The sequence below is a fragment of the Streptomyces sp. HUAS YS2 genome (assembly GCF_033343995.1).
Lineage (GTDB): Bacteria > Actinomycetota > Actinomycetes > Streptomycetales > Streptomycetaceae > Streptomyces > Streptomyces solicathayae.
Genome location: NZ_CP137573.1, coordinates 1,364,860 through 1,586,614, shown reverse-complemented (window position 1 = coordinate 1,586,614; position 221,755 = coordinate 1,364,860). Strand labels below are relative to the sequence as shown.

At 72.3% G+C, this 221,755-nt stretch carries 216 protein-coding genes, 1 tRNA gene and 3 pseudogenes (2 of these 220 running past the window's edge); 127 read left to right on the top strand and 93 right to left on the bottom strand.

Features of this window, described 5'->3' with window-relative positions; translation table 11 throughout:
* From R2D22_RS07405 to R2D22_RS07395, 3 genes are all read right to left on the bottom strand, one after another.
* A protein-coding gene (locus tag R2D22_RS07405) for a GDSL-type esterase/lipase family protein (protein WP_318102065.1) crosses the window boundary here: on the bottom strand, window positions 1-1,083 show its 5' portion. 84 nt of this gene lie to the left of the window's left edge; 1,083 of the gene's 1,167 nt are visible here — the first part of the coding sequence; the start codon lies at window positions 1,081-1,083; its stop codon lies off the left edge, out of view.
* 241 nt (window positions 1,084-1,324) lie between these two features.
* Window positions 1,325-2,947 carry a malate synthase A gene (gene aceB, locus R2D22_RS07400; protein WP_318102063.1) on the bottom strand — a complete coding sequence of 541 codons (1,623 nt, stop codon included), beginning with the start codon at window positions 2,945-2,947 and terminating at the stop codon, window positions 1,325-1,327.
* 224 nt (window positions 2,948-3,171) lie between these two features.
* A complete protein-coding gene (locus R2D22_RS07395; protein WP_318102061.1) occupies window positions 3,172-3,750 on the bottom strand; it encodes a nucleotidyltransferase family protein in 579 nt (192 codons plus the stop codon).
* 258 nt (window positions 3,751-4,008) lie between these two features.
* Between R2D22_RS07395 and R2D22_RS07390 the strand changes: the two genes are divergently transcribed.
* Window positions 4,009-4,338 (top strand): DUF5955 family protein, encoded by a 330-nt coding sequence (locus R2D22_RS07390; protein WP_318102060.1) that lies wholly within the window; start codon window positions 4,009-4,011, stop codon window positions 4,336-4,338.
* Between the two features lie 274 nt (window positions 4,339-4,612).
* Here the strand turns inward: R2D22_RS07390 and R2D22_RS07385 are convergent, their stop codons facing one another.
* Together R2D22_RS07385 and R2D22_RS07380 are read right to left on the bottom strand one after the other, a co-directional pair.
* On the bottom strand, window positions 4,613-5,239 hold the full coding sequence (locus R2D22_RS07385) for a response regulator transcription factor (RefSeq protein ID WP_318102059.1): 627 nt from the start codon (window positions 5,237-5,239) through the stop codon (window positions 4,613-4,615).
* On the bottom strand, window positions 5,236-6,417 hold the full coding sequence (locus R2D22_RS07380) for a sensor histidine kinase (protein WP_318102058.1): 1,182 nt from the start codon (window positions 6,415-6,417) through the stop codon (window positions 5,236-5,238). Before R2D22_RS07380 ends, R2D22_RS07385 begins: the two co-directional genes overlap by 4 nt.
* A gap of 112 nt (window positions 6,418-6,529) precedes the next feature.
* On the opposite strand from R2D22_RS07380, the gene R2D22_RS07375 reads away from it, so the two are divergent.
* Both R2D22_RS07375 and R2D22_RS07370 read left to right on the top strand, forming a co-directional pair.
* The gene (locus R2D22_RS07375; RefSeq protein ID WP_318102057.1) at window positions 6,530-7,615 is read left to right on the top strand and encodes an ABC transporter permease; all 1,086 of its coding nucleotides are present in this window, start codon (window positions 6,530-6,532) and stop codon (window positions 7,613-7,615) included.
* Complete coding sequence (locus tag R2D22_RS07370) at window positions 7,612-8,292, top strand: ABC transporter ATP-binding protein (protein WP_318102056.1); 681 nt, start codon at window positions 7,612-7,614, stop codon at window positions 8,290-8,292. Before R2D22_RS07375 ends, R2D22_RS07370 begins: the two co-directional genes overlap by 4 nt.
* A 160-nt stretch (window positions 8,293-8,452) precedes the next feature.
* Here R2D22_RS07370 and R2D22_RS07365 read toward each other — a convergent pair whose 3' ends face one another.
* Window positions 8,453-9,124 carry a GntR family transcriptional regulator gene (locus R2D22_RS07365; RefSeq protein ID WP_318102055.1) on the bottom strand — a complete coding sequence of 224 codons (672 nt, stop codon included), beginning with the start codon at window positions 9,122-9,124 and terminating at the stop codon, window positions 8,453-8,455.
* Window positions 9,125-9,345: 221 nt separating this feature from the next.
* Between R2D22_RS07365 and R2D22_RS07360 the strand changes: the two genes are divergently transcribed.
* The 3 genes from R2D22_RS07360 to R2D22_RS07350 are packed head-to-tail and all read left to right on the top strand — an operon-like array spanning window position 9,346 to window position 12,664.
* The gene (locus R2D22_RS07360; protein ID WP_318102054.1) at window positions 9,346-10,587 is read left to right on the top strand and encodes an MFS transporter; all 1,242 of its coding nucleotides are present in this window, start codon (window positions 9,346-9,348) and stop codon (window positions 10,585-10,587) included.
* Window positions 10,584-11,762 carry a maleate cis-trans isomerase family protein gene (locus tag R2D22_RS07355; RefSeq protein WP_318102053.1) on the top strand — a complete coding sequence of 393 codons (1,179 nt, stop codon included), beginning with the start codon at window positions 10,584-10,586 and terminating at the stop codon, window positions 11,760-11,762. The genes R2D22_RS07360 and R2D22_RS07355 overlap by 4 nt, the downstream gene beginning before the upstream one ends.
* Complete coding sequence (locus tag R2D22_RS07350) at window positions 11,759-12,664, top strand: polysaccharide deacetylase family protein (RefSeq protein WP_318102052.1); 906 nt, start codon at window positions 11,759-11,761, stop codon at window positions 12,662-12,664. Before R2D22_RS07355 ends, R2D22_RS07350 begins: the two co-directional genes overlap by 4 nt.
* A 78-nt stretch (window positions 12,665-12,742) precedes the next feature.
* Here R2D22_RS07350 and R2D22_RS07345 read toward each other — a convergent pair whose 3' ends face one another.
* Window positions 12,743-13,549, bottom strand: coding sequence for an IclR family transcriptional regulator (locus R2D22_RS07345; RefSeq protein ID WP_318102051.1), 807 nt, complete (start codon window positions 13,547-13,549; stop codon window positions 12,743-12,745).
* A gap of 345 nt (window positions 13,550-13,894) precedes the next feature.
* On the opposite strand from R2D22_RS07345, the gene allB reads away from it, so the two are divergent.
* Both allB and alc read left to right on the top strand, forming a co-directional pair.
* Window positions 13,895-15,232 carry an allantoinase AllB gene (gene allB, locus R2D22_RS07340; RefSeq protein WP_318102050.1) on the top strand — a complete coding sequence of 446 codons (1,338 nt, stop codon included), beginning with the start codon at window positions 13,895-13,897 and terminating at the stop codon, window positions 15,230-15,232.
* Window positions 15,229-16,350: an allantoicase gene (gene alc / locus R2D22_RS07335; protein WP_318109630.1), complete on the top strand. Its 1,122-nt coding sequence runs from the start codon at window positions 15,229-15,231 to the stop codon at window positions 16,348-16,350. Before allB ends, alc begins: the two co-directional genes overlap by 4 nt.
* Window positions 16,351-16,456: 106 nt before the next feature.
* Here the strand turns inward: alc and R2D22_RS07330 are convergent, their stop codons facing one another.
* The gene (locus R2D22_RS07330; RefSeq protein ID WP_318102049.1) at window positions 16,457-17,188 is read right to left on the bottom strand and encodes an SDR family NAD(P)-dependent oxidoreductase; all 732 of its coding nucleotides are present in this window, start codon (window positions 17,186-17,188) and stop codon (window positions 16,457-16,459) included.
* A gap of 169 nt (window positions 17,189-17,357) precedes the next feature.
* On the opposite strand from R2D22_RS07330, the gene R2D22_RS07325 reads away from it, so the two are divergent.
* On the top strand, window positions 17,358-17,969 hold the full coding sequence (locus R2D22_RS07325; RefSeq protein WP_318102047.1) for a dihydrofolate reductase family protein: 612 nt from the start codon (window positions 17,358-17,360) through the stop codon (window positions 17,967-17,969).
* Between the two features lie 106 nt (window positions 17,970-18,075).
* Window positions 18,076-18,996: a DMT family transporter gene (locus R2D22_RS07320; RefSeq protein ID WP_318102045.1), complete on the top strand. Its 921-nt coding sequence runs from the start codon at window positions 18,076-18,078 to the stop codon at window positions 18,994-18,996.
* Here R2D22_RS07320 and R2D22_RS07315 read toward each other — a convergent pair whose 3' ends face one another.
* The gene (locus R2D22_RS07315; protein ID WP_318102043.1) at window positions 18,997-19,218 is read right to left on the bottom strand and encodes a hypothetical protein; all 222 of its coding nucleotides are present in this window, start codon (window positions 19,216-19,218) and stop codon (window positions 18,997-18,999) included.
* 146 nt (window positions 19,219-19,364) lie between these two features.
* On the opposite strand from R2D22_RS07315, the gene R2D22_RS07310 reads away from it, so the two are divergent.
* Genes R2D22_RS07310 through R2D22_RS07295 form a run of 4 tightly spaced genes read left to right on the top strand, consistent with a single transcriptional unit; the run spans window position 19,365 to window position 22,896 of the window.
* Window positions 19,365-20,576: a sensor histidine kinase gene (locus R2D22_RS07310; RefSeq protein WP_318102042.1), complete on the top strand. Its 1,212-nt coding sequence runs from the start codon at window positions 19,365-19,367 to the stop codon at window positions 20,574-20,576.
* Window positions 20,564-21,277: a response regulator transcription factor gene (locus R2D22_RS07305; RefSeq protein ID WP_411976990.1), complete on the top strand. Its 714-nt coding sequence runs from the start codon at window positions 20,564-20,566 to the stop codon at window positions 21,275-21,277. The genes R2D22_RS07310 and R2D22_RS07305 overlap by 13 nt, the downstream gene beginning before the upstream one ends.
* 9 nt (window positions 21,278-21,286) lie before the next feature.
* Complete coding sequence (locus tag R2D22_RS07300; protein ID WP_318102040.1) at window positions 21,287-22,465, top strand: cytochrome P450 family protein; 1,179 nt, start codon at window positions 21,287-21,289, stop codon at window positions 22,463-22,465.
* 5 nt (window positions 22,466-22,470) lie between these two features.
* Window positions 22,471-22,896, top strand: a complete 426-nt coding sequence (locus R2D22_RS07295; RefSeq protein WP_318102039.1) for a PaaI family thioesterase — start codon at window positions 22,471-22,473, stop codon at window positions 22,894-22,896.
* Between the two features lie 100 nt (window positions 22,897-22,996).
* On the opposite strand, the gene R2D22_RS07290 is transcribed toward R2D22_RS07295, so the two are convergent.
* A complete protein-coding gene (locus tag R2D22_RS07290; RefSeq protein WP_318102038.1) occupies window positions 22,997-24,004 on the bottom strand; it encodes a Gfo/Idh/MocA family protein in 1,008 nt (335 codons plus the stop codon).
* A 145-nt stretch (window positions 24,005-24,149) separates the two neighbouring features.
* Here R2D22_RS07290 and R2D22_RS07285 point away from each other — a divergent pair, with 145 nt between their 5' ends.
* The 6 genes from R2D22_RS07285 (at window position 24,150) to R2D22_RS07260 (ending at window position 29,677) form a co-directional block, all read left to right on the top strand.
* Window positions 24,150-24,869, top strand: a complete 720-nt coding sequence (locus R2D22_RS07285) for a GntR family transcriptional regulator (protein ID WP_318109627.1) — start codon at window positions 24,150-24,152, stop codon at window positions 24,867-24,869.
* 134 nt (window positions 24,870-25,003) lie between these two features.
* Entirely contained in the window at window positions 25,004-26,032 is a 1,029-nt protein-coding gene (locus R2D22_RS07280) for a substrate-binding domain-containing protein (RefSeq protein WP_475638834.1), read from the top strand.
* A complete protein-coding gene (locus tag R2D22_RS07275; RefSeq protein ID WP_318102037.1) occupies window positions 26,029-27,081 on the top strand; it encodes an ABC transporter permease in 1,053 nt (350 codons plus the stop codon). The genes R2D22_RS07280 and R2D22_RS07275 overlap by 4 nt, the downstream gene beginning before the upstream one ends.
* On the top strand, window positions 27,078-27,887 hold the full coding sequence (locus R2D22_RS07270) for an ATP-binding cassette domain-containing protein (protein WP_411976989.1): 810 nt from the start codon (window positions 27,078-27,080) through the stop codon (window positions 27,885-27,887). The genes R2D22_RS07275 and R2D22_RS07270 overlap by 4 nt, the downstream gene beginning before the upstream one ends.
* A gap of 33 nt (window positions 27,888-27,920) precedes the next feature.
* Window positions 27,921-29,096 (top strand): ROK family glucokinase, encoded by a 1,176-nt coding sequence (locus R2D22_RS07265; protein ID WP_318102036.1) that lies wholly within the window; start codon window positions 27,921-27,923, stop codon window positions 29,094-29,096.
* Entirely contained in the window at window positions 29,093-29,677 is a 585-nt protein-coding gene (locus R2D22_RS07260; protein ID WP_318102035.1) for a hypothetical protein, read from the top strand. The genes R2D22_RS07265 and R2D22_RS07260 overlap by 4 nt, the downstream gene beginning before the upstream one ends.
* Window positions 29,678-29,683: 6 nt before the next feature.
* Here R2D22_RS07260 and R2D22_RS07255 read toward each other — a convergent pair whose 3' ends face one another.
* Complete coding sequence (locus R2D22_RS07255) at window positions 29,684-30,703, bottom strand: agmatine deiminase family protein (RefSeq protein WP_318102034.1); 1,020 nt, start codon at window positions 30,701-30,703, stop codon at window positions 29,684-29,686.
* A 151-nt stretch (window positions 30,704-30,854) separates the two neighbouring features.
* Window positions 30,855-31,439 carry a TetR/AcrR family transcriptional regulator gene (locus R2D22_RS07250; protein WP_318102033.1) on the bottom strand — a complete coding sequence of 195 codons (585 nt, stop codon included), beginning with the start codon at window positions 31,437-31,439 and terminating at the stop codon, window positions 30,855-30,857.
* A 113-nt stretch (window positions 31,440-31,552) separates the two neighbouring features.
* On the opposite strand from R2D22_RS07250, the gene R2D22_RS07245 reads away from it, so the two are divergent.
* From R2D22_RS07245 to R2D22_RS07220, 6 genes are all read left to right on the top strand, one after another.
* A complete protein-coding gene (locus R2D22_RS07245) occupies window positions 31,553-32,713 on the top strand; it encodes an agmatine deiminase family protein (protein ID WP_318102032.1) in 1,161 nt (386 codons plus the stop codon).
* Window positions 32,714-32,747: 34 nt separating this feature from the next.
* On the top strand, window positions 32,748-33,326 hold the full coding sequence (locus R2D22_RS07240) for a TetR/AcrR family transcriptional regulator (protein ID WP_318102031.1): 579 nt from the start codon (window positions 32,748-32,750) through the stop codon (window positions 33,324-33,326).
* A 193-nt stretch (window positions 33,327-33,519) separates the two neighbouring features.
* A complete protein-coding gene (gene pcaDC, locus R2D22_RS07235; RefSeq protein WP_318102030.1) occupies window positions 33,520-34,803 on the top strand; it encodes a bifunctional 3-oxoadipate enol-lactonase/4-carboxymuconolactone decarboxylase PcaDC in 1,284 nt (427 codons plus the stop codon).
* Window positions 34,804-34,855: 52 nt separating this feature from the next.
* Complete coding sequence (locus tag R2D22_RS07230) at window positions 34,856-35,488, top strand: MBL fold metallo-hydrolase (protein ID WP_318102029.1); 633 nt, start codon at window positions 34,856-34,858, stop codon at window positions 35,486-35,488.
* Window positions 35,489-35,527: 39 nt separating this feature from the next.
* Complete coding sequence (locus R2D22_RS07225; RefSeq protein WP_318102027.1) at window positions 35,528-36,307, top strand: exodeoxyribonuclease III; 780 nt, start codon at window positions 35,528-35,530, stop codon at window positions 36,305-36,307.
* A 90-nt stretch (window positions 36,308-36,397) separates the two neighbouring features.
* Window positions 36,398-36,838 carry a DUF6278 family protein gene (locus tag R2D22_RS07220; RefSeq protein WP_318102025.1) on the top strand — a complete coding sequence of 147 codons (441 nt, stop codon included), beginning with the start codon at window positions 36,398-36,400 and terminating at the stop codon, window positions 36,836-36,838.
* A 244-nt stretch (window positions 36,839-37,082) separates the two neighbouring features.
* Here the strand turns inward: R2D22_RS07220 and R2D22_RS07210 are convergent, their stop codons facing one another.
* Window positions 37,083-38,654: a CocE/NonD family hydrolase gene (locus R2D22_RS07210; RefSeq protein ID WP_318102024.1), complete on the bottom strand. Its 1,572-nt coding sequence runs from the start codon at window positions 38,652-38,654 to the stop codon at window positions 37,083-37,085.
* A 131-nt stretch (window positions 38,655-38,785) separates the two neighbouring features.
* Window positions 38,786-39,958, bottom strand: coding sequence for a hypothetical protein (locus tag R2D22_RS07205; RefSeq protein WP_318102023.1), 1,173 nt, complete (start codon window positions 39,956-39,958; stop codon window positions 38,786-38,788).
* 159 nt (window positions 39,959-40,117) lie between these two features.
* Here R2D22_RS07205 and R2D22_RS07200 point away from each other — a divergent pair, with 159 nt between their 5' ends.
* Window positions 40,118-41,374, top strand: a complete 1,257-nt coding sequence (locus R2D22_RS07200) for a cytochrome P450 (protein WP_318102021.1) — start codon at window positions 40,118-40,120, stop codon at window positions 41,372-41,374.
* Here the strand turns inward: R2D22_RS07200 and R2D22_RS07195 are convergent.
* A complete protein-coding gene (locus R2D22_RS07195) occupies window positions 41,328-42,059 on the bottom strand; it encodes a hypothetical protein (RefSeq protein WP_318102020.1) in 732 nt (243 codons plus the stop codon). The genes R2D22_RS07200 and R2D22_RS07195 overlap by 47 nt on opposite strands.
* Window positions 42,060-42,199: 140 nt before the next feature.
* On the opposite strand from R2D22_RS07195, the gene ggt reads away from it, so the two are divergent.
* On the top strand, window positions 42,200-44,002 hold the full coding sequence (ggt, locus tag R2D22_RS07190; RefSeq protein WP_318102019.1) for a gamma-glutamyltransferase: 1,803 nt from the start codon (window positions 42,200-42,202) through the stop codon (window positions 44,000-44,002).
* 20 nt (window positions 44,003-44,022) lie between these two features.
* Here ggt and map read toward each other — a convergent pair whose 3' ends face one another.
* Window positions 44,023-44,790 (bottom strand): type I methionyl aminopeptidase, encoded by a 768-nt coding sequence (gene map / locus R2D22_RS07185; RefSeq protein WP_318102018.1) that lies wholly within the window; start codon window positions 44,788-44,790, stop codon window positions 44,023-44,025.
* Window positions 44,791-44,823: 33 nt separating this feature from the next.
* Here map and R2D22_RS07180 point away from each other — a divergent pair, with 33 nt between their 5' ends.
* Window positions 44,824-45,075, top strand: a complete 252-nt coding sequence (locus tag R2D22_RS07180; protein WP_318102016.1) for a helix-turn-helix domain-containing protein — start codon at window positions 44,824-44,826, stop codon at window positions 45,073-45,075.
* Window positions 45,076-45,085: 10 nt separating this feature from the next.
* Here the strand turns inward: R2D22_RS07180 and R2D22_RS07175 are convergent, their stop codons facing one another.
* Complete coding sequence (locus R2D22_RS07175; RefSeq protein ID WP_318102015.1) at window positions 45,086-45,742, bottom strand: NAD(P)-dependent oxidoreductase; 657 nt, start codon at window positions 45,740-45,742, stop codon at window positions 45,086-45,088.
* Window positions 45,743-45,802: 60 nt separating this feature from the next.
* On the opposite strand from R2D22_RS07175, the gene R2D22_RS07170 reads away from it, so the two are divergent.
* The 18 genes from R2D22_RS07170 to R2D22_RS07085 all read left to right on the top strand — a co-directional run bounded on the left by R2D22_RS07170 (window position 45,803) and on the right by R2D22_RS07085 (window position 67,964).
* On the top strand, window positions 45,803-46,171 hold the full coding sequence (locus R2D22_RS07170) for a winged helix-turn-helix transcriptional regulator (RefSeq protein ID WP_318102013.1): 369 nt from the start codon (window positions 45,803-45,805) through the stop codon (window positions 46,169-46,171).
* Window positions 46,168-46,548 (top strand): PPOX class F420-dependent oxidoreductase, encoded by a 381-nt coding sequence (locus R2D22_RS07165; RefSeq protein ID WP_318102012.1) that lies wholly within the window; start codon window positions 46,168-46,170, stop codon window positions 46,546-46,548. Before R2D22_RS07170 ends, R2D22_RS07165 begins: the two co-directional genes overlap by 4 nt.
* 98 nt (window positions 46,549-46,646) lie before the next feature.
* Window positions 46,647-48,047, top strand: a complete 1,401-nt coding sequence (locus R2D22_RS07160) for a UL36 very large tegument protein (protein WP_318102011.1) — start codon at window positions 46,647-46,649, stop codon at window positions 48,045-48,047.
* Window positions 48,048-48,285: 238 nt separating this feature from the next.
* Entirely contained in the window at window positions 48,286-49,128 is an 843-nt protein-coding gene (locus R2D22_RS07155; protein WP_318102010.1) for a nitrilase-related carbon-nitrogen hydrolase, read from the top strand.
* Window positions 49,125-50,420: an aspartate aminotransferase family protein gene (locus R2D22_RS07150; RefSeq protein WP_318102009.1), complete on the top strand. Its 1,296-nt coding sequence runs from the start codon at window positions 49,125-49,127 to the stop codon at window positions 50,418-50,420. The genes R2D22_RS07155 and R2D22_RS07150 overlap by 4 nt, the downstream gene beginning before the upstream one ends.
* A 3-nt stretch (window positions 50,421-50,423) precedes the next feature.
* Window positions 50,424-51,827: a dihydropyrimidinase gene (gene hydA, locus R2D22_RS07145; protein ID WP_318102008.1), complete on the top strand. Its 1,404-nt coding sequence runs from the start codon at window positions 50,424-50,426 to the stop codon at window positions 51,825-51,827.
* A gap of 21 nt (window positions 51,828-51,848) precedes the next feature.
* Window positions 51,849-52,850, top strand: a complete 1,002-nt coding sequence (locus R2D22_RS07140) for a TIGR03842 family LLM class F420-dependent oxidoreductase (protein WP_318102007.1) — start codon at window positions 51,849-51,851, stop codon at window positions 52,848-52,850.
* A gap of 105 nt (window positions 52,851-52,955) precedes the next feature.
* The gene (locus tag R2D22_RS07135; protein ID WP_318102006.1) at window positions 52,956-54,485 is read left to right on the top strand and encodes an NCS1 family nucleobase:cation symporter-1; all 1,530 of its coding nucleotides are present in this window, start codon (window positions 52,956-52,958) and stop codon (window positions 54,483-54,485) included.
* 33 nt (window positions 54,486-54,518) lie between these two features.
* Entirely contained in the window at window positions 54,519-55,940 is a 1,422-nt protein-coding gene (locus R2D22_RS07130; protein WP_318102005.1) for an amidase, read from the top strand.
* A 184-nt stretch (window positions 55,941-56,124) separates the two neighbouring features.
* Window positions 56,125-57,087 carry a hypothetical protein gene (locus tag R2D22_RS07125; RefSeq protein ID WP_318102004.1) on the top strand — a complete coding sequence of 321 codons (963 nt, stop codon included), beginning with the start codon at window positions 56,125-56,127 and terminating at the stop codon, window positions 57,085-57,087.
* Window positions 57,088-57,155: 68 nt separating this feature from the next.
* A complete protein-coding gene (locus tag R2D22_RS07120) occupies window positions 57,156-59,201 on the top strand; it encodes a vWA-MoxR associated conflict system protein (protein WP_318102002.1) in 2,046 nt (681 codons plus the stop codon).
* On the top strand, window positions 59,198-60,172 hold the full coding sequence (locus R2D22_RS07115) for an AAA family ATPase (RefSeq protein WP_318102001.1): 975 nt from the start codon (window positions 59,198-59,200) through the stop codon (window positions 60,170-60,172). Before R2D22_RS07120 ends, R2D22_RS07115 begins: the two co-directional genes overlap by 4 nt.
* Window positions 60,165-63,002 carry a TIR-like protein FxsC gene (locus R2D22_RS07110; RefSeq protein WP_318102000.1) on the top strand — a complete coding sequence of 946 codons (2,838 nt, stop codon included), beginning with the start codon at window positions 60,165-60,167 and terminating at the stop codon, window positions 63,000-63,002. Before R2D22_RS07115 ends, R2D22_RS07110 begins: the two co-directional genes overlap by 8 nt.
* 8 nt (window positions 63,003-63,010) lie before the next feature.
* Entirely contained in the window at window positions 63,011-63,847 is an 837-nt protein-coding gene (locus R2D22_RS07105) for an inositol monophosphatase family protein (protein ID WP_318101999.1), read from the top strand.
* Window positions 63,848-63,926: 79 nt separating this feature from the next.
* Window positions 63,927-65,351 carry a phytoene desaturase family protein gene (locus R2D22_RS07100; RefSeq protein WP_318101998.1) on the top strand — a complete coding sequence of 475 codons (1,425 nt, stop codon included), beginning with the start codon at window positions 63,927-63,929 and terminating at the stop codon, window positions 65,349-65,351.
* Between the two features lie 37 nt (window positions 65,352-65,388).
* Window positions 65,389-65,919 carry an O-acetyl-ADP-ribose deacetylase gene (locus R2D22_RS07095; RefSeq protein ID WP_318101996.1) on the top strand — a complete coding sequence of 177 codons (531 nt, stop codon included), beginning with the start codon at window positions 65,389-65,391 and terminating at the stop codon, window positions 65,917-65,919.
* Window positions 65,920-65,969: 50 nt separating this feature from the next.
* Window positions 65,970-67,445, top strand: coding sequence for an AlkA N-terminal domain-containing protein (locus R2D22_RS07090; RefSeq protein ID WP_318101995.1), 1,476 nt, complete (start codon window positions 65,970-65,972; stop codon window positions 67,443-67,445).
* 15 nt (window positions 67,446-67,460) lie between these two features.
* Window positions 67,461-67,964, top strand: a complete 504-nt coding sequence (locus tag R2D22_RS07085) for a methylated-DNA--[protein]-cysteine S-methyltransferase (RefSeq protein ID WP_318101993.1) — start codon at window positions 67,461-67,463, stop codon at window positions 67,962-67,964.
* Here R2D22_RS07085 and R2D22_RS07080 read toward each other — a convergent pair.
* The 3 genes from R2D22_RS07080 to R2D22_RS07070 all read right to left on the bottom strand — a co-directional run bounded on the left by R2D22_RS07080 (window position 67,961) and on the right by R2D22_RS07070 (window position 70,309).
* Window positions 67,961-68,677 carry an SIR2 family NAD-dependent protein deacylase gene (locus tag R2D22_RS07080; RefSeq protein ID WP_318101992.1) on the bottom strand — a complete coding sequence of 239 codons (717 nt, stop codon included), beginning with the start codon at window positions 68,675-68,677 and terminating at the stop codon, window positions 67,961-67,963. The two genes, R2D22_RS07085 and R2D22_RS07080, sit on opposite strands and share 4 nt — an antisense overlap.
* Before the next feature lie 61 nt (window positions 68,678-68,738).
* Entirely contained in the window at window positions 68,739-69,239 is a 501-nt protein-coding gene (locus R2D22_RS07075; RefSeq protein ID WP_318101991.1) for an NUDIX domain-containing protein, read from the bottom strand.
* Complete coding sequence (locus tag R2D22_RS07070; RefSeq protein WP_318101990.1) at window positions 69,236-70,309, bottom strand: ADP-ribosylglycohydrolase family protein; 1,074 nt, start codon at window positions 70,307-70,309, stop codon at window positions 69,236-69,238. Before R2D22_RS07070 ends, R2D22_RS07075 begins: the two co-directional genes overlap by 4 nt.
* 209 nt (window positions 70,310-70,518) lie before the next feature.
* Here R2D22_RS07070 and R2D22_RS07065 point away from each other — a divergent pair, with 209 nt between their 5' ends.
* The 10 genes and pseudogenes from R2D22_RS07065 to R2D22_RS36100 all read left to right on the top strand — a co-directional run bounded on the left by R2D22_RS07065 (window position 70,519) and on the right by R2D22_RS36100 (window position 80,253).
* Window positions 70,519-71,685 (top strand): glycerate kinase, encoded by a 1,167-nt coding sequence (locus R2D22_RS07065; protein ID WP_318101989.1) that lies wholly within the window; start codon window positions 70,519-70,521, stop codon window positions 71,683-71,685.
* A 183-nt stretch (window positions 71,686-71,868) separates the two neighbouring features.
* Window positions 71,869-72,003: a hypothetical protein gene (locus R2D22_RS07060; RefSeq protein ID WP_318101986.1), complete on the top strand. Its 135-nt coding sequence runs from the start codon at window positions 71,869-71,871 to the stop codon at window positions 72,001-72,003.
* 71 nt (window positions 72,004-72,074) lie between these two features.
* Complete coding sequence (gene fusA, locus R2D22_RS07055; RefSeq protein WP_318101985.1) at window positions 72,075-74,117, top strand: elongation factor G; 2,043 nt, start codon at window positions 72,075-72,077, stop codon at window positions 74,115-74,117.
* A 209-nt stretch (window positions 74,118-74,326) separates the two neighbouring features.
* The gene (locus R2D22_RS07050; RefSeq protein WP_318101984.1) at window positions 74,327-75,148 is read left to right on the top strand and encodes an ABC transporter ATP-binding protein; all 822 of its coding nucleotides are present in this window, start codon (window positions 74,327-74,329) and stop codon (window positions 75,146-75,148) included.
* Window positions 75,145-75,942 carry an ABC transporter ATP-binding protein gene (locus R2D22_RS07045; protein ID WP_318101983.1) on the top strand — a complete coding sequence of 266 codons (798 nt, stop codon included), beginning with the start codon at window positions 75,145-75,147 and terminating at the stop codon, window positions 75,940-75,942. Before R2D22_RS07050 ends, R2D22_RS07045 begins: the two co-directional genes overlap by 4 nt.
* Window positions 75,939-76,829: a branched-chain amino acid ABC transporter permease gene (locus R2D22_RS07040; RefSeq protein WP_318101981.1), complete on the top strand. Its 891-nt coding sequence runs from the start codon at window positions 75,939-75,941 to the stop codon at window positions 76,827-76,829. The genes R2D22_RS07045 and R2D22_RS07040 overlap by 4 nt, the downstream gene beginning before the upstream one ends.
* Before the next feature lie 16 nt (window positions 76,830-76,845).
* Window positions 76,846-77,919, top strand: a complete 1,074-nt coding sequence (locus R2D22_RS07035; RefSeq protein WP_318109622.1) for a branched-chain amino acid ABC transporter permease — start codon at window positions 76,846-76,848, stop codon at window positions 77,917-77,919.
* Window positions 77,916-79,190, top strand: coding sequence for an ABC transporter substrate-binding protein (locus tag R2D22_RS07030; protein WP_318101980.1), 1,275 nt, complete (start codon window positions 77,916-77,918; stop codon window positions 79,188-79,190). Before R2D22_RS07035 ends, R2D22_RS07030 begins: the two co-directional genes overlap by 4 nt.
* Window positions 79,191-79,242: 52 nt before the next feature.
* Window positions 79,243-79,683, top strand: a pseudogene (locus tag R2D22_RS36105) (GNAT family N-acetyltransferase); the annotation flags it as partial.
* Between the two features lie 27 nt (window positions 79,684-79,710).
* Window positions 79,711-80,253, top strand: a complete 543-nt coding sequence (locus tag R2D22_RS36100) for a GNAT family N-acetyltransferase (RefSeq protein WP_411977125.1) — start codon at window positions 79,711-79,713, stop codon at window positions 80,251-80,253.
* A gap of 69 nt (window positions 80,254-80,322) precedes the next feature.
* On the opposite strand, the gene pssA is transcribed toward R2D22_RS36100, so the two are convergent.
* From pssA to R2D22_RS06980, 9 genes are all read right to left on the bottom strand, one after another.
* The gene (pssA, locus tag R2D22_RS07020) at window positions 80,323-81,186 is read right to left on the bottom strand and encodes a CDP-diacylglycerol--serine O-phosphatidyltransferase (protein ID WP_318109620.1); all 864 of its coding nucleotides are present in this window, start codon (window positions 81,184-81,186) and stop codon (window positions 80,323-80,325) included.
* Complete coding sequence (locus R2D22_RS07015) at window positions 81,179-81,835, bottom strand: phosphatidylserine decarboxylase (RefSeq protein ID WP_318101975.1); 657 nt, start codon at window positions 81,833-81,835, stop codon at window positions 81,179-81,181. Before R2D22_RS07015 ends, pssA begins: the two co-directional genes overlap by 8 nt.
* A 170-nt stretch (window positions 81,836-82,005) precedes the next feature.
* A complete protein-coding gene (locus R2D22_RS07010) occupies window positions 82,006-83,211 on the bottom strand; it encodes an acyl-CoA dehydrogenase family protein (protein ID WP_318109618.1) in 1,206 nt (401 codons plus the stop codon).
* A 2-nt stretch (window positions 83,212-83,213) separates the two neighbouring features.
* On the bottom strand, window positions 83,214-83,726 hold the full coding sequence (locus R2D22_RS07005; protein ID WP_318101974.1) for a MaoC family dehydratase: 513 nt from the start codon (window positions 83,724-83,726) through the stop codon (window positions 83,214-83,216).
* 5 nt (window positions 83,727-83,731) lie between these two features.
* Window positions 83,732-84,697 carry an HpcH/HpaI aldolase/citrate lyase family protein gene (locus R2D22_RS07000; RefSeq protein ID WP_189505393.1) on the bottom strand — a complete coding sequence of 322 codons (966 nt, stop codon included), beginning with the start codon at window positions 84,695-84,697 and terminating at the stop codon, window positions 83,732-83,734.
* Entirely contained in the window at window positions 84,694-86,730 is a 2,037-nt protein-coding gene (locus tag R2D22_RS06995; protein ID WP_318101972.1) for a protein meaA, read from the bottom strand. Before R2D22_RS06995 ends, R2D22_RS07000 begins: the two co-directional genes overlap by 4 nt.
* Window positions 86,731-86,759: 29 nt before the next feature.
* The gene (gene ccrA / locus R2D22_RS06990; protein ID WP_318101970.1) at window positions 86,760-88,097 is read right to left on the bottom strand and encodes a crotonyl-CoA carboxylase/reductase; all 1,338 of its coding nucleotides are present in this window, start codon (window positions 88,095-88,097) and stop codon (window positions 86,760-86,762) included.
* A 416-nt stretch (window positions 88,098-88,513) separates the two neighbouring features.
* The gene (locus tag R2D22_RS06985; RefSeq protein ID WP_318109616.1) at window positions 88,514-89,377 is read right to left on the bottom strand and encodes a TetR family transcriptional regulator; all 864 of its coding nucleotides are present in this window, start codon (window positions 89,375-89,377) and stop codon (window positions 88,514-88,516) included.
* Window positions 89,378-89,468: 91 nt separating this feature from the next.
* Window positions 89,469-91,250 carry a 3-hydroxyacyl-CoA dehydrogenase family protein gene (locus tag R2D22_RS06980; RefSeq protein WP_318101969.1) on the bottom strand — a complete coding sequence of 594 codons (1,782 nt, stop codon included), beginning with the start codon at window positions 91,248-91,250 and terminating at the stop codon, window positions 89,469-89,471.
* Window positions 91,251-91,562: 312 nt separating this feature from the next.
* Between R2D22_RS06980 and R2D22_RS06975 the strand changes: the two genes are divergently transcribed.
* Complete coding sequence (locus R2D22_RS06975; protein WP_318101967.1) at window positions 91,563-92,183, top strand: HEAT repeat domain-containing protein; 621 nt, start codon at window positions 91,563-91,565, stop codon at window positions 92,181-92,183.
* Here R2D22_RS06975 and R2D22_RS06970 read toward each other — a convergent pair.
* From R2D22_RS06970 to R2D22_RS06960, 3 genes are read right to left on the bottom strand one after another with little or no spacing between them, the layout of a single operon-like run.
* Window positions 92,180-92,605 (bottom strand): RidA family protein, encoded by a 426-nt coding sequence (locus R2D22_RS06970; protein ID WP_318101965.1) that lies wholly within the window; start codon window positions 92,603-92,605, stop codon window positions 92,180-92,182. The genes R2D22_RS06975 and R2D22_RS06970 overlap by 4 nt on opposite strands.
* A 37-nt stretch (window positions 92,606-92,642) precedes the next feature.
* Window positions 92,643-94,280: an alpha/beta hydrolase gene (locus R2D22_RS06965; RefSeq protein ID WP_318101964.1), complete on the bottom strand. Its 1,638-nt coding sequence runs from the start codon at window positions 94,278-94,280 to the stop codon at window positions 92,643-92,645.
* Between the two features lie 59 nt (window positions 94,281-94,339).
* On the bottom strand, window positions 94,340-95,368 hold the full coding sequence (locus tag R2D22_RS06960; RefSeq protein WP_318109615.1) for an Rv2578c family radical SAM protein: 1,029 nt from the start codon (window positions 95,366-95,368) through the stop codon (window positions 94,340-94,342).
* Between the two features lie 147 nt (window positions 95,369-95,515).
* Here R2D22_RS06960 and R2D22_RS06955 point away from each other — a divergent pair, with 147 nt between their 5' ends.
* Together R2D22_RS06955 and R2D22_RS06950 are read left to right on the top strand one after the other, a co-directional pair.
* Window positions 95,516-95,959 (top strand): SRPBCC family protein, encoded by a 444-nt coding sequence (locus R2D22_RS06955; protein ID WP_318101963.1) that lies wholly within the window; start codon window positions 95,516-95,518, stop codon window positions 95,957-95,959.
* A 255-nt stretch (window positions 95,960-96,214) separates the two neighbouring features.
* Window positions 96,215-98,668: an MFS transporter gene (locus R2D22_RS06950; RefSeq protein ID WP_411976988.1), complete on the top strand. Its 2,454-nt coding sequence runs from the start codon at window positions 96,215-96,217 to the stop codon at window positions 98,666-98,668.
* A gap of 7 nt (window positions 98,669-98,675) precedes the next feature.
* Here the strand turns inward: R2D22_RS06950 and R2D22_RS06945 are convergent, their stop codons facing one another.
* Window positions 98,676-99,305 carry a GNAT family N-acetyltransferase gene (locus R2D22_RS06945; protein ID WP_318101961.1) on the bottom strand — a complete coding sequence of 210 codons (630 nt, stop codon included), beginning with the start codon at window positions 99,303-99,305 and terminating at the stop codon, window positions 98,676-98,678.
* Window positions 99,306-99,407: 102 nt separating this feature from the next.
* Here R2D22_RS06945 and R2D22_RS06940 point away from each other — a divergent pair, with 102 nt between their 5' ends.
* The 7 genes from R2D22_RS06940 (at window position 99,408) to R2D22_RS06910 (ending at window position 108,680) form a co-directional block, all read left to right on the top strand.
* A complete protein-coding gene (locus tag R2D22_RS06940; RefSeq protein WP_318101960.1) occupies window positions 99,408-99,758 on the top strand; it encodes a hypothetical protein in 351 nt (116 codons plus the stop codon).
* Between the two features lie 109 nt (window positions 99,759-99,867).
* Window positions 99,868-100,701, top strand: a complete 834-nt coding sequence (locus R2D22_RS06935) for a M55 family metallopeptidase (RefSeq protein ID WP_318101959.1) — start codon at window positions 99,868-99,870, stop codon at window positions 100,699-100,701.
* Entirely contained in the window at window positions 100,694-102,037 is a 1,344-nt protein-coding gene (locus tag R2D22_RS06930; protein ID WP_318101958.1) for a M20/M25/M40 family metallo-hydrolase, read from the top strand. The genes R2D22_RS06935 and R2D22_RS06930 overlap by 8 nt, the downstream gene beginning before the upstream one ends.
* A gap of 50 nt (window positions 102,038-102,087) precedes the next feature.
* The gene (locus R2D22_RS06925) at window positions 102,088-104,076 is read left to right on the top strand and encodes a S9 family peptidase (protein WP_318101957.1); all 1,989 of its coding nucleotides are present in this window, start codon (window positions 102,088-102,090) and stop codon (window positions 104,074-104,076) included.
* Window positions 104,073-105,032 (top strand): S66 peptidase family protein, encoded by a 960-nt coding sequence (locus R2D22_RS06920; RefSeq protein ID WP_318101956.1) that lies wholly within the window; start codon window positions 104,073-104,075, stop codon window positions 105,030-105,032. Before R2D22_RS06925 ends, R2D22_RS06920 begins: the two co-directional genes overlap by 4 nt.
* 141 nt (window positions 105,033-105,173) lie before the next feature.
* Window positions 105,174-107,018, top strand: coding sequence for a CocE/NonD family hydrolase (locus tag R2D22_RS06915; protein WP_411976987.1), 1,845 nt, complete (start codon window positions 105,174-105,176; stop codon window positions 107,016-107,018).
* Window positions 107,019-107,114: 96 nt separating this feature from the next.
* Window positions 107,115-108,680: a serine hydrolase gene (locus R2D22_RS06910; RefSeq protein ID WP_318101953.1), complete on the top strand. Its 1,566-nt coding sequence runs from the start codon at window positions 107,115-107,117 to the stop codon at window positions 108,678-108,680.
* Here the strand turns inward: R2D22_RS06910 and R2D22_RS06905 are convergent.
* On the bottom strand, window positions 108,659-109,750 hold the full coding sequence (locus R2D22_RS06905) for an adenosine deaminase (protein ID WP_318101951.1): 1,092 nt from the start codon (window positions 109,748-109,750) through the stop codon (window positions 108,659-108,661). The two genes, R2D22_RS06910 and R2D22_RS06905, sit on opposite strands and share 22 nt — an antisense overlap.
* Window positions 109,751-109,884: 134 nt before the next feature.
* Entirely contained in the window at window positions 109,885-110,613 is a 729-nt protein-coding gene (locus tag R2D22_RS06900) for a GntR family transcriptional regulator (protein WP_318101949.1), read from the bottom strand.
* Between the two features lie 223 nt (window positions 110,614-110,836).
* Between R2D22_RS06900 and R2D22_RS06895 the strand changes: the two genes are divergently transcribed.
* From R2D22_RS06895 to R2D22_RS06880, 4 genes are all read left to right on the top strand, one after another.
* On the top strand, window positions 110,837-112,264 hold the full coding sequence (locus tag R2D22_RS06895) for an MFS transporter (protein WP_318101948.1): 1,428 nt from the start codon (window positions 110,837-110,839) through the stop codon (window positions 112,262-112,264).
* A gap of 113 nt (window positions 112,265-112,377) precedes the next feature.
* Window positions 112,378-112,611 carry a lipopolysaccharide assembly protein LapA domain-containing protein gene (locus R2D22_RS06890; RefSeq protein ID WP_318101947.1) on the top strand — a complete coding sequence of 78 codons (234 nt, stop codon included), beginning with the start codon at window positions 112,378-112,380 and terminating at the stop codon, window positions 112,609-112,611.
* On the top strand, window positions 112,608-112,958 hold the full coding sequence (locus R2D22_RS06885) for a hypothetical protein (RefSeq protein WP_318101945.1): 351 nt from the start codon (window positions 112,608-112,610) through the stop codon (window positions 112,956-112,958). The genes R2D22_RS06890 and R2D22_RS06885 overlap by 4 nt, the downstream gene beginning before the upstream one ends.
* A 58-nt stretch (window positions 112,959-113,016) precedes the next feature.
* Complete coding sequence (locus tag R2D22_RS06880; protein ID WP_318101944.1) at window positions 113,017-113,586, top strand: GNAT family N-acetyltransferase; 570 nt, start codon at window positions 113,017-113,019, stop codon at window positions 113,584-113,586.
* Here the strand turns inward: R2D22_RS06880 and R2D22_RS06875 are convergent.
* The 4 genes from R2D22_RS06875 to R2D22_RS06860 all read right to left on the bottom strand — a co-directional run bounded on the left by R2D22_RS06875 (window position 113,574) and on the right by R2D22_RS06860 (window position 116,759).
* Complete coding sequence (locus R2D22_RS06875; protein WP_318101943.1) at window positions 113,574-113,906, bottom strand: DUF6204 family protein; 333 nt, start codon at window positions 113,904-113,906, stop codon at window positions 113,574-113,576. The genes R2D22_RS06880 and R2D22_RS06875 overlap by 13 nt on opposite strands.
* 132 nt (window positions 113,907-114,038) lie before the next feature.
* Window positions 114,039-115,292 carry a vanadium-dependent haloperoxidase gene (locus R2D22_RS06870; RefSeq protein WP_318101942.1) on the bottom strand — a complete coding sequence of 418 codons (1,254 nt, stop codon included), beginning with the start codon at window positions 115,290-115,292 and terminating at the stop codon, window positions 114,039-114,041.
* 260 nt (window positions 115,293-115,552) lie between these two features.
* Window positions 115,553-115,906 carry a VOC family protein gene (locus tag R2D22_RS06865; RefSeq protein ID WP_318101941.1) on the bottom strand — a complete coding sequence of 118 codons (354 nt, stop codon included), beginning with the start codon at window positions 115,904-115,906 and terminating at the stop codon, window positions 115,553-115,555.
* A 10-nt stretch (window positions 115,907-115,916) separates the two neighbouring features.
* Entirely contained in the window at window positions 115,917-116,759 is an 843-nt protein-coding gene (locus R2D22_RS06860) for a methyltransferase domain-containing protein (protein WP_318101940.1), read from the bottom strand.
* Between the two features lie 218 nt (window positions 116,760-116,977).
* On the opposite strand from R2D22_RS06860, the gene R2D22_RS06855 reads away from it, so the two are divergent.
* Together R2D22_RS06855 and R2D22_RS06850 are read left to right on the top strand one after the other, a co-directional pair.
* Window positions 116,978-118,195 carry an aminotransferase class I/II-fold pyridoxal phosphate-dependent enzyme gene (locus tag R2D22_RS06855; protein ID WP_318101939.1) on the top strand — a complete coding sequence of 406 codons (1,218 nt, stop codon included), beginning with the start codon at window positions 116,978-116,980 and terminating at the stop codon, window positions 118,193-118,195.
* A gap of 36 nt (window positions 118,196-118,231) precedes the next feature.
* Window positions 118,232-119,347: an MBL fold metallo-hydrolase gene (locus tag R2D22_RS06850; protein WP_318101937.1), complete on the top strand. Its 1,116-nt coding sequence runs from the start codon at window positions 118,232-118,234 to the stop codon at window positions 119,345-119,347.
* On the opposite strand, the gene R2D22_RS06845 is transcribed toward R2D22_RS06850, so the two are convergent.
* Both R2D22_RS06845 and R2D22_RS06840 read right to left on the bottom strand, forming a co-directional pair.
* Window positions 119,327-119,983 (bottom strand): DedA family protein, encoded by a 657-nt coding sequence (locus R2D22_RS06845; RefSeq protein WP_318101936.1) that lies wholly within the window; start codon window positions 119,981-119,983, stop codon window positions 119,327-119,329. The genes R2D22_RS06850 and R2D22_RS06845 overlap by 21 nt on opposite strands.
* Window positions 119,980-120,747, bottom strand: a complete 768-nt coding sequence (locus tag R2D22_RS06840; protein WP_318101934.1) for an MBL fold metallo-hydrolase — start codon at window positions 120,745-120,747, stop codon at window positions 119,980-119,982. The genes R2D22_RS06845 and R2D22_RS06840 overlap by 4 nt, the downstream gene beginning before the upstream one ends.
* A 368-nt stretch (window positions 120,748-121,115) precedes the next feature.
* Here R2D22_RS06840 and R2D22_RS06835 point away from each other — a divergent pair, with 368 nt between their 5' ends.
* A complete protein-coding gene (locus tag R2D22_RS06835; RefSeq protein WP_318101932.1) occupies window positions 121,116-121,520 on the top strand; it encodes a hypothetical protein in 405 nt (134 codons plus the stop codon).
* A gap of 185 nt (window positions 121,521-121,705) precedes the next feature.
* Entirely contained in the window at window positions 121,706-123,799 is a 2,094-nt protein-coding gene (locus R2D22_RS06830; protein ID WP_318109613.1) for a phage holin family protein, read from the top strand.
* A gap of 7 nt (window positions 123,800-123,806) precedes the next feature.
* On the opposite strand, the gene R2D22_RS06825 is transcribed toward R2D22_RS06830, so the two are convergent.
* Complete coding sequence (locus R2D22_RS06825; RefSeq protein WP_318101931.1) at window positions 123,807-124,991, bottom strand: low temperature requirement protein A; 1,185 nt, start codon at window positions 124,989-124,991, stop codon at window positions 123,807-123,809.
* Between the two features lie 233 nt (window positions 124,992-125,224).
* Here R2D22_RS06825 and R2D22_RS06820 point away from each other — a divergent pair, with 233 nt between their 5' ends.
* Window positions 125,225-125,644, top strand: coding sequence for a hypothetical protein (locus R2D22_RS06820; protein ID WP_318101929.1), 420 nt, complete (start codon window positions 125,225-125,227; stop codon window positions 125,642-125,644).
* Here the strand turns inward: R2D22_RS06820 and R2D22_RS06815 are convergent.
* On the bottom strand, window positions 125,631-126,449 hold the full coding sequence (locus R2D22_RS06815; protein ID WP_318101928.1) for a helix-turn-helix domain-containing protein: 819 nt from the start codon (window positions 126,447-126,449) through the stop codon (window positions 125,631-125,633). The genes R2D22_RS06820 and R2D22_RS06815 overlap by 14 nt on opposite strands.
* Window positions 126,450-126,589: 140 nt before the next feature.
* Between R2D22_RS06815 and R2D22_RS06810 the strand changes: the two genes are divergently transcribed.
* Both R2D22_RS06810 and R2D22_RS06805 read left to right on the top strand, forming a co-directional pair.
* Complete coding sequence (locus tag R2D22_RS06810; RefSeq protein WP_318101927.1) at window positions 126,590-126,895, top strand: 4a-hydroxytetrahydrobiopterin dehydratase; 306 nt, start codon at window positions 126,590-126,592, stop codon at window positions 126,893-126,895.
* Window positions 126,896-126,928: 33 nt separating this feature from the next.
* Window positions 126,929-127,672 carry a class I SAM-dependent methyltransferase gene (locus tag R2D22_RS06805; protein ID WP_318101926.1) on the top strand — a complete coding sequence of 248 codons (744 nt, stop codon included), beginning with the start codon at window positions 126,929-126,931 and terminating at the stop codon, window positions 127,670-127,672.
* Window positions 127,673-127,693: 21 nt separating this feature from the next.
* Here R2D22_RS06805 and R2D22_RS06800 read toward each other — a convergent pair whose 3' ends face one another.
* Complete coding sequence (locus tag R2D22_RS06800) at window positions 127,694-128,173, bottom strand: hypothetical protein (RefSeq protein ID WP_318101925.1); 480 nt, start codon at window positions 128,171-128,173, stop codon at window positions 127,694-127,696.
* A gap of 50 nt (window positions 128,174-128,223) precedes the next feature.
* Between R2D22_RS06800 and R2D22_RS06795 the strand changes: the two genes are divergently transcribed.
* Window positions 128,224-129,213 carry a helix-turn-helix transcriptional regulator gene (locus tag R2D22_RS06795; protein ID WP_318101924.1) on the top strand — a complete coding sequence of 330 codons (990 nt, stop codon included), beginning with the start codon at window positions 128,224-128,226 and terminating at the stop codon, window positions 129,211-129,213.
* On the opposite strand, the gene R2D22_RS06790 is transcribed toward R2D22_RS06795, so the two are convergent.
* The gene (locus R2D22_RS06790; RefSeq protein WP_318101923.1) at window positions 129,173-130,036 is read right to left on the bottom strand and encodes a Rossmann-fold NAD(P)-binding domain-containing protein; all 864 of its coding nucleotides are present in this window, start codon (window positions 130,034-130,036) and stop codon (window positions 129,173-129,175) included. The genes R2D22_RS06795 and R2D22_RS06790 overlap by 41 nt on opposite strands.
* Window positions 130,037-130,117: 81 nt before the next feature.
* On the opposite strand from R2D22_RS06790, the gene R2D22_RS06785 reads away from it, so the two are divergent.
* Together R2D22_RS06785 and R2D22_RS06780 are read left to right on the top strand one after the other, a co-directional pair.
* The gene (locus R2D22_RS06785; protein WP_318101922.1) at window positions 130,118-131,050 is read left to right on the top strand and encodes an AraC family transcriptional regulator; all 933 of its coding nucleotides are present in this window, start codon (window positions 130,118-130,120) and stop codon (window positions 131,048-131,050) included.
* A 106-nt stretch (window positions 131,051-131,156) separates the two neighbouring features.
* Entirely contained in the window at window positions 131,157-132,107 is a 951-nt protein-coding gene (locus R2D22_RS06780) for a class I SAM-dependent methyltransferase (RefSeq protein WP_318101921.1), read from the top strand.
* Window positions 132,108-132,146: 39 nt separating this feature from the next.
* Here the strand turns inward: R2D22_RS06780 and R2D22_RS06775 are convergent, their stop codons facing one another.
* The 7 genes from R2D22_RS06775 to R2D22_RS06745 form a co-directional block, all read right to left on the bottom strand.
* Window positions 132,147-132,986: an arylamine N-acetyltransferase family protein gene (locus R2D22_RS06775; RefSeq protein ID WP_318101919.1), complete on the bottom strand. Its 840-nt coding sequence runs from the start codon at window positions 132,984-132,986 to the stop codon at window positions 132,147-132,149.
* Window positions 132,987-133,098: 112 nt separating this feature from the next.
* On the bottom strand, window positions 133,099-133,893 hold the full coding sequence (locus R2D22_RS06770) for an aldo/keto reductase (RefSeq protein WP_318109611.1): 795 nt from the start codon (window positions 133,891-133,893) through the stop codon (window positions 133,099-133,101).
* 119 nt (window positions 133,894-134,012) lie between these two features.
* Complete coding sequence (locus R2D22_RS06765) at window positions 134,013-134,792, bottom strand: ABC transporter ATP-binding protein (protein ID WP_318101918.1); 780 nt, start codon at window positions 134,790-134,792, stop codon at window positions 134,013-134,015.
* Complete coding sequence (locus tag R2D22_RS06760; protein ID WP_318101917.1) at window positions 134,789-137,932, bottom strand: ABC transporter permease subunit; 3,144 nt, start codon at window positions 137,930-137,932, stop codon at window positions 134,789-134,791. The genes R2D22_RS06765 and R2D22_RS06760 overlap by 4 nt, the downstream gene beginning before the upstream one ends.
* Window positions 137,933-137,944: 12 nt before the next feature.
* The gene (locus R2D22_RS06755; RefSeq protein ID WP_318101916.1) at window positions 137,945-139,201 is read right to left on the bottom strand and encodes an ABC transporter substrate-binding protein; all 1,257 of its coding nucleotides are present in this window, start codon (window positions 139,199-139,201) and stop codon (window positions 137,945-137,947) included.
* 125 nt (window positions 139,202-139,326) lie between these two features.
* Window positions 139,327-141,150 carry an AMP-dependent synthetase/ligase gene (locus R2D22_RS06750; RefSeq protein WP_318101914.1) on the bottom strand — a complete coding sequence of 608 codons (1,824 nt, stop codon included), beginning with the start codon at window positions 141,148-141,150 and terminating at the stop codon, window positions 139,327-139,329.
* 276 nt (window positions 141,151-141,426) lie between these two features.
* A complete protein-coding gene (locus tag R2D22_RS06745) occupies window positions 141,427-142,293 on the bottom strand; it encodes a LysR substrate-binding domain-containing protein (protein WP_318101912.1) in 867 nt (288 codons plus the stop codon).
* Between the two features lie 135 nt (window positions 142,294-142,428).
* Here R2D22_RS06745 and R2D22_RS06740 point away from each other — a divergent pair, with 135 nt between their 5' ends.
* On the top strand, window positions 142,429-143,484 hold the full coding sequence (locus R2D22_RS06740) for a bile acid:sodium symporter family protein (RefSeq protein WP_318101911.1): 1,056 nt from the start codon (window positions 142,429-142,431) through the stop codon (window positions 143,482-143,484).
* Here the strand turns inward: R2D22_RS06740 and R2D22_RS06735 are convergent.
* From R2D22_RS06735 to R2D22_RS06705, 7 genes are all read right to left on the bottom strand, one after another.
* On the bottom strand, window positions 143,436-144,518 hold the full coding sequence (locus R2D22_RS06735) for an LLM class flavin-dependent oxidoreductase (RefSeq protein ID WP_318101910.1): 1,083 nt from the start codon (window positions 144,516-144,518) through the stop codon (window positions 143,436-143,438). The genes R2D22_RS06740 and R2D22_RS06735 overlap by 49 nt on opposite strands.
* Window positions 144,519-144,522: 4 nt before the next feature.
* Window positions 144,523-145,386, bottom strand: a complete 864-nt coding sequence (locus tag R2D22_RS06730; protein ID WP_318101908.1) for an ABC transporter substrate-binding protein — start codon at window positions 145,384-145,386, stop codon at window positions 144,523-144,525.
* Window positions 145,383-146,117, bottom strand: a complete 735-nt coding sequence (locus tag R2D22_RS06725; protein WP_318101906.1) for an ABC transporter ATP-binding protein — start codon at window positions 146,115-146,117, stop codon at window positions 145,383-145,385. Before R2D22_RS06725 ends, R2D22_RS06730 begins: the two co-directional genes overlap by 4 nt.
* On the bottom strand, window positions 146,114-146,962 hold the full coding sequence (locus tag R2D22_RS06720; protein WP_318101905.1) for an ABC transporter permease: 849 nt from the start codon (window positions 146,960-146,962) through the stop codon (window positions 146,114-146,116). Before R2D22_RS06720 ends, R2D22_RS06725 begins: the two co-directional genes overlap by 4 nt.
* Window positions 146,959-147,981, bottom strand: coding sequence for an ABC transporter substrate-binding protein (locus tag R2D22_RS06715; protein ID WP_318101903.1), 1,023 nt, complete (start codon window positions 147,979-147,981; stop codon window positions 146,959-146,961). Before R2D22_RS06715 ends, R2D22_RS06720 begins: the two co-directional genes overlap by 4 nt.
* A gap of 60 nt (window positions 147,982-148,041) precedes the next feature.
* On the bottom strand, window positions 148,042-149,067 hold the full coding sequence (locus R2D22_RS06710) for an ABC transporter substrate-binding protein (protein WP_318101902.1): 1,026 nt from the start codon (window positions 149,065-149,067) through the stop codon (window positions 148,042-148,044).
* 213 nt (window positions 149,068-149,280) lie between these two features.
* Window positions 149,281-149,397, bottom strand: coding sequence for a putative leader peptide (locus R2D22_RS06705; RefSeq protein ID WP_318101900.1), 117 nt, complete (start codon window positions 149,395-149,397; stop codon window positions 149,281-149,283).
* A gap of 201 nt (window positions 149,398-149,598) precedes the next feature.
* Between R2D22_RS06705 and R2D22_RS06700 the strand changes: the two genes are divergently transcribed.
* The 3 genes from R2D22_RS06700 to R2D22_RS06690 all read left to right on the top strand — a co-directional run bounded on the left by R2D22_RS06700 (window position 149,599) and on the right by R2D22_RS06690 (window position 151,401).
* Entirely contained in the window at window positions 149,599-150,396 is a 798-nt protein-coding gene (locus R2D22_RS06700; protein ID WP_318101898.1) for an IclR family transcriptional regulator, read from the top strand.
* 100 nt (window positions 150,397-150,496) lie between these two features.
* Entirely contained in the window at window positions 150,497-151,018 is a 522-nt protein-coding gene (locus tag R2D22_RS06695; RefSeq protein WP_318101897.1) for an isochorismatase family protein, read from the top strand.
* On the top strand, window positions 151,015-151,401 hold the full coding sequence (locus R2D22_RS06690; protein ID WP_318101896.1) for a (2Fe-2S) ferredoxin domain-containing protein: 387 nt from the start codon (window positions 151,015-151,017) through the stop codon (window positions 151,399-151,401). Before R2D22_RS06695 ends, R2D22_RS06690 begins: the two co-directional genes overlap by 4 nt.
* Before the next feature lie 28 nt (window positions 151,402-151,429).
* Here the strand turns inward: R2D22_RS06690 and fdhD are convergent, their stop codons facing one another.
* Window positions 151,430-152,287, bottom strand: a complete 858-nt coding sequence (gene fdhD / locus R2D22_RS06685; RefSeq protein ID WP_318101895.1) for a formate dehydrogenase accessory sulfurtransferase FdhD — start codon at window positions 152,285-152,287, stop codon at window positions 151,430-151,432.
* Window positions 152,288-152,507: 220 nt separating this feature from the next.
* Between fdhD and R2D22_RS06680 the strand changes: the two genes are divergently transcribed.
* Window positions 152,508-153,458: a beta-ketoacyl-ACP synthase III gene (locus R2D22_RS06680; RefSeq protein WP_318101894.1), complete on the top strand. Its 951-nt coding sequence runs from the start codon at window positions 152,508-152,510 to the stop codon at window positions 153,456-153,458.
* A 49-nt stretch (window positions 153,459-153,507) separates the two neighbouring features.
* On the opposite strand, the gene R2D22_RS06675 is transcribed toward R2D22_RS06680, so the two are convergent.
* Both R2D22_RS06675 and R2D22_RS06670 read right to left on the bottom strand, forming a co-directional pair.
* The gene (locus R2D22_RS06675; RefSeq protein WP_318101893.1) at window positions 153,508-154,758 is read right to left on the bottom strand and encodes a tetratricopeptide repeat protein; all 1,251 of its coding nucleotides are present in this window, start codon (window positions 154,756-154,758) and stop codon (window positions 153,508-153,510) included.
* Window positions 154,759-154,851: 93 nt separating this feature from the next.
* Window positions 154,852-156,153 carry a DUF2254 domain-containing protein gene (locus R2D22_RS06670; RefSeq protein ID WP_411976986.1) on the bottom strand — a complete coding sequence of 434 codons (1,302 nt, stop codon included), beginning with the start codon at window positions 156,151-156,153 and terminating at the stop codon, window positions 154,852-154,854.
* 214 nt (window positions 156,154-156,367) lie between these two features.
* Here R2D22_RS06670 and R2D22_RS06665 point away from each other — a divergent pair.
* The 3 genes from R2D22_RS06665 to R2D22_RS06655 all read left to right on the top strand — a co-directional run bounded on the left by R2D22_RS06665 (window position 156,368) and on the right by R2D22_RS06655 (window position 158,353).
* Window positions 156,368-156,455 (top strand) — tRNA-Leu (locus R2D22_RS06665).
* Between the two features lie 138 nt (window positions 156,456-156,593).
* The gene (locus R2D22_RS06660) at window positions 156,594-157,934 is read left to right on the top strand and encodes a cytochrome P450 (RefSeq protein WP_318101892.1); all 1,341 of its coding nucleotides are present in this window, start codon (window positions 156,594-156,596) and stop codon (window positions 157,932-157,934) included.
* 2 nt (window positions 157,935-157,936) lie between these two features.
* Complete coding sequence (locus R2D22_RS06655; protein ID WP_318101890.1) at window positions 157,937-158,353, top strand: hypothetical protein; 417 nt, start codon at window positions 157,937-157,939, stop codon at window positions 158,351-158,353.
* Window positions 158,354-158,433: 80 nt separating this feature from the next.
* Here the strand turns inward: R2D22_RS06655 and R2D22_RS06650 are convergent, their stop codons facing one another.
* The 4 genes from R2D22_RS06650 to R2D22_RS06635 are packed head-to-tail and all read right to left on the bottom strand — an operon-like array spanning window position 158,434 to window position 161,025.
* Window positions 158,434-159,144: a class I SAM-dependent DNA methyltransferase gene (locus R2D22_RS06650; RefSeq protein WP_318101889.1), complete on the bottom strand. Its 711-nt coding sequence runs from the start codon at window positions 159,142-159,144 to the stop codon at window positions 158,434-158,436.
* A gap of 6 nt (window positions 159,145-159,150) precedes the next feature.
* Window positions 159,151-159,990 carry a metallophosphoesterase family protein gene (locus R2D22_RS06645; RefSeq protein WP_318101888.1) on the bottom strand — a complete coding sequence of 280 codons (840 nt, stop codon included), beginning with the start codon at window positions 159,988-159,990 and terminating at the stop codon, window positions 159,151-159,153.
* Between the two features lie 40 nt (window positions 159,991-160,030).
* Window positions 160,031-160,540, bottom strand: coding sequence for a hypothetical protein (locus tag R2D22_RS06640; protein WP_318101886.1), 510 nt, complete (start codon window positions 160,538-160,540; stop codon window positions 160,031-160,033).
* Complete coding sequence (locus tag R2D22_RS06635; RefSeq protein WP_318101885.1) at window positions 160,534-161,025, bottom strand: ATP-binding protein; 492 nt, start codon at window positions 161,023-161,025, stop codon at window positions 160,534-160,536. The genes R2D22_RS06640 and R2D22_RS06635 overlap by 7 nt, the downstream gene beginning before the upstream one ends.
* Before the next feature lie 207 nt (window positions 161,026-161,232).
* Here R2D22_RS06635 and R2D22_RS06630 point away from each other — a divergent pair, with 207 nt between their 5' ends.
* The 3 genes from R2D22_RS06630 to R2D22_RS06620 all read left to right on the top strand — a co-directional run bounded on the left by R2D22_RS06630 (window position 161,233) and on the right by R2D22_RS06620 (window position 163,246).
* Window positions 161,233-162,096: a helix-turn-helix domain-containing protein gene (locus tag R2D22_RS06630; RefSeq protein WP_318101883.1), complete on the top strand. Its 864-nt coding sequence runs from the start codon at window positions 161,233-161,235 to the stop codon at window positions 162,094-162,096.
* Window positions 162,097-162,333, top strand: coding sequence for a DUF397 domain-containing protein (locus R2D22_RS06625; protein WP_318101882.1), 237 nt, complete (start codon window positions 162,097-162,099; stop codon window positions 162,331-162,333).
* Window positions 162,334-162,436: 103 nt separating this feature from the next.
* Entirely contained in the window at window positions 162,437-163,246 is an 810-nt protein-coding gene (locus tag R2D22_RS06620; RefSeq protein WP_318101880.1) for an SAM-dependent methyltransferase, read from the top strand.
* 30 nt (window positions 163,247-163,276) lie between these two features.
* On the opposite strand, the gene R2D22_RS06615 is transcribed toward R2D22_RS06620, so the two are convergent.
* Complete coding sequence (locus R2D22_RS06615; protein WP_318101879.1) at window positions 163,277-165,196, bottom strand: M64 family metallopeptidase; 1,920 nt, start codon at window positions 165,194-165,196, stop codon at window positions 163,277-163,279.
* A 104-nt stretch (window positions 165,197-165,300) separates the two neighbouring features.
* On the opposite strand from R2D22_RS06615, the gene R2D22_RS06610 reads away from it, so the two are divergent.
* Window positions 165,301-165,684 (top strand): VOC family protein, encoded by a 384-nt coding sequence (locus R2D22_RS06610; RefSeq protein ID WP_318101878.1) that lies wholly within the window; start codon window positions 165,301-165,303, stop codon window positions 165,682-165,684.
* 36 nt (window positions 165,685-165,720) lie between these two features.
* On the opposite strand, the gene R2D22_RS06605 is transcribed toward R2D22_RS06610, so the two are convergent.
* Both R2D22_RS06605 and R2D22_RS06600 read right to left on the bottom strand, forming a co-directional pair.
* Window positions 165,721-168,405, bottom strand: a complete 2,685-nt coding sequence (locus tag R2D22_RS06605) for a hypothetical protein (RefSeq protein WP_318101877.1) — start codon at window positions 168,403-168,405, stop codon at window positions 165,721-165,723.
* A 109-nt stretch (window positions 168,406-168,514) separates the two neighbouring features.
* Window positions 168,515-170,305: a hydroxysqualene dehydroxylase gene (locus R2D22_RS06600; RefSeq protein ID WP_318101876.1), complete on the bottom strand. Its 1,791-nt coding sequence runs from the start codon at window positions 170,303-170,305 to the stop codon at window positions 168,515-168,517.
* A 162-nt stretch (window positions 170,306-170,467) separates the two neighbouring features.
* Between R2D22_RS06600 and R2D22_RS06595 the strand changes: the two genes are divergently transcribed.
* The gene (locus tag R2D22_RS06595; protein ID WP_318101875.1) at window positions 170,468-170,920 is read left to right on the top strand and encodes a YchJ family protein; all 453 of its coding nucleotides are present in this window, start codon (window positions 170,468-170,470) and stop codon (window positions 170,918-170,920) included.
* 18 nt (window positions 170,921-170,938) lie between these two features.
* On the opposite strand, the gene R2D22_RS06590 is transcribed toward R2D22_RS06595, so the two are convergent.
* Window positions 170,939-173,026, bottom strand: coding sequence for an MDR family MFS transporter (locus tag R2D22_RS06590; RefSeq protein WP_411976985.1), 2,088 nt, complete (start codon window positions 173,024-173,026; stop codon window positions 170,939-170,941).
* 84 nt (window positions 173,027-173,110) lie between these two features.
* The gene (locus R2D22_RS06585; protein WP_318101874.1) at window positions 173,111-173,362 is read right to left on the bottom strand and encodes a hypothetical protein; all 252 of its coding nucleotides are present in this window, start codon (window positions 173,360-173,362) and stop codon (window positions 173,111-173,113) included.
* 393 nt (window positions 173,363-173,755) lie between these two features.
* On the opposite strand from R2D22_RS06585, the gene R2D22_RS06580 reads away from it, so the two are divergent.
* Both R2D22_RS06580 and R2D22_RS06575 read left to right on the top strand, forming a co-directional pair.
* The gene (locus R2D22_RS06580; protein ID WP_318101873.1) at window positions 173,756-174,589 is read left to right on the top strand and encodes a DUF5819 family protein; all 834 of its coding nucleotides are present in this window, start codon (window positions 173,756-173,758) and stop codon (window positions 174,587-174,589) included.
* The gene (locus R2D22_RS06575) at window positions 174,586-175,824 is read left to right on the top strand and encodes an HTTM domain-containing protein (protein WP_318101872.1); all 1,239 of its coding nucleotides are present in this window, start codon (window positions 174,586-174,588) and stop codon (window positions 175,822-175,824) included. Before R2D22_RS06580 ends, R2D22_RS06575 begins: the two co-directional genes overlap by 4 nt.
* A gap of 10 nt (window positions 175,825-175,834) precedes the next feature.
* On the opposite strand, the gene R2D22_RS06570 is transcribed toward R2D22_RS06575, so the two are convergent.
* Both R2D22_RS06570 and R2D22_RS06565 read right to left on the bottom strand, forming a co-directional pair.
* Window positions 175,835-177,064, bottom strand: coding sequence for an acyl-CoA dehydrogenase family protein (locus R2D22_RS06570; protein ID WP_318101870.1), 1,230 nt, complete (start codon window positions 177,062-177,064; stop codon window positions 175,835-175,837).
* Between the two features lie 15 nt (window positions 177,065-177,079).
* Window positions 177,080-177,544 carry an SCP2 sterol-binding domain-containing protein gene (locus R2D22_RS06565; protein WP_318101868.1) on the bottom strand — a complete coding sequence of 155 codons (465 nt, stop codon included), beginning with the start codon at window positions 177,542-177,544 and terminating at the stop codon, window positions 177,080-177,082.
* Between the two features lie 196 nt (window positions 177,545-177,740).
* Between R2D22_RS06565 and R2D22_RS06560 the strand changes: the two genes are divergently transcribed.
* From R2D22_RS06560 to R2D22_RS06550, 3 genes and pseudogenes are all read left to right on the top strand, one after another.
* Complete coding sequence (locus R2D22_RS06560) at window positions 177,741-179,657, top strand: AMP-dependent synthetase/ligase (protein ID WP_318101867.1); 1,917 nt, start codon at window positions 177,741-177,743, stop codon at window positions 179,655-179,657.
* Window positions 179,650-179,772: pseudogene (locus R2D22_RS06555) on the top strand (FAD-binding protein); the annotation flags it as partial. The gene R2D22_RS06560 and the pseudogene R2D22_RS06555, both read left to right, overlap by 8 nt.
* A gap of 39 nt (window positions 179,773-179,811) precedes the next feature.
* Window positions 179,812-180,165 (top strand): annotated as a pseudogene (locus R2D22_RS06550) (GMC oxidoreductase); the annotation flags it as partial.
* A 3-nt stretch (window positions 180,166-180,168) separates the two neighbouring features.
* Here R2D22_RS06550 and R2D22_RS06545 read toward each other — a convergent pair.
* Both R2D22_RS06545 and R2D22_RS06540 read right to left on the bottom strand, forming a co-directional pair.
* Window positions 180,169-181,230, bottom strand: coding sequence for an ATP-dependent DNA ligase (locus R2D22_RS06545; protein WP_318101865.1), 1,062 nt, complete (start codon window positions 181,228-181,230; stop codon window positions 180,169-180,171).
* A 19-nt stretch (window positions 181,231-181,249) separates the two neighbouring features.
* Window positions 181,250-182,587, bottom strand: a complete 1,338-nt coding sequence (locus R2D22_RS06540; protein WP_318101863.1) for a tyrosine-type recombinase/integrase — start codon at window positions 182,585-182,587, stop codon at window positions 181,250-181,252.
* Window positions 182,588-182,937: 350 nt separating this feature from the next.
* On the opposite strand from R2D22_RS06540, the gene R2D22_RS06535 reads away from it, so the two are divergent.
* The 5 genes from R2D22_RS06535 to R2D22_RS06515 all read left to right on the top strand — a co-directional run bounded on the left by R2D22_RS06535 (window position 182,938) and on the right by R2D22_RS06515 (window position 187,065).
* Window positions 182,938-183,126, top strand: coding sequence for a helix-turn-helix transcriptional regulator (locus R2D22_RS06535; RefSeq protein ID WP_318101861.1), 189 nt, complete (start codon window positions 182,938-182,940; stop codon window positions 183,124-183,126).
* Between the two features lie 55 nt (window positions 183,127-183,181).
* A complete protein-coding gene (locus R2D22_RS06530; protein WP_318101859.1) occupies window positions 183,182-183,370 on the top strand; it encodes a hypothetical protein in 189 nt (62 codons plus the stop codon).
* Window positions 183,371-183,474: 104 nt separating this feature from the next.
* Entirely contained in the window at window positions 183,475-184,989 is a 1,515-nt protein-coding gene (locus tag R2D22_RS06525) for a hypothetical protein (protein ID WP_318101857.1), read from the top strand.
* A 307-nt stretch (window positions 184,990-185,296) separates the two neighbouring features.
* Entirely contained in the window at window positions 185,297-185,608 is a 312-nt protein-coding gene (locus tag R2D22_RS06520; RefSeq protein ID WP_318101855.1) for a hypothetical protein, read from the top strand.
* Between the two features lie 284 nt (window positions 185,609-185,892).
* A complete protein-coding gene (locus tag R2D22_RS06515; protein WP_318101853.1) occupies window positions 185,893-187,065 on the top strand; it encodes a phage major capsid protein in 1,173 nt (390 codons plus the stop codon).
* A gap of 1,237 nt (window positions 187,066-188,302) precedes the next feature.
* Here R2D22_RS06515 and R2D22_RS06510 read toward each other — a convergent pair.
* Genes R2D22_RS06510 through R2D22_RS06500 form a run of 3 tightly spaced genes read right to left on the bottom strand, consistent with a single transcriptional unit; the run spans window position 188,303 to window position 189,983 of the window.
* Window positions 188,303-188,554 (bottom strand): hypothetical protein, encoded by a 252-nt coding sequence (locus tag R2D22_RS06510; protein ID WP_318101851.1) that lies wholly within the window; start codon window positions 188,552-188,554, stop codon window positions 188,303-188,305.
* A gap of 47 nt (window positions 188,555-188,601) precedes the next feature.
* Window positions 188,602-189,447 (bottom strand): helix-turn-helix domain-containing protein, encoded by an 846-nt coding sequence (locus R2D22_RS06505; protein WP_318101849.1) that lies wholly within the window; start codon window positions 189,445-189,447, stop codon window positions 188,602-188,604.
* Window positions 189,448-189,458: 11 nt separating this feature from the next.
* Window positions 189,459-189,983 (bottom strand): DUF6879 family protein, encoded by a 525-nt coding sequence (locus R2D22_RS06500; protein WP_318101848.1) that lies wholly within the window; start codon window positions 189,981-189,983, stop codon window positions 189,459-189,461.
* A 596-nt stretch (window positions 189,984-190,579) separates the two neighbouring features.
* Here R2D22_RS06500 and R2D22_RS06490 point away from each other — a divergent pair.
* The gene (locus R2D22_RS06490; protein WP_318101846.1) at window positions 190,580-190,792 is read left to right on the top strand and encodes a hypothetical protein; all 213 of its coding nucleotides are present in this window, start codon (window positions 190,580-190,582) and stop codon (window positions 190,790-190,792) included.
* Window positions 190,793-190,855: 63 nt separating this feature from the next.
* Window positions 190,856-191,638, top strand: coding sequence for a hypothetical protein (locus R2D22_RS06485; protein ID WP_318101845.1), 783 nt, complete (start codon window positions 190,856-190,858; stop codon window positions 191,636-191,638).
* Between the two features lie 34 nt (window positions 191,639-191,672).
* On the opposite strand, the gene R2D22_RS06480 is transcribed toward R2D22_RS06485, so the two are convergent.
* Entirely contained in the window at window positions 191,673-191,852 is a 180-nt protein-coding gene (locus R2D22_RS06480) for a hypothetical protein (protein WP_318101843.1), read from the bottom strand.
* Window positions 191,853-192,235: 383 nt separating this feature from the next.
* Here R2D22_RS06480 and ligD point away from each other — a divergent pair, with 383 nt between their 5' ends.
* Window positions 192,236-193,273 (top strand): non-homologous end-joining DNA ligase, encoded by a 1,038-nt coding sequence (ligD, locus tag R2D22_RS06475; protein ID WP_318101841.1) that lies wholly within the window; start codon window positions 192,236-192,238, stop codon window positions 193,271-193,273.
* Between the two features lie 4 nt (window positions 193,274-193,277).
* Here ligD and R2D22_RS06470 read toward each other — a convergent pair whose 3' ends face one another.
* Together R2D22_RS06470 and R2D22_RS06465 are read right to left on the bottom strand one after the other, a co-directional pair.
* Entirely contained in the window at window positions 193,278-193,556 is a 279-nt protein-coding gene (locus R2D22_RS06470; RefSeq protein WP_318101839.1) for a hypothetical protein, read from the bottom strand.
* Between the two features lie 116 nt (window positions 193,557-193,672).
* Window positions 193,673-194,314, bottom strand: coding sequence for a FadR/GntR family transcriptional regulator (locus R2D22_RS06465; protein WP_318101838.1), 642 nt, complete (start codon window positions 194,312-194,314; stop codon window positions 193,673-193,675).
* A 99-nt stretch (window positions 194,315-194,413) separates the two neighbouring features.
* Here R2D22_RS06465 and R2D22_RS06460 point away from each other — a divergent pair, with 99 nt between their 5' ends.
* The 7 genes from R2D22_RS06460 (at window position 194,414) to R2D22_RS06430 (ending at window position 201,206) form a co-directional block, all read left to right on the top strand.
* Window positions 194,414-195,598, top strand: a complete 1,185-nt coding sequence (locus R2D22_RS06460) for an amidohydrolase (RefSeq protein ID WP_318101837.1) — start codon at window positions 194,414-194,416, stop codon at window positions 195,596-195,598.
* Complete coding sequence (locus R2D22_RS06455; protein WP_318101836.1) at window positions 195,595-197,262, top strand: ABC transporter substrate-binding protein; 1,668 nt, start codon at window positions 195,595-195,597, stop codon at window positions 197,260-197,262. Before R2D22_RS06460 ends, R2D22_RS06455 begins: the two co-directional genes overlap by 4 nt.
* Window positions 197,259-198,230, top strand: a complete 972-nt coding sequence (locus R2D22_RS06450) for an ABC transporter permease (RefSeq protein WP_318101835.1) — start codon at window positions 197,259-197,261, stop codon at window positions 198,228-198,230. Before R2D22_RS06455 ends, R2D22_RS06450 begins: the two co-directional genes overlap by 4 nt.
* Window positions 198,227-199,018, top strand: a complete 792-nt coding sequence (locus R2D22_RS06445) for an ABC transporter permease (RefSeq protein ID WP_318101834.1) — start codon at window positions 198,227-198,229, stop codon at window positions 199,016-199,018. The genes R2D22_RS06450 and R2D22_RS06445 overlap by 4 nt, the downstream gene beginning before the upstream one ends.
* A complete protein-coding gene (locus R2D22_RS06440; protein ID WP_318101832.1) occupies window positions 199,015-199,983 on the top strand; it encodes an ABC transporter ATP-binding protein in 969 nt (322 codons plus the stop codon). Before R2D22_RS06445 ends, R2D22_RS06440 begins: the two co-directional genes overlap by 4 nt.
* Window positions 199,980-200,783 (top strand): ABC transporter ATP-binding protein, encoded by an 804-nt coding sequence (locus tag R2D22_RS06435; RefSeq protein WP_318101831.1) that lies wholly within the window; start codon window positions 199,980-199,982, stop codon window positions 200,781-200,783. Before R2D22_RS06440 ends, R2D22_RS06435 begins: the two co-directional genes overlap by 4 nt.
* A 159-nt stretch (window positions 200,784-200,942) precedes the next feature.
* Window positions 200,943-201,206, top strand: a complete 264-nt coding sequence (locus R2D22_RS06430; RefSeq protein WP_318101830.1) for a WhiB family transcriptional regulator — start codon at window positions 200,943-200,945, stop codon at window positions 201,204-201,206.
* A gap of 46 nt (window positions 201,207-201,252) precedes the next feature.
* Here R2D22_RS06430 and R2D22_RS06425 read toward each other — a convergent pair whose 3' ends face one another.
* From R2D22_RS06425 to ssgD, 5 genes are all read right to left on the bottom strand, one after another.
* Window positions 201,253-201,888, bottom strand: a complete 636-nt coding sequence (locus R2D22_RS06425) for a hypothetical protein (protein WP_318101829.1) — start codon at window positions 201,886-201,888, stop codon at window positions 201,253-201,255.
* A 12-nt stretch (window positions 201,889-201,900) separates the two neighbouring features.
* Window positions 201,901-203,094 carry a hypothetical protein gene (locus R2D22_RS06420; RefSeq protein WP_318101828.1) on the bottom strand — a complete coding sequence of 398 codons (1,194 nt, stop codon included), beginning with the start codon at window positions 203,092-203,094 and terminating at the stop codon, window positions 201,901-201,903.
* A complete protein-coding gene (locus R2D22_RS06415) occupies window positions 203,091-203,387 on the bottom strand; it encodes a hypothetical protein (RefSeq protein WP_318101827.1) in 297 nt (98 codons plus the stop codon). Before R2D22_RS06415 ends, R2D22_RS06420 begins: the two co-directional genes overlap by 4 nt.
* Window positions 203,388-203,483: 96 nt before the next feature.
* Window positions 203,484-204,458, bottom strand: a complete 975-nt coding sequence (locus tag R2D22_RS06410) for an acyl-ACP desaturase (protein WP_318101825.1) — start codon at window positions 204,456-204,458, stop codon at window positions 203,484-203,486.
* A 391-nt stretch (window positions 204,459-204,849) separates the two neighbouring features.
* Window positions 204,850-205,260 carry a spore wall synthesis regulator SsgD gene (ssgD, locus tag R2D22_RS06405; RefSeq protein WP_318101824.1) on the bottom strand — a complete coding sequence of 137 codons (411 nt, stop codon included), beginning with the start codon at window positions 205,258-205,260 and terminating at the stop codon, window positions 204,850-204,852.
* 157 nt (window positions 205,261-205,417) lie between these two features.
* Between ssgD and R2D22_RS06400 the strand changes: the two genes are divergently transcribed.
* Window positions 205,418-206,518 (top strand): WD40/YVTN/BNR-like repeat-containing protein, encoded by a 1,101-nt coding sequence (locus R2D22_RS06400; RefSeq protein ID WP_318101822.1) that lies wholly within the window; start codon window positions 205,418-205,420, stop codon window positions 206,516-206,518.
* 72 nt (window positions 206,519-206,590) lie between these two features.
* Here R2D22_RS06400 and R2D22_RS06395 read toward each other — a convergent pair whose 3' ends face one another.
* Window positions 206,591-206,890, bottom strand: a complete 300-nt coding sequence (locus R2D22_RS06395; protein ID WP_318101821.1) for a YciI family protein — start codon at window positions 206,888-206,890, stop codon at window positions 206,591-206,593.
* Window positions 206,891-206,967: 77 nt separating this feature from the next.
* On the opposite strand from R2D22_RS06395, the gene R2D22_RS06390 reads away from it, so the two are divergent.
* Genes R2D22_RS06390 through R2D22_RS06380 form a run of 3 tightly spaced genes read left to right on the top strand, consistent with a single transcriptional unit; the run spans window position 206,968 to window position 208,306 of the window.
* Complete coding sequence (locus R2D22_RS06390) at window positions 206,968-207,675, top strand: endonuclease V (protein ID WP_318101820.1); 708 nt, start codon at window positions 206,968-206,970, stop codon at window positions 207,673-207,675.
* Between the two features lie 48 nt (window positions 207,676-207,723).
* Entirely contained in the window at window positions 207,724-207,897 is a 174-nt protein-coding gene (mmpA, locus tag R2D22_RS06385; protein WP_318101819.1) for a morphogenic membrane protein MmpA, read from the top strand.
* A gap of 25 nt (window positions 207,898-207,922) precedes the next feature.
* Complete coding sequence (locus R2D22_RS06380) at window positions 207,923-208,306, top strand: VOC family protein (protein WP_318101818.1); 384 nt, start codon at window positions 207,923-207,925, stop codon at window positions 208,304-208,306.
* A 39-nt stretch (window positions 208,307-208,345) separates the two neighbouring features.
* Here R2D22_RS06380 and R2D22_RS06375 read toward each other — a convergent pair whose 3' ends face one another.
* On the bottom strand, window positions 208,346-209,551 hold the full coding sequence (locus R2D22_RS06375; protein WP_318101817.1) for a saccharopine dehydrogenase family protein: 1,206 nt from the start codon (window positions 209,549-209,551) through the stop codon (window positions 208,346-208,348).
* Between the two features lie 239 nt (window positions 209,552-209,790).
* On the opposite strand from R2D22_RS06375, the gene R2D22_RS06370 reads away from it, so the two are divergent.
* The 4 genes from R2D22_RS06370 (at window position 209,791) to R2D22_RS06355 (ending at window position 215,596) form a co-directional block, all read left to right on the top strand.
* A complete protein-coding gene (locus R2D22_RS06370) occupies window positions 209,791-210,948 on the top strand; it encodes a CaiB/BaiF CoA transferase family protein (protein WP_318101815.1) in 1,158 nt (385 codons plus the stop codon).
* Entirely contained in the window at window positions 210,945-212,087 is a 1,143-nt protein-coding gene (locus R2D22_RS06365) for an acyl-CoA dehydrogenase family protein (RefSeq protein ID WP_318101814.1), read from the top strand. Before R2D22_RS06370 ends, R2D22_RS06365 begins: the two co-directional genes overlap by 4 nt.
* Window positions 212,088-212,151: 64 nt before the next feature.
* Window positions 212,152-213,366, top strand: coding sequence for an acetyl-CoA C-acetyltransferase (locus R2D22_RS06360; protein ID WP_318101812.1), 1,215 nt, complete (start codon window positions 212,152-212,154; stop codon window positions 213,364-213,366).
* Between the two features lie 40 nt (window positions 213,367-213,406).
* Window positions 213,407-215,596, top strand: a complete 2,190-nt coding sequence (locus R2D22_RS06355; RefSeq protein ID WP_318101811.1) for a 3-hydroxyacyl-CoA dehydrogenase NAD-binding domain-containing protein — start codon at window positions 213,407-213,409, stop codon at window positions 215,594-215,596.
* 83 nt (window positions 215,597-215,679) lie between these two features.
* On the opposite strand, the gene R2D22_RS06350 is transcribed toward R2D22_RS06355, so the two are convergent.
* Window positions 215,680-216,423 (bottom strand): MerR family transcriptional regulator, encoded by a 744-nt coding sequence (locus R2D22_RS06350; RefSeq protein WP_318101809.1) that lies wholly within the window; start codon window positions 216,421-216,423, stop codon window positions 215,680-215,682.
* A gap of 107 nt (window positions 216,424-216,530) precedes the next feature.
* On the opposite strand from R2D22_RS06350, the gene R2D22_RS06345 reads away from it, so the two are divergent.
* Both R2D22_RS06345 and R2D22_RS06340 read left to right on the top strand, forming a co-directional pair.
* Window positions 216,531-217,013: a macro domain-containing protein gene (locus tag R2D22_RS06345; RefSeq protein WP_318101807.1), complete on the top strand. Its 483-nt coding sequence runs from the start codon at window positions 216,531-216,533 to the stop codon at window positions 217,011-217,013.
* An 86-nt stretch (window positions 217,014-217,099) separates the two neighbouring features.
* Window positions 217,100-217,561 carry a hypothetical protein gene (locus tag R2D22_RS06340; protein WP_318101806.1) on the top strand — a complete coding sequence of 154 codons (462 nt, stop codon included), beginning with the start codon at window positions 217,100-217,102 and terminating at the stop codon, window positions 217,559-217,561.
* Here R2D22_RS06340 and R2D22_RS06335 read toward each other — a convergent pair.
* Together R2D22_RS06335 and R2D22_RS06330 are read right to left on the bottom strand one after the other, a co-directional pair.
* Window positions 217,558-217,707, bottom strand: a complete 150-nt coding sequence (locus tag R2D22_RS06335) for a hypothetical protein (protein ID WP_318101805.1) — start codon at window positions 217,705-217,707, stop codon at window positions 217,558-217,560. The two genes, R2D22_RS06340 and R2D22_RS06335, sit on opposite strands and share 4 nt — an antisense overlap.
* Before the next feature lie 220 nt (window positions 217,708-217,927).
* Entirely contained in the window at window positions 217,928-218,086 is a 159-nt protein-coding gene (locus tag R2D22_RS06330) for a hypothetical protein (protein ID WP_318110187.1), read from the bottom strand.
* A 29-nt stretch (window positions 218,087-218,115) separates the two neighbouring features.
* Between R2D22_RS06330 and R2D22_RS06325 the strand changes: the two genes are divergently transcribed.
* On the top strand, window positions 218,116-218,454 hold the full coding sequence (locus R2D22_RS06325; protein ID WP_318109605.1) for an FtsX-like permease family protein: 339 nt from the start codon (window positions 218,116-218,118) through the stop codon (window positions 218,452-218,454).
* A gap of 77 nt (window positions 218,455-218,531) precedes the next feature.
* Here the strand turns inward: R2D22_RS06325 and sph are convergent, their stop codons facing one another.
* On the bottom strand, window positions 218,532-219,530 hold the full coding sequence (gene sph / locus R2D22_RS06320) for a sphingomyelin phosphodiesterase (protein WP_318101804.1): 999 nt from the start codon (window positions 219,528-219,530) through the stop codon (window positions 218,532-218,534).
* Window positions 219,531-219,786: 256 nt separating this feature from the next.
* Here sph and R2D22_RS06315 point away from each other — a divergent pair, with 256 nt between their 5' ends.
* Together R2D22_RS06315 and R2D22_RS06310 are read left to right on the top strand one after the other, a co-directional pair.
* Window positions 219,787-220,275, top strand: coding sequence for a F0F1 ATP synthase subunit B family protein (locus R2D22_RS06315; protein WP_318101803.1), 489 nt, complete (start codon window positions 219,787-219,789; stop codon window positions 220,273-220,275).
* A gap of 124 nt (window positions 220,276-220,399) precedes the next feature.
* Complete coding sequence (locus R2D22_RS06310) at window positions 220,400-221,296, top strand: oxygenase MpaB family protein (RefSeq protein ID WP_318101801.1); 897 nt, start codon at window positions 220,400-220,402, stop codon at window positions 221,294-221,296.
* Here the strand turns inward: R2D22_RS06310 and R2D22_RS06305 are convergent.
* Window positions 221,268-221,755, bottom strand: partial view of a GH1 family beta-glucosidase gene (locus tag R2D22_RS06305; RefSeq protein ID WP_318101799.1) — the end only. It continues 895 nt past the right edge of the window; only the last 488 of its 1,383 coding nucleotides appear in the window; its start codon lies off the right edge, out of view — the gene reads right to left on this strand; it ends in the stop codon at window positions 221,268-221,270. The two genes, R2D22_RS06310 and R2D22_RS06305, sit on opposite strands and share 29 nt — an antisense overlap.

Genomic DNA, 221,755 nt, shown 5'->3' with positions numbered 1-221,755 from the left:
GATCAGGGAGAGGCAGCGGCCGAGGGCCTGCTGGCCGTAGTAGTTGGGGTGGACGTTCTCCTGGATGGGGCCCTGGGTCTCGTTCTGGTCGATCCAGCGGGCCCACTCGCTGGTCGCGGCCGAGGCCGGGACCGTGGAGGTGACCTGCTTGCTCGCCTTCGCGCAGATCTCGCGGCCCTGGAGCATGTCACGCAGGTCCAGGAACTGGGCGCCCTTCGCCGCGGCGACGGCCTTCAGCCCGTTGGAGACCTGGGGGACCAGGCTGTCGCGGGCCCAGTCGGAGTCCTTGTTCCAGAACGGGCAGCCGCCGGTGTTCGTGCGGGTCCAGCCGCTCTCGCCGTAGCGGTTCTCCGTGCTGCGGGGGATCGGGGAGGGGTACGACTGGAGGATGACGCGGTAGCTCGAGCTCGAGTAGCCGGCCGCGGACATCACCGCGCGGATCTCGTCGATCGACTTGCCGACGTTCGTCATCACGCCGTCGATCTTCGTGTCGACCTCGGCCTGCTGGTCGTCGTGGCAGTACGAGTACCAGACGATGTAGTCGGTCGCGCAGGTGCGGATGATGTCCGCGAAGCCCAGGTCGTTGCCGCCCACCGACAGCACGATCGTCCTGACGTCGTTGGCCGCCGCGACCGCCGCGAGCTGGTCCGCCTGCGGGGCCTCGCCCTTGTAGGACACGCCGCCGTTCGACGCCCGGAAGACGTTCTTCGTCGTCGCGCCCGAGCAGGCCAGGTTGATCAGGTTCGTGGCGATCGCGCCCGCGCTGCGCACCTCGGAGGAGTCCGAGCGGTGGCAGCCGTTGGCCGCCGTCGTGCCGTACACGCGGGTCGGATCGTATGCACTGCCCGTCCACGCCCGGTCGGTGCCGTTGCGGCTGCCGGAGGTCGTCAGGCTGTTGCCCTGCCACCGGCCCGCCTCGCCGGAGATGTAGCTGTCGCCCATCGCCACGACGGCGGTCGGGCCGGAGCCGGGGCTCGCCGTGGCGGGGGACACCCCGGCGGTGACCAGGCCGGCGGCGGCGAGGGAGAAGGCCAGCAGGCCGCGTACGGCGCGGTGGCGAGCGCGATGACGACGAAGAGGCATGGCTGTGCTCCTGCGGTGCGCAGTGACGTGGGGGACAGCCGCCGGCCGGTGGCATGGCGGAATCTCGCACGCCGCTGCTTGTTACCGCTAGGTAGCGTCAGGTTTCTCTTTCGTCACGGAGGCGACCGGAAAGTCGGTTTACGAAAGCTCCTTGGCAGACGCAAAAGCCCCGCCCCCGGTGCTGTGCGTCACCGGGGGCGGGGCTGTCCGTGCGGGAGGTGCTGTTCGGCTGCTGTGCGGGTCAGCCGACCAGCTGGTCGTACGCGGGGAGGGTGAGGAAGTCCGCGTAGTCGGCGTCGAGGGAGACGTGCAGGAGCAGGTCGTGCGCCTCCTGCCACTTGCCGGCCGCGAACGCCTCCTCGCCGACCTCGGCGCGGATCGCGGCCAGCTCCTCGGCGGCGACCCTGCGGGTCAGCTCCGGGGTGGCCTTCTCGCCGTTCTCGAAGACGACACCTGCGTTGATCCACTGCCAGATCTGCGAGCGCGAGATCTCGGCCGTGGCCGCGTCCTCCATCAGGTTGAAGATGGCGACCGCGCCGAGGCCGCGGAGCCACGCCTCGATGTAGCGGGTGCCGACCTGGACCGCGTTGCGCAGGCCGTCGTACGTGGGCTTCGCGTCCAGCGAGGCGATGTCGATGAGCTCCGGGCCCTCGACGTGGACGTCCTCGCGGAGCCGGTCCTTCTGGTTCGGCCGGTCGCCGAGGACCGCGTCGAAGGAGGCCATCGCGATCGGCACCAGGTCCGGGTGGGCGACCCAGGAGCCGTCGAAGCCGTCGCCGGCCTCGCGGTCCTTGTCCGCCTTGACCTTCTCGAACGCGACCTTGTTGACCTCGGCGTCCTTGCGCGACGGGATGAACGCCGCCATGCCGCCGATCGCGTGCGCACCGCGCTTGTGGCAGGTACGGACGAGGAGTTCGGTGTACGCGCGCATGAACGGGGCCGTCATCGTGACCGCGTTGCGGTCCGGCAGGACGAACTTCTCGCCGCCGTCACGGAAGTTCTTGACGATGGAGAAGAGGTAGTCCCAACGGCCGGCGTTCAGCCCCGCCGCGTGGTCCTTGAGCTCGAAGAGGATCTCTTCCATCTCGTACGCGGCCGTGATCGTCTCGATCAGGACGGTGGCGCGGACGGTGCCCTGCGGGATGCCGACGTAGTCCTGCGCGAAGACGAAGATGTCGTTCCAGAGGCGGGCCTCCAGGTGCGACTCCGTCTTCGGGAGGTAGAAGTACGGGCCCTTGCCGAGCTCGATGAGCCGCTTGGCGTTGTGGAAGAAGTACAGGCCGAAGTCGACCAGCGCGCCGGGGACCGGGCGGCCCTCGAACGTGAGGTGACGCTCCTCCAGGTGCCAGCCGCGCGGCCGCATCACGACGGTGGCGAGCTCGTCGGCCGGCTTCAGGGCGTACGACTTGCCCGACCGCGGGTCCGTGAAGTCGATGTTCCGGGTGTACGCGTCGATCAGGTTGACCTGACCGAGGACGACGTTCTCCCAGGTCGGGGCCGAGGCGTCCTCGAAGTCGGCGAGCCACACCTTCGCGCCCGAGTTGAGCGCGTTGATGGTCATCTTGCGATCGGTCGGGCCGGTGATCTCGACCCGGCGGTCGTTCAGTGCGGCCGGGGCGGGCGCGACCTTCCAGGAGTCGTCGGCGCGGATCGCGGCGGTCTCCGGCAGGAAGCCGAGGGTGGAGGTGCGGGCGATCTCTGCGCGGCGCTCCGCCCGGCGGGCGAGGAGCTCGTCCCTGCGCGGCGTGAACCGGCGGTGCAGCTCGGCCACGAAGGCGAGGGCCGCGTCGGTCAGCACCTCCTCCTGCCGGGGCAGCGGGGCGGTTTCGACGACGACCAGGGGGGACGGCGCTGGTGCGGACATGAACTGTCACTTCCTTCAGCGGACTTCACGGGCGGTGCCTTCCGGCCGCCGGGCGCACCGCGTGGCACGGAGTGCCACGGCGCCGAGATACGGCCGCGAGCGCCGTCTGAGCTCATCGGCGCTTCTGAACAGTGGATACTAGTTTCCTCATTGCGGAAGTTCAATGGTTTGTTGACGTCGAGATTCTCCGGATCGACAGAACGTGGCGCAGGGTGCCACGTCCCTCACTCAAGGTGCGCCAGATCCGCCTCCGTGTCGATGTCGTAGGGCTCGGCCACATCCGAACAGTCCACGAGGGTGATCGCATCCCGGTGCGCCCGCAGGTAGTCCCGCGCCCCCTGGTCCCCGACCGCGCCCGCCACGATCGCCGGCCAGCGGTCCGCGCCGAACAGGACCGGGTGGCCGCGCTTCCCGTCGTACGAGGCCGCCGCAAGGCTCGTCCGCGTCCGGTAAGCCGAGCGGACCCGGGCCACCGCCTCCGCGCCGATGCCCGGCTGGTCCACCAGGCTCACCAGCGCCGCGTCCGCGCCCGTGCCGGCGAGCGAGGCCAGACCCGCGCGGAGCGACGAGCCCATGCCCTCCTCCCACGCGGGGTTGTCGACCAGGACGCACCCCGGGAGCGACGCCCGCTTCCGTACGAGCCCGGCCGACGCGCCGAGCACCACGTGGATCACCTCGCAGCCGCCCTCCCTCAGCGTGCGCACCGCGTGCTCGACGAGCGGGCGGCCGCGGTGCGGCAGCAGCGCCTTCGGCCGGCCGCCGAGCCGGCGGCCCCCGCCGGCCGCGAGCAGCAGTCCCGCCACGGACGTGGCGGCGGGTGATGAGGAAGGGGAGGCGGAAGGTGAGGGTGAGGCGGGGTGGCGTGGTGAGGCGTTCATGAGACCTGCATACCGCATGAACCCCCGGGAATCGGCCGCCGAATTCGGTCGGCGGAGTGGCGCGCACGGCGCGCGATGGCGTTAACTGGCCGCGACCCCCGGCGCCTGACCACCGTTCGCAGGGTCCGTTCGGTGTGAACTGCACAGGCACAGCAGGCACGGAGACGTGCGAGGGGGAAGACTTTGTTGCGGAGCATGGGGCAGAGGCGTGTGACCGGCGGCGACGAGGACCCGAGGGTGGTCGAGCTGCGTACGGCCGTCTCCCGACTGCGCCGGGAACTGGCCGGGCATCCCGTCGAGTTCGTCGACCGCGGGATCGCCGAGGACGAACTCGCGGCGATGGACGCGATGGCCGTCGGCGGTGTCCCCGAGGTACGGCGCCTGCGCCGGTCGCTGCTGCTCGTCGCCGGCTCGGTCGGCTCGGTGAGCGCCCTGACCGAGGGCCTGACGGCCGTCCGCCGCGCCGTCGAACTCTTCGGCGAGGCGCCGGGGGGCGTGGCGGGGCGAGGGTAACCCGCCGGGCGAGTCGGGCGGGGCGGCCCGGGGCGGGGGAGTTCCGCAGGGTAGTGCGTTGGGTGTCGCCGGCGCGGCGTAGCGCTCCGGGCGTAGTCCTGCGGTTGTCGATCCGCAGGCGTACTCCTGCGGGTGTCGCCTTCCGGGCGTAGTCCTGCCCGACGAAGGCGGAGCCATGCGCCCCGGCGCCCCCGGCCCCAGCCCGTCGGCGGCCCCGGCCCCAGCCCGTCGGCGGCCCCGGCCCCAGCCCGTCGGCGGCCCCGTCGCCCCGCCCCTACCTCCGGATCAGCCGTCGTGCCGTGGCCGTTGCCACCGCCGCCGTGCGGGAGTCCACGCCCAGCTTGGCGAAGATGTGGACCAGGTGGGACTTCACCGTCGCCTGGCTCAGGAACAGCGCCTTGCTGATCTGGAGGTTCGACAGGCCCTCGCCGACCAGCTGGAGCACCTCCAGCTCCCGCTTCGTCAGCGCCTCCGCCGGCGTGCGCATCCGGTCCATCAGGCGGTGGGCGACCGCCGGCGCCAGCGCCGACTGGCCCGCCGCGGCCGTGCGGACGGCCGCCGCCAGCTCCTCCGGCGGGGCGTCCTTCAGCAGGTAGCCCGAGGCCCCCGCCTCCACCGCCGCCAGGATGTCCGCGTCCGTGTCGTACGTGGTCAGTACCAGCACCCGCGGCCCGCCCGGCGCCGCGGTGATCGCCGCGGTCGCCTCCGAGCCGTGCATCCCGGCGCCGAACTGGAGGTCCATCAGCACCACGTCCACGCCCCCGGCGGCGGCGAGCTCCACCGCCCGCTCCGCCGTGGGCGCCTCCGCGACCACCTCGAAGTCCGGTTCGGTGTCCAGGACCGCGCGCAGCCCCGCCCGCACCACCGGGTGGTCGTCGGCCAGAAGGAGACGGATCGTCATGTCGACACTCCAGCGATCGGGGTGGGAAGGGGCAGCGACACCGCGATCGCCGTGCCCGAGCCGGGCGTCGACTCGACCGTGAACGTGCCGCCCAGCGACTCGGCCCGCGAACGCATCGCGGGCAGCCCGAAGCCGCCCTCCGAGGAGGCGCGCACAGCGGCCGGGTCGAAGCCCTTGCCGTCGTCCACCACGTCCAGCGTCACCGACGCGTCCATGAACGACAGCGTGATCTCGGCCCGCGCCGCCCCCGCGTGCCGCACCGTGTTCGCCAGCGCCGACTGGGCGATCCGCAGCAGCGCCACCTCGTACGGCGTCGGCAGCTCCGTCGGCGTCCCGCTCACCGAGAACCGGACCCGCGGCCCGGCCGGGCCGACCTGCCCCGGCTCGCACAGCCGCTCCAGCGCGCCCGCCAGCGAGCCGCGCTCCAGGTCCGGCGGCGACAGCTCCCGGACGAACCGCCGTGCCTCGGCCAGGTTGTCCTGGGCGGCCCGCCGCGCCTGCTCGATGTGGCCCGCCGCCGGCGAGTCCTCCGGCAGCGCCCGCTCCGCCGCCCGCAGCAGCAGCTGGATCGAGGAGAGCCCCTGGGCCAGCGTGTCGTGGATCTCCCGGGCCAGCCGCTCCCGCTCCGCCAGCGCGCCCGCGTGCCGTTCGGCCGCGGCCAGCTCCGCCCGGGTCGAGATCAGCTCCTCGATCAGCCGCCGGCGCCGCTCGCTCTCCCGGTACAGCGCCTGGTAGCCGAGTACGGTCGCCACCGCGACCGCCGCGCCGAGCAGCGGCCCGATGAACACCCCGGGGTTGAGCGCCGAGCCGTGCCGTACGTACGACCCGATCGCCGCGCCCGCCGTCAGTGTGACGGCCGGCAGCGACCAGCGCGCGGGCAGCAGGTGGAGCTGCAGGAAGTACAGCGGGAACGCGACCCAGAGCCCTTCCGGCGTCAGCCAGAGCAGCACCAGCCAGGACGCGCACAGTGCCCCCAGCCACAGCGCGGCCGCCCGCTGCGACTCCCGTACGGACGGCAGGACGGCCCCGGCCGCGTACACCGCGCCGGTCAGCACCGCCGCGGCGACGCCCGCGCCGCTGTCCGACCGCACCGCGGCCAGCGTCAGCAGCCCGGCCATCAGCAGATGCAGACAGACACGCAGGGCGCGCAGGGCAGGGGTGAGCGAACGGGGATCCATGATGCGACCAGCCTAGGCCGGAGCCGACAATCCGGACTCAACCGAAAGTTTGATTGCGGAGCCATCCGTGGCGCGATGCCCGCGCGTGCCCCGGCCGAGCAGGCTGGTCACCATGTTCGTGGCATGGAGAGACCTCAGATTCGCCAAGGGGCGATTCACCCTGATGGGCACGGTGATCGTGCTGATCACACTGCTCGTCGGACTGCTGTCCGGGCTGACCGCCGGGCTCGCGCGGGAGAACATCTCCGCGATCACCGAGCTGCCCGCCGACCGGCTCGCGTTCGCCGCGCCGCCTTCGGGCCAGTCGGTCTCCTTCACCAACTCGACGGTGACGGAGAAGCAGTGGAAGCAGTGGGCGGGGCAGCCCGGGGTGACGGCCGCGGACCCGCTCGGCATCCGCACCCTGAACGCGGAGGCCGGCGACCTCACCGCCGCCGTCTCCGCCTTCGGCTCCGAGCCGGACGCCGGCCTCGCGCCCGAGAGCGGGCGGCTCGCCGCAGGGCAGGTCGTCCTGTCCGAGTCGGCCGCGGAGGAACTGGGGGCCGGTGTCGGCGACGCCGTACGCCTCGGCCCGCTGGAGGCGAAGGTCGCCGCCGTCTCCGGGGACGCCTCGTACAGCCACACGCCCGTGGTGTGGACCTCGCTCGACGACTGGCAGAAGCTCGGGCAGGGCGGCACCACGACGGAGCAGCAGGCCACCGTCGTCGCGCTGCGCACCGCCGCGGACGCGGACGTCGCGGCCGGCGACAAGGCCACGGACACGGAGGCGATGACCCTCGACGAGGCGCTCACCGCCATAGGGTCCTACCAGGCCGAGAACGGCTCGCTGCAGATGATGCGCGGCTTCCTGTTCGCGATCTCCGCGCTGGTCATAGGGGCCTTCTTCACCGTGTGGACGATCCAGCGGAGCGGTGACGTCGCCGTCCTGAAGGCGCTCGGCGCCTCCACCCCGTACCTGCTCAAGGACGCCCTCGGGCAGGCGGTGCTGATGCTCACCGCGGGCACCCTCTTCGGCACGGTGCTCGCCGTCACCTTCGGCGCGCTGATCAGCGGCGGGAACGTGCCGTTCGTCCTCGAACCGCTGACCGTGCTCGGGCCGGCCGCCGTGATGATCGTCCTCGGCGTCCTCGGCGCGGCCCTGTCCATCCGGCGGATCACCGCCGTCGACCCCCTGACCGCGCTCGGGAGCGCCCGATGAGTCTTCTCCTCGACGACGTCACACTCACCTACCCCGACGGCGACGGGCGGCTCACCGCCCTCGACGCGGTCACCCTGGAGGTGCCCGCGGGCGTCCTCACCGCCGTGGTCGGCCCCTCCGGCTCCGGCAAGTCGAGCCTGCTGGCCGTCGCCGCGACGCTGGTCACCCCGGACCGGGGGCGGGTCGTGGTGGCCGGTACGGACACCGGGTCGCTGGACCAGGCGGGCCGGGCGGCGCTGCGTCGCGAGAAGATCGGGATCGTCTTCCAGCAGCCGAACCTGCTGGCCTCGCTGACCGCGGTGGAGCAGCTCCAGGTGATGGCCCACCTGTCGGGCGCGCAGCCGAAGGCGGTACGGGAGCGGGCCATGGCGCTGCTCGACGCGGTGGGCCTGGCCGGGCAGGCGGGCCGCCGGCCGCACCAGCTCTCCGGCGGTCAGCGGCAGCGGATCAACATCGCCCGAGCGCTGATGAACGAGCCCGCGGTGCTGCTGGTGGACGAGCCCACCAGCGCGCTCGACCACGAGCGGGGCGCGGCGGTCGTGGAGCTGCTCGCGACCCTGACGGAGGAGCGCGGCACGGCGACGGTTCTGGTCACGCACGACCGTACGCACCTGGCCCGGACGGACCGGACGGTCGTGGTCCAGGACGGCCGGGTGTCGGAGCAGGCCCTGGCCTGAACCAGAGCCCACGGGCGCGGCCACCCTTCAAGGGCGACCGCGCCCGTGGCGTAGGCAGGCACCTGAGCGGAACGCGCCCGCAAGGGCGCCGTCCCGTGTGCCCACCCGTCCCGCCCTGCGGGACGATTGCCCACACGGTGGGTGGCTGCCCGCCCGGCCGTCAGGCGAACAACAACCGCAGTGCCACTTCCCGGTAGTGCCGGATGTGGCGGAAGGAGATGTCCGCCGCGGCCTCGGCGTCCGCCGCGGCGATCGCGTCGTACAGGGCGCGGTGTTCGTCCCACAGCGGACCTGGGTCGTCGATCTGCTGGAACAGCCAGCGCAGCCGGCCCTCAAGGGACTCCAGTGTGGTGGCGAGGAGTTCGTTGCCGGCCAGCTCCACGATGTGGTGGTGGAAGGCGGTGTTGGCGCGCGAGATGCGCTCCGGCTTGCCGGACAGCGTGGCCCGGTGGGCCTCCTCCAGCAGGTGCCCGAGCGTACGGAGCTGCTCGGGCGTGGCGCGTTCGGCGGCCCGGCGCGCGGCGAGGACCTCGAGGGCCTCGCGCATGTCGAAGAGGTTCTCCACGTCCTGCCGGGACAGTTGCTTGACGACGATGCGGCGCGGGGAGAGCGCCTGGAGGAAGCCCTCGCCGAGCAGGATGCGGATGGCTTCGCGCACCGGCACCCGGGAGACCCCGAACTCCTCGGCCAGATCGCGCTCGACGAGCCGGTCGCCGGGTGCAAGCCGCCCGGTGATGATCCGGTCGCGCAGGCCCTCGCAGACCTGGTCGCGCAGCCACACCGGGCCGCCCGCCGAACCCACCGGCGCGGCCGCCGTGTTGGTCGCTGTCACGTGTCCTCCGTATATCGAAGTCATCACGGTATACCAAACGCTTGACGGCGCAGGGGAGTGCCCCCATCCTTTGGTATACCAAACCGCGCGGAACGGCCTCCTCCTCCCCTGTGAATCGAGGGCTGCTTGCCATGAGTAGTACGCCGGCGGTCGGCAGGACCGCTACCTCCCCACGATCGGATCAGGATTCCGGCGCACGCCCCACCAAGGTGCGCTGGAAGATGTTCGTCCTTCTTCTGGGCGTCGTCGCACTCAACTACATCGACCGGGGTTCTGTCTCGGTCGCGCTGCCGCTCATCACCGAGGATCTCGGACTGTCCAAGGAGACGACCGGCTTCGTGCTCAGCGCGTTCTTCTGGACGTACGCCCTGATGCAGATCCCCAGCGGCTGGCTCGCCGACCGCTTCGGCGCCCGCCGCATGGTCTCCGGCGCCTGCGTCGGCTGGGGAGTCGCCCAGAGCGTCACGGCCGCCGCCACCGGCGCCGGCTCGCTGCTCGGCTACCGGCTGCTGCTCGGCGCGGTCGAGGCCCCGGTCATGCCGGCCGGCGGCAAGCTCAACGCCCAGTGGCTGCCCGCGAAGGAACGCGGCCGGGGCGCGGTGCTCCTCGACGGCGGCGCGCCGCTGGGTGCGGCGCTCGGCGGCATCATCATCTCCGCCCTGATCGCCTGGACCGACAGCTGGCGCATCAGCTTCGTCGTCGCGGGCCTGCTCACCGTCGTCGCGGGCCTGTTCGCCGGCTGGTACATCCGCAACACCCCGCGCGAGCACCCCGGCGTCAACGATGCCGAGGCCACGTACATCGAGCAGGCGCACGCGGAGGAGGACGCGACCGGACCGGTCAACGAGCGCGCCGGGCTGCGCCCCTACCTGAAGTACCGCTCGTTCTGGGCGATGTGCCTGGGCTGGATGGGCTTCAACGGTGTCTTCTACGGACTGCTCACCTGGGGTCCGCTGTACCTGTCGGAGACCAAGGGATTCGACATCAAGACCATCGGCTGGTCGACCCTCGTCATCTTCGGCGCGGGCTTCGTCGGCGAGCTCCTCGGCGGCTGGCTCTCCGACCGCTGGAAGGCGGCCGGCGCGGGCGCCAACAAGGTCATGCGCACCATGATGGGCGTCGCCGGTGTGTCCGTGGTCTCCGGACTGCTCGGCGTGGTCCTCGTCCCCGACGCGGTCACCGCGGTCGTCCTCCTCTCCGTCGTGATGTTCTTCCTGCGCTGGGCCGGCCTGTTCTGGTCGCTGCCCTCCATCCTCGGCGGCCGTGCCAACGCCGGCGTCGTCGGCGGAGCGATGAACCTCTCGGGCAACATCGCCGGAATCGTCACCCCGATCGCCGTCGGCTACATCGTCGGCGGCACCGGCTCCTACACCTGGGCGCTCCTCTACTTCGTCGGCGCGGGCGTCCTGTTCACCGTGTCCTCCCTCGTACTCGACTACAGCAAGAGGCTTGCCGTCCGATGACGACCTACCGCCTGGGGATGCTCACCCCGTCCTCCAACACCTGTCTGGAGCCGGTGACCTACCGGCTCCTGCACGGCACCGACGACGTCACCGCGCACTTCGCGCGGGTCCCCGTCACCCGGATCGCCCTCGACGGCGGCTCCGACGCCCAGTTCGACCCGGCGCCCATGCTGGCCGCCGCCCGGCAGCTCGCCGACGCCCGCGTCGACGTCATCGTGTGGAACGGCACCTCCGGGTCCTGGCTCGGCGTCGACCACGACCGCGCGCTGTGCGTCGCGATCACCGAGGCCACCGGCATCCCCGCCACCACCTCCACGCTCGCCCTGCTCGACGCCTGCGCCGCGTACGGCGTGACCCGCCTCGGCCTGGCCGTCCCCTACACCCGGGACGTCGCCGAGCGGATCGTGGCGACGTACGCCGAGGAGGGGCTGCACGCCACGCTCGCCGAACCCTCCGGCGTCAGCGACAACGAGGCCTTCGCCCGCATCCCGCGCGCCGACGTCGCCCGGCAGATCGAGGAGGCCGCGCCGGACAGCCACGCGGTGGCCGTCGTGTGCACCAATGTGTTCGGGGCCGAGCCCGCCGCCGGCCTCGAACCCTCCCTCGGTATCCCGGTGTTCGACAGCGTCGCCGCCACCCTGTGGCGCGCGCTCGACCTCGCCGGAGCCGCGCCCGTCCTCACCGGCCACGGCGACCTGCTGCGCTCCGGCAGCCTGCGCGCCCGGTTCCAGGAGGCGCTGGCCGCGCTGCTCGACGCCACCGGCGCCGACCGCACCACGCTCCGCCTCGACGTGCCCGACCACGGCCTGCACGTGGACCTCACGGCCGCCGAGGCGCTCGGCGACGGCATCCGGTCGATCCGCCGCGACGCCTCGCTCGACCAGCGCAGGCTCAACACCGTGCGGTGGCTGGAGGAGCACCGCGCCCCGCTGGTCCAGCCGCACTTCCGGGACGACCCGCATCCGCCGCAGGCGCTGGTCGACGTGTACGGCGTGAACGCCCAGATGCTCTCCCCGGTCGTCCGCGGCGACGACATGACCGGCTGGATCTCCGTGCACAGCATGCGCGAACGCGACTGGACCGGCCGGGACACGGCCGCCCTGGCCGCGGCCATGGGCCGGGTCCACGACCTCCTCGACACCTACGGACGCTACGGAAAGGCGCACTCGGCATGACCAAGGACATCAGGATCTGTCTCGGCGTGGACGTCGACGCCGTCGCCGGCTGGCTCGGCAGCTACGGCGGCGAGGACTCCCCGAACGACATCCAGCGCGGCGTCTTCGCCGGCGAGGTGGGCACCCCCCGCCTGCTGAAGCTCTTCGAGCGCTACGGGCTGCGCACCAGCTGGTTCATCCCCGGCCACTCCATCGAGACCTTCCCCGAGCAGACCCGCATGGTCGTCGAGGCGGGCCACGAGGTCGGCGCGCACGGCTACTCGCACGAGAACCCCATCGCGATGTCCCCGCAGCAGGAGGAGGACGTCCTCGCCCGCTCGGTCGAGCTCATCGAGGAGTACACCGGCCGCAAGCCGCGCGGCTACGTGGCGCCCTGGTGGGAGATGTCCCCGCAGACCGCCGCACTGCTGCACAAGTACGGCTTCTCCTACGACCACAGCCAGAACTACCGGGACTTCACACCGTTCTACGCCCGGGTCGGGGACAGCTGGACGAAGATCGACTACACCGCCGAGGCGAAGGACTGGATGAAGCCGCTGGTCCACGGCCACGAGGTGGACCTCGTCGAGTTCTGCGGCAACTGGTACGTCGACGACCTGCCGCCCATGATGTTCAACAAGCACTCCCACAACAGCCACGGCTACGTGAGCCCGCGCCAGCTGGAGCAGGACTGGAAGGACCAGTTCGACTGGGTGCACCGGGAGCTGGACTACGCCGTCGTCCCCGTCACCCTGCACCCCGACGTCAGCGGCCGGCCCCAGGTGCTGCTGATGCTGGAGCGCTTCATCGAGTACGTGTCCGGGCACGCGGGCGTCAGCTTCTGCACCCTTGAGGACGCCGCCGACGACTTCCGCCGCCGCTTCCCGTTCGAGGGCACGGAGCGCCCCGCCGACATGAAGTAGGGCGACACGCATACGGACGGCGCCGACCGGGAACCCCGGTCGGCGCCGTCCGTATGCGTGCGGGTCGCTTGTACGCCCTCAGGCGCCGCCGTTCCCCGCCGTGTTCGCCAGAGCCGTGGAGAGCTCCTCGGCGACCTGCTGGAGGATCGGGACGATCTTCTCCGTCGCGGCCTCGGTGACCCGGCCGGCCGGGCCCGAGATGGAGATCGCCGCCGCGGTGGGGGAGTTCGGCACCGGCACCGCGAGGCAGCGGACCCCTATCTCCTGCTCGTTGTCGTCCACCGCGTACCCGGTCTCCCGGACCGCCGCCAGCGCGTCCAGGAAGCCCTCGGGCGTGGTGATCGTCTTCTCGGTGGCGGCCGGCATGCCGGTACGGGCCAGCAGCGCGCGGACCTCCTCCGCCGGGGTGTCCGCGAGCAGCGCCTTGCCCACGCCCGTGGAGTGCGGCAGCACGCGCCGCCCGACCTCGGTGAACATGCGCATGGAGTGCTTGGACGGGACCTGCGCGACGTACACGATCTCGTCGCCGTCGAGCAGGGCCATGTTCGCGGTCTCGCCGGTCTCCTCGACGAGCCGGGCCAGGTACGGGCGGGCCCAGGTGCCGAGCAGCCGGGAGGCGGACTCGCCGAGCCGGATCAGCCGGGGGCCGAGCGCGTACCGACGGTTCGGCTGCTGGCGTACGTAGCCGCAGGCGACCAGGGTGCGCATCAGCCGGTGGATGGTGGGCAGCGGCAGTCCGCTGCTGGCGGAGAGTTCACTCAGCCCGACCTCGCCCCCGGCGTCGGCCATCCGCTCCAGGAGGTCGAAGGCACGCTCAAGGGACTGGACGCCCCCGCTCGCTGCGGGTTTGGCGGCGTCGGTGGTGCTGGCGCTGGACGTCGGCACGTCAACGGTCCTTTCGGGGCAGGCGGGCAAGGCAGCAGCCTACCGGGCGCTTCCCCCGGACACGCGGCCGAGGGCCCGGCTTCCGTGCCGGTCAGGGGGTGTTTGTCCGGTGTCTGCGGCCACGGGGAGGTGTCCGGCCCTGGTCCGCATGTGCGGTGCTACGTTCTACTGTACGAAATGTTTCTTCCACTTCATGGAAACGTCCAAGAGGGACCCGCGGCGGAGTCCGCGGCGGGGTCATGCTGGAAGTGGACTCTTGACGGCCTGCCGTCCTGAGTGAAGACTCCTTCAACAGTTCGTTGAATTTCTGCTTCGTGGAAAGCAGCTGGAAGAGAAGGGGTACGGGTGGACGTCAACCTGGTCCTGCGCTCGACGCGTGTCATCACCCCCGAGGGCACCCGCGCGGCATCGATCGCCGTCTCCGGCGGGACGATCGCGGCGGTACTGCCGTACGACGCCGAGGTCCCGGCCGGCGCGCGACTGGAGGACTTCGGCGACGACGTCGTGCTCCCCGGCCTCGTGGACACGCACGTCCACGTGAACGACCCCGGCCGCACCGAGTGGGAGGGCTTCTGGACCGCCACCCGTGCGGCCGCCGCCGGTGGCATCACCACCCTGCTCGACATGCCGCTCAACTCGCTGCCGCCGACCACCACGGTCGACCACCTGGGCGTCAAGCAGGACGTCGCCCGGACCAAGGCGCACATCGACGTCGGCTTCTGGGGCGGCGCGCTGCCCGACAACGTCAAGGACCTGCGCCCGCTGCACGACGCCGGGGTCTTCGGCTTCAAGTGTTTCCTGTCGCCGTCCGGCGTGGACGAGTTCCCGGAGCTGAACCAGGACCAGCTGGCGACCTCGCTCGCCGAGATCGCCGGGTTCGGCGGACTGATGATCGTGCACGCCGAGGACCCGCACCACCTGGCCGCCGCAGCCGGTGAGACCAGTAGCGTCAAGTACGCCGACTTCCTCGCCTCCCGGCCGCGCGACGCCGAGAACACCGCGATCGAGAACCTGATCGGCCAGGCCCGCCGTCTGAACGCCCGCGTCCATGTGCTGCACCTGTCGTCCTCCGACGCGCTGCCGCTCATCGCCGCCGCCAAGGCCGAGGGCGTCAAGATCACCGTCGAGTCCTGCCCGCACTTCCTCACCCTCACGGCCGAGGAGATCCCGGACGGCGCGACCGAGTTCAAGTGCTGCCCGCCGATCCGCGAGTCCGCGAACCAGGACGCGCTGTGGGAGGGCCTCGCGGACGGCACGATCGACTGCATCGTCTCCGACCACTCGCCGTCCACCGCCGACCTGAAGACCCCGGACTTCCTCTCCGCCTGGGGCGGCATCTCCTCCCTCCAGCTCGGCCTGCCGGCGATCTGGACCGAGGCCCGCCGCCGCGGCCACGGCCTGGAGGACGTCGTCCGCTGGATGTCCGAGGCCCCGGCCCGCCTCGCGGGTCTGTCCCGGAAGGGCGCCATCGAGGCCGGCCGCGACGCCGACTTCGCCGTCCTCGCGCCCGACGAGACCTTCACCGTCGACCCGGCCGAGCTCCAGCACCGCAACCGGATCACCGCCTACGCGGGCAAGACCCTGTACGGCGTGGTCACCTCGACCTGGCTGCGCGGCGAGCGCATCAACGACCGCGGCTCCCTCTCCGAGCCCTCCGGCCGCCTCCTCGAAAGGAACAACTGACCGTGACCGGCATACCTTCTTTCACCGGTGACGCCAGCCCCTACGGTGGCGGCGACCCGTACGCGGACTACCGCACCGCGGACTTCCCGTTCACCCAGTACGCCGACCTCGCCGACCGCCGTCTCGGCGCCGGTGTGGTCGCCGCGAACGACGAGTTCTTCGCCGAGCGCGAGAACCTGCTCAAGCCCGAGGCCGCCGAGTTCGACCCCGAACACTTCGGTCACAAGGGCAAGATCATGGACGGCTGGGAGACCCGCCGTCGGCGCGGCGTCTCCGCCGCGCAGCCGCACCCGACCGAGGACGACCACGACTGGGCCCTGGTACGCCTCGGCGCGCCCGGCGTTGTCCGCGGCGTCGTCGTCGACACCGCCCACTTCCGCGGCAACTACCCGCAGGCCGTCTCGGTCGAGGCGGCCTCGGTGGCCGGCTCCCCGTCGCCCGAGGAGCTCCTCGCCGACGACGTGAAGTGGACGACGCTCGTCCCGCGCACCGCCGTCGGCGGCCACGCGGCGAACGGCTTCGCCGTCGACGTCGAGCAGCGCTTCACCCACCTCCGGGTCAACCAGCACCCCGACGGCGGCATCGCCCGCCTGCGCGTGTACGGCGAGGTCGCCCCGGACCCGAAGTGGCTGGCCGTGCTCGGCACCTTCGACCTCGCGGCGCTCGAGAACGGCGGCCAGGTCGAGGACGCCTCGGACCGCTTCTACTCCCCGGCCACCAACACCATCCAGCCGGGCCGCTCCCGCAAGATGGACGACGGCTGGGAGACCCGCCGCCGCCGCGACAAGGGCAACGACTGGATCCGCTACTCGCTGGCGGCCGAGTCCGAGATCCGCGCGGTCGAGATCGACACGGCGTACCTCAAGGGCAACAGCGCCGGCTGGGCCGCGCTGTCCGTGGCCGCCGAGGGCTCCGAGGACTGGACCGAGATCCTGCCCCGGACCCGCCTGCAGCCCGACACCAACCACCGCTTCGTGCTCGACACTCCGGCGGTCGGCTCCCGGGTCCGGATCGACATCTACCCCGACGGCGGCATCTCCCGCCTCCGCCTCTTCGGCTCCCTGACCGACGAGGGCGCGGCGCGGCTGACCGCCCGCCACCAGGAACTGGGCGGGTAACGACACCCCGCCCGGCACGCGAGGTCGCACCGACCCGACAGCACCGGTGCGTCCTCGCGCCCCCTTTTCCAGGGGTCAGGCGGTGTGGCCGCCGCTGTTCGCGCGGTTATGCGGCGTGGCCGCCGTCGACCGCGAACTCGGCGCCCGTCACGTACGCCGCGTCCGGGCCCGCGAGGAACGCCACCATCGCCGCGACCTCTTCGGCCCGCCCGAAGCGGCCCAGTGCCGTCATGTCCGCCTGGCCCTGCGCGTACGGGCCGTCCGCCGGGTTCATGTCGGTGTCGGTCGGCCCCGGGTGGACGATGTTCGCCTGGATCCCGCGTCCGCCCAGCTCCCGCGCGAGCGCCTTGGTCAGGCCGATCAGGGCCGCCTTGCTCGTCGCGTACAGGGTGCCGCCGGGGCCGGGCACCCGCTGTGTCATGCAGGTGCCGATCGTGACGATCCGCCCGCCGCGCTCCATCCGGGCGGCCGCCGCCTGGGAGGCGAGGAAGACCGAGCGGACGTTCACCGCGAGCACCCGGTCCACGTCCGCCAGGGTCAGCGTCTCCAGCGGGCCGAGCAGCCCGACGCCGACGTTGTTCACCAGGACGTCGAGACCGCCGAGCGCGTCCGCCGCCCAGTCGACCGCGCCGGCCGCGTCGCCGGCGTCCGCGGCGTCCGCCCGCAGGGCCAGCCCGCGGCGGCCCGCCGCCTCGATGCCCCGGACGACCTCCTCGGCCGCCTCCTTGTCCCGTACGTAGGTGAACGCCACGTCGGCGCCCTCCCGTGCCAGCCGCAGCGCCGTGGCCGCGCCCATGCCCCGGCTGCCGCCCGTGATCAGAACCTTCTTGCCGTTCATCCCGGATCCTCCTCGAAAGTGCGAGTAGTGGTTGCGGGTTCAAGGAAACGCGGGACGGGCGCCGGTCGCTGGCGGGAAACGGACACCGACGGACGGGGCCGATGAGTTTCGCCGGACCGGGGAGTCGACCCTTCCGAGACACCATGGACCGGAAGAGAAAGGCACCACGATGGGCACCCTCAGCCTCACCCAGTTCCTCTCCCTGGACGGCGTCGTCCAGGCCCCGGGCGGTCCGGACGAGGACACCAGCGGCGGCTTCGGCCAGGGCGGCTGGAGCGTCCCGTTCGGCGACGAGGACTTCGGCGCCTACATGACCGGGGTCTTCGAGCGGCCCACGGCCTTCCTGCTCGGCCGCCGCACGTACGAGATCTTCGCCGGCTACTGGCCCACCCACGAGACCCCGGGCGACCCGATCTCCACCAAGCTCAACGCCCTGCCCAAGTACGTCGCCTCCACCACGCTCACCGAGGCGGACTGGTCCGGAACCACGATCCTCCAAGGTGACGTGATCAAGGAGGTCGCCGCGCTGAAGGAGCGCACCGACGGCGAGATCCAGATGCACGGCAGCGCGGGGCTCGCCAAGTCCCTGATGGCGCACGACCTGATCGACACGATGCACCTGCTGTACTTCCCGGTCGTGCTCGGCGAGGGCATGCGGCTGTTCGCCGACGGCGCCCTGCCGACCGCCTTCCGACTCACCGGCTCCCGGACGACGGGATCGGGCGTCGCCCTCCTCACGTACGAACGCGTGGGACGCCCCGAGTACGGCACCTACGAATGAGCCGCTGAAAGATGTAGCCGCCACGCGTTTCCGCCGGGTACGGTGATCGCCCGCGTGTGAGCCACCGAAGTCTCCACCCCGTCCGTCGAGTTGGAGCAGGCCACCCGTGTCCTCGATCGCCGCGTCCGTCCCCCTGCCCGCACCCCGCCGCGCCTGGCTCACCGACCTGCCGGTGCTGCTCGTCGCCGTGGTCTGGGGCGCCAGCTACCTCGCCGCCAAGGGCATCACCACCACGCACACCGTCGTCGCCGTGCTCGTCCTGCGTTTCGCGGTCGTGCTGCCGGTCCTGGTCGCGGCGGGGTGGCGCCGGCTGCGCGCGCTGAGCGCCGCCCAGTGGCGCGGCGCGGCGGCGCTCGGTCTGATCCTCGCGGGGATCTTCCTCCTGGAGACGTACGGCGTCGTCCACACCTCGGCCACCAACGCGGGCCTCATCATCAGCCTGACGATGATCCTCACCCCGCTCGCCGAGGCCGCCGTCACCAGGACCCCGCCGCCCCGCGCCTTCCTGGCCGCCGCCGCGCTCTCCGTCGCCGGCGTCGTGATGCTGACCCAGGGCGGCGGTTTCACCGCCCCGTCCGCCGGCGACCTGCTCATGCTGCTCGCCGCCGTCGCCCGCACCGCGCACGTCCTGGCCATGTCCCGGATCAAGGCCGTGCGGAGCGCCGACTCGCTCTCCCTCACCACCGTCCAGCTCGGCGGAGCCGTCGCCGTCTTCGCGGTCCTCGCCGCCCTCCCCGGCACCGGCGCCTCGCCCTGGGCGGTGGCGGTCGGCTTCGGCCCCCGCGAGTGGGCCGGACTGGTCTTCCTCTCCGTCTTCTGCACGCTCTTCGCCTTCTTCGTGCAGATGTGGGCCGTCCGCCGCACCTCCCCGTCCCGCGTCAGCCTCCTCCTCGGCACCGAACCCCTCTGGGCCGCGGCCACCGGCATCGCCCTCGCCGGCGACCGCCCGGGCCCCATCGGCCTGGCCGGCGCCGCCCTCGTCCTCGCCGGCACCGCTTGGGGCCGCCGCGCCGCGGAGATGGCGTAGTCAGCTCTTCGGCACCCGGTCCGAGACGATCATGATCACCAGGCCCAGGACCGCGATCACGATGTTCGCGAACAGGGCGCGGTCCTCCAGGAACCAGATGTTCTCCGTCAGGTACCGGGTGATGCCCATGAGGCGGAACCAGCCGTCCGTCAGTTCGCGGATGATCCCGCACACGCCCACCAGCAACGTCAGAAAGCCCGTGACCTCGAGAATCTTCTTCATGGGGCGATCATGATCCGCACGGCGGCGGGGTCGCGTCGGCCGGAGGGACCGGGCGGTGCGACCGAAGTAGCCGATCGCGCGACTTTGGTAGCCGCGCGGGGCCCGATGACCGGCCGCACCCCTCTCACCTGCGTACGTTGGGACGTATGACACGTACGGACCGCCTCGCCTGGCTGCTGCCCTCGGCCATGGCCGACGACGCCGCGGAAGGGGCGGGGCGGCCGCGGCGGACCGTGCGGGACTGGGTCGTCGACACCACGATGTTCCTGCTGGCCGCGTTCGTCGGGGTGCTCGCGGCCGAGACCAGCGCCCAGTACAACAGCGGGGCCGTGTTGCTCGCGGACCAGCTCCTGGGCGCCGCGGCCGTCTGTGCGCTGTGGCTGCGGCGGCGCTGGCCCACCGGGCTCGCGGTGGCGCTGTCGCTCGTCAGCATCGTCGCGCCGGTCGCCGGCGGAGCCATGCTGGCGAGCCTGTTCAGCCTGGCCGTGCGCAAACCGTTCCGCGAGGTCGCCTGGATCGGGGCGATCGCGGCGGCCTGCTCCGTGGTCCAGGTCTTCGTCCGGCCCGACCCGGACATGAGCCGGCTCCTGTCCATCGGCATCGGCTTCGTCCTGATCCTGCTGGTCACGGCCTGGGGCATGCTCGTCCGCTCCCGCCGCCGGCTCGTCGAGGCGCTGCGCGAGCGGGCCCGGCGCGCCGAGGCCGAGGCCGAGCTGCGCGCCGAGCAGGCGCAGCGGCTGGCCCGCGAGGCGATCGCCCGCGAGATGCACGACGTGCTCGCCCACCGGCTCACCCTGCTCAGCGTGCACGCGGGTGCCCTGGAGTTCCGGCCCGACGCCCCGCCCGAGCAGGTCGCCCGCGCCGCCGGGGTCATCCGGGACAGCGCGCACGAGGCCCTGCAGGACCTCCGCGAGATCATCGGCGTGCTCCGCACCCCCGGTGAAGGCGGCGAGGAGAACCGTCCGCAGCCCACCCTCGACACCCTCGGCGCGCTCGTCGACGAGTCCCGGCAGGCCGGCATGAAGGTCGTCCTCGACTCCGCCCTGGACCACCCGGCGGGCGTCCCCGTCGCCACCGGCCGCACCGTCTACCGCATCGCCCAGGAGGGCCTCACCAACGCCCGCAAGCACGCCCCCGGCGCCGAGGTCACCGTCACCCTCCGCGGCCGGCCCGGCGACGGCCTCACCGTCGACGTCGCCAATCCGGCCCCGGACGGCCCCGTCCCGCACGTACCCGGATCCGGCCAGGGACTCATCGGGCTCACGGAACGGGCGACGCTCGCCGGTGGCCGGATGACGCACGGCCCCGCCCCCGACGGCGGCTTCGCCCTGCACGCCTGGCTACCGTGGCCCGCATGACCATCCGGCTGCTCATCGTCGACGACGACCCCCTGGTCCGCGCGGGGCTCACCTTCATGCTCGGCGGCGCCGAGGACATCGAGATCGTGGGGGAGGGCACGGACGGCGCCGAGGTCCCCGAACTCGTCGAGCGGCTCGTCCCGGACGTCGTCCTGATGGACATCCGGATGCCCCGGGTCGACGGGCTCACCGCCACCGAGCGGCTGCGCGCCCGCCCCGGCGCGCCCGAGGTCGTCGTCCTCACCACCTTCCACGCCGACGACCAGGTGCTGCGCGCCCTGCGCGCGGGCGCCGCCGGCTTCGTCCTCAAGGACACCCCGCCCGCCGAGATCGTCGCCTCCGTACGGCGGGTCGCGGCCGGCGATCCGGTCCTCTCCCCGGCGGTCACCCGCCAGTTGATGACCCATGTCGCCGGACAGCCGGAGCGCAGCGAGCAGCCCGAGCAGGTGCGCCGCACGGCCGCCGCCCGGCGTCTCGCCGAACTCGCCGAACGGGAAAGGGAGGTGGCGCTGGCCGTCGGCCGCGGCGGGTCCAACGCCGAGATCGCCGCCGCCCTCTACATGAGCGTGCCGACCGTGAAGACCCACGTCTCGCGGATCCTGGCCAAACTCGGCCTCAACAACCGTGTCCAGATCGCCCTCCTGGTGCACGACGCCGGACTGTCCGAGGACGGACTGTCAGGAGACGAGGACGGCGTCTAGGCTCGGACGATGTCCGTCATCGATCTGGGGGAGTACGGCGCGGACTTCACCGCGAACCCTTATCCGTACTACGCGAAAATGCGTGAGAACGGGCCCGTCCACCGCGTGCGCACGACCGACGGGGCCGAGGTCTGGCTCGTCGTCGGCCACGAGGAGGCGCGGGCCGCACTGAACGACCAGAGGCTCTCCAAGTCGCCGTCCGTGCTCGGCATGACCATGCTCGACGAGGAGCTGATCGGCCCGAACCTGCTGGTGCTCGACCCGCCCGACCACACCCGGCTGCGCCGGCTGATAGCCGGCGAGTTCACCGGGCGGCGCGTCGAGGCCCTGCGCCCCCGCGTGCAGCGGCTCACCGACGAACTGCTCGACGCCATGGAGCCGGCCGGCCGCGCCGACCTCGTCGACGCCCTCGCTTTTCCTCTGCCCATCACCGTCATCTGCGAACTCCTCGGCGTCCCGGCCGCGGACCGCGACGCGTTCCGCCGCTGGTCCAACGAGATCGTCGCGCCGAGCGGCGCGGAACCGGAGCGTGAGGCGATCGAGAGCCTGGCCGCCTACCTCGGCGAACTCGTCGAGGACAAGCGGGCCGCCGGGCCCGAGGACGACCTGCTCTCCGCGCTGATCGCGGCCCGCGCCGAGGACGGCGACCGGCTCTCGCTCCCCGAACTCCGCGGCCTCGCCTATCTCCTGCTGCTCGCGGGCCACGAGACCACCGTGAACCTCATCGCCAACGCGGTCCGGGCGCTCCTCACCCACCCCGAGCAGCTCGCCGCCCTCCGCGCCGATCCGGGCCTGCTGGACGGCGTGATCGAGGAGACGCTGCGCTGGGAGGGGCCGGTGGAGACGGCCACGTACCGGTTCAGCCGGGAGGCCGTCACGATCGGCGGAACGGTGATCCCCGCGTACGAGCCGGTCCTCGTCTCGCTCGCCTCCGGCGACCGCGACCCGGAGCGCTTCGCGGACCCCGACCGCTTCGACATCACCCGCGACCCGCGCGGCCACCTCGCCTTCGGGCACGGCATCCACTTCTGCCTGGGCGCCCCGCTCGCCCGCCTCGAGGCGCAGGTCGCGCTCCGGACGCTTCTCGACCGCTTCCCGGGGCTGGAACTCGACCCGGAGTCCGGCTCGTTGGACTGGCTGCCCGGCATGCTCATGCGCGGGACCCGTCGTCTTCCGATCCGGTGGTGAACCCCTTGACCGACCAGACTCCCGCCCTCGACCTCGATCTCGCCCGCAAGGTCCTCGACGCGCAGCCGTTCAGCCGGCTCGTCGGGGCCCGCCTCACGGAGTTCGGCGAGGGCCGGGCGGTGCTGGAGCTGGACGTCCGCGACGACCTGCGGCAGCAGAACGGCTTCGCGCACGGCGGGGTGATCTCGTACGCGGCCGACAACGCGATCACCTTCGCCGCGGGCACCGCGCTCGGCCCGGCCGTGCTGACGGCCGGGTTCTCCATCCAGTACGTCCGCCCCGCGACGGGCACGGTGCTGCGCGCCCGTGCCGAAGTGGTGCACGCGGGGCGGCGGCAGGCGGTGGTGCGGTGCGATCTGCTGACCGTGGACGAGGAGGGGACGGAGACGCTGAGCGCGGTGGCCCAGGGCACGGTGCTGCACGCCGGCTGAGCGGGCTCGGGCCGGTCGGGCGCCCCGCAGTGCCCGGCCGGCCGAGGCCCCGTCGGGTCGGCCCGGCCGGCCCGGTCTGGCCCGTCCTGTCGTTCAGCCTTCAGCCGGCCGAGCCGATCTCCTCCAGCCGGACCGGGCGGCGTTCGCGGCGGGAGCGTTCGCACGCCTCGGCGATCCGCAGCGCCTCCAGAGCCTCCCGCCCGTCGCACGGGTTGGCCGCCTCGCCGCGTACCAGGCGGACGAAGGCGTCCAGCTCGGCCTCGTACGCCGGGGCGAACCGCTCCAGGAAGCCCGGCCAGGGCTTGTCGGCGGGGTCGGGGCCGTCCGGCTCGACGGAGGCGAGCGGGGTCCGGTCGTCGAGGCCGACGGCGATCTGGTCGCGTTCGCCGGCCAGCTCCATGCGGACGTCGTACCCGGCGCCGTTGCGGCGGGTCGCGGTCGCCGTCGCGAGGGTCCCGTCGTCCAGGGTGAGCACGGCCGCCGCCGTGTCCACGTCGCCGGCCTCGCGGAACATCGCGGGGCCCGTGTCGGAGCCGGTGGCGTACACCTCGGTGACCTCGCGGCCGGTGACCCAGCGCAGGATGTCGAAGTCGTGCACGAGGCAGTCCTTGAACAGGCCGCCGGAGAGCGGCAGATACGCGGCGGGCGGCGGGGCCGGGTCGGAGGTGACGGCCCGCACGGTGTGCAGCCGGCCGAGCCGGCCGGACCGCACGGCCTCGCGGGCGGCGCGGTAGCCGGCGTCGAAGCGGCGCATGAAGCCGAGCTGGAGCTCGGTGCCGGCCTGTTCCGCGGCGCGCAGCGCGCCGAGCGTGCCGGGCAGGTCGAGCGCGATCGGCTTCTCGCAGAAGGCGGGCAGCCCGGCGCCCGCGGCCCGGGTGATCAGCTCGGCGTGCGCGGCGGTCGCGGAGGCGATGACGACGGCGTCGAGCGCGTGGTCGAACAGCGCGTCCACGGTGGGCGCCGCCTCGGCGCCGAGCGCGCCCGCGACCTCGGCGGCCCGGACGGGCGCGGCGTCCGCCAGGACCAGCGACTCGACCTCCGGATGGCGGGCGAGCACGCCCGCGTGGAAGGCCCCGATACGTCCCGTTCCGATCAGTCCGATGCGCATGGCCCCAAGGTGGTGGCGGACAGCACGGCTGTCAAGCGTTTGTCCGGACAATCGGACTTCACGACTTCCCGTCATGATGTCCGGGGGCTACGCTCGGGCCGTGTCCAAGCAGCCCTCCTCCACGGCCTCGTCCCTGCACCTGGCGGTGGACCGCACGAGCCCCGTGCCGCTCTACTTCCAGCTCTCGCAGCAGCTGGAGGCGGCGATCGAGAACGGCGCCCTGACCCCCGGCAGCCTGCTCGGCAACGAGATCGAGCTGGCCGCCCGGCTCGGCCTGTCCCGCCCCACCGTCCGCCAGGCGATCCAGTCGCTGGTCGACAAGGGCCTGCTGGTCCGCCGCCGGGGCGTCGGCACCCAGGTCGTGCACAGCCAGGTCAAGCGGCCGCTGGAGCTGACCAGCCTGTACGACGACCTGGAGGCGGCCGGTCAGCGGCCCGCGACCCTGGTCCTGGCCAACCGGATCGAGCCCGCGTCCGCCCGGGTCGCCGCCGCCCTCGGCGTACCTGAGGGCAGCGACGTGCGCTACGTCGAGCGGTTGCGGTGCGCGCACGACGAGCCGATGGCCCGGCTGCGCAACCACCTCCCGGCCGGGCTGCTCGACCTGGACGGCGAGACCCTGCAGGCCACCGGCCTGTACCGGCTGATGCGCGGCGCGGGGATCACCCTGCACAGCGCACGGCAGACCGTCGGGGCGCGGTCCGCCACGCCGGCCGAGGCCGAGCTGCTGGGCGAGCAGCCGGGTGCGCCGCTGCTCACCATGGAGCGCACCACCTTCGACGACACCGGGCGCGCCGTGGAGTTCGGCGCGCACGTCTACCGGGCGTCGCGCTACTCCTTCGAGTTCCAGCTGCTGGTGCGGTCGTAGGCGGTCCGTCAGAATGTTCTGACAAATTCATTGACGGGTCCGCGTCAAAGTCGTAGAACCGGAACGGCATGACCGATACTGCAGTGCACGCAGCAGGACAAGTAGGACAGCGGGACACCAGGAGGCGCGGCGTCGTGACCAATGCTCGGACAGGAGCTCGGACAGGGGTACGCGCCATCGGCGCCGTGCTGGCGGCGGCGCTGTTCGCCACCGGACTGACAGCCTGCAGCAGCACCGGCGGGAAGCGTGCGGAGGATGCCCGTAAGGCCGCGGCCGCCCAGGGCAGGGCCGCCGTGAACACGCCCCGGTGGACCTTCGCGATGGTCACCCACTCCGGCGACGGCGACACCTTCTGGGACATCGTCCAGAGCGGCGCCAAGCAGGCGGCCGTCAAGGACAACATCAACTTCCTGTACGCGCACAGCGACGAGGCCCAGCAGCAGGCCCAGCTGATCGACTCGTACGTCGCCAAGAACGTCGACGGCCTGATCGTCACCCTCGCCAAGCCGGACGCCATGAAGGAGGCCGTCCACCGCGCGGTCAAGGCGGGCATCCCGGTGATCACCGTGAACTCCGGCTCCGAGGTCTCCCAGGCCTTCGGCGCGCTCACGCACATCGGCCAGGACGAGACCGTCGCCGGCGAGGCCGTCGGCGAGGAGCTCGACAAGCGCGCGAAGAAGAAGGCGCTGTGCGTCCTGCACGAGCAGGGCAACGTCGGCCACGAGCAGCGCTGCGGCGGAGTGAAGAAGACCTTCGGGGGCGAGCTGCAGAACCTGTACGTCGACGGCACCAACATGCCCGACGTCCAGGCCTCCATCGAGGCCAAGCTCCAGGCCGACCCGGCGATCGACGCCGTCGTCACCCTCGGCGCCCCCTTCGCGGACGCCGCCGTCCAGGCGAAGAAGACCGCCGGCAGCAAGGCCGAGATCGACACCTTCGACCTCAACCCCAAGGTCGCCACCGGACTCCAGTCCGGCACCCTCGGCTTCGCCGTCGACCAGCAGCCGTACCTCCAGGGCTACGAGGCGGTCGACCTGCTCTGGCTGTACCGGTACAACGCCGACGTCCTCGGCGGCGGCAAGCCGGTCCTCACCGGCCCGCAGATCGTCACCAAGGACGACGCCGCCGCACTGCTCGAGTACACCGAGCGGGGAACCCGATGAGCTCCACGGCCCCGGCCGACGATCTCGACCACGTCGACGAGCGGCTGCTGCGCACCTCGCCGCTGAAGAAGCTGCTGGCCCGCCCCGAGCTCGGTTCCGTCGTCGGCGCGCTCGCCGTCTTCCTCTTCTTCTCCGTGGTCGCCGACAGCTTCCTGCGCGCCTCCAGCCTGGGCACCGTCCTGTACGCGGCCTCGACGATCGGCATCATGGCCGTGCCCGTGGCGCTGCTGATGATCGGCGGCGAGTTCGACCTGTCGGCCGGCGTCCTGGTGACCAGTTCGGCGCTCGTGTCCTCGATGTTCAGCTACCAGATGACCGCGAACGTCTGGGTCGGCGTCGGCGTCTCGCTCCTGGTCACCCTCGCCATCGGCGCGTTCAACGGCTTCATGCTGACCCGCACCGAGCTGCCCAGCTTCATCATCACGCTCGGCACCTTTCTGATGTTGACGGGTCTGAACCTCGGTCTCACCAAGCTGATCAGCGGCACCGTCTCCACCAAGACCATCGCCGACATGGAGGGCTTCCCCTCCGCCAAGGCGCTCTTCGCCTCCCAGGTCACCGTCGGCGGCGTCGACCTCAAGGTGACCATCCTGTGGTGGTTCGGCCTGGTCGCCGTGGCCACCTGGATCCTGCTGCGCACCCGCTTCGGCAACTGGATCTTCGCGGTCGGCGGCGGCGCGGACGCCGCCCGCGCGGTCGGCGTCCCGGTCCACCGGACCAAGATCGGCCTGTACCTGGGCGTCGCGTTCTGCGCCTGGATCTCCGGCCAGCACCTGCTCTTCTCGTTCGACGTGGTCCAGTCCGGAGAGGGCGTCGGCAACGAGCTGATCTACATCATCGCGGCGGTCATCGGCGGCTGCCTCATCACCGGCGGCTACGGCTCCGCCATCGGCTCCGCGATCGGCGCGTTCATCTTCGGCATGACCAGCAAGGGCATCGTGTACGCGGAGTGGAACCCGGACTGGTTCAAGTTCTTCCTCGGAGCGATGCTGCTCCTCGCGACCCTCCTCAACGCCTGGATCCGCAAGAGGGTGGAGGCCACCAAGTGACGACCCCGGTGACGACCGAGGCGGCGACCCCGCTGGTCGAGCTCGACGACGTCAGCAAGTACTACGGCAACATCCGCGCGCTCGAAGGCGTTTCCCTGGAGGTCCGGGCGGGCGAGATCACCTGTGTGCTCGGCGACAACGGCGCCGGCAAGTCCACCCTCATCAAGATCGTCGCGGGGCTGCACCGGCACGACGCCGGAACGTTCCGCATCGAGGGCGACGAGGTCGTGCTGGCGAACCCGCGCCAGGCCCTGGACCTGGGCATCGCGACCGTCTACCAGGACCTCGCGGTCGTCCCGCTGATGCCCGTCTGGCGGAACTTCTTCCTCGGCTCCGAGCCCACCAGGGGCTCCGGCCCGTTCAAGCGCCTCGACGTCGAGACGATGCGCGCCACCACCCGCACCGAGCTGCTCCGCATGGGCATCGACCTGCGCGACGTCGACCAGCCCATCGGCACCCTCTCCGGCGGCGAGCGCCAGTGCGTCGCCATCGCCCGGGCGGTGTACTTCGGCGCCAAGGTGCTGGTCCTCGACGAGCCGACCGCCGCGCTCGGCGTGAAGCAGTCCGGCGTCGTCCTGAAATATGTGTCCGCCGCCCGCGACGCCGGGCTCGGCGTGGTCCTGATCACCCACAACCCGCACCACGCGCACCTCGTCGGCGACCGGTTCGTGCTGCTCAAGCGCGGCACCATGGTGGGCAGCCACACCCGGGACTCGATCACCCTGGACGAGCTGACCCGCCAGATGGCCGGCGGCTCCGAGCTGGAGGACCTCCGCCACGAACTCGAGCGGACCTCCGATTCGTAACCGCTTCGGACCGTACCTGGCAGAATCGAACCGATGAGTACGTACCGCGACCCCGACCTCCGGGGCGCCGCCCGAGCCAGTGTCCTGCGGACCATCGGCACGCGCGAGCGGCGCTCGCACCTCAGCGCACCCCGGGTACCCACCGTCGGCATCGACATCGGCGGCACCAAGGTGATGGCCGGGGTCGTCGACGCGGACGGCAACATCCTGGAGAAGATCAAGACCGAGACGCCGGACAAGTCCAAGAGCGCCAAGGTCGTCGAGGACACCATCACCGAACTCGTCCTCGACCTCTCCGACCGGCACGACGTGCACGCGGTCGGCATCGGCGCCGCCGGCTGGGTCGACGCCGACCGGGCCCGGGTGCTCTTCGCCCCCCACCTGGCCTGGCGCAACGAACCCCTGCGGGACGCGCTCCAGGACCGGCTCGCCGTCCCCGTCATGGTCGACAACGACGCCAACACCGCCGCCTGGGCCGAATGGCGCTTCGGCGCCGGCCGCGGCGAGGACCACCTCGTCATGATCACGCTCGGCACCGGCATCGGCGGCGCGATCCTGGAGGACGGCCGGGTCAAGCGCGGCAAGTACGGCGTCGCCGGAGAGTTCGGTCACATGCAGGTCGTCCCCGGCGGCCACCGCTGCCCCTGCGGCAACCGCGGCTGCTGGGAGCAGTACAGCTCAGGGAACGCCCTGGTCCGCGAGGCCCGGGAGCTGGCCGCCGCCGACTCCCCGGTCGCGTACAACATCATCGAGCGGGTCAAGGGCAACGTGCCCGACATCACCGGCCCGCTCATCACCGAACTGGCCCGCGAGGGCGACGCCATGTGCGTCGAGCTGCTCCAGGACATCGGCCAGTGGCTCGGCGTCGGCATCGCCAACCTGGCCGCCGCGCTCGACCCGTCCTGCTTCGTCATCGGCGGCGGCGTCAGCGCCGCCGACGACCTGCTCATCGGCCCCGCCCGGGACGCCTTCCGGCGCCACCTCACCGGCCGCGGCTACCGCCCCGAGGCCCGCATCGCGAAGGCCCAGCTCGGCCCCGAGGCCGGTATGGTCGGAGCAGCCGACCTCGCCCGGCTCGTGGCGCGCCGCTTCCGGCGCGCCAACCGCCGCCGCGTCGAGCGGCACGAGCGGTACGAGCGCTACGCCCAGGCCCTCCGCAACGGCGGCAACGGCCGCACTTCCCGCACTGCCCAGGAACCCCCGTCATGAGCACCTCCACCGTCCCGCCCCAGCCCACCTCCCGCGAGGAGGACCCCCGGCCCCCCGAGGACCGGCGGCACCGGCTGCGCCGCCGCTGGCTCACGGCGATCGTGATCGTGCTCCTGATCGGCATCCCGGCCGGCTATCTCGTGATCTCCGCCAACCAGAGCCGCGACAGCGGACTCGACAAGGAACGCGAGTCCTCGGCGACCGGGCTGCGGGACACCTGGCCGTCCCAGATGAAGCGCCGGATCTTCGAGATCCCGATCCCCACCGGGGCCACGAACGTCGCGTACTACGAGACCAGCAACTGGAAGTCGAGCCGGCTGTACGTGCAGTTCACCACCTCGGCCCAGCGGCTCGACGAGTTCCTGCTCAAGGTCGGCTCCAGCCGCTCCGACCTGCGCGACGGCGAGGTCGCCATCAGCGACCGCGACGCGGACATCGCGGGCTGGAACTTCACCGACGGCCACGAGTGGTCCGGCATCACCGTCGAGCACCCCTCGCCGCGGCCCTACCAGGACATCACGATCGACATGACCGACCCGGCGAGCCCCCGCGTGTACGTGGTGTCCACGACCACTCCCTGACCGGACCTAGTCGACCGGCTCGCCGGGCTGGTCGTGGGTGGCGCAGTGGATGCCGCCGCCGCCGGTGGCGATGGTGTCGATGCTGACGGGGACGATGTCGCGGTCGGGGAAGTGTTCCTGGAGGATCCCCCTCGCCCGCTTGTCGGCCTTCTTGTCGCCGAACTTGGGCATGATGACGGCGTCGTTGGCGATGTAGAAGTTGGCGTAGGTGGAGAGGAAGTCGTCGCTGTAGCCGGGGATGCGGTCGGGGTCGGGCTGGGGGAGGTCGATGACTTCGAAGCTGCGGCCGTGGGCGTCGGTGGCTTGGCTGAGGACGGCCTTGGCCTGGTCGGAGGAGCGGGACCAGGAGTCGGCGGGCATTGCGGGGAAGGCGCGGTCCAGGAGGATGACGCCGGGGGCGGTGAAGCGGACGAGGCTGTCGACGTGGGCGTCGGTGATGTCTTCGCCGCGTACGCCCTTGAGCCAGATGACCTTCTGGATGCCGAGGGTTTCCTTGAGTTCGGTCTCGATCTGGGTCTGGCTCTTTCCGCGGTTGCGGTTGTCGTTGACGATCGAGCTTTCGGTGATGAGGAGGGTGCCTTCGCCGTCGGTCTCGAAGGAGCCGCCTTCGGCGACGAGGGGTGCCTGGACGCGGGGGATGTCGTACTCGGTGAGGAGTTTGCGGCCGATCTTGGCGTCGTTGGTGTGGACCTGCTTGTTGCCCCAGCCGTTGAAGTTGAAGTCGACGCCGACGACGTCGCCGTCCTCCTCGACGAAGACGGGGACGATGTCGCGGGCCCACAAGTCGTCGTTGGCCAGCGGGATGACCTCGACCTGGGAACCGCACGCCTTCTGGGCGGCCGCCACCTGCTCCGGGCGGGCCATCATCACCACGGCCTCGTACTCCCCGATGGCCCGGGCGACGCGGGCGATGTCCTCGCGGACGTAGGGCAGGTCGTCCTCCCAGACCGACTCCAGCGCGGGCCACGACATGAAGGTGCGGGCGTGGCTCTCCCACTCGGCGGCCAGTCGGCGGAGGTCGGGCATGGGGGGCTCCGATCATGAGACCTGTTGTGAACAGGGTGCGCGCTTCGCGGCGGAATCGCCGTTCCGTGGGGTGGACGACCTTCGTGTCGCCACTGTGGCAGTGACTGAAAATTCAGTCAAACCATCCAAGCACCCCACCGCCCACCGTCGCTCAGTGGTGGCTCAGGTGCTCGGTCTCCACCGATATCGCCTCCCGCATCAGTTCGCGCGCGTGCCCCAGCGGGAGTGCGCCGCTCAGCCACCGCGTGCTGAGCCCCTCCAGGAGTGCCGTCAGGCGCTCGGCCGACGCCGTGTGCGCCGGGGCGGGAGCGTCCGGCCGGGCCTGTCCGAGGAGGTCCGCGACGTCGTGGATCCAGCTCAGCACCGCCTTGGTCAGGTCCGTGCGCAGCTCGGCGTCGAAGACCGCGGTGGCGCGCAGTTCGCCCCAGGCCGTGCTGTTCTCGCGCACCTCGGGGAGGTCCTGGAACTCCAGGAGCAGGGTCCGCTCCAGCTCCGTCCTGGGGTCCGGTGCGTCGCCGGCGTCGTCCGCCCCGGCCGTGTAGCGATCCGCGCGGTCGCTGATGAACTCCAGGGTGTGGCGCAGAATGCCCGCCCGGTCCTTGAAGTGGTAGTAGACCAGCGCGGTGGACACCCCGGCCTCGGCGGCCAGCTCCTCCACCCGCATCCCGCGGACCCCGCGGCGGGCGATGACCCGGGCGGCTCCCTCCAGGATGGCCGTTCGGCGGTCCGTCGGCACGTGCTTCCCCCTTCGTCCGGTCTGGACGGTCAGTGTCTCATGTATTGACTGAATTTTTAGTCTGGGCCAGGATGCCGATCACTTCCTCCCGCCCCCTCACTCGAGGAGTCCCCATGGACACGCCCGTCACCTCCCGGCGCCGCCTGCTCCAGCTCGGCGCCGCCGCCCTGCCGCTCGCCGCGCTCGGCACCGCGCTGCCCTCCGCCGCCGGCGCGGCCACGGCCCCGTCCGGCGCCACCCTCCGTATCCCCGCGGAGACCGACCCGCACGTGCGCACCTTCATGGCGTGGCCGGCGCTGTCGTCGGTGTGGTCCACCCAGATCGGAGCGGTCCGCGACGACATCGCCCGCGTCGCGTACCAGATCTCCCGCTTCGAGCCGGTCGTGATGCTCGCCCGGCCCGAGCAGGCGGCGGACGCCCGCTACTACTGCGGAGCGGGGGCGTACTACGGCATCGACGTCGTCGAGATCCCCAACGACGACCTGTGGATCCGGGACTTCGGCCCCACGTTCGTGGTCGCCCCCGGGGCCGTCGCCGGTGTGGACACCAACTTCAACGGCTGGGGCAAGACGGGCACGACCTACTACCAGCCCTTCGCCAACGACGCCGCGGCCGCCGCGACCCTCCTCACCCAGTACGGCGTCGACCGGATCCAGGCCCCGTTCGTCGGGGAGGGCGGATCGCTGGAGACCGACGGCCAGGGCACCCTGATGGCGACGGTCAGCTCACTGGTGAACCCCAACCGCAATCCGGGCATGAGCCAGGCTCAGGTCGAGCAGGCGCTGAAGTCGTCCCTCGGCATCGACAAGGTCATCTGGGTCCCGGGCCTGGCCGGGCAGGACATCACCGACTGTCACATCGACTGCCTGGCGCGCTTCGTCGCGCCGGGCCACGTGATGCTCGACCAGCCGGGGCCCGGTACGAACAGCAAGTGGGTCGCCGTGTACGACGAGACCAAGCGTGCCCTGCAGAGCGCCACCGACGCCCAGGGCCGCCGGCTCACCATCACCGAGCTTCCCGGACCGGACCGGCGCTACATCCGGGGCCGGGGCACGGACTTCCTGTCCAGCTACACCAACTACTACACCGTGAACGGCGCGGTCCTGGTCCCGCAGTTCGGCGACGGCTACGCCGACGACGTGGCGTACTCGATCCTGCGGAACGCCTACCCGGGCCGCGTCGTCGTCCAGGTCAGGATCGACAACATCGCCTCCGGCGGCGGCGGCATCCACTGCGCCACGCAGTCGCAGCCGGTGGCGCCTCCGGCCGTGTGACCAGGCGGAGAAGGGGTCCGGTAAGGTTCCCGGCATGGCGTCTCGGAGTACTCAGATCCTCGAAGCCGCCGCCCGGGTGATCGCCCGGCGCGGCGTCCGCGGTCTGCGTGTGGAGGAGCTGGCCGCCGAAGCGGGCGTGTCCACGGCTCTCATCTATTACCACTTCAAGGACCGCGCCGGGATCCTCCGTCAGACGCTCGAGTTCATCAACGACCGCGCCGCGCGCTACACCACGGAGCGCGATCCCGACGCGGAGCCGCTCGGCCCGCGGGAGGAGCTGGAGCAGACCCTGCTGCTGGAACTCCAGGACACGGTCGAGGTCAGGGAGAACAGCAGCGCCTGGGGCGAACTCCGGGCGAGCGCCGTCTTCGACGAGGAGCTGCGCGAGGACCTCGCCAAGGCCACCCTGGTGTGGGTGCAGGAGGTGGCGGCCATGCTGGGCCAGATCCAGCCGATGGCGGCCGCCGCCGACCTCGCGGCCTCGGCCGAGCGCCTCACCGCGGTACTGGAGGGCCTCAGCATGCGCTGGCTCAGCGGCACGCTGCGGATCTCCCACGCCCGGACCCTGATGACCGGCGCCATCGAAGCCGAACTCGCCTGGCTGAACCGCTAGGACCACAAGCGTTCGACCCATCCGGCCCGGGTCCCCTCGCGGGAGGCCCGGGCCGGCCCGTTCCCCGGTCGGCCGCCGGGGCGCCCGGTCGGCGGAACGCAGCGGCGCCGTCGTCCGCTTGTACGATGCACGCGCGCCGCGCGGCGCACCTCGCACTGGGCGGTGAGGGCTTCGAGATGAGGAGTGTGAGCACGTGAGCGAGACGAAGGCCGGGAGCCTTCAATACCGCCTGGACGGGCCGGAGGAGGCCCCCGTACTGGTCCTGGGTGCCTCGCTCGGCACCACCTGGCACATGTGGGACCGGCAGATTCCCGAGCTGACGGGCCAGTGGCGGGTCTTCCGCTTCGACCTCCCCGGCCACGGCGGCGCCCCCGCCGAGCCCGCGGAATCCGTCGCCGAACTCGGCGACCGGCTGCTCGCCACCCTCGACGAGTCGGGGATCCAGCGCTTCGCCTACGCGGGCATCTCCATCGGCGGCGCCATCGGCCTCGACCTGGCGCTGCGCGCACCCCACCGGGTCGCCTCGCTCGCCCTGGTGGCCACCTCGCCCCGGTTCGGCACCGCCGACGAGTTCCGCCAGCGCGGCGTGATCGTCCGGACCCACGGTCTCGACCCGATGGCCCGCTCCGCGCCCGAACAGTGGTTCACGCCCGGCTTCGCCGCCGCCCAGCCGGCCATCGTCGACTGGGCCGTACAGATGGTGCGCACCACCGACATGGCCTGCTACGTGGCCGCCTGCGAGGCGCTCGCCGCGTTCGACGTCCGCGAGGCCCTCGGCCGGATCGGTGTGCCCGCGCTCGTGCTCGTCGGCTCCGAGGACCAGGTCACGGGGCCCGCCGAGGCGCGCACCCTGGTCGCCGGGATCGCCGACGCCCGGCTCGCCGTCGTTCCCGGCGCCTCACACCTCGCCCCGGTCGAGCAGCCCGCCGCCGTCACCGATCTGCTGGTCCAGCACTTCACCGGCACGGCCCTCGACGCCCAGGGCGCACTGTCGGCCCCGCTCGGCGCGCCGGCCGTCGTGATCGCGCCCGCCCCGGTCGTCCCCGCCGACGGGGCCCCCCACGTCCAGGCCGCCGAGCCCGCCGGACCGGTGCGCCCCGACCCGTACGACGCCGGGCTCAAGCTGCGACGGGAGGTGCTCGGCGACGCGCACGTCGACCGGGCCCTCGACGAAGGTGCCGCCTTCGCCGCCGACTTCCAGGACCTGGTCACCCGGTACGCCTGGGGCGAGGTGTGGGCCCGCGAGGGCCTGGACCGCCGCACCCGCAGCACGGTCACCCTCACCGCCCTGATCGCCGGCGGGCACCTGGAGGAGCTGGCCGGGCACACCCGGGCCGCGCTCCGCAACGGCCTGACCCCGGACGAGATCAAGGAGATCCTGATCCACACCGCGGTCTACTGCGGGATGCCGGCCGCCAACGCGGCCCTGCGCGTGATGCAGCAGGCCGTCCGGGAGGAGACCACGCCCCAGGCGTAGGCTGGGGTGATCTTGCCCGAGGCCCGACCGTGTCGCCGTGAGGTGGAGTTCCGTGAAGCTGACCAAGATGACCCACGCCTGCGTCCGCCTGGAGAAGGACGGACGCACGCTCGTGATCGACCCGGGCACCTTCAGCGAGGAGGAGTCCGCCGTCGGCGCGGACGTCCTGCTGGTCACGCACGAGCACCTCGACCACTTCAACGAGGAGCGGCTGCGGGCCGGCCTGGAGGCCAACCCGGCGGCCGAGATCTGGACGCTGCGGAGCGTCGCCGAGAAGATCTCGGCGGCCTTCCCGGGCCGGGTGCACACCGTCGGGCACGGCGACACGTTCAGCGCGGCCGGTTTCGACGTGCAGGTGCACGGCGAGCTGCACGCGGTGATCCACCCGGACATCCCGCGGATCACCAACGTCGGCTTCCTGGTCGACGGGGCGGTCTTCCACCCCGGCGACGCCCTCACCGTGCCGGACCACCCGGTGGAGACGCTGCTGCTTCCGGTGATGGCCCCGTGGAACAAGATCTCCGAGGTCATCGACTACGTGCGCGAGGTGAAGCCGCGCCGCGCCTTCGACGTGCACGACGCCCTGCTGACCGACCTCGCCCGGCCGATCTACGACAACCAGATCGGCGCGCTGGGCGGCGCCGACCACGCCCGGCTGACACCGGGGGAGTCCGCCGAGCTCTGAGCGCGGTGAGTGTCACACCCCGCCGTTAGGCTTGCGCTCATGCGCATCGCCACCTGGAACGTCAACTCGATCACCGCCCGTCTGCCCCGCCTGCTGGCCTGGCTGGAGAGTACCGGCACGGACGTGCTGTGCATCCAGGAGACCAAGTGCACCGCCGAGCAGTTCCCCACCGACGAGCTGCGCGAGCTGGGGTACGAGTCGGTGGTCAACGCGACCGGCCGGTGGAACGGCGTCGCCCTGCTCTCCAAGGTCGGCCTGGAGGACGTCGTCACCGGCCTGCCCGGCGGGCCGGAGTACGAGGGCCTGCAGGAGCCCCGGGCCATCTCGGCCACCTGCGGCCCGGTCCGGGTCTGGTCGGTGTACGTGCCGAACGGCCGCGAGGTGGCCCACGAGCACTACGCGTACAAGCTGCGCTGGCTGGAGGCGCTCAAGGGCGCGGTCGCCGAGGACGCGGCCGGCGGCCGTCCCTTCGCCGTGCTCGGCGACTACAACATCGCGCCGACCGACGACGACGTCTGGGACATCGCGGTCTTCGACGGCGCGACGCACGTCACCGCGCCCGAGCGCGCCGCACTCGCCGGGCTGCGCGAGGCGGGGCTCGGGGACGTGGTGCCGCGCCCCCTCAAGTACGACCACCCGTTCACGTACTGGGACTACCGTCAGCTCTGCTTCCCCAAGAACAAGGGCATGCGCATCGATCTCGTGTACGGCAACAAGGCGTTCGCGGACGCGGTGAAGGACAGCTACGTCGACCGCGAGGAGCGCAAGGGCAAGGGCGCCTCCGACCACGCGCCGGTCGTCGTCGACCTGGACGTCTGAGCAGCTCCGACGCCGTGCCCCGGGCCGTGCCGGCTGCCGGGGCCCGCGCGCCCTGTGGTGTGCCGGGCGCCGGAGTGGGACGCTTGGCTGATGAACATCCCATTCCTGGACGCGTGGCGCAAACGGCACGGAGGGGAGCGGGAGGACTCGCTCGCCGCCGCCTTCGACCGCAATCCCGAGGGGGTGGCGGAGCTGCTCGCGGAGTGTGAGCTCCTGCGGGCCAGGGTCGCGCAGGCCGGAGTGGAACTCGACGACTCGCCGCGCTCGCTGGAGCTGATCGACCAGCTCCCGCCGCGCTGGCGGGACGATCCGGAGGAGCTTCCCTGGATCGGCAACGACGCGGGCCTGTACCTGGGCACGGTCATCGTGCGGACGGTGCCGGGGGCGGCGTGGGGCGTATGGCCGGGCGGCCAGCCGGTGGTGCGGCTCCCCTCGGGCCGGGAGGTCAATGTCGTGGAGGCGGGTCTCGACTGGGCGATGAGCGGCTCGCCCGAGTTGTCGCAGGTGTACGCGGAGGCGGCGGAGAGCTGACCCCGTGCCCTCCGCGCCGCCGGGCACCCTTTTGCGGTAAATACGGCTTATGCCGCCTTTATGCGTGTCGCCCCTGAAGTCCCCTTTTGCGGCGGATAGTTTGCGCTGAGTCGACATCGCCTTGGATACGGGCGGCCGCTGCCGCAGGAGGGGGAGGCGCCGGCCCGGCTGCGGGCCGAAGTGGGCGTGGTCTTCCAGTCGTTCATCCTGTCATGGCGCCGGCCCGTCCGGCGGCAGCCGGTGATCACTCCGCCCGCAGCGGGACCGACACGTACGAGGGGTCGGACCGCGGGGAGGAGAAGGTCAGCTGCGCGCCGGTCGGGTTGTGTTCGATGTAGAGCGGGTCGACGGTGTCGACGACCAGCGCGAGCCGGTGCCCGGCCGGTACGTCGTACGCCGTGGAGAACAGATCGAGATCGACGCCGAACGGCGCCCCCGGCGTCTTCCCGTGGAAGGTGTACGGGGCGTGCGTCACGAGCTTGCCGACGCCCAGCGGGCCCACGTCGTACAGGTACGCCACGAAGGTGCCGCTCTCCTTGGTCGGGGTGACCGTGGTGTGCAGCCGCGCGGTGCCGCGCACCCGCTGCGGGCTGTCGGACCGCTCCGACTGCCACACCGCCGCGAAGGAGCGGGGGAGGAGCGGGATCGAGGCGACCGGCGGGGCCTGGAAGAACTGGTCGAGAAGGTTGGAGAGCATCACGATGCCGCCGTTGGCGCCCGAGTCGACGTTCGCCCACACGTGCTCGGAGTCCCCGAGGGCGAACTTCCGCTGGTTGGCGTGGACGCTCTTCCAGTCCGGGTAGCCCTCGTACCCGGCGTCGGAACGCGGCTTGAGCTGCACGGGCTGCTCGCGGTCGATGCCGTTGTCGGCGCCCTTGAGGTGGCGGTCGAACCAGCGGTGGGCGTTGGTCCAGGTGTCGTTGGGCAGCCCGAGCAGTCCGGTGGCCTCGGCGGTGGCGTGGTCGCCGGGGCGGAACTCCAGGCGCTTCGGGCCGGCCAGCTTCTCGTAGAAGCTCGCGAACTGGTTGGGCGGGAAGATGGTGTCGCCCCAGGCGTTGCCGAGCATGATCGCGGGGCGGTTGGCGTTGATCGCGTCGAGGTACGTGGCGGCGGAGCGCTTGCGCCCCCAGGCGATCATCTCGTCCTCCTTGTCGAGGTTGGACGAGAGGAAGTCCTTCAGGGTCTGCTGGAGTTCGGGGCCGGGCCGCCCGGTGAGGTAGCCGGCGCCGCCGAGCAGCGCGGCGGCCTGGAGGTGCTGGGTGCGGCCGCTGTAGATGGAGTCGATGAGGTCGGCCCAACCGCTGAGCGCGGCGACGGCCCTGACCCGCTTGTCGTGCGCGGCCGTGAGCAGGCTGATCCCCGCCCCGTACGAGACGCCGGCCATGCCGACCTTGGCGGGGTCGGCGGGCGTGTGCGCCAGGGCCCAGTCGATGACCAGGGAGGCGTCCGCGACGTCCTTCGGTCCGGCGGTCTCGATCTCGCCGCCCGACTGCCAGAAGCCGCGCGAGTTGTAACTCACCACGACATAACCGGAGTCGGCGAGCTTCTGGGCCTGGGCGAGGTACTCGATCTGGGGCACGGCCCAGCTGGTGGGCAGCACGATCACGGGAAAGCGGGCGCCGGCGACGGCGCCCGCCGGGGTGACGACGTTGGCCTTGAGCACGGTGCCGCCGTCGCCGGCGATGTCGACGAAGCGGACGGCGGGGGTCTCGGCCGCCTGTGCGGCGGGCGCCGCACCGAGGGCGGTCCCGGCGAGCAGTGCGGCCGAGACCGCTCCGACGGAGGCGGTACGCAGGTGGTGGCGGGTGTGGCTCATGGGGCGGCTCCTTGGGTCACCGGTGGGGACGGTGCAAAGTGACCCGACGGTAACCGCCGTTCCTTACCCGAGGTAACTGGTCGGTAAGTTACGTGTGGGTAACGCTTGGGGGCTGCCCCGCGTGCTGCGGGCTACCGGGCATCGAGGAGGGCGACGGCTTCGGCGAAGTCGGCGTGGGCGGGCTCGAAGGTCCGCGCGGCGGCGAAGTACATCGCGCGGTCGGTCAGCGCCCGGGCCAGGCGTGCGGGATCGTCCGTCAGTCGCCGGGCCAGGGTGACCCCGTCGTCGAAATGCGACCCGAGCCGCTTCGTGAACCAGTAGGGGTGGCTCCCGTCGCGCACGGCCGCGCGGACGGCGATCCTGCGCCGGACGTCCGCCAGTTCGGACAGCCGCCCCGTCTCCTCCAGGCGCGCGGCCTCCGCTTCGAGCCGCGGCACGCCGCCGAGGAACACCTCCCGAGTGTCGCCCGACCAGCCCAGGTCGGTGCCGAACGGGGGCATCGGCGACTCGGGAGTGGCGGCCGGCTCGTCGGCCCGTCCGGACAGGGCGAACAGCGTGACCCACCAGCCGAGGATGCAACTCCAGTTCTGCGGCTCGCCCGTAGTCGCCAGCTCCTCCAGCACGGTCAGGGCCTCTCGCCGCGCCTCCGCGGCGTCCGCCGGGCGCCCGGCCGCCTCGCACATCCGGGAGAGGTGCACCAGCTCCCAGGTGACGATGGCCAGAGCCTCCTTCCGCTCCGCGGCCTTGCGTCGGGACTCGTCCAGGAGTTCCCCGAAGACGCCCAGCGCCTCGTCGTGCAGGCCGGCGCCCTCCAGGTTCGCCGCCCACTCCACCATGTTCCAGAACGAGTGCTCCCGTATACCGTTCCTGGCCGCCTTCTCGTTGAGGGCCGCGGCCTCACGGAACCGTCCTTCCTCGGCCAGGACCTGCGCCAGCCGTCCGCTTCGGCCGGCCGCTGCCAACTCCTCGCAGACCGTGCGGGCCTCCTCGCGTCGCCCGAGGGCGAACAGGGCCCGCTCGTAGACCTCCAGAGCCTTGCGCAGCCGTTCTGCTCGGGCGGGATCCCCCGCCTCGATCCGCCGCGCGGCCTCGACCGCCTCGGCGCCGAGCACCAGATCGACCTGCGGGTCCCGGCTGCGGTAGCTCGTCAGGGCGAGCGCGTCCACCAGCTTCGGCAGGTACGCCTTCGGGCTCACCTCCGCCAGAACCCGGTAGGCGTTGACCTGTTCGCGCAGGCTCGGCTCTCCGGACCCCAGCAGCAGCACCCTCGCCCGCAGCACCGCGTCGTGGTTGATCTCTCCCATGTCCCCCCTGTTCTCCGGGTGATTCACGAAGGGAGATTCTGGGAGTCGGACGGCGGCCCGGACAAGGCTCACGAACTGTGCGTTCCGTCCTACGAAAAACGCCGCTGACCTGTCATGATGGTCATGCTTTCACCCTTGTCGCCGAGGCGGAGCGGGACGGTGGAGAACACGAACGAGGCCCTGCCCGACGTCTTCGACCCGCGGATCTACGCCGCCGGCATCCCGCACGACGCGTTCCGCGCTCTGCGCGACCGCAGTCCCGTCGCCCGGCAGGAGGAGTACGAGGTCCTCGGCTGGCCCGCCGGGCCGGGGTTCTGGGCCGTGACCCGGCACACCGACGTCGTCCGAGTCCTCAAGGACGCCGGTACGTACTCCTCGCACCTCGGAGCCACCCAGATCCGCGACCCCGCCCCGGCCGACCTGCCGTTCATCCGGCGCATGATGCTCAATCAGGACCCGCCCCGTCACGGCCGGTTGCGTAGGCTCGTCAGCCGCGCCTTCACGCCCGGCCGGATCGAGCGCTTCGAGGCGACCGCGCGGAGCCGGGCCAAGGAACTCCTCGCGGCGGCCCGCGACGCCGGGCCCGAGGTGGACCTCGTCCGCGCCGTCACCGACGACTACGCGCTGCTCAACCTCACCGACCTGCTCGGCGTGCCCGCCGCCGACCGCGGACTGCTGCTGGAGTGGACCGAGCGGGTCATCGCGTACCAGGACCCCGACGAGCCCCCGGTCCTCGACGCCGAAGGGCGACCGGTCAACCCGCGCTCACCGGCGATGCTGGCCGAGATGTTCGCGTACGCGCAGCAACTCGCCGCGTACAAGCGGCGCGAGCCCGGCGACGACATCATGACCGTGCTCGCGGGGTCGCCGCTCCAGGACGCCGAGCTGGAGATGTTCTTCTTCCTTCTGACCGTCGCCGGCAACGACACCGTCCGCAGCGCCGCCCCCGGGGGCCTGCTCGCACTCGCCGAACACCCAGCGGAGCAGCGGAAGTTGTGGAAGGGGGAGGTCGGTGTGGACACCGCCGTGGACGAACTGCTCCGCTGGCACCCGCCCGTCCTGTCCTTCCGTCGCACCGCGAACCGCGCCACCGAACTCGCGGGCGTGCCGATCGCCGCCGGCGAGAAGGTCGTCGTCTTCCACGCCTCCGCCAACTACGACGAGCGCGCGTTCCCCGACCCGTACCGGCTCGACCTCGGCCGCACGGCCAATCCGCACGTCTCCTTCGGTGACGGCCCGCACGTCTGCCTCGGCGCGCACTTCGCCCGGCTCCAACTGCGCGTCCTCTACGAGGAGACGCGTGCGGCGCTCCCCGGACTGGTGCCCGCCGGGCCGCCCCGACGGCTGGTCTCCAACTTCATCAACGGGATCAAGTCGCTGCCGCTGCGACTGGAGCCGTGCGCGCCTCTCGCGTGACATCGGCGACCAGCTCCACCACATCGGGGCCGTACGCCTGGGAGTTGACGACCTTGAGGAGCAGCACGAAGGATCCGGTCGCGCCGTACTTGCGGGCCAGCTTCTCGTGGTGCCGGGCCAGATAGCGCGTCCCCGCCTGGTTGTCGATCGCCCGCTGCCCGCAGAACAGGAACACCGGCCGGCCGCCCTCTCCGGCGGTCAGCCGGGCGAGGATCACGTACTCGGTCGCCCCGGGATCCATCAGGTACTGCTCGGTCCCGATCACGAACGAGCAGCGGTCCGCCTGCGGGTCCCGGTCGATGGTCACCTTGACGCCCGGCAGCAGTGAGGTGAGATGCGCGGCCATCCGGCGGTTGGCGGTCGGCCCGCCCACGCAGAACTCGGTGCGATCGCCGAACCCCTGGTGCGCCAGATCGTGCTGGATGATCTGGGCGTGTGCCCCGCAGTCCTTGATGAGCGCGGACAGTTCGAGCAGCGCGAACACGTCGAACCGGCGCACCGCCCCGTCGCTGCCCGCGTCGCGATGCACCACCAGCAGGCACTCGGAGCCCCCGGGCAGCCCGAAGAAGGCCTGCTTGCGGTGGAGCCGGCGGCGCCAGAGGTAGGTCCGGGTCAGCCAGCCCAGGGTGGCGCTGACCCCTGTGGCGAGCACGCCGAGCACGACGTTGCGCAGGTCCTCGTTCATGGGTGGCGATGCTAGCGGGGAAGCGCAGGTGTGTTCGAGGGCCCGTGCGAAGCCGGTGCGAGACGTGTGGGCGACGCGGTCCTGACGGGGGCGGTGGGGGGAAGTTACGCTGCGCGGACGCTTGTTGACTGGAGGTACGGATGCGTCGCTCCCCAGCACGGTATGTCTCGGTCCTGGCCGTCGCCGGCACGGTCCTGTCGGTGGGCGCGGCAGCGCCGCCGACGGCCCCGGCAGCCCCGGTGCCGGTGAAGGAACCCGTCGCCGCCGGGTACGGCGGAGCGGTCGCGAGCGTGGACGCGGACGCGTCCGCCGCCGGCATCGAGGTGCTGCGCCGCGGTGGCAACGCGGTGGACGCGGCCGTCGCGGTCGCGGCGGCGCTCGGCGTCACCGAGCCGTACTCGGCCGGCATCGGCGGCGGCGGTTTCTTCGTGTACTACGACGCGAAGACGCGCCAGGTGCACACGATCGACGGGCGCGAGACCGCGCCCGCCTCCGCGGACTCCTCGCTCTTCGTGGAGAACGGCACGCCGATCCCCTTCGACGAGGCCATGACCAGCGGCCGGGGCGTCGGGACGCCCGGCACCCCCGCCACGTGGAAGAGCGCGCTCGACGCCTGGGGTACCAAGCCGCTCGGCCGGCTGCTCGAACCGGCCGAACGGCTCGCCCGGGACGGCTTCACCGTCGACGCGACCTTCCGGTCCCAGACCGCCGCCAACGAGGCACGCTTCCGGGACTTCCCGGCCTCCTCCGAGCTGTTCCTGCCCGGCGGCCAACTCCCCGTCGTCGGCTCGGTGTTCAAGAACCCCGACCTGGCCCGGACGTACCGCACCCTCGGCAGCGAGGGCGTCGGCGCGCTCTACCGGGGCCCGCTCGCCCGGGACATCGTCGACACCGTGCGGACGCCCCCGGTGCGCGACGGGGCGACGCGCAAGGTCCGCTCCGGCGACCTGACCGAGCGCGACCTCGCGCGGTACGGGACGGAGCGGCGGCGCCCCACGAAGGTGTCGTACCGCGGGCTCGACGTGTACGGCATGGGCCCGGCGTCCTCCGGCGGCACCAGCGTCGGCGAGGCGCTCAACATCCTGGAGCGCACCGACCTGGAGAAGGCCACGCAGGCGGACTACCTGCACCGGTACATCGAGGCCAGCCGGATCGCGTTCGCCGACCGGGGCCGCTGGGTCGGCGACCCGGCCTTCGAGGACGTGCCGGTACGGGAACTGCTCTCGCAGCGGTACGCCGACTCCCGGGGGTGCCTGATCCGCGACGACGCGGTGCTCACCAGCCCGCTCGCGCCCGGCGACCCGCGGAACCCGGTGGCGTGCGCGACGACGGGGGTCGCCGCGCCCACCACGTACGAGGGTGAGAACACCACCCACCTGACCACCGCCGACAAGTGGGGCAACGTCGTCGCGTACACACTGACGATCGAGTCGACCGGCGGCAGCGGGATCACCGTGCCGGGGCGGGGCTTCCTGCTCAACAACGAGCTGACCGACTTCTCCTTCGCCCCGGCCAACCCGGCCGTCCACGACCCGAACCTGCCCGGCCCTGGCAAGCGGCCGCGGTCCTCGATCTCCCCGACGATCGTGCTCGACGCGACGGGGCGGCCGGTGCTCGCGCTCGGCTCCCCGGGCGGCGCGACCATCATCACGACCGTGCTGCAGACCCTGACCGGCGTGGTCGACCGCGGCCTTCCGCTGGTCGACGCGATCGCGGCGCCCCGCGCCAGCCAGCGCAACCAGGCCACCACGGAGCTCGAACCGGGACTGTGGAACAGCCCGCTGCGCACCGAACTGGAGGCCCGCGGCCACGGCTTCCGGCAGAACCCGGAGATCGGCGCGGCCACCGGCGTCCAGCGGCTCCCGGACGGCCGCTGGCTGGCCGCCGCCGAGACGGTCCGCCGGGGCGGCGGCTCCGCGATGGTGGTCCGTCCCGCGGGCTGACGAGAACGGCGCGGCCCGACCTACAGGGCCGTCAGGATGCGGGGGCCGTCGTCGGTGACGGCGATCGTGTGCTCGGTGTGGGCGGCGCGGCTGCCGTCGAGCGTGCGGATCGTCCAGCCGTCGCCGGCCGTCGCGTGGTCGTCGGTGCCGCCGGCGATCAGCATCGGCTCGATCGCCAGCACCATGCCGTGCCGCAGCGGCGCACCTCGGCCCGGGCGTCCCTCGTTGGGGACGCCCGGGTCCTCGTGCATCGTGCGCCCCACGCCGTGGCCGCCGAAGCCGTCGGGGATGCCGTAGCCGGCGGAGCGGCAGACGCGGCCGATCGCGTGCGCGATGTCACCGATCCGGTTGCCGACCCGGGCCGCCGCGATGCCCGCCTCCAGGGCCTCCCAGGCGGTGTCGATCAGCCGGCTGTCCTCGGGGCGGGCCCGGCCGACGGTGAAGCTGACCGCCGCGTCGCCGACCCAGCCGTCCAGGATCGCGCCGCAGTCCACGCTCACCAGGTCGCCGTCGGCGAGCGGCCGGCCGTCCGGGATGCCGTGCACGATCGCGTCGTTCACCGAGACGCAGACGACCGCGGGGAAGGGCACCGGCGCCCAGCTCGGGCGGTAGTCCAGGAACGGCGAACCGGCGCCCGCCTCCGCCAGGACGGCGCGGGCGGTCCGGTCCAGTTCGCGCGGTGTCACGCCGGGCGCGGCCTGGTCCTGCACGGCCGCCAGCGCACTGGCGACGACCCGGCCCGCCTCGCGCATCGACCGCAGGGACATGTCTGTCTTGAGCTCGATCATGCCAATTACTATACCGGTATTAGAATGGGCGTCATGGTCCGTACACCCCTGACTCCCGAAGAGCGCGAACGCGGCGAGCGGCTCGGCGCGCTGCTCCGCGCGGCCCGCGGCGACCGCTCGATGGCCGAGGTCGCGACTGCCGCCGGCGTGTCGGCGGAGACGCTCCGCAAGATCGAGACCGGCCGGGCCCCGACCCCCGCCTTCTTCACCGTGGCGGCGCTGGCGGGGGTCCTGGGCCTGTCGATGGACGAGCTCTCGGTCCTGGCCTCGCTCCAGCCTGCCTGAGGCGTTCCGCTCAGCCGGAGACGGCGAGCTGTGCCCGGCTGTGCCGGGGCCGCTCCAGTTCGTCGACGAGGGCGAGCGCCAGGTCGGCGTGGGCGATCCGGCCGGGGCCGTCGAGCAACGTGCCCACAGCGGTGCGGTAGCCGCCGGTGGGCTCCGCCGTCGCGTTCAGGTCGAGCGGCGGGCACACCATGAGCCAGTCCAGGACGTCGTCCGCCGTGCCCAGGAGCTCGTACTCGGCGACGTGGCCCTGTGCGAACGCCCGCCAGTCCGCAGGGAATTCGGGCGCGTCCATGACGCGTACGCCCGGCGCGGTCTCCAGCGTGGTGGCGATGCCCAGGGTGACCAGGCGGCCCACGCCCGCCGTGCCGAGGCCCTCGATCAGGGCCTTCGCCGCGGCGGTGAAGTACTGCTCGGAAGGGACGTCGAGACGCACCGACGCGTTGAGCGCCGCGTCGTGCCCGGCGGCCAGTCGCGCCACCGCCTCGGCGTCCGTCACGTCGCCCCGTACGAGGACGGCGCCGTCGATCCCGTCCAGCTCCGGGTACTTCGCCGGGTCGCGGACCACCGCCGTCACCCGGTGGCCGCGCGAGACGGCCTCCGTCACGGCCGCCCGGCCGACCCGTCCGCCCGCGCCGAAAACGATGAGGTTCCTGCTGTTCGCTGTCATGCCGGGACGGTAGGACGGGGGTGCCTGGTTACTTCAACGGTACTGGGTTAGCGTCGTCCCATGAGCGAGCCCCTGGATCCGGCCATGTTCCATGACCCCGACTGCGAAGATCGCGCCCAGCCGATCCGCGTCGGCGGCAAGTGGACGGCGATGGTGCTCCGTTGCCTGGAGGACGGGCAGCCGCGCCGCTTCTCCGAACTGCGCGTACCACTGCACCGGATCACCCCGAAGGTGCTCACCGAGACCCTGCGCACGATGGAGCGGAACGGCTTCCTGGCCCGGACCGAGTACGAGGAGAACCCGCCCCGCGTCGAGTACGCGCTCACGGAGCTGGGCCGCTCGCTGATCGGGCCGCTCGACACCGCCTGCTCCTGGGCCCGCGCGCACGGCCCGGAGATCGTCGAGGCCAGGGAGGCGTACCGAGCATGATCCCCGAGGAGCTGCGGCGCGCCCGCTACGTCAGCCTGACCACGTACCGCAAGGACGGGACGCCGGTCGCCACGCCGGTGTGGTTCGTCGTCGAGGGCGACGAGTTGTACGTGTGGACGAGGGACGACTCCTGGAAGGTGAAGCGGCTCCGCCGCGATCCGCGCGTCGTGGTCGCCGCGTGCGACGTGCGGGGCCGGATCGCCGACGGCGCGGCCCACGTGGAGGGCACCGGGCGGCTGCTCGACGCGGACGGACTCAAGGGTGTGCGGCGGCTGCTCGGACGCAAGTACACCTGGCAGTACTGGATGCTCGACTGGCCGGCGACGATCGCCCGCCGCGGGAAGCGACCGCACGTGGGCATCGCCGTGAGGTTCTGAGTGCCGACACGAAAACGCTCTGTAGCCGCCCCGTAACACGAATGGGGTCCAATGGCCACCGGACCGGAGGACTCCACTCAGCGGCAGGGGCAGACGGCATGGCGGTGCGTCAACTCGCGGAGGACGTCGGTGCGTTCGCGCACTTCCTGAGGGAGGTCGAGGCCCGCCTGGTGCCCGGCGAGGGCTGGTACGGGGTCTTCGCCACGCGCGACCCCGAGGGGCTGCGGGCCTGCTTCGCGGGCGCGGACATCCTGCCGTGGGACGTCGTCGAGGCGCTGCTCCAGGACCTGGGGGAACCGCCGGGCGGGGAGCGGGCGGTCCGTGCCCGCGCCCTGCACACGGCGGCGGCCGCCGCGCACGACCGGCGGCCCGGCGGTGCGGAGGCGCTGCGCGAGCGCCGGATTCTGATGGACCGCGAACGCCGCGACGCCGAGGCCCGGGCCCGTGACCTCGCCGCCCGGCTCCGCGCCGCCCCGTCCACCGAGACCGCCCGTCTCTCCGTCGACCTCGCCTGGATCCACGACGACCACGCCCGCGCGACGTCCCGCGTGGCGGAACTGACGGCCCGCCTGGCGGCCCTGCCGGCCGGGGATGCGGGGCGGCCCGAGCCGCCTCCCCGCAGCGCCGGGTTCGCTCCCGCGTCCGCGCCGCCGCGCGACGGCGGGAGATCCGCGCCCACGCCGGCCCCGTCGCCGGACGCCGCCGGGCCGGCGTCCGCGCCTGCGCGCCTCGCCCCGCCGGAGGCGGGCTCCCCCGCGCCCGTGGCCGCCCCCGCGCCCGCCGCCAAGGCGAAGCGGCGACCGCGCGGGGCTCGGTACGCATGGCTGGAGGAGGCGGACGACGTCGTGGCCGTCGCCGCCGTGCCCCTGCTGCCCGTGGCCGGGGCGGCGCCCCGGGGTGCTCGGTTCGGGGGCGGTGACGAAGCCGCCGCGCCGGCCGCGTCCGCACCCTCGCCGGGGGACGCGGCCGAGGCCGCGCGGGCCGCCGGGAACGCGGTGTACGCGTTGCGGCGGCTGCGGGAGCAGGGGCGCAGCGGCGACGCGCACGCGCTGCTGTGCGAGGCGCTCGCCGGGCCGCCCCGGTGGCTGCCCGCGCTGGCGGCGGAGCTGCACCGCGCCGGGCTCGCCGCCGACTGGGCCACTCTGCTGTGGGAGGCCGCGTCGCTGCCGCCGCCGCGGCTCGCCGCCGTCGCCGGCGCGCTCGCGGACGCGGGCCGCGACGCGGACTGCGACCAGCTCCTGCGCCAGGGCGTCGCCCGCCCCGTCGCCGAGCTGGCCGACGCGGCGCTCGCCCTCGACGCCGAGGGCCACCGCCGCGAGGCGCGCGCCCTGCTCGCCGCCGTCGTCAGGGTCCGCCCGCCCGAGGACGGCGCGCGGCTCGCCGAGTCCGACCCGCACCGCCTCGTCCCGCAACTCCTCGACGCCGCTCGCGCGCTCGCCCCCGCCCGCGAACGTGACCTCCTCCACGCCCTGCGGGTCGCCGGGATCGTCACCGGCTGAGCCCGCGCGCGTACGCACCGCTCCCGCACCCGCCGAGCATTCGAACACTCGACAGGGGTGGTGTGTCAGGACGTGTCGGTACGTGTCGGACGTGGACCACTCGGGTATGAAACATGATCGACTCCACCGGTTCACGGCTGTGGTCTTGCTCCGGGATGTGACGGGGCTTACGTTCTCCTCCTACGCACCGCGTCTACGTGCGTAGAGGCTCTCTGACGCCGCGCCGAAGGAGCAGCTCATGTCCCACGTCGTACGCGCCGCGCTCGTCCAGGCGACCTGGACCGGCGACACCGAATCCATGATCGCCAAGCACGAGGAACACGCCCGCGAGGCCGCCCGCCAAGGGGCGAAGGTGATCGGATTCCAGGAGGTGTTCAACGCCCCGTACTTCTGCCAGGTCCAGGAGCCCGAGCACTACCGGTGGGCCGAGCCCGTCCCCGACGGCCCGACCGTGACCCGGATGCAGTCGCTCGCCCGCGAGACCGGCATGGTGATCGTCGTCCCCGTCTTCGAGATCGAGGGCGCCGGCTTCTACTACAACACCGCCGCCGTGATCGACGCCGACGGCACCTACCTCGGCAAGTACCGCAAGCACCACATCCCGCAGGTCAAGGGCTTCTGGGAGAAGTACTACTTCCGCCCGGGCAACGCCGGCTGGCCGGTCTTCGACACCGCCGTCGGCAAGGTCGGCGTGTACATCTGCTACGACCGCCACTTCCCCGAGGGGTGGCGTCAACTCGGCCTAGGCGGAGCCCAGTTGGTGTACAACCCGTCTGCCACCTCGCGCGGCCTGTCCGCCTATCTCTGGCAGCTGGAGCAGCCCGCCGCCGCCGTCGCCAACGAGTACTTCGTCGCCGCGATCAACCGCGTCGGCCAGGAGGAGTACGGCGACAACGACTTCTACGGCACCAGCTACTTCGTCGACCCCCGCGGGCAGTTCGTCGGCGAGACCGCCTCCGACAAGGCGGAGGAACTCCTCGTCCGGGACCTCGACTTCGACCTCATCGACGAGGTCCGGCAGCAGTGGGCGTTCTACCGCGACCGCCGTCCCGACGCCTACGACGGTCTGGTGCAGCCGTGAACAGTCTCCACGACCGGCACAAGGCAGTCATCCCCGACTGGGTCGCGCTCTACTACCAGGACCCCATCGAGATCACCCACGGCGAGGGCCGGTACGTCTGGGACGCCGACGGCAACCGCTACCTCGACTTCTTCGGCGGCATCCTCACCACGATGACCGCCCACGCCCTGCCCGAGGTCGCCAAGGCCGTCGCGGAACAGGCCGGGCGGATCATCCACTCCTCCACGCTCTACCTCAACCGCCCGATGGTGGAGCTGGCCGAGCGGATCGCGGACCTGTCCGGGATCCCCGACGCCCGGGTCTTCTTCACCACCTCGGGCACCGAGGCCAACGACACGGCCCTGCTCCTGGCCACCGCGTACCGCGGGTCGAACCAGATCCTGGCGATGCGCAACAGCTACCACGGGCGCTCCTTCTCCACCGTCGGCATCACCGGCAACCGCGCCTGGTCCCCGACCGGCCTCTCCCCGCTGCAGACCCTGTACGTGCACGGCGGCGTCCGCACCCGCGGCCCCTTCGCGCAGTACACCGACGAGCGGTTCATCGACGCCTGCGTCGCCGACCTGGAGGACCTGCTCGGGCACACCCGCGACGTGGCCGCCCTGATCGCCGAGCCGATCCAGGGCGTCGGCGGCTTCACCTCCCCGCCGGACGGCATGTACGCCGCCTTCCGCCGGGTACTCGACCGGCACGGCATCCTGTGGATCTCCGACGAGGTGCAGACCGGCTGGGGCCGCACCGGCGACCACTTCTGGGGCTGGCAGGCCCACGGCGAGGCCGGCCCGCCGGACCTGCTCACCTTCGCCAAGGGCATCGGCAACGGCATGTCCGTCGGCGGCGTCGTCGGCCGCGCCGAGATCATGAACTGTCTCGACGCCAACTCCATCTCGACCTTCGGCGGTTCGCCCGTCACCATGGCCGCCGGCCTCGCCAACCTCGCGTACCTCCAGGAGCACGACCTCCAGAGCAACGCGCGCCGGGTCGGCCGTCTGCTCATCGAGCGGCTGCGCGCCGCCGCCGCGGACGTCGACTGCGTCCGCGAGGTACGCGGCCGCGGCCTCATGATCGGCATCGAGCTGACCCGGCCCGGCACCGACCGGCCGAACCCGGAGGCCGCCTCGGCCGTCCTGGAGGCGGCCCGCGAGGCCGGCCTGCTCATCGGCAAGGGCGGCGGCCACCACACCACCGCCCTGCGCATCGCCCCGCCGCTCTCCCTCACCGCCGCCGAGGCCGAGGAGGGCGCGGCGATCCTGCAACAGGCCCTGCGCGCCGCCCGGAACAAGGGAGCCTGACCCGTGAGCACCCGTACCCTCGTCCGCGGCGGCCTGGTGATCACGGCCGCAGACGAACTCCACGCCGACGTCCTCATCGAGGACGGCCGGATCGCCGCCCTCGCCGCGCACGGCTCGGACATCGCCGCCGGCTGGACCGCCGAGAAGATCATCGATGCCACCGACCGGTACGTCATCCCGGGCGGCGTCGACGCCCACACCCACATGGAGCTGCCGTTCGGCGGCACCTTCGCCTCCGACACCTTCGAGACCGGGACCCGGGCCGCCGCCTGGGGCGGCACCACCACCATCGTGGACTTCGCCGTCCAGACCGTCGGCCACTCGCTGCGCGAGGGACTCGACGCCTGGTACGCCAAGGCCGACGGCAACTGCGCCATCGACTACGGCTTCCACATGATCCTCTCCGACGTCAACGAGTCCACGCTCAAGGAGATGGACCACCTCGTCGGCGAGGGCATCACGTCCTTCAAGCTGTTCATGGCCTACCCCGGCGTCTTCTACAGCGACGACGGGCAGATCCTGCGCGCCATGCAGCGCTCCGCCGTCAACGGCGGGCTGATCATGATGCACGCGGAGAACGGCATCGCCATCGACGTCCTCGTCGAACAGGCCCTGGCCCGCGGCGAGACCGACCCCCGGTACCACGGCGAGGTCCGCAAGGTCCTGCTCGAGGCCGAGGCCACGCACCGTGCCATCCAGCTCGCCCGGGTCGCCGGCGCGCCCCTGTACGTCGTGCACGTCTCCGCCGACGAGGCCGTCCAGGAACTGGCCGCCGCGCGCGACAAGGGGCTGCCCGTCTTCGGTGAGACCTGCCCGCAGTACCTCTTCCTCTCCACCGACAACCTGGCCGAGCCGGGCTTCGAGGGGGCCAAGTACGTGTGCTCGACCCCGCTGCGTCCGCGCGAGCACCAGGCGGCGCTCTGGCGGGGGCTGCGCACCAACGACCTCCAAGTGGTCTCCACCGACCACTGCCCGTTCTGCTTCGTCGGGCAGAAGGACCTCGGCCGCGGCGACTTCTCGAAGATCCCCAACGGGCTGCCGGGCGTCGAGAACCGCATGGACCTGCTCCACCAGGCCGTCGTCGACGGGCACATCAGCCGCCGCCGCTGGATCGAGATCGCCTGCGCGACCCCGGCCCGGATGTTCGGCCTGTACCCCAAGAAGGGCACGATCGCGCCCGGCGCCGACGCCGACGTCGTCATCTACGACCCGCACGCCCGCCAGACGCTCTCGGCCGCGACCCACCACATGAACGTCGACTACTCCGCGTACGAGGGCCGGACCGTCACCGGCCGGGTGGAGACCGTCCTCTCCCGCGGCGAACCCGTCATCGACCAGCGGGAGTTCACCGGCCGCGCCGGACACGGCGCGTTCACCCCGCGAGCCACCTGCCAGTACCTGAACTGAACCGAACCAGGAGGTCCCCACGTGGACTTCGGACTCGTCCTGCAGACCGACCCGCCCGCCTCCGAGGTCGTCGGACTGATGCGTCGCGCGGAGCGCAACGGCTTCCGCTACGGCTGGACCTTCGACTCCGCCGTGCTCTGGCAGGAACCCTTCGTCATCTACAGCCGGATCCTGGAGCACACCACCAAGCTGCACGTCGGCCCGATGGTGACCAACCCGGGGACGCGGACCTGGGAGGTCACCGCCTCCACCTTCGCCACCCTCAACGACATGTACGGCAACCGGACCGTCTGCGGCATCGGCCGCGGCGACTCCGCGATGCGGGTGGCCGGCCGCAAGCCCAACACCCTGGCCCGGCTGGGCGAGGCCATCGACGTCATCCGCGACCTCGCCGAGGGCCGCGAGGCGCTCGTCGACGGCAATCCGGTCCGCATCCCGTGGGTGGGCGGGGGGAAGCTGCCCGTCTGGATGGCGGCGTACGGGCCGAAGGCCCTCGCCCTCGCCGGGCAGAAGGCGGACGGCTTCATCCTCCAGCTCGCCGACCCGTTCCTCACCGAGTGGATGGTCAAGGCGGTCCGGCAGGCGGCCACGGACGCCGGCCGCGACCCCGACGCCCTCACGATCTGCGTCGCCGCCCCCGCCTACGTCGGCGACGACCTGGGGCACGCCCGCGACCAGTGCCGCTGGTTCGGCGGCATGGTCGGCAACCACGTCGCCGACCTGGTCGCCAAGTACGGCGAGCACTCGTCCATGGTCCCGGACGAACTCACCACGTACATCAAGGACCGGCACGGCTACGACTACAGCCACCACGGAAGGGCCGGGAACCCGTCCACCGACTTCGTCCCCGACGAGATCGTGGAGCGCTTCTGCCTGCTGGGCCCTGCGGAGGCGCACATCGAGAAGCTGCGCCATCTGAAGACGCTGGGCGTCGACCAGTTCGCCGTGTACGCCATGCACGACGCCAAGGAGTCGACGATCGACGCGTACGGCGACGAGATCATCCCCGCGATCAACTCCTGACCCGCACGCACCCGTCCCGCCATCGCACCCACCCGCGCGCCCGTACGAACCCCCCGCGCCCCGCACGGCCTCGTTCCGTCCCCGAACGAAGGGTTCTCCGCCGCCATGACCGCAACCACGCCCGTGGGAAGATCCGCGACAATCGACGGCCGTGTCGAGCTTCCGCCCGGCACGGCCCCGGCCGACGGGCCGTTCGTCAACGAGGACCTGCTCCCCGTCCCCGTCGACCGCCGCCGCTGGACCACGTACAACTTCGCCGCGCTGTGGGTCGGCATGGCCCACAACATCCCGTCCTGGCTGCTCGCCTCCGGGCTCGTCGCGCTCGGCATGGACTGGAAGCAGGCGGTCCTCACCATCGCCCTCGCCAATGTCATCGTGCTGCTGCCGATGCTGCTGACGGGGCACGCCGGACCCAAGTACGGCATCCCCTTCCCGGTCCTCGCCCGCGCCTCCTTCGGGCTGCGCGGGGCCAACCTGCCCGCGCTGATCCGGGCCGGGGTGGCCTGCGCCTGGTTCGGCATCCAGACCTGGATCGGCGGCCAGGGCATCTTCGTGCTGCTCGGCAAGATCTTCGGCGGCTGGGCCGACGCGAGCGCCGTCGGTGGCCAGCCCTGGACGCTGTGGCTCTGCTTCGTGCTCTTCTGGGCGCTCGAGCTCGCCATCATCTACCGGGGGATGGAGGCGCTGCGACGCTTCGAGAACTGGGCCGCGCCGTTCGTCATCGTCGGCGCGCTGGTGCTGCTGATCTGGATCGCCGCCGAGGCCGGCGGTCTCGGGCCGCTCCTCGACCAGCCGTCGAAGCTGGGCTGGGGCGCGGAGTTCTGGACGGTGTTCTTCCCGTCCCTGATGGGCATGATCGCGTTCTGGTCGACGCTCTCGCTCAACATCCCCGACTTCACCCGCTTCGGCGCCGGGCAGCGCGCGCAGGTGTGGGGCCAGACCCTCGGACTGCCCACCACCATGACGCTGTTCGCCCTGCTCTCCGTGCTCGTGACCTCCGGCTCGCAGGCGGTGTACGGCGCACCCGTCTGGGACCCGGTGGCGCTGGCGGCGAAGACCGACAACGTGTTCGGGCTGCTGTTCGCGCTGGTGACGGTGCTCGTCGCGACGATCTCGGTGAACATCGCGGCGAACGTGGTCTCGCCCGCGTACGACCTCGCCAACCTCGCCCCACGGTTCGTCGACTTCCGTACCGGCGCGCTGATCACGGGCGTGGTCGGTGTGCTGATCATGCCGTGGAAGCTGACCGAGACGCCCGAGCTGTACATCTTCACCTGGCTCGGTCTGGTCGGCGGGCTGCTCGGCACCGTCGCCGGCATCCTCATCGCGGACTACTGGCTCGTCCGCCGCACGGTCCTCGACCTGGCCGACCTGTACCGGCCGGGCGGACGGTACTGGTACTCCGGAGGCTGGAACCCGGCGGCGGTGCTCGCCTTCCTGGTCGGCGGCGTGCTCGCCGTGGGCGGTTCGCACTCGGCGCCGGGGAAGGGGCCGTTCCCGGAGGACGGGATGATCCCGTTCCTGAAGCCCCTCGCCGACTACGGCTGGGCAGTCGGGCTCGCGGCGGCGCTGGCGCTGTACACGCTGCTCATGCGGGCGAAGGCAAGGGCTGACAACGAGGTTACGCTCCAGTAGGGTTCCGGCAGTCGCATGGACGAGGGGGCTGCCGTGACCACGGTCGAGTACACCGGACTGACCGCACAGGCACGGCAGTTGGCCGATGGCACGGTCACCTCGACCGCCCTCGTGCAGGCCGCGCTCGACCGGATCGAGGCCGCACAGCCCACCCTCAACGCCTTCCGCGTGCTGCGGCCCGAGGCCGCCCTCGCCGAGGCGGCAGAGGCCGACGCGCGGCTCGCGAAGGGGGAGCGGGCGCCGCTGCTCGGCGTTCCGGTCGCGGTCAAGGACGACACCGACGTCGCCGGGCTGCCCACCGCCTTCGGCTGCGCAGGGGACATCCCCCCGGCGGACCGCGACGGCGAGGCCGTGCGACGGCTGCGCGCCGCCGGGGCGGTGATCGTCGGCAAGACCAACTCCTGCGAGCTCGGGCAGTGGCCGTTCACCGAGGGCCACGCCTTCGGCGCCACCCGCAACCCGTGGAACCCCGACCACACGCCCGGCGGCTCCTCCGGCGGCTCGGCCGCGGCCGTCGCCGCCGGGCTCGTGCCCGCGGCGCTCGGCTCCGACGGCGCCGGGTCCATCCGCATCCCGGCCGCCTGGACCCACCTCGTCGGGATCAAGCCGCAGCGCGGCCGGGTCTCCGTCCACCCCTACAACGACTGCTTCCACGGCCTCACCGTCAACGGCCCGCTCGCCCGCACCGTCGCCGACGCGGCCCTGCTGCTCGACGCGGTCGCCGGAGCGCACCCCGGCGAGCGGCACCGGCCCGCGCCCGTGGACGCCTCCGCCGCCGTGGGCCGCGACCCCGGCCGGCTGCGCATCGCGCTCGCCTGGCGCCCGCCGTTCACCGCCACCGCCAACCCGCTGCACCCCGGCGTCCGGCGGGCCGTCGCGGACCTCGGGGACACGCTCGCCCGGCTCGGCCACACCGTCGACGAGGCCCGGCCCCGGTACGGCCTGATCGGACTGAGCTTCCTGCCCCGGGCCACCGCGGGCATCGCCGAGTACGCCGATCGGCACCCCGAGCCCGGGGTGCTCGACCCGCGCACCCGGGAGGCCGCCCGCACCGGCCACCGGCTCGGCGGCCGGATCCTGCGTGCCGCCCGCTCCCGCGAGGCGAGCCAGCACCGCAGGATCGGCGCGATCTTCGACACGTACGACGTTCTCCTCGCCCCGACGACCGCCGTGCCGCCGCCGCGGATCGGGACCTTCGACGCGATGCCCGGCTGGCGCACCGATCTCGCGATCGCCTCCGCCTGCCCGTACGCCTGGCCGTGGAACGTGCTCGGCTGGCCGGGTGTCAACGTCCCGGCCGGCTTCACGGCCGACGGGCTGCCGGTCGGCGCGCAGCTGCTCGGCCCGGCGGGCAGCGAGCCGCTGCTCATCTCGCTCGCCGCGCAACTCGAGGACGACCTGAGGTGGTTCGAGCACCGGCCGCCCGGGCCGGCGGGGCCGACGGAGGCGCGCTGACGGGCCGGGACGGCCTCGAACCGGCCGCGGTACGCCCGCGGGATCCGGGCCCCGGCCCGGCGCCGCGCGCGGGGCATCGCCCCGTGAACTCGGCCTGGTCGTAGTCGAGTCGGTACGCGTGACGGCATCGCTTCCCGGCGGTTAACCTGCCGGAGGGACAGTCCTGATGCGGGGGAGGCGGGGGATGGCTCCACGGCTGGTGTTCGTGCACGGAATCGGTGGGCCGCGGGACCCGGCTGCCGAACTCGACGGATGGACCATCGCGCTCGCCGCCGGGATGCGGGCCGCCGGACACTCCGCGCTCGCCCGGTCCCTGGAGGCGGCGCCCGGCGAGCACGCCGCGTTCGCCTCGTACGCGGACCTGTTCGGCCGGCCCCAGGCGCAGGGCGCCGACGACACGCCCGCCGAAGCCGAACTCCTCGCCGCCCTCGTCACCGAACTGGTCGACGAGGCGAACGAGTTGGCGATGGGCGACGGCGCGGATCCGGAGGAGCTGCGCATCCTCGCCCACGCCCGCGCCGAGGCCGCGCCGACCGGTCAGCAGCAGGGCGTACCGGACCTGGCGCGCCGGGTGCTCAACGTGGTCACCACGCTGCTGTCGCTGCGCCCGTGGGACGGCGCGGGGGAGTGGATCACCCCGAAACTGATGGTTCGTCATCTCGGTCAGGTCTCCCGCTATCTCGCCCGCACCGAGCCCGACGCGGCCGGCGTCACCCTCGACGCGCGGATCCGCGCCCGGGTCGCCGAGGCGGTCGGCGACGGCCCCGCCGTCGTCGTCGCGCACTCCCTCGGGACCGTCGTCGCCCTGGAGTGCCTGCACGAACTCCGCGCCGACGTCCGGCTGTTCGTCACCCTCGGATCCCCGATCGCGATGCGCGGCGTGGTCCTGCCCCGGCTCCGCCCGCAGCCGCCCGCCGTCCCCGACGGCACCCTCCGCTGGCTCAACTTCTGGGACCGCGACGACGTCATCGCCGTACGCCCCCACCTCGAACGCGACCTCGCCCCCGGCGCGTCCGGCGTCCGGCCAGTCAGCGCCCGCATCGACTCCGACGGCCTGTGGGTGCACAACGCGACCAAGTACCTGGCCCAGGCCGCCGTCGCCGGGCCCGTCGCGGAGGCGCTGATCGGCACCGCGGGCCTCGGATGAGGGTCCGCGCGGGCGGCGGCCCCGAGGCCCGGCGCCACGTGCTGGTGATCGCGCCGCAGTGTCGGGGGATGGAGCGCCTCGACCTCCTGGAGGAGGCCGCCGCCGGACTGTACGAGGTGCTCACCGACCCCGAACTCGGCGGCTGCGACCCCGGCCTGCCCGACGGGCGGGCCGCGCTGATCGCCGGCGACGGGATCCGCAGCGCCGACGTACGGGCCGCCGTCGCCGACGCCGTCCGGCACGCCGGCGCGCGGCGCGCCGTGCTCGTCCTCGCCCTTCTCGGGCACGGCTTCGTACCCGGCCGCAGCAGCGCCCTCCACCTCATGACGGAGGAGTCCGTCGAGGATGTCCGGACGGGCTCGGTGGGCGTCGGGGAACTCCTGACGGAGGCCGCCGACGACCCGCGCGTACCCGGCGTGGTCGCCCTCGTCGACACCTGCCACGCGGGCGGCGCGGTGCCGGCCGTCCACGAGCTGACCGGCGGCACCCGCAACGGGCGTACCCGGCTCGCGGTGCTGATGGCCTCCGCCGTCACCCAGCCCGCCACCGGCCTGTCCTTCACCCGCGGGCTCGCCGACCTGATCGCCCGCGGCCCGGACGGCACCGACGGCCCCGTCCTCCACGTCGGCGACGCCGCCCAGGCCCTCGACGGCACCCTGCCAGGACAGGACGTCACCACCTTCGTCTACGACGGCTCCGGACCCGCCCGGGCTCCCGTCTGGATCGCCCGCAACCCACGCGCCCGGCGGGCCCCCGGCGCGCTCTGCGGCCGGCTCGCCCTCGACGAACTGGCCGCCGCCCTCCGGGCCGTCGACCCCGGCCTGCCCGTCCCCGACCCGTCCGGCGACGGCGCGGAACTCGCCGCCGCCCGCAAGGACCTGCTCGCCCGCCCCGGCGGCCCCGACCGCGCCCGGGCCGTCGCCGTCCTCGACGCGCTCGCCGTCGCCGCCCGCACGGTCGTCTTCCTCCGCAGCTGGCTCGACGCCGACCTCACCACCGCCCGCATGCGCCACGCCCTGCACACCCTGCTCGCCGCCGAAGGCCGGCTGCCGTCCGGGGACCGGCTCCGCACCGACGTCGACATCGTCGACGAGCTCGTCTTCAACCACCCCTCCGGCGACGACGACTGGAAACCCGGCCTGACGAAGTTCGTCGCCCTCCTCGGCCGGGCCTGCGGCCGGCCCCCCGACGCCCCCGAACTGCACGCCTGGGGCGCCCGCGGCGGCGCCACCGCCGAACTCAACGCCGCCGTCGCGTACGCCGCCCGCCGCGTCCGGGACCAGCGGCTCGCTCTCGTCGTCAGCCTGCACGCCGCCCTGGCCGACGACTGGCCCGAGGAGCTCGACGCCTGGCTGCTGCGTGACGGCGAGATGCTCCACCACGAACGCTTCCCCTGCCCCGGTGCCGACCGGACCGGCGCCGAGTACGCCATCGAGGAGGCCGTCGCCTGGGCGGAGGACCACCGCGCCGTGCTCGACCTGCCGCTGGAACGCGTCGACGTCGCCCTGCCCGCCGGACTGCTCCTGGACTGGCGGCCCGAAGAGGCTGGAGTCGCCGCGCTTCTGGGTATCCGCTACGAGGTGAGACTCCACTGGAGCCGCCGCCTGACCCCCGACGCGGTGCTGCGCAGCATCGAACGGGTCGTCGGCGAGCGCTGGGACGTGCTGTCCGACCCGCTGGACGAGGACCGGCGCGCCCCCGTCGACTGGCTCGGCCGCGACGACGTCGCCGAGGCACAGGTGCTGCGCGCCAAGCTCCGCACCGGCCGCTACCGCCGGGGGCTCGGCCTGCTCCACCACCCCGGCGCCGACGCACACCTGCTCGACATGCTCCTCGCCTACACCCCCGTCCTCCTCTGGCCCCACGACGGAGCCGGATCCGACCCCGGCTGCGCCGAGGACGGCCACCGCTGCCTCGACCGCAAGTGGTGGGCCATGCCCGCCGCGCTCGCGTACGCCTACCGGGACCGCTGGGCCGACCGGGAGGCCGACGACGACCTCGCCGACCTCCGGGCCGTCTGGGACGACCCGGACTGGCTCCGCTTCTGCGGAGCCTTCCGGAACGGGCCGCCGCCCGCCCGCAGAGACGACACCGCTCCCGAAGGGATGCCATGACCTGGAACGCGTACTACCGGGGCGACGGTACGAGCCGGCCCGACACCCGGCTGCCCGCCCCGCCGCCCTGGCGCACCTTCCCCAACCGCCCCGTCGCCAGCGTCTTCCGGCCACCCGAGGGCCTGGTCGAGGCAGTCAACGCGGCCCTGGCACTGCGTCGCCCGCTGCTGATCACCGGCACCCCCGGCTCCGGCAAGTCGACCGTCGTCGAACAGGTCGCCGCCGAACTCGCACTCGGCCCCGTGCTGCGCTGGCACATCACCTCCCGCGCCACGCTCGCCGACGCGCTCTACCGGTACGACGCCCTCGGCCGCATCCACGCCCACCGGCTCCAGCAGGAGAAGGCCCGGGCCGGAGCCGACACCGGGGACGGCGACGACATCGCGGCCTTCATCGGCCTCGGGCCGCTGGGCACCGCGCTGCTGCCCTCCGAGCGGCCGCGCGCCCTGCTCGTCGACGAGATCGACAAGTCCGACCTCGACCTGCCCGGCGACCTCCTGGAGGTCCTGGAGCGCGGCGAGTTCCGCATCCCCGAACTGCTCCGCGAGGGGCAGGACGTGGCCGAGCTGCGGATGTGGGACAGCGCCGACAAGTACCGGGTCGAGCGCGGCCACGTCCAGTGCACCGAGTTCCCGTTCATCGTCATGACCAGCAACGGCGAGCAGGAACTGCCCGCGCCCTTTCTGCGCCGCTGCGTGCGCTACACGATGCCGAAACCGACGGCCGCCCTGATACGTGAAGTGGTGCGTGGGCATCTTCAGTTGGAGATGACCGAGAACGGACCCGAGGCGGAGCTCGTGAACGAATTCGTACGACGTGTGGCCGCGGGCGAGAGCGTGGCCGTCGACCAGCTCCTCGGCACCCTGCACCTGCTCCACGGCGCCGACGCCCAGAGCGCGGCCAAGGTGCGCGGCCGGGGCGAGCGCGAACGGCTGATCGCGCTCCTGATGAAGGACCTCTCCGGTGCCTGACCCGGGCGGGCCACCGGACGCCGCCCGTCCCGGCCCGGCGGAGCTGGACTCCGTCGCCGGAGCGCTCCACGCGCTCGGCCGCGGGCTCGACGGCGTCTCGGTGGCCGAACTCCTCTGGCTCGCCGCCCGGTCGGGGCCGGACGAGCCGGAGGAGACCGCACGCCCGGCGGGCCGCGCCGAGGCCGGCGACGAACGGCCCGCCGTCGACCCGCGCGAGGCCGGGCCGGGCCGGGACCGGCCACGACAGCCCGTGTACGAGCCCACCGCCTCCCCGGCCGGTCGCGCGCTCACCGGCCGCAAGGTCTCCCTGCCGCGCGCCGCCGCACTGCCCCGCGCCCGCGAACTCGCCACCGCCCTGCGGCCGTTGCGCCGTCCCTGGCGCAGAGGGCGGCGGGAACAGCTCGACATCGTCGGCACCGTCGCCGACTTCGCCCGCAGCGGCGAACTGCTGCCCGTCTTCGGCCCCACCCCCGAGCGCTGGTTCGACCTGACGGTCGTCCTCGACCGCTCGCCCACCATGGCCGTCTGGGCCGACACCACCGGCGAACTGCTCCGGCTGCTCGCCAGCACCGGCGTGTTCCGCACCCTGCGGGTCCAGGAGATCAACACCTGGGAGCCGGAGCCCGAGCCGGAGCGACTGCCCGAACCTCCACCCGCCCCCGCGTTACCGCAGCCGCCCTCCCGCCGCCTGGTCCTCGTCGTCTCCGACTGCGTCGCCACCGCGACCGGCGACAGCCGGCTCTGGGACCGCATCCACCGCTGGGCCCGCTCGGTCCCGACCGTCCTCGTCAACCCGCTGCCGCCGGCCATCTGGCGGCACTCCGGCCTCGACCTGCCGGCCGTCCGCACCGCCCCGCCACCGCGGCCCGGCGCGGCCAACGTCCGCCTGCCGTACACCGAGCCTCCGCTGCTCGAAGAGCTGCTGTACGCGGCCGAGACCGCCCGCGACCCCTGGGTCCCGGTGCCCGTCGTCTCCCTCACCCCGCGCTCCGTGGACCGCTGGGCCCGCACCCTGATGCGCGGCGCGCCCGAGGGCTGCGCGGCGGTCCTGGTGCCGCAGCCCGGCCTGATGGAACGGCCCGGCATCCTCCAGGACGCCGAACTCGACGGCGAGAAGCTGGTCGAGTCCTTCCTGCACCGGGCCTCCACCACGGCGGTCCGGCTGGCCGCGCTCTGCTCCTCGTACGCCGAACTCAGCGTCGCCCTGCTGCACCTGGTCCGCCAGGAACTGGTCCCCGAGGCCACCCCGGCCGACATGGCGGAGGTCGTCGTCGGCGGGCTCGTCTCCGTCGACCGCGGCGAGGAGGACCACGGCAACCCCGTGCTCCGGTTCCGCGCCGGCGTCCGCGAGCGGCTCGAGGGCCGGCTCGGCGCGCGGGACGCGCGGCGGGTCCGCGACGCGATCACCCGGTTCGTCGACGCGAACCCGCACGCGCGCTCCCGCTTCACGGCCGTGACCCCGGCCCCCGGGGGCGAGGCGGAGATCGACCCCGGGGGCCCGCCGATCGCCGAGGTACGGCCGGAGACCGAGGAGACCCCCACGGTCACGGCGGCCTGGACGCGGGCGCAGGCGGCGCTGCGGATGACGACGACGAAGCATCACCGGGAAGACCACGGACCGGAGGACCCGTACCCGTACGTCGCACCCCGGGGCCGCACGGACACCCCCGCTCCGTACTTCTTCCTGAGCTACGCGCACAGTCCACGCGTCTCGGGTGGCGGACCCGACCCCGACCTGTGGGTCGAGCGGCTGTTCCGCGACCTGGCCGGCCACGTGATGGCCATGACGGACCTCCCGGCCGGAGCCCCGGCCGGTTTTATGGACCGGGAGATCCGGGCCGGTGCGGGCTGGTCGGAACGGCTCGGGGAAGTGCTGGCCACCTGCCACGTCTTCGTTCCGCTCTACTCGCCGCGCTACTTCGCCAGCGAGACCTGCGGACGTGAGTGGTACGCCTTCGGCCAGCGGACGATCTACGAGCAGGCGAAGCGGGACCGTGCGGTCGAGGCCGTCGTGCCGGCCCTGTGGGTTCCGGTCCCCGACTCCCAGATGCCAGCGGTGGCCAGGCGACTGGGACAGCCGGGCCGCGAGTTCGGTGAGGAGTACGCCCGCGACGGACTCTACGGACTGATCAGGTCGCGCTCGCACACCGAGCAGTACGAACGCGCGGTGTACGAACTCGCCAAGCGCATCGTCGCCGTGGCGCACGAGAGCGCGTTCCCGCCGGGCTCCCCGGTCGACTACCGGGCCTCGCCCAGCGCCTTCGGCGGCTTCGGCGCCCGGTCCGAGCGGGTCCGCGTCGTCGTCGCCGCGCCCTCGCGGCACGAACTCCCGCCCGGCCGCACCCCCGACCCCTACGGGGAGGACGCGCTGAGCTGGAACCCGTACCACCCCGACTCCCGCCGCCCGCTCGGCGAGGTCGCCGCGTCCCTGGTGCGCTCGCTGAACCTGGAGGCGTCGGTCGGGGCCTGGGAGGAGTCCGAGGCCTGGTTGTCCGCCGACGAGCCGCCACCGGACCCGGTCGTGCTGCTCCTCGACCCGTGGCTCCTCGGCGACCCGACATGGCGGCGCAGGCTCGCCGACCTGGACGCCGGAGCTTGCCCCTGGGTGCGCGTGGTGGTGCCGAGCAACGGGCGCGACGAGCAGTGCCGCGCCGCCCGCCCCGAACTGCGCGAACTGTTCCAGGAGGTCATGCCGTACGCCGCGGGCTCCCGCGGGGACGGTGAGCCGCAGAGTCTGGAGGAGCTCGGACCGCGGCTCGCCGGCAGCGTGGCCGAGGCGAGGGCGGCGCACTCGGGGGAGACGGCCGTGGACCCGCGCGGTCGTGCTTAGCTGGACGCATGATCGATGCGATATTCGACGAATTCCTCCGGAACGGCACGGACGCGGTGGAGGAGGCCGTCCGCAAGGCGGCGGCCGACGAGATCATGCCCCGGTTCCGGCAGCTCGCCGCCGACGACATCCTGGAGAAGAACGGACCGCACGACCTGGTCACGGTCGCCGACCGGGCCGCCGAGGCCCGGCTCACCGAGTCGCTGACCGCGCTGCTGCCCGGCTCCGTCGTCGTCGGCGAGGAGGCCGTGCACGCCGACCCGGCGGTGTACGACGCGATCCGCGGCGACGCCCCCGTCTGGATCGTGGACCCCGTCGACGGCACCCGCCAGTTCGTGCGCGGCGAGCCCGGCTTCTGCACCCTCGTCGCGCTCGCCCGCGGCGGAGAGGTGTACGCGTCCTGGACGTACGCGCCCGCGCTCGACGAGATGGCCGTCGCCTTCCGCGGTCGCGGCGCCACCCTGAACGGCGCGCCGCTGCACGCCGGATCGCCCGCGCCCGGCGCGGTCCTGGAGGTCGCCACCTCACACCCCGACTACACGACCCCCGAACAGAAGAAGGCCCTGCTCGGCCTGAACGCCGAGGGCGTGCACGCGCGGCCCTGCGGCTCGGCGGGACTGGAGTACCTGGACGTGGCCCGCGGCGCCCTCGACGGGGTTGCCTTCTCCTGGGAGTACGCCTGGGACCACGCCGCCGGGCTGCTCCTCGTCCACGAGGCCGGCGGCGCCGACCTGACCGTCGCGGGGGAGCCGTTCCGCATCACCGGCGGCAACGCGCTGCCGTTCACCGCGGCCCGGGACGCGGCCACCGCACGGCGGGTCCGTGACCTGCTCGGTGGCCGATAGCCACCGCCCGCCCCGGTCGGGGCCGGCCGGGAGGAATATCCTGGGTGCCCTGGCCGCAGGCTGACGAAGGAGTCCCAAGGTGCCGTCGATGCTCGATGCCGTCGTCGTGGGGGCGGGACCCAACGGACTGACCGCCGCGGTCGAACTGGCCCGCCGTGGCCACTCGGTGGCCGTTTTCGAGGCCAGGTCCACCGTCGGCGGGGGCGCGCGGACCGAGGAGCTGACCCTCCCCGGTTTCCGACACGACCCCTGCTCGGCCGTCCACCCGCTCGGCGCCGGGTCGCCCGCCTTCAAGGACCTGCCGCTCGCGCGGTACGGGCTGGAGTGGCTGCATCCCCAACTCCCCATGGCGCACCCGTGGGACGACGGCACCGCGGCCGTGCTGTCCCGCTCGGTCTCCGAGACCGCCGCCTCGTTCGGTCCGCGCGACGCCGGTACGTACCGCCGCCTCGTCGCCCCGTACCTCGGCAAGTGGGACACGCTGGCACGGGACTTCATGTCGCTGCCGCTGACGGCTCTGCCCCGCGACCCGGTCACCCTCGCCCGCTTCGGGCTCGACGGACTGCCGCCGTCGACCTGGCTGCTGCGCCGCTTCAGGGACGAAAAGGCGCGTGCCCTGTTCGCCGGCCTGGTCGGCCATGTCATCGCCCCGCTGGGCGGGTTCGCGACCAGCGCCGTCGGCCTGGTCTTCGCGCTCGCCGCGCACGCCGGCGGCTGGCCGATGCCGCGCGGCGGCTCGCAGTCCGTCTCCGACGCCCTCGCCGCGTACCTCGAGGACCTCGGCGGGACCGCGCACACCGACTACGAGGTCAAGCGGCTCGACGACCTGCCGCCGGCCCGCGCGTACGTCTTCGACACCTCGCCCACCGCCCTCGCCCGGATCGCGGGCCTCGGCGGCCTGTACGACGGCTACAAGTACGGCGCGTCCGCCTTCAAGATCGACTACGCGCTCGACGGCCCCGTTCCCTGGACGGCGAAGGAGGCGCGCGTCGCCGGCACCGTCCAGGTCGGGCCCGGCAGCCGGGACATCGACACCGCCCTGCGGCAGGCATCCTCCGGCACCGCTCCCGAGCGGCCCTTCCTCATCACCGCCCAGCCCAGCCTCGTCGACCCCACCCGCGCCCCCGAGGGCAAACACGTCTTCTGGGCGTACGGCCATGTCCCGAACGGCTGGGACGGCGACCTCACCGAAGCGATCGAGCGGCAGATCGAGCGCTTCGCGCCCGGCTTCCGCGACCGCGTCCTGGCCCGCGCCACCGCCGGACCGCCGCAGCTCGCCGCGCGCAACGCCAACTACGTCGGCGGCGACATCGCCTGCGGCGCCGCCCGCGGCCTCCAGCTGGTCCTGCGCCCCAAGCTGTCCCTGCACCCGTACAGCACGCCGCACCCCGCGGTGTTCCTGTGCTCCTCGGCCACCCCGCCCGGTCCCGGCGTGCACGGGATGTCGGGCCACAACGCGGCCAAGGCGGTCTGGCGGCACCTCAGGGCCGGCTCCGGGAAATGACCGCGACGGGAGCGGCCCGGCGGACGATGATGGAGCCATGAGCACCGGACCCGTGATCACCCTCGTCCGCGGAGACATCACCGACCAGCAGGTGGACGCCATCGTCAACGCCGCCAACAGCTCCTTGCTCGGCGGCGGCGGGGTGGACGGCGCCATCCACCGCCGCGGCGGCAAGGCCATCCTCGACGACTGCCGCAGGCTGCGCGCCGCGCACTACGGCAAGGGTCTGCCCACCGGCCAGGCCGTGGCCACGACGGCCGGGGAGCTCCACGCCGACCACGTGATCCACACCGTCGGCCCGGTGTACAGCGCCACCGAGGACCGCTCCGAGCTGCTCGCCTCCTGCTACCGGGAGTCCCTGCGGGTGGCGGGCGAGCTGGGTGCCCGCTCGGTCGCCTTCCCGGCGATCTCCACGGGGATCTACGGCTGGCCCATGGACGACGGCGCCCGGATCGCCGTGCGTACGGTGCGCGCGTCCGCGCCCGCCTCCGTCACCGACGTCCGCTTCGTGCTCTTCGACAAGGCCGCGTACGGGGAGTTCGAAGCCGCCCTCGCGGCGCGACCGTGATGTCGTTTTTCCGCCAGCCCGACCGCCCGGCGTTCCCCCATCCTTGATCCATGCACACCGACACCGAGCGCTGCGTACGGGCCGTCCAGTCGAAGGACGCCCGCTTCGACGGCGTGTTCTTCACCGCGGTCCTGACCACCGGGATCTACTGCCGGCCCAGCTGCCCGGGTGTGCCGCCCAAGGTCAAGAACATGGAGTTCCACCCCAGCGCCGCGTCCTGCCAGCGGGCCGGATTCCGGGCCTGCAAGCGCTGTCGGCCCGACACCACCCCCGGCTCCCCGGCCTGGAACGCGCGCGCCGACGCCGTCGCCCGGGCCATGCGGCTCATCCAGGACGGCGTCGTCGACCGCGAGGGCGTACCCGGGCTCGCGGCCCGGCTCGGCTACTCGACCCGGCAGATCGAGCGGCAGCTCCTCGCCGAACTGGGAGCCGGGCCGCTCGCCCTCGCCCGCGCCCAGCGCGCGCAGACCGCGCGGCTGCTCGTCGAGACCACCCCGATGCCCATGGCCCGGATCGCCTTCGCCGCCGGGTTCTCCTCGATCCGCACCTTCAACGACACCGTCCGCGAGGTCTTCGCGCTCACCCCCGGCGAACTGCGTGCCCGGGCCGCCCGCGGCCCCGCCGCAGGCCCGCCCACGCCCGGCGTGATCTCCCTGCGGCTGCCGTTCCGCGCACCGCTCGCCCCGTCGAACCTCTTCGGCCACCTCGCCGCCACCGCCGTCCCCGGCGTGGAGGAGTGGCGGGACGGCGCGTACCGGCGCACGCTGAGCCTCCCGTACGGGCACGGCATCGTCGCCCTCACTCCGAAGCCGGACCACATCGCCTGCCGGCTCTCCCTCACCGACCCCCGGGACCTCACCGTCGCCATCAGCCGCTGCCGGTGGATGCTCGACCTGGACGCCGACCCGGTCGCCGTCGACGACCGGCTGCGCGCCGACCCGCTGCTCGCCCCGCTGGTCGACAAGGAGCCCGGCCGGCGGGTGCCGCGCACCGTCGACGCCGCCGAGTTCGCCGTCCGCGCGGTGCTCGGCCAGCAGGTCTCCACCGCCGCCGCCCGCACCCACGCCGGCCGGCTCGTCGCCGCCCACGGCACGCCGATCGACGACCCCGAGGGCGGGCTCACCCACCTGTTCCCGGGCCCCGAGGCGCTGGCCGGACTGGACCCCGAGAGCCTCGCCCTGCCGCGGTCCCGGCGCACCACCCTGCTCACCCTCGTCCGGGGGCTCGCCGACGGCGAGCTGCGACTCGACGTCGACTCCGACTGGGAGAAGGCGCGGGCGCAGCTCATGGCCCTGCCCGGCTTCGGCCCGTGGACCACGGAGGTCGTCGCCATGCGCGCGCTCGGCGACCCCGACGCGTTCCTCCCCGGCGACCTCGGCGTCCGCCGCGCCGCGCAGAACCTCGGCCTGCCGTCCACCCCGGCCGCGCTCACCGCCCGCGCCGCGCAGTGGCGCCCCTGGCGCGCCTACGCCGTCCAGTACCTCTGGGCGACCGACAGCCACCCGATCAACTCCCTCCCCGTGTAAGGAAGATGACCCGCCATGCCGACCGTGCAGCATCTGGTCGTCGACAGCCCGTACGACGCGCTGACCCTCGTCGCCGTCGACGGCGTCCTCAGCCGCATCCACATGACCGACCAGCGGCACCGGCCCGCCGAGGAGACCTTCGGGGAGCGCGACGCGCGCCCCTTCGGCGAGACGGTCCGCCAGCTCGACGCGTACTTCGCGGGCGAACTCACCGAGTTCGACCTGCCGTTGCACCTCGTCGGCACGGAGTTCCAGCTCCGCGTCTGGGAGCAGCTGCGGCTGATCCCTTACGGGGAGACGCGCTCCTACGGCGAACTCGCCGAAGCACTCGGCAACCCCGGCGCGTCCCGCGCCGTCGGCCTCGCCAACGGCAAGAACCCGGTCAGCATCATCGTGCCCTGCCACCGGGTGATCGGCGCGGCCGGCTCACTGACCGGCTACGGCGGCGGCCTGGACCGCAAGAAGCGACTGCTTGCCTTCGAGGCGGGCGGCGCGGGCGAGGAGGGGACGCTGTTCTAGCGGAGGCTGTCCAGCAGCGCGGGCAGTGCGGTGCCGATCGGCTCGCGGACGAGCTCGTCCGCGATCGGGTCGTACGGGGTCGGCTCGGCGTTGACGATGATCAGGCGGGCGCCGTGCTCGGCCGCGATGCCGGCGAGGGAGGCGGCCGGCTGGACCTGGAGGCTGGTGCCGACGGCGATGAACACCTCGGTCGCCTTCGCGACCGCCATCGCCTCGCCCAGCACGACCGGGTCGAGCCGCTGTCCGAACATCACCGTCGCCGACTTCAGGATGCCTCCGCAGGCCAGGCACTTCGGATCGTCCTCGCCGGCCTTCACCCGCTCCAGGGCATCGGCCATCGACGACCGCGCGTGACAGGCCGTGCACACCACCGAGCGCGCCGAGCCGTGCAGCTCGAACACCTTGCGGTCCGGCATCCCGGCCGCCTGGTGCAGCCCGTCGACGTTCTGCGTGATCACGCGGACCGCGTGCCCGCTCCGGTCGAACGCGGCGACCGCCTTGTGCGCGGCGTTCGGCTCGGCCCGCAGCACGGGCCCGTCGAGCCGCATCCGCCAGGCACGGCGGCGGATCTCCGGGTCGGCCATGTAGTGCTCGTACGTGGCGAGCTTCTCGGCCTCCGGATCCCGCGTCCACACCCCGTTGGGCCCCCGGTAGTCGGGGATCCCGGAGTCCGTGGAGATTCCGGCACCACTGAGAATCGCGACCATGGTCATACGGCGAGGGTAGGCGGCTCGGCGGATCCGAAGCGAACGGTTTCCTCTCCCGCCCCCGTGGTCAGCCCGCCGGCCGGCCGTCCTCCAGTTCCGTCGGGCCCGTGCCCGCGGCCAACGCGTCCAGGGCCGACTCGACCCGGGGGCCGAGGGTGCCCGGCAGGTACGTGGACAGGTCCTCGCGGGCGACGAGTTTCCAGGACAGGAGCTCCTCCTCCTGGAGCCTGATCGACGCCAGCTGCTCCTCGGTCAGGACGCCGCCGTCGTACACGTACGCCACCAGCGGCGGTCGGTCGCGTCCCGACGCGCTGTGCACCCAGTCGACCGCGAGCAGCGCGCCCAGCTCCACGTCCAGGCCGATCTCCTCCGCCGTCTCCCGGCGGGCCCCCTGCCGGGGCGTCTCGCCCGCGTCGGACTCGATCGTGCCGCCGGGCAGTGTCCAGCCCTCCCGGTAGTTCGGCTCGACGATCAGGACGTGGCCCCGCTCGTCGCGGAACAGGGCGGCGGCCCCGGCCAGCACCTTCGGGAGGTTCGCGATGTACGTGGCGTAATCGGTTGTGGTCATCCGGTCAGCGTAGCGAGCCGCAGCGTCCGCTCCGCGAGTTCGCTGATCCGCACCCCGTCGAAGCCGAACACCGCGCTGCGCACCCGGTCCTGCAGGGGCTCCGACCACTGCGAGGGGATCGCCCGCGCGCCGCACATCACCCCGGCGATCGAGCCGGCCGTCGCGCCGTTGGAGTCGGTGTCCAGGCCGCCGCGTACGGTCAGCGCGATCGTGCGGGTGAAGTCGCCCTCGCCGTAGAGCAGTCCGGCCGTGAGCACCGCCGCGTTCGGGACGGTGTGGATCCAGCCCAGGTGGTTGGACTCCTCGGCCAGCGCGGCGAGCGCGTCCGGCCACTCCACCCCCGCCTCGTACAGCCCGATCGTGTGCCGGACCGTCCGCGCCAGTCGGCTGCTCGCCGGGATCCGTTCCAGCGAGGTCTCCAGGGCGTCCCGCGGGCCCGGCGCGGCGAACGCGGCCGCGATCAGCGCCGCCGCCCACATCGCTCCGTACACCCCGTTGCCGGTGTGGGACAGCACCGCGTCGCGGCGGGCCAGGGACGCCGCACGGCGCGGGTCGCCCGGCGACGTCCAGCCGTACACGTCCGCCCGGATCAGCGCCCCGATCCACTCCTGGTGCGGATTGTCGTACGTGGCGGTCAGCGGCGGCTTCAGCCCGTTCGCGAGGTTCCGGTACGCGGTCCGCTCGGCGGTGAAGGTCTGCAGGTACGGCAGCCGCAGCAGCCAGTGCTCGCCGACCTGCTCGGTGGTGAAGTCGAAGCCCCGGGTCTCGAGCAGGTGCAGGCCGAGGATCGAGTAGTCGACGTCGTCGTCCCTGCAGCTGCCGCGGATCCGTCCGCGGACGCACTGCGGCCACTCGGGCCGCAGCTCGAACCCGTCCGCGCCGGCGGCGGGCGGCGGCGGCAGGTAGTCGGTGAGCGGCAGCGCGTCCGTCAGCCGCAGGTAGCGGTCGATCCGATCGGGCGTCCAGTGGTCGCCGCGCTCGACCGGCTTGCCGAGCATGTTCCCGGCGATCCGCCCGGTCCAGCCGCCGAGGATCCGGTCGGCGAGTTCGCTGTGCGGTAGGAGACCCATGCCTCCGGTTTACCGAATCCGCGCCCGCCCCGCGCGCCGGGACACGGCCCGGCCCGGGCCCCGCGCGGTGAGGTTTGATCGATCGGTTCGCGGTCACTCTGCCCCATTATGGTGCGGAATATCGTCTCATCAGGGAGTGGCACGTGGTCTGGGGGTCCGGATAGGGTCGGGCCTGGCGCGACTGCCTGTTCGAAAGCAAGGGATGCAAGGTGACGGACGGAGCAGTAACTCAGGTCGCGGACTCGCGGGCACGTGTGCTCGTGGCGGCCGACAAGTTCAAGGGTTCGCTCACGGCCGTACAGGTCGCGGAGCGGGTCACAGCAGGACTGCGACGGGTCGTCCCGGAGCTCGAAGTGGAGACGCTGCCCGTCGCGGACGGCGGCGACGGCACGGTCGCGGCCGCGGTGGCGGCCGGGTTCGAACGACGTGAGGTGACCGTCACCGGTCCCGTCGGCGAGCCGGTCACGGCGGCGTTCGCGCTGCGCGACGGCACCGCCGTGGTCGAGATGGCGGAGGCGTCCGGCCTCCAGCTGCTGCCGCCCGGCGTCTTCGCGGCGCTGACGGCGACCACGTACGGCTCGGGCGAGCTGCTCGCGGCCGCCCTGGACGCGGGCGCGCGGACGATCGTGTTCGGCGTCGGCGGCAGCGCGACGACCGACGGCGGCGCCGGCATGCTGGCCGCGCTCGGCGCGCGGTTCCTCGACGCGGCGGGCGAGCCGGTCGGCCCCGGCGGCGCGGCGCTGGCGCAGCTCGCGTCCGCCGACCTCTCCGGCCTCGACCCCCGCTTCGCGGACGTCGACCTGATCCTCGCCAGCGACGTCGACAACCCGCTGACCGGGCCCAAGGGCGCGCCGGCGGTGTACGGGCCGCAGAAGGGCGCGTCCCCCGAGGACGTACAGACCCTCGACGCGGCGCTGTCGCACTTCGTGACCGTGCTCGAGAAGGCCATCGGCCCGAAGGCGGCGGAGTGCGCGGTCGCGCCCGGCGCGGGCGGCGCCGGCGGCATCGGGTACGGCGCGCTGGTCGGCCTCGACGCGAGCTTCCGTCCCGGCATCGAGCTGATGCTGGACGTGCTGGGCTTCGCCCCGGCCCTGGAGCGCGCCACACTGGTCATCACCGGCGAGGGCTCCCTCGACGAGCAGACCCTGCACGGCAAGGCCCCCGCGGGCGTCGCCTCCGCCGCGCGCGCGGCCGGCAAGGACGTCGTCGCGGTCTGCGGCCGGCTCGCCCTCCCGCCGGAGGCCCTCGGGGCGGCGGGCATCCGCCGCGCCTACGCGCTGACGGACCTGGAGCCGGACCCGGCCAAGTCCATGCCGAACGCGGGGCCGCTCCTGGAGGAGACGGCGGCGCGGCTCGCCCGCGACTTCCTGAGCTAGTACGCCGCGGTCGCCCGCCTTCCGCGGTCGCCCGCCTCCCCCTCTCCCTTCACCCGGTCCGCACCCCGCGGACCGGGTGAAGTGCGTTGCGACGAAAAACCGTTGGGCCCGCGGCCGGGGCGCTCCCTACACTCGCGTCGAACCGATCACCGTGCCACGACCGAAGACGAAGGGAGCCCGACCGTGCGCAGCCGTACGAACGTCGTCGTTCCCCGCGTCACCGCCCGGGCCCCGTTCCGGTACGACGTGATCCTCGCCTCTCCCGCCGGCCGGCGGCGGCTGCGCGCCCGCCTCCGGAATCCCGTGACGCATCCCTGACGTCGCTTCAGACGCCCTGCGTTCGGGACATCGCGCTGCCCTTTCCCGAACGCACCGAAAGGCCACGGGCCGTGCGCACCCAGCTTTCCTCCACCCGGCAGCTCTCCCGCATCCGGAACCTCGGCATCCTCGCCCACGTGGACGCCGGAAAGACCACGCTCACCGAGCGGTTCCTCTTCCTCACCGGCGCCACCCACAAGCGCGGCGAGGTCCACGACGGCACGACCGTCACCGACTTCGACCCGCAGGAACGCGACCGCGGCATCACCATCTTCGCCGCGGCCGTCAGCTGCGACTGGGACGGCCACCGGATCAACCTGATCGACACCCCCGGCCACGTCGACTTCTCCGACGAGGTCGAGCGCTCGCTCCGCGTCCTCGACGGGGCCGTCGCGGTCTTCGACGCCGTGGCGGGCGTGGAGCCGCAGAGCGAGACGGTGTGGCGGCAGGCCGACCGGCACGGCGTCCCGCGCATCGCCTTCGTCAACAAGCTCGACCGGGCGGGCGCCGACCTCGACACCGCGGTCGCCTCCATCCGGGACCGGCTGCACGCCGTGCCGCTGGTCGTGCAGCTGCCGATCGGACGCGAGGACGCCTTCACCGGCGTCGTCGACCTGCTCCGCATGCGCGCCCTGGTCTGGGACGACGAGGCCGACGCCGCGTGCGTGGAGGGCCCCGTGCCCGAGGAGCTGCGCGACGAGGCGGCGCGCCGCCGCCGGCTCCTGGAGGAGACGGTCGCGGAGCTCCATCCGGCCGCCCTCGAGGAGTTCTGCGCCCGCGGGGAGCTCGGCGCGCGGACGCTGGCCGGTGCGCTGCGCGACCTGACGTGCGGCGGTGAGGCCGTGGTCGTGCTCTGCGGATCGGCGTACCGCAACCGCGGCGTCGAGCCGCTGCTGGACGCGGTCGTGGCGTACCTGCCGTCGCCGTCGGACGTCCCGTCCGTACGCGGCACCCTCGACGGGGCCGTGGAGGAACGGGCCGCCGACCCGGCCGCGCCGTTCGCCGGGCTCGTGTTCAAGGTGCATTCGACCGCCACCGGGCGGCTGACCTTCCTGCGGGTCTACGCGGGAACGCTACGGAAGGGGGACACCGTGCTCGACGCGACGGCGGGACGCACGGAGCGGGTCGGGCGGATCCTGCGGGTGCAGGCCGACCGGAACACGGAGACCGACCGGGCCTCGGCCGGCGACATCGTCGCCGTCGTCGGCCCCAAGGCCGCCCGCACCGGGGCAACCCTGTGCGCCCCGGGCGCGCCGCTGCTGTTCGAGCCGCCGGTGTCGGCCGCGCCCGTCGTGTCCGTCGCCGTCGAGGCCCGCAGGGGCCTCGACACCGACCGGCTCGCGTCGGCGCTCGCCCGCCTCGCCGAGGAGGACCCCTCGCTGGTGGTGCGGACGGATCCGGAGACCGGCCAGACGGTGCTGTCGGGCCAGGGCGAACTGCACCTGGAGGTAGCGGCGGAGAAGATCCGGCGCGCCGGCCTGGACGTCACGGTGGGCCGGCCCCAGGTCGCGTACCGCGAGACGGTGCTGCGCGGCGTGTCCGGGTTCGTCCATCGGCACGTCAAACAGGACGGCGGCGCGGGTCAGTTCGCCCATGTCGTCCTCGACGTCGAGCCGCTGGACGGGCCGGACGGGACGTTCGCGTTCGCCTCGACCGTCACGGGCGGCCGGGTGCCGCAGGAGTACGTCCGGGCGGTCGAGGCAGGCTGCCGGGACGCGCTCGCGGAGGGGCCCCTCGGGGGCCATCCGGTGACCGGGTTGCGGGTCACGCTGACCGACGGGGCCACCCACTCCAAGGACTCGTCGGAACTCGCGTTCCGCACCGCGGCGCGCTTCGCCCTCCGCGACGCGCTGCGGGCCGCCGTCATGACGCTGCTCGAACCGGTGGCGGAGGTGACGGTCACGGCCCCGGACGCCGCCGTGGGCCCGGTCCTCGGCGACCTCGCGGCCCGCCGCGGCAGGGTCTCCGGCTCGACCGCGCACTCCGGTACGACGGTGGTCACGGCGACGGTGCCGCTGGCGGAGCTCTTCGGTTACGCCACCCGCCTGCGCACCCGCACCCAGGGCCGCGCCACCTTCACCACCCGCCCGGCCGGCTACACCCCGAAGCCGTAGCGGCCGAAGGGCCCGGGGGCCCGCCCGGCAGGGCGGGCCCCCGGGGTTTCCCCTGACACGCCCGGTTGTGCGCGTGCACAGGCCGTCGGGCGCGCCGCTGGTCAGCGGCAGCGATTCGGCCGCCGGGCGTGGACGGGCGGGCTCCGTCCTGCTGGGGTGATCGCCACTGAACAGGCCCCGGCATCCGAACGGGCCAGGGAAGGGGAACCATGGGGGGTACCGCACTCGCCCTCGAAGTGGCGGACCTGTCGGCGGGATACGGGCCGGTCCGCGCCCTGCGGCAGGTGTCGCTGGCCGTACCGGAGGGTGCCGTCGTCACCGTCCTCGGCGGGAACGGCGCCGGCAAGTCCACACTGCTGCGGGCGATCTCCCGCACGCTCGCGTTCCACGGCGGCGCCGTCACGTCCGGCACGGTCCGCTTCGGCGGCCGGGCCCTCGACGGGCTCGCGGCCGACCGGGTCGTGGCCGCCGGCGTGTCCCAAGTACCGGAAGGGCGGCAGGTGTTCGCCCGGATGACGGTGGAGGACAACCTGCGCGCCGGCGCCCTCGGCGGGTCCGGCGACCGGTCCGCGAAGGCCGCCGCGCTCCGCCGCGTCCACGAACTGTTCCCGGTCCTCGCCGACCGGGCCCGCCAGCCCGCCGGGCTGCTCTCGGGCGGCGAGCAGCAGATGCTCGCCGTCGGCCGCGCCCTGATGGCCGGGCCGAGACTGCTGCTCCTCGACGAGCCCTCGCTCGGCCTAGCCCCGCTGATGGCCGCCCGGATCGCCGACACGATCCGCGAGATCAACGCCCAGGGAACGGCGGTCCTCCTCGTCGAGCAGAACGCCGCGCTCGCGCTGCGGCTCGCGTCCGAGGCGTACGTCCTGGAGGTCGGCGAGGTCACCCTGTCCGGCCCGGCCGCCGCACTGGCCGCGTCCGACGAGGTGCGCCGCCGCTACCTCGGCGTGGTCGACGAGGACGCGGCGGCCGACGCCGCCGACGCGGCGACGGCCCACCCGGCGCTGTCCCGCTGGGAGGAGGCGACCCGATGACCCCCGACGTCCGCAGCAGTGCGGTTCCCGTCCTCGAAGTCCGCGACGTCACCGTGAGGTTCGCCGGGCTCACCGCGCTCGACGCCGTAGGGTTCACCGTCCGGCCCGGCACCGTGCACGCCGTCATCGGCCCCAACGGCGCGGGCAAGTCGACCTGCTTCAACGTGCTGTCCGGGGTGTACCGGGCCACCTCCGGCTCCGTCCGCTTCGGTGAGCACGAGCTCACCGGGCTGCCGCCGCACAAGATCGCGGGGCTCGGCATCGCGCGGATCTTCCAGAACCTTGCGCTGCCGCCCCGGGCCACCGTCGAGGACAGTCTCCTCCTCGGACGGCACCGGCTCACCCGCACCGGCTTCCTCGCCGCCGGGCTGCGGCTGCCGTCCGCCGCCCGTGAGGAGGCCCGGCACCGCGAACGGGTCCGCGAGATCGCCGCGTTCGTCGGCCTGGAGAAGCAACTCGCCCAGCCCGCCGGAGCCTTGCCGTACGGGCAGCAGAAGCTCGCCGAACTCGCCCGCGCGCTCTGCATGGAACCCCAGCTGCTGCTGCTCGACGAGCCCGTCGCCGGCATGACCGCCGACGAACGCCGCCGCACCGCCGCCGTCATCGCCGGCGTCCGGGACAGCCTCGGCATCTCGATCGTCCTGGTCGAGCACGACATGGGCGTGGTGATGCGGCTCGCCGACAGCGTCACCGTCCTCGACTTCGGCCGCCGCATCGCCGACGGCGCCCCCGGCGACGTACAGAACGATCCGGCGGTCGTCCGCGCCTATCTCGGAGAGGAGGCCGCCGAGTGACGACGTTCGCCGAACTCCTCCTCAACGGCGTGTCCCTGGGATCCGTCTACGCCCTCATCGCCCTCGGCTTCGTGGTGATCTTCCGCGCCACCGAGGTCGTCAACTTCGCCCACGCCTCGCTGCTGCTCGCCGGCGGGTACGTCACCGCCGTCCTGCACTCCTCGATCGGTTTCTGGCCGGCCCTGCTCGTCGGCATCGCCGGCGCGGCGCTGGTCGGCGCGGCCGTCGAGTTCCTGGTGATGCGCCGCTACCGCGGCTCGGACCACAGCGTCCTCGCCATCGTCACGATCGGCGTCGACATCCTGCTCGCCACCGAACTGACCCGCCGCATCGGCACGGACATCCTCGCGCTAGGCGACCCCTGGGGCGACGCCGTCGTCACCGTCGGCGGGATCTCCATCGCCGAGACCCGGATCGCCGCGCTCCTGGCCGCGGCCCTCCTCATCACCGCCTTCCTGCTCGCCTTCCGGTTCACCTCCTGGGGCGTCGCGATGCGGGCGGCGGCGGAGAACCGGGAGACCGCGGCCCTCATGGGGATCCGGCTGGGCCGGGTCTCGCTCGGCGCGTGGGCGGTCGCGGGCGGTCTCGCCGCCGTCGCCGCGCTGTTCCTCACCGTGTTCCCGACCCCCGGCCTGGAGCGCTCCACCTCGCTCGCCGCGATGAAGGCGTTCCCCGCCGCGGTCCTCGGCGGGCTCGACTCCACCACCGGCGCCCTCGTCGGCGGCCTGCTGGTCGGGATCACCGAGTCCCTCGCCACCGGCTACCAGGGCGACCTGACCTTCCTGGGCCGGGGCATCGGCGACCTCGCCCCGTACCTCGTGATGGTCGCGGTGCTGCTGATCCGTCCGGCCGGACTCTTCGGCACGAAGGAGCTCGCCCGTGTCTGAGACCGCGTCCGCCTCCGTGCGGACGATCCCCGCCGTCCTCACCCGCCCCCGCGCCTGGGCGTGGGCCGCCGCCTGCCTCGTCCTCCTCGCGTTCCCGTTCTACCTGGACCGGTTCTGGCTCCAGGCCGGGCTGTTCGCGATGGCCGCCGCGATCGGCGCGCTCGGCATCAACCTGCTGACCGGCGCCACCGGCCAGCTCTCCATGGGACACGCCTTCTTCCTCGCCGTCGGCGCGTACGGCTACTGCGCCTTCGCCGGCGACGGCGCGGACAGGCTCGTCGGGCTCGGCCTGCCCGGCTGGCTCGCCGCCGTATTGGCCGTGGCCCTCGCGGGCCTGGCCGGCGGCGTGTTCAGCCCGATCGCGGGCCGCCTGCAGGGCGCGTACCTCGGCATCGCCACGCTCGCCCTGATCTTCATCGGCCAGCACGTGCTGTTCAACGCGCACGGCCTCACCGGCGGCTTCAACGGCCGGGCCGTGCCGCCGCTCAGCCTCTTCGGCATCACCTTCGACGACAGCGAACTCGTCGTCGCGGCGGTTCCGTTCGGCGCGGCCGAGAAGCTCTGGTACCTAGGGCTCGCCCTGCTGCTCGCCGGCGCCCTCTTCGCGCGGGGCGTGCTCCGCGGCCGGCCCGGCCGCGCCATGAACGCCATCCGGGATCACCGGATCGCCGCCGGCGTCCTCGGTATCCCGGTGGCCCGCTACCGCGCCGCCGTCTTCGTCCTGTCGTCGATGTACGCGGGGCTCGCCGGGGTGCTGCTCGCGCTGGTCTTCCAGCGGACCGTGCCGGAGTACTTCGGCATGCTGCTCTCCCTCGAATACCTGGCCATGATCGTCATCGGCGGTCTCGGGTCGGTCGCCGGTGCGGTGATCGGAGGGGTCTTCGTCTCCCTCCTGCCGCAGCTCCTCAACCGGTACAGCGACGCGCTTCCCCTGGTCTCCGCCCCCGGGACGGGCGGGATCGCACCGGGGGAGGCCGCGCGCTATCTCTACGGCGCCGCCGTCGTCGCGGTGGTGCTCTTCCTGCCCGGCGGCCTGGTCCGGCTCGCCGCCCGGCGCACCCGGCAACAACCCTCAGGGGAGGAACGATGATGCACCGAGGACAGGCCGTGCGGGGGCTGGCCGCCGCACTCGCCGCGGCCGTCGCGCTGACCGCGGCGGGATGCAGCGCCAAGGCGAAGAGCGGCGACGGCTCCGGCACCGGCAAGGGTGGGGTCAGGGCCGGGGCAGGCGTCACCGACTCGACCATCTCGGTCGGCGCGCTCACCGACATGACCGGGGTGTACGCCACCCTCGGCAAGAGCGTCACGCAGGCACAGCAGCTGTACGTGAAGCAGACCAACGCGGCCGGCGGGATCTGCGGCCGGCAGTTGGAGCTGACCGTGCGCGACCACGGCTACGACCCGCAGAAGGCGCTCGCCGCGTACACCGAACTGGAGCCGAAGGTGGTCGGCTACACCCAGTTCATCGGCTCGCCCTTCGTCGCCGCCGTCAAGCAGCGCATCGACGGCCAGGACAAGGGGCTCGTCCTCCCGCAGGCCTGGTCCGCCTCGCTGCTCGGCAGCCCGTACATCCGGGTGCTCGGCTCGACGTACGACGTGGAGACGATCAACGCGGTCGACTTCCTCGTCACGGAGAAGGGCCTGAAGCGCGGCGACAAGCTCGGGCACGTGTACTTCGAGGGCGACTACGGCGAGAACGCCCTGCTCGGCTCGGAGCACGCGGCCGGGAAGGCCGGCCTGACCGTCGTCGAGCAGAAGATCAAGCCGACCGACAGCGACATGTCTGCGCAGGTCGCGGCGCTCAAGCAGGCCGGGGTCAAGGCGATCGTGATCAGCGCCGGGCCGCGGCAGGCGGCCTCCCTGGTCGGCGTCGCGGCCGCGACCGGGCTCCGGGTCCCGGTCATCGGCAACAACTCGGCGTTCGCCCCGCAGCTGCTCGGCACGCCGGCCGGTCCCGCGCTGGAGAAGATGTACTACGTCGCCTCCCCGAGCCTGCCCATCGGCGCGGACACCCCGGTCGCGAAGAAGCTGGTCACCGACTACCGGGCCGCTTACCCGAAGGACGCCCTGGACAACGGCATCGTCGCCGGCTGGACGGCGGCTGCGGTCTTCGGCGAGGCGCTGAAGAAGGCCTGCGCCGCGAAGGACCTCAGCCGTGAGGGCGTCGACAAGGCGCTGCTGACGATCTCCGGCCACGACGCGGGCTTCGGCATGACGCACGACTTCACCGACCCGAAGGCCCCGTCGTCGAAGGAGAGCGCCATCCTCCAGCCGGACAAGTCCGTCCCGGGCGGCATGCGTACGGTCCGTCAGCCCTCGGTCTCCGAAGCGGCGAAGTCCTTCACGCCGAAGACCCCCTGACGCCCGGCGTGCCGTCACATCCGGGAAACAACGGACTGTGAAGCTCGGGCCCATGAATACGGATCTGCGCGTCCGGGAAGTCCTCGGCGACCCGCGACCATCCGGCCTGCTGGCCGCGTACCACCTCGGCACGGAGGCGGAGAAGGGCGTGCCGGTCGACTCGCCGGCCGCCCTCCCGGCCCCGTACCGGGTCGAGGTGGAGAACCCGGGTGCGGCTTTCGCCGCCGATGTCGTCCTGCTGGCGGAGGACGAGGGGGGCACGGCCGCCGGCCTGGTCGTGCTCACCTCGCCCGGTGACGACGGCGTCCCCGAGATCAAGCGCCTGTGGGTCGAGCCGGCGGCCCGCGGCCGCGGCGTCGCCACCGCCCTGATGCACGAGGCCCTGCGCCGGGCGGAGGCCGCCGGGGCGCCGGCCGTGCGGCTCTCCGTCTGGATGTGGCGGGAGCACGCGGTCCGTCTGTACGTCGGGCTCGGTTTCACCACCGTCGAGCCCTGGGACGACCGCCCGGGCCTGCTCTGCATGGAGCTGCCGTTCGGCCCTGCCGTCGTCGAGCGCCTCGCCCCCGAGGAGATCCGTACCCACGCGGCCGCCGGACTCGCCGGCCTGCTCGCGGACGCCGTGGACGGCGGCGCGTCGATCGGCTTCCTCGCGCCGCTGGACCCGGCCGAGGCCGCCGCCTGGTGGCACACCGTCGCCGCCGAGGCCGAGCAGGGGGCGCGGGACGTCTGGGCCGCGTACGGGCCCGGCCGGCGGCTGTACGGCGCGATCACGCTGATCCGCACCAAGAAGGCCAACGGCCGGCACCGCGGCGAGATAGCCCGGCTCGTCGTCCACCGCGACGCCCGGGGCAAGGGCCTCGGTGCCCGCCTGCTCGCCACCGCCGAGACCGCCGCGGCCGAGGCCGGCCTGACCCTGCTGGTCCTCGACACGGAGACCGACAGCCCGGCCGAGCGGCTCTACCTCAAGGCCGGCTGGACGCCCGCGGGCGTCATCCCGGACTACGCCGCCGACCCGGCCGGCACCCTGCGCCCCACGACGCTCTACTACAAGCAGCTCGCCTAGCGCGGGCAGGGGATGCGGAAGGGCCCCGGAGGCGATCGCCTCCGGGGCCCTTCCGACGAACGGCTCCGCTTACCGCGCCTGCGCCGCGCGGGCCTCGCGGTTCTCCCGCCGGTTGTCCCGGAAGGTGTTCACCCGCCGGGCCGTGGCGAAGAGCGGGATGACCGCGCCCAGGACCACCTGCAGCGCGCAGCCGGTCTGGAGCAGCAGCTGGCCGCCCGGGGCGTCGAACGCCCACGCCGCCAGGAGTCCCATCGCGCCGACGATCCAGCTGAGCATCGCCACCGCGAGGATGCCCCGCGGCTTCGGGTACTCGACCCGGCTCACCATCAGCCAGGCCACTCCGATGATCGCGAGCAGCGTCGGGACGAACGGCAGCTCGAGCAGCACGATCGAGACGACGGTCAGCGCACCGAAGGGGCTCGGCATGCCCTGGAACATGCCGTCCTTCATGGTCACGCAGGAGAACCGCGCCAGTCTCAGCACCACGGCGAGCAGCACCACGACCGCGGCCACCGCCGAGACCTTCTGCTGCGCGTCGTCCGGGACCGCGACCATGCCGTACACGAGTACGAAGTAGGCCGGGGCCAGACCGAAGCTGATCAGGTCCGACAGGTTGTCGAGCTCCGCACCCATCGGGGACGAGCGCAGCTTGCGCGCCACGATGCCGTCGAACAGGTCGAAGATCGCCGCGGCCAGCATGAGGATCACGGCCGTCGCGGCGCTGTTGCGCGCCATGCCGGTCTCGTTGCTGCCCGTGAGGTGCGGGATGAGGATGCCGGTGGTGGTGAAGTACACCGCCATGAAGCCGCAGGTGGCGTTGCCGAGCGTGAGGGCGTCCGCTATGGACAGCCTCAGCGACAGCGGCATCTCCTCCTCGTCGGCCTCCGCCTCGGCGTCGGCGACCCAGCCCGCCTGGGTCTCGGGATCAATCACGGTCAATGCGAGTCACCCCCGCGGTGGTGGCCTGGCCGACCTCGACGGCGACCTCGACACCTTCCGGAAGGTAGATGTCCACGCGCGAACCGAAGCGGATCAGGCCGATGCGGTCACCCTGCTCGACCTTGGTCCCCTGCGGGATGTACGGCACGATGCGCCGGGCGACGGCGCCCGCGATCTGCACCATCTCGATGTCGCCGAGCTCGGTGTCGAAGTGCCAGACAACGCGCTCGTTGTTCTCGCTCTCCTTGTTGAACGCCGGGACGAACCCGCCGGGGATGTGCTCCACGGACGTCACCGTGCCGGCCAGCGGCGCGCGGTTGACGTGGACGTTCAGCGGGCTCATGAAGATGGCGACCCGGGTCCGGCCGTCCTTCCACGGCATGATGCTCTGCACCACACCGTCGGCGGGCGAGATGACCCGGCCCTGAGCGATCTCGCGCTCGGGGTCGCGGAAGAACCACAGCATGCCCGCCGCCAGCGCGGTGGTGGGCACGGCGATGGCCGCGGCGCGCTTCGACCTGCGCGAGCGCGCGAGGCTGAGCGCCGCGGTGGCGACGGTCGGCAGAAGCCACGGCGATGCTCCGCGTGCGATACGTACGCCGAGGAGGCTGTCGCGAGGTGCAGAGGTTTGGCTGTGGGGCATGGATGACCTTCGTAGCGGATGATGCCGCGCGGGCAATCGGGGGACGGCGGCTTTCCGTCGATGCTATCGGTTGCGGGCCGCAACTGGGAAAGCCAGAAGCCGAGTCGGCGGCCGGAAGGTGATGACAGGGTGTGATCTTCTTCGCGGCCGAACCGACTCAAACCCGACAATCAACCCTGGAACCGGTACTCCTCGAGCAGCCGACGTCCAATGATCATTTTCTGGATCTCGGCGGTACCTTCGCCGATGAGCAGCATCGGAGCCTCACGGTAGAGGCGCTCGATCTCGTACTCCTTCGAGAACCCGTATCCGCCATGAATGCGGAACGCGTCCTCCACGACTTCCTTGCAGTATTCGGAGGCGAGGTACTTCGCCATCCCTGCTTCGAGGTCGTTTCGTTCCCCGGAGTCCTTTTTGCGTGCTGCGTTCACCATCATGGCATGAGCGGCCTCGACCTTGGTAGCCATTTCGGCCAGCTTGAACTGGATCGCCTGGTGCTGAGCGATCGGCTTGCCGAAAGTGTGACGCTGCTGGGCATACGAGACACCCAGCTCGAAGGCACGCTGAGCGACGCCGCAGCCACGCGCGGCCACATTCACGCGGCCGACCTCGACGCCGTCCATCATTTGGTAAAACCCTCGGCCGGTGACCCCGCCGAGGACCCGATTGGCCGGAATGCGCAGTCCGTCCATGATGAGTTCGGTCGTGTCGACGCCCTTGTAACCCATCTTGTCGATCTTGCCGGGGATGGTGAGGCCCGGGCGGACCTCTCCGAAGCCCGGCTCCTTCTCGACGAGGAAGGTCGTCATCGACTTGTGGGGGGCCGTGCCCTCCGGGTGTCCTTCGTCACTTCGGACGAGAACGGCGACCAGCGTTGACGTTCCGCCGTTGGTCAGCCACATCTTCTGACCGTTCAGGACGTACTCGTCGCCGTCCTTGACCGCCTTGGACGTGATCGCCGACACGTCCGAGCCGAGGCCCGGCTCCGACATCGAGAACGCGCCACGCGTCTCGCCGGCCGCCATCCGCGGAAGGAAGTACTCCTTCTGCTCCTGCGTGCCGTGCTGCTTCAGCATGTACGCCACGATGAAGTGCGTGTTGATGATGCCGGAGACCGACATCCAGCCGCGGGCGATCTCCTCCACGCACAGGGCGTAGGTGAGCAGCGACTCACCCAGGCCCCCGTACTCCTCGGGGATCATCAGACCGAAGACGCCGAGCTCCTTGAGCCCGTCGACGATCTGCTGCGGGTACTCGTCGCGGTGCTCCAGCTCCGTCGCGACCGGGATGATCTCCTTGTCGACGAAGTCCCGGACGGTGGAGAGGATCTCCTGCTGCACATCGGTCAGACCGTGGGTCTGGGCGAGTCGCGCCATGGCTACTTCCCCTGTTCCTTCAGCTCGGGGCGGCCGGCCTGCTCGCCGCCGCGCGCCTCGATGTACTCGGCGGTCGGGACCATCACCTTGCGGCGGAAGACGCACACGAGTGTGCCGTCCTGCTTGTAGCCCTTGGTCTCGACGTAGACGATGCCGCGGTCGCTCTTCGACTTCGACGGCGTCTTGTCGAGGACCGTGGTCTCGCCGTAGATGGTGTCGCCGTGGAAGGTCGGCGCGACGTGGCGCAGCGACTCGATCTCCAGGTTGGCGATGGCCTTGCCCGAGACGTCCGGCACGGACATGCCGAGCAGCAGCGAGTAGATGTAGTTGCCGACGACGACGTTCTTCTTGAAGTCCGTCGTGTTCTCGGCGTAGTTCACATCCATGTGCAGCGGGTGGTGGTTCATCGTCAGCAGACAGAAGAGGTGGTCGTCGTACTCGGTGACCGTCTTTCCGGGCCAGTGCTTGTACACGGCGCCGACTTCGAACTCTTCGTAGGTGCGGCCGAACTGCATCGGACTCAGGCCTCCGGGATCTCGAACTTGCTGGTGCGCTGCATGCCGGCGGCGCGGCCCTTGCCGGAGATGACCAGGGCCATCTTGCGGGAGGCCTCGTCGATCATCTCGTCGCCGAGCATCGCGGAGCCCTTCTTGCCGCCGGCCTCGGACGTGTAGTAGTCGTACGCGTCCAGGATCAGCTCGGCGTGGTCGAAGTCCTCCTGCGAGGGCGAGAAGATCTCGTTCGCGGCGGCGACCTGGTCCGGGTGCAGCACCCACTTGCCGTCGAAGCCCAGGGCGGCGGCGCGCTGCGCGACGGCCTTGTAGCCCTCCGGGTTGCGGATCTGGAGGTAGGGGCCGTCGATCGCCTGGAGGTTGTTGGCGCGGGCGGCCATCAGGATGCTCATCAGGATGTGGTGGTACGCGTCCGCCGGGTAGCCGGGCGGCTGCTCGCCGACGACCAGGGACTTCATGTTGATGGAGGCCATGAAGTCGGCCGGGCCGAAGATGATCGTCTCGACGCGCTGCGAGGCCTGGGCGATCGCGTTCACGTTGACGAGGCCCTGGGCGTTCTCGATCTGCGCCTCGATGCCGATCTTGCCGACCTCGAAGCCCATGGTCTTCTCGATCTGCGTGAGCAGCAGGTCGAGGGCGACGATCTGCTGGGCGTCCTGGACCTTCGGCAGCATGATGCAGTCGAGGTTCTGGCCGGCGCCCTCGACGACGGTGACGACGTCACGGTACGTCCAGTGGGTCGTCCAGTCGTTGACGCGGACCACGCGGGTCTTGCCCGTCCAGTCGCCCTCGTTCAGGAACTTCACGATGGTGTGCCGGGCCTCCGGCTTGGCCAGCGGCGCGCAGGCGTCCTCCAGGTCCAGGAAGACCTGGTCGGCCGCCAGGCCCTGGGCCTTCTCCAGGAAGCGCGGGTTGGAGCCGGGGACCGCCAGGCAGGAGCGGCGGGGGCGGAGCCGGTTCACGGGGCTGGTCATGCGGGGACCTCCGTACGATCAAGGGGGCTGAGCTTGTGAGCTTTCCGGATCTCGTCGACGATACGGCCGATGATCTCGGTGATACCGAAGTCCTTCGGTGTGAAGACGGCGGCGACACCCGCGCGCTTCAGTTCTGCGGCGTCGGCGTTCGGGATGATTCCGCCGACGATGACGGGGATGTCCGGCGCGCCGGCCTCACGGAGGCGGTCGAGGACGTCCGGGACCAGCTCGGAGTGCGAGCCGGAGAGGATCGACAGACCCACGCAGTGCACGTCCTCGGCGAGGGCCGCGTTGACGATCTGCTCGGGGGTCAGCCGGATGCCCTGGTAGACCACCTCGAAACCGGCGTCCCGGGCACGCACCGCGATCTGCTCGGCCCCGTTGGAGTGGCCGTCCAGGCCCGGCTTGCCGACCAGGAGCCGCAGCCGTCCGGCGCCGATCTCCTCGGCGGTCCGGGCGACCTTCTCGCGGACCTGGGCCAGCGGGGTGCCCTCCTCGGCCGTGACCGCGACCGGGGCGGAGGAGACGCCCGTGGGGGCGCGGTACTCGCCGAAGACCTCGCGCAGCGCCCCGGCCCATTCACCAGTGGTGACCCCGGCGCGGGCGCACTCCAGGGTGGCCTCCATGAGGTTCCCGGTGCCCTGCGCCGCCTCCTTCAGCCTCTCCAGCGCCTTGCAGGGACGCGGGTGGTTGAACGGCGGCTGGTAGCGGGTGTCGCGCCAGTCCTTCAGCGAGCCGACCACGCGGGCCTCGACGGCCGGGTCGACCGTCATGATCGCCGTGTCGAGGTCCGAGGTGAGCGGGTTCTCCTCGGTGGTCTCGAAGATGTTGACGCCGACGATCTTCTCGTCGCCGGCCTCGATCCGGGCCCGCCGCTCGGCGTGCGAGGAGACCAGCTGCGACTTCAGGTAGCCGGACTCGACGGCCGCCATCGCGCCGCCCATCTCCTGGATCCGGTCGATCTCGGCCAGGCACTCGGCGACCAGGGACTCCACCTTGGCCTCGATGACGTGCGAGCCGGCGAAGATGTCCTCGTACTCCAGCAGGTCGGACTCGTGCGCGAGCACCTGCTGGATGCGCAGCGACCACTGCTGGTCCCAGGGCCGGGGCAGGCCGAGGGCCTCGTTCCAGGCGGGCAGCTGCACGGCCCGGGCGCGCGCGTCCTTGGAGAGCGTGACGGCCAGCATCTCGAGCACGATGCGCTGGACGTTGTTCTCCGGCTGGGCCTCGGTCAGCCCGAGCGAGTTGACCTGGACGCCGTAGCGGAAGCGGCGCTGCTTGGCGTTCTCGATGCCGTACCGCTCCAGCGTGATCTTGTCCCAGATGCGGCCGAAGGCGCGCATCTTGCACATCTCCTCGATGAAGCGGACGCCCGCGTTCACGAAGAACGAGATGCGGGCGACCACCTCGCCGAACCGCTCCTCGGGCACCTGGCCCGAGTCGCGGACGGCGTCGAGCACCGCGATGGCGGTGGACATCGCGTACGAGATCTCCTGGACCGGAGTGGCCCCCGCCTCCTGCAGGTGGTAACTGCAGATGTTGATCGGGTTCCACTTCGGGATGTTGTTGACCGTGTACGCGATCATGTCCGTCGTGAGGCGGAGCGAGGGGCCGGGCGGGAAGACGTGCGTCCCGCGCGACAGGTACTCCTTCACGATGTCGTTCTGCGTCGTGCCCTGGAGCCTGGTGATGTCCGCACCCTGCTCCTCGGCGACCACCTGGTACAGCGCCAGCAGCCACATGGCGGTGGCGTTGATGGTCATCGAGGTGTTCATCTGCTCCAGGGGAATGTCCTGGAACAGTCGGCGCATGTCACCGAGGTGCGAGACCGGGACCCCGACCCGGCCGACCTCGCCGCGGGCGAGGATGTGGTCGGGGTCGTAGCCGGTCTGGGTCGGCAGGTCGAAGGCGACCGAGAGACCGGTCTGGCCCTTCGCCAGGTTGCGCCGGTACAGCTCGTTGGACGCCTCGGCCGTGGAGTGGCCGGCGTACGTCCGCATGAGCCACGGCCGGTCCTTCTGACGCTCTGTCATCGCAGTGCTCTCGCCTCTCAGCCGGTCCGTCAGATGTTCCGGAAGCGGTTGATCGCGTCGATGTGCTGGGCGCGCAGCTCGTGGTTGCGCACGCCAAGGCCCTCCTCGGGGGCCAGCGCGAGCACGCCGACCTTGCCCTGGTGCAGGTTGCGGTGCACGTCGTACGCGGCCTGGCCGGTGTCCTCCAGGGAGTAGACCTTCGACAGCGTCGGGTGGATCTTGCCCTTGGCGATCAGGCGGTTGGCCTCCCACGCCTCGCGGTAGTTGGCGAAGTGCGAGCCGATGATGCGCTTCAGGGACATCCACAGGTAGCGGTTGTCGTACTCGTGCATGTAGCCCGAGGTGGAGGCGCAGGTGGTGATGGTGCCGCCCTTGCGGGTGACGTAGACGGAGGCGCCGAAGGTCTCGCGGCCCGGGTGCTCGAAGACGATGTCGATGTCCTCGCCGCCGGTGAGCTCGCGGATGCGCTTGCCGAAGCGCTTCCACTCCTTCGGGTCCTGGGTGTGCTCGTCCTTCCAGAACTTGTAGCCCTCGGCGTTGCGGTCGATGACCGCCTCCGCGCCCATGGAGCGGCAGATGTCGGCCTTCTCGGGGGAGGAGACGACGCAGATCGGGTTGGCGCCGCCGGCCAGCGCGAACTGGGTGGCGTACGAGCCGAGGCCGCCGGAGGCGCCCCAGATCAGGACGTTGTCGCCCTGCTTCATGCCGGCGCCGTTGCGGGAGACCAGCTGGCGGTACGCGGTGGAGTTGACGAGGCCCGGGGACGCCGCCTCCTCCCAGCTGAGGTGGTCGGGCTTCGGCATCAGCTGGTTGGACTTGACGAGCGCGATCTCGGCGAGGCCGCCGAAGTTGGTCTCGAAGCCCCAGATGCGCTGCTCGGGGTCGAGCATCGTGTCGTTGTGGCCGTCCGAGGACTCCAGCTCGACGGAGAGGCAGTGCGCGACGACCTCGTCGCCGGGGTTCCAGGCGTTGACGCCCGGGCCGGTGCGGAGCACGACGCCCGCGAGGTCGGAGCCGATGATGTGGTACGGGAGGTCGTGGCGCTTGCTGAGCTCGCTGAGCCGGCCGTAACGCTCCAGGAAGCCGAAGGTGGAGACCGGCTCGAAGATCGAGGTCCAGACCGAGTTGTAGTTCACGGAGCTGGCCATGACGGCGACCAGGGCCTCGCCCGGGCCGAGCTCCGGCAGGGCGACGTCGTCGAGGTGCAGCGACTTGCGCGGGTCCTTGTCGCGGCTCGCGAGCCCGGCGAACATCTCCTGCTCGTCCTTGTGCACGGTCACCGCACGGTAGGACTCGGGCAGCTTGATGTTGGCGAAGTCTGCGGACGTGGAGTCCGGCGACTGGATCGCGTCCAGGATGTCCTTCACGGGATGCCTCCGGCGGTGCGGCTGTGCGAGGGGGACCGGTGAGGGAGATCCCCCTCGGATCGAGGGTTGAGGGGTGCTGCTGTGGAGGTGTGCCGTCGGTTCGGCGGGGGTGGTGCGGTGGCTGCGCCGGTGGTGGGGCGCAAAGGGTGCCTGTGACGCAGGCGTCCGGGCGCACAAACACGATCGCTTGTGGGGACAGCCGGCGCACGAGGAGATCTCTGCGCGCCGGCCGCCCGGACAACATCAACGTATGGCACGCCGTGTCACCTGACAAGGCACTCGGTGCCAACAATTTCACTCAGATGCAATCTGCCGGTCACGCATGAGCGATGATCGATCAGAAAAGCCCCTCACCAGCGGAAACGGCCGCCCCGTGACGGGGCGGCCGTTGCAATGATCGATCGTTTCGGTGTGGTTCAGCTCTCCGCGAGGGCCTGCCGGATCGTCCGCATGACCTCGTCCAGCGGGGCGTCGGTCCGTGCCACGGCGACCAGCACACCGCCCTCGGTGGAGGCCGTCGCGGCGGGCCGCGCCGGCTCGGCCTGAGCCGGCGGAGCCGCCGGAACCGTCGCCGGGGCCGACGGAGCGGCCGCGACGGGCCGCGCCCCTATGCCGGTGCCGAACGTCTCCCGCACGATCGCGAAGGCGTGGTCCAGCTGGGCCTCCACGTCGCCCTGGCCGCCGGCCCGGAGCCAGCGCCGCAGTACGTGGTTGTGGGCCGTGACGACCGCCGAGGCGGCCACCTCGGCCAGCAGCGGGTCGTCGTTGCCGTCGTGGTGGTCGCGCTCGTCGAAGTGCCCGAGCAGGTACCGGGTGAACAGCCGCTCGTAGCGGGCCACCGAGGCGATCTCCCGCTCCCGCAGGGTCGGCACCTCGCGGGTGAGCCGGTAGCGCTCCACGGAGACCGCCGGGGACCCCGCGTACATCTTCATGACTTCCTTGATGCCCCGGCAGACCGTGTCCAGCGGGTGCTCGTGCGGCGGCGCCGCGTTGAGCACCGCCTCGGCGCGCACCAGGGTGTCGTCGTGATCCGGGAAGATCGCCTCTTCCTTGGAGCGGAAGTGGCGGAAGAAGGTCCGCCGGGCCACGCCGGCCGCGGCCGCGATCTCGTCGACCGTGGTCGCCTCGTAGCCCTTGGTCGCGAAGAGTTCCATCGCCGCCGCCGCCAGCTCACGGCGCATCTTGAGCCGCTGGGCGGCGGCGCGGGTGCCCGCGGCGCTCTCCGTGGCGGGAGCGTCGGGCTGAGGTGTGGCACGGGGTGTCTTCGCGGCCTTGGACATGTCCTGAACGTACTGCATCGGTGCAGGAGAGTGCGCCTGCGGGGGCGGGCCGCCGGTGGGCTCCAGCAGCCCGCCCCACCCCGCGTACGGGTCAGCGGCGGGCATATTCGCGGAAGCCGCGCCCCGTCTTGCGGCCCAGGCAGCCCGCGGCCACCAGGTGCTCGAGGAGCGGCGCCGGGGCGAGACCCGGGTCCCGGAACTCGCGGTGCAGCACCTGCTCGATGGCGAGCGAGACGTCCAGGCCGACCACGTCGAGCAGCTCGAACGGTCCCATCGGGTAGCCGCCGCCCAGCTTCATGGCGGCGTCGATGTCGTCCAGCGTGGCGTAGTGCTCCTGGACCATCTTGATCGCGTTGTTCAGGTACGGGAAGAGCAGCGCGTTCACGATGAAGCCGGCCCGGTCGCCGCAGTCCACCGGGTGCTTCCTGATCTTCGTGGTGACCTCGCGGACGGTGGCGTGGACGTCGTCGGCGGTGAGCACCGTGCGGACGATCTCGACCAGCTTCATCGCCGGGGCCGGGTTGAAGAAGTGCATGCCGATGACGTCCTGCGGGCGCGAGGTGGCGCGGGCGCAGGCGACGACGGGCAGCGAGGAGGTGGTGGTGGCCAGCACCGCGCCCGGCTTGCAGATCTTGTCCAGCCGGCCGAACAGCTCCTGCTTGACCGCCAGGTCCTCGGCGACCGCCTCGACCGCCAGGTCGACGTCGGCGAAGGCGTCCAGCGAGCCGGCCGGGGTGATCCGGGCCAGGGTCTCGTCGCGCGCCTCGCCGGTCATCCGGCCCTTGTCGACGGAGCGGCCCAGCGACTTGGCGATCCGGGCCTTGGCGGCCTCGGCCTTCTCGTCCGAGCGGGCGGCCAGGACGACGTCGTACCCGGCCTTGGCGAAGACCTCTGCGATGCCGGAGGCCATGGTGCCGGAGCCGGCGACGCCGACGGAGCGGACCTCGCGGCCGGTGCCCGCCGCGGCGGCCTCCAGCGGGGTCAGCGCGTCGCGGACGACCTCGGCGGAGCCCGGGGCCTCGTACGTGTAGAAGCCGCGGCCCGACTTGCGGCCGGTCAGGCCGGCCTCGCTGAGCTGCTTCAGGATCGGGGCGGGGGCGTGCAGCCGGTCCTGGGACTCGCTGTACATCGCCTCCAGGACGGTACGGGCGGTGTCGATGCCGATCAGGTCGAGCAGCGCCAGCGGGCCCATCGGCAGGCCGCAGCCCAGCCGCATCGCGGCGTCGATGTCCTCGCGGGAGGCGTACTTGGCCTCGTACATCGCCGCGGCCTGGTTGAGGTAGCCGAACAGCAGCCCGTCGGCGACGAAGCCGGGGCGGTCGCCGACCGCGACGGGCTCCTTGCCGAGGTCCAGCGCCAGCGACGTGACGGCCTCGACGGCCTGCGGGGCGGTGAGGACCGAGGAGACCACCTCGACCAGCTTCATCGCCTGGACCGGGGTGAAGAAGTGCAGGCCGAGGACCCGCTCCGGGTGCGCGGAGTCGGCGGCCAGCCGCGTGACGGACAGCGCGTTGGTGCCGGTGGCGATGATCGTGGTGGGGCGGACGATGGTGTCCAGCGCCCGGAACACCTCCTGCTTGGCCTCGTACGACTCGGGCACGACCTCGATCACGAGGTCGGCCTCGGCGGCGGCCTGCAGGTCGGTGAAGGTGCGGAAGCGGGCCAGGACGTCCTGCCGCTCCTCCTCCGTGATGCGCTCGCGGCTCACGGCGCGGGCCGTGGAGGCCTCGAGCGCGGTGACCGCGTTGCGGACGGCGGCTTCGCTGATGTCGATGCCGATGACCTCGCGGCCGGCCCGGACGAGCACGTCGGCGATGCCGGTGCCCATGGTGCCGAGGCCGACGACGGCGATGGTGGAGAGAGGGGTGTCCATCAGGGGACTCCAGGGAGGTGAAGAGTGACGACTGAGGGCGGCAATGCGGGAGCGAACGAATCGCTGGGAAACACGCGTGCGTACGGTCGCGCCATGCGCGCGGAACGCGTGGGAAAAAGCGACGGACTCTGTCCCGGAGTCACGTCGAAAACTGCCGAACCGACAAACTCGATCCCACAACGGCTGCGTCACCAGGCCGTCATGGGCGGTGCGGGGGTTACCCGCTCACTTGAGATTAACCGGCGGGTAACGAGCGCGCCAGCCCTGAGAAGTACGGAAAATGTGATCTGGATCGCGGATACGCTGCACGCCATGGATATCGCTCGGGACCCGGAATTCTGCTCGATGATCGATCGATTGCGGGACGAGATCCAAGGCGACTCCGAAGCCGCCCTGGCGGATTTCGAGGAACTCGTCGCGACCCGGGACGAAAGCGAGTTCGCGCGCGTCCTGACCGCGCCCGGACAGCCGCTCTGGGCGCGGGAGATCGCGTCCTTCCGGCTCGGCCTCGCGGGCGACGCCCGCGCCTTCGAGGCCCTGGTCCTGCTGCTCAACCACCGCGACCCCGAGCGCTGCGTCTCGGCCGCGTACGCGCTGGCCCGGCTCGGCGACCCGCGCACCGCACGGGCCGCCGCGGCGCTCGCGACCAACGAACTCCGCGTCGCCTACGCCCTCCTGCCGGTCCGTCTGCTCGCTGATCTGCGCGCGCCCGAGTCGGTGCCGGCGCTGATGACCGTCCTGGAGCGGCGGCTCAAGGCGGACGACCCGCACTGGCGGGTGGGCGTCGCCTGCGCCGAGGGCCTGGGCGCGCTCGGCGACGTCCGCGCGCGGCCGGTCCTGGAGGCGGCGATCCCGCACCCGAGGCTCGGCCCGGCCGCCCGCACCGCGCTCGGCCGACTCGCGGACCAGCCGACTCGCCGGCTCGCCGACTAGGCCGGAGCGTCGGCTTCGCGCTCGTCCGGGACGAGCGCGAACGCCTCTATCTCGATCAGCAGTTCCGGCCGGACGAGGGCGGAGACCTGGACCGCGGAGGCGGCCGGCAGGGGAGCCGCGCCGAACGCCTCGTCCCGTGCGGCCCGCACCGCCGGGAGGTGCGCCACGTCCGTGACGAAGTACGTCAGTTTCACCACGTCCCCGAACCCGGCGCCCGCGGCGGCGAGGCAGCGGCGCAGGTTCGCGAACACCTGACGGGCCTGTGCCGCCGGGTCGCCGGCCCCGACCACCGCTCCCTCGGCGTCGAAGGAGCACTGGCCGGATATCGCGACGAACCGGCCGGTACCCCAGACGACATGGCTGTACTGCGGACTCGCGGCGAGCCCTGCGGGGGCGGGCACATGGGTGAGATGCGTCGTCATGCCCGCCATCCTCGCGGATGCCTCTGACAGCGAGGTGTCAGCCCCGGTGTCCGAGCAGTCCGTGCAACGCCGCGCCGCCCGTCGCCGCGCTCGGCGCGGCGGCCGCGCGGGCGCTGCCCGCCTTCGCGGGCTTCGGGTCGGGCAGCGCCGCGCAGGTCGCGTCCGCCTCCGCGCCGTCCGCGCCGCGCGGCACCGCGCCCGTCTCCAGGTAGCGCACCAGGTGCTCGTCCAGGCAACTGTTCCCGCCCAGCGTCACCGCGTGATTCCCGCCGCCCTCCTCGACTACCAGGCTGGAGCCGGCCACCGACCGGTGCAGGCTGACACCGCCCTCGTACGGGGTGGCCGCGTCGTCCGTCGCCTGGAAGAGGAGCATCGGCGGCACCTCCGCGTTCGTCACGTCGACCCGCGAGCGCGATTCCACCGGCCAGAACGCGCAGGGCGCGTTGTACCAGGCGTTGTTCCAGGTGGAGAAGGGGGCCTTCGAATGCACCGCCCAGTTGTCGGCGCGCCACACGTTCCAGTCGCGCGGCCACGCCGCGTCCCGGCACTGCACGCTCGTGTAGACGGAGTAGCCGTTCTCCGACGAGGAGTCGGTCGCGCCGAAGGTCCGGTACGCGGCGACCAGCGGCGCGCTGTCCTTGTCGTTGACGTACGCGGCGAACGCCGCGGCCAGCTGCGGCCAGTAGCCGTTGTAGTAGCCGCCCGGCAGGAAGGTGTCCTCCAGCTCGCCCGGACCGACCACGTCGCCGGCCGGTGTACGGCGCAGCGCGTCCCGCATCGTGTACCAGGCGGCCTCGACGGCGGCCGGGTCGGAACCCAGCCGGTACGTGGCGTCGTGCCGCGCCACCCACGCGGCGAACGCCTTGTGCCGGGTGTCGAAGGCGAGGTCCTGGGCGATGTTGTCCTCGTACCAGACGCCCTTCGGGTCGACCATCGAGTCCAGTACGAACCGGCGCACGCGCTCCGGGAACAGCTTCGCGTAGACGGCGCCGAGGTAGGTGCCGTACGAGTAGCCGAAGTAGTTGAGCTTCGGCGCGCCCAGCGCCCGGCGGATCGCGTCGAGGTCCCGCGCGGTGCTGACCGTGTCCATGTGCCGGAGCAGGTCGCCGTACTTGGACCCGCAGGCGGCCGCGAAGGAGCGGGCCCGCTCCAGACCGGCCTGCTCGGCGTCGAAGTCGCGCGGCACGGAGTCCGGGCGTACCGGCTCGAAGTGGCCGGGCAGGCAGTTCAGGGCGGGCTCGCTGCGGCCGACGCCGCGCGGGTCGAAGCCGATCACGTCGTACTGCGCGGCCAGCTTCGCCGGCAGCGAGGCGGCGACGAACCCGGCCATCGACAGGCCACTGCCGCCAGGGCCGCCGGGGTTGACGAGGAGCGGACCCTGGGAGGTCCTGGCGGTGTGCGCGACCCGGGACAGGGCGAGCGTGATCGTCCGGCTCTTCGGAGCGTCGTGGTCCAGCGGCACGGTGAGGGACGAGCATTCGAGCCGGGGGTAGCGCTTGGTGGCGCAGCCGGTCCAGATCAGCCGGGCGGCGGGACGCGTCGTCGGCCCGCTCGTCGGTGTCGCCTGCCTTGTCGAGGGAGGGTCGAGTGCCGGTGACGCGGAAGCGGGCAGGGCGGCGACCGTACCGGTCAGCAGCGCCCCCGCGGCGAACAGCACTCCTGCGCGTGGGTTCATAGGGCGTCCGTGCCCGCAAGCCCGAGCGGAAGGACCACTTCCGCCGAGAGTTGACCCAATCAGAGGAGGGTGAGCTGCGTCGGCCCCGCGAGCGCCGGCGCGTCGGGCTCGGGTATGCGCCGGGACGCGCCCCGATGCGCCGGTCCGATCCCGAACTCGGCGGCCAGCTCATGCACCTGGCGGGTGATCCGGCGCTGGTACCAGGTCGGTGCGTACGCGCCGTCCGCGTACATCCGCTCGTACCGGCCGACCAGCCCCGGGTGGTGCTCACGCAGCCAGGCCATGAACCACTCGCGTGCCCCCGGTCGCAGGTGCAGCACGAGCGGGGTCACCGACGTCGCCCCGGCCTCGGCGATCGCCCGGACCGTCTCGCGCAGCTGCTCGGGGCGGTCGCCGAGGAAGGGGATGACCGGGGCCATGAGGACGCCGCAGCCGATGCCGTGCCCGGTGAGCGTGCGCACGACGTCGAGACGACGCTGCGGCGAGGGGGTGCCCGGCTCCACCGTGCGCCACAACTGCTGGTCGGTGAAGCCGACGGAGACGGAGATGCCGACCTCGGTCACGTCCGCGGCCTGCCGCAGCAGCTCCAGGTCGCGCAGGATCAGCGTGCCCTTGGTGAGGATGGAGAAGGGGTTGGCGTGGTCGCGCAGCGCCGCGATGATCCCCGGCATCAGTCGGTAGCGGCCCTCCGCGCGCTGGTAGCAGTCCACGTTGGTGCCCATCGCGATGTGCGCGCCCTGCCAGCGGCGGGAGGCGAGCTGCCGGCGCAGCAGCTCGGGGGCGTTGATCTTCACCACGATCTGCGAGTCGAAGCCGATCCCGGTGTCGAGGTCCAGATAGCTGTGCGTCTTGCGGGCGAAGCAGTACACGCAGGCGTGCGTGCAGCCCCGGTACGGGTTGACCGTCCACTCGAACGGCATCCGGGACGCGCCCGGCACCCGGTTCACGATCGACCGGGCCCGCACCTCGTGGAAGGTGATCCCGCGGAACTCGGGGGTGTCGAAGGTGCGGGTGGTGACCGCGCCCGCGCCGAACAGGGCGGGGTCCGTGGTGGCGGCGGGTTCGTCGCCCAGATGGTCCCAGCGCATGGACGCCTCCTCGGTAGTACTGCCTCGCACTGACCCGAGAATAGAACACATGTTCCCTTGATCGTCGCAACCCGGATTTTGGGCGGCGGGGCGCAGGTGATGGGATGGGCCCGTACCCCCGAGGAACCCGAAGCTGGAGGAAGTGGAATGGCGCAGGTCGAAGCCACGACGGAGCGGATCATCGCGGCGGACGCGGAGACGGTGTTCGACGCCCTGGCCGACTACTCGGGCACCCGGGCGAAGGTGCTCCCCGAGCACTTCAGCGAGTACGAGGTGCGCGAGGGCGGCGACGGCGAGGGCACGCTCGTGCACTGGAAGCTCCAGGCCACCAGCAAGCGCATCCGCGACTGCCTCCTGGAGGTGACCGAGCCGACCGACGGGCAGCTCGTCGAGAAGGACCGCAACTCCTCCATGGTCACCACCTGGACCGTCACCCCGGCGGGCGAGGGGAAGTCCAAGGCCGTCGTCACCACGGTCTGGAACGGCGCCGGCGGCATCGGCGGCTTCTTCGAGAAGACCTTCGCACCCAAGGGCCTCGCCCGGATCTACGACGCCGTGCTCGACAAGCTCGCCGCCGAGGTCCAGAAGTAACCCTCGCGGAACCCCGCGCGGGGCGGCACGGCGCTCACCGGTTCGGGTGGTTCTCCCTCACGGCCCGGGAGCGCCCGTGTCGTGCCCCGGAGTGCGCCGGGGCGCGGGAAAGTCGCTGATGAGCGCGCCAACTGTGCGTCCGCGCCCGGCCGTTCACGCCGCTCTCCGCCCCTGATCTCCCGTACCATCCGGCTTGATCCCGCTTCGCTCCTGATGCGAAGAATGGCGTCGCGGACGCGACGAGGGGAGCGGCAGGTGGGCGGCATGACGCTGGTGAAGGGCGCGGGAGACGGTGCGTCGCCGGAGGCCGCGGAACCGGAGCCGGGTGTCTTCGAGGAGCCGGCGGCGGGGGCGGCCGGAGCCGGATCCGATGCGCAGGGGTCCGCCGCGTACGAACTCGGCCCACGCCGCACCCGGCTGGTCTTCGTCGGGCTGATGCTCGCGCTGCTGCTCGCCGCACTGGAGCAGATGATCGTCGCCACCGCCCTGCCGAAGATCGTCGGCGAACTCCAGGGCCTCGACCGGATGTCCTGGGCGATCACCGCGTACCTGCTCACCGCCACCATCGGCCTGCCGGTCTACGGCAAACTCGGCGACCTCTTCGGCCGCAAGGGCGTCTTCCAGTTCGCCATCGTCGTCTTCGTCGCCGGCTCGGCCCTCGCCGGCTGGTCGCGGACGATGGACCAGCTCATCGCCTTCCGCGCCGTCCAGGGCATCGGCGCGGGCGGGCTGATGATCGGTGTCCAGGCGATCATCGCCGACATCGTCCCGGCCCGCGAGCGCGGCCGGTTCATGGGTCTCATCGGCGCGGCCTTCGGCCTCGCCTCGGTGGCCGGGCCGCTGCTCGGCGGGTTCTTCACCGACCACGTCTCCTGGCGCTGGTGCTTCTGGTTCAACGTCCCCTTCGGTCTGATCACGCTCGCCGTCGTCACCGGGGTGCTGAAGCTGCCCAGGCCCCGGACCCGCGCGCGGCTCGACGTCCTCGGCGCGATCCTGCTCGCCGCCGCCTCCACCTGCCTGGTCCTGCTGACCAGTTGGGGCGGCACCGAGTACGCCTGGGACTCCCGGGTGATCCTCGGACTCGCCGCCGGCGCCGCCGGAACGACCGTGCTCCTGCTGGTCGTCGAGCACCACGCGCCCGAACCGATCCTGCCGCTGCGGCTGTTCCGCGACTCGGTCTTCACCGTGACCAGCCTGGTCGGTGCCGTGATCGGGGTGGCGCTGTTCGGCGCGGCGAGTTACCTGCCCACCTTCCTGCAGATGGTCGAGGGCGCCACGGCCACCGAGTCGGGGCTGCTGATGCTGCCGCTGATGGGCGGCATCGTCCTCGCGTCCGTCGTCTCAGGGCAGCTCATCAGCCGTACCGGCCACTACAAGATCTATCCGGTGCTCGGCGGCGCCGTGTCCGTCGTCGGCATGTGGCTGCTCTCCCGGATGGACGTCGGCACGCCCCGCCTGGACCACAGCGTCTGGCAGGCGGTGCTCGGCGTCGGCATCGGCCTGGTCATGCCGGTCCTGATCCTCGCCGTGCAGAACTCCGTGCCGCCCGCCGACCTCGGCGCGGCGACCAGCGCGCACAACTACTTCCGGCAGATCGGCGGCAGCGTCGGCGCGGCCGTCTTCGGCACCCTCTTCGCCCACCGGCTCGACGGCGCGCTGTCGGAGCGCCTCGCGGACGGGGTCGCCGCCGGACTCCCGGCCGGGGTGAAGCTGCCCGACGCCGAGTCGATCACCCCGCAGACCGTGCACGCGCTGCCGCCGGTGCTGCGCGACGCGTACATCCACGCGTACGCGGAGGCCATGCCGCGGATCTTCCTCTACCTGGTGCCGGTCCTCGCGCTCGGCCTCCTCCTCGCCTTCTTCCTCAAGGAGAAACCGCTGGTGTCCCACCCCACCCACACCGCCGAGGCCCCCGCCGTCCCGAGGGCGAGGAGCTCGGCCCCCGGCCTCGCCGGCGTGCCCGTCTGCGGCACCGTCCAGCACCCCGACGGGTCCTGCGTGCCGCGCGCCGCGCTCACCCTCATCGACGTCCAGGGACAGCAGATCGGACGCGGCGCGAGCGAGGAGGACGGGCGGTACGCGCTGAGCGTGCCCGGCTCGGGTTCGTACGTGCTGATCGCGGCGGCCGGCGGCCACCAGCCGCAGGCGGTCTCGGTGACCGTCGGCGACCGGCCGGTGGAACTGGACGTGGTGCTCGGCGGGGCCGGCCGGCTGGCCGGTACGGTCGCCACGGCGGACGGCACGCCGGTACGGGACGCGGCGGTGACGCTCACCGACGTACGCGGCGACGTCGTCGCGTCCACGCGCAGCGGGCGGGACGGCGGCTACGTGATGACCGAGCTGGTGGCGGGGGAGTACACCCTGGCCGCGAGCGCCCCCGCGTTCCGGCCCGTGGCTCTGCCGGTGACCGTGCAGGCGGCGCGCGAGACCCGTCAGGACGTGGAACTCGCCGGCGGGGCGGTGCTGCGCGGCACGGTGCGGGCGGGCGGCGGCCGGCCGGTGGAGGACGCCCGCGTGACGCTCCTCGACGCGGCCGGGAACGTCGTCGACACGCTGACGACCGGCCCGGACGGCACGTTCCGCTTCGTGGACCTGTCCTCCGGCGAGTACACCGTCATCGCGGCGGGCTACCCACCCGTCGCGACGGTCCTCCAGGTCGCGGGCGGCGGCCGGACGGAACGCGACGTCCAGCTGGGCCACGAGGACTGACGACGGGTCAGGCCCGCGCCCGGTACCGCGCGAGCCGCCGCTCCAGCGTGCCCCGCACCTCGGGCCACTCCTCGGCGACCACGGAGTACATGGCGGAATCCCGCAGCCGCCCTTCCTCCCCCTCCACCCAGGAGAGCGCCCAGTTCCGCAACACCCCTTCGAGGCGGGCGCCGGTGGCCTCGACCGCGGCCCGGGAGCGGGCGTTGCGCGCGTCGGTCATGAGGTCGACCCGCCCGACGCTCCAGCGCTCGAACGCGTGCCGGAACAGCAGGTACTTGGCCTCGGCGTTGATCCCGGTCCCCTGCGCGGACGCGCCGAGCCAGGTGTACCCGAGCTCGACGGCGAGCAGCGCCCCGGTCCCGGCCCGGTAGCGCGGATTGCAGAACGAGGTCACGCCGACGGCGAGCCCGGTCGCGCGGTCCACCTGCGCGTACGGTACGAGTTCCCCGGCGGCGCCCCGTCCGACCTGCGTGTCGACGTACGCGGGCACGTCCGCCGCCCGCGGCACCCAGGTGTACGTGTACGACCCCCGGTCCTCCTCGACGGCGCCCGCGAGCTCCTCCGCATGCCCCGCCCCCAGCGGCTCCAGCCGCACCCGATCCCCTTCGAGCACGGGCCCTTCGAACCTGAACGTCATGCCGCAGTGCACCCCTGTCGCGAGCCGTCGGATCTCCGGGGGCAGCTTTCCAGAACGGACCGGGCGACGGCACCGGGATTTCCCGGGCGGTACGGTCGTCGCGTGTGCGTCTACGCGATGACCTCCTACAAGCTGCACTACGCGTGCGTGTCGTGCCGCGTCAGCTTCAAGCGGCATCCGGCGGACGAGGGCCGCGAGCACGCGTGCCCGAACTGCGCCCGCCCGCTGCTCTGCGCCGGCCACGACTTCGCGCCACCGCCCCGGCGGGACGCCCGCGCGTGGTCCGTCGTGGCCGCGGTCCTGGCCGAAGGCCTCCGCTACGAGGGCCGATCACCCTGCGGCTGCACGCGCGAACCCGAGCCGCGTCCCCGTACCCGCGCCGAACTCCGTGCCGACCGCATCGCGGCCGAGCGGGCCGGGGTCTCCCTGGCGGAGCGGCTGACGCCGGAGTGAGCACCGTCCGGCGGTGTGTCCACCGGTGACAAGGGCGGGCGGATCAACAAGGATGCTGCTTCGTCGGTCCGTCCGTCCGCGTCCGGGAACATCCGGGAACAGGAGTGGCATGAAGATCCTGATCAGTGCCGACATGGAGGGCGCCACCGGGGTCACCTGGCCGGGGGACGTGCTGCCGGGGACGCCACAGTGGGAGCGGTGCCGGGGGATGTTCACGTCGGACGTGAACGCGGCGGCGCTCGGGTTCTTCGACGGTGGGGCCGACGAGGTGGTGGTCAACGAGGCGCACTGGAGCATGCGGAACCTGCTGCTCGAGCGGCTCGACGAGCGGGTCGAGATGCTCACGGGGCGGCACAAGTCGCTGTCCATGGTGGAGGGCGTGCAGCACGGGGACGTGGACGGGATCGCGTTCGTCGGCTACCACACCGGGGCGGGGACCGAGGGGGTGCTCGCGCACACGTACCTCGCCAACTCGATCACCGGGGTCTGGCTCGACGGGGTGAGGGCGAGCGAGGGGCTGCTCAACGCGCACGTCGTCGCCGAGTACGGGGTGCCCGTGGTGCTCGTCACCGGTGACGATCTGACCTGCGAGGACGCGCTCGGCTACGCGCCCGGGGCGCGCAAGGTCGCGGTCAAGGACCACGTCTCCCGGTACGCGGCGGTGTGCCGCACCCCGACCCGTACCGCGGCCGACATCCGGGCCGCCGCGCAGGACGCCGCGAGCCTGGCCGGCCGGCACGCGCCGGTGAGCGACGGGCCGCACACCATCGCGCTCGAGTTCGACGCGGAGCACCTGGCCGACGCCGCCACGGTGGTTCCCGGCGTGGCGCGCACGGGGGAGCGCAAGGTCGCGTACACCAGCGCGACCATGTACGAGGGTATTCGTTCGTTCAAGGCGGTCACCACGATCGTCTCCGCCGCGGTGGAGGAGCAGTATGGGTGAGCAGACCCGGGAGACCGGAGGTGTCGACGACCTCGCGCTCGACGAGGTGGTCGCCTTCACCTCCGAGCTCATCCGCATCGACACGACCAACCGCGGCGGCGGTGACTGCCGAGAGCGCCCGGCCGCCGAGTACGCCGCCGAGCGGCTCGCCGGCGCCGGGCTCGAACCCGTCCTGCTGGAGCGCACGCCCGGCCGCACCAACGTCGTCGCCCGGATCGCCGGCACCGACCCGTCCGCCGACGCCCTCCTCGTCCACGGCCACCTGGACGTCGTGCCCGCCGAGGCCGCCGACTGGTCCGTCGACCCCTTCTCCGGCGAGGTCCGCGACGGTGTGGTGTGGGGCCGCGGCGCCGTCGACATGAAGAACATGGACGCGATGGTGCTCGCCGTCGTCCGCTCCTGGGCCCGGCACGGCGTCCGCCCCCGCCGGGACATCGTGATCGCCTACACCGCCGACGAGGAGGACAGCGCCGTCGACGGCTCCGACTTCCTCGCCGACCGGCACGCCGAACTGTTCGAGGGCTGTACGGAGGGCATCAGCGAGTCCGGCGCGTTCACCTTCCACCCCGAGCCAGGCATCACGCTCTACCCGATCGCCGCCGGCGAACGCGGCACTGCCTGGCTGGAGTTGACTGCTATCGGCCGGGCCGGTCACGGCTCCAAGGTGAACACCGCCAACGCCGTCACCCGGCTCGCCTCCGCCGTCGCGCGCATCGGATCCCACCGCTGGCCGGTCCGGCTCACCCCCACCGTCCGCGCCTGCCTGTCCGAACTCGCCGCCGTGTACGGCATGGAGGCCGACCTCGACGACCCCCGTTTCGACGTCGACGTGCTCCTGGAGAAGCTCGGCCCGGCCGCCGCGCTCGTCGAGCCCACCGTCCGCAACAGCTCGAACCCGACGATGCTGGACGCCGGCTACAAGGTCAACGTGATCCCCGGGCACGCCACCGCGTCCATCGACGGACGGATGTTGCCGGGCACCGAGGAGGAGTTCGCCGCCACCCTTGACGAACTCACCGGCCCCGACGTCGACTGGCGCTTCCATCACCGCGAGATCCCGCTCCAGGCCCCCGTCGACTCTCCGACGTACGCCAAACTCCGCGCCGCCGTCGAGCACTTCGACCCGACCGGACACGTCGTCCCGTTCTGCATGGCCGGCGGGACCGATGCCAAGCAGTTCTCCCGGCTGGGCATCACCGGATACGGTTTCTCCCCCCTGAAGCTGCCCGCCGGGCTCGACTACGCGGCGCTGTTCCACGGGGTCGACGAGCGGGTGCCGGTCGAGGCCCTGCACTTCGGCGTCCGCGTCCTCGACCGCTATCTGCGGACCGCGTGACCCGCGGCCCGCGCAACGTTTCAACCGCGTCACGCACAAGGGGAGTTGCGATGGTACCCACGGCGGCCTACGGCAGCTGGCCTTCCCCGATCGACGCCCGCCTCACCGCCGCGCACGACGGCCGGCCCGAGTACGTCGGCACCGTCGGCGACGAACTGTGGTGGACCGCGCCCCGCCCCGCCGAGGGCGGCCGGCGCGCCCTCGTACGGCTCCGGCCGGACGGCACGGAGGAATCCGTGCTGCCCGCCCCGTGGAACGTGCGGACCCGCGTGATCGAGTACGGCGGACAGCCCTGGGCCGGCGTCGCCCGCGCCGCCGGCGGGCCACTGATCGTGTTCAGCCACTTCCCCGACCAGCGCCTGTACGTTCACGAGCCGGACGGTGACGCCCCGCCGCGCCCGCTCACCCCGCTCTCCGCCGTCGGCGGAGGGCTGCGCTGGGCCGACCCGGTGATCCACCCCGACCGGGGCGAAGTCTGGTGCGTCCTGGAGGAGTTCACCGGCGAAGGTCCGACGGACGTGCGCCGCGTCGTGGCCGCTGTCCCGCTGGACGGCTCAGCCGCCGACGACCGCGCCGCGGTGCGCGAACTCTCCGACGGGCGGCACCGGTTCGTCACCGGGCCACGACTCTCCCCGGACGGCCGGCGCGTGGCCTGGATCGGCTGGGACCATCCGCTGATGCCCTGGGACGGCACCGAGGTGCTGCTCGCCGACGTCGGCGCGGACGGCGCGTTCCACGACGCGCACCGCGTCCTGGGCGGCCCCGAGGAGTCGGTCCCGCAGGTCGAATGGGCCCCCGACGGCCGGCTGTTGTACGCCAGCGACCGCACCGGCTGGTGGAACCTCCACCGCTTCGACCCCGATCGCCCGGACGAGGAGCCCACCGCGCTCTGCCCCCGCGAGGAGGAGTTCGGCGGCCCGCTCTGGAAGATCGGCCTCAGCTGGTTCCGCCCGTTGGCGGGCGGACTGATCGCCACCGTCCACGGCCGGGGCGCCACCGCCCTCGGCATACTCGACCCCGAGTCCGGCGAACTCGTCGACGTCGCCGGCCCGTGGACCGCGTGGGCCGCCACCCTGACCGTCCAGGGCACCCGCGTCGTCGGCGTCGCGGCCAGCCCGCGCAGCGCCGCCGAGGTCGTCGAACTCGACACCCGTACCGGCCGGGCCCGGGCCGTCGGCCGGGCGCACGCGGACCCGGTCGACCCCGTGTACTACCCCGAGCCGCAGATCCGCACCTTCACCGGCCCGGACAACCGCGAGATCCACGCCCACGTCTATCCGCCGCACAACCCCGACCGGGTCGCGCCGGGCGACGAGCTGCCGCCGTACGTGGTCTGGGCGCACGGCGGGCCCACCGGGCACGCCCCGCTCGTCCTCGACCTGGAGATCGCCTACTTCACCTCCCGTGGCATCGGCGTCGCCGAGGTCAACTACGGCGGCTCGACGGGGTACGGCCGGGAGTACCGGAACCGGCTGCGCGAGCAGTGGGGCGTCGTCGACGTCGAGGACTGCGCCGCCGTCGCCGAGGCGCTCGCCGCCGAGGGCACCGCCGACCCGGCACGGCTCGCGATCCGCGGCGGCAGCGCCGGCGGCTGGACCACCGCCGCCTCGCTCGTCGCCACCGACCTGTACGCCTGCGGCACCATCATCTACCCCGTCATCGACCTGGTGGGCTGGGCCACCGGCGGCACCCACGACTTCGAGTCCCGCTACCTGGACACGCTGATCGGCCCTCTCGACGAGGTGCCCGCCCGGTACCAGGAACGCTCCCCGGTCGCCGGGGCGGAGCGGATCAGGGCCCCGTTCGTGCTGCTCCAGGGCCTCGACGACGTGATCTGCCCGGCCGGGCAGTCCGAGCGCTTCCTCGCCCGGATGGCCGGCCGGGGAGTCCCGCACGCGTACCTCTCGTTCGAGGGGGAGGGGCACGGCTTCCGCCGCGAGGACACCCTGGTCCGCGCGCTCGAGGCCGAACTCTCCCTGTACGTACAGACCTTCGGCATCGACCGGCCCGACGTCCCCCGGCTGGAGCTGAAGCCGTGACGACCCCGCGCGGAGCCGATGCCCCGCTCGCGCCGCTCACCCGCCCCCGCCGGCTGCGTTCCGGTGACCGGGTCGCCGTCGTCGCGCCCAGCGGTCCGATCCCCGAGGACCGGCTCGCGGCCGGGCTCGCGATCCTGCGCGGCTGGGGCGTCGAACCGGTCGTCGCCCCGCACGTCCTGGCCGCCCACCCCGGCCTGGACTATCTGGCCGGGACGGACGAAGGACGCGCCCGGGACCTCCAGGAGGCCTGGTGCGACCCGACGGTCGCGGCGGTGCTCTGCGCCCGCGGCGGCTACGGCGCCCAGCGCATGGTGGAACTGCTCGACTGGGCCGCGATACGGGCGGCCGGGCCCAAGGTGTTCGTCGGCTACAGCGACGTCACCGCGCTCCACGAGGCGTTCGCGCTCAGGACCGGGCTCGCCACCCTGCACGGGCCGATGGTCGCCGCGATGACCTTCCTGAAGGACCCGGCCACCCAGGAGCACCTGCGGGCCACCCTCTTCGAACCGGAGTCGGTCCGGACGGTGACCGGCTCGGGCACCGCCCGGACCATGGTCCCCGGCCGTGCCCGCGGCGTCACCTTCGGCGGCTGCGTCTCCCTGCTCGCCGCGGGCCTCGGTACCCCGGACGCCCGCCCCACCGGCCGCGGCGGGCTGCTGCTCCTGGAGGACGTGGGGGAGGAGCCGTACCGGCTCGACCGCATCCTCACCCAGCTGCTGCGCGCCGGAACGCTGGACGGCGTGACCGGCGTCCTGCTCGGGTCGTGGGAGGAGTGCGGCCCGTACGACGAGCTCCACGCCCTGTTCGCGGACCGGCTGTCCGGGCTGGGCGTACCGGTGGTGGAGGAGTTCGGCTTCGGGCACTGCGCGAGCACGCTGACGCTCCCGCTCGGCGTCGGCGCGGTGCTGGACGCGGACGCGAGGACGCTCACCCTGGACTCCCCGGCCCTGGGCTGACCCGTCCGGCCCTGGACTGACCCGTCCGGGAGTGGACTCCCGCGGCGCCTCCGGACCGACTCCGGATCCCGAGGCCTTCACTGAATCTCCGTCAACAACGTGCGTCCTGCGCGTTGACGGAGCTCTGACACGTGTCACACCATGGGCGCGGCCCGATACCTACCAGTCGGTAGGCGTCGGGTCATTCCTGCGTCCTCAGCGTGGAGGTCATCCGTGTCCCGACCCCGCAAGGCCCTCTCCCTCGCCGCCGCGGCCGCCCTGGCCGCACCCCTCGCCCTCGCCACGCCCGCGGGCGCCGCCGAGCCCGGCGGCGGTACCTACACGGTGACGCCGCTGAGCTTCACCGTCCGGGCCGGCGACCGGACCTGCGCCGTCGACGCCGACCTGTACCGGCCCGACGGCGTCGACGCCGCGCATCCCGCGCCCGCCGTCCTCACCACCAACGGCTTCGGCGGCAGCAAGACGGACGGCTCGACCGCCGCCACCGGCAAGGCATTCGCCGCCCGCGGCTACGTCTCCCTCGTCTACTCGGGCCTCGGCTTCGGGAAGTCCGGCTGCCTGGTCTCCCTCGACGACCCGCGGATCGACGGACAGGCAGCCGCCCGGCTGCTCGACTTCCTCGGCGGGACCCGCGCCGCCGACGACGGCACCCGAGCCGACTACGTGCTCCGGGACGGTGCCGGCGACCCGCGGGTCGGGATGATCGGCGGTTCGTACGGCGGCGCGATCCAGCTCGCCACCGCCTCCGTCGACCCGCGGCTCGACGCCCTCGTCCCGCTCATCACCTGGAACGACCTCGCCTACTCGCTGGCCCCCAACGGGGCCGACCGGACCACCCCCGGCGTCTTCAAGTGGCAGTGGGCCAACGGCTTCTACCTGATGGGCGAGGGTCAGCCGCTGCTCGTGCCGTCGCTCGACCCGTCCCGGATCAACCGGCTGGGCTGCCTGCACTTCGTCACCGACGCCTGCGACACCGTCCGGCTCCTCAACTCCGGCCGCTACCCCGACGCCGAGACCCGCAAGATGCTCGACTTCGCGCACAGCGTCTCGCCGGTCTCGTACCTCGACCGGGTCAAGGCGCCCACCCTCGTCGTGCAGGGCCAGTCCGACAGCCTCTTCAACCTCAACGAGGCCCGGGACAGCTATCGGCAGCTGCGCGCGCAGGGCGTCCCGGCCAAGATGATCTGGCAGTCCTGGGGCCACAGCGGTGGCCTCACCGATCCGGCGGCCGGCGAACTCAACCTGGGCGAGGGCAACCTGGAGACCTCCTACGTCGGCAAGCGGATCCTCGCCTGGTTCGACCGTTACCTGAGGAAGAATCAGAGCACCCATACCGGGCCCCAGTTCGCCTACTACCGCGACTGGCAGTCCGGCTACGGCACCGCCGACCGTGTCCCCGCGCCGAGCCAGAAGCTGTACCTCTCCGGCGACGGCAAGCTCGTCGACAACCGCGCCAAGGTCGCCCGGGGCTCCCGCGCGTACGCCAACTGGCTCGTGCCCACGAGCCATTCGGAGTCCTCGCTGGCGGGCATGATCGGCCTGCCCGACCCGAAGCCGTACGACATCAAGGGCACGTACCTGGACTGGACGAGCGCCCCGCTCACCGCGCCCGCCGACCTCGTGGGCTCCCCGAAGGCGACCCTGAAGGTGATCTCCCCGAAGACCGAGCGGGTCCAGGGCTCCGGAGACGCGGCCGACAAGCTGGTCCTCTTCGCCAAGGTCTACGACCTGGCCCCGGACGGCACGAAGACCCTGGTCAACCGGCTCGTCGCGCCGGTGCGAGTGCCCGACGTCACCCGCCCGTTCACGGTCGAGCTGCCCGGCATCGTGCACCGCTACGAGACCGGCCACCGGCTCCAGTTCGTGATCGCGGCGAGCGACACCGCGTACTCCGGCAACCGCGGCGTCAAGCCGGTGACCGTCACCAGCGCCCCCGAGGACACCGGGACGCTGGAACTTCCCCTCGTCCGCGGCCGGGTCGGATAGGCGGCAGCCCTTCGGTCGACCGGGCGCCCCTGTGCGAGGCCGCGGGCGCCCGGCCGTCCGCGCGACAGAGACCGCGGGAGGGCTTTGAATGGAGAGGTGAGCCTTCGACTGCTTGCCGCGGCCGGGCTGACGGCGCTGCTGGGCGCCACCGCCCCAGGACCCTCGCCGCCCCCGCCCCAGCCCCCCGCACAGCTCGACGACGCGGACGTCGACCGGGCCGTCGACCGCCTGGACGGCGTCGTCGAGGCGGCCATGAAACGCACCGGGGTGCCGGGCGTGGCCGTGGCCGTCGTCCACAACGGCGAAGTGCTCCACATGAAGGGGTACGGCGTACGGAAGGCCGGCGAGAAGGCCGCCGTCGACGCCGACACCGTCTTCCAGCTCGCCTCGGTCTCGAAACCGATCGCGTCCACTGTCGTCTCCGGTGCCGTGGGAACCGAGGGCTGGACCGTTCCCGTCGCCCCGAACGTGCCGGACTTCAAGCTGAAGGACCCGTGGGTCACCTCGCACGTGACGGCCGCCGACCTCTTCTCGCACCGCAGCGGACTGCCCGACCACGCCGGGGACCTCCTCGAGGACCTCGGCTACGACCGCGCGTACATCCTGTCCCACCTGCGCTACGAGCCCCTCACCCCGTTCCGCGCCAGCTACGCGTACACCAACTTCGGCCTGACGGCCGCCGCCCAGGCCGTCGCCGACAAGAAGGGTATGAGCTGGGAGAAGCTCGCGGACGACGTCCTGTACGAGCCGGCCGGCATGGACTCCACCAGCTCGCGCTTCGAGGACTACGTGAACGCCTCCGACCGCGCCTACGGCCACGTCAGGGTCGGCGACGCCTGGAAGGCGCGGTTCGTCCGCGACCCGGACGCCCAGTCCCCGGCCGGCGGCGTCAGCTCCACCGTCCGCGACATGGCGACCTGGATGCGCCTGCAGCTCGCGAACGGGAAGCTCGACGGCCGGCAGATCATCGACGCCGAGGCCCTGGAGCGCACCCACTGGCCCGAGGCGGTCGCCAACCCGCCCCACGCCCCGGCCGGCCGCACCGGCTTCTACGGCCTCGGCTGGAACGTCAGCTACGACGACGCGGGCCGACTCAGGCTCTCGCACACGGGAGCGTTCGCCCAGGGCGCGCACACCAACGTCACGATGCTGCCCGGCGAGCAGCTCGGCATCGTCGTCCTCACCAACACCTCACCCGTCGGCGTCGCCGACGCCGTCGCCCTCGACTTCTTCGACATCGCGGAGACAGGCGAGGTCAGCCGCGACTGGATCCCGCTCGTCGACGCCCTGTACCAGCAGGAGGCGGACGCGGGCCGGTCGAAGACCGACTACGCGCACCCGCCGTCCGGAGCCGAGCCCGCGCAGGCCGCCGACACCTACACGGGCACATACACGAGCCCCTACTACGGGCGCGCGCAGGTGGTCGCCGGTACGGACGGCACCCTGACGCTCCGTCTGGGGCCGAAGCCCCAGACGTACGCGCTGACGCACTACGACGGCGACACCTTCAGCTTCGAGACCGCGGGGGAGAACGCGGTCGGCCGCACCGGGGTCACCTTCACCCCGGACGGCAAGTCCTTCACCGTCGAGTACCTCAACACCGAAGGACTCGGCAGGTTCACCCGCGTCGGCGGCGGCGATCAGCCCGCGAGCACGGCGTAGCCGGGGCGGATGACCTCGTCGATCAGCCGCTGCCGCTCGGGCAGGGGCAGGAACGCGGCGTCCAGCGCGGCGATGGTGAACTCCTCGAAGACCTCCGGGCCGTAGCCGAAGGCGTCCGCCATGTGCTGGAACTCCTCGCTCATGGTGGTGCCGGAGACCAGCCGGTTGTCGGTGTTGAGGGTGATCCGGAAACCGAGGCGGCGCAGCTCGTCGATCGGGTGCGAGGCGTAGTCCTTCGCCGCGCCCGTCTGGAGGTTGGAGGTCGGGCAGACCTCCAGCGCGATGCGGTTGTCGCGGACGTACGCGGCGAGCCGGCCGAGCGTGCCGTCCTCGGCGATGTCCTCCGTGATCCGCACGCCGTGGCCGATCCGCTCGGTGCCGCAGACCTGCACGGCCTCGTGGATGGACTCGGCGCCGACGGCCTCGCCCGCGTGGATGGTGAAGTGGCAGTTCTCCCGCTTCAGGTGCTGGAAGGCGGGGAGGTGGCGGGCCGGCGGGTTGCCGATCTCGCCGCCGGCGATGTCGAAGCCCGCCACGCCGTTGTCCCGGTGCGCGACGGTCAGCCGGGCGATCTCCAGCGAACGGTCGGTGTGCCGCATGCCGGTGAGCAGGGTGCGGACGGTGATCCGGCCGCCGGCGCGGCGCTCGCCCTCGCGGAAGCCCGCGTTCACGGCCTCCACGACCTCGTCGAGGGTCAGCCCGCCCTCCAGGTGCTGCTCGGGGGCGTACCGGATCTCGGCGTAGACGACGCCGTCCGCCGCCAGGTCCTCGGCGCACTCGGCCGCGATCCGCTCCAGGGACTCGCGGGTCTGCATCACCGCGCAGGTGTGGGCGAAGGTCTCCAGGTACCGCTCCAGCGAACCGGAGTCGGCGGCGTCCCGGAACCAGACCGCGAGCTCGGCCGGGTCCTCGGTCGGCAGCGCGCTGTAGCCGCAGGCGCGGGCCAGCTCCACGATGGTGGCGGGGCGCAGGCCGCCGTCCAGGTGGTCGTGCAGCACGGCCTTGGGGGCGCGGCGGATCCACTCGGCCACGGTGGTGGCGGAGGCGGCAGAGTTGTCAGACAAGTGCATGGCGCGGAAGTGTACGCCACCGGGTGACCCGCGCGCTGTGACGGCGGCGACAGCCCGGGCGGCCGGGCGGCGACAGCCCCTGCAGCCCTGCGGCGACTGCTCTCCGCGGGCCTGGCGCCACGTCCCGCGCGCGGTCAGTTCGACTGCAGGACCGGCAGGGCCGGAGCCCCCGTCGGCAGCATGTGCTTGGCGGCCAGGATCGGGACGTCGCCCGCCCGGACCACCTGCGTGACCAGGACCGCAGGGGTGTCGGCCGGCCGGGCCAGCTGCTCGCCGCGGCGCCGGCCGAGCAGCGTCGCCGTCACGCTGCTGTGCGCGCTCAGCCGCACCCCGCGGGACGCCGCCGTCAGGACCGCCAGCATCGAGGTCCGCTCCGGCGCCGCCTCGGCGCGCAGCGCCTCGGCGAACGCGGGGTGCGCCCGCTCCAGCACGTCGTCGGCGGCCGCCCACTCCTGACTCAGCGCCGCCGCGGTGTCCCCGCCGGTCAGCAGCGACTCCCAGAACCGCAGCTCCGCGCGGGCCGCGGCCAGCAGGTGCTGGGTGGTGAAGTCGGTCGGCTCCTCGACCGCCCGCAGCAGCGCCCGTACGCGCAGCGGCGCGCCCGCCCCGATCAGCTCCTCCAGCGGCTGGACGTGCTCGAAGCCGCGCCGCGGCGGCCGGTCGTTGACGGTCCTGCCGACCCCGCGCCGCACGGTGAGCAGCCCGTCCTCCTGGAGCAGCAGCAGCGCCTCGCGCAGCGCGGGGCGGCTGACGCCGAGCTCGGTGGCGAGCCGCGGTTCGGAGGGGAGCGTCGAGCCGGGCGGGTAGGTGCCGTCGTGGATCGCGTCCGCGATGCGCTCGTAGAGCACGACGACCGGTCGCATGCGCTGTCCGGCCCCGCTGCCGGATCCGCTTGCACTTCCGCTGACTGCCACTGCCCCTCCTCGGCCCACTTGTCGGCAAGCTAATCCCACGAGAGGGTGCCCGGCAATGTCTGTGAGATCTCACAGACCGGCCCGGCTTGACGTTTTACGCGCGTAGAACTCAGGCTGTCTCCGCAGTGCTTGTCTGACAAGCTCAGTCCTGGACGAGGCAAAGGGGCCCGACATGTCCAATCGATCCGATCTCGCGGGCCGCGGGCCCATGCTCCTGGCGATGGTGCTGGCCGTGCTCGGCTACCAGATCAACGCCACGATGCTGAGCCCCGCGCTGCCGGACGTGATCGAGCGCCTCGGCACCACCACCGCGGCCGCCGGCCTCTCGCAGACGCTGTTCTTCCTGATGGCCGCCATCGGACAGGTCACCCTCGCCCGGCTCAGCGACCAGCGCGGCCGCAAGCCCATGATGCTCGTCTGCGCGGTCGTGCTGATTGCCGGCAACCTGCTCTGCGTCTTCGCGCCGAACATCGAGGTCTTCATCGCCGGCCGCGTACTCCAGGGCATCTCCGCGGCGATGTTCACCCTCGCCTTCCTGACCCTGAACCAGCTGCTCACCCCGGCCGGCTTCGGCAAGGCCGCGGGCATCATCACCGCCGTCAACGGCGGCCTCGCCGGCGTCGACGCCATCGCCGGCGGTCAGATCGCCGACACCATCGGCTTCCGCGGCATCTTCGTCTGCTCCACCGTGATCGCCGTCGCGGGCCTCGTCGGTGTCCGCAAGTACGTCCCCGACACCGCGCCCACCACCGCCGACGCGCGCTTCGACTCCCGCGGCATCGCCGCCCTCGCGCTCGGTCTCACCGGCGTCCTCGTCGGCCTCGCCCAGGGCGGTGCCTGGGGCTGGACCTCACCGCTCACGCTGGCCTTCCTGCTCGGCGGCGTCGCCTCGCTCGGCTTCTTCGTCGTCTCGCAGAAGAGCGCCCCGAACCCGGTGATCGACATCGAGGTGCTGGCCTCGCGCCGCGCCTGGCCGCTGCTGCTCACCACCGTCTGCACCCTCGGCGGCGCGTTCGGCGCGATCGCCCTGACCATCCCGCTGTTCTCGCAGGACGCCCGGGTCGGCCTCGGCCTCTCGGCGGTCACCGCCGCGGTCCTCTTCCTCACCCCGATCCAGCTGATCGGAGTGATCTCCGCCCCGCTGACCGGCCGGCTCGGCCCGAAGATCGGCTGGCACACGATCGTCGTCACCGGCGCGGTCGCCAACTTCGCGATCTTCCTCTTCGCCACGTTCTTCCTGCACAACGAGTGGATCCTGATCGCCTCGCTGGCCGCGCTGGGCGTCACGTACGGCGGCTTCATGCTCACCGGTCTCAACGGCCTCGCCGTCACCACCGCCCCGAAGGACAAGCCGGGCTCGCTGTCCGGCCTGAACGGCGCCTGCTTCGGCATCGGCGCGTCCCTCGGCATCGCCCTCGCCTCCGCGATGATCACCGCGGGCAGTGACGCGGGCGGCCCCACCGAGGCCGGCTACCAGCACGCGATGTACACGGCCCTGGTGCTGCTCGGCATCGGCGTCGTCACCGCGTTCCTGATCCGGCGGCCCGACCCGGCCGAAACGCCGGCGGCCGAGCCGCGGCCGGTGCTCGTCCACCACTGACGGGCCGCGGTTCTTCACCCGTACGGCCCTTCCCACCGCCCCCGTGCGGACCGGATCCCTCCATCCTGGTCCCACGGGGGCGGCGGTGCACGACGGACGAGAGGGCGGCACGCATGGGTCCCAAGGAGACAGCGGGAGCGGAGCACGGGGGCGTCACCTCGGGCCGGATCGCGATCGCGGTCCTCGTCGTCCTCACGCTGGTCCTCATCTTCGAGAACACCACCCGGGTCGAGATCCGGCTGCTGGTTCCCGAGGTCACGATGCCGCTGTACCTGGCGCTGCTCGGAACAGCCCTGCTCGGGGCGGTCTGCGGCTGGTACGGGTCGAGCCGTCGGAGCCGGAGATGAGGCGCGGGGTCGCGGTCTGCGCGATCGCGGTCGTGGCGCTCGCCGCGGTCTTCGCGGGCACGGCCGACGAGACGGACGAGGCGGAGCCCGGCGCGGAGCCCGTGCCGATGCCCGACCTGACCGGCCGTAGCCTCCTGCGGGCCTTCGCCGCCTTCGACCACCGCACCCGGGTCCACGTGCACGACGTGAGCGGCGGCGACCGGCGGGTCCTGTGGCCGTCCCGCTGGCGGGTCTGCACCCAGCACCCCGTCCCGGGCTCCCCCGAGGGCCCCGGCCGCAGCGTCACCCTCGGCGTCGTCAGGAAGACCGAGCGCTGCCCGTCCAAGGTGCTCACCGCACGCCGCTGACCCGACCGAGAGGCCGTGCCGGGAAGCCCGTCCGGGAGACGGGCCGTAGCCTGGGCGCATGCCCGACGATCATGACGCGTACGTGGCCGTGGGCCCGCGCGTCGCCCTGCGTCCCTTCACCGCCGACGACGCGGGGGAGTTCACCGCCGCGGCCCGAGCGAGCCGCGCGCTGCACCGGCCCTGGCTGTTCCCGCCGCAGACCGCCGAGGACTACGCGGCGTACCGGCGGAACCTCGACAAGGACCCCGCCCGGCTCGGGTTCCTGGTCTGCGAGCGGGCGACGGAGGGCCGCATCGCCGGGTTCGTGAACATCAACAACATCGTCCGCGGCACGTTCCTCAGCGGCGCGCTCGGGTACGGGGCCTTCGCCCACGCCGCCGGCCGGGGCCTGCTCGGGGAGGGACTCGGGCTCGTGCTCCGGCACGCCTTCGGGCCCCTCGGGCTGCACCGGCTGGAGGCCAACATCCAGCCGGGGAACGCGGCTTCGCGCGCCCTCGTCATGCGGGCCGGCTTCCGGCTGGAGGGCTTCTCGCCCGCCATGCTCTTCATCGACGGCGCGTGGCGCGACCACGAACGCTGGGCGATCACCGCCGAAGCGCCCCGCCCCGCGGCCGGTCAGCGCTTGTAGTTGATCTTCATGGTGTCGAGGTCGGTCACGCTGGACCGCAGCTCCCGGTAGCCGTGCCCCAGCTCCCCGAGCGCGGTCTCCACCCGGTCCTCGGCAATCGCCGCCGCCATCTCCTCGCCGTCCCCGGCGTCCGAACGCACCACGATCCGGTACGAGAAGTGCTTCAGCGCCCGGTCGTACGCGAGCGAGCCCTCCTCGGTGAAGGTCATCGCGGACAGGCCGTGGTCGTCCACCTCGGCGAGCAGCCGCGTCCGGCTCTCCTCCGACAGACCGTCCCACCTGCCGCGCACGATCACCCGGTAGGTGTGCTGCGTGCTCATTCCTCGCGTCCTCACGTCGTCCGGCACCGAAGGATCCACCCTACGGACCGGGCGCCGCGAGGACACCGGAATATCCGCCGGTACGCGGGCAGGACACCGGGCAGGTGACCGTGACGCGGCGGTGAGGGGCACCTAGCCGCGCGGGTCGAGCAGGCGGTCGGCGTGGCGCAGCGTGTGGCCGCCGACCGCCTTGCCGAGGGCGACGCCCGCCTCGTCGGCGCTGCGGCTGTGGATGCCCGAGAAGACGCGCGCGTCGATGTTCTCGCGCGTCAGCTGCTCCCAGTCGGTGTACGTCCGCCGGACGCCCGGAGCGGTCGGGCTGGTCAGGGTGTAGGGGGCGGTACGAGGCCCGGCGAGGGCCCCCAGGATCGCCTCGGCGGCCCCGGCGTACGAGCCGTGGCCGCTGGGGTAGTCCGGGTGGGCCGGTGTCGTGTGGAGCGGGGTCCACGCCGGGTCGGTGCCGAGGGAGCCGGTGCGGATCGCCGTGACCGGGCGCCAGCGCGTGTACGTGTACTTGCTGTCGGAGGTGGCGATCTGGGTGTCGACCAGGGCGGCGTGGAAGAGCGCGACCAGCCGGGCCCGGTCGGCGGCGGATCCGTGCGAACGGGTCACGGCCACCCGCAGCGGCTCGGTGTAGAGGGTCAGCGAGGAGCCGTACCAGAAGGTGGCGGTCTCGGTCTGCCGCGGGGTGCGTACGGCGCTGTCCGCGCTTCCGACGGCACGCACCTCCGCCAGGTCGGCGCGGTACCGGCGCGAGTCGAGCGCCGGCGGCGGGCCGAGGCGGTACTGAGCGGGCGAGTCCAGGAGGAAGGGCCTGGCGACGCGGTTGCCGTACTGCGCGGCGGGGGCGTAGCCGTCGGGCGTCGGCTGCCACACGCCCGGTGCGGCCGGCGGCACGGTGAAGGGCGCGTTGACGGACGCCGGGTCGAGGCCGTCGCCCCGGCGCGCGGCCAGCGCCAGCGCCGCCTGGCGGGTTCCGGCGTCGACGCCGGCGTCCTCGGCGGGACCGTCCGGGATCCGCTCGAGGGTCGCGGCGAGCGCGGCGTCGAGTTGCGGCGCGTGGGCGGGGGCGAGGGCCGTGAGGGCGTCGTGAACGGCGGAGGCGACCGCCGCGTCCTGGAACGCCGCCCGGTCGTGCCCGCGGGGCGCCTCCCGGGTGGCGCGGGCGGCCGCGAGCCAGCTGATCGCCCAGGTGCGGCTGTTGGTGACCTGCGTGGTCGCCCCGGCGGCGGCCACGGTCTGTGCGGTGATGTCGTACCAGTCGCGTACGACGGCCCCGCTCTCCGTGGCGGGGGAGGGGGTCGCCTGGGCGGACGGCGCGGCGGCCGTGGCGGTCAGGACCAGGGCGGACCCGAGAGCGAGCAGGGCAGAGCGGGACGGATTCACGGATACTCCAGGAGGGCGGGGGCGACGGACGACGGGACGAAGGCCTGCGACGCTCAACGGCACAGCGCGCCGGCGACGCGCATGAAGTCGATCGCCCGGCGTCTGGTCAGACCTGGAATGCTCACCATGCGCCCGAAGCTAGCCATGATCCGATCGGTCGTGCAACGGCCCTTTCGCGCCTGCCCCGTTCGGCAACAGACCTGTCGTGCGCCGTCCATGCCCGTGTTACACATCCACTCCCCGGGGAGCCGTCGTGCCGGTCAGGCGACTGTGCGGCGGTCGACGTACTCGAAGACGGAGCCGTCCGGGTGGACCGCGATCAGGTTGCGGCCCACCGGGGTCGGGACCGGGCCGGCCACGATCTTCGCGCCCGTCTCGGTGAGCGCGGTGAACGCCGCGTCCACGTCCTGGACGGAGATCGTGGCCGTCACCTTCCGCAGCACCTCCAGCTCCGACTCCGGACCGCTCATGAGCAGGAAGCAGCCGACGGCCGCGACCGAGACGCCGCCGCGCTCGAAGCGCAGCGCGGTGCCGCCGGTGAGCCGCTCGTAGAACGCGATGGCCGGTTCGAGGTCGTCGACACAGATGCGCAGTGTGGTGCCCAGAATCTCCATGCGGAGGAGCCTAGTTGGGGACGTCGCTCTCCGGCACCCGGCACAGGATCTCGCCGTGCGGAACCAGGAACCAGGCGTCCTCGTGGCGGCCCCACTCCCGCCACGCCTCGGCGATGCCGGCCAGCTCCTCGGCCGTGGCGTGCCCGCCTTCCACGGCCAGTCGCGCGTACACCGACTCCGTGGTGCGGTCCGCCCACAGGCCGCTCCACCAGGCCCGCTCCTCCTCGGTGGCGAAGCACCAGGTCCCGGCCGTCGTGGTGACGTCGGTGAAGCCGGCCGCCCGTGCCCAGGAGAACAGCCGCCGCCCGGCGTCCGGTTCACCGCCGTTGTGCCGGGCCACCACGTGGTACAGGCGCGACCAGTCGTCCAGGGCGGGCAGTTCGGGGTACCAGGCGAAGGCCCCGTAGTCGCTGTCCCGGGCGGCGACCACGCCGCCCGGCCGGCACACCCGCCGCATCTCGCGCAGCGCCTGGACCGGATCGCCGACGTGCTGCAGCACCTGATGCGCGTGCACCACGTCGAAGGAGTCGTCGGGGAAGTCCAGGGCGTGTACGTCGGCGACCGCGAACTCGACGTTGTCCAGGCCGCGTTCGGCGGCGACCGCGCGGGCCTTCGCCACGACGTCCGGTGCCGCGTCGACCGCCGTGACCTGGCCCGGGGCGACCAGCGCGGCCAGGTCGGCGGTGATGGTGCCCGGGCCGCAGCCGACGTCCAGGACGCGCTGCCCAGGTCGCAGTTCGGGCAGCAGGTAGGCCGCCGAGTTGGCGGCCGTCCGCCAGCTGTGCGAGCGCAGCACCGACTCGTGGTGCCCGTGGGTGTAGACGGCGGTCTCCTTCGCCGCGGCATGCGTCATGGCGGACTCCCTCTCGCTCGTGCTCGTGAAGTGGTGTGATCACCGTAGCGTCGAGCAGTCGCATGATGAGATGGGAATCTCGTCATGCGGACAACCGGTTGATGCGGTCCGCCCGCCCCCTGTCGCCCGGTCACGCCTCTCCAGCGGCGGAACGGGCGACATCTCCGTATAAAGGGGCGTGGGACTACGTCACGGAGTGTCGCTCGGGAGGTCACGCCATGCGTCAGGCGGCGTCGGAAGGGCGGGGGCCGGTGCGCTACGGCCCGCTCGCCCCGGAGGCAGGGCTGCCCGTGCTCTCGTCGCTCGCCGGCGTGCTCGCGGCGGCCGCCGGCCGGCCCATGGCGGAGCCGTCCGGCGGCGGGCCGGTGCTCCGCGAGGCGGCCTGCGGCTACTGGTGGCGGCGCGGGCTGCACGGCCACCCCGAGGACGTACTCGCCGCCCCCGGCGCCCAGCCGCTCCTGTTCGCCCTCCTCGCCGCGCACGAGGGTGACGTCCTGATGCCCCGGCCCTGCCCCGCCTGGTGGACCCCGCAGGCCCGGCTGCTCGGCCGGCCCGCCTACCATGTACCCACCCCCGCCGAGTGCGGCGGCGTCCCCGACCCGTACGCCCTCCTGGAGACCGTCCGCCGGGTCCGCGCCGAGGGCGGGCGGCCCGCCGTGCTGCTGCTCTCCGTCGCCGACGACCCGACCGCCACCGTCGCGCCGCCCGAGCTGGTCCGGGAGGCCTGCGAGGCCGCCGTCGGCGAGGGGCTGCACGTGATCAGCGACGAGACCTGGCGGGACACCCTGCACCGCCCCCGCGACACCGTCCTGCTCAGCCCCGCCGAGATGTGCCCCGACGACGTCACCGTGCTCACCGATCTGTCCGGCGCCCTCGCCCCGGCCGCCTGGCCCTGCGCCGTCGCCCGCTTCCCGCCCGCCGCCGACACCCCGGCCCGGCGGGCCCGCGCCCTCGACGTCCTCACCGCGCTCGGCGCGCACGTCGCCGCCCCCGTCGCGCACGTCGCCGCGCACGCCCTCGACGAACCCCAGGACGTCACCGAGCGCGCCGCCACCGCGACCGCCCTGCATGCTCGGGTCGCCTCCGCCCTGCACCGGGCCGTCCTCGCCTCCGGCGCTATCGCCCGGCCCCCGCAGGCGGGCCGCCACCTCTACGCCGACCTCGGCCCGCTGCGCGCCGGCCTGGCCGCCCGCGGCGTCAACGACTCCATGGAGCTGGAGGACCACCTCGGCAGCCGGCTCGGCTTCCCCGTCCCCGGCGGTCACCGGTTCGGCGACGAACTCGGCGCGCTGCGCGTCCGCTTCGACACCGGGGAGCTGCTGGGCTCGACCCGTGAGGAGCGGGCGGAGTCCCTCCAGGCGGCCGATCCGCTCGAACTTCCCCACGTGGCACATGCGTTGAGCGCGTTTGGCGCCGTACTCGAAGAACTCCGCTGACCCCGGCCCCTCTTCACGTCGAAACGGAGCCCGCAGATGACGGAAAAGACGGCACGGACGGACCGCACCCCGCTCACCGGCCCCGCGCCCACGGGCTCCGAGGCCACCGCCCCCGGCCGCCCGCAGCCCCCGGCCGGCCCCGCCCACCCCGCCGGGCCCACCGGCCCCGCCCGCCCCGTCGCACCCGCCGCCCTCCAGCCCGTCGGACGCACCCGCGCCGACTGGCCCCGTACCTTCGCCGACCGCCTCACCGCTCCGCTGCCCGGCGTCCGCGCCATGGCCCGGCTGGCCCGGGAGGGCACCGTACGCCCCGGCCCGGACGGCCTGCGTGACATCCCGCTGCTGCCGTTCGCCCCCGGCCCGCTGCCCGCCGCCGGCCCCGACACCCTCGCCGTCACGTGGGCGGGCCACGCCAGTTGGGTGCTCCGGATCGGCGGCCTGACCGTGCTCACCGACCCCGTCTGGTCCCGCCGGATCCTCGGAACCCCCGCCCGGCTCACGCCGGTCGGCGTCCGCTGGGAGGACCTGCCGCCCGTCGACGCGGTCGTCATCAGCCACAACCACTTCGACCACCTCGACGCGCCCACCCTCAAGCGGCTGCCGCGCCGCACCCCGGTGTTCGTCCCGGCCGGCCTCGCCCCCTGGTTCCGCCGCCGCCGGTTCACCCGGATCACCGAACTCGACTGGTGGGAGGCGGCCGAACTCGGCGGCGTGCGCTTCGAGTTCGTCCCCGCCCATCACTGGTCCAAGCGCACCCTGCTCGACACCTGCCGCTCCCTGTGGGGCGGATGGCTGCTCACCGATCCGCTCGGCCGTCGCATCCACTTCGCCGGGGACACCGGCTACGGCCACCGGCTCGCCGAGATCGGCCGCCGCCACCCCGGGATCGACCTCACGCTGCTGCCGATCGGCGCCTACGCCCCGCGGTGGTGGCTGCGCGACGTGCACACCGATCCCGAGGAGGCCGTCCGTGCCTTCCAGGACCTCGGGGCCCGGCACATGGCACCCATGCACTGGGCGACCTTCGTGCTCTCGGCCGAGCCCGTCCTCGAACCCCTCACCCGGCTCCGCGCCGCCTGGGCCGACGCCGGCCTCGCCCCCGACCAGCTGTGGGACCTGCCGGTCGGCGGCTCACGCGTGCTCGCCCCCTGACCCCTCCGTCGGCGCGCCCCGCCGCCGCAGCCGCCGCCACAACGCGGGCGCCGCGCTGATCAGCATCGTCAGCGCGACCGCCGCCACCACGCCCTCCCACGGCTCGTCGAACAGCGAACCGCCGAGGATCCCGATGAGCCCGTACGTCGCCGCCCACGCCAGGCACGCCGGCAGATCGCCCCGGGCGAACCGGCGCAGCGGCATCCCGGCCAGCAGACAGGCCAGCATCACCGGGATCCGCCCCGCCGGCACCAGCCGGGACAGCACCAGCACCGGCACCTGATGGGTCTCCAGGCGGTCCTGCGCGTGGGCCAGCCGGTCCGGTGCCGCCCGGTCGCGCAGCGCCGTCAGCCAACGCGAACCGTTCCGCGAGCGGACCCCGCGCTGACCCAGCCAGTACAGCGTCACGTCGCCCAGGAACGCCGCGCCCGCCGACACCAGGAACACGAACAGCAGGGTCAGCGGAGCGGTCTGGTGGAACGCCACCACCGCTGCCGAACTCACGATCGCGCCCGTCGGCACCACCGGCACCAGCGCGCCCAGGGCCACCAGCAGGAACAGCGACGGATAGCCGACCGCCTGCTGCGTCTGCTCCGGCGGCAGCTCCCGTATCGCCTGCGCGATCCGCTCGATCACCGGGCGACCTCCGGCCGCACCCGCTCGCCGTGCCCCAGCCGGTGCACCGCCACCTTCGGGGCGAGCCGCGCCGCGTGCCGGACGAACTCGTCGCCCGGCGCGTGGAACTCGTGCGGACGCACCGCGTCCATCCCGATCGGCCAGTAGGTGCCGTAGTGCACCGGCACCGCGGCGGCCGGCGACAGCGCCGCGAGCGCCTGCGCCGCCCGCCCCGCGTCAAGGTGCCCGTGCCCCAGGTACGGGCCCCAGCCGCCCACCGGCAGCAGCGCCACGTCCACCGGGCCGACCGCCTCGGCCATCTCGTCGAAGAGCCCGGTGTCCCCGGCGAAGTAGGTGCGCGCCTCGCCCTCCACCACGTAGCCGAGCGCGGGCGAGCGGTGCGGCCCCACCGGCAGCCGGCGCCCGTCGTGCCGCGCCGGGACGGCTCGTACGGTCAGCCCGTCCACCGTCACCTCGTCGCCCGGGACCACCTCGGTCAGCCGCAGCCCGTGGAGCCTGCGCAGTGCGGGCACCGACCGGGCCGCGCCGCGCGGCACGACCAGCACCGTCCCCGGCGCGAGCCGGGCCAGCGAGGGCACGTGCAGATGGTCGGAGTGCAGGTGCGAGATCAGCACCGCCTCGGCGACCGCGGCCTCCGGCGGCGGCAGCTCGCCGCGCCGGCGCCGCAGATGGGCCAGCCGGCGCACGAACAGCGGGTCGGTCAGGACCCGGACCCCGGAGTCCTCGACCGTACAGGTGGCATGCCCCCACCAGGTGATCTCCACCGCCGCGCCGCCCTTCTCCCGGAACCGAACCCCGCCGAGGGTCCTCCGGTACGAGCCTAAATGTCCGGAGTCGGCAGTGGGGGAGTCCGTACGGAAGCGATCACGGGGGCGTCCGCGCACGGCGCGGGGGGTAGCCATCGAAGGGCAAGGGGATGGGAGCCGCTGTGAGGAGCACGAGGACCACGACGACCCTCGGGACGGTGCGGAACTCGGCGCAGTGTCCGCGCTGCGGGGGCGTGCTGGCCGTCACCCAGGACGGCTGGAAGATCTGTCACACGTGCGGATACTCCTCCCCGCCGTGAGCGCCCAGCGAGCGCGCCCGTGAGCGCGCCTCCTCGTCGCGCCCCGTTCGGAGTAGGGTCGCCCCCATGGACGACGTTCGGGTGGCGGCGATCGCCAGCCTCACCCCGCTCGAGGAACTCGACAGCGACCCCTTCCTGGTGGACACGCGCAGTCAGCACGCCATGTGCGTCCGATGGGCGGGCGACAAGGGGTACGTGGTGACCCGGAAACTGCTCTTCTACGGCCTCAGCCCCGATCACTGCGCCCTCTGGGTCGACGTCGAGGCCGGGGACGTCGACCTGTTCGTCGCCCCCAACGAACGCGTCCTGGCCCGCGCGTTGACCTCCGTACCCGGCTTCTTCGCCGAGTGCGAGCGGCGCGGCGTGCGGCTCGAGACGGCCGGGCTCGACGAGCCGTCGTACGACGCGGCCGGCAAGGCCGACGTGCACCGCAGACTCTCCATGCCCACAGCCGGTTACGACGGCTGCTGACCCCGGCCCCGCGCGAGCGCCCCGCGGCGCGCCCCCTTCCCCCTCCGCGCCGCCGCTGCGCGCCTTTCGCCCCGACTTCACCCGACCGGGTGTTGTGCCACGCTTGAGGCAGGAAACGGGCGAAAGGCGAACCTGGCGTGGGTGTGGGCGATGAGCGAGGGCATGTCTCCGGCCGCTGGCGGACCATGGGCAGAGCCGTGCTGCGCGTGCTCGTGGTCTGGGCCGTCTCCACCCTGACGATGCTGCTCCTCGCCGGCCTCCTGCCCGACTTCCAGCTCCAGTCCGACGACGGCGACAGCCTCACCCGCACCGCCATCACCGCCGCCTGGGCGGCCGGCGCCTTCGGTCTGCTGAGCGCGCTGGTCTGGCCCGTGATCGTGCGCGCCGTGCTGCTCGTACCGGCGCTGGTGCTCGGCGTGTTGGTCTTCTTCCTCAACGGCTCACTGCTGCTCATCGCGCTCTGGCTGATCCCCGACGGGCGCGGCGCCGCCGACCCGGAGACCGCCGTGGCGGTCGCCGCGGTGATGTCCGCCGTCGCCTCGGCCACCTCCACCGCCCTCGCCGTGCGCGACGACGACGCCTACCGGCGCCGGCTCTACCGGTTGGCCGACCGCAAACGGCGGCGCACCGACACCGACGCCCCGGAGCAGGTGCCCGGCATCCTCTTCCTGCAACTCGACGGCGTCGGCCACCAGGTGCTGCGCACGGCCGTCCGCGACGGGCTGATGCCCACCGTCGCCGGCTGGCTCGACACCACCCACCGGCTCACCCCCTGGCGCACCGACTGGTCCAGCCAGACCGGCGCCAGCCAGCTCGGCATCCTGCACGGCTCCAACGAGGACGTCCCCGCCTTCCGCTGGTACGAGAAGGACACCGGCCGGATCATGGTCAGCAACCGGCCCGCGAGCGCCGTGGAACTCCAGCGCCGGGCGATCGAGCGCACCGGCGACGGCGGCCTGCTCACCCTCGACGGCGCCTCCCGGGGCAACCTGTTCAGCGGCGGCGCCGACCAGCTCGCGCTCGTCCTGTCGATGGCCGCCCGGCGCGGGCGCGCCAACCGGTCCCGGGCCGGCTACTTCGCGTACTTCTCCGACCCCGCCAACGCCGTCCGCACCGCGGTCTCGCTCGTCGCCGAGGTCTTCCGCGAGATGTACCAGTCGACCAGGGCGCTGCTGCGCCGGGAGACCCCTCGGGTGTCGCGCGGCGGCCTGTACCCGTTCGTCCGGGCCTTCGCGACGGTCGTCGAGCGGGACGTGGTCGTCGCCGCGGTCATGGGCGACCTGCTGGCCGGCCGTACCGCCGTGTACGCCGACCTCGTCGCGTACGACGAGGTCGCCCACCACTCCGGCCCGCACGGCCGCGACACCGACCAGGTCCTCAAGCGCCTCGACCGGGCGATCGCCCTGATCGCCAAGGTGGCCGAGCACGCGCCGCGCCCGTACCGGATCGTGCTCCTCTCCGACCACGGGCAGAGCACCGGACCGACCTTCGAGGGCGCCTACGGGCTGACCCTCAAGGACCTCGTGCGGGCCGGCTGCGGGCTGCCGGTGCCGCGTCGGGTGGGGCGCACCCGGAGCGGCTCGGAGGCCCGCGACGCGGCCCGGGACGCCCTGCTCGGCGCGCTGCACCGGCCGGTGGACGGGCACGGCGAGGAGGCGGAGACGGCCCGGCAGGTGCGCCGCCGGCCCTCCGAACCGATCGTGCTGGCCTCCGGCAACCTCGGCCTGGTCTCCTTCCCGGAGGTGCCGCACCGGATGACCCACGAGCAGATCGAGCTGCGCCACCCGGCACTGCTGCGGACCCTCGCCAACCATCCCGGCATCGGCTTCCTGCTGGTCGCGAGCGAGGTGCACGGCTCGGTGGTGCTGGCCCGGGACGGCGTGGCGGTGCCGATCGCCGAGCTGACCGACGACGGACCGCTCGCCCCCTTCGGGCCGGGCGCGGCGGACGCGGTACGGCGCACGGACGGCTTCCCGCACGTCGCGGACATCATGGTCAACTCGATGCACGACCCGTTCGCCGGGACCGTGCACGCCTTCGAGGAGCAGATCGGCTCGCACGGCGGGCTGGGCGGCGAACAGTCCCGCCCCTTCCTGCTCTCCCCGCTCGACCTGCCCGAGCCGCCCGCCGCGCTGGTCGGCGCGGAGCAGGTGCATCAGGTGCTGCGTGGCTGGCTCCGCGAGAGCTCGGGCCCGCAGGTGCCGGTGCCGGTGGCGGAGGCGCCGGCCGCCGGGGAGGCGGGCACGTCGCCCGCAGGCGAGGACGCGTTGAAGTCCTGACGTTCCGTCAAGCCGACGCTTCCGCGTGCTCCGTCCGCGCCGCGCCCCGTCCGTCCAGGGCCACCGCCGTCGCCACCGCGAGGGCCAGCAGGACGAGTGCGACCAGCGCCGGGACCAGCGTCACCGCCGCGCCGGCCGCCACACAGCACACGCCTCCCGCGAGCAGCGCGACGGACGGACGGCCGTCGGTCCGCCAGGTGATCGCGGCGGCGCCCAGCAGGTACACCCCGACACCCCCGGTCAGCGACCAGGCCACCACGCCGTGCAGCGGCTCGGCCAGGCCGTAGTGACCCGTGTCGGCGACCTGCTGGAGGACCTTCTTCATGCCGAGCGCGCACAGCACGACCCCCGCGACCAGCGGCAGATGCAGGAACGTGTACACGTCCCGCGCGAAGCGGGTGCGGTCGTCGCCGTCCAGCGAGCCGAGCTTGTGCTCGGACTCCTCGCCGAGCCGCCGGAAGTACAACCGCCACAGGCCGGCCGAGAGCAGCAGTCCGGCCGCGGACGCGCCGAGCACCGCCACCGTGAGCGGGAACTCCCCGACACCGACGCCCATCGCGACGATCGACTCGCCCAGCGCGATGATGACGATCAGACCGTGCCGTTCGGCGAAGTGACCGGGCGAGTTGACCCGCCAGCCGGACGACCCGGTGACGTAGATGCCCGCGTAGTCGATCAGCACCGCGCCCAGCCACAACAGGATCTGGACCCGTCCCGAGGCCAGGGTCGCGCCCGCCACCAGCGGCACCAGCGGCGGCAGCACCGACACCAGCGCGGTACGGCGCAGCGTCACCCGCAGGGCGGGGTCGCCCGGGCTGGAGACCCAGTACGAGACGAGGTGCAGCGCCCGCACCGCGGCGTAGCAGAGCACGAAGAGCAGCGGCGCGGGAAGCCCGCCCGGTGCGTCCGCGAACACCTCGGGCACCGCGAGCGAGACGATGAACACCACCGCCATCACGGAGACGAGCACCGCGAACAGCGCGCCGGAGTCGGCCCGTACGACGTTCCCGAGCCAGGCGAAGCAGCACCAGCACCACCACAGCAGCGCCAGCACCACCATCGCCCCGACCACCCGGGCCGGCGACGGCGCGGCCGCCATCAGCGCGGTGACCTGCGTTATCGCGTACACGAACACCAGGTCGAAGAAGAGTTCCGCGGGAGTGACCTTGTGATCGTCCCCCGTCGCGACCATCCGCGACCCCTGCTTGCCCCACCCCACGGCTGTTCCCCCTCCGGCGCCGGTCAGGGCGGCAGCATAACCGCGGGCCGGCGGAGGGGCGTTCCCCGCCGGGGCATTACCTCGCGGGTAATCGACCCATGCCTGCGTGGGCGGCATCGTGAAGTGCACCGGGACCCGGGCGGCGCACTCCGCTCGGGCTCCGGGACCACACCGTCCCGTACGCCCTCCAAGGAGGCTGGTCCGTCATGTCCCAGGCCCTGCTCGCCGGTATCTCCCGCACCACTCGTCCGCAGTCCATGGTGCGGCGGTTCCTCGCCCTCGACGCCGTCGTCACCGGGACCAACGGACTCGCCTACCTCCTCGCGTCCGACGCCCTCGGCGACCTGCTCGGGATGTCCCCGGCGCTCCTGTTCGAACTCGGGCTCTTCCTCACCGCGTTCGCGGCGGGCGTCGCCTGGCTCGCCTCCCGGCGGCAGCCGCCGACCCGCGGCGTGAAGTTCGTCGTCGACGCCAACCTGCTGTGGGCGCTGGGCAGCATCGTCTCGCTGGTCGGCTGGATCGACCCGAGCACCGCCGGCGCGGTGTGGATCCTGATGCAGGCGGGCACGGTGGCCGGGTTCGCCGCCCTCCAGTGGGCCGCGCTGCGCGGCGCTACCGCTCCGTAGCGGCGGCGAGCCCCCGCAGGTACGCGACCGTCGCCGGGTCGGCCGGCAGCAGCGTCTCGATCGCCAGCTCGGAGACGGTCACGTCCATCGGCGTGTTGAACGTCGAGATCGACGAGACGAACGACAGCACGTGGCCGTCGTGTTCGATCCGCAGCGGCAGCGCGAAGTACGGGTACGGCTCCGGGTCCTCCCGGTCGTCCGCGTCGCCGCCCTCCGGCACGGGGTACGCGGCGACCTCCTCGTACAGCTTGCGCAGCGGCTCCGAGCGGGCGAGCCCGATCTGCCGCTCCATCTGCGCCAGCAGATGGCCCCGCCACTCCCGCAGGTTCCGGATGCGCGGGGCGAGGCCCTCCGGGTGCAGGGTGATCCGCATGACGTTCATCGGCGGCGTCAGCAGATGCTCCGGCAGCCCCGCGATCAGCATCCCGATCGCCCGGTTCGCCGCGACCACCGTGTACGAGCCGTCCACCACGATCGCCGGGTACGGGTCGTACCCCTGGAGCAGCGTCTCGATCCCCTCCCGCAGCGTCGCGAGCTGCGGGTCGTCGAGCGTCGACTCCGAATACTTCGGCGCGTACCCCGCCGCGAGCAGCAGCGCGTTGCGGTCCCGCACCGGCACGTCCAGGTGCTCGGCCAGCCGCAGCACCATCTCCTCGCTCGGCCGGGACCGGCCCGTCTCGATGAACGAGATGTGCCGCGACGACGAATCCGCCCGCAGCGCCAGCTCCAACTGGCTCAGCCGCCGCCGCTCGCGCCACGTGCGCAGCAGCTGCCCTACTCCCGTACCGGTCACGACAGTTGTCATGGTCCGAAGGTAACCCACCCGTTGCGCCGATCGGGCGATGCGCATGTGTTGACCAGGGCTCGCAGGCCCGGGACCGTATCGTCACCGCTGTCTTGCCGCTGTCGTACGGCTGTCGTCACGAACCGGAGGGAGTCCCGCGCATGCCCGCTGAACCGCTGTCGCAGAAGGAGATCGAGGACCGGTTGCGGGAACTTCCCGGCTGGTCCCTGGCGGGCGACCGGATCGAGCGCCGCTACCGCCTCGGCGACCACTTCGCCGCCACCGCCCTGGTCGTCCACGTGGCGCAGATCCAGCAGGAGCTGAACCACCACTCGGACCTGACGCTCGGTTACAACACCGTCGCCGTCTCGGTGAACAGCCACGACGCCGGCGGCGCGGTCACGGAGAAGGACTTCGCGCTCGCCACCCGCGTCGAGGAGATCGCGCCGGGCCACGGCGCGAGCTGACGCCCGTCCCCCCCCGTCCGTACGATCGGGCCCATGGGGCACACGATTCTCGACTACGACGCCGAGGCCGCGCACTACGACGAGTCGCGCGGCGGTGTGCCGCGGGCCGCGGCCGCGGCCGACGCCGTGCTGCGGCTCGTGCCGCCCGGCGCCCGCACGCTGCTCGACCTCGCCTGCGGCACCGGCCTGGTCACCGAGCGGATCACCCGCCCCGGCCTGCGGGTGTACGGCGCGGACGCCGCTCCCGGGATGCTGCACAAGGCCGCCGAGCGGCTGCCCGGGCGGGTCGTCCGCGCCGACGCGCGCCGGCTGCCGCTGCCGGACGCGTCCGTGGACGCGGTCAGCGCCGTCTGGCTGCTGCACCTGGTGCCGTTCGCGGCGGAGATCGTGGCCGAGGCGGCCCGGGTACTGGCGCCCGGCGGCGTTTTCGTCGCGACCGTCGACAAGGACGCCGCCCACGACGTCGGCAGCGACATCGACGCCGTGCTGCGCCCGTACCGCTCGACCGCCGCGGGCACCGACCGGGCCGACCGGATCGCCGCGTATGCCGCCGCCCACGGCCTCGCCCCCGCCCACGACACCACGTTCGCCGGCCACGGCCAGGGCCACAGCCCGCGCGGGGTCTCCGAACGCCTGCGCGCCGGCTACTTCGCCTCCTGGTTCCGCGGCGACCCCGCGACCACCGACGCGATCGCCGCGGAGCTGGCCGCCCTCCCGCACCAGGACCGCCCCCGCGCCGATCCCGCGTACCGCCTCGCGGCCTACGTCAGGCGCTGAACGCGGCGGGCCCCGCGAGGGTCAGGCGCGGTCTCCCGTCGTGCCCGGGGCGAGCGAGTCGGCGACGTACGCGTCCAGGTCCGGGGTGTCGGGGGCCAGTATGTGGCGGGCCCATGCGTCGCGTTCGTGGAGCACCGGCGGGAGTTCCCAGACGCATCCGATCCAGGGGGAGTCCGTCTTCACGAAATGCGCCGAGTCCTCGTCCGGGCAGCCCAGTACCGGTTGCCCGGCGGCCGCCCCGCCGAAGTGGAGGACGTTGTCCCAGACCCAGCTGTACGCGTTGAGATAGGCGCCGCTGTCGCCGCCGCGGTGCAGGACGACGAACGTGGCCGGCGGTGTGCCGTCCGGCTCCGGGAGGATGTCCGGCAGGATCGCGTACGCCGCCTTCTCCACCTCCGGATCGATCCCCGCCGGGTCGTCGGTCACGTGGTAGCGCTTGATGCGGCGGCCCGCCACCTCGATCGGCGGCGGGACGAACAGGAGTTTCTCGTGGAAAGCCATGGCTGGACTGTAGGAGCGGTTCACTGACATCTTGTGTCAGTGAAGTCCGCATGAAGTCCAGTCGGCTCCTGTCGATCCTGCTCCTGCTCCAGACCCGCGGCCGACTGACCGCCGCCGAGCTCGCCGAGCACCTGGAGGTGTCGGTCCGCACCGTCTACCGGGACGTCGAGGCGCTGCACGCCGCCGGCGTCCCGCTGTACGGCGAGGCCGGCCACGCGGGCGGCTACCGGCTCCTGGCCGGACACCGCTCCCGGCTCACCGACCTGTTCGCCGGCGAGGCCGAGGCGCTCTTCCTCGCCGGCATCCCGGGCGCCGCGGCCGAACTCGGCCTGGGCGGGCACTTCACGGACGCCCAGCTGAAGCTGCGCGCCGCCCTGCCCGAGCCGCTGCGCGAGCACGTCGACCGGCTGCGCGCCCGCTTCCACATCGACGCCCCCGGCTGGTACGACGACGCGGCCCCCGCCCCGCATCTTGCGGCTGTCGCCGCCGCCGTACGGGAGAGCCGGGTGCTCGACCTGCGCTACCGCCGCTGGAAGGAGCCCACCGACGTCGACCGCCGGGTGGAGCCCTACGGGCTGGTCCTCAAGGCGGGCCGCTGGTACCTCGTCGCCGGCCCCGGGCCGCGTACCTTCCGCGTCGACCAGATCCTCGAACTCGTCGCCACGGACGTCGAGTTCGATCTGCCGGGCGACTTCGACCTGACCGCGTACTGGCGCGACCACCAGGCCGCCTTCCACGCCCGGCTGCACCAGGGCGAGGCCGTCGTCCTTCTCTCGCAGCGCGGCGCCGGCCGGCTCACCGGAGCCGCCGCCCGCGCGCTCGCCGCCACCGGCGTACCGGAACCGGACGGACGCACCCGCGCCACGCTCCCCATCGAGTCGCTCGATCACGCCCACCACACCTTTCTCGGACTCGGCGCGGACGTGGAGGTCCTCGCTCCGGAAGACCTCCGTGCCCGCATCGCCGAGACCGTGGCCGCGCTCGCCCACCGGTACGGGGCTACGCCTCCCGCGCCCACGCCCGCGCCGCGAACTCGGTGAAGTCGCGCGGCTCGCGTCCCAGCACCCGCTTCACCCCGTCGGTCACCGACGCGTTGTGCCCGTCGAGCAGCGTCGCGAACAGCGCGGACAGCCACTGGGCGTCGGGCTCCGGCAAGCCGAACTGCTGGAGCAGACCGGCGTATTCGGCCTCGGACATCGGCACGTACGCGACCTCCCGGCCGGAGGCCCGCGAGATCTCCGCGGCGACCTCGGCGAAGGTCAGCAGCCGCGGACCGGTCAGCTCGTGCACCAGGCCCGCGTGACCGTCCGAGGTCAGGGTCTCCACGATCACGTCCGCCAGGTCGTCCGCGTCGACGAACGGCTCCGCCGTACCGCCGGCCGGGAACGCGATCACGCCCTCCGCGACGCCCTCCGCGATGGCGCCCTCGTCGAAGTTCTGGGCGAAGAACGCGGCCCGCACGACGGTGAGTTCGACGCCCGACGAGCGCAGCGCCTCCTCCGCCCGCACCGCCTCCGGCTCGCCGCGCCCGGAGAGCAGCGTCAGCCGCCGCACCCCGCCCGCCGCGGCCAGTTCGCCGAAGACCCGCATCGCCTCCTCCGCGCCCGGCGCGGCCAGGTCCGGGTAGTAGTTCACGTACGCCGCGTCCGCGCCGCGCAGCGCCGGCTCCCAGGTGTCCAGGTCCGCCCAGTCGAAGTGGGTCGTGCCGGTCCGGGAACCCGCCCGCACCGTCAGGCCCTGGGCCGCCAGGCGGGTCGCGACGCGGCGGCCCGTCTTGCCGGTCGCGGCGGTGACGAGCACCGTGCGCGTGCCGGTCGTGTCGTTGTTGTGGATGCTGTCCGTCTGGTTCGTGTTCGTCGTCATGGCTCAAGACTCGTCTGCGCGGCGGCTGTTTCCCATGCCGCCCGCGCTCACTTCCATACGCGTGCGTCTACGCTCTGCTCCATGGACGCACTCGCCGGACTCCTCGACGGACCGCGCGCCCGGGGCGCCTTCCTGCTGCGCATGGTCATGGCGCCGCCGTGGTCGGTGCGGATCGACGACCGCGCCCCCGCCTGCCTCATGGCCGTCACCGAGGGCGAGGCCTGGATCGTCCCCGACCGCGGCGAGCCCGTCCTGCTGCGCCCGGGCGACGTGGCCGTCGCCCGGGGGCCCGAGCCCTACACGGTCGCGGACGCCCCCGACGCCCCGCCGCGCGCCGTGATCGGCCCCGGCGGCGTGTGCACCACCCTCACCGGCGAGCCGCTCTCCGAGACGATGCGGCTCGGCGTACGGACCTGGGGCAATGCCGCCGACGGCGAGACCACCGTCCTCGTCGGGACGTACCAGATGGACGGCGAGGTCGGCCGCCGGCTCCTGGACGCGCTCCCCGGCCTCGCCCACCTGCCCGCCGAGGTGTGGGACTGCCCACTGATGCCGTTCCTCGACGAGGAGATCTCCCGCGACGAGCCCGGCCAGAGCGTGGTCCTCGACCGCGTCCTCGACCTGCTGCTCATCGCCGTCCTGCGGGCCTGGTTCGCCCGCCCCGGCGCCGAGGCCCCCGCCTGGTACCGGGCCATGGGCGACCCGGTCGTCGGGCGGGCGCTGCGGCTGCTGCAGAACGACCCGGCCCACCCCTGGACGGTCGCCTCGCTCGCCGCGAAGACGGGCGTGTCCCGGGCCGGGCTGGCCCGCCGGTTCAGCGAGCTGGTGGGGGAGCCGCCCATGGCGTACCTGACCGGCTGGCGGCTCGCGCTCGCCGCGGACCTGCTGCGGGAGAGCGACGCGACGATCGAGTCGGTGGCCCGGCAGGTCGGATACAGCAGCGCCTTCGCTCTGAGCGCGTCGTTCAAGCGGGTCCGCGGGATCAGCCCGCAGGAGTACCGCAGAGGGGAGTGACGCGCCGGAGGGGCGTGACCGCGTCCTGCTGCCGGACCCGGACGGCCTGCTTGCCGGACCGGCAAGTGTTCTCGCGTTCCCGGGGCGCCGCCCGCACTCTGTCCCCATGACGACCCACGACGAGCGACACGCAGCGCACACCGGGAACGCTCACGGCACGCCCGCCCACGGCGCGCACGCCCACTCCCACCAGCACGCGCACGACCACGACCACGCCGACATCGACTGGTCCGCCATGGCGCCGCTCCTGGAGCGCCAGGCCGAGACCCAGAGCTCCCTCTACGCCGACGCGGCCGCCTGGCTGGGCACCCTCGTCCCCGTCTCCGGAGTACGCCGCGTCCTGGACGTCGGCAGCGGCCCCGGCGTCATCACCGGTCTCCTCGCCGAGGCCTTCCCCGCCGCCGAGACGGTCGCCGTGGACGGCAGCCCGGAACTCCTGGCGATCGCCCGGAGCCGCGCCGAGGGCCGCGGCCTCGGCTCCCGCGTCTCCACCCTGCACGCCGAACTCCCCGCGCAGTTCGACGCGTTGGGCGAGGCGGACGTGATCTGGGCGAGCGAGTCGCTGCACCACATCGGCGACCAGCGGGCGGCCCTGGCCTCCTTCGCCGGGCTGCTGCGCCCCGGCGGCCTGCTCGTCCTCGTCGAGGGCGGACTGCCCGCCCGCCGCCTGCCGTGGAACATCGGCTTCGGCCGCCCCGGCCTTGAGGCCCGGCTCGACGCCGCCTACGCCGACCGGTTCGGCGCGATGCGCGCCTCCCTGCCCGACTCCAAGGAGGAGGTGGACGACTGGCGCGGCCTGCTCGCCGGCGCCGGTCTCGTCCCGTCCGGCACCCGCTCGTTCCTCAGCGACATCCCCGCGCCCGTCCCGCCCGTCGTGCGCGAGCAGATCGTCGCCCAGTTCGAGCGCTCCCGCAGCGGGCTCGGCGAGCACCTCGCCGCCGACGACCGCGACACCCTCGACCGCCTTCTCGACCCGTCCGACCCGGACTCCCTCCACCACCGCCCGGACGTCTTCCAGCTCGTCGCCAAGACCGTGCACACCGCCCGCAAGGGATAGGGGCTGTACGGCGGTTCAGCGGACCGGCGGACCGGCGGATCACGGCCGCTGCGCGGCCTCCCACTCCTCGTGCGCGGTGCGGACCCGGTGCCACAGCCGCGCCCGCGCGGGGGCGTCGACGTCGGTCAGGTCCAGCCGGAAGACGTCGGTCAGGACGTCGAACCAGTCGTCGGCCGCGTCGACGGTCCGCTCGTCGGTGCCCTCGCCGTGGATCCGGCGCAGCACGCAACCGCGCAGCACGTCCACGCCCTTGGCGTCGCGGCGCTGGGCGGTGCAGACCCGGACGAAGCCGGAGTCGGGGGCGGTGGAGAGCCGGACGTGCTCCTCGGCGAAGGAGGACAGTTCCACGGGTTCCGGTGCGAACACCATCGCCGCGAACGCTCCGCGGGGGTCGTGGGCGAACCGCCAGCCGCCGGGCACGACCGTCGACGGGGCCATCGCGTAGCTGAACGGCCCCTGGGTGTAGCTGCCTTCGCGCAGCGGCAGCGGCTCGTGCAGGGCGTCGCCGAGCCCGGCGTCGACCAGCCAGGGCTCGCCGTCGAGCCGCACGGTGAGCGCGAGGTGGTTGCCACTCGGGCCCTCGGGGTCCTCGGCCTCGTTCTGCACCCCGGCCTTGTGCAGGGTGACGTCGTAGCCGAGGGCCCTCAGCAGCGCGCCGAAGGCCCCGTTGAGGTGGAAGCAGTAGCCGCCGCGCCCGCGCACGATCCGGGCCACGGACTCCGCGGCGTCGATGCCCGTCGGCCGGTCCAGATGGATGTCGACACTCTCGTAGGCGACCCGCTCCACCTGCGCCCGGTGCAGGGCCCACAGTGCCTCGCTGGTCGGGGCACCCGGCCGGGCCACCCCCAGTACGGCCAGATACCCGTCGACGTCGATCATGGCTCCCCCTCGCTCCCGAACTGATGATCAGCATAGGGCGGAGGTACGACAGGGGCACCGGTTCCCGCCACGTGGGCGGGGACCTGCCCCTGTCACTGTCGCTGTCGGACGTTCAGGCGCCGACGTTGAACTCGGCCGGGTTCGGGCCGAGGCGGCGGTTCTCGTCGAGGACGGCGATCGCGGCGAGGTCCTCGGCGTCCAGCTCGAAGTCGAAGACGTCGATGTTCTCCTGGATGCGGGACGGGGTCACCGACTTCGGGATGACGACGTTCCCGGTCTGCAGGTGCCAGCGCAGGACGACCTGGGCCGGGGTGCGGCCGTGCTTCTGGGCGATCGCGACGACCGCCGGGACCTCGAGCAGCCCGCGGCCCTGGCCGAGCGGCGACCAGGCCTCCGTCGCGATGCCGTGCGCGGCGTGCGCCTCGCGCGAGGCGCGCTGCTGGAGCTGCGGGTGCAGCTCGATCTGGTTGACGGCCGGGACGACCGACGTCTCGCCGATCAGCCGCTCCAGGTGCTCGGGCAGGAAGTTCGAGACACCGATCGCCCGGGCGCGGCCGTCGGCCAGGATCTTCTCGAAGGCCAGGTACGTGTCGACGTACGCGTCCTTCGCCGGGACCGGCCAGTGGATCAGGTACAGGTCGACGTAGTCCAGGCCGAGGCGGCCCAGCGAGGCGTCGAAGGCGCGCAGGGTGGAGTCGTGGCCCTGCTCGCTGTTCCACAGCTTGGTGGTGACGAACAGGTCCTCGCGCGCGATGCCGGACTCGGCCAGCGCACGGCCGGTGCCGGTCTCGTTCTCGTAGATCGCGGCGGTGTCGATCGAGCGGTAGCCGGCCTCGAGCGCGGTGGTGACGGCACGCGTCGCCTCGTCGTCCGGCACCTGCCAGACGCCGAAGCCGAGCTGCGGCATCTCCACGCCGTTGTTCAGGGTGAGGGAGGGGACCTTGCCGGCGGTGCTGCTGGTGCTGCCGTTGCTGCCGTTGCTCACGGGCGGTCGATCCTTAGGTTTGTCGAGTGGTACTTCCAGGTTCAACGGGGAGAGGGCGGATCGCATTCCGCCGATGCCGCCGGGCCGGACTCCGTGGTCCCGAGATAGGCGTCCCGTACGGCCGGATCGGCGCGGACGTCGGCCGGTGAGCCCTCGGCGAGCAGTTCCCCGAGGTCGAGCACGACGACCCGGGAGCACAGGTCCATCACGAAGCCCACGTCGTGCTCGACGAGCAGCACGCCGCACTCCTCGTCCGCCGCGAGCCGCCGCACCACGGCGGCGAGCTGCTGCCGCTCCCCGTCCGTCATGCCGGACGCGGGCTCGTCCAGGAGCAGCACCCGCGGCGGGGCGGCGAGCGCGCGGGCCAGCTCGGCCATCCGGGCGAGCCCGACCGGGAGTGCGCCGGGGTACGCCCCCGCCAGCTCCGACAGTCCGCAGACGCTCAGCACCTCCGCCGCACGGGCGCGGGCGCGCGCCGACCCGCCGCGCCGCCACCGGCCGCCCTCCTGGGCCACGACGAGGTTCTCGGCGACGGTCAACTGGCCGAAGAGCTGCTGCCGTTGGAACGTCCGGCGCATGCCGTGCCGGGCCCGCCAGGCGGGCGAGCGGCGCGTCACGTCCGTACGGTCGAGCAGGACCCGGCCGGCGTCGGGCGGGCGGATGCCGGACAGGACGTCGAAGAGCGTGGTCTTCCCGGCGCCGTTCGGCCCGATGAGACCGCAGACCTCACCGGCCCGGACGGCGATCCGGACGTCGTGCAGCGCGCGCACCCCGCCGAACCGCACGCCGATCCCGGACGCCTCCAGCACGGACTCGTTCATACGCCGGCCCTCCATCCCAGGTACGCCTCGGCAAGCCGGTCCGGGTCCACGTCCGCGCGCGGGCCGCACCAGGCGACCTCGCCCCGCGCGAGGTACGCGACGGTGTCCGCGATCCCCAGCACGTCCGCGGCCCGCTCCTCGACCAGGAGCAGCGCGGTGCCGCCGGCCCGGAGCTCGGTCAGGAGCCCGTGCACCTCCTCCACGACCCGCGGCGCGAGCCCGAGGGACGGCTCGTCGGCGACGAGGACGGCGGGCGGACGCTGGAGCAGCGGCGCGAGCGCGAGCAGTTGCTGCTCGCCGCCGGACAGGGCGCCGGCGAGCACCGCGCGGCGCGCGGCGAGCGCGGGGAAGCGTGCGTACACGGCCTCCCGGTCGTCCTTGCCGTCCAGTTGGAGCGCCAGGTTCTCCTCGATGGACAGCCCCGCGAAGATCCCCCGCCCCTCGGGCGCCAGCAGCACCCCGCGCCGGGCCCGCCGTACGGCCCCGTCCGCGGTCGCCTCCCGCCCCCGTACGAGCACCCGCCCCCGCTCCGCGGGCAGCACCCCGGCGGCCACCCGGCACAACGTCGACTTCCCGGCCCCGTTGGCCCCGAGCAACACGACGATCTCCCCGCCCCGCACGACAAGATCCACCCCCCGCACCACCGCGACCCCGCCATACGCGGCGGACACGCCATGAAGCTCAAGCGCAGGCACGACGCCCGGCCCACCCTGCGCGGGAACACGCTCCCGCGGCGCGGAGCCGGAAGCGGGTGAGGCTACGGGCGCGGTGCCCGAACCACCTTGGACGGGAACACGCTCCCGCGGCGCGGGTCCGCCGCGCGCCGCCGAGCCGGCGTCACCGGCTCCGCGCACCGCGCTCGCACCGCCGGCGCGCGACCCGACGCCGCCCGCGACGTTCCCGCTCTCGCCCGCCTGAGGTGCGGAGCTGCCGTGTGTCTTGGAGCCGTTGTCGTCAGCGGAGCCCGCCGCGCTCGGCGCGTCGGCGTGCGCTCCGACGACACCCGTGGCGGGTTTGTCCCTGCCGTCGTGCGGCGCGAAGCTGCCGCTACCCGCGCCCGGCTCGGTGCCTGCGCCGACCTCGCCTCCGTCCGCCCGCGGCGCGGTGCCCGCGCCGGCTCCGACGCCGCCTGCCCGCGGCGTGGTGACGCCGACCGCCTCGGGGGGCCGGGGGCTTGACCCCGGTTTCGGGAAGGGGTGGGTTGGGGGAGCAGCGCTCGCGGCCCCCGCCCGCGCCGCGCGTCGTGCGTGCAGTCGGGTCGGGATGGCCGCGCAGTAGCCGTCCGGGTCGTTCGCCAGGGCGAGGCCCGCCAGGCCGAAGAGGATCACCGGGAGGTGCGCGGACTCCGTCACGTACTCCGTCAGGACGTGCGGGACCAGCGCGTACACGAGCCCCGCCACCACCGCGAACTGCGGTCGCCGCACACCCGCCGCGACCACCACCGCCAGCCACACCAGACCCGTCATCGCCGTGAAGTCCGTCGCCGTGATCCGCGTGTTGTACGACGCGTACAGCACGCCGCCGAACCCCGCGAGCCCCGCCGACACCGTGAACAGCAGCAGCTTCGTGCGGATCACCGACACCCCGGACGCCGCCGCGGCCGCCGGCGACGAGCGGACCGCGAGCATCGCGCGGCCCCACGGGGACTCCCGCAGCCGGGTCAGCCCCCATACGACCGCCCCGCACAGCACCACCAGCGTCACCCCGAACGCCCGGTCGTCGCTCAGGTCCAGCGGGCCGAGGACCGGACGGGGGATCTCCCACCCGGTGTCACCGTTGCGCAGCCACCGGAACTGGAACAGCACCTGGTCCGCGAGGAACGCCAGCGCCAGCGTCGCCAGGGCCAGCGACCGCCCGCCCAGCCGGAGCGCCGGTAGCGCCACCACCGCGCCGAGCAGCGCCGCCGCCCCCGTGCCGACCAGCGCCGCCGCCGCGAACGGCACGCCGTGGCTCATCAGCAGCCCGGCGACCAGCGCCGCGCCGGTCACGAACGTCGCCTGCGCCAGCGAGACCATCGCGCCGAGCCCCGTCACCACCGTGAACGACAGGAACACCAGCCCGATCGCGAGCCCCTGCGCGAGGATCCCGCTCCAGAAGGGCGTGGTCACCGTGTGGAAAGCGGCCGCCAGCAGAGTGCCCGCCACCACCCACACACCCCACCGCCGCGCCGGCGACCGGCCGTCCAGGTAGTCCACCGGCGGCGGGTCCACCGCGGCCGTGCCCGCCGCCCGCTGTCGCCGGGCGAGGACCAGCAGCCCGCCGAACAGGATCAGGAACGGCACCGCCGTACGGAACCCGGTGATGCTCTCCGCGAACGACGCGTACCCCGCCACCAGGTTCTGCAGCACCCCGAGCCCCAGCCCGCCCGCGAACGCCAGCGGGACGGACGCGAAGCGTCCGAGCACCGCCGCCGTCGCCGAGACGAACAGGAACAGTGTGTAGTCGTGCGCGGAGAGTCCGAGCAGCGGTGTCGCGAGGACCCCCGCCAGGCCCGCGAGCCCGGACGACAGCATCCACGCCACCGACGACAGCCGGTCCGCGTCGATCCCGCGCAGTTCCACCAGCGACCGGTCGTCGACGGAGGCCCGCAGCCGCAGCCCCAGCCGGGTGTGCCGCAGCAGCACCCAGAGCGCCGCCGCGGCGACGGCGGTCGCCAGCCAGGTGATCAGCTGGTCGGAGTCGACGCCGACGCCGTCCACCGGCTGCCAGGACACCGCCGGGCTCGGCCCGACCCCCGGCAGCCCGAACTGGTTCTCCGCCGGTTCGACCGGCGCGCCCGCCCGCTCCAGGAGCTCCACCACGCCGAGCCCGGCCGCCGGCAGCGCGACCAGCAGACCGATGGTGGCGACGATCTGCGCGGTCTCGCCGACCCGGGCGAGCTTGCGGAACATCAGCCGGTCGAGGCCCCACCCGATCCCCGGCGCGACCACGAAGACCAGCAGCAGCGCGGTCGGCACGGCCGGCCAGCCGAAGCCGGAGTGCAGCTCGTAGAAGGCGAGCGCGCACAGGTACGCGGTCGTGCCGTGCGCGAAGTTGAACAGACCGGAGGCCGAGTAGGACAGGACGAGCCCGGTCGCGAGCAGCGCGTACAGCGCGCCCGAGACCAGCCCGCTCAGGACGAAGCCCAGCAGGTCACCCACGTTTCCGGACCCCTACCCGAACGGGATCGGTTCGTAGCACTTGAACGGCACGGCGATCTCGTACCGCCCGTTCTTCAGCCGGACCAACGCCCCGCAGCCGAAGCTCTCCTTCTGGCCGCGCGGCTCGGCGCGGTCGCCGACGAGCGTCCCGGAGTCGGAGAACGACGAGGCGGCCTTCTGGAACGAGTCGACGGTGAGGTCCTTGCCGGCCTTCGCCGCGATCGACAGGAACAGGTCGGCGGACATGTACCCGGTCATCATGTGCATGTTGAGCGGTACGTCCTTCCCGCCGGCGGCCTTCTTGATGTCCGCCTTGAACTGCCGCATCGCCGGGGTGTCCGCCTCGAAGGGCTGGAACTGGAGCAGCACGTGCACCCCGTCGAGCGCCTGCCGGGTGGCGTCCTTGGCGAGCAGTCCCGGGTCGTAGTCGGTCGGGTCGGAGATCACCCCGGTGAACCCGGACCGCTTCAGCGCCGTGAACAGGCCGATGTTGTACGGGGTCTGCATCACCGAGACCACCGCGTCCGGGGCCTTGCCGCCGGCCGAGCGCATGATCTCCTTGGTGTACGCGGACCAGTCGCTCGGCAGCGAGGTCGCGGGCACGGCGGCCTTGGCGTACGAGACCTTGAAGCCGGCCGAGGTGAATCCCTTGGTGAAGGTGCGGATGCCGAACTTGCCCGCGTCGTTGTCGTTGGCGAGCAGGGCGACCGACTTGCCGGCGCTGCCGCCGAGGACGGTGGCCAGGCCCTCCGGCCAGGTCTGGTTGAGGGTGCCGCCGGGCATCGGGACGAGGCAACCGTTGAACCCGTACAGGTGCTTGGGCCCGCAGAACGAGGGCAACGTGCCCCAGCCGACGGTCGGCACCTTCTGGCCTTCGAGGAAGTCGGCGCCGGAGAAGGTGACGGAGCTCATCGGGGAGACCGCGAACACCTGGTCCTGCTGGACGAGTTTGCGGGCGGCGGCGAGGTTCCTGGCCGGGTCCTGGCCGTCGTCCTCGGCGCCCAGGTACTCGATCTTCCGTCCGTTGATCCCGCCCTCGGCGTTGGCGCGTTCGTAGCGGGCGCGCGCCCCGAGGTCGGTGTCCTTCTTGGAGTAGCCGCTGGCGGTCGTCATCGAGACGATGCCGCCCACCTTGATGGAGTCCGTGGTGACTCCGCGTGCGGAGGCGCCGGGCTTCTCGGACGTCCCTCCGGTGGAGGCGGAGTTGCAGGCGGTGGCCAGGAGCAGGGCCGCTGCCGCGGCGGCGAGGGTGCGGATCGGTCTGGACACGTCGGTCGTCCCTCCGTCGGGTGACCGCATTCTGTGACCGGTCTGATGAACCGTCAATAACTGATGCAGCGTCAATTGATGATGCGTCAGGAATCGTGGAGGGTACCGAGGGGCCGCCGCTCCCCTCAGCCGTACAGCGCGTCGACCTCCGCCTCGTACGCCAGCTCGATCGCCTTCCGCTTCAGCTTCAGCGACGGTGTGAGCAGCCCGTGCTCCTCGGAGAACGGATGCGCCAGGATCCGGAAGGTGCGGATCGACTCGGCCTGCGAGACCAGCGTGTTCGCCGCCACCACCGCCCGCCGCAGCTCCGTCTCCAGCACCGGATCGCGCACCAGCTCCGCCGGCTTCAGCGGCGGCCGGCCCTGGATCGCCAGCCAGTGCTCCACCGCCTCCGGGTCGACCGTGATCAGCGCCGCGATGTACGGGCGGTCGTTGCCGACGACGATGCACTGCGCGACCAGCGGATGCGAGCGCACCCGCTCCTCCAGACCGGCCGGCGACACGCTCTTGCCGCCCGAGGTCACCAGGATCTCCTTCTTCCGCCCGGTGATCGTCAGATAGCCGTCCTCGTCGAGCGCGCCCAGGTCCCCGGTCGCCAGCCAGCCGTCGTTCAGCACGGCGCCGGTGGCCTTCGGATCGTTCAGGTACCCGGAGAAGACATGCCCGCCGTGCAGCCAGATCTCCCCGTCCTCCGCGATGTGCACCGTCGTCCCCGGGATCGGCATGCCGACCGTCCCGTACCTGGTCCGCTCCGGCGGGTTCGCGGTGGCCGCCGCCGACGACTCCGTCAGCCCGTACCCCTCGAAGATCGTGACGCCCGCGCCCTCGAAGAAGAGCCCGAGCCGCCGCTCCATGCCAGAACCGCCGGACATCGCGTGCCGCACCCGGCCGCCCATCGCCTCGCGGACCTTCGTGTACACCAGCTTCTCGAAGAACTGGTGCTGCACCCGCAGGGCCGCCGACGGCCCGGGACCCAGCCCGAACGCCTTGTGCTCCAGGGCCTCCGCGTACCGCACCGCCACGTCGACCGCCTTGTCGAACGGTCCCGCCTTGCCGTCGGCCTCCGCCTTCCGGCGGGCCGCGTGGAACACCTTCTCGAAGATGTACGGCACCGCCAGGATGAACGACGGCCGGAACGTCGCCAGGTCCGGCAGCAGCGCCGACGCCTGGAGCACCGGCTGGTGCCCGAGCTTCACCCCGCCCCGGATCGCCGCCACCTCCACCATCCGCCCGAAGACATGGGCGAGCGGCAGGAACAGCAGCGTCGACGCCTCGTCACCCGGCTTCGAGTGGAACACCGGCTCCCAGCGGCCGATCATCGTGTCCGTCTCGAACATGAAGTTGGCGTGGGTGATCACGCAGCCCTTGGGTCGGCCCGTGGTTCCCGAGGTGTAGATGATCGTCGCCACCGACTCGGGCGTCACCGCCCGCCGGTGCCGGTGCACGACCTCGTCGTCGATGTCCGTGCCCGCCGCGCTCAGCTCGTGGACCGCGCCCGCGTCCAGCTGCCACAGCCGCTTCAGGCGCGGCAGCCGGTCGACCACCGAACCGATCGTCATCGCGTGGTCCTCGTGCTCCACCACGCACGCCGTGACCTCCGCGTCGTGCAGCATCCAGAAGACCTGCTCGGCGGAGGACGTCGGGTACACCGGCACGGACTGCGCGCCGATCGTCCACAGCGCGAAGTCGAACACCGTCCACTCGTAGCGGGTGCGCGACATCAGGGCGACCCGGTCGCCGAACCGCACGCCCTGCGCGATCAGACCCTTCGCCAGGGCCAGCACCTCGTCGCGGAACCGCGCCGCGGTCACGTCCCGCCACACGCCGGACGCGTCCTTGCGGCCCAGCGCCACCCGGCCCGGCTCCGTCGAGGCGTGATCGAACACGGCGTCCGCCAGACCGCCGACATGAGGCGCCGCCTCGACCGGCGGCACGGTGAACTCGCGCAATGACCCGCTCCTTGCCCTGCTCCCCGGAGCGCGTTGGTCACGCTCCGCATGGCGCGGGTGACGGTACCCCACGGGCGGGCCCGGCGGGAGGGCCTTCACGAACTCCGGACAACCGGCATCACCACAGGTCAGGACGGGGAACCGAGCCAAGGAACGGGTGTTCGGGGGCGGTTACTGACTGTCCGGTAAGCAGCGTGGGCCCGAATCTCCACAGAATCCGTACGGCCCTGACACGCGGCACCCCCGGCGGGTGGACCCGTCGGGCGGGCGGCCTGCTCAGCGCGGACGGTGCAGGCGGTCGCCGCCCGCCAGGATCGCCGCGGCCAGCGCGTCCGCCGCCTCCTGCGCCGCCCCGCGCCGCCGGCCCTTGCGCAGCACGAAGTCCACGTCCCCCAGTTCCGGCAGCCCGGCCCGCGCCGGGACCGGTTCGAGCCCCGGCGGTACGAGCCCCCGGGTGTGCGCCATCACGCCCAGGCCCGCTCGCGCCGCGGCGACGTTCGCACTCAGACTGCTGCTCGTGCACGCGATCCGCCACGCCCGGCCCTGCGCCTCCAGCGCCTCCAGCGCGCGGGCCCGGGTGATCCCGGGCGGCGGGAAGACGATCAGCGGGACCGGCCGGTCCGGATCGAGACGCAGGCGCGGCGCGCCGATCCACACCAGCGCGTCCTGCCAGACCAGCTCGCCGTGCGTCTCCTCGCCCCGCCGCTTCGCCAGGATCAGATCGAGCCGCCCCGCCTCCAGCCGCGCGTTCAGCGTCCCCGACAGTTCGACGGTCAGCTCCAGGTCGACCTCGGGATGCTCGCGCCGGAACGACTCCAGGATCTCCGGCAGCCGGGTCAGCACGAAGTCCTCCGACGCCCCGAACCGCAGCCGCCCGCGCAGCCGCGTCCCGGTGAAGAAGGCGGCGGCGCGCTCGTGGGCCTGGAGGATCGTCCGCGCGAAGCCGAGCATCGCCTCGCCGTCCTCGGTCAGCTCCACGCTGTGCGTGTCCCGCGTGAACAGCGGCCGGCCCGTCGCGTCCTCGAGCCGCCGCACGTGCTGGCTCACCGTCGACTGCCGCACCCCGAGCCGGTGCGCGGCCTGCGTGAAGCTCAGGGTCTGCGCGACCGCGAGGAAGGTACGGAGCTGGGAGGTGTCGTACACGCTCCCCAGGTTAGCGCCGTCATCGCAGATCGTGATGACAGTCAGTGCGCTGTGCGGGATTCCCGATCACGACGTCCTGGAGCAGGATGGGAGGCCCCGACAGGCCACCCCACTCCCGAGAGCAAGCTGGAGCACATGAGCCGCCGCACGACCCTGCTGCCGTCCTGGCTGCCGATCGACCCGTACATCCTGGCGCTGCACGGCACGGTCGGACTCGCCGCGCTGCTGCCCGCCTCGGGGGCCGCGGCGGACCTCGTCGGCGGGGTGTCGACCGGGGCGATCGCGCTGCTGTTCTTCCTGTACGGGGTCCGGCTCTCCACCCGCGACGCGCTCGACGGCCTGCGCCACTGGCGGCTCCACCTCATGGTCCTGATCTGTACCTTCGCGGTGTTCCCGCTGCTCGGGCTGGCGGCGAAGGGACTGGTCCCGGCGGTCCTCACCCCACCGTTGTACAGCGGACTGCTCTTCCTGTGCCTGGTGCCGTCCACCATCCAGTCCTCGATCGCCTTCACCTCGGTCGCGCGCGGCAACGTGCCCGCGGCGATCTGCGCGGGCTCGTTCTCGTCGCTCGCGGGGATCGTGCTCACGCCGCTGCTCGCCGCGGCCCTGCTCGGCGGCAGCGCGGGCGGCTTCTCCGCCGACTCCCTCCTGAAGATCGTCTTCCAGCTGCTCGTGCCGTTCCTGGCGGGCCAGTTCCTGCGCCGCTGGATCGGGTCCTTCCTGGTTAGGCACAAGAAGGTCCTCGGCCACGTGGACCGGGGCTCGATCCTGCTCGTCGTCTACACCGCCTTCAGCCAGGGCATGGTCCAGGGCATCTGGTCCCAGGTCACCCCGGCCCGGCTCGCGCTGCTGCTCGCCGTGGAGGCCGTGCTGCTGGCGGTGATGCTGTCGCTGACCTGGTACGGCGCGAAGCGCCTCGGCTTCGACCGGGCGGACCGCGTCGCCATCCAGTTCGCCGGCTCGAAGAAGAGCCTCGCCGCCGGCCTGCCCATGGCGAGCGTCCTCTTCGGCGCCCACGCCTCGCTGGCCGTCCTGCCGCTGATGCTCTTCCACCAGATGCAGCTGATGGTCTGCGCGGTCATCGCCAGGCGTCGCGCGAAGGACCCTGAGGACCGTACGGATCCGTCCCGGGGCGCCCCGCCTCAGCGGGAGACGCCCAGGGCCGGGAGCACCGTCTCGGCCACCCGGTAGGCCTCCTCCAGGAGCGGGTTGCCGGACAGAATGAACGTGTCCACGCCCAGCTCCTGGAACTCCTTCAGGCGCTCCACGACCTGGGCCGTCGAGCCGACGACCGCCGTTCCCGGGCCGGGCCGGAACAGGCTCATGCCGGGCCAGAGGTTCGGGTGGGTCTCCAGTTCGCGGGCGCGGGCCGGCACCTTGCCGCCGTGCTGCCGGAACTGTCGCTGCCAGCCCACGCCGTCCTCGCCCGCCCGTTCGCCGAGCTGCCGGGCGTACGTCGCCTCGCTGGTGACGTCGAGGAGCCGGTCGGCCGCGGCCCAGGCCTCGTCCTCGGTGTCGCGGACGATGAGGTGGAGGCGCAGGCCGATGCGGAGGGTCCGCCCGTGGGCGGCGGCCCGTGCCCGTACGTGGTCCAGCTTCTCCTTCAGCAGGTGCGGCGGCTCGCCCCAGGTGAGGTAGACGTCGACGTGCTCGGCGGCCATCTCGATGCCGGGGGCCGAGGAACCGCCGAACCAGAGCGGGACGTGCGGTTCCTGGACCGGCCGCAGGTCCCGGAACGAGGCTCCGGCGTCCTTCAGGTCGTAGAAGCGCCCCTTGTGGTCGAAGACCTCGCCGGCGGTGAGGCGCTTCACGATCGACCAGTACTCGGCGCTCAGCTCGTACCGCTCGTCGTGCTCGACGTGCAGCCCGTACTCCCGCAGGGATCTCGTCGAGCCGTTGACGACGTTGAAGCGGAGCCGGCCGCCGAAGAGGTTGTCGAAGCTGAGGGCCATCTTGGCGAGCAGGGTCGGCGAGATCAGCCCCGGGTGCACGGCGAGCAGAGGCTTGAAGCGGGTGCTGGTGGAGGCCGCGAGCGCGGAGCCGAGCGGCCAGACGTCGTACAGGTCGGTGGCGAGCAGCGCGCCCGTGTAGCCGAGGCGTTCGACCGTTCCGGCGAGGTGCCTGAGGTAGCCGAGGTCGACCGGGCGGCGGCCCGCCGGCTCCCACGGGTAGGCGCCTTCGCGCGGGATGATGTACCAGAGGACTTCGGGTGCCGGGGACGTCATCGGATCAGGCCTTCCGGGGCAGGGCGTCGGCGACGGTGACCGCGCGCTCGATGAAACCGGTGCGGTGGAAGACGTCGGCCGCCAGCTGCTGCTCGGCGATGAACGCCTCCGTGACCTCCTCGATCTCCCAGGGCAGCGCGCGCAGCGCGGTCTCCCAGTCGTCCACCGTGCCGCCCTGGTCGGCGGCGGCCGTCTCGGCGGCCTCGCGCGGATGGGCGGCGGCCCACGCGTCGGCCCGCCGCAGCGCCCGGGTCAGCGCCTCGACCACCTCGGGCCGCTGCTCGGCCAGGTCGCGGCGGGTGAAGAAGACGGACCGGTCGCTGATGACCTCGCCGGTGCGGATCAGGGTGCGCAGACCGCCGGCGCGTCGGGCGGCGACCAGCTCGGCGCCCTGCGCGACCCAGGCGGCGATCGCGCCGGAGCGCAGTTTCTCCTCGCTGCCGGAGTTCCCGCGCACGGGGGTGATGTCCGTGGTGTACGAGAGGCCCGCGTCGTCCAGGGCCTTCGCGACCAGGTGGGTCTGCCAGGAGCCGACGGCGAGGTGGACGGTGCCGCCCTTGAGGTCGGCGACGGTACGGACCGGGCTGTCCTCGGGAACGAGGAGCGCGCCGTGGTCGGGGCGGGGCGCGGAGACGGCGGTGTAGACGATGTCGTGGCCGGCCGCCTGCGCGGTGATGGGCGGGGTGGAGCCGGTGCCGCCGAAGTCGATGGTGCCTTCGGCGAGAAGGGCGCCGGTGCGGACCCCGTCGGTGTACGGGTGCCAGGTCACGGTCTTGCCGAGGGCGGCGAGCTCCTCCTCCGCGTAGCCGAGGCGGGAGAGGTGGTAGAGGGAGGGGTTGCTGCGGTGGACACCGATGACGACGGTCATGCGGGCGCTCCTTCGAGAGAGGCGGGGGTTTCCGCCGGTGTGTGGACGCCGAGGTCGGCGAGGAGACGGCGACGCAGGGCGACGAACGCCGGGTCGCCCGGGTCGCGGGGACGGGGGACGGTGACGGGCTCGTCGGTGACGAGCCGGCCGTCGCGCAGCACCGCGACCCGGTCGGCGAGACGTACGGCCTCGTCGACGTCGTGGGTGACGAGCAGGACGGCCGGCCGGTGGATCCGGCGCAGTTCGCCGACCAGGTCCTGCATGCGGAGCCGGGTCAGCGCGTCGAGCGCCGCGAACGGTTCGTCGAGCAGCAGCAGTTCGGGCTCCCGTACCAGCGCGCGGGCCAGGGCGACCCGCTGGGCCTCGCCGCCGGAGAGGGTCGCCGGCCAGGCGTCGGCGTGCCGTTCGAGACCCACCTCGGCGAGCGCCCGCAGGCCGGTCTCCCGGGTCGCCGCGCCGCGCGGCAGGCCGACGATCACATTGCCGAGGACCCGGGTGGACGGGATGAGCCGCGGCTCCTGGAAGACGATCGTGCGGGCGGCGGGGACGAGGACATCGCCCCCGTCGGCGGCGTCGAGCGCGCCGAGGATGCGCAGCAGGGTGGTCTTCCCGCTGCCGCTCGCTCCGAGAAGAGCGAGGAACTCGCCGCGCCCGACAGTGAGTTCGAGATCGTCGAGGACGGCGCGGGCACCGAAGACCCGGCGCAGTCCGCGTACCCGTACGGCGGTCACTTCGTGCCTCCCGGTCCGGCCGTGCGCCAGGGCATCAGGACCCTTTCCAGGCCGCGGACGACGACGTCGGCGGTGAGCCCGAGCAGGCCGTAGACGAGGATGCAGACGGCGAGGATGTCGGTACGGGCGTAGCTCTGGGCCTGGGACATCAGATAGCCGATGCCCTCGGTGGCGTTGATCTCCTCGGCGGCGATGAGCGCGATGACGCTCAGCGTCATGGAGAGACGCAGTCCGGCGAGGAGCGACGGCAGCGCCCCGGGCAGGACGACCTGCCGGACGATCGCGAGCCGCCCGAGCCCGAAGCTGCGCATCGCCTCGACCAGCTTGCGGTCTGTGCTGCGGACGCCGCCGGTGGTGGAGACGTACATGGGGAAGGTGGTGGCGACCGCGATGAGCAGGATCTTCGCGGTCTCGTTGATCCCGAACCAGACCATGAACAGCGGGACGAGGGAGAGGAAGGGGATGGTGCGGAGGGTCTGGAGGGAGGAGTCGAGGAGTTCGTCGCCGAGCCGCGTGAAGCCGGTCGTAATGCCGAGCGTGAGCCCGGTGGCGAGGCCGATGACGAGGCCGATACCCGAGCGGGTGAGGGACGTCGCGAGCGCGTCGGGCAGCTGCCCGTTGCCCCACAACTCGCCCACCGCGTCGATGACCTGCGCGGGCGAGGCGAGCACGTCGGGGGTGAGCAGGCCGGTGGCGGAGGACGCCCACCAGAGCGCGAGGAGGGCGACCGGGCCGAGGGCGCGGACGGTGAGGGAGTACGTACGGGACCGGGCGCGGCGGACCGGCGGGCGCGGCGTGACGAGCCCGTCGGTGTGCGCCGCTTCTGTGAGTGGCGGGGCCGTCATGACAACTTCTCGATGTCGATGAGATGGGCGGCGATGTCGACCTTGCTCGGCGTGACCTTCTGGTCGGCGTAGAACTGCGCGACGGTCTCGAACCGCTTGACGTCCTCGGGCCCGATGGGGTCGACGGTGCCCCCCTTGGCGCTGAAGGCGATCTGGACCTCCTTGGCCTTGCCGTTGACGGCGGTGGGGCCGGCGTCGGTGAAGACGTTGAGATAGGCGCCCGGGTCCTTCTTCTCCGCGGCGCTCTGCTCGTGGAGGTAGGCGTAGAGCGCCTTCACGACCTCGGGATGCTCCTTCGCGAATTCCGAACGGACGGCGTTGAGGCTGTAGTTGTCGGAACCGATGGCGGTGCCGTCGGCGACGAAGTGCGCCTTGCCCGCGCCGATCTCGGCGACGGCATAGGTGGACCAGACGGCCCAGGCGTCGACCTGGCCGGCGTTGAAGACGGCGGCGGTCTGGTCGGGCCGCAGATAGACGCGCTCGACCTTGTCCGCGGGGATGCCCGCCTTGGAGAGGGCCTTGAGGAGCAGGTACTCGCCGGTGCCGCCCTTGTTGACGGCGACCTTGCGGCCGACGAGGTCCTGGACGGACGCGATGTCCGAGCCCTCGCGGACGAGGATGCCCTCGCCGACGGGGTCGGGGTCGGTCGCGGTGAAGAACTCGAAGCCGGGGCTCTGGGCGAGGGAGGTGATGCCGGAGGTGATCGAGCCGGTCGCGATGTCGAGCTGGTCGGCGTTCATCGCCTGGGCGGCGGGCGCGAACGGACCGGCGCTGCCGGTCCACGCCACCTTGGCGCCCACCGCGGCGAGGGCCTTGTCGAGACTGCCGTCCTTCTTGCCGCGGGCGAGGACACCGGAGTTGCCGGGGTCGGGGATGCGGACGGTGACCGTTCCCTTCGCTCCCTTCCGGCCGCCGTCCTGCCCGGCGGACACGTCCGCGGCGGGGCTGCCGCCGCAGGCGGTGACGGTGGCGAGGGTGGTGAGGGCCGCCAGGGCGGCGAGCGGGGTGAGTGGGCGCATGGCGGTCGTCCTCCGGGGGTCGGGGGGAAGCGGGAGATCGGGGTACGGGTGGGTGCGTTGTCACGAGGCGGACCGTGCGGCCGGCTCCGCGGGCGCGGCGGCCGCGAGCAGGCGGGCGCGGCCCAGCGGCTCCGGGTCGGCCCAGGCTCGTACGTCCACCGCCTCGGGCAGGAAACCGTGGGCGCGCAGCGCCTCCTCCTGCCGGGCGAGCAGGTCGAGCCGTGTGTCGGACAGGTCCGGGTGGAGCGTGCGATGCGTGCCGGGCCGGTACGCCCCGGTGATGCCCTCGGTGCCCGCCCCGGTCTCGGCGCCGAGGATCCGGGCGACCTCGGCCGGCTCGTCGGCCGCCCAGTCCGCGGCGCGGAGCAGGACGGCGAGGAACCGGGCCACGAGTTCGGGGTGCTCGTCCAGGAGGTCCTGGTGGACGGTGAGGGGGCGAGGGGTGCCGTTGTTGACGCGGTGCGCGGGGTCGGGCAGCTCGTCGAGCTCGACGGCCACCTCGGCGCCGGCGCGCCGGGCGGCCTCGACGGCGAGGGCGCCCTTGACGTAGACGGCGTCGACCTCGCCCCGGCGCAGGGCGTCCAGCTCGGCGGCCCACTGACCGTGGTGCCCGTCGGCCGGTACGTCGACGAGGACGGCGTCGCCGAGCCCGTACCCCGCCGAGGCGAGGACGCCCTCGAAGCCGCGCACGGCCATCGCCCGCCAGAAGTCGATGGGCACGGAGTGGCGGGGCACGGCCAGCCGGAGGCCGCGCAGGGCAGCGGCACCGCGCACCGGGGAACCGGGGGCGACGAGCACCACCTGGCGCTCCTCGATCCAGGTGAGGCCGACCAGCCGGGTGCGCTCGCCGCGTGAACGGGCCCACAGAGCAGGGACATTGCCGCCCTCACGGAAGAGTCCGGGGTGGGCGTGGGTGAAGTGGGCGGCGCGGTCGGCGCCGGACTCGACGTCCTGGAGCGAGCGGACGGCGATGCCGTCCGGCGCGAACTCCGCGACCAGCCAACCCCGGTCGGCGGCGACGCCGGTGGCGGTGGGGACGGGGCAGCGGGTGAACCAGAGCGTGTCGGGAACGCGGGCGGGCTTCATGGAGGGCTTCCCGGGGGTGTGGTGGGGTCGGGGAACGACAGCGGGGCGCGTCGGCGCCGGGCGGGGACGTCGGGTGACGGCCGGAGGGCACGCGCAGGGCCGAAGGGTATGCGCGCGGTCGCGAGGCGCCGGAACGGGCGAGAACCGTCGGTGGTTCGGCACGGGCGACGGAGCTCGCCTGCGGGCCGTGGTGTCGGCGAAGGGCTGTGCCGGTCAGCGACAGGCGGTGCCGGCGACGCGGGCCAGGTCGATGTGGCGGCGTCGGGTGAGGCCGGGCGTGACGGGGGAGGCGATGGGCGCACTCCGCGTCGTCGGTCGTCCGTTCGTCACTGTGGCCCTCCTCCCTCCGGTTCGGTGCTGCCGGCTGTGGCGCGTTGGCCGGAACCCTGCCATGGAGTTCCGGCCGCCCACAACTCGTCTCCCACGATGTGGGATTGTGCGTGAACGGAGTGTTTCCGGCCTTGTGCGGAACCTGATTCGGCTCCCGGCATGTGGGAGCGTGAGAGCTCGACACCACGGGGAGCGAAACCGATGACGACCGAGGCCGGCACCGTCCGACCCCCGGCGGGCGCCCAGGCGGTCCGTCGCGCACTGGACGTACTGCACTGTTTCCACGACAACGGGCCCGACCTGAGCGCCTCCGAGATCGCGCGCCGCCTCGGGCTCTCCACCTCCACCGCGCACCGGCTCGCCCGGACCCTGCTCGGCGCGGGCTTCCTCGAACAGGACGCCCGGACCGCCCGCTACCGGCTCGGTCCCGCCATCACGGAGTTGGGTCGCCTCTCCTACCACCAGCGGGGCCTGCACATGGCGGCGCCCGAGCTGTCCGATCTGGCCGAACGGACGGGCGCGACGGCCGACTTGGCGCTGCGCAGCGGCCCGCACGTCGTGATCGTGGCGGGCGGTTCGGTGACGCCGAAGGTGGGTCTGCGCCGACCGCTGCACTCGACGGCGCTGGGGAAGGTGCTGCTGGCGTGGCCCAGGGCGGGCGAGGGCGGGCCGCGCTCGCTGCCGCCGCTGTACGCGTTCACCGAGCGGACGATCGTCGAACCCCCGGCCCTCACCGCCGAGTTGGAGCGCGTACGGGAGCGGGGCTACGCGCTCAACGACGGCGAGTCGGCCCACGGGGTCCGGACCGTGGCGGTACCGGTCCTGGAGCGGGCGGGCCACGCGCGGTTCGCGCTCGCGGTCCGGGGGACCCCGGAGCAGATCACCGACGAGCGGCTCGACTGGTACCTGGCGCAGGCACGGGCGACCGCACGCGCCCTCGAGGTGCTGCTGCTGCCCCCGGCGGAACGACGCAACCCCGAGGATCCGACCGGCCGGTGAGGGGCGTGGGGGCGGCGGTGCCCTCCCCGCCGTCGGCGACGCCGTTCCTTTCGCGGTGGGGCCCCGCCGCGAAGATCACCGGGCCCGCTACCGTGCTGTCATGCCCGCACTCGATCCGCGCAGCACCGCGCTCGTTCTCGTCGACCTGATGGAACGCATCGTCGCGCTGCCCCTCGCCCCCCGTCCCGGGACCGACGTCGTCGCCGCCGCGAACCGGCTGGCCGGCGCCTTCCGGGACGCCGGCGCGCCCGTCGTCCACATCCGGGTGGAACGGCCGAACGTCGACGTCCAGCCGGCCGGCAGCGAACTCGTGGCCTCGCTCGTGCACGACGGCGACCCCGTCGTCGTCAAGCGCACCATCGGCGGGTTCCACCGCACCGGCCTCCACGAGCTGCTCGAAGCACGCTCCGTCTCCACGCTCGTGTTCGCCGGCATCGCCACCAACCTCGGCGTCGAGTCCACCGCCCGCGCCGCCCTCGACCTCGGCTACGACGTGGTGTTCGCCGAGGACGCCATGACCGCGTTCACCGCGGACGAGCACCGTGCCTCCGTCGAGCTCGACTTCCCGCGTCTCGGCACCGTCGCCCCGGTCTCCGCGATCACCCTGGACGGGCCGGAGTGAACCGTCCCCCGATACGAGCCTTCGGGCCGCGCCCCTGCAGCCTGGTCGTGTGCCGCGGCTGCTGCTGCGGCGACGCCCGCAAGAACCCCGGCACCGACCACGCCGGCCAGCTCGCCCGGCTGCGCGCCGCGGCCGCCGCCTCCGGCGGGCGGCTCGTCGTCCGCACCAGCGACTGCCTCGGCCCCTGTGCCCAGGCCAACATCGTGGTCGTGCAGCCCTCCACCGAGGGCCGCCGCCGCGGCGGCCGGGCCGCCTGGATCGGGTTCACCGTGGACGACGACGCGCTCGACGACATCCTCGCCTGGACCGCCGCCGGCGGCCCCGGCATCGCCGCGCCCCCGGCCACCCTCGAACTCCAGATGGTCGACCCGCCCAAGAACTGACCCCGACGTGTCGAAGGGAAGCGCCTCGTCAGCCCCTGGAGGTGGAGGCCGCCGCCTCCAGGGTGATGCGGTGCTCACCCGCGTACACGTTCATGTCCGGCCCGCGCAGGAACCCCACCAGCGTCAGCCCCGTCTCCGCGGCCAGCTCCACCGCCAGCGACGACGGCGCCGACACCGCCGCCAGTACCGGGATTCCCGCCATCACCGCCTTCTGCGCCAGCTCGAACGACGCCCGGCCGGACACCAGCAGCACCGCCCGCGACAGCGGCAGCAGCCCCTCCCGCAGCGCCCGCCCGATCAGCTTGTCCACCGCGTTGTGCCGGCCGACGTCCTCCCGTACGTCCAGCAGTTCGCCGTCCTCCGAGAACAACGCCGCCGCGTGCAGGCCACCGGTCCGGTCGAACACCTTCTGCGCGGCCCGCAGCCGGTCGGGGAGCCCGGAGAGCAGCGCGGGCGTCAGCCCGACCGGGGGAGCGTCCGCGATCGGGAACCGCGCGGTCGTGCGGACGGCGTCCAGACTCGCCTTGCCGCACAGCCCGCACGACGACGTCGTGTAGACGTTCCGCTCCAGCGTGATGTCCGGGACCTCGACCCCCGGCGCGAGCTGCACGTCCACCACGTTGTACGTGTTCGTTCCGTCGTCCTTGGCACCCGCGCAGTACACGATGTTCCGCACGTCGGACGCCGCCGCGAGGACCCCCTCGCTGACCAGGAACCCGGCGGCGAGCGCGAAGTCGTCGCCCGGGGTGCGCATGGTGATCGCCAGTGGCCGGCCGTTCAGCCGGATCTCCAGCGGCTCCTCCGCGACCAGCGTGTCGGCGCGCGCGCCCGCCTCCACCCCGCCCCGGATCCGTATGACGCGGCGACGCTCGGTGACCCGTCCCATGGTGGCTACATCCGATCCTGTACGTGCTGAAGGACGCCCTCATTCTCCTGCACGCGCGACCGGCGGGGCGCGGCGGACGCGGGGCGCGCCTTGGGGTGTTGTCACGGTCACCCAACCCACACGGACGAATCTTGGTGGTTTACGTCACCTGTTACCCATCAGTCGCTGACAAGACTGGGGCATTCCTGCTCCGAAACCGAACGTCAAGGGGGTCCCGGGCATGACGGGCACTCGCATCGCCGGGCTGGGCCACTACCAGCCCGCCAAGGTGCTCACCAACGCCGACCTCGCCGCCCTGGTCGACACCAGCGACGAGTGGATCACCAGCCGCGTCGGCATCCGGACCCGGCACATGGCCGGTCCCGACGAGCCGGTCGACGAGCTCGCCGCGCACGCGGGCGCCAAGGCGATCGCCGCGGCCGGGCTCACCCCGGCCGACATCGACCTGGTTGTCGTCGCCACATCCACGGCGATCGACCGCTCCCCGAACACCGCCGCGCGCGTCGCCGCCCGCCTCGGCATGGGCGCGCCCGCGACGCTCGACCTGAACGTGGTCTGCGCCGGCTTCACGCACGCCCTGGCCACCGCCGACCACGCGGTACGCGCCGGCTCCGCGACCCGCGCCCTGGTCATCGGCGCGGACAAGATGACCGAGGTCACCGACTGGACCGACCGCACCACCTGCGTCCTCGTCGGTGACGGCGCGGGCGCGGTCGTCGTCGAGGCGACGGACGGCACCGAGGCCGTACCGGCCATCGGCCCCGTGCTGTGGGGCTCCGTCCCGGAGATGGGTCACGCGGTCCGCATCGAGGGCACCCCGCCGCGCTTCGCCCAGGAGGGCCAGACCGTCTACCGCTGGGCCACCACCCAGCTCCCGCCGATCGCCCGCAAGGTCTGCGAGAAGGCCGGGCTGACCCCCGAGGACCTCGCCGCGGTGGTGTTGCACCAGGCCAACCTGCGGATCATCGAGCCCGTCGCCCAGAAGATCGGCGCGGTCAACGCTGTCGTGGCCCGGGACGTCACCGAGTCAGGCAACACCTCCGCCGCGTCGGTCCCGATGGCGCTGTCCAAGCTGGTCGAGCGCGGTGAGATCCCGTCCGGCGCGCCCGCGCTGCTCTTCGCCTTCGGCGGCAACCTGTCGTACGCGGGCCAGGTCGTCCGGGTCCCCTGACGGCAGGGCGCCCGCGCCGAGTCCGCAGGGACGCGTTGAGTCCGCCGGCTCAGCGGAAACGGTTGCTCGGCACCGGACCCGCCGGATCGAGCCGGATCCGCTCGCCCTCGCGCCACCGCCCGGCGACCGCGGCGGCGAATTCCGCGAGCCGCTCGTCCGGATCGGCCGGGGTGAACCCGTCGCCGGAGGGCGGTGCCGCGGAGGCCGGTACGATCTCCGCCGCGATCTCCTCGGCGGGGCGCGTGTCCGCGGGGACCAGTACGGGCTCGGCGCCGTCGGGGTAGCGGTGGTGCTCGCCCCACGGCCGCATCACCTGCTGCGCCAGCAGCGCCGACACGTCCGCCCACACGGGCGCCGGGTCGGTCCAGCGGCTCGCGTGCTCGAAGAGCACCTGCCCCGGGGCCCGGGTACGGAGCGTCTTCACCAACTTCGGCTCCACCTCGCCCAGTTCGTACGCGACGACCAGGGTGTCCGCCCGGGACGGCTCGTACGGGACGGCCGGCAGACCGAACAGCAGGGCGGCGGCCCGGCCGAGGATCTCGCTGTCCCGGTCCGGCAGCAGCGACACCGACGAGGGCCGCAGCCCGGCCGCCGCGAGGATCACACCGAGCCGGTGCAGCCCGTGCCGGCACAGCTCGACGCTGTCGCCGAGGTACGCCCAGCGGCCCGACATGCCCGCGTCCCAGGCGTACGGCGAGAACGAGGCGAGGATCCCGCCGGTCAGCGCGAAGTGCCAGCCCCGCAGGTCCTGTTCGTCCAGGGGGCTGTGCGGGGCGACGTGGTCGGTGCGCGCCATCATGCCGCGCAGGTGCGCAGACCGATCGTCGGGCGGTATCAGGGCGAACTGCTCACGGGCGAGCGGGACACGGCCGGCCAGGATCGCCTCGTGCACCAGCAGTTGGCGCAGCCTCGCGTCGATCTCCCGCTCCAGGAGCACGTCCACGGCCTCGGCGTGCAGGCCCTCCGCGCGCAGGGAGAAGACCAGCCCGATGAGTGTGTCCGGCGCGTCGGGATCGAGCCGCAGGGCCTCGCGCAGGGCCGGGACGGCGAGGAAGGCGAGGCCGCGGAGCTTGCAGGCACGGCCGAAGACGTGCAGGGCGTCCGGGTCGGTGGGGCGGGCCGCGCAGGCCGCGGCCGCCGTGGCGAGGTCGTCGAAGCCGACCAGCCGGGCCAGCCGCTCGACGAGCCGGGCGAGGTCGGGCAGTGGGTGCTGGTCCGTGGCGGCGCGCAGGGCGCGGACGGTGGTCCGTACGTCTCCGGCGTCCAGACCGCGCCGGACATCGTCGAGAGAGGAGGTCATCGGGGGATCGTCACGGCTGCCGGTGGCGGCCGCAACCGAATTGCGCGAGGGCCGAGGGTACGGGACCGCTCCGATCAGCCGATGCTCCGCCGGTCAGCCGATGCCCTGCCGGTCGGCCTCCAGGGCGAAGGCCCGCTCGGCGGCCTCCGGCACCGACCGCTCCACCTCCTGCGCCAGCAGCGCCCGGTGCCGCAGCAACGGCTCGCGCCGGTCCTCCGGTACGAGCGCCAGCAGGTCGTCCAGGCCGGCCAGCATCCGCCGCGAGACCTGCGGATTGCCCGCCGCGCACCCGCGGATCTCGGTGAACCCGAGGTCGACGAGGTGGGTCCACCCCGGTAGGTCCTGCACCAGCCGGACGACGCCCTGGCCGTCGCGGTGGCCGACCGCGCCGAGCGGCCGCCTCGCGACCGCGGAGAGGAGCTGGACGATCCGGTCCAAGGCCTGCACGGCGGTCGTCGGATCGTTGACGGCGGGGGAGAGGGCCCGGAGTCCGATGTCGGCGAGCTGCCGCAGACCGAAGGCGAGGTCCTGGTGGAAGGTCCGCTCGCTGCCGACGTAGACGGAGGGCACGAGCCGGCGCCGCAGCCGCCCGCCGTGGACCGCGAGCACGGGGGTGCCCGGGACGACGAAGTCCCCGATCCGGGGCAGCAGACGCAGCACGACGCCGTGCCGCCGCGCGTCGCGGACGAGCCGGGCGATGTTCACGTCCCGTACGACCCCGGCGCGCCCGCGGTGCACCACGTACTCGGCGGGCTCGCCCAGGTCCGCGGTGTCGCCGGCCTGGTACCGGGGCGTCTTCGCCAGCACCCCGAACGACTCGACGGTGATCCGGTCCACCACGTGCCCCACGCGCATCAGCCGCAGCGTCGAGTTCACGTACGCGACGAACAGCAGCAGGCTCAGCAGCACCATGATCAGCGTCAGCAGCGACTGGACCAGGGGCACGGTGGAGATGTCCTGCGGTTCGGGCGTGGCGTCGTACGAGGTGAGGACGAGCAACGAGAGCAGGAAGGTCGAGAGGAAGACGGAGAAGGTGGCCTTGGTGATCCGGCTCCGGATGAAGATCCGCACGATCCGGGGACTGAACTGTCCGCTCGCCATCTGCACCGCGACGAGCGAGATGGAGAAGACCACGCCGATGAAGGTCATCATGGCGGAGCTGATCGTCGTGACGATCGTCTTGGCGTCCTCGGTGATCCCGATCAGATCGCGGACGGCCTCGTGCTCCCCCTCCTCCTGCAGCGACCGGACGATCGCGGCGTCGAGCTCGGAACACACCCACCACAGCAGGAACACCCCCGCCATCGCCACGACGGGCGCGAACCAGAAGGTGTCCCGCAGATGCTCCCGCAGGGGCGACAGCATCCGGGGCCGATGCTCGGACAGGTAGCTCACCGGCGCAGGCTAAGGTCCGCAAGCGCCGGCCGCCACCGTACGCACGCGAGCGAACACTCACCGTACGCCGCACGGGTCAAGATCGGCCACACCCCGACAATCCGGTCCCCGGCACCCCACTGACCACGGAAAACGCTGGTGAAAGGCACCGCGAACCCCTGGTAGAGTTATCCATGTCGCCGCGGGGAACATCCCAAAGCGGCGAAAACACCTAGTCCGGGTGGCGGAATGGCAGACGCGCTAGCTTGAGGTGCTAGTGCCCTTTATCGGGCGTGGGGGTTCAAGTCCCCCCTCGGACACCAACGAAGACCCCCTGTTCCTCAGGGGGTCTTCTGCTTTTACGTGGTCGGAATTCGACCGAACCCGACCATCGGTGATCACCGCAACCATAAGATCCGACTCTGAATCGATGTCCCCAGGTGATGTCCCCAGGAGTCGAGATGAGATCTCAACCCGCTGTCCCCGTACCACCGCCCGGCTGTCCGGCACACGACAGTGGTGGCCGGGTGCCGCTCCACGGGCCGGAGTTCGCGGACGACCCGCAGGCGTACTACGCGTTCCTCCGCCACCAGGGGCCGACGGCTCCCGTGGAGATCGCACCCGGAGTCGAGGCGACGCTCGTCACCGACTACGCGACGGCACGGCAGCTGCTGCAGAACTCCGGAGCCTTGTTAAGCAAGGATTCACGCCGCTGGCGTGACCTGGGCGAAGGCCGGATCCCCCCGGACAGCCCGGTCGTACCGGTGCTGGGGTACCAGCCCCACTGCGTGTTCGCCGACGGAGCAGAGCACCACAGGCTGCGCCAGGCGATCACCGACAGCATGAACCGCGTCGACCCGGCTCGGCTGAACCGGGCCACCGAGCAGATCTCGGACTACCTCATCGCGCAGTTCAGCACCCGCGGATCCGCCGATCTACTCGGCGACTACGCCGGGCAGGTGCCGCTGCTCGTGTTCAACGAGATCTTCGGCTGCCCCGCGGAGATCGGCGACCGCATCGTGTACGGCGTCACCGGCATGTTCGACGGGGTCAAGGCCCGCAAGGCGATCGAGGTGCTGCACGGAGCCGTCGGCGATCTCGTGGCCCTCAAGCGGGCCGTACCGGGCGACGACGTCACCTCGTGGCTGATGCAACACCCGGCGGCGCTGAACGACGGGGAACTGCTCAACGAGCTCTGCGTGCTGTTCGTGACCGCCAACGAGCCACTGCGGAACCTCATGGGCAACACCCTGCACCGCCTGCTCACCCTTGACCGGCGTGCCCGGATGAACGTCCGGATCGACGACGCCATCAACGACACACTCTGGGTCAATCCGCCCATCCAGAACCTCGCCGCGCACTACCCGGTCGACGACATGACGTTCGCGGGTCGGCAGTTCCGCAAGGGCGATCTGATCCTGATCAGTTTCGCGGCCGCCAACACCGACCCGGCAATCACCGCGGCACGCGAGGAGCCCGGTAACCGCTCCCACCTGGGTTGGAGCGCCGGACCGCACGCCTGCCCCTCCAAGGAGCCCGCCCGGCAGATCACCGTGACCGCCATCGAGAACCTTCTGAGCCAGATCCCCGACGTCGAACTGGCGGTACCGGAGGCCAGCCTGACCTGGCGCCCGGGGCCGTTCAACCGGGCGCTGGCCGCACTCCCCGCCCGGTTCACCCCGGTCGCGGCCCAGCCCATGCGACGCCCCGCCCCGCAAGCGGCCCCCGCGCCCACCCCCGCAGGCCACAAGGCCGAACACAGCGGCCTGTGGAGCCAGTTCCTCACCTGGCTGAAGGGGTGACGATGCACACGGACGCAGCACTGGTCCTCTTCTCCGCAGGGGTGCTCCTCCTCGCCGCGATGCTGCTCGGCGTGTGGAAATGGCGGGCCATGGTGGCGTCACCGGACGGCCGGGCCCACCGGTACGTCGACGTCGCACACCAGGCCGCCCTGATGTACACCTTCGCGACCACCCTCATCGCGGGGCTCGTCCAGTTCTCCGCCTGGCCGCTCGCGGTGAACCTGAGCGCGGCCACCGTCGTCGTCTTCCTGTTCTCCGGGGCGATCGCCAGGTACACGTGGCTCGGCCTCCGGAAGGAGACCGTCAACCAGATGCGCGCCGCCCCGAGGGGCACGAACAACGTCATGTACGTGCTGGCGGTCGGTGAGATCGGCGGTGTCGGTGTCCTGCTCGCCGGTTTCGCCGCGGCGCAGCTGTGAATCGCTGAGGATCCGGGTCGTACGGGGCGTACGAGCGCGAGCCGTACCCCCGGGCTCCGGAACGCGTCTCGCCACCCGCCCTACGGCTTCCGCGCCGCCACCAGCCGGCACAGCGGGCTGCCGTTCTCCTGGCGGCCCAGCGACTCCATCGGGTGCAGGGTCACCTCGAAGCCCGCTCCGCGGAGGTCGTGCAGGACGTCGGCCAAGGGCCAGGTGCGGTAGTACATGTCGAACCTGGGGTGCCAGAGCGTGTTCCGCACCCGCATGCCCGCGTCGAAGGCCCACAGCGTCCAGTAGAGGCGGGAGCCGACGCGGGGTGGGGCCGGCTGGGGGAAGGCCAGCAGGCCGCCGGGGCGGAGGCTCGCGTGGAGCTGGGCGAAGAGGAGGGGGCGGTCGCGGGGGAGGAAGTGGCCGAAGGCGCCGAAGCTGACCGCCAGGTCGAAGACGGGGGAGAACGGGAGTCGCAGGGCGTCCGCGCGGACGAGCGCCGCCGTGGGGTGGTCGGTGCGGGCCCGGGCCAGCATGCCCGTGCTGAAGTCGACGCCCGTGACGCGGTCCGTGCACACCGCCTCCAGGACCGAGAGGCCCGCGCCTGTGCCGCAGCACAGGTCGAGGCCCGAGGCGAACGGGCCCAGCGGGCCCAGGGTCTCCGTCACCGCGGCGAGCAGGCGGTCGGAGGTGCGGAAGGGGGTCGCGTCGAACTTCGTCGCCAGCAGGTCGTAGCCGTGCTCGACGGACGACAGCGCCTGCACGGCGAGTTCGCGGAAGCTGGGGCCCTGGGGGGTGAACATCGTCGGTCAGCCTAGCTCGGGAAGGACCTGCCGGGGCCACGGTCCGTGCTGGGCGCGCGGGCGCCACTCCCGCGGGTAGCCGACCGAGACCTCCTCGAAGCGCACGCCGTCGTACTCGGTGGTGCGCGGGATGTGGAGGTGACCGTAGATCATCAGCTCCACGGGGAAGCGGACATGCCAGTCCGCCGTCAGTTCCGTACCGCACCACTGCGCGAACTCCGGGTACCGCAGGACGAACGTGGGGTCGCGGACCAGGGGGTAGTGGTTGATCAGGACCAGTCTCTGATCAGCGGTCAGTTCCAGCGCGGTCAGGCGTTGTTCCGTGTACGCCACCCGCTCCCTGCACCACGCGTCCCGGGTCGGCAGCGGGTCCGGGTGGAGCAGGCTCTCGTCCGTGCAGACGATGCCCGCCGCGTGCGCGACCGCGAGGGCCTGTTCCTTCGTCTCCGTGCCGACGGGGCGCCAGGTGTAGTCGTACAGGGTGAAGAGCGGGGCCACCGTCACCGGCCGGCCGTCCGGGCGGTGCCACACCGGGTACGGGTCCTCCGGTGTGTGGACGCCGAGGGTGCGGCAGATCTCGACGAGCCGCCGGTAGCGGGCCTCGCCGCGCAGGGTGACCGGGTCGCGGGGATGAGTCCACAGTTCGTGGTTGCCGGGGGTCCACACCACCGTCGAGAAGCGGCTCGCCAGCAGGGCGAGCGTGCGCTCGATGTCCTCGACGAACTCGCCGACGTCCCCGGCCACGATCAGCCAGTCGTCGTCCTCGGCGGGTTTCATCGCCTCGACGATCGCCCGATTGTCCGGATGCCCGACGTGCAGGTCGCTCACCGCCAGCAGACTGCCCATGTCGTCACAGTAATCGAGCAGCCGTCCGGAAGGAGCGAGTTCAGTCGATCACGCAGTGTCCCCGGTGGTCACCGAGGGTCCAGTTCGGGGCGGTGCCGGTGAGCTGGCAGGCCAGGAGGTAGAGCGGAATCGGCGGGGCGTACGGAGAGGTGTCGTCCGGGCGGTGGATCAGGCGCGGCCCGCGGTCGGGGATCACGGCGCCAGGGGCGTAGCAGGCGGGCATCGGCCAGGGCAGGTCCAGGTCGGAGCCCTCCGGGACCAGCCACCACCACCAGTCGCGGTCCGCGTACACGCAGCCCTTGGCCGGGAGCCGGGACAGGATGCGGAAGCCGTGCCGGGCGGGGACGCCGACCGCGTCGCAGCCCAGGTGCGTACGGAATCCGGGGGGTGCGACCAGCCTGATCTCGTCCCCGGACTCGCCGGAACGCGTGATACCGGCTTCCTCGGGGGAGGTGCGCGCCGTCGGGATGCGGCCCACGAGCGGCGAACGGCCGATGAGCGGGGTGCGGCGGCCGCGCGGGCCCAGCAGCGTGGCCATCGACCTCAGCACGGGAACTCCGTGCCGTGGGCGAGCTCCGCCCAGACCACGCGGCCGGTGCCGTGCCCGGTCGGGTCCGCGCCCCAGGCGCTGCACACGGCGTCGATCAGGAGCAGTCCGCGACCGCGCTCCTCCTCGCCGCAGTCCCGCATCCGGGGGCCGGCCGGGCCGCCCTCGTCGTGCACGGCTATGCGCAACCGGTCGTGTCCTTCGCGGAGTTCGCAGATCACGCGGGCGCTGGCGGTGTGCACGACGGCGTTGGTGACCAGTTCCGAGACGACCAGCGCGACGGTGTCGCGGATGTCCTCCCCGCAGCCCCAGAGCGTCAACCGTTCGTGGGCGAGCAGGCGGGCCCGGGCCACCGAGGAGGTGCGGGCCGGCAGCTCGAAGGTGAAACGCCGGACGTGCGGATGGGGGCGGCGATCGTCGGTCTGCGGCCGCGGGTCCATGGGCCGGGGGTCCATGAGTCTCGGGGTGAGCGCGTTACCAGAGGCCACGACCGGTTCCTAACAGTGGGGAAGCAGTGCCGAACGACGCCTTTCCCGGGGCGCAGCGCAGCAGCCGCGTGAACTGGGTCACCGGAATACTGTCCTCCCGACTCGGACACTTGGCAAGTGGCACTCTGAAAATTGCAGAGTGCGGTGTTCTCTCTGGCCTTCCCGCATGGCACACTCGTCGAAACAGTGCGTCGGGGAGGTCTGAGAGTGAGCGAGCCGCGGTCCGCCCCCACGGTGGGACAGGTCGTACTCGGCAAACGACTGCTGGACCTCCGCGAACGCGCGGGTCTCAAGCGCGAGGAAGCCGCCAAGATCCTCCGGGTCGCCCCGGCCACCATCCGCAGGATGGAGATGGCCGAGGTCGCGCTGAAGATCCCGTACGTGCACATGCTGCTCAAGGCCTACGGGGTCTCCGACGAGGAGGCCGACGGCTTCGTCCAGCTCGCGGAGGACGCCAACCAGCCCGGCTGGTGGCAGCGCTTCCACGACGTGCTGCCCGGTTGGTTCTCCATGTACGTCAGCCTGGAGGGGGCCGCCAGCCTCATCCGGGCGTACGAACCCCACTTCGTTCCCGGACTGCTGCAGACCGAGGGATACGCGCGCGGAATCATGCGCAGCGGAGCCGTCGGGGCCAGCCGGGCCGAGGACATCGAACGCCATGTCGCCCTGCGCATGGAGCGCCAGTCCCTGCTGACCAGGGAGGACGCCCCCAAGTTCTGGGTGATCATGGACGAGACGGTGCTCCGCCGGCCTGTCGGGGACGGCCCGGAAGTGATGCGCGCCCAGCTCGACCGGCTGCTCGAAGCGTGCGAGCTGCCGAACGTCACCCTGCAGATCGCGGAGTTCGCGTCCGGCCACCACCCCGGCACCTACGGACCGTTCGTCCTCTTCCGCTTCGCCGTGCCCGAACTCCCGGACATGGTCTACAGCGAGTACCTGACCGGCGCCGTCTACCTCGACGCGCGTCCGGAGGTGGCCTCACACCTCGAGGTCATGGACCGCATGGCGGCCCAGGCCGCGACTGCACAACGCACGAAGGAGATCCTCCGGGATCTCCGCAAGGAGCTGTGAATGATTCGCATATACAACGGCATGCCTGCCGCGGAGCTCGGTGCCGAGGGATGGCACAAGCCCTGGAGCGGCGGCAACGGGGGCAACTGCTTCGAGGCCATGAAGCTGGCCGACGGCAGAGTCGCCGTGCGACAGTCCGCAGACCCTGACGGCCCCGCGCTCATCTACACCCACGGGGAGATCGCCGCCTTCATCCAGGGGGCAAAATCCGGTCAGGCCGACTTCCTGCTCACCTGACCCCTTCCCTCACCCCCTTCACCTCGCGTACCCCTAGCAGTAGTTCCGCCAACTGTGGTTCGAGCAGCTACAGTTCCGCATCACCGAAACCACTGGAGCGCAGATGACCGGGCAGGACCCCGCCGCCGTACGGATCGACACCAGCAAGCCCCATCCCGCGCGGATGTACGACTGGTTCCTCGGCGGCAAGGACAACTACCCGGTCGACGAGGAGATGGCGCGGCAGCTGCTCACCGTGGACGCGCGGGGCCGGGACATGGCCCGCGTGAACCGCGCGTTCATGCACCGCGCCATCCGCTGGCTCAGCACCCACGGCGTGCGCCAGTACCTGGACATCGGCACCGGCATCCCGACCGAGCCCAACCTGCACCAGATCGCCCAGCAGGTCGCGCCCGAGTCGCGGATCGTCTACTGCGACAACGACCCCATCGTGCTCGCGCACGCCGCCGCGCTGCTGCGTTCGACGCCGGAGGGGGCCACCGAGTACATCCAGGCGGACGCGCGCGAGCCCGAGGCGATCCTCGAAAGGGCCGGAAAGGTCCTCGACTTCGAGCAGCCGATCGCCCTGTCGATGCTCGCCCTGCTGCACTTCGTCGGCGACGAGGACGGCGCGTACGAGCTGGTGGCGAAGCTGGTCGAGAAGCTGCCCTCGGGCAGCTACGTCGTCCTGTCCCACGTCACCGGCGACTTCGACCCGGAGGGCGCGGCGAAGGCCACCGCCATGTACAAGGCGCGCGGTCTGACCCTGCGCCCGCGTTCGCGCGACGAGCTCGCCCGCTTCTTCGACGGCCTCGAGTTCGTCGAGCCCGGCGTCACCCTCACCGCGGACTGGCACGCCGAGCTGGGTGAGCCCATCCCGGTCGCCGGCGACGACCCGATCCCCGGCTGGGCCGGCGTGGCCCGCAAGCCGTAGACGACCGCGGGCCACAACCGTAGACGAAGATCAGCGCCCGTCCGCCGGGGGCACCAGGGTGACGAGGAAGCTCCTCGCCGCTCCGGTGTTCCCGGCGGAGTCGATCGTGCGGTACTCGATCCGGTGCGTGCCGTAGTCCGGTGTCGCGTCGTCCCACGGAACGGCCCGGCTGCGGCCGAGCTTCCCGTACACGAGGTTGTCGACGACCGTGCCCGACGGCGAGAAGCGGAACGGCGCTTCGGCGTCCGTCGGCCAGCCGTAGTACGTGTACCAGCCGTCGCCGTCCACCCGGAACTGGCTCACCACGGGGCCCTCGCGGTCGTCGCGGGCGGTGAGCCGCATCGTGAACTCGCCGTCGTAGACGTACTCGACGGGCCGGCCAGGTCGCTCGACCGTGCGCAGGGGCGTGGACAGCTCGTACGCCGCCGTCGCGGGGCGGGCGTCCACCGTCCACCTCAACTCGGCGTCCGTGCCCGGGATCCGGGCCGTCAGGGTGTGGGTGCGCGGTGTCAGGCGCAGCGAACCCAGGTCCAGATCACGGTCGTTGCCGGGGTTGTCGATGATCCGCCCGTCCATCCGCCACTCGACGACGGGCATGCGGTCGAGCGGGTGAGTGGTGTCAGCGTGCACCGTGGCCCGCGCGCCGACCGCGGCCCCCGTCGGTGTGTGGCCGGTGAACGCGGCGGGGACCTCCTCCGGCTCCGTCGTCAGCGCGCGGTTCACCGTCCAGCTCACCGTGCGGGTCAGCGCCGCCGAGGCGCGGACGGCAGGGTCGCGGACGAAGGGCGTCGGGTCGGTGACCGTCGCGGTCAGCCGGTGCGCGCCGGGGGAGAGGTCCAGGCGGCGCAGGTCGAGGGTGCGCGCGTTCCGGGTGCTCAGTACGCGGCCGTCCAGCCGCCAGACGACGGACAGTTCGCCGCCCACCGGGTGCAGCGTGTCCACCCAGACGGTCCGGTCGGCGCCGATCGGGGCGGTGTCGGGGGTGTGGTCCTCGACGAGGTTCACCTTCGCGGCGATCGCCTGCACCATCACCTCGCGCTCCACCTGGTCGAAGGCGTAGCCGAGGGTCTTCATCAGCGAGTGCCGACTCGGCCGCCAGACCCCCTTCGTGCTGTACATCCCGCCCTCGTGACGGCCGATCACGCCTCCCGACTCGCTCTCCTCGCCCAACCACCGCCACCACTTGGCGCGTTGCGCGCGCATCTGCTCCTCGGTGAGCAGGGTGTGATGCGCGGAGGACGGCTCCGGACCCTCGTACGCCTCGCCGGGCACGCCCCGCGCGTAGTAGTCGTACTCGTCCTGGAGCCGGCCCAGCGAGTGGCCTATCTCGTGCGGGGTGATCAGCGAGGAGAGGGCGTTGCCGCCGGACGCGGTGGCGTAACTGCCGCCGGCGCCGCCGTACGTGTCGCTGTTGGCGAGCGCCACGATCTGCCGGTTGGCCGCCGTCGTACCGGGCACCAGGTCGGCCAGCTCGCCGGCGAGCCGGCTGTCGACGGTGAGCAGCCGCTGCACGCTCTGCGGGTTGCAGCCGCCCCAGAAGCCCATGCCGAGCGCGGTGTCGCGGCGCGGCGCGTCGAGCCCGGGGTCGCAGTCCACCCCCGACTCGGGCGAGGCGACCTCGACCGCCCAGACGTTGATGTACGAGCGGTACGAGGCGAAGGGCTCCACGCTCCACAGCACGCCCAGGTGCTCGTCGACGTCGGCGCGGAACGCGGCGCGCTCGTCCGCGGTGTAGCCGTCGCCCATGATCACCAGGTTGAAGCGCTTGTCGGCCGGGCCGGTCGTCCGGATCGGGACGACGGTGGCGGAAGCGGCGAGCGCCGACGGAGCGGCCGAGGCGCGGGCGGCCCCGGCCGCGGCCGGCCCGGCGCCCACCAGGCCGGCGGCCAGCAGACAGGCCGTGGTGAGTCCGGCCGCCGCTCTGCGAAGACGTGTGCCAGGAGAGGTCATGGGGCGCGAGGTTAGGGCGTGCACCGAGTGTCGTAAAGATGTTCGTCGGCCGTACATGGTGGCTGTACGCGACCGTTGCTGCGAGCTGGTCTTACGCTGCCCCCATGCACGTACTGAGCAGCAGGATCCTGCTCCGGCCGGGCGACCCGGAACGCTCCCGGCGGTTCTACGGCGAGACCCTCGGCCTCGCCGTGTACCGGGAGTTCGGGACCGGTACGGAGCGGGGCACGGTGTACTTCCTCGGCGGCGGGTTCCTGGAACTCTCCGGTCGCGCCGCCGCCCCGCCCCCGCCGGAGCCGCGGCTCTGGCTCCAGGTGGCGGACGTCCGCGCCGCGCACCGCGAGCTGGTGGCGCGTGGCACGGAGATCCTGCGGGAGCCGGTGGTGGAGCCGTGGGGGCTGGTGGAGATGTGGATCGCGGACCCGGACGGGGTGCGGATCGTGGTCGTCGAGGTGCCCGAGGACCATCCGCTGCGGTACCGGCCGTAGGCCCGGCCTTCGCCGTGAGGTGGACGTTCCGGACGGTCAGCCCGTGTGGCGGAAGCCGGCCGGCACCCTCGTCCTGAGTGTGGCCAGGAGCCGCCACACCCCCTCTGGTTCGTGGAGCTCGTGCAGGGCTTTGGAGAGGGCCAATTCATCGTCGTCGGGATCGAGCACGTCACGCAGCGCCCGCCAGGTGTTCTCGTAGTCCGCACACGCCTGCAGAACTGCGTGCTGCATCATCGAGTTGGGCAACGTTCCGCTGTGCTTGACCGCCTCGACCCATTGATCGCTTCGGCGGATGGGGGACACCGCGTTGGACGCCCCGCCGATGGCCCGGCTCACCATGCTCAGCCGCTCCCTGAAGGACCGCTCGAACCCTGAAATGCTGTCCTTCGCATCCCCGATCCCGAACCATGTCGCGTCGTCCAGGAGGTCGTCCAGTTCGGGCAGCGTGGTGGGAAGGCCGTACTTCGCCAGCAACGTCGAGTCGGCGATCGCCCTGACGGTCTGCACGAGCTTCTCCCGGTCGCGCCAGTCCTGGCCTTGGTCGGCGGCCACGCGATGGACTCCCTGCCAGACCAGTCTCTCGGTCGTGAACCAATCGGTGATCAAGTACGTCTCTGCGGGGAGGAGCCTCCCGCGCAGACGCCACATGTGCTCCATGACCTGTGCGGTGCCACTCAGCATCTGTCGGTCGTACGCCATCATCTCGACCCGCAGCGGACGCGGGGGCCGGTCGCGGTCGGGGGCGTCATGGGGATAGGTCTCGCGCTCGAAGCGGAGGAACCGGGGGTGCGGGCGCAGTGCTTCGAGATCCGGATCTTCTATGAGCAGCCAGGAGCGTGTGATCGGGTGAAAGCCGGTCACGTCCGCTCTCGCGGCAGCCTCGAGTTCCTCCACGGCCAGCCGGGCGAGGAGGTCCAGTTCGGACTCGTCCTCATGGCCGCGCATCGCCGCCGCATAGATGCAGGCCGTGTTGTAGCTGTCCTGCCACGGCCGGGGAAGCCATAGCTGCCAGGTTCTGAGCCGTTCCGTCGTCCACCGCCACATCCCCCAGCCTCTCGCCTCCTCCACTCGGTTCTTGAGCTCCTTCCCCGGCATCGGCCAAGAAAGTTCATTTCGCAATCCTCCTACCCAGCCCTCTTCGGTCTGCTTCACGGCCCATGCCAGACGCAGAGGCGCCCAGACGTCCCGGTTGATTCGGAGCGAGGTCCACGTGAGCCCTCTGCTCCGCCGTCTGCTGGGGTTCCTGAGGAAGCGGAGGAGCGGATAGTCGTTGACGAGTTGGTACATCTCCTCTTGGCAGGCGAGCTGGAATATCAAGCTGACCTTCCTCGGGTCGAGACGGTCTTCCCCGAGCTCGTCCGCGAGCCACTTCCTGGCGCTCTTTTCAGTGAGGATGGGATTCTTCTCCCCGGGGGGCGTGAGGTGGATCAGCGTCGGCCAGTATCTGTCGACGAGCGAGGGGGCCAGCGACCTGCGGATCTCCCTTCGGGTATGTGCGCGACGCGGACACTTACGGCCATCGGCAGGGTCCACGGTCGGTCTGCACCACTCGTCAGCGGTGCGTTCGGCCATACCGAGCACGACCGCATAGCGGAACCGCGCTTCGAGCAGGCCATTGCGCCACCACCGGTAGCGCCGGCAGAACGATCGACGTGGATTCCAGGAACCCCTTTTCAGGCGGGCGCTCCGCTGTTGCCTGCTCTGCCCGTCCAGGAGGATTGCGCCGTGATAGGTCTCGAGCGCGTCGAGATGCAGCCAGAGTTTCTCCTGCGTTCCCGCGATCTGCGTGCGCAGGTGCAGATTCGTGGGATCGAGCCGCAGTGCCGCGTAATAGCGGTCGAGGGCATCGTCGAACTTCCGCTCGTGGCTCAGCTCCCTTGCCTCCTGGTAGGCGGCAAACAGTTCGGGCTGCAGGTTCCGCCCGCGCCATTCCTCCCAGGGCGCCCTCCGGCTTGCCTGCGTGACCGGAACCAGCGCTGCCATCACCCAGTACCCGGCAGCCCGCACCGCGTCCTCCCAGGTCTGGTGCCACAGGGTTTCCGTGCGGCTGCCTCGCATCGCGTAGGAGGTGACGGTGACGGTGATGCCGAACGCGGGTTCCTGCTCCCGTACGCGCAGCACGCCGCGCACTGTGTAGGCGACCTTCGGCCGGAGGCGGCTGAACAAGCGCAGGATGCTCGTGCCCAGTTTCTTCGGCTCGAGGTCGATGTCGCCGAGCAGATCGAGGAAGTTCTCTGCCGGGGATTCCGCGGGGAGCGCTGACGGGGGATAGAGGTTCGTCTCCGACAGCTGTTTGCGCAACTGGGCGGTAAGACCCTCGAGGCAGGGTTCGCCCTCCGTGGTCGAGGAGACGAGTTGCTGTACATCCACCGGCCCGGGCTTGTACGCGTTGCGCTGGAGCATCCAACGGCGCAACGTCATGAAGGAGAGAGTCAGGAGGAGAACGCACAACAGACGGAGACTCAGGCCGGCTCCGCCCTTGCCGCCCGTCACGAGCCGCTCGGCGCCTTCGAAGAACCGCATGAAGCACTCGGAGACGGCCTGGAACCAGCCGGGCCAGTCCGCCGAGGCCTGCCAGGCCGGTGACACCCAGCCCACACCGGAGACGGCAGTGATGAAGAGGACGACAGAGAGGGCCGCTACAGCGCCTGCCCGCATCACATGGGGGACGGGCAACGATGACGCGTCGACAGGGGAGTGCCGCTCGGAACGAGAGGACATGGCGACCTCTGGTAGTCCTGGCTGTCACTCACCAGTCTTCTACGCTTTGGACGCGGAGCAAGTCGATCAGGCCGGCCCGACGAAGCGGCCGGCCCGTCGGCGTCCCGGCTCAGCCCAGGTCGAGAGAGTTGGGCAGGCCCAGGCGGTAGCGGAGGCGGTCGTGGCGCTTGAGGGCCTCGATCTCCGGGGCGCGGAACAGCGGCTGCACGGTGCAGCGTGGCGCGGTCGAACCGGCCCGGTCCAGAAGGGCGTTGACCGCCTGGCGGGCCGAGGTGTTGGCGCCCTCCATGGTCGCCAGGTCGATCGGGACTGCGACGTAGTCGCCGGCCAGGAACAGGTTCGGGACCTTGGTCGCCGCCGAGGGGCGCAGGTGGTACGTGCCGACGGGGTGGATCAGCAGCTCGTCCTCGTTGACCGGGTTCGGCCCGCCGATGCCGGACACCCCCGGGTCCAGGAACCACGAGTGCAGGTCGGCGTCCTTCAGCACCGTCCGGCCGGTGTCGTTGAGCGCGGCCTTCAACTGCGCCCACACCTCCTTGGCGACCTGCTCGCGGGTGCACTCCTTCGCCGTCTTCCCGTACAGGATCCCCGGCTTGCCCCACTCGGAGATGTCCACGGACAGGCAGTCGACGACCGAGCCGTCGCCGTACACCTCCGCGAACGAGCCGCCGGTCCAGTGCCGGGCCTGCGCGATCGCGGTCAACGACCAAGGTGAGTCGATGCAGTTGAGGTGCCCGTCGACGGTCGGAGGCCGGGCGGTCAGATAGAACTGGATGCCCGTCATCCAGTCGGTCTGCAGCCGGTCGCAGCGCGCCAGCATGGGGTCGGCTGCGCGCAGCGCGGCGCCCCAGGTGCGGCGGGCGTGCTCGACGGGGAGCGCGCAGACGTAGTGGTCGGCGACGACGGAGTGCCGGGCGCCGTCCGGGTCGTCGACGAGCGCCGCGGTGATCCGCCCGGAGCCGTACGCGAGCTCGCGCAGCGACCAGCCGAGCTCGAACTCGACGCCCAGGGTGCGCAGGTGGGCCACCCACGGGTCGATCCACGCCTCGTTGGTGGGGGCGTTGAGGATCCGGTCCGGCGGACCGTCCGCGCCGCGGCCGAGCGCGTTGAAGACGAACGCCTCGCCGAGCGTGCCCACGGTCCGCGTGCTGGCCTCCTCCGCCTTGGTGGCGACGATGTTGCGGGTGACACCGATCGCGAGGATCCGCTGGTACGTGACCGACATCTCGGCCGCCCTGGTGAACGTCCACCACGGGGTGCGCTCCCAGACGTCGTCGCGCCGCTCGTCGCAGCTGGTGAGGAAGACCAGGGCGCGGTTGACGAAGTACGCGGCCTCGTGGAGCGGGATGCCGCGCGCGGTCTCCACGAACGCGGTCAGCGCCCGGCGGACGTCGTCCAGGGTGAGGTCGGCGGGTCGCTCGCCCGGCCACGGGATCGGCGCGCGCAGGTCCTCCGCGCCGGACCGGGCGAACATCATCTCGGGCGGGGCGACGAGGTTGTCCCACACGCCGTGGGCGTTGCCGGGGAACGGGATGCGGCGCATCGTGTCCGGGAGGTTGTGGTAGATCCCCGGGATGAAGCGGAAGCCGTGCTCGGCGGGGAGCGGGCGGCGGGCGCCGCGCGCGCTGTCGGGAACGTCCATGGAGCGGGCCTTGCCGCCGAGGGCGCGGCGTTCGTACACGGTGACCCGGAAGCCGCGTTCGGCGAGTTCGTGCGCGGCGGTGAGCCCGGCGACGCCGCCGCCGAGGACCGCGACGGACGGGCCGGCGGCGGTGCTCGTGCCCGGAGCGGCGCCGGCGGCTGCGGCCGGCGCCGCGCCGACTGCCACCGCTCCCGCCCCGGCGGCGGCCGCGGCGCCCGCCGCCACGAAGGTGCGTCGAGAGGTGCCCGTACGGTCCATGCCCCAACCCCTTTACCGGCGGTAACTGTCGCGTCCGGCGCAGGAATATACGGCCGCCCCGCACCCCCCGGAAGCACCGTGCGGGCCCAAAGAGCACGATGGCGCGATCCCGCCGCCCGGGGCGCGCGGCCGGGTCCGCCCCGCCCACGCGACAATGGGCCCATGGCACGTCGCACCCGTCGCAGCACCCGCCCCGCCCCCGCCCGCACCCCGGCCTCCCCCACGGTCACGGCCGGCTCACCCTGCCCGTGCGGGCTCACCGCCCCGTACGGCGAATGCTGCGGGCGCTTCCACTCCGGCACGGCGAACGCCCCCACCGCCGAGCGGCTGATGCGCTCGCGCTACAGCGCCTTCGTCGTCCGCGACGAGGCGTACCTGCTGCGCACCTGGGCACCGCGCACCCGGCCAGCCGAGGTCGACTTCGACCCGGGCATGCGCTGGACCGGCCTGGAGATCCGCGAGACGACCGAGGGCACCGCGTTCCACCAGCACGGCACGGTCACCTTCGTCGCCGACTACACCCTCGGCGGCGCCGCCGGCTCCCTCCACGAACGCAGCCGCTTCGAGCGGCACGACGGCGCGTGGGTGTACGTCGACGGGGACTTCATCGAGTAGGGCCCCCTCCCGGTCGCGTTACCGCGCTCCGACCTCGGCCGTCTCGCGGCCCGTACGCGGCATGCCGTGGGCCAGGTCCTCGGCCACCAGGCGCTTCGCGATCGCGTCCGTGGCGGCGCGGAGTTCGGGGCCGCTGGGGCGGCCGCGCTCCTGCTCGACCTGGGCGGTGAGCCAGTCGCCCCAGGCACGGGTGATCACCTGGGCCTCGCGCGCGCCGGCCGGGGTGTGCGAGAGCAGGGAGCCCGCCCGCTCCAGGAAGCCCTCGTCGACCATCCGGTCGAAGACCGGCAGCAGGACCTCCGGCGGGACGCGGCGGCTGGCCGAGATCAGGCCGAGGCTGGCATGGCCGACGATCCGCGAGTACAGCTCGACCTGCATCACCGCCCACGCCCCGGCGATGTCGAGCCGTGTGTCCGAGGCGTCGACGATCCTGCGGGCGGTGTCGAAGTCGGAGCGGCGCAGGATGCGGGCCACCGACAGTTCGAGCAGTTTCGCCTTGTCGCCGCTGGTCGTCGGCGAGGCGAAACCCTCGCCCATGTCCGGCGCGGCCTCCCGCGCCGTGTCGCGCAGCGTGACCTGCTTGAGGAAGAGCGCGACGACGAAGCCGACGGCGGCGACCGGCACCGTCCACAGGAACACCGTCTGGAGGGTGTCCGCGTACGCCTGGATCAGTGGCGCGGCCTGTTCCGGCGGCAGGGAGCGCAGACCCTCCGGGCTCTGCGCGGCGCGTGCGAGGGCCGCCGGGTCCGCGGCCCCGGCGACCAGGGTCGCCTCCGCGACGCCCTCGGCGAGGTTGGGCCTGAGGGAGTTGGCGTAGATCGTGCCGAAGACGGCCGTGCCGAAGGAGCTGCCGAGGGTGCGGAAGAAGGTGACGCCGGAGGTGGCCGTGCCCAGGTCCGCGTACTCGACGGTGTTCTGCACGGCGATGGTGAGCACCTGCATGCACAGTCCGATGCCGACACCCAGTACGAACATGTACAGCGACTCGAGCCAGGTGCTGGTCTCGGGGCCCATCAGGGAGAGCAGGAACAGCCCGACGCCCATGACCAGACAGCCGACGATCGGGAAGATCCGGTACCGGCCGGTCTTGCTGACCACGTTGCCGCTGAAGATCGAGGCGATGAGCAGCCCGACGACCATGGGCAGGGTGCGGATGCCGGACATGGTGGCCGATTCGCCGTCCACGTACTGGAGGTACGTCGGCAGGAACGTCATCGCCCCGAGCATCGCGAAGCCGACGACGAAGCTGAGCACCGAGCAGACCGTGAACACCGGGTTGCGGAACAGCCGCATGGGCAGCATGGGTTCGGCCGCCCTGGTCTCCACCCAGCAGAACAGGCCGAGCGCGATCAGGCCGCCGGCGAAGAGCCCGATGATGACGCCCGAGTCCCAGGCGTACTCGTTGCCGCCCCAACTGGTCGCGAGGATCAGCGCGCTGGCGCCGGCCGCGACCAGCGCGATGCCCGCGTAGTCGATGACCGGGCGGCTCGCGGAGCGCACCGAGGGGATGGTGCGGGCGGCGGCGACGACCACGAGGATCGCGATGGGGACGTTGACGTAGAACGCCCAGCGCCAGGTCAGATGGTCGGTGAACAGGCCGCCGAGCAGCGGCCCGATCACCGTGGAGACGCCGAACACGGCGCCGATCGCGCCCTGGTACTTGCCCCGGTCGCGCAGCGGGATGACGTCGGCGATCAACGCCATGGAGGTGACCATCAGGCCGCCGGCACCGATGCCCTGGAGGCCGCGCCAGACGATCAGCAGCGTCATGTTGGACGCGAGGCCGCACAGGAACGATCCGGTGATGAAGACGATCGCGGAGATCTGGAAGATCACCTTGCGGCCGAACAGGTCGCCGAACTTGCCGACCAGCACGGTCGCGACGGTCTCGGCGAGCAGATACGCGGTGACCACCCACGACATGTGGGCACCGCCGCCCAGGTCCGCGACGATCGTGGGCAGCGCGGTGCCGACGATCGTCTGGTCGAGTGCGGCGAGGAGCACGCCCAGCATGATCGTGCCGAAGACGATGTTGCGACGCCGGTCGTCGAGCACAGGGGGCTCGGCGGCCGGCGGTGCGGGGGCATCAGCGCTGGTGGTGGTCACCTTCGCACCCTCACACCGCGCCTTCACCGCCGCATGCGGAGAGGTCCGAACCGGTGTACGGTCCGGGGCCCCGGCGGCGCCCGGTCACTGCCCGGGGCGCACCGGCAGCAGCGGGTGGTGCTGGGCCAGGATTTTGTTCGCCCGCGCGAGCGCGGCGAGCGCGTGCTCGCGGTCCGCGCGGTCCTCCGCGCAGAGCGGCCCACGGAACCGGTTCACCTCACGGGCGGCGCACACCGCGTCGAACTCCGCCTGGAGCACGTGCTGCGGGAGACAGGACCCGATCAGCGCGGCGACGCGGTCGGGGATCGGGACGGGTACCAACGGCGAGGTGATCACTGGGCGTTCCTTTTGGGTGCGGTGGGGGCGAGGCTGGGTGTCCTCCTCCCAAGTACGTACTCTCATACGTACCGGATGGGGATCCGTGTTCCGCGACAGGGATGTCTTCGCACGGCAACCGTTTCGGCCGTGGGAAGGATCAGCCGACCGCCCGGCCCCGACCGTCCCGCGCGCCTCCCCTTCGCACCCTCGCCGCGTTCCCGCAGGTGCGCGCCCCGCCAGGCGATCAACGTGCCGCCGGACCACGCCGGATCGTCCGTATGCGCGTCGAACGCGGTGGCGAAATGAGGGTCCCGGCGACGGTTCGCCGGCCGTCGGATGTGTGCCATCTCACGTTCGCCCGGCGGCACGTATCATCGGGCGCGCGATCGGGTCGAACTGAGGGGGAGCGGCATGCGGGCCGAGGCGGAAGCCGAGCCGGGAGCGGACGGTGGGGGCATACCCACCGCTCCGGACGCCGACACGGATCCGGGCGCGGATCCGGGCGCGGAGCCGGGCACGGGCACGGATCGGGACACCGGTACGCGTACGGACGCGGCCACAGCTGAGGACGCGTCGACCGGGGACGGGGACGGGGACGGGGCCGGGGACAGGGCCGCGGCCGAGCCGCGCGTCGCGCGGCTGACCGTCGTCGCTGCCGCGGTCGTCGTCCTGCTCGCCGTCCTCGTCCACGCCGGGATGGTCTTCTTCCACGTGGCGCCGAAGAACGCGGTCAACACCGAGCACAAGAAGGTCATCGACACCTACCTGTTCCCGGAGCTGGCCCAGAACTGGGGTGTCTTCGCGCCGAACCCGCTGCTCACGAACTCCCGCGTCATGGCCCGCGCCGAGGTGCGGACCGCCGACGGGAAGCGGGCCACGACGCTCTGGGTGGACATGACCGCGTACGACCTGCGCACGCTGCGCGGCACGCTCGTCCCCAGCATGACGATGGAACAGTTCCGGCAGGGCTGGAACAACTACAACCGCACCCACGACCGCGCCGGCCGCCCGATCGGCAAGCTCGGCCTCCTCACCGAGCAGTACCTCAAGCGGCTCACCCTGGCCCGGCTGCGGTCCGTGGTCGGCGGGAACTCAGTGCAGCGCATCCAGTTCCGTGAGCTGACCCAGGCCATCCAGCCGCCCGAGTGGACCGGCCGCAAGGTGAGCGACGTGTGGAAGTCGCGCGACTTCGCCTGGCTCCCGGTCACCCGCAACGACCTCGAAGGAACGGTGGCCGGACGATGAGCACGACCAGGACCGCCGCCGTGACCGAAGCCGCCGGCCGTCTCGTCGACCGCGCCGCGGCCACCGCCTTCGCCCCGTACCAGACCGCGACCCTCCGGATCGGCCTGTCCGGGCTGTGGCTGTTCTACCTGGTGCGGCACTGGCCGGACCGGCTGGGGATGCACGGACCCGACGCCCCGCTGAGCTGGGAGATGGCGCAGTCGTGGGCGGGCCCGGGCGCGTTCGACGCGCTGCTGTGGTGGCCGGGGCGGGCGTACTACGAGTTCTTCTACCTGCTCGCGATCGCCGCGGCGGCCGCTGTCCTCGTCGGCTGGCGGACGCGGACGGCCTCGGTCGTGATGGCACTGGGGATCCTGTCCTTCCAGCACCGCAACGAGTTCGTCACCAACGCCGGCGACCGACTGCTGCACATCCTCGCGCTCTACCTGATCTTCACCCGCTGCGCCCAGGTGTGGTCGCTCGACGCGCGCCGCGTGCGGCGGGGCAACGGCCGGGATGTCACCGGGATCGTCCTGTGGGCCCTGTCCGGCACGGCGGTCGTGCTGCTGGGCGCGACCGGCCGGCTCATCGTCCCGTGGGTGGTGACCCTCGGCGTCCTGTGGCTGGCGCTGGGGCTGTGGTGGGCCGTGTCGACGTACGCCCCCGAGGTGCCGCGCTCGGTCTGCGACCGCATCGCGAACCTGGTGCACAACGGGGCGCTCGTGGTGATCGCGTTCCAGATCTGCATCGTGTACGCGTGTGCCGGCTGGTACAAGATCCCGGGATCCACGTGGCGGGAGGGCAGCGCGGTGTACTACGCGCTGCACCAGGAGTTCCTGACCTCCTGGCCGATGCTCAGCGAGGCGCTGACCTCCAGCAGCACGCTCGTCCTCGCCATGACGTACGGCACCGTGATCGTGCAGGTCGCCTTCCCCTTCGCGCTGCTGCGCCGCAAGGCGAAGAACGTGCTGCTGGTGCTGCTGATCGGCGAGCACATCGGCATCGGCGTGCTGATGGGGCTGCCGTACTTCTCGATGGTGATGATCGCGGCGGACGCGGTCTTCGCGCCGACGGTCCTGCTGGTCTGGCTCGGGCGGACCAGCGGACGGATCGGACGCCGACTGCTGGACGGCAAGGCGGACGGGGAGGTCGACGGGACGGCGGACGGGGGCGGCGGCGCGCCCGGCCCGGCGCCCGCCTCCGCCTCTGGGTCCGCGTCCGTCCCCGCCCCGGCCGTGGCGGGCCCGGGCTCCTGACGCCCGTCCGTCAGCGGATGTGGCGGCCGGTCAGGGCGCGGGCGATGACGAGGCGCTGGATCTCGCTGGTGCCTTCGAAGATCGTGTAGATCTTGGCGTCCCGGTACATGCGCTCCACCGGATGCTCGCGGCTGTATCCCGCGCCGCCGAGGATCTGGACGGCCTTCTCGGTGGCGGTGACGGCGAGTTCGCCGGCCCGGAGCTTGGACATGGAGCCCTGCGCGGCGTCGAACGGACGGTCGTTGCGGGCCATCCAGGCGGCCTGCCAGATGAGGAGGCGGACCGCCTCGATCTCGGTGCGCAGGTCGGCGAGGGTGAACGCGATGGACTGGTTCTCCACGATCGGCCGGCCGAAGGCGACGCGCTGACCGGCGTACTCCAGGGCGTACTCGTAGGCGGCGCGGGCGATGCCGAGGGCCTGGGCGCCGACGGTGGGGCGGCTCACCTCGAAGGCGGCCATGGCGGCCTGGCCACCGGCTGGCCTGCCCTTCGCGCCGCCGCCCTCGCGGGCGCGCGCGAGGCGGGCGTCGAGCCGCTCCTTGCCGCCGAGCAGGCAGTGGCCGGGGACGCGGACCTCGTCGAGGAAGACGTCCGCGGTGTGCGAGGCCCGCAGGCCCAGCTTCTTGATCTTCCGGTTGCCCACCAGGCCCGGTGTGCCGGGCGGGACGACGAAGCCTGCCTGGCCGCGCGCGCCGAGTTCGGGGGCGACGGAGGCGACGACGACATGGACGTCGGCGATGCCGCCGTTGGTGATCCAGGCCTTCTGGCCGCTGATCACCCACTCGTCCCTCGCCTCGTCGTAACGGGCCCGGGTGCGCATCGCCGCGACGTCCGAGCCGGCCTCCGGCTCGGAGACGCAGAACGCCGCGAGTCGCGGGTCGGTCTCGTCGCCGAAGCACTGCGGGACCCACTCGGCCAGCTGATCGGGGGTGCCCGAGGCGAAGATCCCGGCGACCGCGAGATGGGTACCGAAGATCGACATGCCGATGCCGGCGTCGCCCCAGAACAGCTCCTCGTTGGCGATCTGCACCGAGAGCCCGCTGGGGTCGCCGTACATGTCGGCGAGGGACTCGAAGCCGTACAGGCCGATCCGGGCCGCCTCCTTGATGACCGGCCAGGGTGTCTCCTCGCGTTCGTCCCACTCGGACGCGGCCGGGCGCACCACGTCGCGGGCGAAGCCGTGCACCCAGTCCCGCAGGTCACGCTGCTCCTCGGTGAGTCCGAGGGAGAATCCGCTCATTGTCCGGCTCGCTCCTCAAGCCTTGGGGATGTCGAAGTAGCGGGTCAGGCCGGAGGCCAGGCCGACGTCTCCGGCGATCTTGAGCTTGCGCATCATGAACATGGTGACCGGGTTGGCGTTGCCTGACACCAGCTTGAGGAAGTCCGCGTCGGCCAGGACCAGGGTGGTGCGCGGCTCGGCGTCCGACCTTCCCTCGGTGACCTCGCAGCGGCCGTCGGCGATCCGGGTCTCGTACACCGCGTCGTCGATACCGGTGATCTTCCAGCGGATCAGCGCGTCGAGTGGGCCCGCGCTCTCCGGCTTGAACTGCTGCTTCATCCGGCCGAACACCTCGCGCAGCACCCGCTCGCGCAGCGCCGCGTCGGAGGCGAGCTCCTTGATCTGCTGCGCCGAGAGCCCCTTGACCAGCCGGGCGAACTCGGCGGGGGAGACGGCCGCGAAGTCGAGGGCGGCGAGCTGGGCACCGATGTCGTCTGCCACGGCGGTTCCTTACTCTTGAGTAAACTTACTTCGAAGTAAGGTACGCCTCCCGGGGTTCCGGCGGCAAGAGGCGAAAGGTCGTCGATCCATCGTGTCCGACCCGTTGAATTTTCATTACGCCCGAGTAAGTTGACTTCCCGGTAAGTCCAGAGGTCCCGGTCACTCCCCGCCCGCACGCCGCGAACAGGAGCCCACCATGGGCGTACGCAAGGATCTGAGGCAGGCAAGCAAGCACAGCGATCTCGCCGCCCGCCACCAGGTCGAGCTGATCCGCGAGAACGGAGTGGTGCGCGAGGCGCGCAGCGCGCCCCTCGTCCCGCCGCCCCAGGACGGCACCCCGGCCGACATCCCCTTCGTCAATGCCGCCGCGGCCCCGCAGACGGTCGTGCTGCGCCGCAAGCGACAGGGCGCCTGGCGGCCCGTCACGGCTGCCGCGTTCGCCGCCGACGTCACCGCCGCCGCCAAGGGGCTCGTCGCCGCTGGACTCGAACCCGGCGGACGGGTCGCCCTGATGGCGCGCACCAGCTACGAATGGGCCGTCCTCGACTTCGCCGTCTGGGCAGCCGGTGGCCAGAGCGTGCCCGTCTACGCGACCTCCTCCGTCGAGCAGATCGCCTGGATCCTCGAGGACTCCGGCGCCCGCCACGTCGTCACCGAGACCGCCGAGAACACCGCGGCCGTCGAAGAGGCGGCCGCCTCGCTCCCCGACAGAACGGTCCGGATCTGGCAGACCGACGCCGGTGGCATGGAGCAACTCACCGTACTGGGACGGGAGATCGCCGACGACGAGGTGACGAAGCGGCGCGCCGCCCTCACCGCCGACACCATCGCGACCCTCTGCTACACCTCCGGCACCACCGGGCGCCCCAAGGGCTGTGTGCTCACCCACGGCAACCTCCACGCCGAGGCCGCCAACACCGTCGAGCTGCTGCACCCCGTCTTCAAGGCGATCACCGGACAGGCCGCCTCCACGCTGCTGTTCCTGCCGCTCGCCCACATCCTCGGCCGCACCATCCAGATCGCCTGCCTCATGGCGCGCATCGAACTGGGCCACTGCCCCAGCATCAAGCCCGACGAACTGCGCCCGGAACTCCGGGCGTTCCGGCCGACCTTCGTCGTCGGCGTGCCGTACCTCTTCGAGAAGATCCACGACACCGGCCGGGCGACCGCCGAGAAGATGGGCCGCGGGGCGTCCTTCGGCCGCGCCGACAACATCGCCGTCCGCTTCGGCGAGGCCGCCCTGGACCACTTCCTCGGCAGGGGTGTCCGGCCCGGCATCGGCCTCACCCTCGGCTGGGCCCTGTACGACCTGCTGGTCTACCGCCGCGTCCGCAAGGAGCTCGGCGGCCGGCTGCGGTACGCCATCAGCGGCGGCTCCCCGCTCGACCGCCGCCTGAGCCTGTTCTTCTACGCGGCCGGCGTCCTCATCTACGAGGGCTACGGCCTCACCGAGACCACCGCCGCCGCCACCGTCACCCCGCCCCTCCGGCCGCGCCCCGGAACCGTCGGCCGGCCCGTGCCCGGGACGGCGATACGGATCGCCGAGGACGGCGAGGTGCTCGTCAGGGGCGGCATCGTCTTCCGGGAGTACTGGAACAATCCGGCCGCCACCCAGGAGGTCCTGGACGACGGCTGGTTCGCCACCGGCGACCTCGGTGCCCTCGACGAGGACGGCTACCTCGTCATCACCGGCCGCAAGAAGGACATCCTCGTCACCTCGGGCGGCAAGAACGTCTCCCCGGCCGTACTGGAGGACCGGCTGCGCAGCCGTCCGCCGGTCGGGCAGTGTCTGGTCGTCGGCGACAACCGGAGCTACATCGCGGCGCTCGTCACCCTCGAACCGGAGGCGATGGAGCACTGGTTGGCCGTCCGTAGACGCCCCAAGGACACCCCGCTCGCCGAACTCTGCGACGATCCGGAGCTGATCGCCGACGTGCAGAAGGCCGTCGACCACGCCAACCGGGCGGTCTCCCGGGCCGAGTCGATCCGCCGGTTCCGCATCGTCCCGGGTGAGTTCACCGAGGAGAACGGGATGCTCACCCCGTCCCTCAAGGTCAAGAGGCACGCGGTCATGACCGGGTACGCGGCGGAGATCGAGGCCCTCTATGAGTGAGGGGGCCGAGCCCGCGTACGACTACGACGTCATCGTCGTCGGTTCCGGCTTCGGCGGCTCGGTCTCCGCGCTGCGCCTCACCGAGAAGGGCTACCGGGTCGGCGTCCTCGAAGCCGGCCGCCGCTTCACCCGCGCCGAACTGCCGCGCAACTCCCTGATGAACAAGCCGCTCACCGCGCACTTCCTCGGCGGCTGCCCGATCGGCGCCAGCGCCGAGGACGGCGTCGTCGACCCGTACCACCGGCTGCACGGCCACCCGGGGATCTCCGTCGTCGACGGCTCGGCCGTCTCCGCGAACCTCGGCGTCAACCCGTCGCTGACCATCACCGCCCAGGCGGAACGCGCGATGTCCCTGTGGCCCAACAAGGGCGAACCGGACCCACGCCCGCCGCAGGGCGCCCCGTACGCCCGGATCGCGGCCGTCGCGCCGCACAGCCCGGCGGTGCCGGAGCACGCGTACGGCCGGCTGGTCCTGCCCGTGCCGCCGGTTCCCCCGAAGAAGGAGTGAGCGCTACGAGGCGAACACCTCGGCCAGGTCGTACGAGACCGGCTCCTCCAGCTGCGCGTATCCGCAGGACTCCGGCGACCGGTCCGGCCGCCACCGCTTGAACTGGGCGGTGTGCCGGAACCGGTCGCCCTCCATGTGGTCGTAACCGACCTCGCACACCCGCTCCGGCCGCAGCGCCACCCACGACAGGTCCTTCTTGCCCGACCAGCGGCTCGGCGCGCCCGGCAGCCTGGCCCCCTCGTGGGCGGACTCGTCCGTCCAGGCCGCCCACGGGTGGCCGTCCGCCGGGTCCATCCGCAGCTGCTCCAGCTCGGCCACCAGCTCCTCGCGCCGCTTCGCGGTGAACGCCGCGCACACGCCGACGTGCTGGAGCGCGCCGGAGTCGTCGTACAGGCCGAGCAGCAGCGAGCCGACCACCGGTCCGCTCTTGTGGAACCGGTAGCCGGCCACCACCACGTCGGCGGTCCGCTCGTGCTTGATCTTGTACATGAGCCGCGCGTCCGGCCGGTACGGCAGATCCAGTGGTTTGGCGATCACCCCGTCGAGCCCGGCGCCCTCGTACTGCTCGAACCACCGGGCGGCCACCTCGGGATCGGTGGTCGCGGGCGCCAGATGGACCGGCGGGGCCACGTCGCGCAGCGCCGCCTCCAGCTCCGCCCGCCGCTCGCTCAGCGGCGTGTCGAGCAGGGACACGTCGCCGAGCGCCAGCAGGTCGAAGGCGACGAACCGGGCCGGGTTCCGCTCGGCCAGCGTGCGCACCCGGGAGTCGGCCGGATGGATCCGCTCGGTCAGCCGGTCGAAGTCGAGCCGGCCGTCGTGCTCGATGACGATCTCGCCGTCCACCACGCACCGCTCGGGCAGCCGGGGGAGCAGCGCGGCGACCAGCTCGGGGAAGTACCTGGTCAGCGGCTTGCCCGTGCGGCTGCCGATCACCACGTCGGGGCCGTCGCGGTGCACGATGGCGCGGAAGCCGTCCCACTTCGCCTCGTACTGCATCCCGGGCGGGATGCGCTTCACGGCCTTGGCGAGCATCGGCTTCACGGGCGGCATCACCGGCAGATCCATAGCTCTTTACCTGCTCTCACTACCCTGAGTGACCGGACATTCCGTTCCCGTCGTCCCGGGTTGATTCCGGAGAATTCCCGTTGTGGTGTGCCCTGGACTGTGCCTTGATCAGGGCACCCAACCCCTGCTCAACGGCCAGCCGGGTGGTACTGGCCGAGTCGGGCCACAGGTGGCTGTACGTGTCCAAGGTGATCGCCGCCGAAGCGTGTCCCAACCGCTTCTGGACGACCTTCACGGACTCCCCGTGCTTGATCAGCAGTGAAGCGTACGTGTGGCGGAGTGTGTGCAGGGTCGTTCCAGGCGGGATTCGCTGGCCGTCGTCAAGGACCTTGTTTGCATCGGTCACCATCTTCCGCCACGCACGCGACCAGGGCGAGCGCTGCACCGGCTCACCCGGAGCCGTCGTGAAGACCAGCCGTACCTTGCGCTCACGCCGGCTGCCGTCGGTCGTGTCGGCCATGACCTGAGGAGTGACCGGGAAGGCGTCCAGATGGGCGCGCACGGCGTCCGTGATGGCTGTCGGCACCGGGATGACCCGGCGGCTGCTGGAGGACTTCACGGGGGCGATGTGGACGCCCTTGCCGTCGATCACGGACACCTGTTGGCGTACCTCGATCTCCCCGTCGCGGACGTGCTTGGGCTCCAACCCGAACAGTTCCCCTTGGCGGAGCCCCGATGCGGCCGTCAGCAGGATGGCGGCACGGTACCGGTCGGGCGCGGCGTCGAGCAGTGCGGACACCTGGGCGGTCGACAGGGGGACGACTTCCTTCGCGGTTTTGGACGGCAGCCGGACGCGGTCGGCACGGCCCCTGGAGTCGCACGGGCTCACCGGGATGTACTCACCGACCGCCCACGCGAACACGGCCCGCAGCGTCCCGTACACGACTTCCAGAGTTGACGGGGCGAGAACGGCGGCCCGCTCGGTCACCCAGTCCTGAACGTCCGCCTTCTTGATCGCTCCGATTTCCCGGTCGCCGAACGTCGGCAGGATGTGCCGTTTCAGGGACCGGTCGACGTTGGCGACGGTTGACGGGCGGTGCTGTATCCCGTTGGCGGCCTGCCACTTGGCGGCGACTTCCCGGAACGTAGTCTGCTGAGTGGTCGGATTGATGTAACTTCCGCCGTCCATTGACGATTTGAGTTCCGCTGCGTATCTCTGGGCGTCCGGCTTCCGTTTGAAGAGCTTCTTCCGCTGGCTTCCCTCGGGGTCCCGCCAGCGGACCGCCCATCGGAGTTCGGCGCTGTGAACAGCGGACGCGTACGGGTAATCCCGTGTGCCGCACTTGCATGGTTCGTCGCCGTCGGCGGCCGGGGTCCGGCGGTGCCATCGGTCGGCTATCTGCACTGCTCTGGTCATGGCCTGTCTGCCCCCTTCTCCGTGTTTCTCGGGGCACAGTCAAGTGTGACACCTCGTTCAACGTGGGATGTCTTCCTGAAATCCGGCGACGTGAGTTCCAAGGTCATCCGAGGTGTGCGCCTTAAAATTGCCGCGATCGGTGATCGTCCGGACTTGTGTCAATACCTCCAGGTGGTCAATTTAGCGAAATCATTCGGTGACGCTTTGTGACACATCCCAGCTCAGAGCATTGTGAACTTGTAGGCAAATGGCTAGTTGTTCGAAGGCGAAAAGCAGGGGTGAAGGTTAGGGCCAAGCCAACCGGAAACGCCCGGACGGCGAACCAAGGGAAGGCCCGAACAATGCAGGAAATGCTGTCCCCGAAGCAGCTCGCCCAGCTTCTGGGGGTGCCGATCGGCACCGTCTACGACTGGAACCACGACGGCACCGGACCCCGGTACGCCCGAGTCGGCAAGCACGTCCGCTACTCGATCCCCGACATCGAAGCGTGGCTCGCCGCCAGGCACGTCGACCGGTCAGACCGACGGGGTGCCGCGTGAGCGGCGACCAGGAGCGGTTCAAGGACGTCCCCAACGCCCCCGATTCGAGGACCGCATGAAGTCCGTCGTTGTACCCACTGATGTCGCCGTCGCCTTCCTCGTCCGCGAGGGCGTGCCGGAACGGTCGGCCCGTCAGTGGATCTATGCGCAGAGCAAGGCTGGACGGCTCCCCAACCACGGAAAGTCCGGCCACGGGCAAGCGCGTTGGGATCTGGCCGAGATTGAGGCCCTGATCAGGAAATGAAACGGCCCCCGGGAGAGGAATACCGGGGGCCGAACCAGCCAACCCGCTCCGAGGGACCCGCCGGGGAATGGGTTGGCTACTCAACCAGAAAGGAAGTACGCCAAATGTACACCCAAGACATCACCCCCGAAACCCCGCCCGGGTCCGGCGAGCGTCTCCTTTTCGACCGGCCGTTGCCCAATGGCCCGGCCGACGAGATAACACCAGACGGCGAACTGGAACGCCTTGTTTCCGAGCACTGGGCAGCCGAAAAGGAGCGCCTTCAAACTCAACGGCTTCGTGAGCAGCTGGTTTCCATCCAACTGCCGGAAGAGTTCTGGAACGCCCACCCGACGCTTACGGAGATCCGGGCGGCAGCGCGGGCCCGTTTCCTCGGCCCGGATGCTGTTCTAGGGGCACTGCTCGCGAGAATGGCCGGTTATGTCAATCCGCAAGCCGTTCACGTGGATACTGGTGTATCCGATACGTCAACCCTGAATCTGCTTACGGCGGCTGTCGGTCCGCCCGGGGCCAGTAAGTCGGAGAGTTGCGCTTTCTCGGGTCAACTCATTCCAGCCGCGCATTTCCCGTACGTGCAGCTCGGAAACGTGGGCTCTGGTGAGGGAATCGCGGAAACGTACATGGGCGACCTCGAAACAGGCGAGACGGGCCGGAATGGCAAGCCCGTGAAGGAACGGCGTCAGAGGTTCTATTCGGCGTTCCTGGAGGCCGACGAGGGCGAAATTCTGTCGAAGTTGGGGGAGCGGTCCGGGTCCACGCTGGGCGTAACCCTGCGAACTGCCTTCACCGGCGGGGCACTTGGCCAGAAGAACGCCAGCCGTGAACGGTCGCGGGACGTGCGGGGGTACGCCCTCGGGCTCTACATGGCGTTCCAGCCCGAAACGGTCCGGCCGCTGCTGGCCGAAAAGGCGCAAGGGACCCCGCAACGCGTGCTGTTCCTGTCGGCTACCGACCCGAACGCGCCGGACGTTCCCGTACAGAGCACCCTCCCCGGCACCGGAGAGGACGCCCACAGAGCGCGCACGCCGTCGTGCGAGGAGTTGGCCCGGCGGCTCACTGCGAACGCCCAGACGGCCGCCTGCGGCTTCCGGGTCCTGACCTTCCCGGCCGTCGTCGTCCAAGAGGTCCGGGCCGCCCGACTCGCCGGCCTGCGGGGTGACGCCCAGACGGACGGGCACCGGACCTACCTCCGCCTCAAGGTCGCGGCGCTGCTCACGCTGCTGCTCGACGGGACGGCCGACCGGGTACCGGCCGCGTACTGGGAGCTGTCCGGGCAGATGACGGCCACCTCGGACGCGGTGCGGGCTCACCTCGAACGGGAGGCGGCGGCGGAGGTCAGGGCTGCAGCGGAGGCCGCCCGGCAGGCCCACGCCGACCGGGAGGTGTACGCCGACCATGAGCGGCACTACGCCCGGCTGCACAGGCTCGCCGAACGCGTCCGGAAGTACGCGGCGGAGGCGGGGCCGGAAGGCGTCGGCGTCGCCGGACGCGGAGGGCTGCGGACCCGGGTGGCGGCCAAGGAACGCGGTCTGCTCCCGGAGGCGCTGGAGTACGCCCAGGAACGCGGCTGGGTGACGGTGGCGGCGACCGGTGATCACGTCCAGATCCGGCACCCGTAGTCGTTGGAACTTTCCCGGTTGGAACTCCGCCGGTTGGAACGCCGGAAGCCCCATTTCTCAAGGGGTTGGAACGTTGGAACGTTGGAACAGGGGGGGTGTCGCTCAGGACCGATCCCTCTATGTGAGTGAATTCTCTATTCTTATTCTTACTGGTCAGAGACTTGCGTCGCTGAGGGTAAGGGTTCGAATACGAATTCTCAAGATCGGTAATCCGATCCAGACCGAAACCCCTCTGTTCCAACGTTCCAACGTTCCAACCACGCCTCTGGGCGCCCCAAGCTGGACGCCCGACCCGAAAGGAACCGCGATGACCGCGATCCCCGACTTCCCTCCCACACCCGGCCCTGGTGAACTCGTCCTCGCAGCCTTCGAGCGCTACCCGCTCACAGAAGAAGACTGGTCGCGTTTCATGCGAGGATTGGACACCTACACCAAGAATTGGCGACAGGTCTTGAAAGTCCGCGAAGAGTCCGGAAGTGACGTCTATGTATCTCCGGTGTGGGAAAAGTCGCTGTCGGAGCAATTCGCGCATGAATCGCGAAGGCTCGAAGGAATAGGGCAGCCTGAATGGAGGCTCTGGGACGCCTACGCCCGCGAACTTGAGCTGAACGGAATGTGACCCTTCCATTTCTCGCTCTAGTCGCTTATTCTCGATTCCAGTGCACGGGAAACGCATGGTCACGCGCACGCCCCCTCTTCCTTCTGGGCCTTCCTCTCCCCCGGAGTGGAGACCGACCAAGGGGCGTGCGCGCTTCCCCCGTCGGCTGGACGGCCGACCCTTAACGCCGTTCCCCTCGCAACTCGACTTTCCCGGTGGCTGGGCGGCTACCGCCCGCAGCCGACGACTGGGCGGTCCTCGGAATGCGAATCAACACACACGCACTCCAGAAGAGGACAACTGTCATGGATCACCCCGCACTTCGAGCGACACTGGCCGAACTCCGCCAGATCATGGCCGAAGCGAAGACTTCCAACCCCGGCGTCTACGACATGGACCAGGTGAAGAGCCTGTCCGGCACCAAGGCTGAGAAGCTCGCGAAGCTCGTCGAACTCAACGCCCGCGCCGCCGAACTCAAGGCGATCGGCCACGCGGCCGAGAACCTGGACGGCGACCTGTCCGGCGACGGCGCACAGCGCTACGAGAGCGCCCCCATGGGCGGCACCAAGGGAACGGCGCCCAGCATCGGCCATGGAGCCCGCCAGTGGGCCCAGGAGGCCGCGCAGACGCTCGCCAAGGCTGCCGAGCAGCACGGCGTCAAGGCGCTCACCTCCGGGGCCGTGGACGCCCCGACGATGGTCCGCACCGGCCTGTTCACCATGCCGACCAACCCGGCCCGGCTGCTCGACCTCATCGTCGACCGCCAGTCCGTTACCGGCAACGAGTTCGAGTTCCTGCGGCAGACGGTCCGCACGGACAACGCCGCCGCCGTCGTGGACGCCGCCACCAAGCCCACGTCGATCTACACCGTGACCTCCGTCCCGGACCGCGTCAGGGTCTACGCGCACCTCTCCGAGGCGATCCCGCTCCGTCTCTTCGCCGACCACCGGGAGCTGTCCGGGTTCCTGGACTCGGAGATGTCCCGAGGCGTCCTGGACGCCCTCGAACGCGACATCGTCAGCGGTGCCGTGGCGGGAGAAAACGTCGTCGGCATCCTCAACACCGCAGGCGTCGGGACGACCGCGTACGCCACGAGCGTGCCGGTCACGCTCCGGAAGGCCCGTACGGCGATGGAGAGCGCCCACGAGGCCCCCACGGCGTGGGTGCTCAACCCGACCGACGCCGAGGGGCTCGACCTCCTCACCACGGCCGACGGCGAGTACCTGGTGGACTCGACGGCGTACGCGAACATCTTCGGGAACATCCCCAAGGTCATCTCGACAAGTGTCCCCGCAGGTACGGCACTTCTGGCCGACTGGTCCCAGTGCCGGCTGATCGTCCGGCAGGGCACCACGATCGACGCCGACAGCTCCGGGGTCCTGTTCGACACCAACCGGGTCAAGCTCCGCGCAGAGGGCCGGTTCGGGTTCGCGGTGAACCGTCCGGCCGCCTTCCGGGTCATCGACCTGACCCCGTGATCGGGTAGCGCCCGCAAAACCGGGGGCCCTGCCCCTTTGGGCCCCCGGTTCTCCGATTGACCCGCAGATCGGCGAAATGCCATGAAATATAGGGTCGTTACCGAAGCGGAAATCCAACTGGGCTACGCGTGCATGGACCGCGACCACTTCGAGGCCCTGTACCCGGGCTCCACGAGGCACCGGGAGCTACAGGCCGAAGCGGAGCTGAGGCGCAAGCTACTGCCCCGAATGCCCACCCGCGCCGAGCTGGCCGCCTGCCGACGTGCAGCAGCCTGAGACCCCCGCCACCCGTACCCGCGCGGGAGGTGGGGCCCAGGGCCCCCGGTGGGGGTGCCGTACCCCTCGCACTGCCTGTGCCCCTCGCTCCCACACCTGGCCTTGTGTGAGACAGCAAGCACAACGAAAGCTCGAAGCTCAAGCCAAACGAAGAAAAGCTCGAAGGCAAGCAGTAGAGCAAAGGGAAATGGCAAGGTATCGCGGAACTGGTGCGACTTGCGGAAAAGGTAGCATTTCGTAAGAGATGCAACCCTCGAATACATCGAATTCCATGACTCGCCCCGAATGCATGAACCCCGCGTCAGCGCCCCCGACGCATTCGCGGGTCGGCAACCCCCTTGAGTTATTTGCTGAATTCGAAAGGCAAGCCATTGCCCACCGGATGAACCGTAGCTCGATGGAATTGCAATCCCCTGAAACTCAACCCCGCGCGGGGAAATGGTCTAGGCGGAACCGGGCTGCATGAATAGTGCATGAGTATGCAGGGCCCCAGGGGGGTGGGTATGCGGCCACTATGCATAGCCCGGACGACCCCCGCCCCTGTGAACCGTTTCCCTCCCTATTCCGGCCGTATGGTTAACCCGCAGGTCAGAGTGGGTGCATAACCATCATGCAGGGTCCGACCCATGTCCGCCCCGTCGACGGGCTGCATAACCGCCGCATATTCATGCGGTGTCGCATATTCGCCGCATGAGAAGGGTGTCATTATGCAATGTGCCGAGTGTCGAAAGCCTTTTGACGGGAGAAGGAGGCAGAAATACTGCCGGGAGCCCGAATGTGTTCGGGCTCGCCGTGCCAGGGCCTACCGCGATTGGTACGCCAATGCCCGTGCCAGCGGGATGCCGGCCCGGCAAACAGGAATCGTTCCCTGTGCGGGATGCGGGAAGCCCTGCACGGGTGGGAAAGGCTCCCTGCCTGCTGGTCGGCGTCGCTGCCGGGAGTGCAGGCGGCGGAAAGACGCTTAGGGGTATGTGTTGATCCCCATCGCCTTGAAGAATTCCCTGGCGTCCTCACTGGGCTGGATGCTGATCCCGAGCTGGCCGAGGATGTGGATAGCCCATTCCCTGTGTACCTTCTTCGGTCCCGTTTCTTCAGGACTGCCCTGTTTTTCGTTTAGATAGTAGCTGAGCGTGCGCTCATCGTTGATTACTTGGATCATTCGGCACAGTTCAGCGAACTGTTTCACGGTGATTGCCGGTCGGTTCTCGGTCATGGGGACATGATGCGCCCTCAATGCCCTGTCAGCACGTCGAGTTCCGCTTATAGGGTTGCCAGCGCTGTAGCGATGCGGTCGCGTGCCTCTGCCCCGTAAACAGCGGACCGGGCCAATTCGGTGAACGCCCTTAGATAGGTGTGGATTTCGCCGGGTGCGGTGATGTTGACCTCTGCCGTCAGGGTTTCAACTGCCACCTGGGCGTCATCGAACGCGTAGAACGCTTCCAGCGGCCAGACGGTACGCCGGGCCCCGAACGGGATGATCCCCAGGGACACGTTCGGCCGAGCCATGACCTCTTGCAGGTACCGGAGTTGTCCGGCCAACTCGGTCCCGTTGCAGACCTGGTAGTAGAGAACGGCCTCTTCGAGCAGCAGCCCGAACCGGTGGTTGCCCTCATGAACGACGCGGGACCGGTTGAGGCGTGCCCGTACGGCGTCGGCCACGTCGTCGGGGGTGCCCTGGAACGCCGTGATGGACCGCAGGAGCCCTGTCGCGTAGTCGGCGGTCTGGAGCATCCCCGGTACGACGTTGGAGGCGTACACGCGGAAGTGGGTTGTCCGCTCGTACAGGGGGACGGTCTTCTCGTGGACCCGCCGCATCCCGTCCCGGTGGATCTGCCGCCAGTGGACGTACATGGACTCAGCGGTCCGGGACGCGGCGATCAGGTCGGCTGCCCGATCCGCAACCCCGCAGGCTTCGCACCAGGCCCGAATGTCGTCGTCAGAGGGGGCCGTCTTCGCCCGTGCGATGCGGGAGGCTTTCGACTTGTGCCACCCGCACCGCAGGGCCAGTTCATGCCCGGTGAGCCCCGCGTCCCGGCGTATCCCGTCCAGTTGGGCAGCGATGGCCGCGCGGGCAGCCTGGGCGGTGGACAGGGGTGATGTGGGCATGAACTTGCTTCTCAGGCGGTGTACTTGTCGTGCGGGATGGCCCGCTCCCAGACGGCTTCGAAGGCGTCGGAGCAGAGGCCGGCGGTTGCTTGATCATCGGTCTGGTCTGTGTGGACCCAGTGCCCGTCCCCGTCGAACACGTTGAACTGGACGAGCCTTCCGTCGAAGAGCCAGAAGTCGTTCCCGGGCAGAGCGAGACCGGACGACAACCGGCGCGGAAGCCAACGGATCTCCTCGCCCGCCGCGACGTTGGTGAAGGTGAACGAGTGCTCGTAACGGATGTACTCGCTGGGCGGCTCGCTCACGATCCGGGCCCGGCGCAACCGGACACCCTTGGCGGTGATTTCCTGCACGACATCGAGCCATGGACGCCACCAGGACTCGCGGTCGTCCGGGTCGAGTCGGTGGCCCTGCCGCCACGCCGCAAAGCGTTCGTCTTCATTCGGGATGGCGTACACGTCGCGCATCTCCAGATGAACCGCGGACCGCTCAACCGACCGGATCAGGTCGGTGAAGTTACTCAGGCTCTGCGCCATCAAGTGCCTCCCTCAGCAGCGGAATCATGCGCTGCGGCAGCCGTACCACGCTCTCGTGCGCCGGAAGCGGGCTGTCCTGGACGGTCCGGGCAGTCGTGTGGGTATCGGCCGTCACACCTTGAATGACGAGTTCCTTCGTCTCCTCGTCAACCCACACCGCCGGGCAGCCGTGATCTCCGGACTCCGGGTCTTTCCCCACGAACCGTAGGCCCATGGCCCCTCCTCAAGTCGAGCCAGGTTGCAGTCGGTTGCACGCAGCCTCACGGCGTCCAGTCTGGGCGTCAAGGCTGTTCAACGGGTGCGTGCAACAGCGTGCAACTTCGTGGACGGTGCCGGTCCCATCTTTCTACCGTCGGGGCCGGTTGCCACAACTCGCGGGGAGACGCGATGCGCCACAAGACGACTCAGGAGCCGCCGGTAGTGCTTCCGGTGGGCTTCAACGCATGGCTGCTGGACTGTGCCCCGGCGCCGGGCTGTGCGACGTGTCAGGCCGAATGGCGGAGCCTCAAGGCCGCTGAGGGTTCCGGGGACATCGACCAGGCCGCCAAGCACGCCGCGAAAGTCCGCGAGCACGCCGCCGGAGGCCACTGATGGGGATGGACATGCAGACCTATCGGGACGGCCGCAAGGCCGCCAACGACGCAGCGGAGGCCATCCGGGCCGCCCTGGTCGAACTGGGGCTGCCGGAAGGAGTGTGGGGCAGCGTGCGCCCGATGGTGACCCACAGCGGGAAGCCATATGTACACCTGGGCATGGTGCGCGCCGACGCCGCCGAGCGGATCGCGGAAGCCATCCGGGCCGGCGAGTAGACCCACGCCCAACTCCTACGCGATGAAGCCTGATTGTCGGTGCGTGGTGCGACAATCTCACCCATGAGTGAAGAGGTACGCTCCCGTGTCGAGCTTTCGGACGAAGAGGTGATCGGCGCTGCGTCGGTGCTGCTGGCACAGCGCGGGCACCGCGATGCAGCCGCTCTGATGCTGGACGTGACAAGCTTCCGCATCGAGCGACACACCGTTCACGAGGAGTCGATGTCCTTCTCCTACGAGCGGGAGTTTGAAGAGGTCATCCTTGAGCTGGAGCCGCGCCTTGTTCTGAACTCTGGCTACCAGTTGAATCACATCAAGTCGGCTTTCGAGACAGTCGGGTTGGGATGTGGGCGGACCATCGAGGACGTCGCCATCCGGGAGGTTATCCCGAGGGTAGGGCCGAACTGGCGTGAGCAGTTGGCTCGTGAGCTGAAGGGCGGTCACCAGACCAACCACGCTCGGACTGTCCGCCTGGAGCCTCGACACCCTGTTGAGGACGGTCTTCACTTTACGAACGAGTGGGAGCAGCGTGTCTACCAGGTGCTCAAGGAGTACCAAGCCAGGCTGCCGCACAATGAAACGATCGGGATCATGCCCTTGGGGGCACTGCGAGTCCCTGGGCACACCTTTGAGCCGGACTTCCTGATCACCTATCGCACACGTGTCGGCGTGATCGAGATCGATGGCCCACATCACAAAGGGCGAGCCTCTGCCGACCGCAGCCGGGACCGATTGTTCAAGCACGCCGGGATCAGGGACGTAGATCGTCTGTGCGTTGAGGACAGCACGACGAAGGAAGAGGTCGAGAAGTTCGTGACGGACTTCCTGAAGCACCTCATCGACTGAGGGTGCGGACGGAAGGGGGTCACCGCCCCCTTATTTAGGGCCGCTCGCGTGCTTCCTGGGCGTCAATGATCTGGTCCAGGGTGGTGTCCGCCCACATGCGCTGCTCGCTTCCCTCGGGTGACTGCCACTTCATGGAGGGCAGTACGTCGGCTAGGGCGGCCAGGTCGTCTTGGTCCATTCGAGCGATGGACGCGGAGAGGTCGGGAAGCGTCATTTCGATCACCCTCTCGGTCGGGTTCTGCGTTCCACGCTACGCCGTCAAATAGGCCCCTGACCAGGCGTTTTGTCGCAAACCTCGTCGGTAGCTTTCGACTCGCGCAAGATCCGTCCCGGCTTGAGGGGGCGACTCTTGCGCGCTGGCAGGAGCTGTTGCGTTGTGTGCCCTGTGAGTGCCCTGAGGGTCTCGCGGTCGGGCTATCTCCCCAGCTCACGCCATGTGTGCGGTCACTTCGCCTCGTACTGCATCCCCGGCGGGATCTTCTTCACGGCCTTCGCCAGCATCGGCTTCACCGGCGGCATCACGGGCAGATCCATGCCGCGATTCTCCGCCATACACCCGAAATGCGCCGCTTGTCGCCCCGCCCTACGCTGACGGGCATGGCAGGCAAGGCGGCAGCGGTGGAGCTGGAGGTCGGGGAGCGGACCGTACGCGTGTCCAACCCGGACAAGGTCTACTTCCCGGAGCCCGGGTACACGAAGCTCGACATGGTCCGCTACTACCTGGCCGTCGGCGACGGCATCACTCGGGCGCTGCGCGACCGCCCCACCACGCTGGAGCGCTACCCCGACGGGGTGACCGGCGAGTCCTTCTTCCAGAAGCGCGCGCCCAAGTACCTGCCGGAGTGGATCCCGACGGCGCACATCACCTTCCCCAGCGGCCGGTCCGCCGACGAGATGTGCCCCACCGAGCCGGCCGCCGTGCTGTGGGCGGCCAACCTGGGGGCCGTGACGTTCCATCCCTGGCCGGTGCGGCGCGACGACACCGACCACCCGGACGAGCTGCGCATCGACCTCGACCCGCAGCCCGGCACCGATTACGCCGACGCCGTGCGCGCCGCCCACGAACTGCGCGCCGTCCTCGACGAGAACGGGCTGCGGGGCTGGCCCAAGACCTCCGGCGGCCGCGGCCTGCACGTCTTCGTGCCGATCGAACCGCGCTGGACCTTCACGCAGGTCAGGCGCGCCGCCATCGCCTGCGGCCGGGAGCTGGAGCGCCGGATGCCGGACCGGGTCACCATCAAGTGGTGGAAGGAGGAGCGCGGCGAGCGGATCTTCGTGGACTACAACCAGACCGCCCGCGACCGCACGATCGCCTCCGCCTATTCGGTGCGCCCCCGGCCGCACGCCCCCGTCTCCGCCCCGCTGCGCTGGGACGAGATCGACGACGCCGTCCCGCAGGACTTCGACATCCGCACCATGCCGGAACGGTACGCCGAGGTCGGCGACGTCCACGCGGACATGGACGACCACCGCTTCAGCCTGGAGTCGCTGCTCGAACTGGCCCGACAGGACGAGGCGGAGCACGGCCTGGGCGATCTGCCGTACCCGCCCGAGTACCCGAAGATGCCGGGCGAGCCCAAGCGGGTCCAGCCGAGCCGGGCCAAGAAGGAGCCGGAGGGGGAGCAGTCGGGCTGAGGCGTCACCAGCCGGCGCGGCTGTTGACCCAGCGGATGACCGCGGACACCGTCGTGGCGTCCATCAGTGACAGGGCGTCGATCGCCGAGGTGTCCCCGGCGCCGGGCGGGATGCCCGCGGCGGTCAGCGCGGTGTGCAGGTCCACGCGGTGCTGGTCGGCGGGGGAGAGCACGTACGGCAGCCGCTCGCGGGCGTCGGGCGCCGGGAGCAGGTAGTCGTCCAGTCCGGCGAACGCGTCGAGGCTGCCGAGACCGAAACCGGTGTCGAAGGTGGTGTGCGTCATGGCCACTCCCTGGGGCGGGCTGTTGATGTCAGGGGAGAGCGCGGCGGACCCGGTCCCGGTTCCGGGTTCCGCCGCACACCACCGGAACGCAGCAATGCTGTGCTTGTCGGACTCCGTCACGCCTCGATGATCGTCAGTGCCGCCGCGTCCGCCGCGGCCGGGTCGCCCGCCTCGATCGCCCGCAGCAGCGCGTGGTGGGCGTCGGTCGTGGAGTGCTCCATGTGGTCGGCCAGGACGGTCTCGCGCAGGGCCTCGCTCAAGGTGACGTAGAGGCTGTGCAGGAGCTCGTTCTGGGTGGCGCGCGCGACGCTCAGGTGGAACTCCACGTCGGCATCGGCGAACTTCTCCAACTCACCGTTGTCGAAAGCCTCCTGGCGACGCATCAGGATATTCTGAAGGGTCGTCAGATCCTGCTCCGTGCGGCGGGTGGCGGCGATCCGCGCGGCGACCAGGTCGAGGCCGCGCCGTACCTCCTCCACGTCGCGTTCGGCGACGCTCTCCAGCTTCCGGCGGAAGGCGACCGCCGCCTCGTCCGTCGCGGTGACGTACGTGCCGTCGCCCTGGCGGGTGGTGAGCAGTCCGGTGTGCACCAGCGCGCGCACCGCCTCACGGACCGACAGCCGGCTCACGCCGAGGGCCTCGGCCAGGCGGCTCTCGGAGGGGATCTTCTCGCCGACCTCCCAGCGCCCCGCGGCGATCTCCTCGCGCAGCTCCGTGATCGCCGCGTCCACCAGGGACTTGCGCCCGATGCTCTTCATGCTTCCCCTCGGTTCCATCCGGTCCACCCCCTGTTCGAGTCATCAGATGTCTGATAACTCTATCCGGCAACTCGCCCGACCGCTCAGGGAGACGTTCGTATGACCCATGTTCGGATATCAGGAGTGCGGCCCCTCGGCGGGCCGCCTCGTGATTTGCACATCATGGACGGCCGGTTCGCCGACGAGGCGCCCGCCACGGCGACCGACGTCGTCGACGGCGCCGGGCTGCTGGCGCTGCCCGCCCCGGTGGACGCGCATATCCACCCCGACAAGACCACCTGGGGCGGCGGCTGGCTCAGCCGCGAACCGGCCGCCTCGCTGGGCGACCTCATCGCCTACGACGCCTCCGTACGCGCGGGCATGGCGCCGGTCGCCGACCGCGCCGGCGCACTGATCGACCGCGCCGTCACCCGCGGGACCCGGGCCATGCGCGCCCACGTCGACGTGGCCCCGCAGTACGGGCAGGCGAACGTGCACGGCGTACGGCAGGCGGCCGAGGCGCGGGCCGGCCTCGTCGACGTGCAGATCGTGGCCTTCCCCCAGATCGGCGTGCTGACCGCCCCCGGGACCGCGGCCCTGCTCGAGCAGGCCGTCGACGAGGGCGCGGACCTCGTCGGCGGCCTGGACCCGGTCGGCGTCGACGGCGACCGGGACGGGCAGCTGGACCTGCTGTTCGACCTGGCCGAGCGCCGCGGCGTCCCCCTGGACATCCACCTGCACGACGGAGGAGAGGCCGGTCTCGCCCAGATCACCGAGATCGCCCGCCGCACCGCGGCGCTCGCCCTGCACGGCCGGGTCACCGTCAGCCACGCCTTCTGCCTCGCCGACGCCCCGGCCGCCGCGCTCGACAAGACGGCCGCGCTGCTCGGCGAGGCGGGCGTGGCGGTCACCACCTGCGCGCTGGGCGCCGACCCCGTCGTCCCGATCGGACCGCTGACCGCAGCCGGGGTGCGGGTCGCGCTCGGGTCGGACGGGGTGCGCGACCCGTGGACGCCGTTCGGCGACGGCGACATGATCAACCGGGCCCACCTCCTCGCGTACCGCACCGACGCCCGCACCGACGCCGAACTCGCCGCCTGCTACACGCTCGCCGCCGACGCCGGCGCCGAGCTGCTCGGCCTGGAACGCTGCGCGTTCCGCCCGGGCGATCCGGCCGACTTCGTCCTCGTGGACGCCGAGTCCGTCGCCCAGGCCGTGGTCGACCGTCCACTGCCCCGATTCGTCGTGCACGGCGGGGCGGTCGTCGCCCGCGACGGCGCACTCGTCGAAGGAGTTGCCCGATGAACACGATCGCCCGCGACGAGCACCGCGGCCCCGCCGGGGCCCCGCGCCGGCGCCTCGTCCGCGCCACTGCCCTCGCCCTCGCCCTCGGCCTGGCCGTCTCCGCCTGCGGCGGGAGCTCCGGGAGCGGCAACGAACCCAAGGCCGGCGCGCAGCTCGACCTGAAGACCGCGACCCCCAAGGGCACGAAGCCGCTCGACTCCATCACCTGGAACCTGCCCTACGAGCCGCAGGGCATCGACCCCATCACCTCGTTCAACTACGCCGAGAACACCGTCCTCGCGAACCTCTGCGAGAGCCTGCAGCGGCTCACCCCGGACTTCGAGATCGAGCCGGGCCTGGCGAGCAAGGCCGAGAACCCGACGCCGACGACCTGGGTCTACACGATCCGCGACAAGGTGACCTTCTGGGACGGCACCCCGCTGACCGCCGAGGACGTGGCGGCGAGCCTGAAGCGGCATCTCGACCCCGCGCAGGGCACCTGGTGGGGCGACTACTTCCGACACGTGAAGACCGTCGAGGCCACCGGCCCGCTCCAGGTCACCGTCACCCTGAAGCAGCCCGACGCGCTGTTCAACCAGGCCATGGCCACCGCCGCCGGCGCGGTCACGCAGAAGGCGCACACGACGCGCGCGGGGAAGGACATCGGCACCCCCGAGCAGGGCGTCATATGCACCGGCCCGTTCAAGTTCGACAAGTGGCGTTCCGGTGACTCGCTGACCATCGTCCGCAACGAGCACTACTGGAACCCCTCGCTCGCGGCCCTGTCGAAGAGCATCACCTTCCGCTTCATCGCCGACGAGACCACCGCCGTGAACGCCCTGCGCTCCGGTGAGATCGACGGCCAGTACTTCTACCTGCCGCCCGCCGCCCTCGGCCAGCTCCAGCAGTCGCCGACCGGCAAGGTCACCCTCGGCCGCTCGCTCGCCTACTGGGCCCTGCTCGGCGCCACGAAGGAGGGCCCGTACGGCGACCCGAAGGTCCGCTCCGCCCTGTCCATGGCCCTGGACCGCGCCGCCCTCGGCTCCGCCGTCTTCCAGGGGGCGGCCGCCCCGGAGCGCGCCATGGCCGGACCGGCGTACTGGGGCTACGAGAAGGACACCTTCAAGGCGGCCTACGACAAGCTCCCCACCGGCAGGACCGACCTGGAGCAGGCCGAGAAGCTCCTCGCCGACGCCCCGAAGGGCACCATCACCATCGGCGTGCAGGGCAGTTCCGCCGTGCACGAGCAGACCGGCAACCTCATCAAGGCGACCGGCGAGAAGCTCGGCCTGAAGATCGACATCCGGGTCGTCCCGGTCGAGCAGTACGGCAACCTCTACAACGACCCCAAGGCCCGTGAGGGCATCGACGCGTTCCTGTCCACCTGGTACGGGAACGTCCCCGACCCGCTCGACGCCTACACGGTCTTCCTGGCCGGCGGCAACAACAACTTCAGCGGCTTCGGCGCAGTGGACGCCGACATCAAGCGCGCCCGCGCCGCGTCCGACCCCGCCGAGCGGGCCCGGATCGTCACCGGCATCCAGCAGAAGGTCGCCGAGGACGTGACGTGGATGCCGCTCAACAACCTTCCGGTGATCCTCTACATGAACGACCGGATCACGGGCGCCGTCCCGTCGTTCCCGTACCTCTACTACCCGTGGGCCTCCGGGCTGGGGGGCAAGTGAAGACCGCCGGCCTCAAGGCGTCCCTGACGTCCGGCACCGCCCGCTTCCTCGCCGGCAGGATGCTCGGCCTGGCCGTCGTCCTGCTCGTCGCCTCGTTCCTCGTGTACGGGCTGCTGTACCTCGTCCCCGGCGGGCCGATGGCGTTCCTGCTCGGCAACCGCACCGGCACGCCCGAGCAGATCGCCGCGATCCGGTCCCAGTACCGGCTCGACGACCCCTTCCTCGTGCGCTACGCGGGCTGGCTCGGCGACGCGCTCACCGGCGACCTGGGCCGCTCCCTGGTCTATCGGCAGGACGTGACCGACCTGCTCGCGGCCCGCGCCACCACCACCCTCTTCCTGGTCGTGTACTCGGCGACCCTGATCATCGTCGGCGGCCTCGTCGCCGGCACCGTCGGCGCGCTGCGCGGCGGCCGGACCGACACCCTGATCAGCGGCGTCTCGTCGCTCCTCCTCGCCACGCCGCCGTTCGTCATCGGCGTGATCCTGGTGATCGTCTTCGCCCGGGGCCTCGGCTGGTTCCCGGTGTTCGGCGCCGGGGACGGCCTGGGGGACCGCCTCCACCACCTCACCCTGCCCGCCGTCACCCTCGCCGCCGGCTCGGCCGCCTACCTGGCCCGGATCACCCGGGCCTGCGTCCAGGACGAACTGGGCCGCGAACACGTGGAGACCGCGCACAGCAGGGGCCTGAGCCCGGCCCGGATCATCCGGCGCCACGTGCTGCGCAACGCCGCCGTACCGGTGACCACCGTCGTCGGCCTGACCGTGGCCGGCCTGCTCGCCGGCGCGGTCGTCGTGGAGAACGTGTTCGCCCTCGACGGCATCGGCTCGCTGTTCGTCCGGGCGATCATGCAGCGGGACTTCGCGGTCGTCCAGGCCGTCGTCCTCGTGCTCGTCGCCTCCTTCGTCCTGATCAACCTGATCGTCGATCTCCTCTACCACGCCCTCGACCCCCGGATGGCACGATGAGTACGCCACTCGCGCGCGTCTCGGCCGGCCTGCTCGGACTGCTCGTCGCGGTGACGCTGATGGCACCCCTCCTGGCCCCCTACGACCCCGACGCGCCCGACCTGTTCAACGCCCTCGGCGCCGTCACCCCCGAGCACTGGCTCGGCGGCGACGCCCTCGGTCGCGACGTCCTGTCCCGTCTGATCCACGGCGCCCGCACCACCCTGCTCGGCCCGGTGCTCGTCATCGGCATCTCCGCCGTCATCGGCACCGCCCTGGCCATCACGGCCGCCTGGCACGGCGGTCGGACCGACGCGGTGATCTCCCGCGCCCTGGACGTGCTGTTCGCCGTCCCCGGCATCGTCTTCGCCCTGATCGCCGTCGCCGTCATGGGCCCCGGGCTGCTGCCCGTCGTCCTCGGCCTGACCGTCGCCTACACCCCGTACGTCGCCCGGGTGCTGCGCAGCGCCGCGCTCCGGGAACGCCAACTGCCGTACGTGGCAGCCGCCTGGGTGCAAGGCCGCTCGGGCTTCGCGATCTGCACCCGGCACCTGCTGCCCAACCTGCGGCCGCTGATCATCGCCCAGTCGGTCTCCGCACTCGGCTACGCCGTCATCGACCTGGCGGCGATCTCCTTCCTCGGCCTGGGCGTTCAACCACCCACCGCGGACTGGGGTTTGATGGTGAAGTCCGGGCTGGACAGCGCCATGCGCGGCAACGCCGTCGAGGCCGTTGCCGCCGGCACCCTGATCGCCCTCGTGGTGTGCGCTGTCAACGTACTCGGCGACCGACTGGGGGCCCAGAAGTGACCGAACTGCTGACCCTCGACGGCTTCGGCCTCGGCGTGCCGCACGCGACCGGCCCGCGCACCCTCGTCGAACACGTCGACCTCACCATCCGCCGCGGTGAGGCGGTCGGCCTCGTCGGCGAGTCCGGCTCGGGCAAGTCGATGACCGCCCGCGCCGTCATCGGCCTCACCCCGCCCGGCGCGACCACCACCGGCGACATCCGCTTCGACGGACGCTCGGTGACGGCGCTGAGCCGGAAGGAGCTGCGGGCCCTGCGCACCCGGCGGATCGCGATGATCTTCCAGGACCCCCGGGCCCACATCAATCCCGTCCACAGCGTCGGCGACTTCCTCACCGAGGCGATGACCGCGAACCTGGGCGTCGACCCGCACAAGGCCGCCGCCAAGGCCGTACGGCTCCTCGCCGACGTCGGGATCCCCGACGGCGAGCGCCGGATGCGCCAGTACCCGCACGAACTCTCCGGCGGCCTGCTGCAACGTGTGATGATCGCCTCGGCGCTCGCCGCCGAACCCGACCTGATCCTCGCCGACGAACCGACCACCGCCCTGGACGTCACCACCCAGTCCGAGGTGATGGCGATCCTCGACGAGGCGCGCCGCGAACGCGACATGGCCATGCTGCTGATCACGCACGACCTGGAACTGGCCGCCGCGGCCTGCGACCGGCTCGCGGTCATGTACGCGGGCCGCCTCGTGGAGACCCAGCCGGCCGAGGCCCTGACCGAACGCCCGCGCCACCCCTACACGATGGGCCTGCTGCGTTCCCGGCCCAGCATCGACGAGCGCCCCGACCGGCTGCCGGTGATCCCGGGCCGTCCGGTGGCGGCGTTCGAGGCGGACGACGGCTGCGCGTTCGCGCCGCGCTGCCCCCACGCCGAGACGGCGTGCGCGGCCGGCCGGCCCCCGGCGCGGGACATCGAGGGGACACGCGTGGCGTGCGTACGAGCGGAGGAACTGACGTGGTGACGACGGACAGTACGGACGCGGCGGTCGTCGAGGCGACCGGGCTGCGCAAGGAGTTCGGCGAGGCCGTCGCCGTGGACGACGTGTCGTTCACGCTGGCGCCCGGCGAGTCCCTGGCCGTCGTCGGCGAGTCCGGCTCCGGCAAGACGACCCTCGCGCGGATGCTCGTCGGCCTGGAGATACCGACCGCGGGCACCCTCACGGTCTGCGGGCGCCCGCGCACCGCGGGCAGGGTCTCCTCGGCCGAGCGGCGCCGGCGGGCGCGCGAGATCCAGATCGTCTTCCAGGACCCGTACTCGTCCCTGGACAAGCTCCAGCGCGTCGGTGACGTCGTCGAGACCAGCCTGGACCTGCACTTCCCGCTCACCCCCGCCGACCGCAAGCGGCGCGCCCTGGAACTCCTGGAGGCCGTCGGCCTGTCGGAACGGCACGCGGGCATGCTGCCCCGCCAGCTCTCCGGCGGGCAGCGGCAGCGGGTCGCGATCGCCCGGGCGATCGCCGTCGAGCCGCGCGTCCTCGTCCTCGACGAGGCCGTGGCCGCACTCGACGTGTCCATCCAGGCGCAGATCCTCAACCTGCTCGCCGACATCCGGGACCGGCAGGAGATCAGCTACGTGTTCATCTCCCACGACCTCGCGGTCGTCCACCAGATCAGCGACACGGCGGTGGTGATGCGCGGCGGTCGCGTCGTCGAGCAGGGCCCCACCCGGGACCTGCTCGCCACGCCCCGGGAGGCGTACACCCGGCAGCTGCGGGCCGCGGTGCCGCGCCCGGGCTGGAAGCCGCAGCGGAGACCCGCGTGAGGCCGCGGGAGACGATCCCACAGCGGCCGATCGACCCTCCGTCCGGCCGATGCGGCCGTCCGACGGTCACCGGGGCCCTGTTGCCGGACGGGTCCGGCGGCGCGCCGCGTTGATCGAACGTTGACGGCGTGTTTATGGCCGCCCGGCAGCGTGTCCACCATGCACACGGACACCATCGAACCCATCGCGACCGAGCCCGACATGACGTGGCGCGAGGACGCCCTCTGCGCCCAGGCGGGACCGGAGTTCTTCTTCCCGGCCCCCGGGTCCTCCACCCGCGAGGCCAAGCAGCTGTGCGGGGCCTGCGAGGGCCGGCTGGCCTGCCTGGAGTACGCCCTGCGCAACGACGAACGCTTCGGCGTCTGGGGCGGCCTCTCCGAGAAGGAGCGGCTCCGGCTGCGCCGGGACCGGGGCCGGGGCTGAGCGGGGGCGGGGCGTCACGGGGGCGCCCCGGCCCGGCCGGACACGGTCACATCAGGTCGAGCAGACGGCTCGGACGCGCCACGGTTCGGGGGGTCCGTGGCGCGTCGGGGTCGGTGAAGGCAAGCGTCTGTCCCACGCCGAGCAGGATGTCGGTGTACGGCGCGGCCAGTTCGGTCGCCGGAGTGGTGAGCTCGACGAGCACCACCCCGGAGCCGCTCGGCCGCGCGACGGCGAGCCGCGCCTGGAACGCGCCGGAGGCCACGGCGGGCCGTCCGGCGGCCTCCGGCACCGGGAGCAGCGATGTCACCAGCGCCGCGGGCGTCCCGCAGGTCAGGCGCACCGGCGTCCGCTCCTGTACGAGGCCGGCATCGGCGCCGGCCAGGGCCAGCACGCAGCGGGCGGCCGCCGCGGCGGGGCCGGGGGCCCGCGTCTCGACGTCCGAGAGCGTGAGCAGGCAGACGCGCCACTCGCCGTCGTCCCCGGAATGCAGCCCGAACGCCGCGTGGGCGACGCCCCGTTCGGGCAGTGACTCCAGCAGGTGCCGCAACGCCGCCGGCGGCGGGTCGGCGTGGAGCAGCGCGGTGGCGGCCGAGAGCCGTTCCTCCCAGTCGTCCAGCGCGTCCAGGTCGACGGGGAAGAAGCCCGGCGGGAGCCGGAACCAGCACGGTGCGGCGGTGGTCATCGTGGCCGTCTCCTAGCGGGACCGGCCGAAGAGCTCGGCCCCCGACCTCACGTGGTTGCCGAGTTCCGGGACGGCCCGCGCACCCTCGGTCGCCGTCGCCGCCGTACGGGCGGTCTCGTCGTCCTCCGAGGCCACCAGGCCCGTACCGGACGCGGCCACGCCGGTCGTCGCGGAGCCGACGTCGACCGCGGTCCCGGCGCCGGGGCGGCCGGTGCGCGCGGCCACCCAGTTCGCGACGGGCGTGCCGCCGTCGGCGAACGTGTGCATGGCGGTGCCGGTCTCGCTCGCGAACCGGCCCGCGTGGCCGCCCAGGCCGACCACCGTGCCCTCGCGGGCCGCCGCGGCCGCTCCGGCGGCGCCCTTGGCGACCGCTCCGACGCCCGGCAGCGTGCCGACGGCGTCGCCGGTCAGGGTGGCCGTCGAGAGCCAGAAGCGGGCGTCGCCCGGGCCTGCGGCCAGTCCGGCGCGGATCTTCGGGTCGCGGCTGTGCAGGACGAGGGCGCCGACGCTCGCGCCGGCCGCGACGAGCAGCAGCGGGACGGCGAGCGGGCCCGCGAAGAGTGCGACCAGGCCGAGCGTCGCCGAGGTCGCGCCGAGCACGTCGCCGAGGTTGTCGTCCAGCCAGCCGAGGGCCCGGTCCAGCGCGCCGGGCTCCGCGGGGGCGAGCCGGTCCGTGGCCGCGTCGAGCTCCTTGGCGATCCGGGCGGCGGTGGTGCGGTGGCTCTCCTCCAGTTCGCGGGCGCGGGCCCGGGTGCCGGCCAGCGCGGTGCGCGCCCTGGTGACCGCGTCGGCGGCCGCCTTCAGATCGGCCTCGGGGAGGCCGGGTCGGCGGGCGAGCGCGTTCCAGCGGGCCTCCGCGTTCCGGACGGCGGTCGCCTCCAGGCCGGCCCGGGTGTCGTACCGGCGGGCCGAGGCCTGGAGGCCCACCAGGTCGTCGTGCCAGGCGCCGAGCCGCCCCGCGGCCTTGGTCAGGGACCGGTGCGCGTTCTTCAGGTACCGGGGCAGCTCGCCGTCGAGCGCGGTGCGGAACGCGTCCGCCGCCTCGCCGGTCCAGTACGAGCTCTCCGACAGCAGCCGGGCGACGAGGCGGTGTGCGGTACCGAGCGAGGCCGCGGAGGCCGTCAGCCGGGCCCGCAGCGCCGCGATCTCCGTGGGGCTGCCCGGGGTGGGGTCCCAGCCCAGGTGCGGGTAGGCCGTCCCGCTCACCGGCCCACCGCCCGGAACGCGTCGGCCAGGGCCCGGTTCAGCTGGTCGTAGCCCTCGCGGCTGAGGGCGACGCCGTCGTGGACGGCCGCGACCCGGACGCCGAGCTGGTCCGCGCCGTGCTTCCAGCGTTCCTGGAAGCGGTCGCAGGCCTCGTCCAGTTCTCGGGTGCCGAGCTGGTCGACGCGTACCCGCTCCAGGGCCCGTCTCGCCGCGGCCAGGGAGGTGCGGGACTCGCGCAGCGCGCGCGAGAAGCGGCCCAACTGGTCGGTGTCCACACGGAGATCACGTTCCATGGCGGACCACCCTGGCAGACCGTCCCGGGACAAGAGAAACCTGCTCACACCTCAGGGTGACGAGCGGGTTCCTCCGGAGCGGGTGCCGGGGGCCGGTCAGCCCGCCGCGCGCGCCGCCATGCGCGCCTTGCGCGCCGCGAGCTTCTCGTCGAACTTCGTCGCCTCGGCGTCCAGGCCGTTCATGTACAGACCCAGCTCCTCCTGCGCCTTGAGGCCCTCCGGGCCGAGGCCGTCGATCTGGAGCACCTTGAGGAAGCGCAGCACCGGCGCGAGCACGTCGTCGTGGTGGATGCGCATGTTGTAGATCTCGCCGATGGCCATCTGCGCGGCGGCCCGCTCGAAGCCGGGCATGCCGTGTCCGGGCATCCGGAAGTTGACGACGACGTCCCGCACGGCCTGCATGGTGAGGTCCGGGGCGATCTCGAAGGCCGCGGCCAGCAGGTTGCGGTAGAAGATCATGTGCAGGTTCTCGTCGGCGGCGATGCGCGCCAGCATGCGGTCGCAGACCGGGTCGCCGGACTGGTGGCCGGTGTTGCGGTGCGAGATGCGGGTGGCCAGCTCCTGGAAGGAGACGTACGCGACCGAGTGCAGCATCGAGTGCCGGTTGTCGGACTCGAAGCCCTCGCTCATGTGGGACATCCGGAACTGCTCCAGCTTGTCCGGGTCCACGGCGCGCGAGGCGAGCAGGTAGTCGCGCATCACGATGCCGTGCCGGCCCTCCTCCGCGGTCCAGCGGTGCACCCAGGTGCCCCAGGCGCCGTCGCGACCGAAGAGGGTGGCGATCTCGTGGTGGTAGCTGGGCAGGTTGTCCTCGGTGAGGAGGTTCACCACCAGCGCGATCTTGCCGATGTCGGTGACCTTGGACTGGGACGGGTCCCAGGCCTCGCCGTCCTCGAAGAAGCCCGGGAAGTTCCGGCCGTCGGACCACGGCACGTACTCGTGCGGCATCCAGTCCTTGGTGACCTTCAGGTGGCGGTTGAGCTCCTGCTCCACCACCTCCTCCAGCGCGTGCAGCAGCCGGGCGTCGGTCCACCCTGCCGAGCTGCCGAGGTGGGGAGAGGTGAGCGTCACGGGGACTCCTGGGGACGGGAGTGATGCATACGGGATTACCTACGGACTCGTAGGTTACGAAACCGTAGGTTAAAGGCCCCATAAGGCGGCAGCCAAGCCCGCCTCGGCGATGTCCGGTTACGTTCCGTTATGCGCACTGCTCGGGTGCGGTGCGTGGAGACGCAGGTCACGCCGGGGGGTGCGCTCGGCGCGCGCTCCGACGAACCGGTCACGGCTACTCACAGCAGGTGGTCGGCGGCCCCCGCCTTGACCGCGGAGATCAGCGCGCGCAGCGCCTCCACCGAGTCGCCGACGTATTCGCCGGGCGCCGGCGTGGAGCCGCTCGCCCCCGCGCTCACCCCCGGGGGCGGCTCCAAGTCCTGGGCGTTACTGCACAGGTAGCGGCCGCGCGCTATTCCTCCAGGAGCCGGACGAGATCCCGCTCCCAGTCCAGGTACTGATGTTCACGGCCCGCCGGCACCAGATGCTGCGCCCGCTCCAGGAAGCGGCGTACCTCCGCCGTGCGGACATGCACCACCGCCACGCCTTCCGGCGCGTGGAACTCCACGACCGTGCGGTCGTAGCCGAACGGACGGACACGTACGTCCCCGAGCCCCGCCGGCCCCTCCACCCCCTCGGCCAGCAGCTCCCGCGAGAACGCCCAGGACACCTCGACACCCTCCAGGGTGGCCGGCGGCGGGAAAGCCATGCTCACGGCGTACGGGTCCGCACGGTCGTACCGCAACGTCGCCGGAACGGACTCCATCCGCGGTGCGGACGCGACGAGCCGGGCCTCCACTGGCTGCTCGATGTCGGTGGGCATGGCCTGCTCCTCACGCACGGCTCGGCTGACGTCCCCTCCACGAGGGAGGACGGGAAAACCGGCCGGCGCGTGCATCCCGGCACCGCGTGAGCTGTGTCACCGCCCGCCCACGAGGCGGTCTGGACGAGGCTTCCTGCGTGCACTAGCTTCCCGCGCCATGACGTCCATGGGGAAGACGAGACGAATGATGTCGGTGGGGCTGAGCGGGGCGGCGCTGGCCGCGGTGCTCGCGGCCCCGGCGCAGGCGGGGGAACCAGGAGGGAGCGAGACCGGCGGACGGCCCGGCTGGCAGCTGACGGAGACCGGCACGGACGCCCGGTTCCGGGGCCTCGCCGCGGTGAGCCGGGACACCGCCTGGGCGGCAGGCTCGAAGGGCACGGTGCTGCGCACCACCGACGGCGGCCGCAGCTGGCGGAACGTGTCGCCGCCCGGTGCGGCCGAGCTGCAGTTCCGCGACATCGAGGCGTTCGACGCCCGGCGCGCGGTGGTCCTTGCGATCGGCGAGGGCGAGTCGTCCCGGATCTTCCGTACCGAGGACGGCGGCGCGACCTGGACCGAGTCCTTCCGCAACACCGACCCGCGCGCCTTCTACGACTGCGTCACCTTCTTCGACCCCCGGCACGGCCTCGCCATGAGCGACCCGGTCGACGGCAAGTACCGCATCCTCTCCACCCGCGACGGCGGAAGGTCCTGGGAGGTGCTGCCGGACGCCGGGATGCCGGCCGCGCTGCCCGGCGAGGCCGGGTTCGCCGCGAGCGGCCAGTGCCTGGTGAGTGCGGGACCCAAGGACGTCTGGCTGGCCACCGGCGGCGGCGCGACCGCCCGCGTCCTGCACTCCGGGGACCGCGGCCTGACGTGGACCGCCGCCGAATCGGGCATCCCGGCCGGCGATCCGGCCCGCGGTGTCTTCGCGCTCGCCTTCCGCGACCGCACGCACGGCCTCGCGGTCGGCGGCGACTACCGGCCCGACCAGGCGTCCCCGCGCGCGGCGGCGGTCACCGGCGACGGCGGCCGGACCTGGCGGGAGGCCGAAGCCCCGCCGCCCGCGTACCGCTCCGGGGTGGCCTGGCTGCCGCACAGCGGGTCGGCCGCGCTGGCCGTCGGCCCCACCGGCACGGACCTGACGATCGACGGCGGCCGTACCTGGCGGACCGTGGACACCGGCTCGTACGACACCGTCGACTGCACGGCCGACGGCGGCTGCTGGGCCTCCGGCGAGAAGGGCCGGATCGCCCGGCTGAGCCGCGCCGGGGACTGAGGGGGCCGCGGACGGGGTCAGGAGCGGGCCGGGTCGGGAAGCGTGCCGCGGACGGGGTCAGGAGCGGCTGGGTCAGGACGGCAGCTGCTGCCGGTACGGGGCCAGCTCGGGCGCCGTCTTGGTCGCGATGAACTCCGTGATCCGGTACGCGCACACCCCGCCGGTGCTGAAGGGGTCGGCCGCCGCGATCTTCTCGATCTGCGCGCGGTCGTCCCCGACGGCCAGGATCACGCCGCCGTCACGCGGGTTCTTCCGGCCGGAGGCGATGAAGACCCCGGCCGCGTACTGCGCGTCCAGCCACTCGATGTGCGGGGCCATGAGCGCGTCGACCTGCTCGACGTCGGCGGTGTAGGTCAATTCCAGAACGAACATGGCACGCAGGCTACCCGGGCCGGCCTGCGGAAACGGGGGGTGTCCGGGGAACGGACCGCCGTAGGGTGGCGATCATCATGAGGATCACCGACACACCCGCGGACTGGCCCGCGGACGAGGCCGCCGCCCGCGCCCTCCAGGACGAACTCCGCGGACGGGTGGACCCGGACGACTCCGGGCCGCCGCCCGGGACCGGCCATGTCACCGGGCTCGACGTCGCCTACGACGACGAACGCGACCTCGTCGCGGCGGCGGCGGTCGTGCTGGACGCGGGGACCCTGGAGGTCGTCGAGGAGGCCACGGCGGTCGGCCGGGTGGCGTTCCCGTACGTGCCGGGGCTGCTGGCCTTCCGCGAGATCCCCACCGTGCTGGGCGCGCTGGAGTCGCTGGCCGCCGAGCCCGGACTGCTGGTCTGCGACGGGTACGGTCGCGCCCACCCGCGCCGCTTCGGCCTGGCCAGCCATCTCGGGGTGCTGACCGGACTGCCGTCGATCGGCGTCGCCAAGAACCCGTTCACCTTCACGTACGAGCAACCCGGCCCGCAGCGGGGCGACTTCAGCCCGCTGGTCGCCGACGACGCGGAGGGCCGCGAGATGGTGGGGCGGGCGCTGCGCACCCGAGACGGGGTCAAGCCGGTCTTCGTCTCCGCCGGGCACCGGGTCGGCCTGGAGACGGCGTGCGCGCACACGCTGCTGCTCAGCCCGCGCTACCGGATCCCCGAGACGACCCGGCGCGCGGACGCCCTGTGCCGGGCGGCTCTGAAGGAAGCACTCACCCGGACCTGAGTACCCGTACGGATGCCGTTGTCAGTGGGGGACGGCAGGCTGGGCGCCATGACGACTCCGACCCGGGTTCTGCCGACCGCGGCCGCCCTCCCCAGCGCCCCGACCGCCCTGCGCCGCAGCGAGCGCGCCATGATGTCCGCCCTCGCCGTGGCGGCGGTGCTCGCCGTGTGCTGGCTGTCGGCGATGATCTACATCGTGGGCGCCTGGGCGCTCGCCCTGTGACCCCGTGACCGGAACGGAGGGCCGTGTGATCGGCTCCCTGCAGTGTCTCGTCCTCGACTGCGCCGATGTGCGTGAACTGGCCCTTTTCTATCGGGGGTTGCTCGGCGGCGAGGTCGACCGCCCGGATCCCCGCTGGGCCCTCGGCGACGCCTGGTCCACGCTGCACCCGGACGCCGGCCCGGTCCTGGCGTTCCAGCGGGTGGCCGACCACCGGCCGCCGGTCTGGGGCGACCCGGCCCGCCCGCAGCAGTCCCACCTCGACGTGGACGTCACGGACCTGGACGCCGCCCACGCCGAGGTGCTCGCGCTCGGCGCGACCCTCCTCGACGCCGGCGGCGGCACCCGCTCCTGGCGCGTCTACGCCGACCCGGCCGGCCACCCGTTCTGCCTGGTCCGGCACCGGAGCTGACCGGGCCGAGGAGCTCCACCCCGACCGACGGGCGGTGGCTCAGCGCGCGTCGGCCACCCGGAAGCGGATGCCCGCCGCGCGCAGTCGGGCGATCAGGGCGTCGCCCATCGCGACCGCCGTGGTGACCTGGCCCGCGGTCTTCGGGAGCGGGTCGAACGCGAGGCAGAGGGCCGACTCGGCGAGCATCTTGGCCGTCTCGTCGTAGCCCGGGTCCCCGCCGGAGACCTCGGTGAAGACACGGCGTCCGCCGCCCTCGCCGACGAACCGCACGGTGAACCAGCTGCGCGCCCGGCGCTCGGCGCTCGGGCCCTGCCCCGGCTCGTAACGGCTCATCAGCCAGCGGCGCACCGCAGGGAGTTGGGCCGCGCCCACGCCCACGCCGATGGCGGCCGTGCCGCCCAGCGCCATCGGCAGCGTACGGACCGAGGCGTAGTGGCGGTAGCGGAAGTCCGGGCCGTACCGGTCGAGCGCCGCGGCCGAGCGCGCGACGACCTGCGGGTCCAGCGTCGGCAGCGGCAGCGCCCAGGTGCCGGTCTCGGTGCTGAACCGCGGCGCGCCGAGCGGTGCTCGTGCGCGTCGGGCCACCAGCCGCGGTTCGTGCAGCCGCCGCTCGTGCGCCGCCCGCAGGATCTCCCGGCCGCGGCCGAACGCGGTGAGCGCGGACGCGAAGGTGCCACCGGAGAAGATCGCGCCCGCGCGGACGAAGCCGTCGACGGTCAGCGGCACGCCCTCGGGCAGCTGCTGGACCGTGAAGTACGCGCCCAGGTCGTGCGGTACCGAGTCGAAGCCGCAGGCGTGCACGATCCGCGCCCCCGTCTCGCGGGCCCGCGCGTCGTGCAGCACGTAGGTCCGGTCGACGAACTCCGCCTCGCCGGTCAGGTCCAGGTAGTCCGTGCCCGCCTCCGCGCAGGCGGCCACCAGGCCGTCGCCGTACCAGACGTACGGGCCGACCGTGGTGGCCAGCACCCGCGTGGCCGCGGCGAGTTCGTGCAGCGAGCCGGTGTCCTCGGCGTCGGCCTGCAGCAGCGGCAGGTCGGCGCAGCGCGGCCACCGGGCGGCGAGCCGGTCGCGCACCGCCTCCAGCTTGCCGCGGTTGCGTCCGGCGAGCGCCCAGCGGCAGTCGTCGGGCGCGTGGGCGGCCAGGTATTCCGCGGTGAGTTCGCCGACGAACCCGGTCGCCCCGAAGAGCACCACGTCGTACGCCCGCCCGCCGCGCTCCACCGTCGTGCCGTCCTGTGTCTCCATCCGGCCTCGCCCTCGCCTTCCCCTGCGACCCGCCCCGCGCGGTTGATAGGAGGCGGAGCCTACTGGTCGGTCACCGGTAGTCGTCGGGGTGGTCCCGCATCCAGCAGGTTGCGCCCGTAGGGGCTTCCGGTGGAGCGGATTTCTGAGCGCTTGCTCGGCGCAGACCCTTGTGCTGAGTGGAACACGTTCCTAGCATCGTCGGTGTTACAGCGGTTGTGTCACACAAGGCTGGGGGCAGGATGGCAGCGACAGGGAACGGCGGCGGCGGACCGCTCTCCGGAGTGCGCGTGGTCGAGCTGGCGGGCATCGGCCCCGGCCCGTTCGCCGCGATGCTCCTGGCCGACCTCGGCGCCGACGTGGTCCGCGTCGACCGTCCCGGCGGAGCGGGACTCGGCATCGACCCGGCGTACGACATCACCAACCGCAACAAGCGCTCCGTCCTCGTCGACCTCAAGTCCGCCGACGGACCCGCGACCGTGCTCGACCTCGTCGAGCGCGCCGACATCCTCGTCGAGGGCTACCGCCCCGGCGTCGCCGAGCGGCTCGGCGTCGGCCCCGAGGAGTGCCTCGCCCGCAACCCGCGGCTCGTCTACGGCCGGATGACCGGCTGGGGCCAGGACGGCCCGCTCGCCCGGACCGCCGGCCACGACATCGGCTACATCGCCCTCACCGGCGCCCTCGGCATGATCGGCCCCGACCCGGACGGCCCGCCGACCGTGCCCGCCAACCTCGTCGGCGACTACGCCGGCGGCTCGCTGTACCTGGTGATCGGCGTCCTGGCCGCGCTCCAGCACGCCCGTACCCACGGCGCCGGCCAGGTCGTCGACGCCGCGATCGTCGACGGCACCTCCCACCTCACCGCCATGATCCACGGCATGCTGGCGGCCGGCGGCTGGCAGGACCGCCGCGGGGTCAACCTGCTGGACGGCGGCTGCCCCTTCTACGGCACGTACGAGACCGCCGACGGCGGCTACATGGCCGTCGGGGCCCTGGAGCAGCAGTTCTACGAGGAGTTCGGCCGTCTGCTCGGCATCGAGGAGGCCGCCTCCGCCCGCAAGGACCTGGCCCGCTGGGGCGAGCTGAAGGACGCGATCGCCGCCCGCTTCCGTACCCGTACCCGCGACGAGTGGACCGTCGTCTTCGAGGGCACCGACGCCTGCGTCGCCCCCGTCCTGTCCTTGCGTGAGGCCCCCGCCCACCCGCATCTCGCCGCCCGCGGCACCTTCGTCGAGCACGGCGGCCTCACCCAGCCCGCGCCCGCCCCCCGCTTCTCCGCCACCCCCGCCACCGTGCGCAGCGGCCCCGCGATGCCCGGCGCGGACACCGCCGCCGTCGCCCGCGACTGGAACACGCCCTCCCTCGTCGACCCCGCAGCTCCCCAGGAGTCCACCGCATGAAGCGTCAGATCTTCACCGCCGACCACGAGGCGTTCCGCGAGTCCGTCCGCACCTTCCTCGCCAAGGAGGTCCTGCCGCACTACGAGCAGTGGGAGAAGGACGGCATCGTCTCGCGCGAGGTGTGGCGGGCCGCCGGCCGGCAGGGCCTGCTCGGCCTCGCCGTCGACGAGGAGTACGGAGGCGGCGGCAACACCGACTTCCGGTACAGCGCCGTCCTCGCCGAGGAGTTCACCCGGGCCGGCGCGCCCGGCCTCGCGATCGGCCTGCACAACGACATCATCGGCCCGTACCTGACCTCGCTCGCCACCGACGAGCAGAAGGCCCGCTGGCTGCCCGGCTTCTGCAGCGGCGAGACGATCACCGCCATCGCCATGACCGAGCCCGGCGCCGGCTCCGACCTCCAGGGCATCCGCACCAGCGCCGAGGACCGCGGCGACCACTGGGTGCTCAACGGCTCGAAGACCTTCATCTCCAACGGCATCCTCGCCGACCTGGTGATCGTCGTCGCGAAGACCACCCCGGAAGGCGGCGCGCACGGCCTTTCGCTCCTCGTCGTGGAGCGGGGCACGGAGGGCTTCGAGCGCGGCCGCAACCTCGACAAGATCGGACAGAAGTCCCAGGACACCGCCGAGCTCTTCTTCAACGACGTCCGCGTCCCCAAGGAGAACCTGCTCGGCGAGCTCGACGGCGCGTTCATCCACCTGATGACCAACCTCGCGCAGGAGCGGATGGCCATCGCGGTCGCCGGCATCGCCGCCGCCGAGCACCTCTTGGAGATCACCACGACGTACGTGAAGGAGCGCGAGGCCTTCGGCCGGCCGCTCTCCCGGCTCCAGCACATCCGCTTCGAGATCGCGGAGATGGCCACCGAGTGCGCCGTCACCCGCAGCTTCCTCGACCGCTGCATCGTCGACCACTCGAACGGCGAGCTCGACCACGTGCACGCCTCGATGGCCAAGTGGTGGGCCACCGAGCTGCAGAAGCGGGTCGCGGACCGCTGCCTCCAGCTGCACGGCGGATACGGGTACATGTCCGAGTACCCGGTCGCCCGGGCCTACACGGACGGACGTATCCAGACCATCTACGGCGGCACGACCGAGATCATGAAGGAGATCATCGGCCGCTCCCTGCTCGGCTGACCGCTGCCCCCGCCTTCGCAACGACCTCCTCATCCACCCTCTGAAGCCTCCCGAAAGGCGTCCCGTGAGCACCGAAGCGTACGTGTACGACGCGATCCGCACCCCGCGCGGCCGCGGCAAGGCCAACGGCTCCCTGCACGGCACCAAGCCGATCGACCTGGTCGTCGGCCTCATCCACGAGATCCAGGGCCGCTTCCCGGACCTCGACCCGGCCGCCATCGACGACATCGTCCTCGGCGTCGTCGGCCCGGTCGGCGACCAGGGCTCCGACATCGCCCGCATCGCGGCCATCGCCGCGGGCCTGCCGGACACCGTCGCCGGCGTCCAGGAGAACCGCTTCTGCGCCTCCGGCCTCGAGGCCGTCAACATGGCCGCGATGAAGGTCCGCTCCGGCTGGGAGGACCTGGTCCTGGCCGGCGGCGTGGAGTCGATGTCCCGCGTGCCGATGGCCTCCGACGGCGGCGCCTGGTTCGCCGACCCGATGACCAACTTCGACACCAACTTCGTCCCGCAGGGCATCGGCGCCGACCTGATCGCCACCATCGAGGGCTTCTCCCGGCGCGACGTCGACGAGTACGCCGCCCTGTCCCAGGAGCGCGCCGCCGCGGCCTGGAAGGACGGCCGCTTCGACCGCTCCGTCGTGCCCGTGACCGACCGCAACGGCCTGGTCGTCCTCGACCACGACGAGTTCATGCGCCCCGGCACCACCGCGGACTCGCTCGCCAAGCTCAAGCCGTCCTTCGCGGACATCGGCGACCTCGGCGGTTTCGACGCCGTCGCGCTGCAGAAGTACCACTGGGTGGAGAAGATCGACCACGTCCACCACGCCGGCAACTCCTCCGGCATCGTCGACGGCGCCTCCCTCGTCGCCATCGGCTCCAAGGAGGTCGGCGAGCGGTACGGGCTGACCCCGCGCGCCCGGATCGTGGCCGCCGCCGTCTCCGGCTCCGAGCCGACGATCATGCTCACCGGTCCGGCCCCGGCCACCCGCAAGGTCCTCGCCAAGGCCGGGCTGACCATGGACGACATCGACCTGGTCGAGATCAACGAGGCCTTCGCCGGCGTCGTGCTGCGCTTCGTCAAGGACATGGGCATCAGCCTCGACAAGGTCAACGTCAACGGCGGCGCGATCGCGCTGGGCCACCCGCTCGGCGCGACCGGCGCGATGATCCTCGGCACCCTGATCGACGAGCTCGAGCGCCAGGACAAGCGCTACGGCCTCGCCACGCTCTGCGTGGGCGGCGGCATGGGCATCGCCACGATCGTCGAACGCGTCTGACCGTCCGTCCTGCTCGAACTTCTCTATCGGAGACATTCCAATGACCGAGAGCACCACCATCCGCTGGGAACAGGACGAGACCGGGATCGTCACCCTCGTCCTCGACGACCCCGACCAGTCCGCGAACACCATGAACCAGGCGTTCAAGGACTCCATCGCCGCGATCGCCGACCGCGCCGAGGCCGAGAAGGACTCCATCCGCGGCATCATCTACACCTCCGCGAAGAAGACCTTCTTCGCCGGCGGCGACCTCAAGGACATGATCAAGGCCGGCCCCGAGGACGCCCAGCAGATCTTCGAGGCCGCCACCGGCATCAAGAGCTCGCTGCGCCGCATCGAGACCCTCGGCAAGCCCGTCGTCGCCGCGATCAACGGCGCGGCCCTCGGCGGCGGTTACGAGATCGCCCTGGCCAGCCACCACCGCGTCGCCCTCGACGCGCCCGGCTCCAAGATCGGTCTGCCCGAGGTCACCCTCGGGCTGCTCCCGGGCGGTGGCGGCGTCGCCCGCACCGTACGCCTCATGGGCATCGCCGACGCCCTGCTCAAGGTGCTGCTCCAGGGCACGCAGTACAACCCGCAGCGCGCGCTGGAGAACGGCCTGGTCCACGAACTGGCCGCCACGCCCGAGGAGATGCTGGCCAAGGCCCGCGCCTTCATCGACGCCAACCCGGAGTCGAAGCAGCCCTGGGACGTCCCCGGCCACAAGATCCCCGGCGGCACCCCGTCCAACCCGCGCTTCGCCGCCAACCTGCCGGCCTTCCCGGCGAACCTGAAGAAGCAGCTGAACGGCGCCCCCTACCCGGCCCCGCGCAACATCCTCGCCGCGGCCGTCGAGGGCTCGCAGGTCGACTTCGAGACCGCGCTGACCATCGAGGCCCGGTACTTCACCGAGCTGGTCACCGGTCAGACCGCCAAGAACATGATCCAGGCGTTCTTCTTCGACCTGCAGGCCGTCAACTCCGGCGCCAGCCGCCCCAAGGGCATCGAGCCGCGCACGGTCCGCAAGGTCGCCGTCCTCGGCGCGGGCATGATGGGCGCCGGCATCGCGTACTCCTGCGCCCGCGCCGGCATCCAGGTCGTCCTCAAGGACGTCACCGACGAGGCCGCCGCCAAGGGCAAGGCGTACTCCGAGAAGCTCTGCGCCAAGGCCGTCTCCCGGGGCCGCACCACCCAGGAGAAGGCCGACGCCCTGCTCGCCCTCATCAAGCCGACCGCCGACCCGGCCGACGTGGCCGGCTGCGACGCGGTGATCGAGGCCGTCTTCGAGAACCCGGAGCTCAAGCACAAGGTCTTCAAGGAGATCCAGGACGTCGTCGACCCCGACGCGCTGCTCTGCTCCAACACCTCGACGCTGCCCATCACCCTGCTCGCCGAGGGCGTCTCCCGCCCGGCCGACTTCATCGGCCTGCACTTCTTCTCGCCCGTCGACAAGATGCCGCTGGTCGAGATCATCAAGGGCGAGCGCACCGGCGACGAGGCGCTGGCCCGCGCCTTCGACCTGGTCCGGCAGATCAAGAAGACCCCGATCGTGGTCAACGACTCGCGCGGCTTCTTCACCTCCCGGGTCATCGGCCAGTTCATGAACGAGGGCGTGGCCATGGTCGGCGAGGGCGTCAACCCGGCCTCCGTCGAGCAGGCCGCCGCCCAGGCCGGCTACCCGGCCAAGGTGCTCTCGCTCCTCGACGAGCTGACCCTCACCCTGCCCCGCAAGATCCGCAACGAGACCCGGCGCGCGATCGAGGAGGAGGGCGGCACCTGGCCCGAGCACCCGGCGGAGGCCGTCATCGACCGGATGGTCGACGAGTTCGACCGCACGGGCCGCAGCGGCGGCGCCGGCTTCTACGACTACGACGAGAACGGCAAGCGCGCCGGGCTGTGGCCGGGGCTGGCCGAGCACTTCGGCAACCCGGACACGGCGGACATCCCCTTCGAGACCGTGTCTTTTGAAGACATGAAGGAGCGGATGCTGTTCTCCGAGGCGCTGGACACCGTCCGCTGCCTGGAGGAGGGCGTCCTCACCTCGGTCGCCGACGCCAACATCGGCTCGATCATGGGCATCGGCTTCCCGGCGTGGACGGGTGGCGTGCTCCAGTACATCAACGGCTACGCGGGTGGCCTGCCCGGCTTCGTGGCGCGGGCGCGCGAGCTGGCCGAGCAGTACGGCGAGCGGTTCGCCCCGCCGGCGCTGCTGCTGGAGAAGGCGGAGCGCGGCGAGGTCTTCACGGACTGACGTCTCGTCCGATCGGGCGGAGGGCCCGGACCCGCAGGTGCGGTTCCGGGCCCTCCGCCCCTGTCGGCTGGCGTGCCTTCCGGTCAGCCCTCGTCGCCGAAGGCGCCCCGCAACTGCTCCCGCAGCGACCGCTGGAACGCGGTCACCAGGGCCTGGACCACGATCGGCTGCATGTGCGCGGAGAGGGACTTCATCGCCGCGACGTGATCGGCGTCCGCCTCGCGCTCCCGGTACGGGTCCCAGACCTCGTCCCGGAACAGCCGCGACAGCTCCTGGGCCGCCTGGCGGGCGTGGTCGAGCAGGACGGTGCGGGAGGCGAGGATCGTCTCGTGCGGGATGGGCACGTCGAGCAGTTCGACGCCCAGCCGCAGCAGGGTGCCGTCCAGCCGGAACGTCTCGGGGCCCGGCCCCTGGTCGAGCACGCCCATCGCGGCCAGCCGGTCGACGTCCTCGTCGGACAACGGCCGGCCGGCCCGCCGCTCCAGCTCCCGCCGGTCGATCACCTCGGCGGACTCCGGGGCCCACGAGGCCACCAGGGCCCGGTGGATGGCCAGATCCTGGGCGCTCAGGTCCGGCGGCAGCTGTTCCAGGTACCGCTCGATCGCGGCGAGCGTCATGCCGCGCTGCTGGAGCTCCTCGATCAGCGCCAGCCGCGACAGGTGCTCGGGGCCGTAGTGCCCGACCCGGCGCGGGCCGATCACCGGCGGCGGCAGCAGTCCGCGGGTGCCGTAGAAACGGACGGTGCGCACGGTCACGCCCGCCCGGGCGGCCAGTTCGTCGACCGTGTACGTCGGTGACGGCGGCTGCCCCTCGGTCCCCGTTGCCATCTGAGGCGCCTCGCTCTCCGTCTCGCCCTGGTGGAACAGTATTGCTGTCTCATCTGCGTTGTAAAAGACTTCGGGCACTGTCGGTGGCGGCCAGTACGGTGAGAGCCATGACGGGGATCACGTACGTGCGGGGGGACGCCACCGCGCCGCAGGGCAAGGGCGTCAAGATCGTCGCGCATGTCTGCAACGACCTGGGCGGCTGGGGGAAGGGCTTCGTGGTGGCGATATCGCGCCGCTGGCCGGAGCCGGAGGCCGCGTACCGCCGCTGGCACCGCGAGCGGGCGCGGAACGACTTCGGGCTGGGGGCGGCGCAGTTCGTGCAGGTCGGCCCGTACCTGTGGGTGGCGAACCTGGTGGGGCAGCGGGGGATCCGTACGGGGCGGAGCACCGGCGTCCCGGTGCGGTACGAGGCGATCGACACGGCGCTCGGCGCGCTGGCGGAGAAGGCCGCCGAGCTCGGTGCGTCCGTGCACATGCCGCGGATCGGCTGCGGGCTGGCCGGCGGGAAGTGGTCCCGCGTCGAGCCGATGATCGAAGAGCGCCTGGTCGCCCGGGGGATACCCGTGACCGTGTACGACTTCGGCGACTGACGAGGCGACCCCGGCGCGGAGTTGTCGGCGGCTGCCGCTAGAGTCACGTGCTTGTTCGAATTCGGGGGACGAGCACGAGGAGGGGTATGGACGCGCAACTCAGGGAGACGGCGGGGGATTTGGCCCGTCTCCTGTGGCGGGAGCACACGGTCTACCGGGAGCGCGGGGGCGGTGTGGTGATCCGAGGCGAGCACGTCCGGCGCTGGATCAGCCTCGCGCCGACCGGAGGCAAGGACCGGGCTCTCCTGCGGGCCGGCCGCATCCTCGACGGCGGCACCACCGCCCCGGCCCGCTCCGAGGTCGTCGTGGATCTGACCGCGTCCACCGCGGAGCTCGCGGCCGTCTGCCGCCGCCTGCTGGCCGACGTCACCGCCGCCGCCGACGAACAACGCATCCCGCGCCCCCGCGCCGCCGAACCGTCCCGCGCCGGACGCGCCCCCCGCCCGCCGCGCCCGCGCAGGACCCGGCACACGAGCTTCGGCTCCTGGATGGTGCTGCTGTGCGTGGCCGGGATCGTCGCGCTGTACGTCCACTCCCTGTACCGCTAGCCGTCGCCGGGAACGGTCACCCAGTCCGTCGTGCCGCCCAGGGCCGTCACCAGCTCGAGGCCCGGGTCGTCCAGCTCCGCCACCAGGTGGTCGGGTTCCCGCCAGGAGACCCACTGGAGGAACCCGCCGATGCTGTAGCGGTGCACGAAACCGGGCTGCCGGGCTCGGTGACCCGGATCTCCATGCACACCCACCGGTTGCGGTGCCGCAGCCGGGTGCCGGGCGTGAGCACCGTCGACCAGTCCCCGATGCTCAGCCGCCGCTCGTCACCGGTACGCACCACGCGGAACGCGGCGCGCCCCAGGGTTCCCTCGTGCTCGACGACGGTCTGGGAATCCACGGTGTCTCCTTCGGGTTCGGCGCCGGTCAGCCCTGGAGGTACGCGAGGACGGCCAGTACGCGGCGGTGGTCGTCGGGGGCGGGTGGCAGGTCGAGTGAGGGGCCCCCGGCCTCACCGACGCCGCCGCGCGGGCGGTCGACGGCGCGGCGCTGCGGCGCACCACGGTACGCGGGACCGGGACGCACCCCGACGGGGTCGGCCGGCGCCGACCCGGCTGACTTCGTCCGCGTGCACCACCGGGCGAAGGCCCTCCAGTGCTCCCTGTCCGCACTGGCCGAGCCCGGCTCGGCTGCGCCGCTCGGGCGCGACGCCCCGGCAGTTGCTGGGCACAGTGGCCGCCGAGACCGGGTTCGTCGTCGCCCTGGGGGCCGTGCTCGGCGCGTTCGCAGCGCTCCCGTCGCTGCTCGGCATCCGGGCCGGCCTGAGCGGCACCCTCGGCGTTCCGGTCGACATGGTCGTCCCGTGGACTCCGGTGCTCACGGCGGTCGCCGGGTGTCTGCTGCTCGCGCTGGCCGCGAGCGTGCTCCCGGCCCGCCGGGCGCTGCGCGACTGAGCGCACGCCGCCCCGGTGACACGAAGGGCCGGGACCCCCGCACGGGTCCCGGCCCTCCCTCGCGTCGTGCCTTCAGATCACTGACCGGAGGCCACGACCGGGTAGTGGTCGGACAGGTTGCTGTACGTGTACGCCTTGCCCCAGCTGTAGACCGTCCAGGGCGTGGTGCTCTCCTTGATCACGTCGTTCGTCCAGCTCGCCGGGCGGGCGTGACCGTTGCGGTGCAGGACGTAGTCGAGGTCCTCGCGCGGGTCGGTCGGGTAGCGGTACGAGGCGATCGAGTTGTCCTGGGTGTCGAAGGAGTACGGGTGCCCGGTGCGGGCGTCCGCGCCGGCGACGTCCAGGTCGGCGAGCATCGAGGCGTACTCCGGCGTGCGGGAGTCCACGTTCATGTCGCCGGCCAGGATCACCTGCTCGTTCGCCGGGATGTTCTTGGCGTCCAGGAACGCGTCCATCGCCTTGAACTGGCGGCTGCGCATCTGCGCCGCCTCGCCCGCCGAGCAGCCCGGGTCGGTGGACTGCGCGTGCGTGCCGACGACGTGCACCTTCGTGCCGTTCACGTCGAGCACCGTGTAGACGAAGCCCTTGTTGGAGTACCAGTCGGCGCCGCAGGCGTCCTTGTAGACGTACTGCTCCTTGCGGACGATCGGCCACTTGCTGAGGATCGTCACGCCGCCGTCCTCCGGCGTCGTCGCCGAGTACGCGCCGCTGGTCGCGTCCCAGCCGGTCTTGCTGCGGCCCATGACCGGGGTCTGGTACGGGTACTGGCTCGCGGCGTTGGACTTGAGCGCGTCGGAGGAGGAGTTGTCGAAGGCCTCCTGGATCACGACCACGTCGTTGCCCTTGAAGAAGGGCGCGGCCGGGATCGCGGCGGCCCGGTGGTCCTGGCCCCAGTTCGGGTACAGGGTCTTGCTGAACAGGAAGGTGTTGTAGGTGAGCACCTTCAGGCTCGGCGTCGCCGCGGCCTGGGCGGTCTCGGCGGCCGTGGCCGAAGGCGCGGCCGCGGCCAGGCCGGCGGCGGCGAGCGCGAGGGACAGGGCGGCGCCGGGGACGCGGCGGAGCGGGCTGAGCGGCACGTGAACTCCCGTGAATGGTGGGGGGTTTTGGAGCGGCGCCGCACATCAAAGCAGCCGTAGTTACCTTCCGGTAGCCGTTGGGCGGCGGGAATCTTGCCGATCCGACACGAGCACGACAACTCTGCCCGGGGTCGGACCCGTGTCCCCGAGGGCCGGACCCGGATCCGGCCCGGGCCCGCCCAGGGTCCGGCCGGGTCCCGCCGCCGGGCCGGGCTCGTGTCCGGGGTGCTTTTCCCGACCGGGTAGGATGCCGCGCATGACCCTCGCGCAGAACTCGACGATCTTCGACATGGACCTCGGTCCGCTCAACCCCGTCACCGCGGAGCTGATCCTCGGTGTCGTGCTGTTCGCCCTGACCTTCCTCATCCTGGCGAAGGCGGTCCTGCCGAAGATCAGCAAGACCCTCGCCGAGCGTGAGAAGGCCATCGACGGCGGCAACGAGCACGCCGAGGACCTGCGCGCCGAGGCCGCCGATGTCCGCGCCCAGTACGAGGCCGAGCTCGCCGAGGCCCGCCACGAGGCCGCCCGCATCCGCTCCAAGGCCCAGGAGGACGGCGCGGCCGCCATCGCCGCCGCCCGTGCCGAGGGCGTCGCCGAGCGCGAGGCCATCCTGGCCGCCGGCCACGAGCGCATCGCCGCCGAGCGCGAGGCCGCCGAGCGCGAGCTGAACGCCGACGTCGACGCCTGGGCCCACGCTCTGGCCGGCCGCATCGTCGGCGAGCCGGTCGGCGCCGACCGCGCCTGACGCGACACCGATCAGCCCGGGAGGGGGCGGGGGCCACGGGCCCCCGCCCCCTCCCGGCGTATGGCAGCCTGGACACCGGAGGACGCCCACGGGAGACCCGGCTCCGGGACCTGGGGAGGTAGCGATGACCAGCGGCACCGCAGCGGCGCCGGAGCGTACGTCCGAGCCCGCGCCGCCCCCGCCCGGCGGTGTGCTGTGGAGCGTCGCCGGTGACGTCCGCGCCCTGCTGATGCTCCCCGCGGCCCTGACCATGCAGGTCGCCCACCCCGCGGTCGGCGCCGGCGTCGACGACCACTCCGTCTTCCGCACCGACCCCTGGGGCCGCGGCGAGCGCTCCCTGCGCTCCCTCCAGCTCTGGGTGTACGGGGGCGACGCGGCCGCCGAGGAGGGCCGCCGGCTGCGGCGGCTGCACCGCACCATCCAGGGCACCGACACCCGCGGCCGTCCGTACCACGCGCTGACCCCGGCGAACTACGCCTGGGTGCACGCCACCGGCTTCCCCGTCTACCAGCACGGGCTCAGCCACCTCGTCCGGCCCCTCTCCGAGGCACAGGAACGGCAGCTCTACGCGGAGTGGCTCCAGGTCGGCCGGGTCCTCGGCATCCACGACCGGGACATGCCGCAGACCGTCGAGGAGTTCTGGCCGTACTACCGCAAGGTCCTCGCCGACGAGCTGGAGGCCAACACCGTCGTCCGCGAACTGCTCGCGACCGACGTGGCGATGCCCGTACCCGACTACGGACCGCGGCCGCTGCGGCTGCTCCTGCGCGCGCTGTGGCCGGTGATCGTGCCCCGCTTCCTGCGGTTGCGCGCCTTCCTCACCGTCGGCCTCATGCCGCCCGACGCCCGCGCCGCGCTCGGCCTGGAGTGGACCGACGGGCAGGAACGGGCGCTGCGCCGGTTCTGCCGGGTGGTGCGTGCCGTCGTCCCCGTGCTGCCCGAGCGGCTGCGCTACCTGCCGCTCGCCCGCCGTGCCCGTCGCGAGGCCCGGCTCAGCGGCCGAGTCCGCCCCGCGCGATGACCCCCGCGTACCAGTGGGCGCTGTCCTTGGGCGTGCGGCGCTGGGACGCGAAGTCCACGTGCACGATCCCGAACCGCCTGCCGTAGCCGTACGCCCACTCGAAGTTGTCGAGCAGCGACCAGAGGAAGTAGCCGCGCACGTCCGCGCCGGCCCCGATCGCCCGGTGCACCGCCGCGAGGTGCGCGTCCAGGTAGGCCACCCGCTCCGGGTCGTGCACCGCGCCCGACGGGTCGGCGTAGTCGTCGTACGCCGCCCCGTTCTCGGTGACGAGGAGCGGCGTCCCGGGGAGCTCGCCCGAGAGCCGGGTCAGTACCTCGTACAGTCCGTCCGCGTCCACCGGCCAGTCCATCGCCGTGCGCGGACCGGGCGCGGGCACCAGCCGCACCCGCCCGGCGGCGCCCGGCCACGGGGAGGGCTCGCCGGACGGCTCCGGCGGGCCCGCGGCGGCGACCGTGGGGG

What these genes read in the sequence shown, in the direction of transcription:
- aceB (WP_318102063.1), bottom strand. Translation starts at nt 2,947, where the DNA reads ATGTCCGCACCAGCGCCGTCCCCCCTGGTCGTCGTCGAAACCGCCCCG.
- R2D22_RS07385 (WP_318102059.1), bottom strand. Translation starts at nt 5,239, where the DNA reads ATGACGATCCGTCTCCTTCTGGCCGACGACCACCCGGTGGTGCGGGCG.
- R2D22_RS07380 (WP_318102058.1), bottom strand. Translation starts at nt 6,417, where the DNA reads ATGGATCCCCGTTCGCTCACCCCTGCCCTGCGCGCCCTGCGTGTCTGT.
- R2D22_RS07375 (WP_318102057.1), top strand. Translation starts at nt 6,530, where the DNA reads ATGTTCGTGGCATGGAGAGACCTCAGATTCGCCAAGGGGCGATTCACC.
- R2D22_RS07370 (WP_318102056.1), top strand. Translation starts at nt 7,612, where the DNA reads ATGAGTCTTCTCCTCGACGACGTCACACTCACCTACCCCGACGGCGAC.
- R2D22_RS07360 (WP_318102054.1), top strand. Translation starts at nt 9,346, where the DNA reads ATGTTCGTCCTTCTTCTGGGCGTCGTCGCACTCAACTACATCGACCGG.
- R2D22_RS07355 (WP_318102053.1), top strand. Translation starts at nt 10,584, where the DNA reads ATGACGACCTACCGCCTGGGGATGCTCACCCCGTCCTCCAACACCTGT.
- R2D22_RS07350 (WP_318102052.1), top strand. Translation starts at nt 11,759, where the DNA reads ATGACCAAGGACATCAGGATCTGTCTCGGCGTGGACGTCGACGCCGTC.
- R2D22_RS07330 (WP_318102049.1), bottom strand. Translation starts at nt 17,188, where the DNA reads ATGAACGGCAAGAAGGTTCTGATCACGGGCGGCAGCCGGGGCATGGGC.
- R2D22_RS07325 (WP_318102047.1), top strand. Translation starts at nt 17,358, where the DNA reads ATGGGCACCCTCAGCCTCACCCAGTTCCTCTCCCTGGACGGCGTCGTC.
- R2D22_RS07315 (WP_318102043.1), bottom strand. Translation starts at nt 19,218, where the DNA reads ATGAAGAAGATTCTCGAGGTCACGGGCTTTCTGACGTTGCTGGTGGGC.
- R2D22_RS07310 (WP_318102042.1), top strand. Translation starts at nt 19,365, where the DNA reads ATGACACGTACGGACCGCCTCGCCTGGCTGCTGCCCTCGGCCATGGCC.
- R2D22_RS07300 (WP_318102040.1), top strand. Translation starts at nt 21,287, where the DNA reads ATGTCCGTCATCGATCTGGGGGAGTACGGCGCGGACTTCACCGCGAAC.
- R2D22_RS07290 (WP_318102038.1), bottom strand. Translation starts at nt 24,004, where the DNA reads ATGCGCATCGGACTGATCGGAACGGGACGTATCGGGGCCTTCCACGCG.
- R2D22_RS07275 (WP_318102037.1), top strand. Translation starts at nt 26,029, where the DNA reads ATGAGCTCCACGGCCCCGGCCGACGATCTCGACCACGTCGACGAGCGG.
- R2D22_RS07265 (WP_318102036.1), top strand. Translation starts at nt 27,921, where the DNA reads ATGAGTACGTACCGCGACCCCGACCTCCGGGGCGCCGCCCGAGCCAGT.
- R2D22_RS07260 (WP_318102035.1), top strand. Translation starts at nt 29,093, where the DNA reads ATGAGCACCTCCACCGTCCCGCCCCAGCCCACCTCCCGCGAGGAGGAC.
- R2D22_RS07255 (WP_318102034.1), bottom strand. Translation starts at nt 30,703, where the DNA reads ATGCCCGACCTCCGCCGACTGGCCGCCGAGTGGGAGAGCCACGCCCGC.
- R2D22_RS07245 (WP_318102032.1), top strand. Translation starts at nt 31,553, where the DNA reads ATGGACACGCCCGTCACCTCCCGGCGCCGCCTGCTCCAGCTCGGCGCC.
- R2D22_RS07240 (WP_318102031.1), top strand. Translation starts at nt 32,748, where the DNA reads ATGGCGTCTCGGAGTACTCAGATCCTCGAAGCCGCCGCCCGGGTGATC.
- R2D22_RS07225 (WP_318102027.1), top strand. Translation starts at nt 35,528, where the DNA reads ATGCGCATCGCCACCTGGAACGTCAACTCGATCACCGCCCGTCTGCCC.
- R2D22_RS07220 (WP_318102025.1), top strand. Translation starts at nt 36,398, where the DNA reads ATGAACATCCCATTCCTGGACGCGTGGCGCAAACGGCACGGAGGGGAG.
- R2D22_RS07210 (WP_318102024.1), bottom strand. Translation starts at nt 38,654, where the DNA reads ATGAGCCACACCCGCCACCACCTGCGTACCGCCTCCGTCGGAGCGGTC.
- R2D22_RS07205 (WP_318102023.1), bottom strand. Translation starts at nt 39,958, where the DNA reads ATGGGAGAGATCAACCACGACGCGGTGCTGCGGGCGAGGGTGCTGCTG.
- R2D22_RS07195 (WP_318102020.1), bottom strand. Translation starts at nt 42,059, where the DNA reads ATGAACGAGGACCTGCGCAACGTCGTGCTCGGCGTGCTCGCCACAGGG.
- ggt (WP_318102019.1), top strand. Translation starts at nt 42,200, where the DNA reads ATGCGTCGCTCCCCAGCACGGTATGTCTCGGTCCTGGCCGTCGCCGGC.
- map (WP_318102018.1), bottom strand. Translation starts at nt 44,790, where the DNA reads ATGATCGAGCTCAAGACAGACATGTCCCTGCGGTCGATGCGCGAGGCG.
- R2D22_RS07180 (WP_318102016.1), top strand. Translation starts at nt 44,824, where the DNA reads ATGGTCCGTACACCCCTGACTCCCGAAGAGCGCGAACGCGGCGAGCGG.
- R2D22_RS07175 (WP_318102015.1), bottom strand. Translation starts at nt 45,742, where the DNA reads ATGACAGCGAACAGCAGGAACCTCATCGTTTTCGGCGCGGGCGGACGG.
- R2D22_RS07170 (WP_318102013.1), top strand. Translation starts at nt 45,803, where the DNA reads ATGAGCGAGCCCCTGGATCCGGCCATGTTCCATGACCCCGACTGCGAA.
- R2D22_RS07165 (WP_318102012.1), top strand. Translation starts at nt 46,168, where the DNA reads ATGATCCCCGAGGAGCTGCGGCGCGCCCGCTACGTCAGCCTGACCACG.
- R2D22_RS07160 (WP_318102011.1), top strand. Translation starts at nt 46,647, where the DNA reads ATGGCGGTGCGTCAACTCGCGGAGGACGTCGGTGCGTTCGCGCACTTC.
- R2D22_RS07155 (WP_318102010.1), top strand. Translation starts at nt 48,286, where the DNA reads ATGTCCCACGTCGTACGCGCCGCGCTCGTCCAGGCGACCTGGACCGGC.
- R2D22_RS07135 (WP_318102006.1), top strand. Translation starts at nt 52,956, where the DNA reads ATGACCGCAACCACGCCCGTGGGAAGATCCGCGACAATCGACGGCCGT.
- R2D22_RS07125 (WP_318102004.1), top strand. Translation starts at nt 56,125, where the DNA reads ATGGCTCCACGGCTGGTGTTCGTGCACGGAATCGGTGGGCCGCGGGAC.
- R2D22_RS07120 (WP_318102002.1), top strand. Translation starts at nt 57,156, where the DNA reads ATGGAGCGCCTCGACCTCCTGGAGGAGGCCGCCGCCGGACTGTACGAG.
- R2D22_RS07115 (WP_318102001.1), top strand. Translation starts at nt 59,198, where the DNA reads ATGACCTGGAACGCGTACTACCGGGGCGACGGTACGAGCCGGCCCGAC.
- R2D22_RS07105 (WP_318101999.1), top strand. Translation starts at nt 63,011, where the DNA reads ATGATCGATGCGATATTCGACGAATTCCTCCGGAACGGCACGGACGCG.
- R2D22_RS07095 (WP_318101996.1), top strand. Translation starts at nt 65,389, where the DNA reads ATGAGCACCGGACCCGTGATCACCCTCGTCCGCGGAGACATCACCGAC.
- R2D22_RS07090 (WP_318101995.1), top strand. Translation starts at nt 65,970, where the DNA reads ATGCACACCGACACCGAGCGCTGCGTACGGGCCGTCCAGTCGAAGGAC.
- R2D22_RS07085 (WP_318101993.1), top strand. Translation starts at nt 67,461, where the DNA reads ATGCCGACCGTGCAGCATCTGGTCGTCGACAGCCCGTACGACGCGCTG.
- R2D22_RS07080 (WP_318101992.1), bottom strand. Translation starts at nt 68,677, where the DNA reads ATGACCATGGTCGCGATTCTCAGTGGTGCCGGAATCTCCACGGACTCC.
- R2D22_RS07075 (WP_318101991.1), bottom strand. Translation starts at nt 69,239, where the DNA reads ATGACCACAACCGATTACGCCACGTACATCGCGAACCTCCCGAAGGTG.
- R2D22_RS07070 (WP_318101990.1), bottom strand. Translation starts at nt 70,309, where the DNA reads ATGGGTCTCCTACCGCACAGCGAACTCGCCGACCGGATCCTCGGCGGC.
- R2D22_RS07050 (WP_318101984.1), top strand. Translation starts at nt 74,327, where the DNA reads ATGGGGGGTACCGCACTCGCCCTCGAAGTGGCGGACCTGTCGGCGGGA.
- R2D22_RS07045 (WP_318101983.1), top strand. Translation starts at nt 75,145, where the DNA reads ATGACCCCCGACGTCCGCAGCAGTGCGGTTCCCGTCCTCGAAGTCCGC.
- R2D22_RS07030 (WP_318101980.1), top strand. Translation starts at nt 77,916, where the DNA reads ATGATGCACCGAGGACAGGCCGTGCGGGGGCTGGCCGCCGCACTCGCC.
- R2D22_RS36100 (WP_411977125.1), top strand. Translation starts at nt 79,711, where the DNA reads ATGGAGCTGCCGTTCGGCCCTGCCGTCGTCGAGCGCCTCGCCCCCGAG.
- R2D22_RS07015 (WP_318101975.1), bottom strand. Translation starts at nt 81,835, where the DNA reads ATGCCCCACAGCCAAACCTCTGCACCTCGCGACAGCCTCCTCGGCGTA.
- R2D22_RS07010 (WP_318109618.1), bottom strand. Translation starts at nt 83,211, where the DNA reads ATGGCGCGACTCGCCCAGACCCACGGTCTGACCGATGTGCAGCAGGAG.
- R2D22_RS07005 (WP_318101974.1), bottom strand. Translation starts at nt 83,726, where the DNA reads ATGCAGTTCGGCCGCACCTACGAAGAGTTCGAAGTCGGCGCCGTGTAC.
- R2D22_RS07000 (WP_189505393.1), bottom strand. Translation starts at nt 84,697, where the DNA reads ATGACCAGCCCCGTGAACCGGCTCCGCCCCCGCCGCTCCTGCCTGGCG.
- R2D22_RS06995 (WP_318101972.1), bottom strand. Translation starts at nt 86,730, where the DNA reads ATGACAGAGCGTCAGAAGGACCGGCCGTGGCTCATGCGGACGTACGCC.
- R2D22_RS06985 (WP_318109616.1), bottom strand. Translation starts at nt 89,377, where the DNA reads ATGTCCAAGGCCGCGAAGACACCCCGTGCCACACCTCAGCCCGACGCT.
- R2D22_RS06980 (WP_318101969.1), bottom strand. Translation starts at nt 91,250, where the DNA reads ATGGACACCCCTCTCTCCACCATCGCCGTCGTCGGCCTCGGCACCATG.
- R2D22_RS06975 (WP_318101967.1), top strand. Translation starts at nt 91,563, where the DNA reads ATGGATATCGCTCGGGACCCGGAATTCTGCTCGATGATCGATCGATTG.
- R2D22_RS06970 (WP_318101965.1), bottom strand. Translation starts at nt 92,605, where the DNA reads ATGACGACGCATCTCACCCATGTGCCCGCCCCCGCAGGGCTCGCCGCG.
- R2D22_RS06965 (WP_318101964.1), bottom strand. Translation starts at nt 94,280, where the DNA reads ATGAACCCACGCGCAGGAGTGCTGTTCGCCGCGGGGGCGCTGCTGACC.
- R2D22_RS06960 (WP_318109615.1), bottom strand. Translation starts at nt 95,368, where the DNA reads ATGCGCTGGGACCATCTGGGCGACGAACCCGCCGCCACCACGGACCCC.
- R2D22_RS06955 (WP_318101963.1), top strand. Translation starts at nt 95,516, where the DNA reads ATGGCGCAGGTCGAAGCCACGACGGAGCGGATCATCGCGGCGGACGCG.
- R2D22_RS06945 (WP_318101961.1), bottom strand. Translation starts at nt 99,305, where the DNA reads ATGACGTTCAGGTTCGAAGGGCCCGTGCTCGAAGGGGATCGGGTGCGG.
- R2D22_RS06935 (WP_318101959.1), top strand. Translation starts at nt 99,868, where the DNA reads ATGAAGATCCTGATCAGTGCCGACATGGAGGGCGCCACCGGGGTCACC.
- R2D22_RS06930 (WP_318101958.1), top strand. Translation starts at nt 100,694, where the DNA reads ATGGGTGAGCAGACCCGGGAGACCGGAGGTGTCGACGACCTCGCGCTC.
- R2D22_RS06925 (WP_318101957.1), top strand. Translation starts at nt 102,088, where the DNA reads ATGGTACCCACGGCGGCCTACGGCAGCTGGCCTTCCCCGATCGACGCC.
- R2D22_RS06915 (WP_411976987.1), top strand. Translation starts at nt 105,174, where the DNA reads ATGGGCGCGGCCCGATACCTACCAGTCGGTAGGCGTCGGGTCATTCCT.
- R2D22_RS06905 (WP_318101951.1), bottom strand. Translation starts at nt 109,750, where the DNA reads ATGCACTTGTCTGACAACTCTGCCGCCTCCGCCACCACCGTGGCCGAG.
- R2D22_RS06900 (WP_318101949.1), bottom strand. Translation starts at nt 110,613, where the DNA reads ATGCGACCGGTCGTCGTGCTCTACGAGCGCATCGCGGACGCGATCCAC.
- R2D22_RS06895 (WP_318101948.1), top strand. Translation starts at nt 110,837, where the DNA reads ATGTCCAATCGATCCGATCTCGCGGGCCGCGGGCCCATGCTCCTGGCG.
- R2D22_RS06890 (WP_318101947.1), top strand. Translation starts at nt 112,378, where the DNA reads ATGGGTCCCAAGGAGACAGCGGGAGCGGAGCACGGGGGCGTCACCTCG.
- R2D22_RS06885 (WP_318101945.1), top strand. Translation starts at nt 112,608, where the DNA reads ATGAGGCGCGGGGTCGCGGTCTGCGCGATCGCGGTCGTGGCGCTCGCC.
- R2D22_RS06880 (WP_318101944.1), top strand. Translation starts at nt 113,017, where the DNA reads ATGCCCGACGATCATGACGCGTACGTGGCCGTGGGCCCGCGCGTCGCC.
- R2D22_RS06875 (WP_318101943.1), bottom strand. Translation starts at nt 113,906, where the DNA reads ATGAGCACGCAGCACACCTACCGGGTGATCGTGCGCGGCAGGTGGGAC.
- R2D22_RS06865 (WP_318101941.1), bottom strand. Translation starts at nt 115,906, where the DNA reads ATGGAGATTCTGGGCACCACACTGCGCATCTGTGTCGACGACCTCGAA.
- R2D22_RS06860 (WP_318101940.1), bottom strand. Translation starts at nt 116,759, where the DNA reads ATGACGCATGCCGCGGCGAAGGAGACCGCCGTCTACACCCACGGGCAC.
- R2D22_RS06855 (WP_318101939.1), top strand. Translation starts at nt 116,978, where the DNA reads ATGCGTCAGGCGGCGTCGGAAGGGCGGGGGCCGGTGCGCTACGGCCCG.
- R2D22_RS06850 (WP_318101937.1), top strand. Translation starts at nt 118,232, where the DNA reads ATGACGGAAAAGACGGCACGGACGGACCGCACCCCGCTCACCGGCCCC.
- R2D22_RS06835 (WP_318101932.1), top strand. Translation starts at nt 121,116, where the DNA reads ATGGACGACGTTCGGGTGGCGGCGATCGCCAGCCTCACCCCGCTCGAG.
- R2D22_RS06830 (WP_318109613.1), top strand. Translation starts at nt 121,706, where the DNA reads ATGGGCAGAGCCGTGCTGCGCGTGCTCGTGGTCTGGGCCGTCTCCACC.
- R2D22_RS06825 (WP_318101931.1), bottom strand. Translation starts at nt 124,991, where the DNA reads ATGGTCGCGACGGGGGACGATCACAAGGTCACTCCCGCGGAACTCTTC.
- R2D22_RS06820 (WP_318101929.1), top strand. Translation starts at nt 125,225, where the DNA reads ATGTCCCAGGCCCTGCTCGCCGGTATCTCCCGCACCACTCGTCCGCAG.
- R2D22_RS06815 (WP_318101928.1), bottom strand. Translation starts at nt 126,449, where the DNA reads ATGACAACTGTCGTGACCGGTACGGGAGTAGGGCAGCTGCTGCGCACG.
- R2D22_RS06810 (WP_318101927.1), top strand. Translation starts at nt 126,590, where the DNA reads ATGCCCGCTGAACCGCTGTCGCAGAAGGAGATCGAGGACCGGTTGCGG.
- R2D22_RS06805 (WP_318101926.1), top strand. Translation starts at nt 126,929, where the DNA reads ATGGGGCACACGATTCTCGACTACGACGCCGAGGCCGCGCACTACGAC.
- R2D22_RS06800 (WP_318101925.1), bottom strand. Translation starts at nt 128,173, where the DNA reads ATGGCTTTCCACGAGAAACTCCTGTTCGTCCCGCCGCCGATCGAGGTG.
- R2D22_RS06795 (WP_318101924.1), top strand. Translation starts at nt 128,224, where the DNA reads ATGAAGTCCAGTCGGCTCCTGTCGATCCTGCTCCTGCTCCAGACCCGC.
- R2D22_RS06790 (WP_318101923.1), bottom strand. Translation starts at nt 130,036, where the DNA reads ATGACGACGAACACGAACCAGACGGACAGCATCCACAACAACGACACG.
- R2D22_RS06785 (WP_318101922.1), top strand. Translation starts at nt 130,118, where the DNA reads ATGGACGCACTCGCCGGACTCCTCGACGGACCGCGCGCCCGGGGCGCC.
- R2D22_RS06780 (WP_318101921.1), top strand. Translation starts at nt 131,157, where the DNA reads ATGACGACCCACGACGAGCGACACGCAGCGCACACCGGGAACGCTCAC.
- R2D22_RS06775 (WP_318101919.1), bottom strand. Translation starts at nt 132,986, where the DNA reads ATGATCGACGTCGACGGGTATCTGGCCGTACTGGGGGTGGCCCGGCCG.
- R2D22_RS06770 (WP_318109611.1), bottom strand. Translation starts at nt 133,893, where the DNA reads ATGCCGCAGCTCGGCTTCGGCGTCTGGCAGGTGCCGGACGACGAGGCG.
- R2D22_RS06765 (WP_318101918.1), bottom strand. Translation starts at nt 134,792, where the DNA reads ATGAACGAGTCCGTGCTGGAGGCGTCCGGGATCGGCGTGCGGTTCGGC.
- R2D22_RS06740 (WP_318101911.1), top strand. Translation starts at nt 142,429, where the DNA reads ATGAGCCGCCGCACGACCCTGCTGCCGTCCTGGCTGCCGATCGACCCG.
- R2D22_RS06735 (WP_318101910.1), bottom strand. Translation starts at nt 144,518, where the DNA reads ATGACGTCCCCGGCACCCGAAGTCCTCTGGTACATCATCCCGCGCGAA.
- R2D22_RS06730 (WP_318101908.1), bottom strand. Translation starts at nt 145,386, where the DNA reads ATGACCGTCGTCATCGGTGTCCACCGCAGCAACCCCTCCCTCTACCAC.
- R2D22_RS06720 (WP_318101905.1), bottom strand. Translation starts at nt 146,962, where the DNA reads ATGACGGCCCCGCCACTCACAGAAGCGGCGCACACCGACGGGCTCGTC.
- R2D22_RS06715 (WP_318101903.1), bottom strand. Translation starts at nt 147,981, where the DNA reads ATGCGCCCACTCACCCCGCTCGCCGCCCTGGCGGCCCTCACCACCCTC.
- R2D22_RS06710 (WP_318101902.1), bottom strand. Translation starts at nt 149,067, where the DNA reads ATGAAGCCCGCCCGCGTTCCCGACACGCTCTGGTTCACCCGCTGCCCC.
- R2D22_RS06700 (WP_318101898.1), top strand. Translation starts at nt 149,599, where the DNA reads ATGACGACCGAGGCCGGCACCGTCCGACCCCCGGCGGGCGCCCAGGCG.
- R2D22_RS06695 (WP_318101897.1), top strand. Translation starts at nt 150,497, where the DNA reads ATGCCCGCACTCGATCCGCGCAGCACCGCGCTCGTTCTCGTCGACCTG.
- fdhD (WP_318101895.1), bottom strand. Translation starts at nt 152,287, where the DNA reads ATGGGACGGGTCACCGAGCGTCGCCGCGTCATACGGATCCGGGGCGGG.
- R2D22_RS06680 (WP_318101894.1), top strand. Translation starts at nt 152,508, where the DNA reads ATGACGGGCACTCGCATCGCCGGGCTGGGCCACTACCAGCCCGCCAAG.
- R2D22_RS06675 (WP_318101893.1), bottom strand. Translation starts at nt 154,758, where the DNA reads ATGACCTCCTCTCTCGACGATGTCCGGCGCGGTCTGGACGCCGGAGAC.
- R2D22_RS06660 (WP_318101892.1), top strand. Translation starts at nt 156,594, where the DNA reads ATGAGATCTCAACCCGCTGTCCCCGTACCACCGCCCGGCTGTCCGGCA.
- R2D22_RS06655 (WP_318101890.1), top strand. Translation starts at nt 157,937, where the DNA reads ATGCACACGGACGCAGCACTGGTCCTCTTCTCCGCAGGGGTGCTCCTC.
- R2D22_RS06650 (WP_318101889.1), bottom strand. Translation starts at nt 159,144, where the DNA reads ATGTTCACCCCCCAGGGCCCCAGCTTCCGCGAACTCGCCGTGCAGGCG.
- R2D22_RS06645 (WP_318101888.1), bottom strand. Translation starts at nt 159,990, where the DNA reads ATGGGCAGTCTGCTGGCGGTGAGCGACCTGCACGTCGGGCATCCGGAC.
- R2D22_RS06625 (WP_318101882.1), top strand. Translation starts at nt 162,097, where the DNA reads ATGATTCGCATATACAACGGCATGCCTGCCGCGGAGCTCGGTGCCGAG.
- R2D22_RS06620 (WP_318101880.1), top strand. Translation starts at nt 162,437, where the DNA reads ATGACCGGGCAGGACCCCGCCGCCGTACGGATCGACACCAGCAAGCCC.
- R2D22_RS06615 (WP_318101879.1), bottom strand. Translation starts at nt 165,196, where the DNA reads ATGACCTCTCCTGGCACACGTCTTCGCAGAGCGGCGGCCGGACTCACC.
- R2D22_RS06610 (WP_318101878.1), top strand. Translation starts at nt 165,301, where the DNA reads ATGCACGTACTGAGCAGCAGGATCCTGCTCCGGCCGGGCGACCCGGAA.
- R2D22_RS06605 (WP_318101877.1), bottom strand. Translation starts at nt 168,405, where the DNA reads ATGTCCTCTCGTTCCGAGCGGCACTCCCCTGTCGACGCGTCATCGTTG.
- R2D22_RS06600 (WP_318101876.1), bottom strand. Translation starts at nt 170,305, where the DNA reads ATGGACCGTACGGGCACCTCTCGACGCACCTTCGTGGCGGCGGGCGCC.
- R2D22_RS06595 (WP_318101875.1), top strand. Translation starts at nt 170,468, where the DNA reads ATGGCACGTCGCACCCGTCGCAGCACCCGCCCCGCCCCCGCCCGCACC.
- R2D22_RS06580 (WP_318101873.1), top strand. Translation starts at nt 173,756, where the DNA reads ATGCGGGCCGAGGCGGAAGCCGAGCCGGGAGCGGACGGTGGGGGCATA.
- R2D22_RS06575 (WP_318101872.1), top strand. Translation starts at nt 174,586, where the DNA reads ATGAGCACGACCAGGACCGCCGCCGTGACCGAAGCCGCCGGCCGTCTC.
- R2D22_RS06570 (WP_318101870.1), bottom strand. Translation starts at nt 177,064, where the DNA reads ATGAGCGGATTCTCCCTCGGACTCACCGAGGAGCAGCGTGACCTGCGG.
- R2D22_RS06560 (WP_318101867.1), top strand. Translation starts at nt 177,741, where the DNA reads ATGGGCGTACGCAAGGATCTGAGGCAGGCAAGCAAGCACAGCGATCTC.
- R2D22_RS06545 (WP_318101865.1), bottom strand. Translation starts at nt 181,230, where the DNA reads ATGGATCTGCCGGTGATGCCGCCCGTGAAGCCGATGCTCGCCAAGGCC.
- R2D22_RS06540 (WP_318101863.1), bottom strand. Translation starts at nt 182,587, where the DNA reads ATGACCAGAGCAGTGCAGATAGCCGACCGATGGCACCGCCGGACCCCG.
- R2D22_RS06535 (WP_318101861.1), top strand. Translation starts at nt 182,938, where the DNA reads ATGCTGTCCCCGAAGCAGCTCGCCCAGCTTCTGGGGGTGCCGATCGGC.
- R2D22_RS06530 (WP_318101859.1), top strand. Translation starts at nt 183,182, where the DNA reads ATGAAGTCCGTCGTTGTACCCACTGATGTCGCCGTCGCCTTCCTCGTC.
- R2D22_RS06525 (WP_318101857.1), top strand. Translation starts at nt 183,475, where the DNA reads ATGTACACCCAAGACATCACCCCCGAAACCCCGCCCGGGTCCGGCGAG.
- R2D22_RS06520 (WP_318101855.1), top strand. Translation starts at nt 185,297, where the DNA reads ATGACCGCGATCCCCGACTTCCCTCCCACACCCGGCCCTGGTGAACTC.
- R2D22_RS06515 (WP_318101853.1), top strand. Translation starts at nt 185,893, where the DNA reads ATGGATCACCCCGCACTTCGAGCGACACTGGCCGAACTCCGCCAGATC.
- R2D22_RS06510 (WP_318101851.1), bottom strand. Translation starts at nt 188,554, where the DNA reads ATGACCGAGAACCGACCGGCAATCACCGTGAAACAGTTCGCTGAACTG.
- R2D22_RS06505 (WP_318101849.1), bottom strand. Translation starts at nt 189,447, where the DNA reads ATGCCCACATCACCCCTGTCCACCGCCCAGGCTGCCCGCGCGGCCATC.
- R2D22_RS06500 (WP_318101848.1), bottom strand. Translation starts at nt 189,983, where the DNA reads ATGGCGCAGAGCCTGAGTAACTTCACCGACCTGATCCGGTCGGTTGAG.
- R2D22_RS06490 (WP_318101846.1), top strand. Translation starts at nt 190,580, where the DNA reads ATGGACATGCAGACCTATCGGGACGGCCGCAAGGCCGCCAACGACGCA.
- R2D22_RS06485 (WP_318101845.1), top strand. Translation starts at nt 190,856, where the DNA reads ATGAGTGAAGAGGTACGCTCCCGTGTCGAGCTTTCGGACGAAGAGGTG.
- R2D22_RS06480 (WP_318101843.1), bottom strand. Translation starts at nt 191,852, where the DNA reads ATGACGCTTCCCGACCTCTCCGCGTCCATCGCTCGAATGGACCAAGAC.
- ligD (WP_318101841.1), top strand. Translation starts at nt 192,236, where the DNA reads ATGGCAGGCAAGGCGGCAGCGGTGGAGCTGGAGGTCGGGGAGCGGACC.
- R2D22_RS06470 (WP_318101839.1), bottom strand. Translation starts at nt 193,556, where the DNA reads ATGACGCACACCACCTTCGACACCGGTTTCGGTCTCGGCAGCCTCGAC.
- R2D22_RS06465 (WP_318101838.1), bottom strand. Translation starts at nt 194,314, where the DNA reads ATGAAGAGCATCGGGCGCAAGTCCCTGGTGGACGCGGCGATCACGGAG.
- R2D22_RS06460 (WP_318101837.1), top strand. Translation starts at nt 194,414, where the DNA reads ATGACCCATGTTCGGATATCAGGAGTGCGGCCCCTCGGCGGGCCGCCT.
- R2D22_RS06455 (WP_318101836.1), top strand. Translation starts at nt 195,595, where the DNA reads ATGAACACGATCGCCCGCGACGAGCACCGCGGCCCCGCCGGGGCCCCG.
- R2D22_RS06445 (WP_318101834.1), top strand. Translation starts at nt 198,227, where the DNA reads ATGAGTACGCCACTCGCGCGCGTCTCGGCCGGCCTGCTCGGACTGCTC.
- R2D22_RS06430 (WP_318101830.1), top strand. Translation starts at nt 200,943, where the DNA reads ATGCACACGGACACCATCGAACCCATCGCGACCGAGCCCGACATGACG.
- R2D22_RS06425 (WP_318101829.1), bottom strand. Translation starts at nt 201,888, where the DNA reads ATGACCACCGCCGCACCGTGCTGGTTCCGGCTCCCGCCGGGCTTCTTC.
- R2D22_RS06415 (WP_318101827.1), bottom strand. Translation starts at nt 203,387, where the DNA reads ATGGAACGTGATCTCCGTGTGGACACCGACCAGTTGGGCCGCTTCTCG.
- ssgD (WP_318101824.1), bottom strand. Translation starts at nt 205,260, where the DNA reads ATGCCCACCGACATCGAGCAGCCAGTGGAGGCCCGGCTCGTCGCGTCC.
- R2D22_RS06400 (WP_318101822.1), top strand. Translation starts at nt 205,418, where the DNA reads ATGACGTCCATGGGGAAGACGAGACGAATGATGTCGGTGGGGCTGAGC.
- R2D22_RS06395 (WP_318101821.1), bottom strand. Translation starts at nt 206,890, where the DNA reads ATGTTCGTTCTGGAATTGACCTACACCGCCGACGTCGAGCAGGTCGAC.
- R2D22_RS06390 (WP_318101820.1), top strand. Translation starts at nt 206,968, where the DNA reads ATGAGGATCACCGACACACCCGCGGACTGGCCCGCGGACGAGGCCGCC.
- mmpA (WP_318101819.1), top strand. Translation starts at nt 207,724, where the DNA reads ATGACGACTCCGACCCGGGTTCTGCCGACCGCGGCCGCCCTCCCCAGC.
- R2D22_RS06375 (WP_318101817.1), bottom strand. Translation starts at nt 209,551, where the DNA reads ATGGAGACACAGGACGGCACGACGGTGGAGCGCGGCGGGCGGGCGTAC.
- R2D22_RS06370 (WP_318101815.1), top strand. Translation starts at nt 209,791, where the DNA reads ATGGCAGCGACAGGGAACGGCGGCGGCGGACCGCTCTCCGGAGTGCGC.
- R2D22_RS06365 (WP_318101814.1), top strand. Translation starts at nt 210,945, where the DNA reads ATGAAGCGTCAGATCTTCACCGCCGACCACGAGGCGTTCCGCGAGTCC.
- R2D22_RS06355 (WP_318101811.1), top strand. Translation starts at nt 213,407, where the DNA reads ATGACCGAGAGCACCACCATCCGCTGGGAACAGGACGAGACCGGGATC.
- R2D22_RS06350 (WP_318101809.1), bottom strand. Translation starts at nt 216,423, where the DNA reads ATGGCAACGGGGACCGAGGGGCAGCCGCCGTCACCGACGTACACGGTC.
- R2D22_RS06345 (WP_318101807.1), top strand. Translation starts at nt 216,531, where the DNA reads ATGACGGGGATCACGTACGTGCGGGGGGACGCCACCGCGCCGCAGGGC.
- R2D22_RS06340 (WP_318101806.1), top strand. Translation starts at nt 217,100, where the DNA reads ATGGACGCGCAACTCAGGGAGACGGCGGGGGATTTGGCCCGTCTCCTG.
- R2D22_RS06315 (WP_318101803.1), top strand. Translation starts at nt 219,787, where the DNA reads ATGACCCTCGCGCAGAACTCGACGATCTTCGACATGGACCTCGGTCCG.
- R2D22_RS06310 (WP_318101801.1), top strand. Translation starts at nt 220,400, where the DNA reads ATGACCAGCGGCACCGCAGCGGCGCCGGAGCGTACGTCCGAGCCCGCG.